At 60.5% G+C, this 226427-nt stretch carries 228 protein-coding genes, 1 tRNA gene, 2 other RNA genes and 1 pseudogene (2 of these 232 running past the window's edge); 133 read left to right on the top strand and 99 right to left on the bottom strand.

Annotation, left to right across the window (positions count from 1 at the left end; genetic code table 11):
* Window positions 1-452, bottom strand: the 5' portion of a protein-coding gene (locus tag SIC17_RS12255; protein ID WP_291892317.1) for an RluA family pseudouridine synthase. It extends 559 nt beyond the left edge of the window; the window shows 452 of its 1011 coding nt (coding positions 1-452); the start codon lies at window positions 450-452; the stop codon falls past the left edge of the window.
* A 79-nt stretch (window positions 453-531) separates the two neighbouring features.
* Here SIC17_RS12255 and SIC17_RS12260 point away from each other — a divergent pair, with 79 nt between their 5' ends.
* From SIC17_RS12260 to SIC17_RS12270, 3 genes are all read left to right on the top strand, one after another.
* Window positions 532-2223 carry an alkaline phosphatase D family protein gene (locus SIC17_RS12260; RefSeq protein WP_412545541.1) on the top strand — a complete coding sequence of 564 codons (1692 nt, stop codon included), beginning with the start codon at window positions 532-534 and terminating at the stop codon, window positions 2221-2223.
* A gap of 358 nt (window positions 2224-2581) precedes the next feature.
* Window positions 2582-3064, top strand: coding sequence for a MarR family winged helix-turn-helix transcriptional regulator (locus SIC17_RS12265; RefSeq protein WP_412545542.1), 483 nt, complete (start codon window positions 2582-2584; stop codon window positions 3062-3064).
* Window positions 3064-3984, top strand: a complete 921-nt coding sequence (locus SIC17_RS12270; protein WP_412545543.1) for a S41 family peptidase — start codon at window positions 3064-3066, stop codon at window positions 3982-3984. The genes SIC17_RS12265 and SIC17_RS12270 overlap by 1 nt, the downstream gene beginning before the upstream one ends.
* A gap of 74 nt (window positions 3985-4058) precedes the next feature.
* On the opposite strand, the gene folE is transcribed toward SIC17_RS12270, so the two are convergent.
* Window positions 4059-4676 carry a GTP cyclohydrolase I FolE gene (gene folE / locus SIC17_RS12275; RefSeq protein WP_412545544.1) on the bottom strand — a complete coding sequence of 206 codons (618 nt, stop codon included), beginning with the start codon at window positions 4674-4676 and terminating at the stop codon, window positions 4059-4061.
* A 221-nt stretch (window positions 4677-4897) separates the two neighbouring features.
* Here folE and cysS point away from each other — a divergent pair, with 221 nt between their 5' ends.
* The 8 genes from cysS to SIC17_RS12315 all read left to right on the top strand — a co-directional run bounded on the left by cysS (window position 4898) and on the right by SIC17_RS12315 (window position 11982).
* Window positions 4898-6283, top strand: a complete 1386-nt coding sequence (gene cysS, locus SIC17_RS12280) for a cysteine--tRNA ligase (protein WP_412545545.1) — start codon at window positions 4898-4900, stop codon at window positions 6281-6283.
* A 3-nt stretch (window positions 6284-6286) separates the two neighbouring features.
* Window positions 6287-6550 carry a hypothetical protein gene (locus SIC17_RS12285; RefSeq protein ID WP_291892335.1) on the top strand — a complete coding sequence of 88 codons (264 nt, stop codon included), beginning with the start codon at window positions 6287-6289 and terminating at the stop codon, window positions 6548-6550.
* A gap of 92 nt (window positions 6551-6642) precedes the next feature.
* Complete coding sequence (locus SIC17_RS12290) at window positions 6643-6885, top strand: hypothetical protein (protein ID WP_412545546.1); 243 nt, start codon at window positions 6643-6645, stop codon at window positions 6883-6885.
* A gap of 35 nt (window positions 6886-6920) precedes the next feature.
* Entirely contained in the window at window positions 6921-7367 is a 447-nt protein-coding gene (locus SIC17_RS12295; protein WP_412545547.1) for an iron-sulfur cluster assembly scaffold protein, read from the top strand.
* A gap of 160 nt (window positions 7368-7527) precedes the next feature.
* On the top strand, window positions 7528-7884 hold the full coding sequence (yidD, locus tag SIC17_RS12300; RefSeq protein WP_291892342.1) for a membrane protein insertion efficiency factor YidD: 357 nt from the start codon (window positions 7528-7530) through the stop codon (window positions 7882-7884).
* Window positions 7881-9812 carry a threonine--tRNA ligase gene (thrS, locus tag SIC17_RS12305; RefSeq protein WP_291892344.1) on the top strand — a complete coding sequence of 644 codons (1932 nt, stop codon included), beginning with the start codon at window positions 7881-7883 and terminating at the stop codon, window positions 9810-9812. Before yidD ends, thrS begins: the two co-directional genes overlap by 4 nt.
* 68 nt (window positions 9813-9880) lie before the next feature.
* Entirely contained in the window at window positions 9881-11044 is a 1164-nt protein-coding gene (locus SIC17_RS12310; RefSeq protein WP_412545549.1) for an O-antigen ligase family protein, read from the top strand.
* Window positions 11045-11103: 59 nt separating this feature from the next.
* Entirely contained in the window at window positions 11104-11982 is an 879-nt protein-coding gene (locus tag SIC17_RS12315; RefSeq protein ID WP_412545550.1) for a glycosyltransferase family 2 protein, read from the top strand.
* A gap of 9 nt (window positions 11983-11991) precedes the next feature.
* On the opposite strand, the gene SIC17_RS12320 is transcribed toward SIC17_RS12315, so the two are convergent.
* Both SIC17_RS12320 and SIC17_RS12325 read right to left on the bottom strand, forming a co-directional pair.
* Window positions 11992-12894, bottom strand: coding sequence for a hydroxymethylglutaryl-CoA lyase (locus tag SIC17_RS12320; RefSeq protein ID WP_412545551.1), 903 nt, complete (start codon window positions 12892-12894; stop codon window positions 11992-11994).
* Window positions 12891-14810: a glycosyltransferase family 39 protein gene (locus SIC17_RS12325; RefSeq protein ID WP_412545552.1), complete on the bottom strand. Its 1920-nt coding sequence runs from the start codon at window positions 14808-14810 to the stop codon at window positions 12891-12893. The genes SIC17_RS12320 and SIC17_RS12325 overlap by 4 nt, the downstream gene beginning before the upstream one ends.
* A gap of 103 nt (window positions 14811-14913) precedes the next feature.
* Between SIC17_RS12325 and SIC17_RS12330 the strand changes: the two genes are divergently transcribed.
* Together SIC17_RS12330 and SIC17_RS12335 are read left to right on the top strand one after the other, a co-directional pair.
* Complete coding sequence (locus SIC17_RS12330; protein ID WP_412545553.1) at window positions 14914-15648, top strand: glycosyltransferase family 2 protein; 735 nt, start codon at window positions 14914-14916, stop codon at window positions 15646-15648.
* Between the two features lie 138 nt (window positions 15649-15786).
* On the top strand, window positions 15787-16179 hold the full coding sequence (locus tag SIC17_RS12335) for a hypothetical protein (protein ID WP_412545554.1): 393 nt from the start codon (window positions 15787-15789) through the stop codon (window positions 16177-16179).
* A 374-nt stretch (window positions 16180-16553) separates the two neighbouring features.
* On the opposite strand, the gene SIC17_RS12340 is transcribed toward SIC17_RS12335, so the two are convergent.
* Both SIC17_RS12340 and phaR read right to left on the bottom strand, forming a co-directional pair.
* Entirely contained in the window at window positions 16554-16880 is a 327-nt protein-coding gene (locus SIC17_RS12340) for a hypothetical protein (protein ID WP_291892357.1), read from the bottom strand.
* Window positions 16881-17055: 175 nt separating this feature from the next.
* Complete coding sequence (gene phaR / locus SIC17_RS12345) at window positions 17056-17652, bottom strand: polyhydroxyalkanoate synthesis repressor PhaR (protein ID WP_291892358.1); 597 nt, start codon at window positions 17650-17652, stop codon at window positions 17056-17058.
* A gap of 156 nt (window positions 17653-17808) precedes the next feature.
* Between phaR and phbB the strand changes: the two genes are divergently transcribed.
* Both phbB and SIC17_RS12355 read left to right on the top strand, forming a co-directional pair.
* Complete coding sequence (gene phbB, locus SIC17_RS12350; RefSeq protein WP_412545555.1) at window positions 17809-18534, top strand: acetoacetyl-CoA reductase; 726 nt, start codon at window positions 17809-17811, stop codon at window positions 18532-18534.
* A gap of 59 nt (window positions 18535-18593) precedes the next feature.
* Window positions 18594-19325 (top strand): DUF4908 domain-containing protein, encoded by a 732-nt coding sequence (locus tag SIC17_RS12355; protein ID WP_412545556.1) that lies wholly within the window; start codon window positions 18594-18596, stop codon window positions 19323-19325.
* On the opposite strand, the gene SIC17_RS12360 is transcribed toward SIC17_RS12355, so the two are convergent.
* On the bottom strand, window positions 19322-19771 hold the full coding sequence (locus SIC17_RS12360; RefSeq protein ID WP_291892364.1) for a cupin domain-containing protein: 450 nt from the start codon (window positions 19769-19771) through the stop codon (window positions 19322-19324). The two genes, SIC17_RS12355 and SIC17_RS12360, sit on opposite strands and share 4 nt — an antisense overlap.
* Before the next feature lie 2 nt (window positions 19772-19773).
* Window positions 19774-20544, bottom strand: coding sequence for a hydroxyacylglutathione hydrolase (gene gloB, locus SIC17_RS12365; protein WP_291892366.1), 771 nt, complete (start codon window positions 20542-20544; stop codon window positions 19774-19776).
* A 65-nt stretch (window positions 20545-20609) separates the two neighbouring features.
* Between gloB and SIC17_RS12370 the strand changes: the two genes are divergently transcribed.
* Entirely contained in the window at window positions 20610-21395 is a 786-nt protein-coding gene (locus SIC17_RS12370; RefSeq protein ID WP_291892368.1) for a methyltransferase domain-containing protein, read from the top strand.
* Window positions 21376-22464 carry a histidinol-phosphate transaminase gene (gene hisC, locus SIC17_RS12375; protein ID WP_412545557.1) on the top strand — a complete coding sequence of 363 codons (1089 nt, stop codon included), beginning with the start codon at window positions 21376-21378 and terminating at the stop codon, window positions 22462-22464. Before SIC17_RS12370 ends, hisC begins: the two co-directional genes overlap by 20 nt.
* Here the strand turns inward: hisC and SIC17_RS12380 are convergent, their stop codons facing one another.
* From SIC17_RS12380 to ftsE, 5 genes are all read right to left on the bottom strand, one after another.
* Window positions 22465-23466 (bottom strand): DUF2125 domain-containing protein, encoded by a 1002-nt coding sequence (locus SIC17_RS12380; RefSeq protein WP_291892372.1) that lies wholly within the window; start codon window positions 23464-23466, stop codon window positions 22465-22467.
* Window positions 23467-23490: 24 nt separating this feature from the next.
* Window positions 23491-24198: a lysophospholipid acyltransferase family protein gene (locus tag SIC17_RS12385; RefSeq protein WP_291892375.1), complete on the bottom strand. Its 708-nt coding sequence runs from the start codon at window positions 24196-24198 to the stop codon at window positions 23491-23493.
* Window positions 24198-24785: a YdcF family protein gene (locus SIC17_RS12390; protein WP_291892377.1), complete on the bottom strand. Its 588-nt coding sequence runs from the start codon at window positions 24783-24785 to the stop codon at window positions 24198-24200. The genes SIC17_RS12385 and SIC17_RS12390 overlap by 1 nt, the downstream gene beginning before the upstream one ends.
* Before the next feature lie 88 nt (window positions 24786-24873).
* Window positions 24874-25782, bottom strand: coding sequence for a cell division protein FtsX (locus SIC17_RS12395; RefSeq protein WP_412545558.1), 909 nt, complete (start codon window positions 25780-25782; stop codon window positions 24874-24876).
* Window positions 25769-26560 carry a cell division ATP-binding protein FtsE gene (gene ftsE / locus SIC17_RS12400; RefSeq protein WP_412545559.1) on the bottom strand — a complete coding sequence of 264 codons (792 nt, stop codon included), beginning with the start codon at window positions 26558-26560 and terminating at the stop codon, window positions 25769-25771. Before ftsE ends, SIC17_RS12395 begins: the two co-directional genes overlap by 14 nt.
* Before the next feature lie 116 nt (window positions 26561-26676).
* Here ftsE and SIC17_RS12405 point away from each other — a divergent pair, with 116 nt between their 5' ends.
* Together SIC17_RS12405 and SIC17_RS12410 are read left to right on the top strand one after the other, a co-directional pair.
* Complete coding sequence (locus SIC17_RS12405) at window positions 26677-27441, top strand: MJ0042-type zinc finger domain-containing protein (protein ID WP_412545560.1); 765 nt, start codon at window positions 26677-26679, stop codon at window positions 27439-27441.
* 262 nt (window positions 27442-27703) lie between these two features.
* The gene (locus tag SIC17_RS12410) at window positions 27704-28228 is read left to right on the top strand and encodes an ankyrin repeat domain-containing protein (protein WP_412545561.1); all 525 of its coding nucleotides are present in this window, start codon (window positions 27704-27706) and stop codon (window positions 28226-28228) included.
* 360 nt (window positions 28229-28588) lie between these two features.
* Here SIC17_RS12410 and SIC17_RS12415 read toward each other — a convergent pair whose 3' ends face one another.
* The 3 genes from SIC17_RS12415 to argH all read right to left on the bottom strand — a co-directional run bounded on the left by SIC17_RS12415 (window position 28589) and on the right by argH (window position 32946).
* Window positions 28589-31141 carry a DUF4175 domain-containing protein gene (locus SIC17_RS12415; RefSeq protein WP_412545562.1) on the bottom strand — a complete coding sequence of 851 codons (2553 nt, stop codon included), beginning with the start codon at window positions 31139-31141 and terminating at the stop codon, window positions 28589-28591.
* 225 nt (window positions 31142-31366) lie between these two features.
* Window positions 31367-31522, bottom strand: a complete 156-nt coding sequence (lptM, locus tag SIC17_RS12420) for an LPS translocon maturation chaperone LptM (protein ID WP_291892389.1) — start codon at window positions 31520-31522, stop codon at window positions 31367-31369.
* A complete protein-coding gene (gene argH, locus SIC17_RS12425; RefSeq protein WP_291892391.1) occupies window positions 31519-32946 on the bottom strand; it encodes an argininosuccinate lyase in 1428 nt (475 codons plus the stop codon). Before argH ends, lptM begins: the two co-directional genes overlap by 4 nt.
* 23 nt (window positions 32947-32969) lie before the next feature.
* Here argH and SIC17_RS12430 point away from each other — a divergent pair, with 23 nt between their 5' ends.
* Window positions 32970-33563, top strand: a complete 594-nt coding sequence (locus tag SIC17_RS12430; protein ID WP_291892393.1) for a TlpA family protein disulfide reductase — start codon at window positions 32970-32972, stop codon at window positions 33561-33563.
* A gap of 242 nt (window positions 33564-33805) precedes the next feature.
* Here the strand turns inward: SIC17_RS12430 and SIC17_RS12435 are convergent, their stop codons facing one another.
* Window positions 33806-36595 (bottom strand): TonB-dependent receptor, encoded by a 2790-nt coding sequence (locus SIC17_RS12435; RefSeq protein ID WP_412545563.1) that lies wholly within the window; start codon window positions 36593-36595, stop codon window positions 33806-33808.
* A gap of 232 nt (window positions 36596-36827) precedes the next feature.
* Between SIC17_RS12435 and SIC17_RS12440 the strand changes: the two genes are divergently transcribed.
* Entirely contained in the window at window positions 36828-37850 is a 1023-nt protein-coding gene (locus SIC17_RS12440; protein WP_412545564.1) for a phytase, read from the top strand.
* 36 nt (window positions 37851-37886) lie between these two features.
* Here the strand turns inward: SIC17_RS12440 and SIC17_RS12445 are convergent, their stop codons facing one another.
* Window positions 37887-38081, bottom strand: a complete 195-nt coding sequence (locus SIC17_RS12445; protein ID WP_412545565.1) for a hypothetical protein — start codon at window positions 38079-38081, stop codon at window positions 37887-37889.
* Here SIC17_RS12445 and SIC17_RS12450 point away from each other — a divergent pair.
* Together SIC17_RS12450 and SIC17_RS12455 are read left to right on the top strand one after the other, a co-directional pair.
* On the top strand, window positions 38074-38952 hold the full coding sequence (locus SIC17_RS12450) for a helix-turn-helix transcriptional regulator (RefSeq protein ID WP_412545566.1): 879 nt from the start codon (window positions 38074-38076) through the stop codon (window positions 38950-38952). The two genes, SIC17_RS12445 and SIC17_RS12450, sit on opposite strands and share 8 nt — an antisense overlap.
* 87 nt (window positions 38953-39039) lie before the next feature.
* Window positions 39040-40437: an amidohydrolase family protein gene (locus SIC17_RS12455; RefSeq protein ID WP_412545567.1), complete on the top strand. Its 1398-nt coding sequence runs from the start codon at window positions 39040-39042 to the stop codon at window positions 40435-40437.
* A gap of 51 nt (window positions 40438-40488) precedes the next feature.
* On the opposite strand, the gene SIC17_RS12460 is transcribed toward SIC17_RS12455, so the two are convergent.
* The 4 genes and pseudogenes from SIC17_RS12460 to SIC17_RS12475 all read right to left on the bottom strand — a co-directional run bounded on the left by SIC17_RS12460 (window position 40489) and on the right by SIC17_RS12475 (window position 43671).
* Window positions 40489-41415 carry an electron transfer flavoprotein subunit alpha/FixB family protein gene (locus tag SIC17_RS12460; protein WP_291892403.1) on the bottom strand — a complete coding sequence of 309 codons (927 nt, stop codon included), beginning with the start codon at window positions 41413-41415 and terminating at the stop codon, window positions 40489-40491.
* A pseudogene (locus SIC17_RS12465) lies at window positions 41415-42163 on the bottom strand (electron transfer flavoprotein subunit beta/FixA family protein). Before SIC17_RS12465 ends, SIC17_RS12460 begins: the two are co-directional and overlap by 1 nt.
* Before the next feature lie 245 nt (window positions 42164-42408).
* Window positions 42409-42993, bottom strand: coding sequence for a YceI family protein (locus SIC17_RS12470; protein ID WP_291892407.1), 585 nt, complete (start codon window positions 42991-42993; stop codon window positions 42409-42411).
* Between the two features lie 102 nt (window positions 42994-43095).
* Complete coding sequence (locus SIC17_RS12475; RefSeq protein WP_412545568.1) at window positions 43096-43671, bottom strand: cob(I)yrinic acid a,c-diamide adenosyltransferase; 576 nt, start codon at window positions 43669-43671, stop codon at window positions 43096-43098.
* A 63-nt stretch (window positions 43672-43734) separates the two neighbouring features.
* Here SIC17_RS12475 and SIC17_RS12480 point away from each other — a divergent pair, with 63 nt between their 5' ends.
* Window positions 43735-44829, top strand: a complete 1095-nt coding sequence (locus SIC17_RS12480; protein ID WP_412545569.1) for a serine hydrolase domain-containing protein — start codon at window positions 43735-43737, stop codon at window positions 44827-44829.
* Window positions 44830-44831: 2 nt separating this feature from the next.
* Here SIC17_RS12480 and SIC17_RS12485 read toward each other — a convergent pair whose 3' ends face one another.
* Window positions 44832-45089: a twin transmembrane helix small protein gene (locus SIC17_RS12485; protein ID WP_291892412.1), complete on the bottom strand. Its 258-nt coding sequence runs from the start codon at window positions 45087-45089 to the stop codon at window positions 44832-44834.
* Here SIC17_RS12485 and SIC17_RS12490 point away from each other — a divergent pair.
* A complete protein-coding gene (locus tag SIC17_RS12490) occupies window positions 45088-45573 on the top strand; it encodes a hypothetical protein (protein ID WP_412545570.1) in 486 nt (161 codons plus the stop codon). The genes SIC17_RS12485 and SIC17_RS12490 overlap by 2 nt on opposite strands.
* Window positions 45574-45600: 27 nt before the next feature.
* Here the strand turns inward: SIC17_RS12490 and SIC17_RS12495 are convergent, their stop codons facing one another.
* Window positions 45601-46647: a Rieske 2Fe-2S domain-containing protein gene (locus SIC17_RS12495; protein ID WP_412545571.1), complete on the bottom strand. Its 1047-nt coding sequence runs from the start codon at window positions 46645-46647 to the stop codon at window positions 45601-45603.
* Window positions 46648-46795: 148 nt separating this feature from the next.
* On the opposite strand from SIC17_RS12495, the gene SIC17_RS12500 reads away from it, so the two are divergent.
* The gene (locus SIC17_RS12500; protein WP_291892418.1) at window positions 46796-47341 is read left to right on the top strand and encodes a hypothetical protein; all 546 of its coding nucleotides are present in this window, start codon (window positions 46796-46798) and stop codon (window positions 47339-47341) included.
* Here SIC17_RS12500 and gluQRS read toward each other — a convergent pair.
* Window positions 47338-48174 carry a tRNA glutamyl-Q(34) synthetase GluQRS gene (gene gluQRS / locus SIC17_RS12505; RefSeq protein ID WP_412545572.1) on the bottom strand — a complete coding sequence of 279 codons (837 nt, stop codon included), beginning with the start codon at window positions 48172-48174 and terminating at the stop codon, window positions 47338-47340. The genes SIC17_RS12500 and gluQRS overlap by 4 nt on opposite strands.
* A 120-nt stretch (window positions 48175-48294) precedes the next feature.
* Here gluQRS and SIC17_RS12510 point away from each other — a divergent pair, with 120 nt between their 5' ends.
* The 5 genes from SIC17_RS12510 (at window position 48295) to SIC17_RS12530 (ending at window position 51017) form a co-directional block, all read left to right on the top strand.
* Entirely contained in the window at window positions 48295-48960 is a 666-nt protein-coding gene (locus tag SIC17_RS12510) for an alpha/beta hydrolase (RefSeq protein WP_412545573.1), read from the top strand.
* Window positions 48961-49168: 208 nt separating this feature from the next.
* Entirely contained in the window at window positions 49169-49735 is a 567-nt protein-coding gene (locus SIC17_RS12515; RefSeq protein ID WP_291892423.1) for an HNH endonuclease, read from the top strand.
* A gap of 87 nt (window positions 49736-49822) precedes the next feature.
* Window positions 49823-50257: a hypothetical protein gene (locus SIC17_RS12520; RefSeq protein ID WP_412545574.1), complete on the top strand. Its 435-nt coding sequence runs from the start codon at window positions 49823-49825 to the stop codon at window positions 50255-50257.
* A 92-nt stretch (window positions 50258-50349) separates the two neighbouring features.
* Window positions 50350-50601 (top strand): hypothetical protein, encoded by a 252-nt coding sequence (locus tag SIC17_RS12525; protein ID WP_412545575.1) that lies wholly within the window; start codon window positions 50350-50352, stop codon window positions 50599-50601.
* Entirely contained in the window at window positions 50598-51017 is a 420-nt protein-coding gene (locus SIC17_RS12530; protein ID WP_412545576.1) for a secondary thiamine-phosphate synthase enzyme YjbQ, read from the top strand. Before SIC17_RS12525 ends, SIC17_RS12530 begins: the two co-directional genes overlap by 4 nt.
* Before the next feature lie 191 nt (window positions 51018-51208).
* On the opposite strand, the gene SIC17_RS12535 is transcribed toward SIC17_RS12530, so the two are convergent.
* The 4 genes from SIC17_RS12535 to SIC17_RS12550 are packed head-to-tail and all read right to left on the bottom strand — an operon-like array spanning window position 51209 to window position 55285.
* Window positions 51209-53428: an ATP-binding protein gene (locus tag SIC17_RS12535; protein WP_412545577.1), complete on the bottom strand. Its 2220-nt coding sequence runs from the start codon at window positions 53426-53428 to the stop codon at window positions 51209-51211.
* Window positions 53403-53636, bottom strand: coding sequence for a hypothetical protein (locus tag SIC17_RS12540; RefSeq protein ID WP_412545578.1), 234 nt, complete (start codon window positions 53634-53636; stop codon window positions 53403-53405). The genes SIC17_RS12535 and SIC17_RS12540 overlap by 26 nt, the downstream gene beginning before the upstream one ends.
* Window positions 53637-53696: 60 nt before the next feature.
* The gene (locus SIC17_RS12545) at window positions 53697-54530 is read right to left on the bottom strand and encodes a M23 family metallopeptidase (protein ID WP_291892433.1); all 834 of its coding nucleotides are present in this window, start codon (window positions 54528-54530) and stop codon (window positions 53697-53699) included.
* Between the two features lie 2 nt (window positions 54531-54532).
* Window positions 54533-55285 (bottom strand): hypothetical protein, encoded by a 753-nt coding sequence (locus tag SIC17_RS12550; RefSeq protein WP_291892435.1) that lies wholly within the window; start codon window positions 55283-55285, stop codon window positions 54533-54535.
* A gap of 201 nt (window positions 55286-55486) precedes the next feature.
* Between SIC17_RS12550 and panD the strand changes: the two genes are divergently transcribed.
* Window positions 55487-55852, top strand: a complete 366-nt coding sequence (gene panD, locus SIC17_RS12555; RefSeq protein ID WP_291892437.1) for an aspartate 1-decarboxylase — start codon at window positions 55487-55489, stop codon at window positions 55850-55852.
* 2 nt (window positions 55853-55854) lie between these two features.
* Here the strand turns inward: panD and SIC17_RS12560 are convergent, their stop codons facing one another.
* On the bottom strand, window positions 55855-56565 hold the full coding sequence (locus SIC17_RS12560; protein ID WP_412545579.1) for an SIMPL domain-containing protein: 711 nt from the start codon (window positions 56563-56565) through the stop codon (window positions 55855-55857).
* A 217-nt stretch (window positions 56566-56782) separates the two neighbouring features.
* On the opposite strand from SIC17_RS12560, the gene SIC17_RS12565 reads away from it, so the two are divergent.
* Window positions 56783-57325: a YkgJ family cysteine cluster protein gene (locus SIC17_RS12565; RefSeq protein WP_412545580.1), complete on the top strand. Its 543-nt coding sequence runs from the start codon at window positions 56783-56785 to the stop codon at window positions 57323-57325.
* A gap of 84 nt (window positions 57326-57409) precedes the next feature.
* Window positions 57410-57486: transfer RNA gene (locus tag SIC17_RS12570), tRNA-Ile, on the top strand.
* A 113-nt stretch (window positions 57487-57599) separates the two neighbouring features.
* Here the strand turns inward: SIC17_RS12570 and SIC17_RS12575 are convergent.
* The 3 genes from SIC17_RS12575 to SIC17_RS12585 form a co-directional block, all read right to left on the bottom strand.
* Window positions 57600-58229, bottom strand: coding sequence for a DUF6895 family protein (locus SIC17_RS12575; protein WP_291892443.1), 630 nt, complete (start codon window positions 58227-58229; stop codon window positions 57600-57602).
* Window positions 58230-58571: 342 nt separating this feature from the next.
* Window positions 58572-58976, bottom strand: coding sequence for a twin-arginine translocation signal domain-containing protein (locus SIC17_RS12580; protein ID WP_291892444.1), 405 nt, complete (start codon window positions 58974-58976; stop codon window positions 58572-58574).
* Between the two features lie 22 nt (window positions 58977-58998).
* Window positions 58999-60453 (bottom strand): radical SAM/SPASM domain-containing protein, encoded by a 1455-nt coding sequence (locus SIC17_RS12585; protein ID WP_291892446.1) that lies wholly within the window; start codon window positions 60451-60453, stop codon window positions 58999-59001.
* Between the two features lie 901 nt (window positions 60454-61354).
* Between SIC17_RS12585 and SIC17_RS12590 the strand changes: the two genes are divergently transcribed.
* Entirely contained in the window at window positions 61355-62065 is a 711-nt protein-coding gene (locus SIC17_RS12590) for a SapC family protein (protein WP_291892448.1), read from the top strand.
* Between the two features lie 242 nt (window positions 62066-62307).
* Complete coding sequence (locus tag SIC17_RS12595) at window positions 62308-63717, top strand: ATP-binding protein (protein WP_291892449.1); 1410 nt, start codon at window positions 62308-62310, stop codon at window positions 63715-63717.
* A 79-nt stretch (window positions 63718-63796) separates the two neighbouring features.
* On the opposite strand, the gene SIC17_RS12600 is transcribed toward SIC17_RS12595, so the two are convergent.
* Window positions 63797-64783, bottom strand: coding sequence for a helix-turn-helix domain-containing protein (locus tag SIC17_RS12600; RefSeq protein ID WP_291892451.1), 987 nt, complete (start codon window positions 64781-64783; stop codon window positions 63797-63799).
* A gap of 295 nt (window positions 64784-65078) precedes the next feature.
* Between SIC17_RS12600 and SIC17_RS12605 the strand changes: the two genes are divergently transcribed.
* The 6 genes from SIC17_RS12605 (at window position 65079) to SIC17_RS12630 (ending at window position 71240) form a co-directional block, all read left to right on the top strand.
* The gene (locus SIC17_RS12605; RefSeq protein ID WP_412545581.1) at window positions 65079-66110 is read left to right on the top strand and encodes a S41 family peptidase; all 1032 of its coding nucleotides are present in this window, start codon (window positions 65079-65081) and stop codon (window positions 66108-66110) included.
* A gap of 253 nt (window positions 66111-66363) precedes the next feature.
* Window positions 66364-67230, top strand: coding sequence for a DUF1295 domain-containing protein (locus SIC17_RS12610; protein WP_412545582.1), 867 nt, complete (start codon window positions 66364-66366; stop codon window positions 67228-67230).
* Window positions 67231-67575: 345 nt separating this feature from the next.
* On the top strand, window positions 67576-67758 hold the full coding sequence (locus tag SIC17_RS12615) for a hypothetical protein (protein ID WP_291892456.1): 183 nt from the start codon (window positions 67576-67578) through the stop codon (window positions 67756-67758).
* A 123-nt stretch (window positions 67759-67881) separates the two neighbouring features.
* On the top strand, window positions 67882-68979 hold the full coding sequence (locus SIC17_RS12620) for a hypothetical protein (RefSeq protein WP_412545583.1): 1098 nt from the start codon (window positions 67882-67884) through the stop codon (window positions 68977-68979).
* Between the two features lie 88 nt (window positions 68980-69067).
* Window positions 69068-69373, top strand: a complete 306-nt coding sequence (locus SIC17_RS12625; RefSeq protein WP_291892459.1) for an STAS domain-containing protein — start codon at window positions 69068-69070, stop codon at window positions 69371-69373.
* A 28-nt stretch (window positions 69374-69401) separates the two neighbouring features.
* Window positions 69402-71240: an ATP-binding protein gene (locus tag SIC17_RS12630; RefSeq protein ID WP_412545584.1), complete on the top strand. Its 1839-nt coding sequence runs from the start codon at window positions 69402-69404 to the stop codon at window positions 71238-71240.
* Here the strand turns inward: SIC17_RS12630 and SIC17_RS12635 are convergent.
* Together SIC17_RS12635 and SIC17_RS12640 are read right to left on the bottom strand one after the other, a co-directional pair.
* Entirely contained in the window at window positions 71237-72787 is a 1551-nt protein-coding gene (locus SIC17_RS12635; RefSeq protein ID WP_412545585.1) for an acetolactate synthase large subunit, read from the bottom strand. The genes SIC17_RS12630 and SIC17_RS12635 overlap by 4 nt on opposite strands.
* Window positions 72788-72799: 12 nt before the next feature.
* Window positions 72800-73978 carry an alpha-hydroxy acid oxidase gene (locus tag SIC17_RS12640; protein ID WP_412545586.1) on the bottom strand — a complete coding sequence of 393 codons (1179 nt, stop codon included), beginning with the start codon at window positions 73976-73978 and terminating at the stop codon, window positions 72800-72802.
* A 208-nt stretch (window positions 73979-74186) separates the two neighbouring features.
* Between SIC17_RS12640 and SIC17_RS12645 the strand changes: the two genes are divergently transcribed.
* Complete coding sequence (locus tag SIC17_RS12645) at window positions 74187-74801, top strand: hypothetical protein (RefSeq protein ID WP_412545587.1); 615 nt, start codon at window positions 74187-74189, stop codon at window positions 74799-74801.
* Between the two features lie 35 nt (window positions 74802-74836).
* Here the strand turns inward: SIC17_RS12645 and SIC17_RS12650 are convergent, their stop codons facing one another.
* From SIC17_RS12650 to SIC17_RS12665, 4 genes are read right to left on the bottom strand one after another with little or no spacing between them, the layout of a single operon-like run.
* Complete coding sequence (locus SIC17_RS12650) at window positions 74837-75745, bottom strand: efflux RND transporter permease subunit (RefSeq protein ID WP_412546929.1); 909 nt, start codon at window positions 75743-75745, stop codon at window positions 74837-74839.
* On the bottom strand, window positions 75675-77951 hold the full coding sequence (locus SIC17_RS12655) for an efflux RND transporter permease subunit (RefSeq protein ID WP_412545588.1): 2277 nt from the start codon (window positions 77949-77951) through the stop codon (window positions 75675-75677). Before SIC17_RS12655 ends, SIC17_RS12650 begins: the two co-directional genes overlap by 71 nt.
* Before the next feature lie 10 nt (window positions 77952-77961).
* Window positions 77962-79038: an efflux RND transporter periplasmic adaptor subunit gene (locus SIC17_RS12660; RefSeq protein WP_291892467.1), complete on the bottom strand. Its 1077-nt coding sequence runs from the start codon at window positions 79036-79038 to the stop codon at window positions 77962-77964.
* Window positions 79035-79592, bottom strand: coding sequence for a TetR/AcrR family transcriptional regulator (locus SIC17_RS12665; RefSeq protein WP_412545589.1), 558 nt, complete (start codon window positions 79590-79592; stop codon window positions 79035-79037). The genes SIC17_RS12660 and SIC17_RS12665 overlap by 4 nt, the downstream gene beginning before the upstream one ends.
* A 225-nt stretch (window positions 79593-79817) precedes the next feature.
* Between SIC17_RS12665 and SIC17_RS12670 the strand changes: the two genes are divergently transcribed.
* Window positions 79818-80705, top strand: coding sequence for a S1/P1 nuclease (locus SIC17_RS12670; protein WP_412545590.1), 888 nt, complete (start codon window positions 79818-79820; stop codon window positions 80703-80705).
* A gap of 4 nt (window positions 80706-80709) precedes the next feature.
* Here SIC17_RS12670 and SIC17_RS12675 read toward each other — a convergent pair whose 3' ends face one another.
* Window positions 80710-81609: an SIMPL domain-containing protein gene (locus SIC17_RS12675; RefSeq protein WP_412545591.1), complete on the bottom strand. Its 900-nt coding sequence runs from the start codon at window positions 81607-81609 to the stop codon at window positions 80710-80712.
* 196 nt (window positions 81610-81805) lie between these two features.
* On the opposite strand from SIC17_RS12675, the gene SIC17_RS12680 reads away from it, so the two are divergent.
* A complete protein-coding gene (locus SIC17_RS12680; RefSeq protein WP_412545592.1) occupies window positions 81806-82921 on the top strand; it encodes an SDH family Clp fold serine proteinase in 1116 nt (371 codons plus the stop codon).
* Window positions 82922-83015: 94 nt separating this feature from the next.
* Window positions 83016-83486 (top strand): GAF domain-containing protein, encoded by a 471-nt coding sequence (locus SIC17_RS12685; protein ID WP_412545593.1) that lies wholly within the window; start codon window positions 83016-83018, stop codon window positions 83484-83486.
* A gap of 3 nt (window positions 83487-83489) precedes the next feature.
* Here SIC17_RS12685 and SIC17_RS12690 read toward each other — a convergent pair whose 3' ends face one another.
* Together SIC17_RS12690 and SIC17_RS12695 are read right to left on the bottom strand one after the other, a co-directional pair.
* Window positions 83490-84401: an OmpA family protein gene (locus SIC17_RS12690; protein WP_412545594.1), complete on the bottom strand. Its 912-nt coding sequence runs from the start codon at window positions 84399-84401 to the stop codon at window positions 83490-83492.
* 84 nt (window positions 84402-84485) lie between these two features.
* On the bottom strand, window positions 84486-85619 hold the full coding sequence (locus SIC17_RS12695) for a DNA alkylation repair protein (RefSeq protein ID WP_412545595.1): 1134 nt from the start codon (window positions 85617-85619) through the stop codon (window positions 84486-84488).
* Window positions 85620-85700: 81 nt separating this feature from the next.
* On the opposite strand from SIC17_RS12695, the gene SIC17_RS12700 reads away from it, so the two are divergent.
* The 3 genes from SIC17_RS12700 to SIC17_RS12710 all read left to right on the top strand — a co-directional run bounded on the left by SIC17_RS12700 (window position 85701) and on the right by SIC17_RS12710 (window position 89865).
* Complete coding sequence (locus tag SIC17_RS12700) at window positions 85701-86423, top strand: M48 family metallopeptidase (RefSeq protein ID WP_291892481.1); 723 nt, start codon at window positions 85701-85703, stop codon at window positions 86421-86423.
* Window positions 86424-86530: 107 nt separating this feature from the next.
* On the top strand, window positions 86531-88621 hold the full coding sequence (locus tag SIC17_RS12705) for a TonB-dependent receptor plug domain-containing protein (protein ID WP_412545596.1): 2091 nt from the start codon (window positions 86531-86533) through the stop codon (window positions 88619-88621).
* A gap of 737 nt (window positions 88622-89358) precedes the next feature.
* Entirely contained in the window at window positions 89359-89865 is a 507-nt protein-coding gene (locus SIC17_RS12710) for a helix-turn-helix transcriptional regulator (protein ID WP_412545597.1), read from the top strand.
* A gap of 1 nt (window position 89866) precedes the next feature.
* On the opposite strand, the gene SIC17_RS12715 is transcribed toward SIC17_RS12710, so the two are convergent.
* Window positions 89867-92110, bottom strand: coding sequence for a DPP IV N-terminal domain-containing protein (locus tag SIC17_RS12715; RefSeq protein ID WP_412545598.1), 2244 nt, complete (start codon window positions 92108-92110; stop codon window positions 89867-89869).
* Window positions 92111-92278: 168 nt separating this feature from the next.
* Here SIC17_RS12715 and ettA point away from each other — a divergent pair, with 168 nt between their 5' ends.
* Window positions 92279-93946, top strand: coding sequence for an energy-dependent translational throttle protein EttA (gene ettA, locus SIC17_RS12720; RefSeq protein WP_300868294.1), 1668 nt, complete (start codon window positions 92279-92281; stop codon window positions 93944-93946).
* Window positions 93947-93950: 4 nt separating this feature from the next.
* Window positions 93951-94418, top strand: coding sequence for a hypothetical protein (locus SIC17_RS12725; protein WP_412545599.1), 468 nt, complete (start codon window positions 93951-93953; stop codon window positions 94416-94418).
* A 24-nt stretch (window positions 94419-94442) separates the two neighbouring features.
* Here SIC17_RS12725 and SIC17_RS12730 read toward each other — a convergent pair whose 3' ends face one another.
* Window positions 94443-95708, bottom strand: coding sequence for a D-amino acid dehydrogenase (locus SIC17_RS12730; protein WP_291892492.1), 1266 nt, complete (start codon window positions 95706-95708; stop codon window positions 94443-94445).
* A 99-nt stretch (window positions 95709-95807) separates the two neighbouring features.
* Here SIC17_RS12730 and SIC17_RS12735 point away from each other — a divergent pair, with 99 nt between their 5' ends.
* Window positions 95808-96746 (top strand): ArsR/SmtB family transcription factor, encoded by a 939-nt coding sequence (locus SIC17_RS12735; protein WP_412545600.1) that lies wholly within the window; start codon window positions 95808-95810, stop codon window positions 96744-96746.
* Window positions 96747-96766: 20 nt separating this feature from the next.
* Complete coding sequence (locus SIC17_RS12740) at window positions 96767-97255, top strand: hypothetical protein (protein ID WP_412545601.1); 489 nt, start codon at window positions 96767-96769, stop codon at window positions 97253-97255.
* 68 nt (window positions 97256-97323) lie between these two features.
* On the opposite strand, the gene SIC17_RS12745 is transcribed toward SIC17_RS12740, so the two are convergent.
* Window positions 97324-97842, bottom strand: a complete 519-nt coding sequence (locus SIC17_RS12745) for a fasciclin domain-containing protein (protein WP_291892500.1) — start codon at window positions 97840-97842, stop codon at window positions 97324-97326.
* Between the two features lie 134 nt (window positions 97843-97976).
* Window positions 97977-101552 (bottom strand): hydantoinase B/oxoprolinase family protein, encoded by a 3576-nt coding sequence (locus SIC17_RS12750; RefSeq protein WP_412545602.1) that lies wholly within the window; start codon window positions 101550-101552, stop codon window positions 97977-97979.
* Window positions 101553-101699: 147 nt separating this feature from the next.
* On the opposite strand from SIC17_RS12750, the gene SIC17_RS12755 reads away from it, so the two are divergent.
* The 5 genes from SIC17_RS12755 to SIC17_RS12775 are packed head-to-tail and all read left to right on the top strand — an operon-like array spanning window position 101700 to window position 105691.
* Window positions 101700-102398 (top strand): molecular chaperone DjiA, encoded by a 699-nt coding sequence (locus tag SIC17_RS12755; protein ID WP_291892504.1) that lies wholly within the window; start codon window positions 101700-101702, stop codon window positions 102396-102398.
* Between the two features lie 56 nt (window positions 102399-102454).
* On the top strand, window positions 102455-102850 hold the full coding sequence (locus tag SIC17_RS12760) for a hypothetical protein (protein WP_412545603.1): 396 nt from the start codon (window positions 102455-102457) through the stop codon (window positions 102848-102850).
* A complete protein-coding gene (locus SIC17_RS12765) occupies window positions 102832-104067 on the top strand; it encodes a hypothetical protein (protein WP_291892506.1) in 1236 nt (411 codons plus the stop codon). Before SIC17_RS12760 ends, SIC17_RS12765 begins: the two co-directional genes overlap by 19 nt.
* Before the next feature lie 38 nt (window positions 104068-104105).
* On the top strand, window positions 104106-105020 hold the full coding sequence (locus tag SIC17_RS12770) for a DMT family transporter (RefSeq protein ID WP_291892507.1): 915 nt from the start codon (window positions 104106-104108) through the stop codon (window positions 105018-105020).
* Window positions 105017-105691: an N-acetylmuramoyl-L-alanine amidase gene (locus SIC17_RS12775; RefSeq protein ID WP_291892509.1), complete on the top strand. Its 675-nt coding sequence runs from the start codon at window positions 105017-105019 to the stop codon at window positions 105689-105691. Before SIC17_RS12770 ends, SIC17_RS12775 begins: the two co-directional genes overlap by 4 nt.
* 498 nt (window positions 105692-106189) lie before the next feature.
* Here the strand turns inward: SIC17_RS12775 and SIC17_RS12780 are convergent, their stop codons facing one another.
* On the bottom strand, window positions 106190-109201 hold the full coding sequence (locus SIC17_RS12780) for a TonB-dependent receptor domain-containing protein (RefSeq protein WP_291892511.1): 3012 nt from the start codon (window positions 109199-109201) through the stop codon (window positions 106190-106192).
* Between the two features lie 411 nt (window positions 109202-109612).
* Between SIC17_RS12780 and rnpB the strand changes: the two genes are divergently transcribed.
* The 22 genes from rnpB (at window position 109613) to ligA (ending at window position 135054) form a co-directional block, all read left to right on the top strand.
* Window positions 109613-110002, top strand: an RNA gene (rnpB, locus tag SIC17_RS12785) — RNase P RNA component class A.
* 283 nt (window positions 110003-110285) lie between these two features.
* Window positions 110286-110747 carry a division/cell wall cluster transcriptional repressor MraZ gene (locus tag SIC17_RS12790; RefSeq protein ID WP_291892513.1) on the top strand — a complete coding sequence of 154 codons (462 nt, stop codon included), beginning with the start codon at window positions 110286-110288 and terminating at the stop codon, window positions 110745-110747.
* Entirely contained in the window at window positions 110744-111739 is a 996-nt protein-coding gene (rsmH, locus tag SIC17_RS12795) for a 16S rRNA (cytosine(1402)-N(4))-methyltransferase RsmH (RefSeq protein WP_412545604.1), read from the top strand. Before SIC17_RS12790 ends, rsmH begins: the two co-directional genes overlap by 4 nt.
* A complete protein-coding gene (locus SIC17_RS12800; protein WP_291892517.1) occupies window positions 111736-112116 on the top strand; it encodes a hypothetical protein in 381 nt (126 codons plus the stop codon). The genes rsmH and SIC17_RS12800 overlap by 4 nt, the downstream gene beginning before the upstream one ends.
* Window positions 112113-113870, top strand: coding sequence for a peptidoglycan D,D-transpeptidase FtsI family protein (locus SIC17_RS12805; RefSeq protein WP_412545605.1), 1758 nt, complete (start codon window positions 112113-112115; stop codon window positions 113868-113870). Before SIC17_RS12800 ends, SIC17_RS12805 begins: the two co-directional genes overlap by 4 nt.
* On the top strand, window positions 113867-115321 hold the full coding sequence (locus tag SIC17_RS12810; RefSeq protein WP_291892521.1) for a UDP-N-acetylmuramoyl-L-alanyl-D-glutamate--2,6-diaminopimelate ligase: 1455 nt from the start codon (window positions 113867-113869) through the stop codon (window positions 115319-115321). Before SIC17_RS12805 ends, SIC17_RS12810 begins: the two co-directional genes overlap by 4 nt.
* Window positions 115314-116726: a UDP-N-acetylmuramoyl-tripeptide--D-alanyl-D-alanine ligase gene (locus SIC17_RS12815; protein WP_412545606.1), complete on the top strand. Its 1413-nt coding sequence runs from the start codon at window positions 115314-115316 to the stop codon at window positions 116724-116726. Before SIC17_RS12810 ends, SIC17_RS12815 begins: the two co-directional genes overlap by 8 nt.
* Window positions 116727-116732: 6 nt before the next feature.
* Window positions 116733-117836: a phospho-N-acetylmuramoyl-pentapeptide-transferase gene (gene mraY, locus SIC17_RS12820; protein WP_412545607.1), complete on the top strand. Its 1104-nt coding sequence runs from the start codon at window positions 116733-116735 to the stop codon at window positions 117834-117836.
* 11 nt (window positions 117837-117847) lie between these two features.
* Complete coding sequence (gene murD, locus SIC17_RS12825; RefSeq protein ID WP_412545608.1) at window positions 117848-119266, top strand: UDP-N-acetylmuramoyl-L-alanine--D-glutamate ligase; 1419 nt, start codon at window positions 117848-117850, stop codon at window positions 119264-119266.
* A complete protein-coding gene (ftsW, locus tag SIC17_RS12830) occupies window positions 119263-120390 on the top strand; it encodes a putative lipid II flippase FtsW (protein ID WP_412545609.1) in 1128 nt (375 codons plus the stop codon). The genes murD and ftsW overlap by 4 nt, the downstream gene beginning before the upstream one ends.
* 44 nt (window positions 120391-120434) lie before the next feature.
* On the top strand, window positions 120435-121493 hold the full coding sequence (locus SIC17_RS12835; RefSeq protein WP_412545610.1) for a UDP-N-acetylglucosamine--N-acetylmuramyl-(pentapeptide) pyrophosphoryl-undecaprenol N-acetylglucosamine transferase: 1059 nt from the start codon (window positions 120435-120437) through the stop codon (window positions 121491-121493).
* The gene (gene murC / locus SIC17_RS12840; protein ID WP_291892533.1) at window positions 121490-122896 is read left to right on the top strand and encodes a UDP-N-acetylmuramate--L-alanine ligase; all 1407 of its coding nucleotides are present in this window, start codon (window positions 121490-121492) and stop codon (window positions 122894-122896) included. Before SIC17_RS12835 ends, murC begins: the two co-directional genes overlap by 4 nt.
* Window positions 122893-123813 carry a UDP-N-acetylmuramate dehydrogenase gene (gene murB / locus SIC17_RS12845; RefSeq protein ID WP_412545611.1) on the top strand — a complete coding sequence of 307 codons (921 nt, stop codon included), beginning with the start codon at window positions 122893-122895 and terminating at the stop codon, window positions 123811-123813. Before murC ends, murB begins: the two co-directional genes overlap by 4 nt.
* Before the next feature lie 3 nt (window positions 123814-123816).
* Window positions 123817-124731: a D-alanine--D-alanine ligase gene (locus SIC17_RS12850; protein WP_291902098.1), complete on the top strand. Its 915-nt coding sequence runs from the start codon at window positions 123817-123819 to the stop codon at window positions 124729-124731.
* Between the two features lie 74 nt (window positions 124732-124805).
* The gene (locus tag SIC17_RS12855; protein WP_412545612.1) at window positions 124806-125627 is read left to right on the top strand and encodes a cell division protein FtsQ/DivIB; all 822 of its coding nucleotides are present in this window, start codon (window positions 124806-124808) and stop codon (window positions 125625-125627) included.
* On the top strand, window positions 125624-126955 hold the full coding sequence (ftsA, locus tag SIC17_RS12860) for a cell division protein FtsA (protein ID WP_291892541.1): 1332 nt from the start codon (window positions 125624-125626) through the stop codon (window positions 126953-126955). Before SIC17_RS12855 ends, ftsA begins: the two co-directional genes overlap by 4 nt.
* A gap of 94 nt (window positions 126956-127049) precedes the next feature.
* The gene (locus tag SIC17_RS12865; protein WP_412545613.1) at window positions 127050-127445 is read left to right on the top strand and encodes a hypothetical protein; all 396 of its coding nucleotides are present in this window, start codon (window positions 127050-127052) and stop codon (window positions 127443-127445) included.
* 147 nt (window positions 127446-127592) lie between these two features.
* Window positions 127593-129227, top strand: a complete 1635-nt coding sequence (gene ftsZ, locus SIC17_RS12870) for a cell division protein FtsZ (RefSeq protein WP_291892544.1) — start codon at window positions 127593-127595, stop codon at window positions 129225-129227.
* Window positions 129228-129388: 161 nt separating this feature from the next.
* Complete coding sequence (gene lpxC, locus SIC17_RS12875; protein WP_412546930.1) at window positions 129389-130255, top strand: UDP-3-O-acyl-N-acetylglucosamine deacetylase; 867 nt, start codon at window positions 129389-129391, stop codon at window positions 130253-130255.
* A gap of 106 nt (window positions 130256-130361) precedes the next feature.
* On the top strand, window positions 130362-131192 hold the full coding sequence (locus SIC17_RS12880) for an outer membrane protein assembly factor BamD (RefSeq protein WP_291892548.1): 831 nt from the start codon (window positions 130362-130364) through the stop codon (window positions 131190-131192).
* Window positions 131193-131215: 23 nt separating this feature from the next.
* Window positions 131216-132910: a DNA repair protein RecN gene (gene recN / locus SIC17_RS12885; RefSeq protein WP_412545614.1), complete on the top strand. Its 1695-nt coding sequence runs from the start codon at window positions 131216-131218 to the stop codon at window positions 132908-132910.
* 35 nt (window positions 132911-132945) lie between these two features.
* Entirely contained in the window at window positions 132946-135054 is a 2109-nt protein-coding gene (ligA, locus tag SIC17_RS12890) for an NAD-dependent DNA ligase LigA (RefSeq protein WP_412545615.1), read from the top strand.
* 3 nt (window positions 135055-135057) lie between these two features.
* On the opposite strand, the gene SIC17_RS12895 is transcribed toward ligA, so the two are convergent.
* From SIC17_RS12895 to SIC17_RS12905, 3 genes are read right to left on the bottom strand one after another with little or no spacing between them, the layout of a single operon-like run.
* Entirely contained in the window at window positions 135058-135597 is a 540-nt protein-coding gene (locus SIC17_RS12895; protein WP_412545616.1) for a hypothetical protein, read from the bottom strand.
* Between the two features lie 59 nt (window positions 135598-135656).
* The gene (locus tag SIC17_RS12900) at window positions 135657-136181 is read right to left on the bottom strand and encodes a hypothetical protein (protein WP_412545617.1); all 525 of its coding nucleotides are present in this window, start codon (window positions 136179-136181) and stop codon (window positions 135657-135659) included.
* Window positions 136181-138019: an aminopeptidase P family protein gene (locus SIC17_RS12905; protein WP_412545618.1), complete on the bottom strand. Its 1839-nt coding sequence runs from the start codon at window positions 138017-138019 to the stop codon at window positions 136181-136183. The genes SIC17_RS12900 and SIC17_RS12905 overlap by 1 nt, the downstream gene beginning before the upstream one ends.
* 142 nt (window positions 138020-138161) lie before the next feature.
* Here SIC17_RS12905 and SIC17_RS12910 point away from each other — a divergent pair, with 142 nt between their 5' ends.
* Window positions 138162-138320, top strand: a complete 159-nt coding sequence (locus tag SIC17_RS12910) for a hypothetical protein (protein WP_412545619.1) — start codon at window positions 138162-138164, stop codon at window positions 138318-138320.
* Here the strand turns inward: SIC17_RS12910 and SIC17_RS12915 are convergent, their stop codons facing one another.
* From SIC17_RS12915 to SIC17_RS12925, 3 genes are all read right to left on the bottom strand, one after another.
* Window positions 138321-138896: a YceI family protein gene (locus tag SIC17_RS12915; protein WP_412545620.1), complete on the bottom strand. Its 576-nt coding sequence runs from the start codon at window positions 138894-138896 to the stop codon at window positions 138321-138323.
* A gap of 109 nt (window positions 138897-139005) precedes the next feature.
* Window positions 139006-139740: a hypothetical protein gene (locus SIC17_RS12920; RefSeq protein ID WP_412545621.1), complete on the bottom strand. Its 735-nt coding sequence runs from the start codon at window positions 139738-139740 to the stop codon at window positions 139006-139008.
* Window positions 139741-139773: 33 nt separating this feature from the next.
* Complete coding sequence (locus SIC17_RS12925) at window positions 139774-140316, bottom strand: hypothetical protein (RefSeq protein WP_412545622.1); 543 nt, start codon at window positions 140314-140316, stop codon at window positions 139774-139776.
* Window positions 140317-140814: 498 nt separating this feature from the next.
* On the opposite strand from SIC17_RS12925, the gene crcB reads away from it, so the two are divergent.
* Both crcB and SIC17_RS12935 read left to right on the top strand, forming a co-directional pair.
* Window positions 140815-141198 carry a fluoride efflux transporter CrcB gene (gene crcB / locus SIC17_RS12930; protein WP_291892563.1) on the top strand — a complete coding sequence of 128 codons (384 nt, stop codon included), beginning with the start codon at window positions 140815-140817 and terminating at the stop codon, window positions 141196-141198.
* A complete protein-coding gene (locus tag SIC17_RS12935) occupies window positions 141195-142187 on the top strand; it encodes an RluA family pseudouridine synthase (RefSeq protein ID WP_412545623.1) in 993 nt (330 codons plus the stop codon). The genes crcB and SIC17_RS12935 overlap by 4 nt, the downstream gene beginning before the upstream one ends.
* Here SIC17_RS12935 and SIC17_RS12940 read toward each other — a convergent pair.
* A complete protein-coding gene (locus tag SIC17_RS12940) occupies window positions 142184-142501 on the bottom strand; it encodes a DUF1244 domain-containing protein (protein ID WP_412545624.1) in 318 nt (105 codons plus the stop codon). The genes SIC17_RS12935 and SIC17_RS12940 overlap by 4 nt on opposite strands.
* 71 nt (window positions 142502-142572) lie before the next feature.
* Between SIC17_RS12940 and SIC17_RS12945 the strand changes: the two genes are divergently transcribed.
* Both SIC17_RS12945 and SIC17_RS12950 read left to right on the top strand, forming a co-directional pair.
* A complete protein-coding gene (locus SIC17_RS12945; RefSeq protein ID WP_291892568.1) occupies window positions 142573-143268 on the top strand; it encodes an HAD-IA family hydrolase in 696 nt (231 codons plus the stop codon).
* On the top strand, window positions 143265-144008 hold the full coding sequence (locus SIC17_RS12950; protein ID WP_412545625.1) for an ATP12 family chaperone protein: 744 nt from the start codon (window positions 143265-143267) through the stop codon (window positions 144006-144008). The genes SIC17_RS12945 and SIC17_RS12950 overlap by 4 nt, the downstream gene beginning before the upstream one ends.
* On the opposite strand, the gene SIC17_RS12955 is transcribed toward SIC17_RS12950, so the two are convergent.
* Window positions 144005-145096: a GNAT family N-acetyltransferase gene (locus SIC17_RS12955; protein WP_412545626.1), complete on the bottom strand. Its 1092-nt coding sequence runs from the start codon at window positions 145094-145096 to the stop codon at window positions 144005-144007. The genes SIC17_RS12950 and SIC17_RS12955 overlap by 4 nt on opposite strands.
* A 99-nt stretch (window positions 145097-145195) precedes the next feature.
* On the opposite strand from SIC17_RS12955, the gene SIC17_RS12960 reads away from it, so the two are divergent.
* From SIC17_RS12960 to SIC17_RS12970, 3 genes are all read left to right on the top strand, one after another.
* Window positions 145196-145732, top strand: a complete 537-nt coding sequence (locus SIC17_RS12960) for a hypothetical protein (protein WP_291892574.1) — start codon at window positions 145196-145198, stop codon at window positions 145730-145732.
* A 14-nt stretch (window positions 145733-145746) separates the two neighbouring features.
* Entirely contained in the window at window positions 145747-146280 is a 534-nt protein-coding gene (locus SIC17_RS12965) for a hypothetical protein (protein WP_412545627.1), read from the top strand.
* Between the two features lie 93 nt (window positions 146281-146373).
* The gene (locus SIC17_RS12970) at window positions 146374-147906 is read left to right on the top strand and encodes an acyl-CoA carboxylase subunit beta (protein ID WP_291892578.1); all 1533 of its coding nucleotides are present in this window, start codon (window positions 146374-146376) and stop codon (window positions 147904-147906) included.
* Here the strand turns inward: SIC17_RS12970 and SIC17_RS12975 are convergent.
* Window positions 147903-149378, bottom strand: coding sequence for a LytTR family DNA-binding domain-containing protein (locus SIC17_RS12975; RefSeq protein WP_412545628.1), 1476 nt, complete (start codon window positions 149376-149378; stop codon window positions 147903-147905). The genes SIC17_RS12970 and SIC17_RS12975 overlap by 4 nt on opposite strands.
* A gap of 94 nt (window positions 149379-149472) precedes the next feature.
* Between SIC17_RS12975 and SIC17_RS12980 the strand changes: the two genes are divergently transcribed.
* Window positions 149473-150498, top strand: a complete 1026-nt coding sequence (locus SIC17_RS12980; protein WP_291892582.1) for a serine hydrolase domain-containing protein — start codon at window positions 149473-149475, stop codon at window positions 150496-150498.
* On the opposite strand, the gene SIC17_RS12985 is transcribed toward SIC17_RS12980, so the two are convergent.
* From SIC17_RS12985 to SIC17_RS13000, 4 genes are all read right to left on the bottom strand, one after another.
* Entirely contained in the window at window positions 150412-151455 is a 1044-nt protein-coding gene (locus SIC17_RS12985) for a fatty acid desaturase family protein (RefSeq protein ID WP_412545629.1), read from the bottom strand. The two genes, SIC17_RS12980 and SIC17_RS12985, sit on opposite strands and share 87 nt — an antisense overlap.
* Before the next feature lie 67 nt (window positions 151456-151522).
* A complete protein-coding gene (locus tag SIC17_RS12990) occupies window positions 151523-152383 on the bottom strand; it encodes a 50S ribosomal protein L11 methyltransferase (protein WP_291892585.1) in 861 nt (286 codons plus the stop codon).
* Window positions 152384-152439: 56 nt separating this feature from the next.
* On the bottom strand, window positions 152440-152919 hold the full coding sequence (locus tag SIC17_RS12995) for a YccF domain-containing protein (RefSeq protein ID WP_412545630.1): 480 nt from the start codon (window positions 152917-152919) through the stop codon (window positions 152440-152442).
* Between the two features lie 21 nt (window positions 152920-152940).
* A complete protein-coding gene (locus tag SIC17_RS13000) occupies window positions 152941-155232 on the bottom strand; it encodes an ATP-dependent helicase (protein WP_412545631.1) in 2292 nt (763 codons plus the stop codon).
* An 88-nt stretch (window positions 155233-155320) separates the two neighbouring features.
* On the opposite strand from SIC17_RS13000, the gene SIC17_RS13005 reads away from it, so the two are divergent.
* Complete coding sequence (locus SIC17_RS13005; RefSeq protein WP_412545632.1) at window positions 155321-155848, top strand: hypothetical protein; 528 nt, start codon at window positions 155321-155323, stop codon at window positions 155846-155848.
* Window positions 155849-155956: 108 nt separating this feature from the next.
* Here SIC17_RS13005 and SIC17_RS13010 read toward each other — a convergent pair whose 3' ends face one another.
* From SIC17_RS13010 to SIC17_RS13030, 5 genes are all read right to left on the bottom strand, one after another.
* A complete protein-coding gene (locus SIC17_RS13010; protein ID WP_412545633.1) occupies window positions 155957-156364 on the bottom strand; it encodes a bacteriohemerythrin in 408 nt (135 codons plus the stop codon).
* A gap of 91 nt (window positions 156365-156455) precedes the next feature.
* Window positions 156456-156806, bottom strand: coding sequence for a hypothetical protein (locus SIC17_RS13015; RefSeq protein WP_291892595.1), 351 nt, complete (start codon window positions 156804-156806; stop codon window positions 156456-156458).
* Between the two features lie 102 nt (window positions 156807-156908).
* Window positions 156909-157424, bottom strand: a complete 516-nt coding sequence (locus tag SIC17_RS13020) for a hypothetical protein (RefSeq protein ID WP_291892597.1) — start codon at window positions 157422-157424, stop codon at window positions 156909-156911.
* A gap of 88 nt (window positions 157425-157512) precedes the next feature.
* Complete coding sequence (locus tag SIC17_RS13025) at window positions 157513-159144, bottom strand: chloride channel protein (protein ID WP_412545634.1); 1632 nt, start codon at window positions 159142-159144, stop codon at window positions 157513-157515.
* A 205-nt stretch (window positions 159145-159349) separates the two neighbouring features.
* On the bottom strand, window positions 159350-159556 hold the full coding sequence (locus tag SIC17_RS13030; RefSeq protein ID WP_291892601.1) for a ribbon-helix-helix domain-containing protein: 207 nt from the start codon (window positions 159554-159556) through the stop codon (window positions 159350-159352).
* 84 nt (window positions 159557-159640) lie between these two features.
* Here SIC17_RS13030 and SIC17_RS13035 point away from each other — a divergent pair, with 84 nt between their 5' ends.
* Window positions 159641-160309 (top strand): DNA-3-methyladenine glycosylase I, encoded by a 669-nt coding sequence (locus SIC17_RS13035; RefSeq protein ID WP_291892603.1) that lies wholly within the window; start codon window positions 159641-159643, stop codon window positions 160307-160309.
* 162 nt (window positions 160310-160471) lie between these two features.
* Window positions 160472-160702: a hypothetical protein gene (locus SIC17_RS13040; protein WP_291892605.1), complete on the top strand. Its 231-nt coding sequence runs from the start codon at window positions 160472-160474 to the stop codon at window positions 160700-160702.
* Here SIC17_RS13040 and SIC17_RS13045 read toward each other — a convergent pair.
* Together SIC17_RS13045 and fumC are read right to left on the bottom strand one after the other, a co-directional pair.
* Window positions 160686-160904 carry a DUF4169 family protein gene (locus tag SIC17_RS13045; RefSeq protein ID WP_412545635.1) on the bottom strand — a complete coding sequence of 73 codons (219 nt, stop codon included), beginning with the start codon at window positions 160902-160904 and terminating at the stop codon, window positions 160686-160688. The genes SIC17_RS13040 and SIC17_RS13045 overlap by 17 nt on opposite strands.
* Before the next feature lie 67 nt (window positions 160905-160971).
* A complete protein-coding gene (gene fumC, locus SIC17_RS13050; protein WP_291892610.1) occupies window positions 160972-162366 on the bottom strand; it encodes a class II fumarate hydratase in 1395 nt (464 codons plus the stop codon).
* Window positions 162367-162523: 157 nt separating this feature from the next.
* Here fumC and SIC17_RS13055 point away from each other — a divergent pair, with 157 nt between their 5' ends.
* The 3 genes from SIC17_RS13055 (at window position 162524) to SIC17_RS13065 (ending at window position 165549) form a co-directional block, all read left to right on the top strand.
* Entirely contained in the window at window positions 162524-162862 is a 339-nt protein-coding gene (locus SIC17_RS13055; RefSeq protein WP_412545636.1) for a RusA family crossover junction endodeoxyribonuclease, read from the top strand.
* Window positions 162863-162920: 58 nt separating this feature from the next.
* Window positions 162921-163511, top strand: a complete 591-nt coding sequence (locus SIC17_RS13060; protein ID WP_412545637.1) for a hypothetical protein — start codon at window positions 162921-162923, stop codon at window positions 163509-163511.
* A gap of 115 nt (window positions 163512-163626) precedes the next feature.
* Complete coding sequence (locus SIC17_RS13065) at window positions 163627-165549, top strand: S9 family peptidase (protein ID WP_412545638.1); 1923 nt, start codon at window positions 163627-163629, stop codon at window positions 165547-165549.
* An 18-nt stretch (window positions 165550-165567) separates the two neighbouring features.
* On the opposite strand, the gene SIC17_RS13070 is transcribed toward SIC17_RS13065, so the two are convergent.
* The 7 genes from SIC17_RS13070 to SIC17_RS13100 all read right to left on the bottom strand — a co-directional run bounded on the left by SIC17_RS13070 (window position 165568) and on the right by SIC17_RS13100 (window position 170469).
* Window positions 165568-166788 carry an MFS transporter gene (locus SIC17_RS13070; RefSeq protein ID WP_412545639.1) on the bottom strand — a complete coding sequence of 407 codons (1221 nt, stop codon included), beginning with the start codon at window positions 166786-166788 and terminating at the stop codon, window positions 165568-165570.
* The gene (locus tag SIC17_RS13075) at window positions 166788-167282 is read right to left on the bottom strand and encodes a PaaI family thioesterase (protein WP_291892617.1); all 495 of its coding nucleotides are present in this window, start codon (window positions 167280-167282) and stop codon (window positions 166788-166790) included. The genes SIC17_RS13070 and SIC17_RS13075 overlap by 1 nt, the downstream gene beginning before the upstream one ends.
* A complete protein-coding gene (locus SIC17_RS13080; protein ID WP_412545640.1) occupies window positions 167282-167770 on the bottom strand; it encodes an SspB family protein in 489 nt (162 codons plus the stop codon). The genes SIC17_RS13075 and SIC17_RS13080 overlap by 1 nt, the downstream gene beginning before the upstream one ends.
* Window positions 167771-167959: 189 nt before the next feature.
* Window positions 167960-168256 (bottom strand): hypothetical protein, encoded by a 297-nt coding sequence (locus tag SIC17_RS13085; RefSeq protein WP_412545641.1) that lies wholly within the window; start codon window positions 168254-168256, stop codon window positions 167960-167962.
* 256 nt (window positions 168257-168512) lie between these two features.
* Window positions 168513-168904: a transfer-messenger RNA gene (gene ssrA / locus SIC17_RS13090) on the bottom strand.
* A 15-nt stretch (window positions 168905-168919) separates the two neighbouring features.
* Window positions 168920-170029, bottom strand: a complete 1110-nt coding sequence (locus SIC17_RS13095) for a DUF3667 domain-containing protein (protein ID WP_412545642.1) — start codon at window positions 170027-170029, stop codon at window positions 168920-168922.
* A 65-nt stretch (window positions 170030-170094) separates the two neighbouring features.
* Entirely contained in the window at window positions 170095-170469 is a 375-nt protein-coding gene (locus tag SIC17_RS13100) for a VOC family protein (protein WP_291892626.1), read from the bottom strand.
* 193 nt (window positions 170470-170662) lie between these two features.
* Between SIC17_RS13100 and SIC17_RS13105 the strand changes: the two genes are divergently transcribed.
* The 16 genes from SIC17_RS13105 to SIC17_RS13180 all read left to right on the top strand — a co-directional run bounded on the left by SIC17_RS13105 (window position 170663) and on the right by SIC17_RS13180 (window position 186569).
* A complete protein-coding gene (locus tag SIC17_RS13105) occupies window positions 170663-171520 on the top strand; it encodes a thymidylate synthase (protein ID WP_412545643.1) in 858 nt (285 codons plus the stop codon).
* 3 nt (window positions 171521-171523) lie between these two features.
* Complete coding sequence (locus tag SIC17_RS13110; protein WP_412545644.1) at window positions 171524-171793, top strand: hypothetical protein; 270 nt, start codon at window positions 171524-171526, stop codon at window positions 171791-171793.
* A gap of 2 nt (window positions 171794-171795) precedes the next feature.
* Window positions 171796-172317 (top strand): dihydrofolate reductase, encoded by a 522-nt coding sequence (locus tag SIC17_RS13115; RefSeq protein WP_412545645.1) that lies wholly within the window; start codon window positions 171796-171798, stop codon window positions 172315-172317.
* Window positions 172318-172434: 117 nt separating this feature from the next.
* Window positions 172435-173568 (top strand): FtsH protease activity modulator HflK, encoded by a 1134-nt coding sequence (gene hflK / locus SIC17_RS13120; protein ID WP_291892635.1) that lies wholly within the window; start codon window positions 172435-172437, stop codon window positions 173566-173568.
* The gene (gene hflC, locus SIC17_RS13125; RefSeq protein WP_291892637.1) at window positions 173568-174443 is read left to right on the top strand and encodes a protease modulator HflC; all 876 of its coding nucleotides are present in this window, start codon (window positions 173568-173570) and stop codon (window positions 174441-174443) included. Before hflK ends, hflC begins: the two co-directional genes overlap by 1 nt.
* A 165-nt stretch (window positions 174444-174608) precedes the next feature.
* Entirely contained in the window at window positions 174609-176000 is a 1392-nt protein-coding gene (locus SIC17_RS13130) for a Do family serine endopeptidase (protein WP_412545646.1), read from the top strand.
* On the top strand, window positions 175997-176911 hold the full coding sequence (gene miaA, locus SIC17_RS13135; protein ID WP_412545647.1) for a tRNA (adenosine(37)-N6)-dimethylallyltransferase MiaA: 915 nt from the start codon (window positions 175997-175999) through the stop codon (window positions 176909-176911). The genes SIC17_RS13130 and miaA overlap by 4 nt, the downstream gene beginning before the upstream one ends.
* Before the next feature lie 72 nt (window positions 176912-176983).
* Window positions 176984-177976, top strand: coding sequence for a ketol-acid reductoisomerase (ilvC, locus tag SIC17_RS13140; protein WP_412545648.1), 993 nt, complete (start codon window positions 176984-176986; stop codon window positions 177974-177976).
* A gap of 61 nt (window positions 177977-178037) precedes the next feature.
* Window positions 178038-178535, top strand: a complete 498-nt coding sequence (locus tag SIC17_RS13145) for a hypothetical protein (RefSeq protein WP_412545649.1) — start codon at window positions 178038-178040, stop codon at window positions 178533-178535.
* Between the two features lie 68 nt (window positions 178536-178603).
* Window positions 178604-179317, top strand: coding sequence for a TVP38/TMEM64 family protein (locus SIC17_RS13150; RefSeq protein WP_291892646.1), 714 nt, complete (start codon window positions 178604-178606; stop codon window positions 179315-179317).
* Between the two features lie 168 nt (window positions 179318-179485).
* Window positions 179486-180526, top strand: a complete 1041-nt coding sequence (locus SIC17_RS13155) for a rod shape-determining protein (protein WP_291892648.1) — start codon at window positions 179486-179488, stop codon at window positions 180524-180526.
* Window positions 180527-180628: 102 nt separating this feature from the next.
* Entirely contained in the window at window positions 180629-181522 is an 894-nt protein-coding gene (mreC, locus tag SIC17_RS13160; protein WP_412545650.1) for a rod shape-determining protein MreC, read from the top strand.
* On the top strand, window positions 181519-182040 hold the full coding sequence (gene mreD, locus SIC17_RS13165; protein WP_412545651.1) for a rod shape-determining protein MreD: 522 nt from the start codon (window positions 181519-181521) through the stop codon (window positions 182038-182040). Before mreC ends, mreD begins: the two co-directional genes overlap by 4 nt.
* 12 nt (window positions 182041-182052) lie before the next feature.
* A complete protein-coding gene (gene mrdA, locus SIC17_RS13170; protein ID WP_412545652.1) occupies window positions 182053-183930 on the top strand; it encodes a penicillin-binding protein 2 in 1878 nt (625 codons plus the stop codon).
* Complete coding sequence (gene rodA / locus SIC17_RS13175) at window positions 183930-185087, top strand: rod shape-determining protein RodA (protein ID WP_412545653.1); 1158 nt, start codon at window positions 183930-183932, stop codon at window positions 185085-185087. Before mrdA ends, rodA begins: the two co-directional genes overlap by 1 nt.
* Before the next feature lie 114 nt (window positions 185088-185201).
* The gene (locus tag SIC17_RS13180) at window positions 185202-186569 is read left to right on the top strand and encodes a sodium-dependent transporter (RefSeq protein ID WP_412545654.1); all 1368 of its coding nucleotides are present in this window, start codon (window positions 185202-185204) and stop codon (window positions 186567-186569) included.
* Here SIC17_RS13180 and pip read toward each other — a convergent pair.
* The gene (gene pip / locus SIC17_RS13185) at window positions 186566-187531 is read right to left on the bottom strand and encodes a prolyl aminopeptidase (protein WP_412546931.1); all 966 of its coding nucleotides are present in this window, start codon (window positions 187529-187531) and stop codon (window positions 186566-186568) included. The genes SIC17_RS13180 and pip overlap by 4 nt on opposite strands.
* A gap of 63 nt (window positions 187532-187594) precedes the next feature.
* Window positions 187595-187765: a hypothetical protein gene (locus SIC17_RS13190; protein ID WP_412545655.1), complete on the bottom strand. Its 171-nt coding sequence runs from the start codon at window positions 187763-187765 to the stop codon at window positions 187595-187597.
* Window positions 187766-187808: 43 nt separating this feature from the next.
* Between SIC17_RS13190 and SIC17_RS13195 the strand changes: the two genes are divergently transcribed.
* Both SIC17_RS13195 and SIC17_RS13200 read left to right on the top strand, forming a co-directional pair.
* Window positions 187809-188351, top strand: a complete 543-nt coding sequence (locus SIC17_RS13195) for a hypothetical protein (protein ID WP_412545656.1) — start codon at window positions 187809-187811, stop codon at window positions 188349-188351.
* Window positions 188351-188956 carry a class I SAM-dependent methyltransferase gene (locus SIC17_RS13200; RefSeq protein WP_412545657.1) on the top strand — a complete coding sequence of 202 codons (606 nt, stop codon included), beginning with the start codon at window positions 188351-188353 and terminating at the stop codon, window positions 188954-188956. Before SIC17_RS13195 ends, SIC17_RS13200 begins: the two co-directional genes overlap by 1 nt.
* Here SIC17_RS13200 and SIC17_RS13205 read toward each other — a convergent pair.
* From SIC17_RS13205 to SIC17_RS13215, 3 genes are read right to left on the bottom strand one after another with little or no spacing between them, the layout of a single operon-like run.
* Entirely contained in the window at window positions 188913-190019 is a 1107-nt protein-coding gene (locus SIC17_RS13205; protein WP_412545658.1) for a hypothetical protein, read from the bottom strand. The two genes, SIC17_RS13200 and SIC17_RS13205, sit on opposite strands and share 44 nt — an antisense overlap.
* The gene (locus tag SIC17_RS13210; RefSeq protein ID WP_412545659.1) at window positions 190019-190741 is read right to left on the bottom strand and encodes a class I SAM-dependent methyltransferase; all 723 of its coding nucleotides are present in this window, start codon (window positions 190739-190741) and stop codon (window positions 190019-190021) included. Before SIC17_RS13210 ends, SIC17_RS13205 begins: the two co-directional genes overlap by 1 nt.
* Window positions 190738-192036: a glycosyltransferase family 4 protein gene (locus SIC17_RS13215; RefSeq protein ID WP_412545660.1), complete on the bottom strand. Its 1299-nt coding sequence runs from the start codon at window positions 192034-192036 to the stop codon at window positions 190738-190740. Before SIC17_RS13215 ends, SIC17_RS13210 begins: the two co-directional genes overlap by 4 nt.
* 122 nt (window positions 192037-192158) lie before the next feature.
* Between SIC17_RS13215 and SIC17_RS13220 the strand changes: the two genes are divergently transcribed.
* The 5 genes from SIC17_RS13220 to SIC17_RS13240 are packed head-to-tail and all read left to right on the top strand — an operon-like array spanning window position 192159 to window position 196838.
* Window positions 192159-193328: an MFS transporter gene (locus SIC17_RS13220; RefSeq protein WP_412545661.1), complete on the top strand. Its 1170-nt coding sequence runs from the start codon at window positions 192159-192161 to the stop codon at window positions 193326-193328.
* An 11-nt stretch (window positions 193329-193339) separates the two neighbouring features.
* Window positions 193340-194494: an ABC transporter permease gene (locus tag SIC17_RS13225; protein WP_291892672.1), complete on the top strand. Its 1155-nt coding sequence runs from the start codon at window positions 193340-193342 to the stop codon at window positions 194492-194494.
* A complete protein-coding gene (locus tag SIC17_RS13230) occupies window positions 194491-195264 on the top strand; it encodes an ABC transporter ATP-binding protein (protein ID WP_412545662.1) in 774 nt (257 codons plus the stop codon). The genes SIC17_RS13225 and SIC17_RS13230 overlap by 4 nt, the downstream gene beginning before the upstream one ends.
* 3 nt (window positions 195265-195267) lie before the next feature.
* Window positions 195268-196215, top strand: coding sequence for an MlaD family protein (locus tag SIC17_RS13235; RefSeq protein ID WP_291892674.1), 948 nt, complete (start codon window positions 195268-195270; stop codon window positions 196213-196215).
* On the top strand, window positions 196212-196838 hold the full coding sequence (locus tag SIC17_RS13240; protein ID WP_291892676.1) for an ABC-type transport auxiliary lipoprotein family protein: 627 nt from the start codon (window positions 196212-196214) through the stop codon (window positions 196836-196838). Before SIC17_RS13235 ends, SIC17_RS13240 begins: the two co-directional genes overlap by 4 nt.
* Here SIC17_RS13240 and SIC17_RS13245 read toward each other — a convergent pair.
* A complete protein-coding gene (locus tag SIC17_RS13245; protein ID WP_412545663.1) occupies window positions 196835-198814 on the bottom strand; it encodes a hypothetical protein in 1980 nt (659 codons plus the stop codon). The genes SIC17_RS13240 and SIC17_RS13245 overlap by 4 nt on opposite strands.
* Before the next feature lie 171 nt (window positions 198815-198985).
* Window positions 198986-199240 carry a hypothetical protein gene (locus tag SIC17_RS13250; protein ID WP_412545664.1) on the bottom strand — a complete coding sequence of 85 codons (255 nt, stop codon included), beginning with the start codon at window positions 199238-199240 and terminating at the stop codon, window positions 198986-198988.
* 145 nt (window positions 199241-199385) lie between these two features.
* Between SIC17_RS13250 and SIC17_RS13255 the strand changes: the two genes are divergently transcribed.
* Both SIC17_RS13255 and SIC17_RS13260 read left to right on the top strand, forming a co-directional pair.
* Window positions 199386-200582 (top strand): DUF418 domain-containing protein, encoded by a 1197-nt coding sequence (locus SIC17_RS13255; RefSeq protein ID WP_412545665.1) that lies wholly within the window; start codon window positions 199386-199388, stop codon window positions 200580-200582.
* A 101-nt stretch (window positions 200583-200683) separates the two neighbouring features.
* Window positions 200684-201496, top strand: coding sequence for a nuclear transport factor 2 family protein (locus SIC17_RS13260; RefSeq protein ID WP_412545666.1), 813 nt, complete (start codon window positions 200684-200686; stop codon window positions 201494-201496).
* Here the strand turns inward: SIC17_RS13260 and maiA are convergent.
* On the bottom strand, window positions 201493-202143 hold the full coding sequence (gene maiA, locus SIC17_RS13265) for a maleylacetoacetate isomerase (protein WP_412545667.1): 651 nt from the start codon (window positions 202141-202143) through the stop codon (window positions 201493-201495). The two genes, SIC17_RS13260 and maiA, sit on opposite strands and share 4 nt — an antisense overlap.
* Complete coding sequence (locus SIC17_RS13270) at window positions 202140-202787, bottom strand: fumarylacetoacetate hydrolase family protein (protein ID WP_412545668.1); 648 nt, start codon at window positions 202785-202787, stop codon at window positions 202140-202142. Before SIC17_RS13270 ends, maiA begins: the two co-directional genes overlap by 4 nt.
* A gap of 84 nt (window positions 202788-202871) precedes the next feature.
* On the opposite strand from SIC17_RS13270, the gene SIC17_RS13275 reads away from it, so the two are divergent.
* Window positions 202872-203339 carry a MarR family winged helix-turn-helix transcriptional regulator gene (locus SIC17_RS13275; RefSeq protein ID WP_291892688.1) on the top strand — a complete coding sequence of 156 codons (468 nt, stop codon included), beginning with the start codon at window positions 202872-202874 and terminating at the stop codon, window positions 203337-203339.
* Here the strand turns inward: SIC17_RS13275 and SIC17_RS13280 are convergent.
* Window positions 203324-203773, bottom strand: a complete 450-nt coding sequence (locus SIC17_RS13280; protein WP_412545669.1) for a paraquat-inducible protein A — start codon at window positions 203771-203773, stop codon at window positions 203324-203326. The two genes, SIC17_RS13275 and SIC17_RS13280, sit on opposite strands and share 16 nt — an antisense overlap.
* Window positions 203774-204092: 319 nt before the next feature.
* On the opposite strand from SIC17_RS13280, the gene SIC17_RS13285 reads away from it, so the two are divergent.
* The gene (locus SIC17_RS13285; protein ID WP_291892692.1) at window positions 204093-204230 is read left to right on the top strand and encodes a hypothetical protein; all 138 of its coding nucleotides are present in this window, start codon (window positions 204093-204095) and stop codon (window positions 204228-204230) included.
* 78 nt (window positions 204231-204308) lie between these two features.
* Here the strand turns inward: SIC17_RS13285 and SIC17_RS13290 are convergent, their stop codons facing one another.
* Window positions 204309-204728 (bottom strand): hypothetical protein, encoded by a 420-nt coding sequence (locus SIC17_RS13290; protein ID WP_412545670.1) that lies wholly within the window; start codon window positions 204726-204728, stop codon window positions 204309-204311.
* 260 nt (window positions 204729-204988) lie between these two features.
* Entirely contained in the window at window positions 204989-205429 is a 441-nt protein-coding gene (locus SIC17_RS13295; protein ID WP_412545671.1) for a hypothetical protein, read from the bottom strand.
* Between the two features lie 148 nt (window positions 205430-205577).
* Here SIC17_RS13295 and SIC17_RS13300 point away from each other — a divergent pair, with 148 nt between their 5' ends.
* Window positions 205578-205919, top strand: coding sequence for an Hpt domain-containing protein (locus SIC17_RS13300; RefSeq protein WP_291892698.1), 342 nt, complete (start codon window positions 205578-205580; stop codon window positions 205917-205919).
* Here the strand turns inward: SIC17_RS13300 and SIC17_RS13305 are convergent.
* Window positions 205916-206239 carry a chorismate mutase gene (locus SIC17_RS13305; protein ID WP_291892700.1) on the bottom strand — a complete coding sequence of 108 codons (324 nt, stop codon included), beginning with the start codon at window positions 206237-206239 and terminating at the stop codon, window positions 205916-205918. The two genes, SIC17_RS13300 and SIC17_RS13305, sit on opposite strands and share 4 nt — an antisense overlap.
* 174 nt (window positions 206240-206413) lie before the next feature.
* Here SIC17_RS13305 and SIC17_RS13310 point away from each other — a divergent pair, with 174 nt between their 5' ends.
* Window positions 206414-207037, top strand: coding sequence for a glutathione S-transferase family protein (locus tag SIC17_RS13310; RefSeq protein ID WP_412545672.1), 624 nt, complete (start codon window positions 206414-206416; stop codon window positions 207035-207037).
* On the opposite strand, the gene SIC17_RS13315 is transcribed toward SIC17_RS13310, so the two are convergent.
* Entirely contained in the window at window positions 207034-208209 is a 1176-nt protein-coding gene (locus SIC17_RS13315) for a vWA domain-containing protein (protein ID WP_291892704.1), read from the bottom strand. The genes SIC17_RS13310 and SIC17_RS13315 overlap by 4 nt on opposite strands.
* Window positions 208210-208325: 116 nt before the next feature.
* On the opposite strand from SIC17_RS13315, the gene SIC17_RS13320 reads away from it, so the two are divergent.
* Entirely contained in the window at window positions 208326-208787 is a 462-nt protein-coding gene (locus SIC17_RS13320) for an N-acetyltransferase family protein (protein WP_412545673.1), read from the top strand.
* Here the strand turns inward: SIC17_RS13320 and SIC17_RS13325 are convergent.
* The 3 genes from SIC17_RS13325 to SIC17_RS13335 all read right to left on the bottom strand — a co-directional run bounded on the left by SIC17_RS13325 (window position 208784) and on the right by SIC17_RS13335 (window position 212795).
* Window positions 208784-210853: a TonB-dependent receptor gene (locus tag SIC17_RS13325; RefSeq protein ID WP_412545674.1), complete on the bottom strand. Its 2070-nt coding sequence runs from the start codon at window positions 210851-210853 to the stop codon at window positions 208784-208786. The two genes, SIC17_RS13320 and SIC17_RS13325, sit on opposite strands and share 4 nt — an antisense overlap.
* Before the next feature lie 100 nt (window positions 210854-210953).
* Window positions 210954-211826, bottom strand: coding sequence for a hypothetical protein (locus SIC17_RS13330; RefSeq protein ID WP_291892710.1), 873 nt, complete (start codon window positions 211824-211826; stop codon window positions 210954-210956).
* Between the two features lie 72 nt (window positions 211827-211898).
* Entirely contained in the window at window positions 211899-212795 is an 897-nt protein-coding gene (locus SIC17_RS13335) for an AAA family ATPase (protein WP_366940037.1), read from the bottom strand.
* A 186-nt stretch (window positions 212796-212981) separates the two neighbouring features.
* On the opposite strand from SIC17_RS13335, the gene SIC17_RS13340 reads away from it, so the two are divergent.
* On the top strand, window positions 212982-213695 hold the full coding sequence (locus SIC17_RS13340) for a cupin domain-containing protein (RefSeq protein WP_291892715.1): 714 nt from the start codon (window positions 212982-212984) through the stop codon (window positions 213693-213695).
* Window positions 213696-213755: 60 nt separating this feature from the next.
* Here SIC17_RS13340 and SIC17_RS13345 read toward each other — a convergent pair whose 3' ends face one another.
* Genes SIC17_RS13345 through SIC17_RS13370 form a run of 6 tightly spaced genes read right to left on the bottom strand, consistent with a single transcriptional unit; the run spans window position 213756 to window position 220215 of the window.
* Window positions 213756-214685, bottom strand: coding sequence for an N-acetylneuraminate synthase family protein (locus SIC17_RS13345; protein ID WP_291892717.1), 930 nt, complete (start codon window positions 214683-214685; stop codon window positions 213756-213758).
* Window positions 214685-215410: a cytidylyltransferase domain-containing protein gene (locus tag SIC17_RS13350; RefSeq protein WP_412545675.1), complete on the bottom strand. Its 726-nt coding sequence runs from the start codon at window positions 215408-215410 to the stop codon at window positions 214685-214687. The genes SIC17_RS13345 and SIC17_RS13350 overlap by 1 nt, the downstream gene beginning before the upstream one ends.
* Window positions 215407-216471 (bottom strand): ATP-grasp domain-containing protein, encoded by a 1065-nt coding sequence (locus SIC17_RS13355; protein ID WP_412545676.1) that lies wholly within the window; start codon window positions 216469-216471, stop codon window positions 215407-215409. Before SIC17_RS13355 ends, SIC17_RS13350 begins: the two co-directional genes overlap by 4 nt.
* Window positions 216468-217415 (bottom strand): sulfotransferase family protein, encoded by a 948-nt coding sequence (locus SIC17_RS13360; protein ID WP_412545677.1) that lies wholly within the window; start codon window positions 217413-217415, stop codon window positions 216468-216470. Before SIC17_RS13360 ends, SIC17_RS13355 begins: the two co-directional genes overlap by 4 nt.
* A gap of 28 nt (window positions 217416-217443) precedes the next feature.
* The gene (locus SIC17_RS13365) at window positions 217444-218427 is read right to left on the bottom strand and encodes a hypothetical protein (RefSeq protein ID WP_412545678.1); all 984 of its coding nucleotides are present in this window, start codon (window positions 218425-218427) and stop codon (window positions 217444-217446) included.
* A gap of 3 nt (window positions 218428-218430) precedes the next feature.
* Window positions 218431-220215 carry a tetratricopeptide repeat protein gene (locus SIC17_RS13370; protein ID WP_412545679.1) on the bottom strand — a complete coding sequence of 595 codons (1785 nt, stop codon included), beginning with the start codon at window positions 220213-220215 and terminating at the stop codon, window positions 218431-218433.
* A gap of 259 nt (window positions 220216-220474) precedes the next feature.
* On the opposite strand from SIC17_RS13370, the gene flbT reads away from it, so the two are divergent.
* The 7 genes from flbT to pseC all read left to right on the top strand — a co-directional run bounded on the left by flbT (window position 220475) and on the right by pseC (window position 226289).
* Window positions 220475-220861 (top strand): flagellar biosynthesis repressor FlbT, encoded by a 387-nt coding sequence (flbT, locus tag SIC17_RS13375; RefSeq protein WP_291892728.1) that lies wholly within the window; start codon window positions 220475-220477, stop codon window positions 220859-220861.
* The gene (gene flaF, locus SIC17_RS13380; protein ID WP_291892730.1) at window positions 220861-221229 is read left to right on the top strand and encodes a flagellar biosynthesis regulator FlaF; all 369 of its coding nucleotides are present in this window, start codon (window positions 220861-220863) and stop codon (window positions 221227-221229) included. Before flbT ends, flaF begins: the two co-directional genes overlap by 1 nt.
* 268 nt (window positions 221230-221497) lie before the next feature.
* A complete protein-coding gene (locus tag SIC17_RS13385) occupies window positions 221498-222322 on the top strand; it encodes a flagellin (protein WP_291892732.1) in 825 nt (274 codons plus the stop codon).
* A gap of 349 nt (window positions 222323-222671) precedes the next feature.
* Window positions 222672-223496 (top strand): flagellin, encoded by an 825-nt coding sequence (locus SIC17_RS13390; RefSeq protein WP_291892735.1) that lies wholly within the window; start codon window positions 222672-222674, stop codon window positions 223494-223496.
* A gap of 103 nt (window positions 223497-223599) precedes the next feature.
* Window positions 223600-223992: a flagellar protein FlaG gene (locus SIC17_RS13395; RefSeq protein WP_291892738.1), complete on the top strand. Its 393-nt coding sequence runs from the start codon at window positions 223600-223602 to the stop codon at window positions 223990-223992.
* 198 nt (window positions 223993-224190) lie between these two features.
* Entirely contained in the window at window positions 224191-225024 is an 834-nt protein-coding gene (locus SIC17_RS13400) for a flagellin (RefSeq protein ID WP_291892741.1), read from the top strand.
* Window positions 225025-225122: 98 nt separating this feature from the next.
* Entirely contained in the window at window positions 225123-226289 is a 1167-nt protein-coding gene (pseC, locus tag SIC17_RS13405) for a UDP-4-amino-4,6-dideoxy-N-acetyl-beta-L-altrosamine transaminase (protein WP_412545680.1), read from the top strand.
* Here pseC and pseB read toward each other — a convergent pair.
* A protein-coding gene (gene pseB, locus SIC17_RS13410) for a UDP-N-acetylglucosamine 4,6-dehydratase (inverting) (RefSeq protein WP_300867142.1) crosses the window boundary here: on the bottom strand, window positions 226286-226427 show its 3' portion. It continues 932 nt past the right edge of the window; the window shows 142 of its 1074 coding nt (coding positions 933-1074); its start codon lies beyond the right edge, outside the window; the stop codon is at window positions 226286-226288. The genes pseC and pseB overlap by 4 nt on opposite strands.

Here is a 226427-nt window from a genome sequence, read left to right on the forward strand (position 1 = left end):
ACGCCGGACGTGTCCATGTCCAGCCGGTGGACGATACCCGGACGTTCCACGCCCCCGATGCCCGACAGTGAGCCTGCACAATGATAGAGCAGGCCATGCACCAGCGTGCCGGTCCAGTGGCCCGCTGCCGGGTGCACCGTCAGGCCGGAGGGTTTCATGATCACGATCAGATCCGCATCCTCGTGCAGGATGTTCAGATCCATCTTTTCCGGGATCGGCTTGTCCGGGCGCGGGGCCGGAATGGTCAGCGCATAGGTCGAGCCGGCCTGGACCTTGGCCGAAGGGTCTTTCAGCATTTGTCCGTCAACGCTCAGCCGTTCCTCCTCGATCAGCGCCTTGATGCGCGACCGGGAGAGCTCTTCCCAGCTGTTGGCCAGCCATCGATCCAGCCGCTGACCCTGGTGTTCGGCCTCGGCTTCGATCTCGCGGATTGTGTTTTCTGCATCGCTCATTGGAAAGCGACTAGCCTTGCTGTCGCTTGGGCGCAATATTTGCGGTCTAATAGATGCGTGATTTGTGCAGGGGGAAATGATGGAAAAGATCAAGCTGACGCGCCGTGGCGCACTTCTGGGCGCAGCCGGTGCCGGCCTCGCGGTTGGGGCCTGTTCCGAGCGCATTGATCGTTTCGAGCCGCCGACCGAGGGACATTTCCGCCACGGTGTGGCCTCCGGCGACCCTGACCAGACCAGCGTCATGCTGTGGACAGCGCTGAGCGATGATGGCGGTGGCTATCGCGGCGTGGAACTGGCCCGTGATGCGGAGTTTCAGGACATCATCTTCGAGCAGGGTGAGACGATCATGTATGTCGTGCCCCAGCCGCTGGGCACGCTGAAAATCTTGGCGGAGGGCCTGCTGCCGGGGATGACCTATTTCTACCGCTTCCGATTGAACGACGATTATTCGCCTGTCGGCGTGACGCGCACGCTTCCGGCGGGCGGTGTCGAGCAGTACCGGATTGGCGTCTTTTCGTGTTCCAACTTCCCGGCCGGACATTTCAACGTCTATCGCGAGGCCGCTGAAAACGGCGAACTCGACCTCGTTCTTCACCTGGGCGATTACATCTATGAATACCCGGCCGATGGCTATGCGTCCGCCAAGTCTGTCGAGCTCAATCGCGTGTCCGATCCGGTGCACGAAATCGTGGAGTATGCCGACTATGTGGCGCGCCACGCCCAGGCCAAGTCGGATCCCGATCTCCAGGCCCTGCATGCCGCCGCGCCCTGGATCATGGTCTGGGATGATCACGAGACTGCCAATGACAGTTATGCCACCGGGGCGGAAAACCATGATTCCAGCGAGGGCGACTGGTATGAGCGGCGCGATGCCGCCGTGCGGGCCTGGTATGACTGGACCCCGTCACGCGAGCCGGCAAACCTGATTGATCGCCGCGGCGTGTTCGAGATCGGCGATCTGGCGACGTTGTGCATGCTGGAAACCCGCCTGACCGCGCGTTCCGAAGTGATGGATTACGAGGATTTCCCGATCGATCCCAATTCGGAGATGACCGAGGAAAACCTGGCCATCGTCGCCAACTGGAAACGCGACGAGATCGGCGCCGATGATCGCGAGCTGATGGGCGCGCAGCAGATCGCCGACGTCCAGGCCGCCTGTGCGGCCTCGGTCCAGGCGGGCAAGCCGTGGCGTATCCTGGGCAATCAAGTGATCATGAGCCGGGTCAATTTCCCCGATTTCACCACTGAAATGCCGGGCTGGCTGCGCTGGGTGGCGACACGTGACAATGAATTTGCGCGGCGTTTCATCAATTCCACCCGTTTCGAGATCCCGTTCAATCTGGACATGTGGGACGGTTTCCCCGCCGAACGCGAGCGCCTGTTCGCGGCCCTGCGCGCGGTGGATGCCGACGTCATCACCGTCACCGGCGACGTGCATTCTTTCTGGACCAATGACCTGGCCGACAATGACGGCAATCGCGTGGGCACCGAGTTTGTCACTGCCTCCGTCACAAGCCCGTCGCCCTTCTCCAGCTTTGCAGCGCCGGGTGTGGACTATGGCGAGATGATGCGAGAGGCGAACCCGGCGGTCAGCCACTGCAACATGACCGATCACGGCTATATCCGCATGACCCTGACCCCCACGGTGATGGATGCGGAATATGTCAGCGTCTCCACCGTGCTCAAGCGCAATTATTCCGCAGCTGTGGAAAGCGCATGGCGTTTGACGCGTGATGGTGCTGGGGTGCCGGAGGTGGAGCGGGTTGGTTAGGGATTCTGCCCCTCATCACCGTCACCCCGATGAAGATCGGGGCCCAGTTCGACGGGCGCCGGTGTTTCAAGTGATGGTGCTTTCTGGAGCAGGACCCGGTTTTACGAACTGGGTCCCGGCCTCCGCCGGGATGACGGTTGTGGGGTGGGGTAAAGGCAGAAACTTTCAACCCGCCGTCATCACCCGGCTGTCTGCTTCGCAGCCACCGGGGGATGACGGAAGTATTGGGGGGGGCGCATTCCCCCGGACCTGTTCCGGGGCCTGGCCTGTGCCGGCGGAGGTGTGTCTGTCCCACTTGTAGTTCGGGAGTTGACATCAGCGTGGCCATTCCATAAGCATTTATATAAGGGCTTATGGAATGCTTATGACCCGCGTCAAACAAACCTTTGGAACCCAGGTTCGCCGCTTGCTGGAATTGCTCGATGGCGATGTCGTCAAATTCTATGAACAGGCCGGGCTGGACTATCGGCCGCGTTATACGCCGGTCATGCGCCTCTTGTTGCGCGAGGGGGCGATGACGGTGGGCGAGCTGGCGAACAGGTCCGGCCTGACCCAGCCGGCGGTCAGCCAGACCCTGCGCGAAATGAAAAAGGCGGATCTGGTCGTGGATGCGAAATCCGAGGATCGGCGCCAGCGCCGCATAGTGCTGAGTGCCCATGGCGAGAGCCTTCGCGAAACGCTGGAAGGCCAGTGGGCTGCGACGCGCGAGGCTGCCGCGAGCCTGGATGAAGGCCTGGCCTATCCGCTGTCCGACCTTCTGGCCGAGGCCATTGAGAGCCTGGAGGCCGACCCTTTCGCCGATCGTATCCGGCGTGCCCTGAAAACTGAGGAAGACAAGTGATGTTGAGTATGTTGATCGCGCTCGCCGCCAATCCTGTGTGCGAAACCCCGCTGGAACTGGCTGCCGAGCTGAGAGAAGTCGTCGCCGAGCAATATGTGATCCCGGAAGTCGGTGCGCGCGCCGCCGCGGCGATCACGGATGAATGGGTGATCGAAAACCTGGCCGCCGAGGAATTTGGCCGCGAGCTGACATTTCACCTGCGCGACGTGACAGGCGATCTCCACTTCATGTTCGACTTCTTTGATCCGGATGCGCCCGAGGAAGACTGGGAAGCGACCTGGGTCGCCAATGCCCCGGCCACGAATTTCGGTGTCCAGCGGGTCGAGGTGATGGAGGGCAATATCGGCTATCTGCGCCTGACCGGTTTCCACCATACCGACATCGCGGGTGAGACCTATCAGTCGGCCTTCCAGTTTCTCTCGCACTCCAGCGCGCTGATTATTGATGTGCGGGGCAATCCGGGCGGAGAGGGCGCTTCGGTGGATGCCGTGCGTCGGTATGTACTGGGCCGTGACGACTATCCGCGCCTGCAATTCGTCGATCGCCATGGCGTTGACCACTCAGAGGAATGGTTTGGCGAATTCGAGCCCCTGCACCTGCCGGTTCGGTATGGGGCGGACAAGCCGGTCTATATCCTGGTGGACGGGGACAGTTTCTCCGCTGCGGAAGCGCTGTCCTATGGCCTGCAGACGGACGGCCGCGCTGTGGTCGTGGGGGCGGCGACAGGCGGTGGTGCCAACCCGCCGGAGACTTTCGACCTGGTCTGCCAGGTCCGCGCCTGGCTGCCGACCAAACAGCCGATTGACCCCCGCACCGGCACGAACTGGGAAGGTGTTGGCGTGCAGCCGGATATCGAGGGCGGTGAAGACGCACTGGCCACGGCGGTTGTTGAGGCGCGCACGGCATTGGGCCTGGAATAGTCACGACGCTGATCCGGCACAAAAAAGGGCGGCTCGAAGGAGCCGCCCTTGTTTTTTGTGCAAGGCCGAAACCGCTACGCTTTTTCAACCAGGCGCAAGAAGCGGTTGCGCAGGTCGGCATCGGTCTTGAACTGACCGGTGAAGGTCGTCGTGATCGTGGAGACGTTGGAGTGGTGAACACCGCGTGTCGTCATGCACTGGTGTTTGGCGTCGACATAGACGGCCACGCCGAGCGGCTCCATGGCCTCGGTCAGGGCGTCCGCGATCTGCGCGGTCATGGTTTCCTGGGTCTGCAGGCGCTTGGCGAAAATCTCGACCACGCGGGCGATCTTGGAAATGCCGACAACAGCCTTGGTCGGCAGATAGGCGACATGTGCCACGCCCAGGATCGGCGCGATGTGGTGCTCGCAGTGAGACTCCACGTCGATATTGGTCAGCATGACGATGTCGTCATAACCCTGCACATCCTCGAACGTCTTGCCCAGGACAGCCGCCGGGTCGTCCTTGTAGCCGGAGAACCATTCCTCATACGCCTTGACGACGCGTTTCGGGGTTTCCACTAGACCCTCACGGTCCGGGTCATCACCAGCCCAGGAGAGAAGGGTGCGGACAGCTGCTTCCGCTTCTTCGCGGGTCGGTCGGGTTTTTTCTTGTGCAGTCATGCGGGCATCTTCAGGTGTCATGGCGTCCATTGTCATGGATCCTTTCGTTGACGGGTGGCAGGATTTATACGTCGCTACCGTAGTTCCGGTTTCCGGATCGGGGACGGGCACGTGACTTTTTGCAGTCCGGGCCTGAAATCCTCCGGTTTCGCATTTATATGCTTCAGGGTATGTAGGGCCTCTTGGCGGCAAATCCAATCTAATCGCCGCATGACGCCTATTTATTTTTTCAGTCCACGACAGGTTTTTCCATGACCGCGCTGACCTTGTACGACACGCTGAGCCGTCGCAAACGGCCCTTTGAACCGATCGATCCCGAGCGTGTGACCCTCTATGTCTGCGGTCCAACTGTTTATAATTACGCGCATATTGGCAATGCCCGTCCCGCTGTCGTTTTTGATGTTCTCGCCCGCGCCCTGCGCCATATCTATGGCGCGGACAAGGTGATCTATGCCCGCAACATCACCGATGTGGACGACAAGATCATCGCGTCCTCCAGGGAAACGGGTGAGCCGATCGAGGCGATCACGACACGTTATGCCGAGATCTATCGCCAGGATATGGGCTCTGTCGGCGTCGCGATGCCGGATATCGAGCCACACGCCACCCAGCATATCCCGCAAATGGTGGCGATGGCCGCCAAGCTGATCGAGGACGGCTTCGCCTATGAGGCGGAGGGACATGTCCTGTTTTCGGTGAATTCCTTTGATGGCTACGGCAAGCTCTCCCGCCGTTCACTGGACGACATGATCGCCGGCGCGCGGGTCGAGGTCGCACCCTACAAGAAGGATCCGGCGGACTTCGTGCTGTGGAAACCTGCGGCTGATGACGAGCCGGGCTGGGAGAGCCCCTGGGGTCGTGGTCGTCCGGGCTGGCACCTGGAGTGTTCTGCAATGACGGCGGAGCACCTGGGCGAAACCTTCGATATCCATGGTGGCGGTGTCGACCTGGTCTTCCCGCACCATGAAAACGAGATCGCGCAATCCGTCTGCGCCCATGGCGGCAAGGCCATGGCGAACTACTGGATCCACAATGGTTTCCTGACCATGGGCACCGACAAGATGTCGAAATCGCTGGGCAATGTTCAGCTCGTGCACGACCTGGTGAAGGAGCATCCGGGCGAGGTGCTGCGCTATGCGCTGCTGACCGCGCACTACCGGGCGCCGCTGACCTGGACGAGTGACCTCCTGGCCAAGACGCGCCGCTCGCTCGACCGGATCTATGGCGTCCTGCGTCGCCTGGCAGATGTGGAAGCGGCCGACGTCACCGCGCCCCAGGAATTCCTGGATCAGCTGTTTGATGATCTCAACACGCCCAAGGCCCTGTCCGTCCTGTTCCAGATCGCGTCCCGTGCCAACAAGGCCGAGACCGAGGAGGAGCGGGCCCGCGCCAAGGGGGAACTGCTGGCCGCCGGCGCCCTTCTGGGCCTTGGCCAGGGGGATCCGGATGCCTGGTTCGGCCTGACCGATATCGACCCGGCCGAACGCGAGCAGATCGATGGCCTCATCGCTGCCCGCAACCAGGCGCGCGCCGACAAGGACTGGGCACGGGCCGACGCGGTCCGCGACGAGCTCAACGCGCTCAACGTCCAGGTCGATGACGGCCCGGAAGGCTCGACCTGGCGGAAACAGGAGTAGGGCATGTCGCTTTGGGGTTTCAACGTCATGGTCCAGGCTGAGGACGCTGTGGGTGCCTGTTTCATCACCTTTGGCGTCATCGCCGGGGATGAGCAGCAGGCGGGCATGCTGGCCGCTGGTTCCGCGCAGGCGGAAGGCTATTGGTCGGTCGAGGTCGAGGAAGTCTGGACACCGGACGATCTCGACCCGGCCGATATCGGCGATATCGCCGAAGTCCTCGGTCGCACCGAGCCGGTCTATCTGGACGAGCAAGAGATCGCCGATTGATGCTGTCCGGGCATTTCGTCGCAAGCCTCAAAAAACGTTGGTCCTTTTAACGAACCAGTCTAGGTTCATTAGACGGTCTGAGGGATAATTTGATGACTGTCTTTGATGTCCTGCTCACCGGTGCCGATGACAAGGGCCGGTTCAATGCTATCTATCGCGTGATGTCCTTTGACGAGGACAGCGCTGTGACCCTGTCGCGGGCATCTGCAGCGCTGGCGGATTATGCCGTGCTGGATGCGAGTATTCAGGCGCGTGATCTGGCCCTGCCGGAAGGGTCCTTGGATTTTCCGCGTGTGCTCAGCCATGGCCAGCGGGAATATATCGCGCTGAACTGATAGCCACAGGCGATATCCTCGACTACATAGACCCCATGATCGACGATCTCTATTCCAGCGATGTTCTGCGGCTGGCCGCAAACATCGAGCACATCGGACGCCTTGATGCGCCGCACGCCCGCGTGCGCCGGGTGTCGCGCCTGTGCGGATCCGAGCTGGAACTCGATCTTGTGATTGATGGCGGTGTTGTTGCCGACCATGCGCTGCGGGTGAAGGCCTGCGCGCTGGGGCAGGCGTCCGCGGCGGTGCTCTCGGCCCATCTGCGTGGTGCCAGCCTAGACGACGTCACAGCGGCGCGTGACGGCTTGCTGGCGATGCTGAAATCGGATGGCCCGGTGCCCGAGGGGCGTTTTACCGAACTGGCTGCGCTGGACGGCGCACGTGAATACCCGGCCCGGCACCAGTCCGTGATGCTGGCTTTTGAAGCCGCCGTTGAAGCCTTAACAACAGCCACTGAAACAACCACCCGGTTGACTGGATAGGGCTGTTCGTCCCGGCCGTGCCGGCAGGGGGAGCGAACGGTCCGAAAAGACAAAATCATCACAGGAAAAACAGTGGCAAATCGCGCCCGAAACAGGTCTAGAGTGGACAGGGCGCACATCAGCGTTAAAAGGCTTGCATGACATGTGTTCGCACGAACGAATGAAGTCTGCCAAAGGGCCGCTGAGCTGGCTCATGATCGCCGCCTTGCGCGTCTATCAGCTGACGCTCTCGCCCGTGTTCTACGCGATCGGCATTCGTTGTCGACATGAGCCGACCTGTTCGGCCTATTCGATGCAGTCGATCCGGGAGCAGGGGGCATGGCGCGGGTTCTGGCTGACTTTTGGTCGGCTCGGCCGGTGTCGCCCTGGCGGCACGTTCGGCTTTGACCCGGCCCCCGTGGACCGAACCGCTTCACCCTGGTGGAAAGTCTGGGCCTTCCGGACGGACCTGCCAGATACGAGACCCGAGACGCTGTATTCGGCTGGCCACGCCGAGCATGAGGACAAAGAGAAATGATCAAGATCACGCTTCCCGACGGCTCTGTACGCGAGCTAGAAGATGGCGCCTCACCGCTGGATCTGGCCCTGGGGATTTCCAAATCCCTGGCCAAGGCAGCGCTGTTTGCCAAGGTCAATGGGCAAGATTGGGACCTGAAACGTCCTTTCGAGGGGGACAGCGACGTCGCGCTGATCACCAAGAAGGACGAGGTCGAGGCCCTCGAATTGGTACGTCACGATACGGCGCATATCCTGGCGCAGGCGGTTCAAGACTTGTATCCCGGAACGCAGGTCACCATCGGGCCGGCCATCGAGAATGGATTTTATTACGATTTCGCGCGCGAGGAGCCGTTTTCGACGGAAGACTTTGAAGCGATCGAAAAGCGGATGCGTGAAATCGTCGACGCGAACTTACCCTTCGAGCGCGAGGTCTGGGATCGTGATGAGGCAATTGCGAAGTTCAAGGAGATGGGCGAATCCTTCAAGGCCGAGCTGATCGAGGACCTGCCGGCCGGTGAGCCGATTACCATCTATCGTCAGGGCGAGTGGTTCGACCTGTGCCGCGGTCCCCACCTGCCGTCCACGGGCAAGATCGGCAAGGCGTTCAAACTGATGAAAGTGGCGGGCGCCTATTGGCGTGGTGACCATCGCAATGCCCAGCTGCAACGGATCTATGGCACGGCCTGGCTGGATGACAAACAACTCAAGGCTCACCTACACCGCCTTGAAGAGGCGGAAAAGCGTGATCATCGCCGCCTTGGAAAACAGATGGGTTTATTCCATTTCCAGGAAGAGGGGCCGGGTTCTATTTTCTGGCACCCGAATGGCTGGTCGCTGTTCCAATCTTTGATCTCCTACATGCGCAGGCGACAGGAAAACGCCGGCTATGTTGAAATCAACACGCCAGATTTGCTGGACTACTCCCTGTGGGAGACCTCTGGTCACGCCGAGAAATTCGGTGAGAACATGTACTCGACGGTTATGCCGGATGATCGGAAATATGCTCTTAAACCCATGAACTGCCCTGGTGGAGTTCAGGTGTATAACTTTGGTCAGCGTTCCTACCGAGAGCTGCCACTACGTATGGCGGAATTTGGCAAGGTGCATCGTTACGAACCGTCGGGAGCCTTGCACGGGATGATGCGCGTGCGACACTTCACGCAGGACGACGCACATATATTCTGTACACCTGAACAGCTGCAGGACGAGTGTCTGAAAGTCGTCGATCTGATCCTGGATATCTACAAAGATTTCGGCTTTGATGATGTTCGCATCAAATTCTCTGATCGCCCGGAAGCGCGCATCGGTGATGACGAGGTCTGGGACAAATCGGAAGCGGCACTCAAACATGCGCTCGAAGCGACGGGACTACCCTATGGTTACAATCCGGGTGAGGGCGCGTTTTATGGCCCGAAACTGGAATTTGTCCTGCGTGATGCGATCGGCCGTGACTGGCAGTGCGGAACGATCCAGGTGGACTTCAATCTTCCGGAACGATTTGACGTGACGTTTACGGGGGAGGATGGTGCAGATCATCGCCCGGTAATGCTCCACCGGGCACTCTTTGGATCGTTGGAACGCTTCACGGGCATTTTGATTGAGCATTATGCCGGCAAGCTGCCGTTCTGGCTGGCGCCGCGCCAGATCGTGGTTGCGACGATTACCTCGGACGCTGACGGGTATGCCGAGGAAGTCCGCCAGGCCATGTCCGACGCCGGACTGCGCGTGGAAACGGATCTGCGCAACGAGAAGATCAATTACAAGGTTCGCGAACACTCGGTCGGCAAGGTGCCGGTCATCGCGGTGGTTGGTCGCAAGGAAGCCGAGGAGGGCGCTGTCGCGCTGCGTTTCCTGGGCGAGGAAGGCCGAACGCAGGAAGTCATGTCCCTTGCGGACGCCATTGCCCAACTGGGCGACAAGGCCACCCCGCCGGATCTCAAGCGCTAGTCTGGTCTAGCTGAACGGCGAACCGTATGACACAGGACGAAGCCCGGGTCGGTATTGTTGGATGTGCCATGTTCATCCTGGCCTACCCGGCCGTCATGGCAGGGGGGCTGTTGATCGCACCGATCATGGCCCTGGCGGCCATGGCCATCACGCCATTGCGGCCTGCGTCCTGGCGTAGCGTCAACCGGAACTGGGTGGTGGTTCCGGCAGGGCTGTTTCTGGTCTGGGCGTCGTTGAGCTTCCTTTGGTCGTCGCATGATGACCCCCAGCAAATTCCGAAACTCCTGTTCGGCGTACCGCTATACGCGCTGTTCGCTTACCGGGTCGGGCAGCAGTCCGGCATCTGGCGTGCCCGTATTGAGGCGGCGCTGATCTTTTTCGCATTCGGTGCCTCGCTGTTCTTCTTCTTCGAGGCGATGACCGATGGCAGCGCGACGAAGGCCTTCAAGACAGGCGCCGAGGGCCTGAGCGGGGCAGCACACGACATACAGTTTGTCGTCAACCGCTCCCTGGGGCATGGCGTGGCCCCCTTGCTGCTCGTCGGCGGTCCCGCTGTCTTGCTGAGCTGGCAAAAGGGTGGGCCATTGCTTGGTGGTATCCTGGCAGCGCTGGTTCTGATGGCAGCCGCGAGTTTCGAGATGCAGGTCAACGCGGTTGCGCTCCTGGCTGGCACACTCGGAATGGCGTTCGCGTGGTTCTTCCCGCGCCAGACCGTCGCCATAACGCTGGGAGGGTTGGCCGGCGCGGTTCTGGCGATGCCTCTGGTCTTGCCTAACCTGATCGGGCTAATTCCTGAAGGTGCGCGCGAGGTTTTGCCCCTCTCGTGGGTCTGGCGCATCGAGATCTGGACCTTTGCTTCAGAAACGGTCTGGCAATCGCCCTGGTTTGGACACGGCCTTGATGCGTCAAGGAATTTCCAGGCTGATATTGAGATCCCCGGTTATGAAGTCAGTGCCCTGCCATTGCATCCTCACAATGCCGCGCTGCATGTCTGGCTGGAGACCGGATTGGTGGGTGCAGGGCTCCTCGCAATCGCGCTGATTGGTCTTGGTGAGCGACTGAACGCCGCGAAATCGCTCACCAAATTTCAGGCTATGGCAATCATCTGGGTGGTTTTAGTCTATGCAAGCCTGCTGCTTTTCTCTTATGGTGCGTGGCAGGAATGGCATCAGGGGGCAGTCGCACTGGCGGCTACGGCGGTTCTGCTGCTGCGCTCAGGGAAGTCAGTGTAATGGTCAGTGAACAGCGACTTAGCGTTGTTACCGTATCCTGGAGAACAGGCAAACGGCTTATGGATTCGGTCAGGTCCGTGCTGGCGGCGCCGAATGTGGACGAGTTTGTTCTGGTCAATCATGACAACCCGGTTGAGACGGTTGCCGAGCTTCGGGATCTTGCGGCGGAGAATCCGAAATTCACCCTGCTGGAAACCGGCGCCAATCTGGGCTTTGGCAAGGGCTGTAATCTCGGCGCAGAGGCCGCGACCGGCGATCTTCTGCTTTTCCTCAATCCGGATGCTGTCCTGGTTCCGTCAACGGCGGCCCGCCTCAAGGAGAGCGCGCGCCGAATGAACGGCGGCGACTGGATTATCGGAGGGCGTATCCTCAACAGTGATGGCACGGAACAGCGTGGCGCGCGTCGTGGTGAACTGACCCCGGTCAGCGCGGCCTCCAGTTTCATGGGCCTGGACCGGATTTCGGTCGGACCGCACTCCATTCACTGGGAAAAGGATCCTCTGCCAGAGGACATGATTGTCGTGCCTGCGGTTTCAGGCGCAGCGATGATGATGCGGCGCGATGTCTTCGAAAAAATAGGCGGCTTTGACGAGCGCTATTTCCTGCATGTTGAAGATATAGATCTTTGCCGAACGCTCAGGGAAATGGGCGGCCAGGTGTGGTTCGAGCCGGGTGCCGATATTCTGCACTATGGCGGAACCAGTGAAAGCAGCCCGTGGAAGGTCGAAACCCACAAGGCGTCTGGCTTTGTGAAATATTTCTGGAAATTCTACCCCGGGCCGCTGCAGCGCGCAGCGACATTGTTGCTCAGCGGGCCGATCTTCCTGGCAATCTGGGCGCGGGTGCTGTGGATGGATGTTCGCAGCAAGCTCGGTGGCCTGTTCGGCAGGTCCGCAAAGTCCACCGAGGGCGAGCACACCAACCAGGCTGCCGAATAGGGCGCCCGGTCAGGTTTTCGGAAAACCGCCCGCGCGGGACAGGGCGCTTTCGACCGGGTGTTTCAGCCCGTCCGTCTCCAGCCATTTTGCCGTCTCGATCAGCTTGTCCAGATCCAGCCCTGTCTCAATGCCGGCACGGTCGAGCATGTAGACGACGTCTTCCGTAGCCACATTGCCGGTCGCGGCGGGCGCGAACGGACAGCCGCCAATCCCGCCGACCGAGGCATCGATGACATCCACGCCTGCTTCGATCGCGGCATAAATATTGGCCATGGCCGTGTTGCGGGTGTTGTGGAAATGCATGCGGATGCGCATGTCGCCGGACTGCGCCTTGACGATATCCAGCGCCCGGCGCACGGACCAGGGATCGGCAACGCCGATGGTGTCACCCAGCGCGAACTCGACCGCACCGGCAGCGCGCGCCCGGCCTGCGAGTTCGCCAAGGATTTTCGGATCAACCTCGCCATCAAACGGGTCGCCAAAGGCCACAGAAACCGTCACCGAGACCGGAACGCCATCATCATGGGCCAGCACCGCGATCTGGTCGAACAGGTCGGCGGTCTGCTGCGGCGTGGCGTTCTGGTTCTTCAGCCCGAAACCGGGCGAGGCGACCATAACGTAATTGACTTCGTCACACCGACTGTCGAGGGCTCGGCGCATGCCTTTCTCGTTGAGGGCAAGGCCGATATATTTGACACCATCAACCCGCGGCACCTGTTGCATCACCTCGGCGCTGTCGGCCATGGCCGGGACAAGTTTGGGATGCACGAAGCTGGCGGCTTCCATGCGTTTCACACCGGCATCAATCAGGCGCTGGACGAACTCGATCTTGACGTCCGTCGGCATGAGCACCGGATCATTCTGCAGCCCGTCACGCGGACCAACTTCAACGATTTCAATCTGGCGGGTCATTGGGGGAGGCCTTGCCCAAGTGTGTGGTTTATCGCGTCCGCTAGTGACTCAATCGCTTCACTGGAGAACGCATCTTCGTTGCATCGTGTGTACAAGATCAGGAGGGTGGTTTCATCACCTCTTGAATAGTTGGTGCCAGACGCCAGGCTCCGATTGCAGACTTGCAGACTATGAACGACCGAATGCCAACCGATTTCCGCTGCGTGGGTTGTTGCTGACGGGTATTCTAGGCCAGCCGCCGTGGCTCTCTCGGTTAACCACTCCGGGATGGTCGCTGGTTGCTCATTGTTGCCAAGGGGAATCCAACCGCCTTCGCGAGAGAGGTCCAGCACCAGCATTGTCGGCTCTTCGCGACCTGCAGCGAAGGCGAGCACTTCCTCCGCCGTTCCAAGGATGGTGTCCGATCCCAGCGAGAACGCCAGGCTGGGCTCGGTAAAGCTTGAGGCTGTGATGATGTCGGCGGCGGGCACACCCGTGATCGTCTCGGAATATTCCCGTGCCGCACGCACCTGGTCCGCGAGGCGAACCGCATAGGCATTGGGCAGGGCGACACCGCGGGCGGCGATCTGCCAGGCGAGGCCGGAGGCAACGGCCAGGCTCAGTACCAGCAGGCCACTGCGGAGGCGTTCGCTGACCAGGGTCGCCCCGACAAGGGTCGCAAACACCCCGGTGGTCAGGACAACACCCGCGGCGATGGCCGGATCCGTCGCCAGGTCGAACCCGCCGTGGAAACCGGCCAGGGACAGGCGCACCGCATCCCAGCTGGCATTATTGCCATAGATCAGGAAGGCGGTCGGTATAACGATGGCAAAGACGAGTCCGGCAAAGGCAAAAAGACCCCAGCTGACCCATCGCTGCCATTTGGCAGACTTGCCGATCTCGACAAAGGCCCAGCCCGCCATCAGCGCCAGTGCCGGATAAGCGGGCAGGACGTAATGCGGCAGCTTGGTCGGCAGGATTTCAAAGACAAGCCAGGTCGGGACGGCCCAGCAGATCAGGAAACGCGCGGTGGAGGCGGCACGACTATCTTCACCCCGTACCGCGCTGACAATTCGAGCGATACCGGGCACCAGGAACAGCACCGCCGGGAAGAAGAGCAGGGGCGTCAGCAGCAGGTGATATCCAATCGGCCCGCCATGACGTTCATGGCTGGAGACCAGTTTGGGGCCCAGATCATCACCCAGCGCCTCGCGCAGGAAATTGCCGTCCGTGGCAATCTGGATGCTGATCAGCCAGGGCAGGACCATGGCGATGGCCAGGATCGGTCCCCACCAGACAGCGAGCGGTTTCAGCCAGGCGAGTTTTCTTTCCCAGGCAAACAGAGCGACGACGGCCAGTCCGGCGACCATAGGCGTGACGGGTCCCTTGATCAGGGTGCCCAGCCCGATGGCGAACCAGAAGATCAACGCAGTGCGCCAGCCGGCGGTCTCGCCGCTGCGCACATTCATCAAGGCGGCCATGGCCAGGGTTGTGCACCCGGCCAGCATGGCGTCGGTCTTGGCAATACCGCCCTCAATGCCCAGAAGCACTGTCGCGGCGAACATGGCAGAGCCCGCGAAGGCGGCCTCGCGCCCGATCAGCCGGCTGCCGCCCCAGAAACAGGCGAGCGCAGCCAGCAGGGCGCCCAGCGCTGACGGAATCCGATAGGCCCAGATCTCGCGCGCTTCCGCGTCGGACAGGGCCGAGACCGTGACCACCTGGAGCCAGTGAATGCCGATCGGTTTCTTGTTGCGCTCGGTGTCGAGGAAATTGATCTCGACGAAGTCGCCGGTCTCGATCATCTGCGCGGTCGCCTGTGCGAAACGGCTTTCATCCCGGTCCAGTGGCGGCAGGGTGAAAATCCCGGCAAAAGCGGATATCAGTGCAATCAATCCAATGATCACATAGGCGCGGGTGCCGCGAGCGAGCTCGGTCATGTAGAACTCCAAATGCCACGAGGCGTAAAAATACCTCGCGTCGTGTCGTAAACCCGGTATGTAACGGGGAACGCACATGACGCAAGCTCAAGCAGACACACAGATGAGCCAAAATCCAGATATTTCCGTTGTTGTCCCGGCTTATAACGAGGCCGGAAACGTTGTTCCGCTGGCCCGCGAGATCGCTGCTGCCCTGGAGGGTCGCAATTACGAGATCATTTTCGTGGATGACTGTTCCAAGGATACCACGCGCCAGGAGCTGATTGATGCGAAGGCTGAACTGCCCGCGCTTCGCGTTCTGGCGCACCGGCACAATGCCGGTCAGTCCCGTTCGGTCCGCACCGGTGTGATGTTTGCCCGCGGCACGGTCGTGGCGACGCTGGACGGCGACGGCCAGAACCCGCCGGAAAACCTGCCCACCGTGATCGATGCGCTGATGCGCGAGGATGCTCCGGAAGACCTGGCGCTGGTGGGCGGTGACCGCAGCGCCAATCGTCAGGACTCAGCCTGGAAGAAATTCGCTTCGCGTTTCGGCAACGGGATTCGCAAACGCATGCTGAATGATGATTGCAATGATACCGGTTGTGGCCTCAAGGCGTTCAAGCGTGATGTCTATTTGCAGCTGCCCTTCTTCGATCACCAGCACCGTTTCCTGCCTGCACTGATGAATCGGGAGGGTTTCAAGTGTGAATTCCGCCCGGTTACGCACCGCCACCGCACCATCGGAGCTTCAAAATATACGAATTTTGGCCGTCTTTTCGCCTCTTTGACAGACATGATGGGGATGATGTGGTTAAATTCGAGAGCACGGAATTCGCGTGGTGCGGATGAAGTCTAGTTTGAAGTCTTGAAAGGCGCGCTGGTCGCGCAAAGGAAAGGACACGATATGGCCGGAGGGGACAACGGCGTATTGTTAGGTATGATGGCGGCGAACCGCGCACAAGGTGGCGGTGGCCGGTCAAACGGGGGTGGCTCCATGTTCAATGTATTTCCAATGATGATTATTCCGGTGGCCGCCTATGCGGTCGCAGCCTTCATGGGCGTCGACATGTCGGCCGGTGTATTCTCAGTGCCGATGGTCAATGGCTCGCTCGAGCTGTCTGTCGGCGATATCCTGATTATTCTCGGCATGCTGATGCTCTTTGTCGAGCTGATCAAATCTGCCGGATCCGGCACGGCGACCATCGTCAATCACGGTCTGTCCATGCTGATCTTCGTGATCGCCATGGCGCTCTTCCTGCTGATGGGCCAGTTCGGCACCGCAGCCTTCTTCCTCATCACCTTGATGACGTTGATGGACACGGTGGCTGGTTTCGTCGTCACCATCGTTGCGGCCCGCCGCGACCTGGCGGTCGGTGGCGAAGCCTGATCCGATCACCACAAGCTGAACCAGAAACGCCGCTCCATTCGGGGCGGCGTTTTTTGTTGGTGGGGTGTGAGTTGTTTTGTGAGCCCCTCATCGCCGTTCTTCGCCAAGGCTAAGAAGGGCACTTCTCCCCGGGGGAGAAGGATGGTGACGCGTTATTCCTCTCCCCCACGGGGAGAGGTCGAGCGCAGCGAGGGTGAGGGGCGTGAGCGAAGCGAACCCAGTACCACATCGCAAGCGCCACAGGCGCCGCTCCATCGGAGCCGCGCGCGAAGCGAGTTGGCGGGCGACCAAAAAAACTTAGAACGTCACAAACACCAGGACCGTGCCCAGGGCGACGTCGCACCAGAAGCCGAATTTTTCATTGAGCAGGGTGCTCATGCGCACTTCTCCCAGCGCGGACGCGGGGCAGGGGTGGCAGCGGCGTTGGCATAGGCGCGGCGATAGCGCGCCTGTTCGCTGGCTTCGGCGCGGATACCGCGACGTGGATTGCCGGCGATGACCTGGACAACAACCTCCGCCGCAGCATTGCGCGCGCGCAGCGAGGTCTTGGCACGGGGCTCGGATTCTCGCTGGGTCGGGACGGGCACGAGCGCATTTTGTGGCTGCGACGGACGGTCATTGGATCCGCTCGCCTTACCCACCGGCGGTACACGCCGGGAGGTCGGGGTCGGGACGGTGACGAGGCTGCGGATCATAGTCATGCCAATGGTGTCGCAAGGCGCGTGCCAAGTGTTAAGCACTCATTAACCATGATTCTGGTCGCAAAACACAACCGCAAGCGCAAAAATGGCCCGGGATCGGATCGATCACCGGGCCATGTGTTTCATTCGGGTACGATTTTGTTAACCACAAGCCGTACAGCAACCGGTCAGGCGGCTAGTCCTTGACCAGCTTGTCCAGTTTGGCACGCATCGCATCCAGCTCGGCACGCATGGCAGCGACATCGTCGCTTTCCTTGGCAGCAGTGGCCGCTGGCTGGGCCGGGGCCTCGGCTTCCGGCGTGGTGCCGGCGGCAAAGGGCGTGAACATGCGCATGGCCTGTCCGAACATCTCCATATTGCGCCGGGTTTGTTCCTCCAGCATGGACATGCTGGCTTGCGGTGAGGTCATGGCTTCGCTCATCCGGGAACGGAACTCTTCCTGTTGCTGGGAGAAGTTATTCATCGACATCTGCAGATAGCCGGGAACAACACTCTGCAGGCTGTCGCCATAAAAGCTGATCAGCTGACGCAGAAAGTCGACAGGGAGGAGATTGGCGCCGCGCGCCTCTTCCTCGAAAATGATCTGGGCCAGGACACCGCGCGTTAGGTCTTCACCGGACTTGGCATCCACAACCTGGAAATCGGTCCCGTTTTTCACCAGATCACGGAGGTGATCGAGCGTGACATACTGGCTCGTGGACGTGTCATAGAGGCGCCGGTTTGCGTACTTCTTGATAACGATAACCGAAGCTGTGCCTTTGGATTGTGCCACTGCGAACTCCCCATCTCATCCTTCAGGCGAAATCTTCATAGGATTTTCGCTCGACAAGGACACTGATCTATATATCTAGGGGTTTACGCGCTTGAGGTGGTGTGCTGCAAGCGCGAAGAATCAATTTGTTCGCAAAAGCAGCATGGCGGGGGCAAAATGACACGCACTGCATTGGTAACAGGTGGCACGCGCGGTATCGGCGCAGCGATCTCGGTTCAGCTTAAAAATGCCGGATACACTGTGATCGCGAATTACGCCGGTAATGACGAGAAGGCGAAGGCCTTTTCCGAAGAGACCGGCGTTGCCGTCGTCAAGTTCGACGTCGGTGACTACGATGCCAGCGTGGAAGGCATCGCAAAGGCCGAGGAACTGGCCGGAGCGCCGATAGATGTCCTGGTCAATAATGCCGGCATCACCCGCGACGGCATGTTCCACAAGATGACCCCGGAACAGTGGAATGACGTGATCCGTGTGGACCTGACATCGCTGTTCAACACGACACGTCCGCTGATTGACGGCATGCGTGAGCGCGGCTTTGGCCGGGTCATCAATATCTCCTCCATCAATGGCCAGAAAGGCCAGATGGGCCAGGTAAACTATTCCGCTGCAAAGGCGGGTGTGATCGGTTTCACCAAGGCCCTGGCCCAGGAAACCGCGCGCAAGGGCATCACTATCAACTGTATCGCCCCGGGCTATATTAATACCGACATGGTGGCTGCAGTTCCGGAGAAAGTCCTCAACTCCATCATCGCTGGCATTCCGGTCAATCGACTGGGCGAGGCCGACGAGATTGCCAAGGCTGTCGTCTATCTGGCGAGTGAGGATGCCGGTTTCATGACCGGTTCCGTGATGACCATCAATGGCGGTCAATACATGGCGTAAACCCAATTTGCACATTCTGCCCCAAAATTGCCGTGATGGAGGGCAGAATGATGTACGGGATGACGCGAATACTAATTGCCATACTAACGGCTGCCATGTGCGCAGGCGCTGCAGCGGGTTACCAGGCTAACCCGCTGCGCGACCGCCTTTTGCGAAATGAACGATCGCAACTGGCGTCGTCCTGGTACCAACGTGCCGACAGTGGCGATTTTTTCCTTTTCGACCGCACCAATACCGTGGCCCTGCTGCGCGAACGTGATGACCCGGACGCCGAAGTCCTGGTCCTGTTCGCCAATCGTGCGCCGGGTGGTGGTACGTCCTTTGTCACCGATACCGGACGTGAAGTCGTGCGCCTGACTGCTCTGGGCGGCACCACCTACTTCCCCCTTGATGCGCCCGATGGCGTGATTGCGGACTATGCCAGCCCGGCTGGTGGCCTGGCGCCCCAGCCGCGTTCGCCGAACGAGGTGCGGGACCGTGCCGAGGACCTGGCCGGTACGCTGGCAGAACTGCTCAGCACCAGCTTCGACCTGGAATACGAACCGGCGCCGCGCGCGGGACTGGGTGTCCAGTACGATACATTCAATGTCATCGAGAAAGCTGTGCGCCAGCTGCGCTCTGACCGTCGTCGCATGCCGGAGCTTGCCAGATTGCGCATTGTCATTGGCGGCGAGCCCGGGGCACGCTGGGATGATGACGAGTTCGTCGTGTCGATTGCTCCGGAGTTCGGTTATGCCGGCCGTCCGTCTTCCGAACTCATCGCCAACGCGTTGATGGACGAGACCAGCTAGGTCTGGACGTCGACCCGCCGGTCATCCGGCGCCCATTCTGATGGCGCCATCTCGAACCCGGAAAATTCAAACCCCGGTGCAACCGTGCAACCGACAAGTGTCCAGTCGCCAAGGCTTTGCGCAGCCTGCCACGCCTGTGTCGGAACAATGCCCTGGGGGCGTTGCCCCGAAACGACGTCTGGACCCAGATCGATATCTCGGCTGGTTTTACCGTCTGTGCTGATACTCAATCGCAGCGGGGCGCCGGCATGCCAGTGCCAGACTTCCAGCGCATCCACCCGGTGCCAGTGCGAGCGGTCCCCCGCTTCCAGAAGATAGTAGATCGCTGTTGAGCGCGCGCGCCCGTCCGGACCGTTCACATCGCGAAATGTCTCGACATACCAGCCGCCTTCCGGATGGCGCTGCATGTCCAGTGCGTCGATGATCTGTTGTGCGGTCTGGGTCATGGTCAGAAACTGTCCTTGCGGCGGCGAATCTCGGCGAAGACGTCTTCATCATCCTCGCGGACCATGTTCAGGCGCAGACGGATGGCCGGGTCGCCGGCGCGCAGGAAGGGGTTGGCCGCCTTTTCGGCCCCGATTGTTGTTGGCACCGTCGGTTCACCGCGCGCGCGCTCGGCCTCGACCATCGCTGCATAGGCCTGCAGGTCGGTATTGTCCGGGTCGACAGTCAGGGCAAAGGCGGCATTGGCGGCCGTGTATTCGTGCGCGCAATAGATCTTGGTCTCGTCTGGCAGCTCTGCCAGCCGGTTGAGGCTGTGCCACATCTCAGCCGGTGTTCCCTCGAACAGGCGCCCACACCCCAGGGCGAACATCGTGTCGCCCACAAAGGCGGCTTTCTCCGTGGGAAAGAGGAAACAGATATGCCCGCGGGTATGTCCGGGCGTGAAGATCACCTTGGCGCGAAAACGGCCCAGCTCCACGATGTCCCCGTCGGCAACTTCGTGATCAATGCCGGGAATGCGGTCGACGTCATAGGATGGGCCGACAATGCGGGCGCCGGTGGCGGCCTTGATGGCTTCATTGCCGCCGGCGTGATCCCGGTGGTGATGCGTGTTCCAGACCTGGGTAATCGTCCAGCCGGCCGCCTTGGCCTCGCGCAGGATGACCTCCGGGTCCGGGGTGTCGATTGTAGCCGTCTCGCCACTGTCCGGGTCGTGGATCAGATAGCCGTAATTATCGGAAAGACATGCAAATTGCCGGATTTCTAATGCGCTCATGATTGACTTCAAAACCGCTGCGGAGTGGATTGGACCTGTCTAGAACAAACTGCGGAGCAGACCTAGTGCGTCGTGATGCCATCGAACTTGATCGTTTTTACCGTACGACCCGCGGCGCCCTGGCACAACGTATGATCGAGCGACGTCTGGGAGCGATCTGGCCCAATCTGAAGGACCTGGATGTGCTGGGCGTGGGATATGCCACGCCCTATCTGCGCGATATGCAGGCCTCGGCCCGGCGCTGTATCGAACTGATGCCCAGCGCCCAGGGGGCCATTGCCCCGGCTAGCCCGTCCAATATCGTCATGGGCGACGAGACGCGCATGCCGTTTCCCGAGGCGATGTTTGATCGCGTCTTGATGATCCACATGCTGGAAGAGGCCGAACACCTGCCCGGCCTGTTGCGGGAGACCTGGCGGGTGATGGCGCCGGAGGGGCGGGTGGTCATCGCGACGGCCGCGCGAGCCGGTGTCTGGGCATTGTCCGATGCCACGCCCTTTGGGCATGGTCGGCCCTTTTCACGCGGTCAGCTGACGCATCTGCTCGATGATGCCCTGTTCGAACCGGTGGCCTGGTCACGCGCGCTGTATGCCCCGCCCTGGCGCTGGGCGTCGGGCAAGGGCATTGCCAGTGCCTGGGAAAAGGCGGGCGAGAAATTCTGGCCGGGCCTGGGTGGATTGATCCTGGTGGAAGCCGTGAAACGCACCAATGCTCTGCGACCGCTGGGCCGTGCTGCGCGCAATGGAGCGCGAGCCCTTGATGAACGTACCCGCCCCGCGCTATCTCCCCAGCAGATCAATACTGACCTGCGTTCCGAGAAAGGCGCTTCCTATGACGATCCAGCCCTGTGACGGCATTCTCGACATCCGCCCCTACAAGCCCGGTGCTGCGGATGCGCCCGGTATCGAAAACCCGGTAAAGCTCTCTTCCAACGAAAACGCCCTGGGTTGTTCAGGCAAGGCGGCGGAAGCTTTCCGCAATTCCTCCGGCGACCTGCACATCTATCCTGACGGTGGCGCCACCATGCTGCGTGAGACAATCGCGCGTGAAGAAGGCCTGGAAGCGGACAATATTGTCTGTGGCTGTGGTTCGGATGAGCTGTTGCAACTGCTTGGCCGCGCCTATCTCAACCCGGGCGACAAGGTGGTCCAGTCCCAGTACGGCTTCCTGGTCTATCGCCTTGTAGCCATGCAGAGCGGCTGCGACATCATCTCGGCGCCGGAGAAGGGACACCGCACGGATGTCGATGCGGTGATCGAAGCGGCGGGTGACGATGCCAAGATCGTTTTCCTGGCCAATCCGAACAATCCGACCGGCACCTATATCTCCGATGCCGAGGTTCGCCGCCTGCGTGATGCCCTGCCGCCGACCACACTGCTGGTGATCGATGCGGCCTATGCGGAATTCGTTCGTGAAGCGGATTACACCGCCGGCCTGGAGCTGGCGCGCGAGCGTGATGATGTCATCGTCACCCGCACCTTCTCCAAGATCCACGGTCTGGCAGCGGTGCGTCTGGGCTGGGCTTATGCTCACCAGTCCATCATCGATGTGCTGAACCGTGTGCGTGGGCCGTTCAACGTCAACCTGCCGGCGATCGAAGCTGGTACGGCGGCGATCCAGGATCGGGATTTCATGAAGCGTTCCGCGGACCACAATGAGGAATGGGTTGCCTTCCTGCGTCAGCAGATTGGTGGTCTGGGCCTGGAAGTGACACCGAGCGTCTGTAATTTCGTGCTGGTTCACTTCCCGTCAGAAGGCGAGAAGACCGCAGCGGCCGCTGACGCATATCTGACCGCCAAGGGGCTCATCGTCCGTCCGGTTGTGCCCTATGGCCTGCCGAATGCCTTGCGCATAACCGTCGGCTCCGAAGCGGAAAACCGCGCCGTGGTCGACGCTCTGCAAAGCTTCATGAAAGGCTGATTATTCAGCGAGGCGTCCGATACGTACCGGACCCAGATACACGCCGCCATCGCGCAGCCGGAAGCCGAGCGATACGCCTTCCGGCCCGCGCGGGGCCATCATCGCCGCCAGGCGAAGCGCTTCCTCATTCTCCTGCGGGATCAGGCCGGCACCGACCAGCGCCACCGCCAGGGAATCCGGATCAGCGATCGAGATGGACAGGCGTCCATCCGGCTTGAATTCGTCATCCAGCCCCAGCTCGCCTTCACCGCCATTGAGTTGCGCCGGGCCCCAGTTCAGCAGGGCATCATGGATCTGCAGCTGACCGCCTGCGCGGGCCCAGCTGCCGATATCGCCATCGCGGGCGAGGGCTGTCCATTCGGTGACCGCAAAGTCCAGGCGGAATTGCTCGCCGGTCTGACCGAAAGCGCGGATCAGGTCCTGCGACCCGTCCTGTTCGCTGGCGCGCACGCCATTGGCCTGGATGCGCACCCGCAGGGAATTGTCTGCCTCAACCGATCCGCCCAGAACGAAGCTCTCGATGAATTCGATGTCCAGTGGATCGCCAGCCAGGGATTCCACGGATAGCGCCAGAATTTCCGCGCCAACGCGCTCGGTCTGGCCCGCATCATTTGTGCGCAGGCTGACGCGCGCTTCCTGAGCGTTCACCATCAGCTCACGATCGGAGCGGATGTGCATCGGGCCGCCAAAGCTGACGATCCAGTGCGAAAAGTCATAGGGCAGGGCATTGGCCTGCAGGCGTTCCAGCGTCGCGTTCCAGCCGCCATCACTGCGCGGGGCGGTTATTTCGGCTCCATCGATCTCGATCTGGAAACGATAGGGATAGCCGCGCACACGCAGTTCGGAATAGGCGATCTGATAGCCCTGGCTCTCGTTTTCCTCGACCCAGTCGAGAACGGCTTCATTTACCCGGCCAGCCGCGTAGAACCAGTAGATGGAATAGAGCACCAGGAGCGCAATGATGCCGACCAGCGGCAGGATAAACTTCATATGCGCGCGCAACGCCTTACTCCTGTTGGCGGCGGATCAGCTTTCGAGCAGGCGATCCGACGCGGTACTGATACGCTCATGCAAGGTCCGCATGAAGGTGGCCTTGTCCAGACCCGGCTCAATCGGCTCGAGAATCTCGACAATGATCGTGCCCGGTTTTTTCAGGCCGCAATAGTTTTTCAAATATACGCCGGAGTTCAAGGCCACCGGCACACACGGCACAGCCATGGATTGGTAGAGCCCTGCAATACCCGGCTTGAGCTCCGGATTATCGCCCGGTTCCACCCGCGTACCTTCCGGGAAGATCAGCACCTGGCGACCGTCCTGACCGCGCTGGGCGGCGTCCTTAAGCATTTTGCGCAGGGTTTTCGAACCGCCCTTCCGGTCAATGCTGATATTGCCCAGCTTGACCGCGTACCAGCCGAAGATCGGCATGTAGACGAGGGATTTCTTGAGGATGATGGCCGGGTCCGGAAGGATGCCCCAGAAGGCCAGCGTCTCCCACATGCTCTGGTGTTTGGACGCGATCAGCGCACCGCCAGACGGCAGGTTTTCGCGACCGCGCACTTCGATCTTCACACCGCAGATCACGGCAAGGCCGGGCCAGAGCAGTTTCAGATAGAATTTGAGCAGGCCTCGGCTCCAGCTGCGCGGACCGAGGATGAGAGGGATGCCGCCGAGGCCGACGATGATCATCAGCCCGTACATATAGATGTAGAAGAGGAAGGAGCGAATTGTGGTCATCAGGCGTTTTCACCGTCATCCAGCAGCGCCGAGCCCAACCATACTGTCGCGAACTTGGCGTATTCCTGGGTCCATAATCGTGCCGTCGCCGGAGTTTCCCAGGGCGGTGATGTATGAACCGGATAGGCGATCAGCTCGACATTCGGCATGGCGCGCTTCATTTCCAGAAGGCTCCGCGGGAGATGATAGTCTGAGGTCACAATGATCAAGCGATTATAGCTGTTGGACCGGGCCCAGCGCGCCGTCTCGCGCGCATTACCGACCGTGTCATGAGCCTGGCGGTCCAGGGTCACACAGCAATCCAGCGTCGCCTGGTCCAGGCTGGCCTGATCGAGAATGTCGGCGTTGGAGACCGAACTGTGAACGCCGCTGATCAACAGGCGCGGTGCGCTGCCGGAGCGCAGGAGTTCACCGCCCGCGCGCAGGCGTCCACTGTCACCGGTCAGAACGACGATGGCATCGGCAGAAAGGTCACCCTGGGGCTGGTCCAGACTGCTGACGCGGCCGGCAAAACTGGCAAAGCCGATCAATGCACCGACGACGGCGATAAAAGCCACAGCCTGCAGAATGCGGATCGTCACTCGCACGCATCATCCCCATAAACGACACCATCAACACTGGACGCTGAACAGGCTATTCGCAAGCCATTTTCGCCTATGTTTCCGTGGCGTAGGACTACCATCGCCCGCGCAGATCCGTGGCCACGGCCAGCCGCGCCGACAGGGCCGAAGTTGCTCCGGCCAGCAGGGGCGCAATGCCCAGCATCACCAGTTCGAATGGCGCCATCGTCCAGCTCGGCAGGAAAAACGCCATATCGACACTATTGCCCCCGGAACTGACCAAAACGGAAACCAGGACGGCGATCAGCGCTCCGGCCGTACCGGATTTGAGCCCCAGCATGAAGAAGCGGCGCTGGAAGAGGGCAGCGATGAAACGGTCCTCCGCGCCGGAAAGGTGCAGTGCATCGATAACATCGACACGTGCTGCCAGGCTGGCGCGCGCCGCGAAGGCGACAACGGCAGCCGCCGCTCCGGTCAACAGGGTCAGCAGTGCAAGGGCAAGCGTGCGGGCAAATCCGGCCGCTCGGCGGACCGCCTGGGCCCATTGCGCATGATCATCCACACTGGCGGCCAGCCCGGCATTGTCCAGAGCGGTCTGGAGGTCGCTGACGGCCAGTTCGGCGCCGCTTTCCAGGCGCACATCAACCAGCAGAGGAAGGGGCAGATCATCCGGGATATTGCCTTCACCCAGCCAGGGCGCGACGAGCGCCTCGGCATAGGCGCGGTCACGGGCGACGGCCCGGTCCACACCCCCGATGGCGCTGATGATCTCCGCCGCCTGCTGGGCATCGGCCTCGATATCGCGCTCGTCCACCGGGCGGATCTGGATGGTCAGGCTGGTTTCGAGGTCCGATGTCCAGGTCTCGGCCTGCTGCCAGGCGCCGCGGGCGCCCAGGGCGGCGATACAGGCCAGGAAAACCAGGATCGCGGCAACCACGAACAGCGGACGATCACGTCCTGCATCGGGCGGCAACAGGGCGCCGGCTCCGCCCTTGGGCGGCGGGGGAATATCATGTGTGGTCATGATCACCCTCCGGGCGTTCGATATCCTGCGCAGCCGCTTCGTCCTGCATCTCTTCGGAATTCTCTTCCACCGTTTCCGGTGCGTCATCCAGCTCGGACATGTCCAGCTTGCCGTCCGGTGCGTGGGCATAACGCTGGCTGCGTGGCGGGCGGATGTGCAGATGCCCGTTTGACAGCGTCATTACGGGCGCATCCAGCAGGCGGACCAGCTGCAGGTCGTGGGTGGCAAACACCACCGTCGTTCCCAGCTTGTTGAGCTCGACAAACAGGCGCAGCAGGCGCATCGCCATCTCGCTGTCGACATTGCCGGTCGGTTCGTCGGCGATGAGGATTTCCGGCTGGGCAACGACCGCACGGGCGATGGCAACACGTTGTTGCTCCCCGCCGGACAAGGTCGCTGGTTGAGCACTCATCTTGTCACCCAGCCCGACCCAGGCCAGCAACTCCGCGACATCCTCGGCATAGTCCGTGCGCTTGCGTCCGGTGACCCTGAGGGGCAGGGCGACATTGTCGAAAACGGTGAGATGATTGAGCAGGCGGAATTCCTGGAACACCACACCGACACGCCGGCGGATCTGTGGCAGTTCGTCCCGTGTCAGCCCGGCCGCATCGCGTCCGAAATAGGAAATCGTGCCGCGCGAGGGCTTGGCAGCGAGATAAATCAGCTTGAGCAGCGAAGTTTTGCCCGCACCGGACGGTCCGGTGAGGAATTGGAAAGATCCGCGTGGTAAATCAAATGACAAGTCGCGCAGAACCTCTGGCCCGCGTCCATACCGCATGCCGACATTGTCGAAGCGGATGACAGGCTCAGCGGCGCTGCTTGGTGTATGTAGATGACTCGGCTCTATGGAAGTCTCCATCGCTGTCGGGTCGGCCGGAAGTAGTAACGACTCAGATGAGCATAGTACTCAGCTGTCCTTCTTGTTCCACGAGCTATCGCGCTGATCCACAGGCGATCGGCGCGAACGGTCGTCGTGTGCGTTGCGCCTCGTGCGGTTATGTCTGGTCTGCCAAGGTCGAGGACCCCGAACAGCTCCCCGATCTCCAGCCGGCGCAACTCGAGGAAGAAACCCCGGAAGTCGTTGAAGAACCGAAAAAGCCCCACGAGGCTTATCGGGAGCGTCAGGCGAAAAAGAGGCAGACCATGTCCGCTGCCGTGGCCGGTGGTGCCTGGGGCGGGCTCGCAATTGCCGTGTCCCTGGTGCTGACCTGCGCCTGGATTTTCCGCGTCGATGTTGTCACCGCTTTCCCGCGGGCCTCGTCTGCCTATGCAGCGATGGGCTCGACGGTGAACCCCTATGGTATCTCGGTCGGTGAGCTCAATGTCAGCCACCAGATCGAACACGGCGTGCCGCTTTTGATCGTCGAGGGCGATCTGCACAATTACGACCGCCGTTCCCGTCCGGTCCCGGAAGTCCGCGCCGTGCTGCGCGATGACTATGGCCAGTCATTGCTGGAATGGACGGTCAATTTGGACGTCCAGGATCTCGATGCCGGCGACCACGAAGCCTTCCGCACCATCGTCTCCGACCCGCCTCCGGGAACGGTCGAGGTCGAGGTTGTCCTGGTGGACGCCATCACCACGCATCTTGAAGAGACCGGCCATGGTGAGGTGGGCGAGGTCGTGGCGCATGATGCGGCTGAGCAAGAGCATCACTGAGTTGGGTTTTTAGTTGGCCCTTTGGGCCGCACCCTATCCGCCCGCTTCGCGGCCACCTTTCCCATCAAGGGAAAGGAAGAATCTCTATCCGCGACATAGCCATCCTCGCCCTTGATGGGCGAGGGGGACCATTGCGCAGCAATGGTGGAGTGGGTGCGCGCCGTGAGGCGCATCAAAACAGTGAAAAACCTGATCCATCGCAATAAGCTGCCCGGAATGGATGGTTGGCAACGACCCGTTTCTGCGATGAGGATCTGTCAGAATGCCTGTTGAAACAGAAATTGATAGCGTGAATTCAGCGATTTACGATGGAGACATCGCTCGCTTGGAGAAGCTGCAACGAGGCGGAGCGGACCTAGGCTACATTTACCCCGGCGACAACTGGAACTATCTCTCCGGGATGCTGAGTGCAAGCGCCAAACATCTCAGCGTTGAGATGATTCAGTTCCTGATTGACGCAGGCAATGACGTCAATCTCGTCGACCAATACGGCAATACTTCAGTGATGTATGCGGTGCGGGCCAAACGCGCTGATATTCTTGAGGTTCTCCTGAAAGCGGGAGGATTGGTCAATTACTTCAATATCGACGAACAGTCTCCGTTGGTGCTGGCGGTGGAAACTATTGATACAGAATACCTGTGCGCAAAAGTATTGTTGAAACACGGAGCCGATCCAGAGCTGGAAAGTGAGACCGGGATCACCGCGAAAAAGGTCGTGGAACAGTTCATGAGTTTACAAGTTGCTAATCAAGCGTTGCGGCAAGTGTATGAAGAGTTCTTTGTGTAGCGGAGGCTTGATTACTGGGGTAGTTGGACACTTCCACAACTTTCAACTCCCATCCCATTTTCCGCCCAGTTTGCCATGACCGCTGACGCCGTTTTTTGAGCAAACCTGTAGGGTGTGTTCGAGTTTTTCAGTTGGCCCTTTGGGCCGCACCCTATCCGCCCGCTTCGCGGCCACCTTTCCCATCAAGGGAAAGGATGAATCTCCATCCGCGACATAGCCATCCTCGCCCTTGATGGGCGAGGGGGACCATTGCGGAGCAATGGTGGAGTGGGTGCGCGCCGTGAGGCGCATCAAAATTTAAAGGAGGGAAGCGGCGACGTAGCGAGCCGGATGGGGCTGTTCCCCTCCGGGCTTCGAAACCTAGAACCGGTCCAGCAGGCGTTCGATATAGTCCAGCTCGTCCTGTTCGCGGCCGGCTTCGGCGGCGCGGCGACGGAGTTCCTCGAGGATTTCGCGGGCGCGGGCGCGGCTGAGTTCGTCGGGGATTTCTACGCCCTGGCCGTCGGCAAATGATCCTTCAGCCGGACGACCCAGCGGGTCCTCTTCCTGGCCGTCTTCGCCCTGGCCATCCTGGCCCTGTTGTTCTGCCAAACGTTCCAGCAGGTCGGAGGCGAGCTGTTCGGCGCCGGCGCGCAGCTCGGCAAGCGCGTCTTCCTGGGCATCGAGAGCAGCCTGGGCATCGCCCTGGCGCAGGGCCTCCTCGGCTTGTTGCATGGCGCTGGCGGCATCACCGGCGGACTGGTCAGCGCCTTCCGGCAGGGCCTGGAGCGAGCGTTGCAGCTGTTCGGCCAGTTCGGACTGCATGTCGGCGAGTTCCATGGACCGTGCCGCGCCGCCATCCTGGTTCTCGGCAAGACCGGAGGGGATATCACCGCTCTGCTCGCCGCCCTGACCGGACTGACCGCTTTGCGGCTGGCCACCTTGTTGCTGTTCCTGCTGCATGCCAAAGGTCTGGTCCTGCAGGTCACGCTGTTCGCCGATCATGTCGCCCAGCTCTTCAAGGGCTTCCTGGATGGCTTCGGTGACCGGGTCTGGCTGATTGCCTTCACCACCGCCCTGGCCCATCTGCATTTCCATGTTGCGCAGGAGTTCGCTCAGCGCAGCGAGCGCCTGGCGGGCATCGGCAGTATTGCCCAGCTCGGCTGCATCGCGCAGGGCGTCGAGCAGGGCCTGGAGGGCTTCATTGTTGAGGCTTTCACCGCCGCCGCCTTCATTTTCATTCTGAGCCTGGACGGCTTCGCGGGCGAGGGCGGCCATGTAGTTTTCCATCGCCTGTTCAAAGGCCTCGAACAGGGCTGCCAGCTCGGTTTCGTCCGCGCCGCGGGCAAGGGCTTCAGCCAGGGCGCGTTCAGCAGCACGCAGGGCAGCCTCGGCATCGGCCAGCGAGCCCAGCTCGGCGCGCAGGGCGATTTGCCAGAGATCATCTTCGATCGTGCCCAGGTCTGCGCGGTCACGGGCGCGGCGCAGGCGGTGCAACACCTCGCGCAGGCCGAGATAGACAATCGGATCGTCGAAGAAATAGCGCGGCGCATCGGAAATCGCGTCCAGCGCCAGGGCAACCCGTTGCAGACTTTCCGGCGCTCGCTCGATGCGCCGTTCCGGTTCCTCGGCCAGATAGGCCGGCCCCGGCGGAATCTCTTCGCGATACATCACCGGACGATCTTCCAGAGGTGCATAGGCAGTCGTGGTCAGCAGAACCTCGCGACGCTGTTCGGCAACAGCGCGGGCCAGCGCATCCAGGAAAACGCGTTCGGGCAGGGTGGTGGCCAGCTCGGGTGAACGACCGACATTGCCGGCGGCGTCCTCGGCCAAAACACGAATATCGACACGCGACCCGGCCAGCGCGTGTTGAGCGGTCTCAAGCAGGGTCCGTGTCGCGCCTTCCGCCTCGATGGTTGCAATGCCAGAGGGTGTGATTTCGAGCCGGTCCCACTCTGCATCGCGCTCGCCCTCGGGGCGCAGTTCAAGTGCGTAGGCAGTGGCACCGTAATCGTCGACGACGGAGAATTGCAGATCCAGCTCGCCGTCCGCGGTGGCCTCGGGGATGTCGAGTATACGGACTTGTGGCGGCGTGTCGGCCAGAACATCCAGCGTCCAGCTGCGTCGGGTGGAGCCGGAAATCAGTCGAACGGAGCCGTTCTCCTGCATCACGACGCGCGCTTCCCAGACACCATCGCCCAGCTCGTTGACCTCGGCGCGCTCGCGACCTTCCGACGTCTGCTGGGTGACACGCGGGCTGCGGCGGCTACCGGCGATGCGGGCGATGAAGGTTGCGCCCTGGGGCACGTCGGCACTGGTCTCGTCAGCGTCCAGGAAAATCGGTGCGCGGCCTGTATAGGCAGGCGGGTCGATCCAGGCGTCCAGCGTGATCTCGCCGGCATCGACATCCATCAGCGCAGGCTCGAAAGCCTCGCCCAGGCGATCGCGGGCAGTCGGGCCGGCGATGAACCAGGCGCTCAACAGGCTGACGGCGAGGATGCCGCGCAGCGCCCACGGATCCAGCATGCCCCAGGCCGCCTTGGGGCGGCGGGCAAAGGCGGATTGCAGCCGCCGGGCCATGCGCTCCTGGTGAGCTTTCCAGACAGACAGGGCGACCGGGTCATCGTCAGAAGGCTGATCGATCAGTGCTTCGTGCGGACGGGCGGAGATGCCGCTGTCTTCCTCGATGCGGCGGGTAATGTCTTCTTCATCCGGCCAGGCAAAGCCGCGAATACCGGGTCGTGTCAGCCAGACCGCACCGGCGATCAGGGCGAGCGCGGAGAGGGCACGCCAGGGGTCGCCATAAGTCTCCCACACGCCCAGCAGGGCCATGAGGGCGAAAACCGACAGCGCAGCAAAGGTCGGCCAGAGGACGGGTGCGGCCCGTTCCCAGCACAATGCAATGGCTGCGATAAGTTTCGTACGACGACGCATGCAGCAAAACTTAGCACGCTGGCCTGCCAGCGACAGCGTCAAACGCATTACGTTTTGGTGAGTAAGGAAATGCCTTGATCTTCCCCCACGGGGAAGTGCCGGAACGCAGTGGAGGCGAAGGGGGCTAGCGTAGCGAGCTTGCCTACGGGCTCACGCCCTCCGGCCCCTCCGTCTCCGCCTTCGCCAGGGCTCCGGCGGAGCCACCTCCCCGGTGGGGAGGATGACCTAGCCCTCATCATCCTCTTCGGAGCGCTGTTCCTGTTCGTAATCCGCCGGATTGCCCCACAGAGGCTCCGGGCGTTCCAGATCACCGCGCAGGCCGCAGGCGGCGACAGCGAGGGTGCTGAGGATAACGAGGGTGAAAGTGGCGGCGCGTTTCATCGGACTTCTTCTCCGGCAAGGCGTTGGGTCCAGGCCTGGACCTGTTCGCGTACACGCGTCGGCGAAGTGCCACCGAAACTCGTACGGCTGTTCATGGATGCCCGCGCACTCAACACTGAAAACACGCTTTCGTCGATAGCTTTGTCGACGCTTTGCATCTCTTCCAGCGAAAGCTCGGCGAGGGGCACGTCCTTTTCTTCTGCCAGACGGACAATGGAGCCGGAGATGTGATGGGCGTCGCGGAAGGGGCGACCCAGTTCGCGCACGACCCAGTCGGCGAGGTCGGTCGCGTCGGAATAGGCCTCACCGGCCGCTTCCTCCAGCGCGTCGGCATTGAAGCTGAGATCTGCGGCCATGCCGGCCATCGCGGCCAGGGCGAGTTCCAGATCGTCCACGGCCTGGAAGGTCGGCGCCTTGTCTTCCTGCAGGTCTTTTGAATAGGCCAGTGGCAGGCCTTTCACGACGGTGAGCAGGCCGGTCAGGGAACCAATAATGCGGCCCGGCTTGGCACGCACGAGTTCGGCGGCGTCGGGATTGCGCTTTTGCGGCATGATGGAGGAGCCGGTCGACCAGGCATCCGACAGGGTCGCGAACTGGAAGCGCTTGGTGCACCACAACACGATCTCCTCAGCGAAGCGCGACAGGTTCACAGCGCAGATCGAGGCGGCGGAGAGCACTTCCAGGGCAAAATCCCGGGCGGCTACACCATCCAGCGAATTGGCCATCGGCCGGTCAAAACCCAGTTTTTCTGCAGTCATATCGCGGTCAATGGGAAAGGCCGTGCCAGCCAGGGCGGCGCAGCCCAGCGGGCTCTCATTCAGGCGTTTGCGGGCGTCGCGGAAACGGCCTCGATCGCGTTCGGCCAGTTCGACATAACTCAGCAGATGGTGAGCCAGGGAGACGGGCTGGGCCGTTTGCAGATGGGTGAAGCCGGGCATGACCTGTTCGACATGTTTTTCCGCCTGCTGGACCAGGGCATGCTGATAGGCGGCGAGGCCGGCATCGATGCGGTCGCAGGCATCGCGCAGCCAGAGCCGGAAATCCGTCGCTACCTGGTCATTGCGCGAGCGCGCCGTGTGCAGGCGACCGGCGGGTTCGCCGATGATTTCCTTGAGACGCGCCTCGACATTCATGTGTACGTCTTCCAGCGCCTTGGACCAGGCAAAGCCGCCCGCGCGGATCTCTTCACGAACCTGTTCCAGCCCGCGCTGGATTGCCGCTGCATCCTCGCTTGAAATTATCCCGGTTGCGCCCAACATTGCAGCATGGGCGAGGGAACCCTGAATGTCCTGTTCAGCCATGCGCTGGTCGATATCGATGGAGGCATTGATGGCTTCCATGATGTCGCTCTGGCCGCCGCTGAAACGGCCGCCCCACATTGCGCTCGTGCCGGTCTTGCTGGTCGGGGAGTTGTCGTCTGCCATTGGACTTGCTCAAGGAGTTCGAGATGAATATTTCACCGCTGAAAGCCGGCCTGATCATCATGCCGCTGATCGGTGTGGTCGCCATCCTATACGTCGTATTCTCGGCGATGGACAGTGGCGGCAACGGAAGCCTGGACAGTTATGCCAACGGTCACATGAGTGCCTTCCGCAGCGAGCCGGAACCGCGGCCGCAGCCAACGGTCGTCTATACCGGTGCGGACGGGGGCGAGGTCCGTTTGTCGGACTATCGCGGCAAGGTAATCCTGGTGAATTTCTGGGCCACCTGGTGTGCGCCCTGTGTCGAGGAAATGCCCGCGCTGAGCAATCTGCAGACAGCCCTGGGCGGTGAGGATTTTGAGGTCGTCACCATTTCCATGGATCGCCGCATGGAGGATGCCGAGAATTTCCTGCGAAACATGGAGTTGGAAAATCTCCCGCTGATTCATGACAGCACGTTCGGCTCCATGGCCCAGACCGGTGCCGTCGGCCTGCCCATGTCCATTCTCTATGATGCCAATGGTCGCGAGATCGGTCGCTTGCCAGCACCGGCCGAGTGGGATCATGCGGACGCCATCCGCCTCATCGAGGCCGCGATCCGTTTCCACGGCGCACGCTGAGACACAAAAGAAAAGCCGCTCCCGGCGGGAGCGGCTGAAGTTGGAATCTCAAGCCGAGGGATAATCGAGCCTGAAGCCCGTTCGGGGAGGATCGGGTCGGCGCTGTGTCTAAGGTCCCACCGCGACGGATGTGTGACGGTTTGAAGATGCTTCTGAGACGATGCAGGACATAAAAAAGAGAACCCCGGAAGCGGTTGCTTCCGGGGTCTTTTGTCAGATCGTTCTGACAGGGATTGTACGCCTCAGTAAGTGAAGCGGAAGCCCATGACGGTGGACCAGCCGTATTTCTCAAACTGTTCGAGGCGGTCGATGCCGTCCGGGCGGGTAACCGCCACATAGGGTTCGTCGGTGACGTTCTTGATTTCGACAAAGGCCTGGACATGGTCCGTGAAGCTGTAGCGACCGGACAGGTCCAGCTGGCGGTGTTCGAGAACAAAACGGTCCTCGGTGACATCTCCGCGGATCTCGTCGAGATAGTCAGAGCGTTCGGTGACGACAGCGCGCAGATCCCACGGGCCGTTGTCATAGCCGAAGATGGCGTTCCAGACGGTTTCAGCCTGCCCCGGCAGGGTCACCACGCGGCCATCAGCCAGCGTCGCTTCACTGTCAGTCCAGGTGTAGTTGAAGCCGACCAGGAAACCGTCAACCGGCAGGAACTCATCCAGGCTGGTGTGCAGGTTGAATTCGAAACCGCTGATCTCGCCTTGCGGCAGGTTGATGTAGGTTTCGATTTCGGACACGCCCGGAACCAGGCTGTTCACGAAGGCCGGGTATTCAGCCGGATCGTCCGTGGAGAACTCACCGATGACGTTTTCCAGATCCTTGTAGAAGTATCCGAGGGACACGACGCTGTCATTGTTCGGATACCATTCGATGGCGGCGTCGAAGTTCTGGGCTTCCAGGCGTTCCAGGGACGGATTGCCCAGCTCAGCTTCATTGTCGTCATTGATGAAGATACGCGGTGCGTATTCATTCGGGTTCGGACGCTGGATCGAGGTGTAGTAACCCGCACGCAGGATCACGTTTTCAGACGCTTCGTAGCGCGCCAGAACGCTCGGCAGCACGTCGGTGTAGTCATCAGACGCGGTGACCGGCTCGATATTGCCAGAGTCTTCGTCCAGCTGATAGCCGAAGGTGGAGACATCGGTCTGCTCGACGCGGACACCACCGGTGATGCGCAGGTTCTCGATATCCCAGGAACCCATGACGTATCCGGCGAACACGTCTTCTTCCATGTTGTAGTCAGCAACCTGGCTTTCGATCGTGCTGTCGCCAGCATCGAGGACCAGCTGGTTCTGGTTGGCGAAGAAGAAGTCACGGATGGTGAACGGATTGCCCGTCACGCCGATATCGGCCAGGCCGTAATCAACTGTGCGCGGGAAATCAGCCAGGGTCAGGTCGAAGACGTCATTTTCGTCTTCCCAGATTTCCAGGTCGCCATCATATTTCTTGTCGCGATTGCGGAAGCGCAGACCAGCCTGCACGTAGCCCGGAACGCCGAACCAGTTGTTGTCACGGCGAACATTGATCTGACCGGCCCACTCGCGGTCGATGGAAATGCCGTTGGTCAGCTCGATCTTGTCGAGGCCATAATTGGACGGATCGTAGAAGGCCTGCTCATCGGTATTGAGGCCGAAACGCAGTGACGGGCGCAGCGGGTTGGCGCCATCAACGCCGAAAATCTCGCTGTTCTCGAAGCCGTTGTCGAACTCGGTGTCGATGCGGTTCGGCTCTTCCTCTTCGGAGTAGACATAGGACAGACCGAAATCGATCGTCGTGTCGCCCATGAAGTATTCGCCGCCGAAATCAGTCGCATAGATGGACTGGGTTTCCAGTCGGTCCTTGATGTCACGGTCGATGCCGAAATCGGTGGCTTCGAACACGGCCAGCGTGCCGGATGACAGATCATCGCGGAAGTCGCCGTCCTCGTACTTCACTTCCATGCGCGAGCGATATTCCTGGTCGGAAAACTCCGACGCAGTCGTGCGCAGGTGAAGGTTGAGGTTTTCCGTAGCGCGGAAATCGAAGTTCAGGTTCGCGGTCGTACGCTCACGCGTCACTTCGTAATTGCGAAGCTCCAGCTCGTTCGGGAAGTAGATGCCGTCTTCCTCGTCCCACTCGCCATCGACTTCCATGTTCTCGGAGCCGAAAACGCGTTCCTGGTAGGACAGGGAAGCCGCAACGCCGAGGCGGCCATCCATGAAGTTGTCGGCATAGTTTGCAGATGCACGCATGCCGAACTCGTCTTCCAGCGAGGAGAACAGGCCGGCGACACGGCCGCGCAGTCGCATGCCGTCAACGTTCAGGCCGCTATCGGTCTCGATCTCGACCATGCCGCCAATGCCGTCTGCGTCCATGTTCGGCAGCAGAGATTTGTGGATTACGACGCTGGACAGCGCATCAGCATCGATGACGTCCAGGCCGACCTGGCGGTCTTCCGCCTCCGGAGAGGTCAGGCGTACGCCGTTGACGGAAACCGATACGAGGTTCGGAGACGCACCACGGATTGAGACGAAGCGGCCTTCACCCTGGTCGTTGAGGACGTTGACGCCAACCGCACGGCGCGCGGCCTCGGCAACGTTCTCGTCCGGGAACTGGCCGATGGCGTCGGACGAGAGAACCGTGATCACACCGTCATTGGAACGCTGACGGGACAGGGCGGAGTTGATCGCACCACGCTGGCCGATGACCAGGATGTTTTCGCGAACCGAGACATCGTCACCCAGAGCGATGTTCTGGGTCGCCACAGCGCTGTCCGTCGGGATGGATACGGTGATGTCGCGCGTGTCAGCACCGACATAGGAGACGCGCAGCGTGTACTGGCCGGCCGGCAGGCCAGCGATGCGGAATTCGCCATCACGACCAGCCGTAGCGGTCTGGCCGGTTTCGACCACGCGAATGGTGGCGCCGTTCAGACCAACCGTTTCAGATGCGTCGGTCACACGACCGGATACGCCGCCCGCGAGTGCGGAAGCAGCAGTGGCAAGCGCCAGCACGGATGCCGTGCCAAGCATGGAGAGTGATTTTCTCATTGGGACCCCCAAAATCGGATAACAATCACCGCACCCGAGCCGGGCGAAGTTGGGGGTCTATTGATCGTCTTGCATGACACGCCGATGGCATTTGCGTCTCGATTGGGTGACAGATCAATATCACTTTCGTGACGCGGCATACTTGCATCAAATCGTCATAAAAATGTCGCCATATCAGTCATTTAATTCTTTCGCTCCGAGTGTTATGGCGGGCGCAGACAGGAGGGATGTCATGCGTCTGTTAGCGATTTTTGGACTGGGATTTCTGGCCGCTTGCAGCGGTGCGCCGGCGGTTGAGATCACCGCGGTTCGCGAAACTGTCGCCGTCGCCTCGAGCGGCGATGCGGCAGATGATCCGACGATATGGCTAGCGCCCGACCCGCTCGACAGCCTGGTCCTGGGCACGGACAAACAGGCTGGCCTTTACGCCTATAATCTTGATGGCAGCATCGCGCAGCATATTCCGGCGGGACGCGTGAACAATGTTGATCTGCGATATGATTTCGCACTTCCGGGACCACGCCGGGATATCGCGGTGGCGTCTGACCGCACCAATATCGGTCTCGCTGTCTTTCTGATCGACCCGGAAACGCGCCATGTCGAGGCCTGGCCGACCATTCCGGTCGCTGATGTCGCGGACCCTTATGGTGCCTGTCTCTATCAGAGCGAGAGCGGCGCGCTCTACGCTTTTCTGACAGACAAGGAGCCGGGTACGGTGGTGCAGCTTCTGCTGCGGTATGAGGGTGAGGGCGTGATTTCGGGCACCGAGGTCCGCCGTTTCGCGACGGGCTCCACGACGGAGGGCTGTGTCGCTGATGACCGGACCGGGCGCCTCTACATCGCCGAGGAGAACGTTGCGCTCTGGAGCATTGGCGCGGAACCGGATGCGGGTACCGAACTGACCCATTTCGCTGATGTGGACGGACGTTTCCTTGTCGCGGATGCCGAGGGCGTCGCGATTATTCCGCGCGGCGATGCCGGTGGCTGGCTAATTGTCTCCAGCCAGGGTGACAGCCGCTATGTGACCTATGACCTCGACACCGGCGAGCCGGCCCTGCGCTTTGCAGTCGTGGATGGCGCGCTCGATGGCACTTCCCACACAGATGGATTGGACGTCTTTCCCCTCCCGCTCGGCCCGGAGTTCCCGGAAGGCGTATTTGTCGTCCAGGATGATGAGGAAGACAGCGGCGGTCAGAATTTCAAGCTGATTGACCTGCGCGACATTCGCGCTGCTTTGTCCACCGCCGAGGAATAACTCTCGGGGCTTTAGCAGTTGGCCGGGGTACGCTAGTCATCGGGGATGTTTCTTGCTCCGGCCAATCTCTTCCAGATCGCCATTGCTGCAATTGCGCTTATCGGTGTGGTTCTGACTATCGGTCGACCGCGCCTGCACGCGGCGACCGCAATGATGAGCATGGCCACCCTGTGGATGTTGTTCAATCTCGCGGAAGAAATCGCTCGGCACGCGCGAGATCTGGTTGGTCACGCCAGCTTTCCGGCTCGCCTACCCCGCGCTGTTCTACCTGCTCGTGCGCGGGCTGGTATTCTCGGGTGCATCCCTGCGAAAATCAGACTGGCCGCATTTCCTGCCTTTCGTGTTGGGGCTTGCGTTGACGCCACAGGTCTGGCTGGTTGAGCATGCAGCGCGGTTCAGCCTGGTCGTTTATTCCCTGGCGGCCATCTGGCTGTTGCATCGTTATCACCGGACCAACCAGAACCGTCGGTCGGACGCTGAAACCATTCAATTGCGCAGGATTTATGTGGTGATCGCCGTCTTCGTCCTCGACGCGATCTTTGACGTTACGCGCATGGATGCGCGCTGGCTGCACGCGGACTGGCCCTGGCTGGCGTCCTCCTCTGCGTATCTGGTGCAGCTTGGCATCTCCTTCCTGCTGACCGTTGTGACCATCGTCTTTGCCGTGCGCCGGGCGGACGTGTTTGACGGATTGCAGCCGGGAGGGCTGGCGCCGCTGGCGGACGTGTCACCTTCTAGCGGGCCGGTGCCGGACGATGTTTTCGGGCGCATCGAGCGCGTGGTTCGGGCCCAGCACCTGCATACCGAACCCCGATTGACCCGTGCAGAACTTGCCGAGGCCGCAGACCTGCCGGAGCGCCAGGTTTCACAGGCAATCCGAGCCGCCACAGGGCGGAACTTCAATGATTTCATCAACAATCTGCGTATCGAGGATGTGCAGGCCATGATGCGCGAGGATGCGCGCTCAGGTGAGAGGCGCAGGATTCTCGATCTCGCCTATACGGCCGGTTTCAGCTCCAAATCCGTCTTCAATGATGTCTTCAAGCGCGAGACAGGCATGACCCCGTCAGCCTTCTCGGACAGCCTGTCCGGCAAGGTGTGACGAATTCCGGACATCCGGATTCCGGATCCCGGACGACAGGACGGCCCCTCTATTGGATATCGGACCTCCATCAGAGTGGAGTGCCAGATGTTTTCCCCCCGTATCGTGTTTGTTGTCCTGACGAGTGTTCTTCTGCTTGTTGCCTGCGGCTTTCCAGCAGCCCTGAAGCCGGCGCGAGAAACGCCTGGTGCTTATCTGATCGAAAATGCGGCTGTGTTGGATGTCGACACCGGCGAGATCGCTGTTGACCGATTCATCTACGTGGAAGACGGTATTATCCGGCACGTGGGCCACGAACGTCCGGAGGCCGTGGCGGCAGGCGCGGCTCGCATCGATGTATCAGGCGCTGTCGTTCTGCCGGGCCTGATCGACATGCATGTGCATGTTTTCGATGAGGCGGACCTGGCGGCGAACCTGGCATACGGGGTTACGACCATTCGCAATCTCGGTGGCATGCCCTTTCATTTTCCGATGGCGCAACAGATCGAACAGGGGCGGTTGCTCGGGCCGCGCCTGATCACAACGGGTACGATCCTGAATGAACGGGACGGGCGTAACACCAACGACCTGCAGACCCTCGTGGCCGGGGCGGATCGGGCACGCGCCGCGGTTCGTCGCCAGTACCGCGCGGGCTTCCGGCACCTCAAGGTCTATTCGAATCTGTCCCGTGAGAGCCTAGCCGCGATCCTGGACGAGGCGGCTCAGCTAGGCATGACCGTGTCGGGACACCCGGTCGAGGGAACAGAGGCAGATCCGCTGGAAATGGCCGACACCCTGGCGGGTGGCTTCACGACAATCGAGCATGCCGAATCCATCGTCTGGTTCGGCTTGAGTGACAACACCGACCCGGCCATGGCGAGGGCGCTGGCACAGCAGATGGCGGCCGCAAATTCCCGCGTCACTCCGACCTTGATCGTGCATCACAATCTGGCGCGGATTGTCGAAACGGACGGTGCGCATGTGACGCGTCCGGACATGCACAGTTTCAGCCCCGTGATGCAGGGGTTCGAGCAGGGCAGGTATGATTACTGGGCCAGCTATCCGCACGATGATCGTACCCGCATGCAGGCCTTCTATGTCGAGATGACCGGTTACATGCACGAGGCGGGTGTCGAGCTGGTCGTTGGTACTGATGCTGGCGTGATGGTGACCCCGCACGGCGTCTCTGTTTCCGAGGAAATCGAACTGCTGGTTGATGCCGGATTGAGCCCACTTGAAGCCCTGCAGGCTGCCACGCTGAACTCGGCGGGAGCGCTGGGCATGGCCGACCGGATCGGGCGTGTGGAGGCCGGGTATGCGTCAGACCTGCTGATAGTGCAGGGCAACCCGCTGGAGGATTTCGCGGTATTGCGTCGGCCTGTCGGCGTGATGCGCGGGCAGCGCTGGTTGGACGCGGAGGACTTGGCGCAGTTACAGGTCGTGTCCTCGAACCCGGCGGAGTTCAGGACCTGGCGCCGTGTTATCGGACACGTCCTGACCCGCTGACAAAAAAGCCCGGCCATTGGGCCGGGCTTTCTTGTTCGGGTTGGCCAGCGCCTAGAGCGCTTCTTCCAGTTCCGGCAGGGCGGTAAAGAGGTCCGCGACCAGGCCGTAATCGGCGACCTGGAAAATCGGGGCTTCCTCGTCCTTGTTGATGGCCACGATGACCTTGGAGTCCTTCATGCCGGCCAGGTGCTGGATGGCACCGGAAATACCAACGGCGATGTAGAGTTCCGGCGCGACGACCTTGCCGGTCTGGCCGACCTGGTAATCGTTCGGGACGAAGCCAGCATCAACCGCGGCGCGCGAGGCACCGACCGCAGCGCCGAGCTTGTCGGCGATGGTGTCGAGCAGGTGGAAATTGTCGCCGGACTGCATGCCGCGACCGCCGGAGATGACGATCTTGGCGGAGGTCAGTTCCGGGCGATCAGACTTGGACAACTCTTCCGAGACGAATTCGGATTTGAACGGGCCGGACGCGGCGCCGATATCATCCATCTCCGCAGAGCCACCATCACCGGCCTTTTCAAAGGTCGTCGGGCGAACCGTGATGACTTTCTTGGCGTCGGTGGACTTCACGGTCATCATCGCATTGCCGGCATAGACCGGGCGCACGAATGTGTCCGGACCTTCAACGGCGGTGATGTCGGAAATCTGCATCACATCCAGCTTGGCAGCGACGCGCGGCATGAAGTTCTTGCCGGTCGTGGTCGCGGCCGCGAGGACGGCATCGTATTCGTCCATGAGTGGCGTAACGAGGGCTTCCAGCGCTTCCGCGGTCGGCTTGGCAAAGCCATCAGCTTCGGCGTGCAGGACCTTGGCAACACCGTCCAGCTTGGCTGCAGCGTCGGCAACGGCCTGTGCACCGGAACCGGCAACAAGAACGTGCACATCGCCACCCAGGCCCTTGGCCGCGGTGACAACGGCGCGCGTTGCATCGTTCAGGGCCGCGTTATCGTGTTCGGCAATAACAAGAACAGCCATTAGATAACCCCCGCTTCGTCTTTGAGTTTCGCGACCAGCTCGGCCACGCTTTCAACCTTGATACCGGCTTCGCGTTTCGGCGGCTCGGTGACCTTGAGGACTTCCAGGCGCGGGCGGTGTCGACGCCGTAATCGGCCGGAGCCTTGGTGTCGATCGGCTTGCGCTTGGCTTTCATGATGTTCGGCAGGGACGCGTAACGCGGTTCGTTCAGGCGCAGGTCCGTGGTGATCACGGCTGGCAGCTGAAGCGCAACGGTCTGCAGGCCGCCATCAACTTCGCGGGTGACATTGGCCTTGCCGTCAGTGATGGCAACTTCAGAGGCGAACGTGCCCTGCGGCCAGTCCAGCAGTGCGGCGAGCATCTGGCCGGTCTGGTTACTGTCGTCATCGATGGCCTGTTTGCCGAGCAGGACGATATCCGGGTTTTCCTCGTCAGTGATGGCCTTGAGGATCTTGGCCACGGCCAGCGGTTCTACCGTGTCGTCGGTCTGCACCAGAATGCCGCGATCAGCGCCCATGGCGAGCGCGGTGCGGATGGTTTCCTGGGCCTGGGCCGGTCCAATGGACACGGCGATGATTTCGGTGGCGACGCCCTTTTCCTTCAGGCGGATCGCTTCTTCGACAGCGATCTCGCAGAAAGGGTTCATGGACATCTTTACGTTCGCGAGGTCGACACCCGTCTGATCGGGCTTGACGCGGACCTTCACGTTGTAATCGACGACCCGTTTGACGGGGACGAGAATTTTCATGCTGGGGCTCCGGCTGGCCGCGCGCGAGAGGTTGCGCGCCTACAAGAATAGGGGGCGAAATTGCCTTTGCCAGTGGGGGAAGTCAATGCTTGCTATCTTTTACGTTGACGTAAACTGCAACCCGGTCGGTTCGCGTCCTTTCAGGCGACTAAACTTCCTTGCAATTTCCAAGGGTTGACGTGGCAAAAAACAAGGCGCGCCAAATCGACGCGCCTTGCTGAGATGCAGGTCGTGTTTGTGACAGCCTATTCGCTGGCTTCGACCTCGGTTGAGATGAAAATCTCGATTTCGTCGGAAATATAGGGGACGGCAAAACCCATGTCCCAGGTCGAGCGCACCAGGGTGCCTGTCGCGGTAAAGCCGTGTTTGGCGCGGCCGTCGCGGGTTTCGCCTGAGCCATTGAAAACGACATCGAGCGTGACCGGATGTGTCTGGCCATTCATGGTCAGGTCGCCGGTCATCGTCCCGGTCCGGTTATCCGCGCTGTCAAAGCCGGTGGCAATGAAATGCACGGTCGGATTGGTCTCGACTTCAAAGAAATCACCGCTGCTTAGATGGCCGATAAAGCGGTCCTGGTTGGCGCCCGCCCACATGCCGTCGGCGAGGGTGAAGGTGACCTCCACGGCGGAGTTTGCCGGCTCCTCCAGATCCAGCACCAGCGTGCCGTCATAATTGGTCAGCTCCAGCGACATGGTCGACATACCCTGGTGCAGCCAGGAACCGCGGACAACAGTGTGGCTCTTGTCGAATTCATATTCAACTGGCGCCGCAAGCGCCGGTGCGGTGAGGGCAGTCAGGACTGCTGCCGAGGTGAGCAGGAAGCGGGTCATCAAATCACTCCAGAATAGAAAATTTGGCCAAAAGATAATGGCTTTTGCCTGCGGATCGAGTCCGGATCAGGCAAGGGAGTTTTTCCTCGGCGGAAAAAGCGTCTAGCGCTTGCCGCCCGGAACCCACAAAACATCTGCCTTGCCACCGTCATTGGCCGTGCGTGCGATGACGAAGAGCAGGTCTGAAAGCCGGTTGAGATAGCGCATCACATGGGCGTTAATATTGGTGCCGTCCGCGATCAGCCTCGCGACCTTGCGTTCCGCACGCCGACAAACCGTGCGCGCGACGTGCAGGCGGGCCGAGGCCTCGCTGCCCGCGGGCAGGATGAAGGAATTCAGGGGTTCAAGGCGCTCATTGAGCCTGTCGATATGCTGCTCCAACGCATCAATCTGCTCGGGTTTGATGCGCAATGGTTCCCACTCGCGCGGCTCGTCGCTCTCGGGGACACACAGGTCCGCACCAAGGTCGAACAGGTCGTTCTGGACAGCGGAAAGGATCCGGTCGAGTTCATTACCGTCAGCGAGGGCGCTTCGGGCGAGGCCGATAGCGGAATTCGTCTCGTCCACATCCCCGTAGGCATCCACGCGCGGATCGTGTTTGTCTGTCTCGGACATGTCGCCGAGCCTTGTCCGTCCGGCATCACCGGTGCGGGTATAGATTTTTGTCAGGCGTACCATGTCGCCTCTCTAGCCTGATCCGTTATCCGGCGCGAGAGGGGAGACAAGCGATGGGAGAAAAACATGCGTCATATCCTGGCGGGGCTGATGTTCATGGTCGGCACGGGCAGCGCCTGGAGCCAGTCCGGCGAGCTCGCAGAGCTCGCAGCCCAGACGCTGGAGGCCAGCGGAGCACCGGCTGTCGGGGTCCTGCGCCTTGATGATGGTGAACACGCGATCGGCGTTGCAGGTCTGCGCGCCTTCCGGGGTGACGTCCGGGTCAGCGAGGATGATTTCTGGCATATGGGGTCCAACACCAAGGCGATGACTGCCATCCTGGTGGCGCGCCTGGTCGAACGTGGCGTGATCAGCTGGGACGACACGGTCACTCAGCATCTGGGGGCACATATCGAGGCTATCGACGCCAGTTACGGCGAGGTCACGTTTCTGCACCTGTTAAGCCATCGTTCCGGTCTGCGGGCCAATGTGAACAATGTCGACATGATCCGTTTTGGTGTTCGCGGTGCCTCTGACAAGCCGATCACTGAACAGCGCCTGGACTATGCGCGGCGTGTGCTCACCGAAACGCCGCAGGGCGCCGCTGAAACGGATTTCCTCTATTCCAACGCTGGTTATGTCGTTGTTGGCGCCATGCTGGAGGCCGTGACCGGTGAGAGCTGGGAAAGTCTCATGCACCGCGAGGTGTTCGAGCCGCTGGGGCTGGAGAGTGCGGGATTTGGCGCGCCAGGGTCACCTGAGGCGGTGGATCAGCCGCGCGGTCATCGGGGGGGCATGTTCGGCGGGCTGAATGCTGTGGAGCCGGGACCTGCAGCGGACAACCCGCCGGTTCTGGGACCCGCGGGCACGGCGCATATGAGCTTGGCTGACCTGGCCGACTATCTCGACCTGGTCATGGCCGGCATGCGCGGTGAGGACAGCGATTTCCTGTCAGTCCAGAGCTGGCAACGCATCGCGACACCCCCCTATGGCGGTGACTATGCCCTGGGCTGGGGCGTGCAGGGCGGACAGCGCCTGCATGCCGGGTCCAACACGATGTGGTTCGTCCAGATCGTCATTGAGCCGGAAACGGGCAGCGGTGCGGTCGTGGCGTTCAATGATGGACGTATCAACCGCCTGCAACCTGCCATGGTCGATGCCGTGCGCTCGCTGATGGAATAAAATCAGCCGCCGAATTGTTCCTTGGCAAAGTACAGCGCCACAATGATCAGGATGGCGGCAAACTGCAGCACCACACGCAGGCGCATCAACTTGTTCGAGCGCGAACGGGATTTCTCGTCACTCTTGTACAGATTGACGATGCCGAAGATGAGTACGCCGACGACCGCAGCCATGGCGACGTAGAGAAGGATGTTGAGAAATTCGACCATGCGGGGGATATAGACAGCAGCGTGCGGCGCGTCCATGCGACGTTTGCGCATGAAGTGGGAAAATCCCGGGGTAGATGCCATGTTTTTCGAATTGGCCCTGGCACAGGATGCCGTGGACTGCCGAGGGCAATCCGAAGCCGATTTGCGCGCGGCGCATGCGGCCGTGCTCGAGCACCACATCAATGATGATGTCGAGGCCTGGCTGTCCGGCGAGCGCGAAGTCTTCATGGTCTCGACAGCGGGAAGCCTGTTTGCGACACGATCGGAAGGTCGCCGCGCGCGTCGTGAAGCCTATCTCGGTTCGACCGATTTCCAGGTCTATCATGACATGGTCAACCCGGTGGTCGCGGTCTCCGACGATTGCACCATGGGCTGGGTCATCGTGCAGGTCGAGGCGCGCGGTATAACGACCCAATCCGGCGAGGAACAGGCCTTCGCCTTCCAGTCCAGCTGGGTTGAGCTCTATCGCCGGATCGAGGGTGAGTGGCGAGCAGTCGGCAATGTGTCGAACTTTGCGCCACAGGCTGCGGAGTAATCCTCCTGGCCCTGAAGGGGCAGGGGGCTAGCTCCGCCAGCGCAGCGTCGCGGGTTTGACCGGGTTCTTGAATGCCTCGCCGGTTTCGCGGTGTTTGCTCCAGGCTCGCTTGAGGGCGAAATACCATTTCGCCTGTACGTCGCTGTCGTGGATCAGCATCAGCTTGGGATCATAGGCCAGGCCAACCTGCTGGGCGTTTACCGCATCGCGATCCTGGCCAACAAATGTTTCTACGCCTTTGCGCAGGAGTGCCTTGGGCACCACGTTCAGAAGCGGATGGTTCCAGTAGACCACGATGGTGATCGCGGTGGAGTTCTCATTGGTCGGCGTCACTGCCGTGAAACCCGTGAAGTGCTTTCCATCCGCCTTGACGTATTCGGTTCGCAGGCCAGGCAGCTGGAAGCGGATCTCTGTTGACCGGTCGTTGCCCAGATATTTGTAGAGGAAGGAATTGGACGAGGGGGTGTGCGGCAGCATGGAAAAGCCGCGCTCGACCGGGCCGAACTGTTTTTCCTTTTCCTTCACCGACTTGGCCGTGCGCCACCACCACTGGCGGTGGATATAGGGGATGTGCGCCGGGTCCATCAGGCCAATGACGGCATGGTCGACATGGCAGTTGAAAACATCCCGCACGACCATGCGCGGCTCGGCATCCTCCGGAAGATCCAGCTTTGGTGGATCGATGACCGGTTCGGCATCGCCATCCTCGGCGTAATAGATCCAGATCAGGCCCTGGTCCTCATGTACCGGGAACGAGCGCGTCCTGATCTTGGTCAGGTCCATGGCGTCCGCCTGGTCACCCGTCAGGGACGGGATCGCGGCACAGGAGCCATCGGTGCGGAAACGCCAGCCATGATAGGGGCATTCGACCTGGGTCTCGCCATCATGGTTCTGAACCTCGCCCTCCGACAACAGGATACCACGGTGCGGGCAGATATCCTTGAGCGCATAGGCGCGCCCCTGGTGATCGCGGCCGAACAGGATGGGCTGGCCGAGCAGCTCGCGGTGGAGATGCTGGCCCGGTTTGAGCTCGCTCGAAAGCGCCCCGAAATACCAAAGGTCTCGCAAGAACATGGGCCAACTCTTTAGCAGATGCGGTGTATTTGCCTAGCATTCAATCCATGCGGCAAATTGACGATTAAAGCCTCACTTTCTTGTCACATGACAGGGCGCTCGAATTCGCTAGACTGGCCAGGTTGGGGGGCGCTGCAAGGGCGCCAGAATGAGAATACGATACGGATTGTCCGGAATTCTGACGGCTGCGCTTGTTGCGGGCTGTACGGATTCGACCGTTCCCAGCCTCCCCGAAGAGCGTCTGCCGAGCGGCGCTCTGGCAGCATTGCAGCAACATGTCCGGTATATCGGTGGCGGAGACCTGAGTTGTGACCGGCAGGTCCTTGCCGACGCACCTCATGTCATCAATGACATCAATTCTGACGGTAGACCTGACTTTGCGATCGATACCCGCAATCTGAGTTGCACATCTCGCGAGGGCAATGTGCCCGATGCCTATTTCTGCGGCCTTTATGTCTGCGGGTATCCACTCCTGGTTTCGAATGCGGAGGGGTGGGAAGTCGTGCAAATGATGGCAGGCAACGAGATCGAGGCGATGCAGTATTACCGGGAGCCGCGTTTCCGAGTGCGCCAGGTCAACCTGTCCGATCCCTCACGCAGAACCGTCCTGGTCCGTGAATACGCCTGGCGGGAGGGGCGATTGCAAAGGGTCATGGAGCGCACTGAAGAGCCTCAAAGAATGGCCGGGCGCTAGGTGCGGAAACCATCGAGCACGTGTTGAGCTGACAGTCCGTCGCTTCGCATGGCGTTCAGCGTCGCTGCCCGGTCGCGCTTGGCAAAGCGTTTGCCGCTTTCATCCAGAAGCAGCCGATGGTGCTGGTAGCTGGGGGTCGGCAGATCCAGCACGGTCTGCAACAGCACGTGCAGCGGGGTGACGTCCTTGAGGTCTTCGCCGCGGATTACATGGGTCACGTCCTGCAGTGCATCATCATGCACGACGGCGATGTGATAGCTGGTCCCGACATCCTTGCGCGCCAGGATGACATCACCCAGCGGCAATGGATCAGCGGCCTGATCGCCGTGGTCGAGATCATGGAACATCATCCGATCGAACCCGCCTCCCAGGTGGTCGCGGCAGCGATCCAGGGATAATCGCCAGGCAAAGGCCTCGCCGCGTTCAACACGCTCGGCTTCCTCTTCCTCGCTGACAGGCTCGCCCGGGCCGCGATAGACATCTCCAACGCCGTGCGGGGCGCGGGCGATTTCTTCCAGGATTTCCTTGCGGGTCTTGAAGCAGCGATAGACGAGGTCTTTTGCTCGCAGCGTTTCCAACACACCGGCATAGTCGGCGAAATGGTCGCTCTGGCGACGCACAGGCAGCGGCCAGTCCAGTCCCAGCCAGATCAGGTCGTCAAAGATGGACTGCTCGAATTCACGTTTGCAACGCGTCGTGTCGATATCCTCGATACGCAGGATGAACGCGCCGCTGGCCGATTGCGCTGCCTGCCAGGCCGTCCACGCAGAGAAGGCGTGTCCCAGATGCAGATGCCCGGACGGAGAGGGCGCGAAGCGCGTGCGGAAAGTCATGCTTCCTCAAAACGCCGCTTCGGCGGGTGGGGTCAAGTCAGTGCAGGACTGCTGCGCCGGGGGCGTTGACTTCTCACACGCCGAAAGGTCCTCTCCCGGCTCAGCCTGAAGGAGTTTCCCATGCCGACAGCGATTGATGGACCGCGCCTGGCGCCGCGTGATGGCCAGCCGCCGCGCAAGCTTGTCATCCTGTTGCATGGCTATGGTTCCAATGGCGATGATCTGATCGGTCTCGCCCAGCACTGGGCGCCGCACCTGCCGCATGTGCAATGGGTCTCGCCCAATGCACCGGATCCGGTTCCTGGTGCTCCGAATGGCTATCAGTGGTTCCCCATCTCCCAGCTCGATCCGGAGCGTATCCAGCGCGGCGCTGAAGAGGCGGCTCCGATCGTGGATAGCTTCATCAGCCAGGAGCTGGCGCGATACCGTCTCCAGCCTCAGGACCTGGTCCTGTGCGGCTTTTCCCAGGGCTGTATGCTGTCGCTGCATTCCGGTCTGCGCCGCGAACAGCAGGTCGGTGGTATTCTCGGTTTCTCCGGTGCCCTGCCGGGCGGGGAGAAGCTGAAAGACGAAATGAGGACCAAGCCGCCGATCATGTTGGTGCATGGGGATCGCGACGACGTTCTGCCGCTGCCCTTCATGCTGGATGCGGCGCAGGCGATCTGTGCAGCCGGGCATGGAGCGGAGTTTCACATCTCGCAGGGCGTGCCGCACTCGATCGGGCCGGACGGGCTGGATCTGGGACTGGATTTCCTCAAATCCGTCTTCGCCGGGCGTTACATCTAGGCCACACCGAATCGGTGACATCGAATATTCCCGGGACAGTCATGTGACTGTCACGCGAACACCTGTAGTCCTATTGAGAGCTTGGGTGTGGTATAATTCCTTTCGGGATTGACCAACAGCCCCAACAGGAGGTGCGCTTTCAGGACCCGGGTCCATCATATGCGCCCCCTCCAAGGCCGTGTTCGCGGTCCTGCCGAGGGAGGTCACCATGCAGGTGCTTAACGCAGCGCCGCAGGGAATGCCCTGTCTCGTTCTGAACGCGGACTATCAACCGCTCAGCTATTATCCATTGTCGACCTGGCCCTGGCAGGAAGCCATCAAGAATGTCTTCCTCGAGCGCGTTGCTGTTGTCTCGCACTATGACGAGGTCGTGCACTCGCCAAGCTTCGAGATGCATGTGCCGTCGGTCGTGGCCTTGCGGGACTATGTCAAACAGGATCGGGCGCCGGCCTTTACGCGGTACAATATCTGGCTGCGGGACGGGTTCCGTTGCGGCTATTGCGGCAAGCAGGGTGTTGAACACCTGACCTTTGATCATGTCATCCCGCGTCGCCAGGGCGGCAAGACCAGCTGGGAAAACATCGTTGCGGCCTGTGGTCCATGCAATCTGAAAAAGGGCGGGCGCACCCCGCGCGAGGCCGGCATGCCGCTGGCCCGACCGCCGCAACGTCCCAACACGCACGAGCTGCAAGCGCAGGGTCGCAAATTCCCGCCGAAATTCCTGCATGAGAGCTGGATGGATTATCTCTACTGGGATGTGGAGCTGGAGCGCTAAGGCGGTGCCCTAGCGGTTTACCTATGAAATCAATTGCACTTTTCAGGCGCTGTAGGCAAACTTGCATCCAAAGGTCGAGAGGGTGGCATGCAGGCTGATACAGAAGAACAGATCGTCAGGGTTCGACCATTGATGCGCGGGTGTGCGGCCGGATTGTTGTTCACGGCGATGATGTCGGTTCCGATATCGGCAAACCTGATGGCCGGGCGCCCGGTCGACGCTGCCTTGCTGACATGGATAACGCCGTTTGCCGTTGGCGCAGCGCTGCTGCCGCTTCACCTTCGTGTCGGCAAACTGGTGTTGTGGTCAGCGCTCTATGTGACCGCCGGGGCGGCCCTTATCGGTATTTGTCTCATGTTGGGTCTGGTCTCGTTTTCCGGATTCACACGGTCTTTCGCGGACACAGGGGGCGACTTGGAGCAGCAATTCGGCACGGTCATCTATGTTGTCGGTGTGTTTGTGGCGCTTCCAAGTATCGGCGTGAAAGCACGTCGGCTTGGCTTCGATTGGTCGTGGTCCTGACCTCGACGCTTCTGCTGGCCTTCGATCACGGCTGAGACGGACCGCTTGACCTCGGCGTCGGCATGTCGCCCCATGGCGCGGGGAGGGCTGGAATGTTCCGAATTATCCGATGGTTGTGTTTCCCGATCGCGCGGTCGCTCGGCTGGTGGCCCATCGCGGTCTACTACGCGCTGCTCATTCCGTTGATTGTCGTGCGCCGGATAATCTATCCATTGCCGCCGGAAGCGCTTGATCGCGTGCCGGTCTGGCTGTTCCCGGCGATCTACGCCTTTGTCCTGGTCGGATTTCCATTGCTGGTTCGCCTGACCAATGCGGACTGGTATAAGGTGCCGACGAAATCATGAGCGTGATCCGTCTTGGCATCGAGACGCGCGGGCAGGGGCTTTATGAGTTTACCGACCAGGCTCATGAGTTCGTGCGCGAGACGGGCTGCGAGGACGGTCTGTTGACCGTATTTGTGCGCCATACCTCCTGTTCCCTGACCATCCAGGAAAATGCCGATCCGGACGTGCAGCGCGATCTCAACGAGTTTTTCCGCCGTCTGGTCCCGCCGGGAAATGACCCGTCCATGCACTGGCTGCGCCACACCATGGAAGGGCCGGACGACATGCCTGCCCATATCAAGGCGGTCCTGAACCAGACTTCGATCGGCATCCCGGTCGTGGAGGGGCGCATGGGATTGGGGACCTGGCAGGGGCTCTATCTGTTTGAGCACCGTGACCAGCCGCATCGTCGCGAAGTGCTCTTGCATCTTGGGTAATGGGCCTTCGAAAAAGAAGAGGACGGACCGCGGGCATGGTCCGTCCTGCAAGCAACGGTTTTGGGGGGCCGTGCTCGATCCGAGGGAAGCGAGCGGGTGAACCCGCCCGGACGATCACGGATGATGCTCCAGGGCTGATGCGCATGTTCTTTGCGTCGTCGATGGCCCGCGGGCCCGTGCTGGAAGCCTGATCAGGCCGATTTGCGACGGGCGACCCGGCGTGCGTGTTCGGTAAAGCGGGCGATTTCCGAACCCAGCTTGTTCGGCTGCATCGGTTTTTCGATATGGCTGTCGAAACCGATCTCATTGTAGTACCGGATCTGTTCCGGCATGGCATTCGCTGTCAGCGCGATGGCCGGGGTACGGGGAAGGTGGTTCTCCTCCTCGATGAGGCGAATCTCCAGCAACGCGTCACTGCCGCACAGAATCGGCATCTGGATATCCATCAACAGGATGTCGAACTTGCCGGCCTGATAGGCGTCGACGGCTTCGCGGCCGTTTTCCACCAGGGTCAGTTCGACATTGAGCTGGTTGAGATAGGCCTGCAGAACGAGGCGGTTGGTTAGATTGTCCTCGGCGGCGAGGATGCGTACCGGCGGTCCGTCCTGGGCCAGCGGTGAGGTCTGGACGACGGCATCACTCTCGCTCTCATCCTCCAGCTCGATCTCGTCGCTCTCCGGAAGCGGGATGAGGACGCAGAAGGTCGTCCCGACCTCCGGCTCGCTCTCGACACTGATTTCGCCGCCCATACTCCTAACCAGGCCATCACAGATCGCAAGTCCCAGTCCCGTGCCTCCAAAACGACGCGTGGTTGACGTGTCCGCCTGGACAAACTTGTCGAAGATACGCGAGGCCTGTTCCTGGCTCATGCCGATGCCGGTATCGCTGACCTCAATGAGAACCAGATCCGGATTATTGGTGCCCGGGGCCTCTCCCAGGCGTACGGTTACACCGCCTTGCCTGGTGAATTTGAGCGCGTTGGAGACCAGATTGTTGATGATCTGCGAGATGCGCAGCGGATCGCCACGGCGGGCCAGCCCGCGCGGATCCCGGCTGGAGATGTCGAGTTTCAGTCCATTCCGGACCGCGACCGGGCCGAACAGGGCTTCAACCTGTTTGGTGATCTCGGACATCTCGAAGGAAGTTTCCTCCAACGGAAATTCTCCGGCCTCGATCTTGGAGAGATCGAGAATGTCGTCGAGCAATTGCATCAGCGTGTCACCGGACCGCACGATGGTACCGATTTTCTCGGCGTGCCGGTCCTCAAGATCCGCCTTGGCGAGAATGCGTGCCATGCCCAGAACGCCATTCATCGGCGTGCGGATCTCGTGGCTCATATTGGCCAGGAATTCCGACTTGGCACGATTGGCCTGTTCCGCCTTGTCCAGGCTCTGCATCAGATCGGATATGTCGCTGATCGAGCCGGCCATGCGCGTCGGTTGGCCACTTTCCTGGACCGCTAGTCCCCGGGCTCTGAACCAGTTGAAACTGCCATCGGCGCGCTGCAGCCTGTAACGAACATCGTACGGCGTACCGTTTTCCAGATGGGTCTTCACCGCCGTCAGCGTCGGGCCGTGATCATCGGGATGCAATGCCCTCTCGAATGAGCTGAATTCATCCGGGAAATGTTTTTGGTCATCATAGCCCAGCAGCTCGCGGAAGCGGGGCGAGAAATAGACCTTGTTGGTGGCGATGTCCCAGTCCCAGATGCCGTCTGCAGATCCGCGAACAGCCAGCTCGAAGCGCTCTTCCTTGGCTCTAATTCGATGATTGGCGTCTTCCTGCGCGCGCAGCATCTGCGTTTTCTGATGATGCGCGAGCAACAGGCTGTGGACTGCTGCACCTGCAAGCGCGGAGAAGATGGTTCCGATCAACAAGATTATGAGCGGGATCGCCGAACGCTCCTGGTCAAGCAATGCCTTGTTCGGGTGAAAACGCGCCATCCAGACCGAGCCCGGAAGGGCGATGGTGGTATTCACCACTGCGTCGCGGCTCGCGGCTTCATCATCGTCGATGATGACTGACCCGCCTTCCAGCAATGTAACCGCAACCAGATCGCCCAGGGCCGTGTCCTTGAACGTCGTGACCAGGCGTTCAATGTCAAACACGGCGACCATCAGACCGTCGAAACGGCCGTTGATGTGCAGCGGGACAAAAGCCAGGAAGCCGACACCGCCCTGAACGAATTCGATTGAGTGGGTTGTATAGGTTTCGCGCGTGGCAACGGCGTTGCGAAGTGCCGTCGCGCGGTTTTCCTCGAACATCAGATCCAGGCCCAGCGCGGCTTCATTGCCGGCGAGGGGTTCGATCCAGGCGACCTGAAAATCGGGATTGGCCCATTCGATGGCCCGGATCTCGTTCTGGTCGACAATGTAGCGCGCGGCGTCATCGCGCCTCGGTTGTCCCGCCATCAGCCTCCCAGCGCCGGGCCAGGCGTTCCAGTTCCGCCAGGTCACGATTGACCCGGTCTTCCATGGCGTACTGGAAGTGGCGCGCACTCTCCTCGAGATGTCGCTCGATCTCGATGTTTTCTTGATGGCGGGCGAGATAGGCAGATGCCGCCGAGATCGCTATCCCCGCGGCAAATACCAACGCTGTCACAAGTGTCTTTCTGGTCATCCGCCTTGCCCCTGTCGCATGGTAGCAAAGCACAACTTGTTTAAATCAAGCTTACCCGGACTAGTCGGTGCCGTTCAGCAGGCGCTCATAGCTGTCGACCAGGGCCAGATAGGGCGGAACATTGGTGTTCTGGATTCCCGAGCCCGTATCTACCGCCATCTTGATTTCGAAATGCAGGTGGATCGTCGTCGGCGTGCCATTGAACTCGTTGGATACAAAACCCAGGCGTTCGCCGCGCGTGACACGGTCACCGGGGGAGACCTGCAGGCTGCTGGCTTCGAGGTGGAGATAGGTGTAGCGCACACCATCATCCGTGGTCAGGCGGACCGAATAGGATCCGATCGAGGTGATCGTGCCGTCATCGGCAGCGACCGCCCAATGCACGGCATCCTGGCAGGTAGCAGGACGGATGTCCTGACCCTGGTGGCCGGTGCCGCTGGGGCACATCGGCGTGGAATAGCCCCGCGTTTCGCAGAAATTATCCCGCCAAGCATAGGCGTAGTTGTTGTCATTACACTGACCGCCAGCCGGGCCGAGGTAACCGCCATAGCCGTAAACCTGGCTGTTGGCATAGGCCTGGGCCGCTTCCATCGGGAAGCGCATGCCCGGCGCGTAATTTACCTGGGTCGTCTGGCCGGTGCCGGAATCTGGCGTCAGATCTCCCGGCGGCATGTAGGCGAATTCCTCGCCGGCATCATCAAGCGGCACGCTCGGCTCCGGCTCCGGTTCGGGTTCCGGGTCCTCGACCGGGTCTTCCGGCTCAGGGGCCGGTTCCTCAGCGGGCGGCGAATCGGCAGGTTCTGCGCCTTCATCGAGCGGCGGCCACCAGATCATGGCGGCAATGCCCGCCGTAGCGACCAGGGCAGCCAGGGTAAGTTCAGTGGAACGAGACATGACTATTCTCCTTCCTCTGGTGAGCCGGCGACAATGCCGATATTTTCAACGAGATCGCGACCATATTCCAGCTCCGAACAGCGGTCATCCGAGAGCGGAAACTCGCATTCGATCGTTATGGAATAGGCCGCGCCATAGCGGTTGAAATTGACCTCGACGCCATATTCGGTGCGGGAGATCCGGTAGCCGTCCGGATCCTGTGCGCGCAGTCGTCGCAGGGTGACCGGGTCGGGCGCTTCGGTATGTGCGAGGCGCGTTCCGAACACTTCAATCAGAATGCCGGGCGCGTTAATCGATGCTGTATAGAAGTCCTCCTGGGGAAACAGGAAGACGCGCGGAGTGTTGGCGAGCCGCAGTGTCGCGTTGGGTGGCAGCAGGACCGGCAGACGCGTCCGGGCGACCTGGGCAGCCTCGTTATTGGACGGGCGCGGGAAGGTCTGCGGCAGGCGAGCCGCAGTCGTGAAATTGTCGGAGAATTGTGCGTTCTGGCGTTGCAGGTCTTCGCGGACCTGACCCCAGTCGATCGGCATCACGCGCGGCCGGTCCGGACGTGGTGGTCGGGGTTGGAATGCCGTGGCCACGGAGAGCGTTGCCGGGCGAATGCGGCTGGCCTGGAGCTGTCCTGCCTGGGGCGAGACAGCACGTTCGCGCGCGGTGCTCGTACGTTCCTGGGCCTGGGCGATATTGGCTGGCGTGGACGTGGACAGAAGTGCCACCGCCAGCATCGATATTCCCAAGTTTAGCCGAGATTTCATATCAGCCTCCCCACCAGTTCAACGTATACCGTTTATGCATGTTTAGCATGAATGGCGGATGACGAACCAAGTATAGTTGGGTTCATCACGAATTTCGCCGCACTTGTGTTGCAGGCTTGTTCGGAACATCAGTGTCACAATGTTGAAATTGACCGCCGGGCACGTTATGTGCGGCGCAGCAAGAGTATTGGAGTTCGCGTGATGCGCCTCACCATGATGAAGACGAAATTGCACCGGGCTGTCGTGACCCAGGCAGACCTGCACTACGAAGGTTCGATCTCCATCGACAAGGACCTGCTGGACGCTGCCGGCATCCTCAATAACGAGCAGGTCGACGTTCTCAACATCAATAATGGCGAGCGTTTCACGACCTATGCCATTGAGGCTCCGCGTGGCAGCCGTACGTTTGGCATCAATGGCGCTGCTGCCCGACTGGCACAGCCGGGCGATCGCATCATTGTTGTGGCCTATGCCGAGATGGACGCCGCCGAGGCGGAAGTCTGGGACCCGACTGTCGTCCTGCTGGACGAACACAACCAGGTTGTGACCCCGTCCAGGGCGGCGTGAGCCTAACCGTTCGAGATACAGAAATCCGCATGCACTGAAGCGCTGAGCGTTAACTCGCCGGCGGCAACAGGCGTGTCTGCCATCGCGCTCGCTTCCATACGCATCATGGTGTTGGCATACATCGGCTGCGGCATGGCCTGGTTCTCGCTCATGCGGACAATCCCGCACAATTCCAGACCTGCTGCGCTGGCATAAAGCTCGGCCTTTTCCATCAGGCGCTGAACCGCCATGCGGCGTGCCTGGTCGAGGTCGTCAGCGGTGTCCTCGGCGCCAAAGCTCACGCTCTGGATATTGTTGGCGCCGGCGCCGACCATCGCATCGACCACATCACCGACATTGTCCAGATCACGCACCCGCGCCGAGACGATATTCTGGGCGGTATAACCCGTCAGTCGACGTTCGGTGCGACGATCATCCCACTCATAATGAGGTTGCAATGTCAGGCTGGCCGTCTGCATGTCACGGCGGTCAACGCCTTCACGGCGCAGGGCCGTGAAGACCGCATTCATCAGCTGCGCATTCTCGCGCACGGCGGCCTGCGCCGTCGGCGCCGTCACCACGACGCCTGAACGGACAGTCGCGAATTCCGGTTCGATCTGGACTTCCGCTGTCGCGGACAGCGACAGGGTCGGCTGGGTGGCAGGTGTCTCCTGGGCCAAGGCAGAAGCGCTGGCAGAAACAATCAGGCTGGCGGCGATAAGCGGTCGGAACATGGTCACTCTCCGGGTTGCACGCATGAAGCGAAGTCATCCTAAGCGATCAACCCGGCATTGTCTTGTCGGTATCGATCACCCGATCTGTCCATCCTCCTAGCTGCCCAATCCTGCCGCCAAGCTGAACCGGACGGCCATTTTCCTGCCGCATGTCTGTTTTGGACTTGCCCGGGGCGGACAAATGTCTGACCGTCCCGCCTGTCCAGGGGAGGGGATAATGTCCGATAATCCATGTCTGGCCTGCCCGGTCGACCAGGCCTGTTGCCGCGAGCTCGACTGGATGCGCCTCAGCCCGGCCGAGTTCGATCGTGTTTTCGGCGATGTCGCCGATCAGATGGAGTGCAAGCCGGAAGGCCCCTTCCTGCTGGTGCGCGCCCGCAACAAGGCGTCCTGCCCGCGCTGGGAAGGTCAATGCACCGTCTATGAACAGCGTCCGATGGAATGCCGTCTCTATCCGCAGGCCATTGGCAGTGTCTTTGATGGCCGCGAAATGGTGCTCTCTGTTCATGGCGAAACGCCATGCCCCTGGCGCGACCGGCTGCGCGGTTCTGACAATCTCGCCACGGACATGGTCCGCGACCTGGGACGCGAGCTCGCCCGCGACGGTCAGCCGGTCCGCGTGGTTCGCGAGGAAGGACCGGGCAAGCTGGAAATCACCTGGCGTCGTCTCCTTCGCAAGCTGTTCGGTTTCGGTCGCTACGAAAACGCGCAGTACCACCCCGTCATTGACCTCGCAGCCCTGCTGCGCGGCCGCCGCTGACTGCACTTGCTGATCCACAAGCGCACACAATGGCTTGGCGGGCCGAATAAAGGGCGATAACCATGACAAGCTTACCAAGCGAGCGGGCCTGTAGCTCAATTGGTTAGAGCCGGCGGCTCATAACCGCTTGGTTGGGGGTTCGAGTCCCTCCGGGCCCACCATTCTTTTCAAGCTCCGTTTCGAGCGCGGACCGTACGAAATTGATTGTCGGTGTTGACGCTCAGGGCGCCGTGCCGTGGTGTGAACTGGCAAGTTTGGGGCTGTTTCGGTGGTGTCAGGGCACCGGACTCTGTTCACACAAGGTCCCGTACTGGACAGACTTCCAGTAATCGAGTGCCCATACGGCCATCATGACACGATGATAGGCACCAAGTTCCGAGGTGATCTCGCAGCCCTTTGCCTCGCCGGACAGGGGGGCGTTTGGCTCACTGGAGTCGTTGGGCCCCCATGAGCCATCTTCAAGCTGAGCACTCGCGAGATGATCGAGTGCACGCTCTATAAAGGGGTCAACTTGCTGGGGCCGGGCCATGAGAAGAGCGAGGACTATTTCGCTTACGAGATCCCAGTCTTCCACCGCAAGTACAAGTTCGAGCTGGCCCAGGGCTCGCTCCAACAGCCCGTCGCTCCACGCGATCTGGGTGCCGCCGGCCCAGGACAAATCCCTGTTGCCAAAATCCGTAAGGTAATAAATCCAGTGTGTTGCATCATACAGGGCTGGACGATTGGCGTGTGTAAACAAGGCTTCCGTGTACGCAAGGTGACGGAAGTGTTTCCAGGAGGGAAGGGAAGAGTGGAGTCCATGTCCTTCCATAGCCCATTTGAGTTCGGCGAAACGCATTGGCGACCGCGCTGTGTAGATCGCTTCCGGGCGGTTCATCCATGCCTCGACGACTGTGTCAGGCAAGATCCGTCTGCTTGTCTCGAAGCCGATCGCGCGCCGCATTATGAGGTGTGCAGGGAGGCAGAGCGGGTGTCCGGTCTCCGGGAAGAGGTGCAGCCCGGTTGAGCTGTAGGCGGAAGACAATGCGTTCCGAATGGCCCGGACAAGTCCCGACACTCCCTCGGAAGCATTATTCGCTATGCAGAAAACGGCCAGATCTGCGAGGCAGGTCTGGTGGTATTCGCAAGGAGAATGCCTGCAGTCGCGTGGCACAAGCATATCGAGTCGGCATTCCAGCCAACGCGACGCCCGGTCTCGGGACAGGGACAGAAGCGTCGAGACCGGGCGTCCATCATCGGGCATGGGTCAGTACCTTCTGCCGCGATTATTGTTTAGCGGACGTTGAATGTCCCGCATCGAGTTTGTAACGCCAGCGCGGTCGAGCACGCCGATCTGCTGGGAACTCAGTGCGGAGGCGTTTACACCGCAGCCCACTATGGCGAGCCACGCATCCGGTGGCGTGTTGGGGTTGAGGCCGAGCCGGGTCAGGATTTCGGCGCGGTCTACAGGGGTGCCGCCCGGCATCATTGCTCTGGCCTGGGGATTGATGGCCAGGCTGTCCGCGCTGTTGTTCTGGATGGCCCGCAGCGCGCTTGGATCGATTTGGCGCTGGGGTTGCCGTATTTGAGCTTCCGCACTGCTCCCGAGCGCCGCGGCCCCCGCGGCGACGGATGCGCCCACCATGAAATCTCGCCTTGATTTTTCAGTCATGATTTTCCTCCTTGGCAGTGAACTATTTTTCTGACGGTGCAGATGCGAGTGCATGAGTGATCTGGCGCTCAGAGTGTTCAGAGAGAGCAGCCCTGAAAGTGCGTTCGAAATCATCGCAATAGGCGTTGTAAATGTCGCCTGTGTTGTACTCCGCGTACTGTGCGCAACCACCTCCGCAAACCAGTGCATAGCGGCATCTCTGGCAGGTTGGCAGGGTTTCAATGCTTCTTGAGAACCAGCGCTCGGTTGCCTTTTCGTCCAGGCTGAGACTCTTGTCCGGCCCATAGGCGCCTATGCGGCTGCAGGCCTTGCCGACTGACTCCCAGCACGCATAGACGTGCCCGTCCGCGGCCATGATGAAATTCCCGGTATTGGCCGAACAAAATGTGCTTTTGAGGCCGAACCGGGCGTTTTCATTGAATACCGGCCCCATGGCGCGTTCAGCATGGATAGCCGGCGCGCTCGTGAAGACATTGTCAAACTCCCGACATCGGTCGTTCAGGGCAGTAACAATATCACCGTGGTCAATCTCGGCATGGACAGTGCCTTCAACGTCCTTGTCGTAGACGGTGTTGGCGTAAATGATCACCTGCGGATGATCGATCCAGCCCCTCAATGCGAAGTCCGAGATGATGGTATCGAAGTGGTGAATGTTTGAAGGGTCGACGTGCACGCGGATCTGGATCTGGGCATCGGTCTGCTCGAGTGCGAGGTCGATATTCGCGACAATCTTGTCAAACGAGCTCTCCTTGCCGATGTAAACCCTGCGCTTGTCATGGATATCCTTGGGGCCATCGATCGAAATCTGGACCTGCTCTATGCCACCAGACCCGATGAGCTCGAGGAACGCTTCCAGGTCGTGTCCATTTGTAATGCAGGCAAAGTGATGCCCTGCGGCCTGACCGCTACGGACGATGTGCGTGACAACATCCAAATTGGCACGATCCAACGGCTCTCCGCCATAGAGCACTATCTGCCCGCCAGGGGGTTGTCCGCGGGTCTTCTTGATTTCTGCAATCGCCGCCAGAGCTGCATCCGCCTGCTCCCGGCTCATCACCACATTCCCCTTGTGGTGGGAAATTTCACCACTCGTGCTCTTGAGCGCGTTTTGCATCGGGCGCTCGAAGCAATAAGTGCAACGGTAATTGCAGTCGAGATTGGGAACGATCATGAAGGCAGGCTTGGAATGCAGGGCGTCGTGGAGTGCGCCGGCTAAGTTCACCACGTTTTCCTGCTCTTCGGCACGGGACATTTCGACCAGATGCCCGCGGTCATACCATTCTTTCTTGAGTGGAAGCGGCAAGGTTCCAATCACTTCCTCAATAGCCGCTTCGTTGCGGGGGTGGAGCGCGTTGGCCAGTGGCGCACCGATACGCTCGGAAATGAAATCCATGGAGCCCGAAAGCCCGTTCATCAGAACATAACCGCCGCTCGGGAGACGGGTTGAAAGGATGGTGTAGGAGCTGAGTCTGAACATGGGCGGCACCGACTGTTGATGTGTCCAAGCATTGAGTCGTCGGAAAAAGTTCGTTTTCAATATTGAAAACAGAAAATATTGTTACTATTTGTCGGGAATTTCAAAATGCGAAATATTAATTGCGAAAGGCATCATATTTGTTTGCAATATGCGATTTGGGGCCTGTCAGAGCGTTGTGCTGATCATTAAGCTGGCGACAGCCTTTTCAGCCAGGTTTGCTTCCCGGCGTCACGCGAAGTGTCGCCTGCCTGTTTTCGATCGGCTTGCGTTTCGCGTCTTCCCGCTCGTTATGGTGGCTGCTCGCCCCTCATGGTCTCACACTGTGAAATACAGCTCGCTAACCCCCTCTGGAGTGGGGCGCACAGCTTCGTGCGGCTGAATAGGTTGCTTCTACTTTTGAGATTCGCGACCAGTGATGTTGCCGGGCAAGTCTATAACCTGATCGCAAGGGCAGGCCTTCTCCTACACGTCCCGGCGGTCGTGGTTCGCGGCCCGCGATCAACCATCTGAAAAAATTGGTTAAACAAGCGTTTCGGTATACGCGCGACTGCATGAGCCAGCTTGCAGAAAGCATAACTCCGAACCTGATGTACTACTCTTGGTCGAAGACACTTTCCGCGAACCCAATTGAACAACATCGGTCAATTCGACAGACGATGACTTTGCCGACACATTGATTTGTCTGGTGTGTATACCTTCATCCAGGCCCACCACATCTGTCAGCGAGTTCACGCAAGCGGAACTGCGGCGGTGTCGCCTGGCGCTGGTCAGTTCGTTGCGGGGGGCTGCTTTTCCGGAGCGGGGCGGTGAGGCGCTATGACCTTATCAACTGCGGCAAGGGCTTTCGCCCGCGCATAATTTGATCACAATCGCGACATGTAGCGTATCGAGAGAGACACACATGGCCCGTTATGAATTCCTGAGCAATGAAACCCACTCCGCTGTCCGGGTGACCGACCGGTTCGGTGATGATTGTGGCAGCAATGTTCACATGGTGCCGGTGTCCGTTGCAGAGCTGGCGCCCCTGGTTGCGAACTACCCGGTTTTCCTGAGCCGGGACGAGGAAACCGGTGCGTTTCTGATGACGGCGGTCCTCGGCTTTTTCGAGGGTGAAAACCTCTTCCTTGATGGCACGAAATGGGATGCGCCCTATCAACCGCTGCAGGCCCAGGTCGGGCCCTTTTCCGTGGTCGAAACCGGTGACGCCGCGAACGGACAGCTCGCAATTCGCATCGACATGGATGATCCGCGAGTGACCGAGGAGGGGGGCGAGGCCCTGTTTCTGGCGGACGGAAACCAGGCCGATTACATGAAGCGTAAGACTGCGGTCATTTCGACGATCATCAAGGATTTGAACGCAACAGATGCCTTTGTTGCGGCCTGTCACGAGAATGATCTCCTCGATCCGATCCAGCTCCAGGTGTCGTTCAAGGACAAGTCCACTGTCCGGTTTGACGGCCTGTTTTCGATTGACCACGAAAAACTCTCGGCCCTCAGCGGTGATGCGCTGGCGAAGTTTCATGCCGCAGGCCATCTGCGAGCGGCCTATTATATGACGGCCTCACTCGGTCAGGTTCAAAACCTGATCCGGCGCAGAAATGCCCGCCTGTAAGCGTTTCTGACCGCCTGCCGGAACGTGTTTGACCTGTCTTCCTCCCGTTACCTGGCGGGGGAGACAGGGCCACTTCGATTGACCCGCGCCCAGTCGAGGCCGCCCACCGCGGCGCGGGCGTAGAGGGATCGATCAACGACGCCGTTTTCATCGACAACAACCATTTATCAATACGAATGCCCAACCCTGGCGCCACGGATCTCTGTTGGATCGCGCGAGCCCGGCTCGAAGGGAGAGGCGTTGTGAGCAAAGCTGAACATTCCGGACAGGACCGAGCGCGGCTCGTGGAGCTCGCTGGCATGGTTTGTGTGTTGGGCGGGGCCGGCCTGATCGTCTCTGCCTCCGTCATGGGTTTCATGGGCGGGCAGGTCGTTGCCTGGCATCTGGGGCTGGCGCTGGCCGGTGGCCTTGTCCTCGTGGCGGGATTTGTCCTGCTGGCCCGGCTTCTCGTCTCGCTGCGAAAGACCTATCGCGCGGCGCGCGTGGCAGAGGGAAATACCGCATCCTTCCTGGCCAGTATGAGCCATGAATTGCGCACGCCGATGACGGGCGTGATCGGGCTGTCCGAACTGCTCATTCGGTCCGAACTCAATCCCAAACAGCAGGAACTGGCGAGCGGATTGAAAGCGGCCGGCGAGTCCATGATCTCGGTGATCAATGACGTGTTGGACATGTCCAAGATCGAAGCCGGCATGCTGGAAGTGGAGAGTATCGACTTTGACCCGCTGGAACTTCTGGAGAGCGTTGAGCGCCTGTTCACGCCGCTGGCGGAGAAGAAAGGGCTCGAACTGTCGGTCGAGTGTCACGAGGGTGCTGATGTGACCTTCCGGGGCGATCCCGCACGCATCTACCAGGTCCTGAACAATCTGATGTCCAATGCCATCAAGTTCACCCGGGATGGGGGTATCCGTCTGACTTGTCGTCTGAACGTCGGCGCCAACGGTCAGATCCTCCAGTTCAGTGTCACCGACACCGGTCTCGGTATGGACGAGAAGACCCTGCTGCGTGTTTTCGAGCCGTACAAGCAGGCGGAAAGCTCGACCGCCCGGGAATATGGCGGAACCGGTCTCGGGCTCAGCATCTCGCGCCGCCTCGCCAATCTGCTCGGTGGCGACCTGCTGGCGACCTCGGAGCCCGGAGTTGGCTCGACCTTCCATCTGTCCATCCCTGCGTCGCACGCCGAGCCGGTGGTCGACAAGCCTGTCGACCGGAACGAGGCGGAGGCTGCCTGCCGGGCGATTGTTCCGGAGGGGCTGCGCATCATGGTCGTCGATGATGTGACCACCAATCGAATGGTCATCAAGGCTATGCTCGAGCGTTATCAGGCGTCTGTCATGCTCTTTGCTGACGCATTTGCACTGGCGGATGCCTATGAAAACGAGCCCTGCGATCTTGTGCTGACAGATATCCAGATGCCCGGAATGGATGGTTTCGAGCTGACCAGCCGCATCCGGGAGTACGAGGACCGGACACAGCAGGCGCCCGTGCCAATCTTTGCCATCACAGCAAATGTGATCGGTCAGGACACTCAGCGCTATTATGACGCCGGCATGAATGGTTTCATCAACAAGCCGCTGGTGCTGGCGGACCTGGAATCGGCACTGGTCAGCGCTGCTCCCATGAAACAATCCGGAGAAGTCGAGCTCTTCTGAGCCGCGTATCACCCTGCTTACGTGTCTCGGGCGCCAAGGCGGTTGGGGCTCTGTGCCGCTGCCAGCCCCGGGGGCGGGGTCAGTCCAGATCTGCGGCGTCTTGCGTGACGTCGCCGGCCTGTTTGCGATCGGCGAGGGGTGTGACGCCAGCGTGTTGTTTGAAAGCCCTGTTGAAGTTGGATTTGGTGTTGAAACCGGAGGCCAGCATGATGTCGAAAACGCTCTCCCCATCGTGCTCCGCTGAAGCCAGCATGCCCATCGCGTTCTGGATCCGCAGCCGGTTTACATAGTCCGAGAAATTGCTGTTGGTGCAGGCATTGATGGCCTGGGAGACAAGCACCGGATTGACCAGCAGCTGTCGGCCGAGCTGTTTGACCGTCAGCCCCGGGCGCAGATAGGCCTGGCTGGATTGCATATGTTCATCAATCCGCGACATCATCTCTCGCATGGAAATATCGGCATCCGGCGAGTGGGCAGCGGATAGCTCGATTTCTTCGGCGCTGATGCCCTCAAACAAGCGCCGATACTGCAGGCCGTGCAGGATGAACAGGTTCACCATCGCGGCCAGTCCCAGAAAGACGAATAGTTCGGCTGTCTGGCTGGCCTGGTGATTGCCGGCCGCGCCCAGGCCGGAACTGACAGTGTTGACGAGGAGGATGATGCACTGAATGGCCAGCAGACGCCTCAGCCAGGTCAGTTTGAGGTCCTCAAAATCCGTGCGCGTCTGTTCGAGCGTGCGATGAAGGCGGGTGATCAGTCGCCAGGTCATGAAGCTGTAGATCGCGATGCTCGACAGGATGCCGAAGGCAAAGACAAAGATACTGACAGCCACCGTTGAGGAGATGAGGAAGGCCATGACTGGCGCAAGCGCGTGGAGCAGGTCAGGCGCGCTGGCCCGGCTGTCCGCCAGGGACAGGCTGCGTGTGTAGAGATAGATCAGCGGGCCGTAACAAAATCCCAGTGCGATCGCGAGGCTCGACAGGTTCAGGGACGTCCATCCGGCATGAACAAGGTTGATGCCCATGTGCGCGCTCAGAATGACCAGGCACAGGAACCGATTGGCCACGGTGCGCAATCGACCGCTCAGCACCAGATAGCTGACGAACGGGCCGACTGCAGAATGATCACGATTTGAAGGGTACGGAAAACGTCTTCCAAGACCGGGCCCCGACGAGTTGATCGATCAGCGCTCAGGGTCGACCAATCCGCTGCTCCCGGCAAGCTCCGGGTGCGTTATGGAGGAACGCTTCGCAAGGCCCGCGCGCCAAAAGTTCTAAATCGCGATTCAGGTCGACCGTGTGAGCGAGACGGCGCTAGCACAGGGGTGTCGAACAACACTTCCCACCTTCCAGAAGTTATGAATGAAGATCATTAGACAGGGCCGCGCAGCAACTGCACTGGCACTGGCTACTGCAGCCAGCGTGCTTGCTGTGCCCGCGGGTGTAGCGGCCCAGAACGAGGCCGGTTTCCGTCCCGTCGTTGCGCAGATGGAGGCGGTTCTGCAGGCGCATCATTTCAATCGCGATGAGCTGGAGGGGGAGCGATATGACACCACGCTTGCCGCGCTCTATGCCGTTGCGGATGAGGCGCCCGACCAGGAAGCCTTCCTGGCAGGGTTTCAAGAGATCTGGAGCGATGGGCCCTTCTCCCATGTGAATCTGGTCGCCAGCGACAATACGTCAGAGGCGATGAGCGCCTTTTTTGACAGCATGAATGCCGGACCCGACGCGGTGCAGCTGCGGTGGGACGAGGATGTTGCCGTGTTGAGTATCCACACGATGATGGGCCAGGACACGATTACGGCCATCGAGGCTGCAATAGATGAAGTTGCGGCACGTGATGCCGACGCACTGATTATTGATCTGAGGCGTAATGAGGGCGGGGCTCTCGCGATGCGCCCGACGGTCGCCGGAGTGATCGATACGCCTCTGGACGCGGGTTACTTCATCTCGAGACGCTGGACGGATCAGCATGACCGCCTTCCCGGTCGCCAAGAACTTGCAGCGCTGGAGGCCTGGTCAGGATGGTCTATCCGAGCGTTCTGGAACGACATCGTCGACCAGGCTGTCATCCGGGTCCGGTTTGAACCGGCAGAGACGGTTTATCACGGCGAGGTTTTTGTGCTGACCAGCGAAACGACGGCCAGTGCCGCTGAAATGGCGGTCGAGGCGCTTCAGGCGTCTGGACGAGCTCAGGTGGTCGGCGAGCCAACAGCGGGAGAAATGCTCTCCCAGAAACCCTTTGATCTGGATGGAGGATGTCTGTTGTTCCTCCCGATCGCTGACTATTACTCGCTGGCCAGCGGCCGCATCGAGGGCAATCCTGTTCAGCCGGACGTAGCGGTGGAGGCAGGCCAGGCGCTCGCCCGCGCGCTGGAGCTGGCGCGGCACTGATGTGGCGGGGACAGGCCCGGAGCCTGCCCGTACGCGAACAGGATCGACAGCAAAGCGCGGCTAGATGTCTGGACCGCGGATGCTTGCCGCCTGCTCGTATTGCTCGCTGACTTGAACCCAAAACTTTGGCATTGCATGGTCGTCTGCGCCCGGGACATCGAGGTGCGCTCGTTTTGGAGCTTCATGTCCCGGCACGCATGCAATCTGGGCCCTGGATCTGCGGTGGCGCAGACCTAGTACAAGGCAGGTTATGATGAAGTCTATTCGTGCAGCATTCGTGGTTCTGGTCGTGTCAGCGATCGGTCTGGGCGTCGCCTTTCTTGCCGGGCAAGGGGATGAGCGTGTCTTCGGGCACTCGGTGATCCTGGCCTGCGCTCTGGTGGCGTTTGGCGTGAACTGGCTGGTCTTCATCCCCTCGGCAGTGGCGCGCACAGAGCGCTACTACGATCTGACGGGGGCGATCACCTATCTCAGCGTGATCGGGGTCGCCGCTGTGCTGGCCCAGCCCTTGGACCTGCGTGCGGCCGTTGCCGCGGGGCTGGTGGCGGTCTGGGCCATCCGGCTCGGCAGTTTCCTCTTTATGCGTATCAGCAAGGACGGGCATGATCGGCGTTTCGACCAGATCAAGACCAATCCCCTGCGTTTTCTCGTCACCTGGACCCTGCAGGGGCTGTGGGTGACGTTGACCGCGGCCTGCGCCTTGATGATCATTTCCAGCGAGACGCGTCTAGACCCGGATCCGTTTTTCTTTGTGGGGCTTGCCCTCTGGGGGCTTGGTTTCGGCATCGAAGTCATTGCCGACACACAGAAGAGCGCATTCCGCAAGGACCCGGAAAATGCCGGTAAATTCATCACCGGTGGCCTGTGGTCCTGGTCGCGCCATCCCAACTATGTGGGTGAGATCGTCCTCTGGCTCGGCATGGCTGTGATAGCCGTTCCGGTCCTCAGCGGTTGGCAATGGGTTGCCCTGATCTCCCCGCTGTTTGTCTATCTCTTGCTCAATCGCGTCAGCGGCGTGCCCCTGCTGGAAAAACGCGCCAGCGAGAAATGGGGCGAAGATCCGGCCTACCAGGCCTATTGCGAGAAGACACCGGTGCTTTTCCCGTTCGGGGCAAAGTAGCCAGCGTCCCTGTTGTCATTGACATCCGGATTTGTGTATTGAGGCGCTTGCCTCTCATTATGTTATAATGTAACAACGCATGCATCGAATGAATTCGGGTTCCAGCGGTATCGTCTTCGCCTGAACCTGTAAGGATGCACGAAGTTCGCCTCCACGATCTTCTGCAAACCGGCCTGCCCGTCGCGGTGCTCAAAGCTACTTGTTCCCTTCAGCTAGAGTGTTTGCGGCGGGCAGGATCGGATCATCCGTTCGTCACTTCCAGCGTGGTCTTCGCACCAATGTGAACCCCTGCGCGTTGACCTGCCCGCCGGACTCGCGATGCTCGCTCGCAGGACGGAGGACTTCATGAAATTTGTGAGTGGTGTAATCCTGGCTGCGGCGAGCAGCGGGGCAGTTTGGGCGCAGTGCGAGAGCGATATTTCGGTTAAAGTCGAGCGTCTGGCGCTGAACGACTGGCAGGTCAGCTATCGATTTGACCGAGATTTTGACCGGTTTGCCTTCATGCGTACAGGGGATGATTACCGTTAGGCGCGCTGGCAGGTCGCCACGTCCGGTGTCACTCTGGAGCGGGTAGAGGATGTCGACTATCTGATCGCGGAAATGCCGGTTGAGACTGTGACAGTCCGCTTTAGCTCGCTTGATCATCCCACGGTGTATGACAATCAGTCATTCCTCAATCTCGGTGGTGACAGCATCGGCATCTACACGGGCCAGTTACAGCTTCGACCGGTGTGTGGCGGGGAAGTCGGGGAGGGGGATCCGGTGCCACCCTACCACCGGTTTGCCTTCATCTCTCATCTCGACGAACCGGTACTTGTCCACGGTCAGCCAAGCTATCCCGATGATCAACATGCATTCAACGAACTGCTCGGCGCCTATGCCATGTACGGGGCGATGCCTGTAGAGGTTGGATCCGGCACGCGCATTGTGGTCTCCGATACGCTGCCCGAGCGCATGCCGTCAGTTATCGTACATGCACTGGAAGGGTCCCTGGAGACGCTGGCTGGCTCGTTCGAGCATCGTCTCGAGACTCCGCCTGTCCTGATGCTGGTCGAGCGTGCGGATGTGGGCAGTGGCATCGCGTTTCGCACCGGGGTGCTGGACAACCAGATCGCCGTGGAGATCGGCGGAGACCAACTGTTCAGCGATGATCCGGACATGATGCGGCGCGTTGACCAGTTTGTCTCGCGTTTGATGGTGCATGAAGCGGTGCATTTGTGGAATGGCGGAGTGGTCACCAATTCAGAAGTGCTGGAATCCTGGATGCATGAAGGCAGCGCGGACCTGTTGAGCTGGCTTTCGTTGTTGGAGCAAGGGCTGATTGACCAGGCCTATCTGGAGGGGCGGATGACGCTGGCCTTCAATCAGTGCGCTTCGGACCTGGAAAACGGCCCCTTGGTCGAGGCGCTCTCGCGTGGTCGTTACGACACCTATTACGGCTGCGGAGCGCTGATGAACCTGGTTGTTGGGCATGCTGTGGATGTTGAGGACATGTCCCGTGGGTTGTTTGGTTTCTGGGCCGAGCTGATCCGGCGCGGGCTGGCCAATGAGGGGCAATCCTATTCTACCCGAGAATATTTCGAGCTGATGGATGAAGCGGGCGTTCCGGCATCCATTCGCGCGTGGATGGACAGAGTTCGGCTGGAGTCATTGGAAAACCCGGCAGAGGTGCTTTCTGGCCCACTGGAAACCGCCGGCTGGCGGGTTGAGAACAGTGAGGACGGTTACCGGCTGACCCTGACGCAGTAGTTCTGGCAGGATTTGCGCCTTGCTCCGCCCTGTCAGGCTTGAAAACATGCCTTGAGGGATTCGTTCCGGACCCGGGAGAGGGTAAAGCATGCAATTTTCTATCACGCCGTCCACGGACGCCTTGGTGATCGCGCTGACGGGGACATTCCGCTTTGATGATCACGAGCTGTTCAAGGGCGTTCTCAAGGCCATCGACAATTTCGACGGCAAGGGAATCACGATCGACCTGGCGGGCACCGCGGCCCTCGATTCAGCAGGAGTGGGCATGCTCCTTCTGGCTCATGAACGCGCCAAGAAACAAAACAAGGTAGTCGCGCTGCGCGGGGCACAAGGCTCCGTCCAACAGGTTCTTGATGTCACCAAGATCGACAAGGTCGTGACTGTGCTGCGCTAGGCCGTACCGCAGGAATTAAAAATTAAGCATGTTCATTTACGTTGCTTGGCGCAATCGGGAGGATGACGTGTTCTGGACTGGCGTTGACAGATTTGCAGGTGTTGAGACAAGCCAGGCGCCGGAACTGGCGCGGCGAATCCGTATCGCTGCAGCCTTTGCGCTTGTGCTTGCCTGCACGGCCTTCATCAACTCCATTATTCTAACGGTGACAGGGCAAGGGCGCCCTGGCATGGCCGAGCTTGGACTGGCTTCCGGTGTGTTGTCAGTCATCATTGGTTTGTCCGGAATTCGTCTGCGTCGGCCCAATCTGACCATTGGTTTTATCCTCCTGATCACGATGCTGGTTTTTGTCGCGACAGCGTGGGGAAACCGAGGCGGTTTCCCGCCGGCTGCCGCCTACGTACCGGGCATTGTGCTGGGCGCTTATATCGCCTGGGGCTGGCGTGCCGCCGTTGGCGCGATCCTGCCGGTCGGGATATTCTACGGGCTTGTCCTGAAATGGGGTGCGGAATTCCGCGGTACAGAGCTGCAATATGATGCCAGTTTCATGCTGCCGGCACTGGTGATCGCCGCGATCATGGCCAGCGTCTGGATCGTGTTTTTCGGCTCCCTGATCCGCCAATCCTCTACAGAAAGTGCCCGGGCGTTGGAAGAGAAGAACGAAGCGCTTCAGGAGGCGCTGGACCGGGCCGAGGCGGCGAACCGTGCCAAGTCGGAATTCCTCGCCAATATGGGTCACGAGATCCGCACGCCACTCAATGGCGTTCTGGGCATGACGCGTGTCATGCTGCATGAAGGCGCGCCGGACAGCGAGGCCCGCAAACGCCTCGAACTGGTCAATGCGTCAGGCGAGAACCTGCTGGAATTGCTCAATGACGTGCTCGACCTGTCGGAGATCGAAGCAGGTGGGCTGCGGTTCGAGGAGCGCAGCTTCAACCTGTCCGATTTGCTCAAGGCTACCTGCGAGCCGTGGCGGACCCAGGCGGAGGAGAAGGGGCTGAAATTCGTGCTGGATGTCGAGCGGATTGAATACCCCGTTCTAAGGGGCGATGTCGTGCGCCTGCGTCAGGTACTCAATAACCTGTTGTCCAACGCGCTGAAATTCACCCATCGCGGGTCCATTACATTCGCTGTCGACCAGCGCGAGATGGCGGATGGTCATATCGAAACCTGGCTTGATGTCGAGGATACCGGTGTTGGTATTCCCTCAGACAAACAGGCGCGGATTTTCGAGGCGTTCAGCCAGGTCGACACATCCATCAAGCGCCAGTACGGCGGTACCGGGCTGGGCCTGGCGATTTGCGACAAGCTGGTCAATGCGATGGGTGGAAAAATCCATCTGCGCAGCGCCATCGGCCAGGGGACGAGTTTCAAGGTCTCCCTGCAGAACCGCCCCGCCGCAGTGACCGAGCTCGCCGGCACGCCGAGCGAGGAAACTCCGGTTGTTATCCGGGAGGGGTTCCGCCTCTTGCTGGTCGATGATGTGGCGACCAATCAGCTGGTGTTGCGCGCCATGGTCCAGAATGCGGTTGAGGCCGACGACATGGTCATCGAGGTCGCTTCAGGCGGCCGGGAGGCCATCAACATGGCTTCGCTCAATGCGTTCGACATGATCCTGATGGACATCCAGATGCCAGAGATGGACGGGGTCACCGCCATGAAATGCATCCACGAAGTCCCGTCCTGCGCCCATACCCGCATCGTGGCCGTAACCGCGCTGGCGTCCGACGAGCACGAACAGCAGCTGCGGGCAGCCGGTTTCTCTGACTATCTCGCAAAGCCGGTTGGTATTGACGGCCTGTGTCAGGTTTTCCGCCGCATGGTCGAGGACGAGACTGTCAGGCGGACGGCCGCCGCGGCCGGCTAGATTTCCGCCACGATGGTCTGAGGGCCGCCGGCCTTGAGGGCGCGCACCAGGGCTTCATCAAACTCGCCGGCCGTCCGGGCGGTTTGAGCGGGAACGCCAAAGCCTTCGGAGATCTTCACCCAGTCCATTTTCGGATTGTCCAGCGACAGCATTTGCTGGGCCGCGGGTCCCGGTTCGCCGGCGCCGACACGTGCCAACTCGAAATTCAGCACCAGGTAGGAGTGGTTGGCGAAGACGACATTGATGACGTTGAGGTTTTCGCGGGCCTGGGTCCACAGGGCCTGCAATGTGTAGGCGGCGGCACCATCTCCGCAGAGGGCGAAGATCTGCTGATCCGGGCAGGCGAGAGCTGCGCCCACGGCCTGGGGCATGCCGGAGCCCAGTGATCCGCCCGTGAGGCATAGCCAGTCATGGCGTGGGCCGGAGGTCAGCCAGGGAAAGATACCCATGCCCGAGGTGGTGGCATCATCACAGATCACGCTGTCCTCGGGCATGTGGCGCATCAGCGAGATACCGACAAATCCCGGGTTGAGTTCGGCTTCCGGGAAGAGTTTGGGGGCCTGCGCCTTCTTCGGAACAACCGGGCGGGCTGGCGCGCCGAAACGATCCGCGAGTGCTGAGAGCGCTGCGACGGTGTCACCCTCAGGGCCACCGAGCGGAACGACCGGAACGCCTTCCGGCGCAAACTCGCTGCGCTCGCCTGGATAAGCGAAAAAGGCGACAGGGGCCTTGGTGCCGGCGACGATCAACAGGTCGGCGTCTTTGAGTTCCTCCATCGCCTCGGCACCGAGATAACTCAGGCGTTTTGGCGCAATCCGGCCGTGGCCGCGCGCGATGCGGGCTATGAATGTATCCATGAAGAGTTTGGCGCCGGTGGCTTCGGCCAGGCGTCCGGCGGCCTCCAACCCGTCATCCAGACAGGCGTTGGAGCCGAGCAGGATGTGCGGGTTCTCGGCATTCTTGAGCGCCTCCTCGGCCGCATCGATGAGGATCGCGTCCACGGGCTGAAGCCCGGGCATCTCCTGGCTCTCGATGACGTCCGGTTCTGCATCCGACCAGGCGCAATCTGCCGGCAGGACGAGGCTGGCTACTCCGGGCTCGGGGCCATAGGACTGGCGCACGGCCTCCACGGCCAGGGTGGACAGTTCGCCAGGAGAGGTGACCTGCCCGACCCAGCGCGACATGGGGGCGACAACCCCGTCGATATCACTGGTCAGCGGCGCATCATGTTCCAGGTGATACTGGGCATGATCCCCGACGATATTCACCACTGGCGCGTGTGCACGGCGAGCATTGTGCAGATTGGCCAGGCCGTTGGCTGCGCCCGGTCCGAGATGCAGCAGAGTCGCCGCGGGTCTTCCCGACATGCGCGCATAACCGTCTGCGGCACCCGTCGCCACGCCTTCAAAAAGACACAGGACAGACTTCATGCCGTCCACACGATCCAGCGCTGCCACCATGTGCATTTCCGAGGTGCCCGGATTGGTGAAACAGGTATCGACGCCCTGGTTGATCAGGGTGCGCACAAGGCTTTCGGCTGCAAACATCGGAGCGCTCCTTTACGGGCGGCGGATAAAGTCTGGTGTGAGATCTGAGAGTTTGGCGACGCCGGTCAAGGCCATGTCGCGTTCCAGGCTGGTCATCAGGAAGTCCAGCGCACGGGTGACGCCGGCTTCACCGGCCGCGCCGAGCCCGTAGAGATAGGGCCGCCCGACCGCCACCGCTGTGGCGCCCAGGGCGATTGCCTTGATCATATCCGTCCCGCGCCGCACGCCGCCATCCAGAATGATGTCCGCCTGGCCGCGAACAGCCGCGACGATCTCCGGCAGCGTGTCGATGGTTGCGGGCGAGGTGTCCAGCTGGCGTCCACCGTGATTGGAGATCCAGACCGCATCGGCGCCAGCGTCCAGACAACGGCGTGCATCATCGGCGCGGCATATGCCCTTGATGGCGAACGGTCCGCCCCAGACCTCTTTCATCCATCGGGCGTCCTCCCAGGTGACCGTGCGGTCGAACTGGGAGTTCAGGAATTCGATAATCCCCATGCCGCCGGTGTCCATGTCGGCCCAGTTGGCAGCGGCGATCTCGGGCGAGGTCAGCATGTCCGTCAGATAGCCCGGCCGGGCGAGCACCTGGCTGACCGTCCTGGCATTGATCTTTGGCGGGATGGTGAAAGCGTTGACATGATCGCGTTCGCGATTGCCAGCCACCGGGACATCGACCGTCAGGATAACGCCGGTAAAACCCGCGGCCCGGGCACGCTCGAGGGCCTTTTCCACGATGGCCCGGTCCTTCCAGACATAGACCTGGAACCATTTCGGCCCGTCGGTCAGCTCGGCCACGCGTTCGATCGTGGTCGAGCCGAGGGTGGAGAGGCAGTAGATCAGCCCGGCTTTCCGGGCGGCGCGCGCAACCGCGCTCTCACCGCCCTTGGGATGGAAGAGGCGCTGGGCGGCCGTCGGTGTCACCACGATGGGGGCCGCGCTGTCAGCGCCCATCACCGAGGTGCGCATGTCGATCTCGGAGACATCGACCAGCGTCTTGAAATTCAGCTTGTAGTCGGCATAGCGCCCGGGATTGTCCCGCAGCGTGACCTCGTCATCCGCTCCGCCATCAATATAGTCGAACACCATGCGCGGCAGTCGCTTGCGCGCCAGCTCTCGCAAATCGCTGATATTGTGAGCAGAAGAGAGGGACCCCATGGCGGTGAAGTTCGCCCGTGGAAGGGTGCGGGTCAAGCACTGAGTCCTCGGGCGTTCACAGGCCGATTTGACCACGAAGCGTGTTGCCTCGCTTGGACAGAGGGCTATCGACCATGGGCATTCGTGGTGAAGACATCGTTGTCAGTCGGTTTGAGTTCTGTTCTAACGCTGGCGTTCGGTCGTTGAACTGGCAGGGGAAGCCGGTCGACGACCTGACGGATCCGGGGGGAAATCATGTTTGTAAGTGTGTTTGCGTCAATCATCGCTCTGTGGGCGGGCGGGTATCGAGCAGGGCTGGGTTGAATCAGAGCCATCCCGTGTCGGTTGGGAAGAGGGGCGCGATGTTGGTCGATACGCGGGTGACTGGATTGATGTCTGGAGCTATGCCGCCGAAGACCGATGGCGTCTTCGCGAAATCTCGAATGAGCATGTGAACTGGTATCTTTACACATCACCATCCGGGCGAACGAGCGATCGGGTCAGAGGTACTGTGTCACCGACAGGCGCGGGCGATTCCTGTGAAGTGTTCCAATTCTACATGAAACCTCCGCGCCACTGGTACTACTCGGGCGGCGAGGTGCGAGCCACGGTTCACAGGACCGGGATGTTCGATTGTAATCGGGGGGTGGAGGTCTCCTCCTTTCAAGTTATCGCGTTTGACCCGGACCAGCCTGAGGTGGCGTGCCTGGTCGCCGATCTGGACGGCGAATTGCTGGACACACCGCTGCAGCGGGCGCAGCAGATTGCCGAGGAATTTGCGGTCGACTGGAATTGTGCGACCGACGAAACAATCTTTTTCGGCAATGAGCAGCAATCAAGCCTCGACGAGATTCTCGACGCTCGCAGGACGGCCCGGTAGTCCCGGGGAAACATTCGTTCGAGCGGAGGCTGAAACTATTCAGCCTCCACCGCTTCCACCGGTCGCTCCGCCCGGACCCCGAAAAACAGCGCATAGATCGTCGGGACGGCGATCATGGTCAGGATCGTCGCGAAGGCGAGGCCGCCGATAATGGTCACCGCCATGGCCTGGAAGAAGGCGTCGAACAACAGCGGTGTCATGCCCAGGATGGTGGTTGAAGCGGCCAGCAGGACCGGGCGCAAGCGGCTGACTGAGCCGTCGCGCACAGCGTCGACCGGCACCGCGCCCTCGCGGATACGGGCATCGATTTCATCCACGAGCACAATGGCATTCTTGATCAGCATGCCGGACAGCGACAGCAGGCCCAGCAAGGCCGTGAAGCTGAAAGCGACATTGGTCAGCAGCAGGCCGATGACCACGCCGTTCACAGACATGGGCACGATGGACCAGATGATCAGTGGCTGACGCACCTTGGCGAAGAGCATGAAGGAAATGGTCAGCATCACCACCAGGGTGAACGGCAGGGTGCCGCCCAGGGATTCGTTCGCTTGCGCGGAACTCTCGTATTCGCCGCCCCATTCCAGTGAATAGCCAGGCGGGATGTCCATCGCCTCGATGATCGGGCGGAAGCGGGCGAAACCTTCCATGGCCGTCTCATGCGGGTGCGGGTTGGCGCGGACAGAAATGGTGCGGACCCGGTCACGGCGCTGGATGAGGGCGTCCTCGGCCACGAGATCGAAACGCGAGACGACCTGGTTCATCGGCACATAGGTCTGTTGCGAGGAGCTCCAGACCAGACGGTCGAAGAGATCATCCACATCGGCACGCTCATTGAGCGGTGCGCGGGCGATGATCGGGATCAGGTCCTCACCTTCACGGAAGACGCCGACCTGGGCGCCATCGGTCGCGAATACCAGGGCGTTGGCGATGTTTTCGCGGGTGATGCCGGCTGTGCGGGCGCGTTCCCTCGATCACCTGGGGCCGGAAGGTCGTCGTGCGATTGCGCCAGTTGGTGCGGATATCGAGAACATCACCCTCGGCATGCAGGCGCGCCATAGCTTCCTCGGAAAGGGCGCGCAAAACATTGGCGTCCGGACCGGAGAAACGGGCTTCCAGCTTGGCGCCGCCGGGCGGTCCAAAGACAATCCGGTCGGCCCTGATGGAGACGTCGGGATAAGTGTCCCGCACGTGCGTAAGGATACGCTCGGCCAGTGGCGGGATGCTGTCCAGGTCGGCCGTTTGCACGATGATCTGGCCATAGGACGCGCTGGGTTGTTCCGCGTTGTAGGTCAGCATGAAACGCGTGGCGCCAGCACCGACAAAACTGTCAAACTGTTCGGTTTCCGGCTGTTCGGCAATGAAGCTGCCGACTTCGCGGATGGTCTGGTCGACGGTCAGGATGTCGGCGCCTTCGGGGTGCTCGATATTGACGAAGAACATCGGCGCATTGGTTTCCGGGAAGAAGGAATTTCGCACCGAGCCAAACCCGACATAACAGGCCAGGGTGACGATCAGCAGACTGCCCAGGACCACCCAGCGTCGCTGCAGCGCCTGACTGAGCAGGCCGCGATAGAAGGTGTACATGCCCCCGGCATAGACCGAGGCCTCGTCCTGGTCTTCTGCTGCCTTGGCAAGCGCCTGCTGGCGCTGGCTTTCAAACAGATGGAAGCCGACCATGGGCACAACGGTGACGGCGAGTACCCAGCTGAGCAGCAGGGAAATGGCGATGACGGCGAAGAGCGAGAAGAGAAACTCGCCGGTGGAATCCGGGGAGAGGCCAATGCCGGCGAAGGCCATGATGCCGATGACGGTGGCGCCCAGCAGCGGCCATTGCGTCGACTTCACGGCATCTTCGGCCGCTGCGAGGCGAGGTTTGCCCCGTAACACCCCCGTCAGCATGCCCTCGGTCACCACGATGGCGTTATCGACCAGCATGCCCATGGCAATGATCAGCGCGCCCAGGGAGATGCGTTCCATCTCCAGCGACATCATGTTCATGAAGAAAAGCGTGCCGGCGACCGTCAGGAAAAGCACCGTGCCTACGGTCAGGCCCGCGCGCCAGCCCATGAAGATACACAGCACGCCGACCACGATAGCGACCGACATCAACAGATTGACCAGGAAGTCATTGATCGCGTTGTCGACAACGAGGTGCTGCTGATAGATCGGGTGCAGCTCGATACCCAGCGGCAGATCGGCTTCCAGCTCGGCGAGGCGCGCTTCCACCGCATTGCCGACATCCACGATATTGGCGGTGGTCTGGCCGGCGATACCCAGTGTAAAGGCGCGGGTATTGTTGTGGTAGATGATATTGTCAGGACGGTCCTGGCTGGAACGGGTGATCGTCGCGATGTCGGACAGGCGGATCGTCTCCGATGTATTGCCGGGCGTGATCAGGATATTGTTGATCGCATCCACACCGGACAGGGTCTGCGGGATGTCCAGCCGGATATACCGACCGCCCAGCGGCGTTGACCCGGAGACGACTACGGTGTTCTCGCGACCGATAGCCTGCAGCAAGCTCTCATAGGACAGGCCGAGCTGGGCCAGATTGTCCTGGGGGATGTCGATATAGATGCGTTCATCCGGCTCGCCGTCGACCGAGACCTTGGCAACTCCGTCCACCACCAGCATTTCGCGTCGTAGTGTGCGCGCGATTTCCCGGATCATGTCGTCGGAAAAACCCTCAGCCGTAACAGCGTAGAAAATGCCGTAAGTGTCGCCGAAATCATCATAGACACGCGGGTTGGCAGCGCCTGGTGGCAGCATGGGTACGGTGTCGCGGATACGGGCCCGCAGCTTGGTCCACACGTCCGGCAGGTCGGCACTGTCGATCGTATCGTCGATTGTAATCTGGATTTCCGACATGCCGGGCGAGCTCTCCGAGTGGATCTCGGAGACTTCGGCCAATTGCTGGATGGCGATTTCCAGGCGTTCGGTGACTTCCTGTTCGACCTCCTGCGCATTGGCGCCGGGATAGGGCGTGAAGACGATGGCCTGTTTGATCGTGAAGGCCGGATCCTCCAGGCGGCCGACATTGAAAAAGCCGTGCATGCCACCCAGCACACAGAAGAGAATGACGATCCAGGTCAGGACCGGTTTCTCGATGGAGAGGCGCGCCAGGGACATGGCGGACGTGTTCTCGCTCATGATGTCGCTCTTATTGCGTGCGGCCGAAACGGGCCTGGTCATCGATCGGACGGACGGTCATGCCTTCCACCAGCGCATTGACGCCCGCCGTGACGATCTGCTCGCCTTCGGACAGCCCGGCCAGGATGGTCACGCTGTCACCGTGCACGCCGTTGGTTTCAACAGCACGACGTTCGACGTGATCCTCGGCAAATACCCAAACGAATGGCGAGCCGTCCGGGGCGTAGCCGATGGCGCGGATGGGCACGAGAATCTCGGCTTCGCCGCCATTGTCACGGTCAAACTCGGCCCACACGGTTGCGGTCATACCCGGCAGGATATTGGCAGGCAGATTGGCCGGCAGCGCCAGGATGGCGTGATACGTCTGGGACGCATTGTCTGGCTCGGCCACCATTTCGCGAAACTCCAGCGGGAAGGTCTGGTCCGGCAGGAAGGGGAAAGCCGCGCGGACAGAGATCACGTCGTCCGCATTCAGCGTGGCGACCATGTCTTCGGAGACGGGGATGTTGAGACGTAGTTCCGAAACATCCTGGATGCGCGCCACCGGCTGCCCGGGAGAAACGACGGTGAAGGTATCGACCAGGCGACGGCTGACAAGCCCGTCAAACGGCGCGGTCAGCGTAGCGTATTCGAGATTGCGGCTGGCGGTTTCCAGCGCCACCGAGCGCAGATCATATTGGGTCTGGGCACTGTCGAGTGCTGCCTGTGAAGCGATGCCGCGCTCGTGCAGTGTCTGCTGACGTTCCAGGTCCGTGCGAGCTTGTTGCAGCTGGACTCGCGCCTCGCGCTCGGCGCGGCGGAAATCCTCCAGGTCCAGCTGGGCGATGAGGTCGCCCGCTGCGATTTGCTGGCCTTCGGCGAGGGGCAGTTCAGCCAGTTGGCCGCCGACCTGGAAGGCGATATCGACCGAGATGCGCGCTTCGACGCGTCCGACGAATTCGAACCGGCTTTGCGGGCTGGTGGTCTCAACCGTCTGCACGAGAACCCGGCGTGCCGGAGCCTCTTCGGTTTCCACAGGTTGGGAGCAGGCCGCCAGCAGGGCAAGCGGCGCGAGCAGGGATATCAGCGTCGTGCGGGGGGAGGTCACGCATACATCTCCGTCATCATCTGGATAAGTCGGGACTGGACGGCTTCACGCTGGGCGTCGTCGACATAGTGAAGTCCGAGCAGGTCGGAAAAGTGCAGGCCGTCCATCGCCAGGAAGGCGATGAGGCCCAGGATCGGGTCGGGGGCGGGCGAGACGGCGTCAGCGACAATCTTCTCGATATAGTCACGGGCGCTGTCGAGGAGTTCTGGTTGTTCTGCCGAGGCGGCCAGGAGGGCAGAGCTGACATTGGTGTCCGGCTTGCGATGGTGAACCATCGCCGAGATGATCGCCGGCAGGATCGGTGCGGCCTGGTCCTCGGCCTCGCTGCGGGCGCCATCGATCTTGACAGTTATGCCTTCCACCATGCGATCGACCATTGCCGCCAGCAGGGCGGTCTTGTTCGGGAAGTGATAGAGCACACCGCCCTTGGAATAGCCGCTTTCCACCACAACAGCGTCGATGGTCAGTCTGGATGAGCCATCACGGCCCACCACCGTTTCGGCGGCGTCGAGAATGGCTTCACGTGTATTCGGCTTGTTTTCGGTCGGTGGCATCAGCTTACTCATTGTTGTTGCAATGCACATAAACCGTCCAGACGGTACAGTCAAGACCGTCCAGACGGTACAGTGGCTGGATTGGCGTCATTTCACGGAGAATTCATGCGATTTTCAATTTCAGCGCGAATTCAGTGGGCTGACACAAATCCCGGTTGGTGGAGGCGCGCGGCGTGACGGCCTAGGGAGAGGGGCATTGCGAGCCCCTTTCAGACGAGATCTGCCATGTCCTTTTTTCGCGTTTTGCTTTCTGCCGGTGTCGTCGCGAACCTGGCCCCGACCGCTCCGGCCATGGCTTACGGCCGTGATGGGCATCGTCTGGTCTGTGACATGGCCTATCGCTTCCTGCAGCCGCAAGCGCGCGCCGAGGTCGATCGTCTGATCGCGCTGGACCCGCAGTTTGATCACTTCCGTGATGTCTGCAGCTGGGCAGACCAGGTCCGCAGCTCCACACATCTGCGCACGGCGCCCTTCCACTATACGGGGCAGGAACGCGACGACCCGATCGTTGATGCGGAAGACTGTGCCTTCAATGGCTGCATCACCTCTGCCATCGAACTACATGCCCGCGAGCTGGTCGATGAGGACAATTCGGATGAGGAGCGCCTTGAGGCGCTGAAATTCCTTGCCCACTGGATCGGCGATATCCACCAGCCCCTGCATGTCTCCATCAATGGCGATCGTGGCGGCAATGATATCCCGGTGATCTGGCGTGGTGAGCGTCACACCAATCTCCACCGGGTCTGGGACAGCGAGATCATCCTGGACTATATGGGCGAAACCTGGCCCTGGGCGCCGGCGTCGGAACGGGTGAATTACTTTGCTGACGAGCTGGCCGCGGAAATCCCACTGACCGGTTCGGAAATCTACACCACGGTCGATCCGATCGCCTGGGCGCAGGAGAGCCACAATATCGTGCGTTCCCGCGATTTTGCCTACTACTGGGCCAATGCCGAGAACACGATTGAGCCGGGTGATGCCTACTACGAGCGCGGCCTGCGCATCTCCCGCCAACAGCTCAAGCTCGCTAGCGTTCGCCTGGCGGGCGTGCTTAACGGCCTGCTCGACAGCCCGGCTGAGGGTGTCGGCGGTTTCGAGACGGCGCTCGACTAGGGCACTATTCGACGGCGTAGATGGCGCAGACGCGCGCCGTCATGCGGTGCGGATCAAAGTCCGATGCGACTGTGAACGCTTCTGCGGCTTCGACAATATTGTCTACGCTGATTGAACCCGTCGCCAAGCTGCTGTCGGTCAGGTCGAGTTCGCTGACTGCCTCATATGCCGTGCGACGAATTCTACTGCCGGTAACAACGATGCGGTCCGACGCATCGCTTCTCAAAGCATCCTGTCCCGGAGCGCCGTAAACCTGTCCCAGGCAGGATTGCGTTCCTTCACGCAGGACCAGGAGGCTGCCGAGTTGATCCCCGCTGGTTTGTGCAACGATCTCTGCGCGGGCCTGTGCGTCAGCAACAGCGGCAGCAAAGACGGTTCGCTGCAGCTCTACTCCGGCGTCCAGGAAGAAGCGGACGCTGCCTGCTTCCGATGGCCCCAATGCGAGTGCTGCGCCGCGCAAGGTCGCGACCCCTTCAAGGTCCGAGCTTTCCACATCGATACTGGCTATCGCGACGTAACCGATGAGCGCATTTGGATGGATGTTCTCCTCCACGGCCTCTTCGAACTCGGACACCTGGATCCGAACCTGCTCATAGAACGGCTCTACATCGATGGACGTGGTAATGCGCACCGCGTCTTCACCGATCTCACGCATGGCTTCCACCGCCAAATTGGCACGAGTAATCGCAAGTGCGTTCGCTTCCGCAGCGGTGGCAGCCTGGGCCCGGTAGGAGACGCCGAACTCTGCGCGATTTGGCAGGACTTCAATGCTCGCCCGGCCGATCGCCTCGATGGATTGTTCACGTGCCCAGATCGGAGCGCTCGGGTCCGATGTGGTCTCGAACTGGCAAGCCGTGAGGCAGAAGGCGGCGCCGGAAAGCGCCAGGGCCTGCATGAAATTCATCGGATTTCCCCCTTAAACCGGACCCGCCAAGCTATGCACCCAAAAGCTGTCGCCGCAAGTTGTTACATCTTGGCAACGGCTCGCGGGTGGCGCGAAATTTAATAGTCTTCCTCGCTCCATATGCCTTGTCTGTCTGGCGCATCAATGGTTAACATCGGGGTGAGTAAACCTTCCGCTTCGCGGTAAGGGGGGAAGTGTGTTTGAGTCGGTTTCCGAGCAAGAGCTGGTAATCGCTGCGGGTTCGTTCGCGGTGATTTCGCTGCTGTGCTGGGTGTACTGGCAATTCCTTCAGAATGAGCGTCGCAAGCGGGATGCTGATTCCCTGGTCAAGCTGCGCAGCTGGCTCGGGCGCCCCTATGATGAAGCCAAGGCGGGTTACGAGAAGGCGAAAACCAGTCTCGAAAAGCGCAACCGCAAGAATACGATTGTCATCGATCTGATCCATGATCTGGGCGATGAATTCGAGGGACGCGACAGCGCCGAGCAGGAAATCACCTTCGACGAGGCCTTCAACGCCATCGCTGCTATTCGCGGCGCGAATGCCCGAACGAACATCATGATCATTCTGCATACGCTGGGCGGCTATGCCCGGCCGGCGCACATGGTCGCCCTGGCCCTGAAAAAGCACCTCAAGAAAGTCGGCAGGAACAATCCCTACAAACATCCCAAGATCACGGTCTATGTGCCTTATGTGGCGATGTCAGGTGGCACATTTATCGCCCTGGCGGCGGACCGGATCTACATGGATGAGACCGCTTCCCTGGGCCCGATCGATACGATTTACGGTTCTTTCCCGAGCGAGGCTTATGAAGATCTGATCGCTCAAAAGGGGGTGGAACAGACCCAGGACCTTCTGGTTTTGCTCGCGCATGAAGCCTCCAAATACGACAAGTATGCGCAGGAAGTGGCGCGGGAGATCATCAACCCTGTTCACAAGCTCCCGCCCGGCAAGATGCCGGCAGATGGCCCGCGAACCGATGCGGCGCGGTCGCGTGCGCTCGCTGACCATCTGACCTCGGGCGAGATGTCGCACAGCCAGGCCATATCACCGACCTCCGCGCGCGAGCTCGGGATCAATCTGTCCAAGAGCATCCCGCCGGACGTCTATAATCTGGTCGATGCCCGTATCCGCATGATCCAGACCAAGGCTGCCAGCGAGGCTGACAAGGCAGCGCGAGACGCGGACGAGAAGAAGCCGGATACTCCGAATGCGTCCGGGGATGACGATCAGCCACCCACGCCTGGCCGCCCGGACCGCACCGACCCGATCATCCAGAAAGTGATCGACAAGACACTTGAAGGCATCGAGTAGCAATTCAGGCGTTCGCGCTGGGCACTCAGCTGCACCTGCGCCTTGAAACCCGCGTCATCATCGCCACCTTGCAACCAGCACAAGGGAAAGCGCCATGACCAGCAAAGCTGAACTCTATGAAGATGTCCGCAAGCAGATCGTTGCGGTGGTGACGGGGGAAACATCCCACACGGCGCGTTATGCGACCGCCTCCTGCCTCCTGCGCGAGACGTTCGGGGACCGCTACTTCTGGACGGGCTTCTACGTCGTTGATCCGGCCAAGAAGACCGAGCTGGTTGTCGGGCCCTATCAGGGCACGATGGGCTGTTTGCGCATTCCCTTCGGCAAGGGTGTTTGTGGCGCTGCCGCGGCGACAGGCGAGACCCAGCTGGTCGAGGATGTGCACGCCTTCCCGGGCCATATCGCCTGTGACAGCCGGTCCAATTCGGAGATCGTCGTGCCCGTTTTCGACGGCAAGGGCGAGCTGGCGGCGGTGCTTGATGTCGACTCCACCGAGTTCGGCGCTTTCGACACTGAGGACCAGGCCGGTCTGGAAGCGATCTGCCGCGATCTGCTGACGGTCTAAGCCCTATTTCAGGACAATTTCCACGCGCCGGTTGAGGGCGCGACCGGCGTCGCTTGCCTGACTGGCTTCCGGCGAGAGCGGACCGACACCATGCGCCTCCAGTCGCGCGGCATCGATCCCGTATTGCTCCACCAAAGCCGTGACAACCGAGCCGGCGCGCCGTTGTGACAGTGACATGTTGTGGGCCAAAGCGCCGCTGCTGTCCGTGTGGCCGACCACATAAAGGGACATTTCGGGGTTCTGCTGCAACAGGTCGGCGACCGCTTGCAAGGCCTCTTCCGAACCGGGCAGGAGGTCGGGCTCGTCGAGCGCAAACAACAGACCGTCAACGCGCACATGGCCGTCAGCTTCAAGACCGGATGCGAGGACCTCGGCGGACACGGTCACCATGCCGGTCGCCATTTCAGCGGTTTCGATAATGTCGATCGAGGTGCCGTGTCGACCGGTGCCAAAGGCGATATAGGCCAGTCGGCCTTCATGTTCGAGCGTGCCGGCCGCGTAACGTGAACTGCCCCCATTTATCGCGGCGAAACCATTGAAGTTTCGATAGGCATTCCGGGTGGAGCCGGTGAAACACTCACCATCACCTGCGCACTGGAAGATGATCGTCAATCCTGCGTCTTCGAAGGCCTCAAGATAGTTGGCGAAGATCTCATACTCGGATCTTTCGTCAGGATTATCGTGATAGAGGCGGTTGAGACGGCCTTCGATCGTTATCCCCGTCGCCTCGCGTTTATCGAAATCAAAACCGGTGACAAGGCGATAGGTATCAAACTCGAACTGCTCGCCGGATCGAAGCTCAGCACCTTCATAAAGCATGACCAGCGGATGCCCGCCGACCTCTCTCTGGGCCCAGCTGGTTGTGGTGATGAACAGGAAGGCAACACATGCAGACAGGACAGACAGCTTGATCATGACGACCCCCGGCTTGTTTGTCCGGTGACCCTATCAGGCGAGGTAGTGGAGCGCACTGGAAATCTGGTCCACAGCAGATTGGTTTCAATCCGTCATCACCAGTTCAAAATCGTGGCGGCCGCAGGGTTTGCCATTGACCTGCAATTCCACTGCCTGGGGACCGGGATAGTATTTTCGCGTGGTGATCGGGCGGATCGGGTGGCGTTTTTGGATAGAGACGTGTTCGCCTGGACCCAGGGTGAGGGTTTTCAGCTTGAAGACCTTGGGTGCCGTGTCGCCATTGGCCTTGCGCCAGTGGACGATGAAATCGATTGCAAGCTGCTGTTTGCGGTCTGCGGTTGACCGGATCACACCTTCGAACTCCAGCGCCTCGCCGAACTGAACGACGGGTGTCCGGATGTTGAGCGAGGAGAGCTCGATCTCGGCTTCGCCAAAACCGAGCGTTTCCAGTGCGACCGGATGGCCCTGTTTGATCAGGGTGCGTAGTGCGTGGCGGATAAGCTTTTTGCGGTGCGGTGTGGCGTTCTCCATCCATTGTGCACAAATGCCTGCTGTCGTGTCCGCATTGTCCTTGGCGATGTCGTTGAGATGATTGGCGACCGAACGACGGACATATTCGGTCGGGTCATTTTTCAGTTTTTCCAGGATCGGCAGGCTGGGGCTTGGATCCGCGATGAAGGCCGGCAATTTCATGGCCCAGGGCAGGCGAGGGCGGGTGCCTTCCGAGGCCAGTCGGCGGACATGGTAATTGTCATCATCCGCCCATTTCGTGATCGCAGCCATGGCCCTGTCCTGGTCCGCCAGGATGAGATGGCGGATACCGAACTCGGAAGAAAAGCGCTTGGTCATCTCTTTCTGGGCGTTCAGTGCCGCATCGAACGACTCGTTACAGCGCAATCCCACCAGGTCACTCATCGGCATGACGGCCCAGCCGCGAATACCCTTGTCGTCCATGCCCACATCGGAGAGTTCGACATTGTCTTCGGGATGAAGGCTGGCCAGCATGATCTCGATTGCCCTCTCCAGATCGGAAGGCAGACAGGCATCGAGGGCAATCCTGATCTGCGCCGCTCGCTCTTTCAGCTCGAGAACATCCAGTCCCGTACTGGCCTTGTCGACAAACATCGCTTTGTCAAAGCCGGGGGAGACGCGCTTGAGATGGTTACCCATCTTTTCGATAAGCGCGGGTGAATAGAGGTTTTTCAGCGGTTCGGGCATACGGTTGTCCGGCTTGTCTTGAAGAGGGCGGCAGGTCACCATCGGCGCTCTTGATTCACAAGTGTGCTTCCTGACGGCCTTATGTCACCAGAAACCATCCAGCTCGACGGCCAGCAGGTCGATTACCAGCTCAAACGGTCATCACGCCGGACAATCGGTTTTGTGGTTTCCGAGACGGGGCTGGCGGTGACGGCGCCGCGTCACGTGCCCCGGCGCGAGGTTGAGGCAGCGCTCCATCGCAAGTCGGACTGGATCCTGAAAAAGCTGGCCAAATGGGCCGAGCGTCCTTCGGCGCCCGAGCTTGAATTTGTTGATGGCGAGCGCTTGCCCTGGCTGGGCGGGGAGCGGGAACTGCGTGTGCAGCGCGAAGGCGTTCGTACACGTGTCGTGGAGACCGGGGGTGAAATCGTGGTGCGTGTGGATCCGGAGCTTTCAGGCGAACTCCTGAAAACGACCGTGCGCAACGGGCTGGTGCGTTTCTACAAACGCGAGGGTCTGAAACTGATGCAGCCCCTGACCGAGCAGCATGCCCGTTTTTTCCGGCGCGAGGTACGCAAGGTGATTGTTCGCGAGCAGAAGTCACGCTGGGGTTCCTGCGCGTCCGATGCCACCATTCGACTCAATTGGAGGCTGATGGGCTTTCCTCACGACGTGATCAACTATGTGTGTTCTCACGAGGCGGCTCACCTGGTCCATGCCAACCATTCCCGGGCCTTCTGGGAAACAGTCGAAAAAGCCTGTCCAGACTGGCGAATCCAGCGTGAGTATCTGAAAACTAATTCTTACGTACATGTATACTTCTAACCGAAAGGTAAGATGCCGGTACAGGCACCGGTAATGCCACGACTGTCACAACCCGCATCTGACAACACGCCGTTCGGGGCGGTGTGATCAAATTCGGGATATCAATAGTGAAACTGTTCAAGAAGACGGCAGCCGTTGGCCTCGCGGCACTCCTGCTTTCGGGCACGGCCCTGGCTCAAACCAGCACCCAGGATGGTGCCGTCCTGGTCTATGCGACGACCTATTTCGACGCGTTCAATCCGATCACGGCGCTGGACATGGTCAATCAGGTTCCGGGTTTCTCCATCGATAATGGTCAGCATGTACGCGGCCTGGCGGATACGTTCGCAAACGTCCTCATCGACGGCGAACGCCAGAGCACCAAGTCGGAGAGCATTCACGATATCCTCGGTCGTATCCCGGTTGGCAATATTGAACATGTCGAGCTGGTCCGCGAAGCGGTTGCCGGTATCGACATGCGCGGCCAGACGCGCGTTGTGAATGTCGTCCTGCGTGAAGAGGAATCCAGCCGCTCCACGACGGCCTCGCTGGGCGCGATCTACTGGGCCGGTGGCGGACGCATCACGCCCAACGGATCGATCTCGACCACGTGGGAACGCGGTGACACGCGCATCACCCTGGCAGGCGGCCTGGACACCAACGGAGCACCGGTCCTGCGTGATGAATGGCTTTATGACGCAGCCGGAAACCTGATCGAGAGCCGTGACGAGCGCACCTCTCAGGATCGTTTTGCGCCGCGTGTATCCGGTTCCGTCAACACGACCTTTGACAATGGTTCCCGCCTGAACCTCTCCCTCTCCGCCAACCAGAGTGAATACAACGGCCTGGATACCTCCCGCGTGTTCGATGCGGCCGGCGCGCCGCTGCGTACGGAAATCTTCACGACGGAGTCCGAGAATACGAGCTGGGAAGGCACGCTGACGTATGAGCGTCCGCTGGGCGAAAATCTGTCCGGCCAGCTTGTCCTGCTGAACCAGCAGAGCGAATCCACCTCCGCGGATGAATTCCTGCGCGCCACCGAAACCGGCAGCCGCAACACGACTTTATTCGACAATGACGTCGAGAGTGGTGAGCGCGCGGTTCGCGGCACTGTGACCTGGGATATGAACGATCGTCACTCCTTTGAGTTCGGTGCGGAAGGCGCGTTCAACTATCTGGAAAACAGCCTGTTGATCTCCGTCGCTGCCGGCTCCACCCAGCCGACCCAGCTGCCGGTTTCCAACACGCGTGTGGAGGAAGAGCGTGCGGAGATCTTTGCCTCCCACGTCTGGCGTCCGATGGACAGTGTGACCGTGGAGTCCGGTTTCCGTCTGGAACGTTCCACGATTTCACAGTCCGGCGATGCCTCCCGTGAGCGCAGCTTTGACTATCCCAAACCGTCGATCACGCTGACCTGGAATGCTGACGAGGACACCCAGTGGGTGTTCGGTCTGGAACGTGATGTTGGCCAGCTTTCCTTTGGCGCTTTTGCAAGCTCCATCAATCCGACGGACGATGTCGTCCTGATCGGCAATCCGGAGCTGGAACCGGAAAAGACCTGGCGCGCCACGGCCCAGTGGGAAAGGCGCTGGAATGGCGAGGGTTTCTTCCGGGTCAGCCTGACCCATGAAGAGGTCGAGGATGTGCGTGATGCGCAGCCGGTGACGGTGGTGACCGACGGCAGCGTCACGCCGCCGCTGACGACCACCTTCGATGCGCCGGGCAATATCGGCGACGGGCGGCGCACCTACATGCTGGCCGAAACGGCGATCCCGCTGGATGATTATGGTCTGGGCGACAGCCGCCTGAACCTGTCTGTCTTCCTGCGCGATACGGAAGTCACTGACCCGACCACCGGCGAAAGCCGTCGTTTCCAGGGGAATGAGGACTGGCGGTTCATGGCGAATTTCCGCCAGAACCTGACCCAGCACAACATGTCCTGGGGTTTCAGCGGCCACGTGCTCGGCGACGAGGATATGTATCGCTTTGACGAGGTCTACATCTTCAGCCGCGAGCCGCGCCTGGATCTGTGGGTTGAGACCACAGCGTTCTTCGACGCGACGGTGCGCCTGTCCTGGCAGGATCTCACACCGCAGGTTCGGGAGCGTGAACGTCGCTTCTTCTCCGATGCCCGCGATGTGGGCACGCTGGAAGCGGTCGAGTTCCGTGAACAGGATCTTGGCGGGTTCGTCGTCCTGACCGCGCGCAAGACTTTCTGACCCTCCCCCCTTGGGTCAGACGACCAGAGGCCGGTCCCCAACGGGGCCGGCCTTTTTGTCTGTGGTGACAGGGCCGTTATCGCCTGCAAACAGTCACAAACTGACATGTACCGGGCCTTCATGGCGCTGATAGCGTCAACGAACTCGATGGCAGTTGTCGAGTGTCCCGGTCGGCCTGTCAGGGTTTTTTAGCCGCACTCCTGTGGGTCACCGGACTTGGTGCGCTGGTTCGGGTTCGAACACGGGCATGGGCTGATGGTGGGCAACTATCCCGACACCTGGGGCTGGGCCTTGAGCTCGACCAGCGCATCAAACTTCCGGCGAACGATCCAGCGCTAGATGAAGGCTTGGTAGGACAGCATTCATGTCTTCGAAGGTGCGGCATCCTAGGTTGTGTCGAAGGAAAGGCGCCGAGAGCGAGCGCATTGAAATCGAGATGTCCGACAGCGCTTCAGCGCCCTATCGAATGAGAGGGTTTCGGCCCGTCGAAGCCGCACGACCGGATCTGTGGGCGCCGGGCGTTGTCGTGTTCGATTCCGGCCCTGTACATGTCGAGACAACCCCGCCCTTGCTCAGCCTGAAATGTGTCTTTGACGGTGAGGAATTCTACGACACGGACCGGCCCTTGACGGTCCGCAGACGCGAATGGCGGGTGGCATCGTGCGCGCGGCTTCTCGGTTTTTCTCGACGCGGATGATCTGCCGGTTGGCGTCGACGCGGAGACAGACCTCACCGGCATGATGCAGCCGGCACCAGCGCTCGCGTGTCGGCTTGAGTCTGCGTTAGTGAAACTGAACGGTGATTTGGGCGTGTGTGGCGGGCAGGAAGCCGCCCGGCTTCAATCGGCTTTCCACCATCTGCGGCTGGAAGTGCATGACTATCTTGAAGAGGTGCTTGGCATTAGCGAGCGCCTGGGTCTGGCGCGGCAAGCGACTCGTGACAAGCACGCCGCACGAGCGGATCTTCTCCGCAATAGCGAGCAGGTCGTTTCTATCACAGAGCTGGGCGCGCGGTATGGCTATGCCCGTGCCCAGTTCAGCCGTCTGTTTGCTGCGGCTTTTGCCGAAAGTCCTCAGTCCTGTCGTGATCGCGCACGCCTGGCTTGCGCCCGCGCGTGCATCCGTGCCGGAAAGCTGAGCCTGGCCCAGATCGCAGAAAAGGCCGGGTATTGCGATTACCCGACCTTCTCCAAGGCGTATCGACGCACGCTGGGCCGTAGCCCGAGCGCGGACCGTCTGAACTAGTCTATTCCTCGCCCTTCAGGTGACGGTCGAAGAACTCCATGATGTCTGACCACATGTGAACCGACCGGTCCTCGCCGCGGACACCGTGACGCTGACCCGGATAGGTCATCATCTCGAAATCGGCGCGACGTTCCTGAAGTTCCGCGTAGAGGCGGACGGAGTTGGCGAAGATGACATTGTCATCGGCCATGCCGTGGATCAGGAAGAGCGGCGTTTCATACCCGTCCAGATGGGCGAAGACAGAAGACTGCTGATAGCCTTCGAAATTCGCGTCCGGGTGATCCATGTAGCGCTCGGTATAGGCCGTGTCATAGAGCGTCCAGTCGGTGACCGGGGCGCCGGAGACACCGGCTGCGTACTCGCCAGGGGCCTGCAGCGTGGTCATCAGCGTCATGTAGCCGCCATAGGACCAGCCCCAGATGCCGATATTGTCGGCGTCCACATAGGGCAGGCTCTTGAGGTGTTCGAGGCCCACCAGCTGATCCTCGACCTCGACGGAGCCCATGCGGCGCTGGATATGTCCCTCGAATTCACGACCGCGATTCCACGAACCGCGATTGTCGATCGAGAAATAGATGTAACCACGCTGGGCGAACAGCTGGGCACGCGTGCCCTGCCAGCCGCGCGTTACGACCTGGGCGTGGGGCCCACCATATAGATACTGGATGACCGGGTATTCGCGGTTCGGATCGAAATCTGTTGGCAGATACATCTGGTAGTGCAGCGTCGAGCCATCCGCCGCGGTCAGCGTGCCGTATTCAGGCTCGATATGCGCGTCGGCGAACTCGTAATAGGGGTGTCCCTCGACCAGGGCGTTTTCCTCGATCCAGCGAATGCGTTCGCCGTCGATGGAATACAGGCCTGTCTGCGGTGGCGTGGTCGGGTTGGAATAGCTGCCGATAAAAGCCGTCGCATTGCTGTTGAAGGAACCGCCCCAACGGCCTTCGCCTTCGGTAATCGCGGTCGGCTCGGCTGAGCCGTCAAGCGGAACCACAAAGAGGTGGCGATCCAGCGGGCTGTCCATCCAGCCAGAGAAATAGACCAAGCCGTTTTCCTGATCGACGGCGCTGATTCCGCCGACAACCCACTCACCGGAAGTGATCTGGGTGATCAGGCTGCCGTCGGCGGCGCGGTGCTGAATGTGGCGGTACCCACCGGGCGTATCTTCCGAGGTCCACAGCACACTTCCATCATCGAGCGCACGGAAATCACGGGTCAGGTTGATCCAGATATCGGTGCTCTCCATCAGCCATGTGTCTGACGTCCCCGTCGCCGGATCAACGGCGCGAATGTCCAGATTGCGCTGCATGCGGTCGAGCACCTGGACATATGCCGTGGAGCTGTCCGACGCCCAGTTTACACGAGCCAGGTAGTAGTCATTCGTATCTGCGAGTTCGACCTGGGAAAAATTCCCCGTCTCCAGGTCGAAGACGTAGAGGTCGACATTGGCATTTGCGGTGCCGGCGCGCGGATAACGTTGATCGACGACACGTGCGGAACCGTCAGTGCCGATTTCCATGCGTTCGATATTGTCGACCAGACTTTCGTCAACGCGGGCAACGGCCATGTAGCGCTCGTCAGGCGACCACCAATACCCGGTATAGCGGCTCAGCTCTTCCTGGGAGACGAATTCCGCCATGCCCCAGGAAATCAAACCGCCACCTTCACGGGTTATTGCGCGTTCTTCACCGGTTTCCAGATTGGTGATGTAGAGGTTCTGGTCGCGGATGAAGGAGACAAAATTGCCCTGCGGAGAGATGCGGGCATCGGTCTCGTACTCCGGCGTTTCCATTACACGACGCGCTTCGCCGCTTTCGATATCCACGTGGAAGACATCGCCGTCCAGCGGGACCAGAATGGCTTCGCCCTGGCTGTCCCACTGATAGCGTACGATACCGGTAGAGGAGATGCGTGCGCGTTCGCGCAGCTGGCGCTCGGCTTCGGTCAGCTCGCGTTCCTCCTCGACGAGGACACGGCTGTCGACCAGCATGTAGGGCTCGCCGCCATCCACATCCATCGCCCAAAGGTCCAGCACATTGCGGTCCTCTTCCTTGGCGCGCAGGAACGTCACCCGCGAACCGTCAGGAGAAAAGCGCAGTGAGCGCGGGCTCGGGCCCGTCAGTGACGGGCTGGCGAAGGCACGTTCAATCGACAGAGCCGGTTCCGGCGCGGCAGTTTCCTGCGGCTGGCAGGCCGCAAGCGCTGTCGTGGCCACAAGGCCAAGACCCAACAGGCGAAACTTCATTTCAGACACTCCCCAAGAATTCTTCGGCGAAGTTGTACCCAAATTGGATCCACGGGGCCAGCACTGGACTGTGGCTATGCGCAAGTATCCCCGCCATTGCCCAAAAGCGCGCACTCGGTTACACGGAGCGACCTTGAGTTTCCCCTGACAAGAAGAGACGACGCGCCCATGTCCGCCTATCAATACGTCTATCACATGGACAAGCTGTCCAAGACCTATCCTGGTGCTGCCAAGCCAGTATTCGACGGCATTTCCCTGCACTTCCTGCCTGACGCCAAGATCGGTGTTGTCGGTGTGAACGGTGCGGGTAAATCCACCCTGCTGAAAATCATGGCCGGCATGGATACCGAGTTCAACGGCGAGGCCTGGGCCGAAAAGGGCGTCAAGGTCGGTTACCTGCCGCAGGAACCGCAGCTGGATGAAAGCAAGACCGTCTGGGAAAATGTAATTGAAGGCTCCGAGCTGAAGAAGCTTGTCGACGACTTCAATGCTGTCTCCATCAAGCTCGCCGAGGACTATACCGACGAGCTGATGGCCGAGATGACCGAGCTGCAGGAAAAGATCGATGCGGCCGACGCCTGGGACATCGATAGCAAGATCGAGATGGCGATGGACGCGCTGCGCTGCCCGCCCTCTGACTGGGGTGTGAAAGACCTGTCCGGTGGTGAACGTCGTCGTGTCGCGCTGTGCCGTCTGCTGCTCTCCGAGCCGCACATGCTGCTGCTTGACGAACCGACCAACCACCTCGACGCGGAAAGCGTGCAGTGGCTTCAGCACTATCTGGAAGAGTTCAAGGGCGCTGTCCTGGTTGTGACCCACGACCGTTACTTCCTGGACACCATCACCACCTGGACGCTGGAACTCGACCGCGGCAAGGGAATTCCGTGGGAGGGCAATTACTCGGCCTGGCTGGAGCAGAAGGCCAAACGCCTAGCTCAGGAGGGCCGTGAAGCCGGTGCGCGGGACAAGGCGCTCAAGCGCGAGCTGGAATGGATCCGCTCCTCGCCGAAAGCCCGTCAGGCCAAGTCCAAGGCGCGTATCAAATCCTATGAGGAACTGCGCGACCAGGCTGAGCGCCAGGAAATCTCGACGGCCCAGATCACCATCCCGCCGGGCCCGCGCCTGGGTGGTGTCGTGGTCGAGGTCGACGGCCTCAAGAAGGGTTTCGAAGACAAGCTCTTGATCGAAGGCCTGGAGTTCAAGCTCCCGCCGGGTGGCATTGTCGGTGTGATCGGTCCGAACGGTGCGGGTAAGTCCACCCTGTTCAAGATGATCACGGGCCAGGAAACCCCGGACGAGGGCACGATCCGCGTCGGCGAAACCGTCAAGCTGGGTTATGTCGACCAGTCCCGCGATGCGCTGGATGACAAGAAGACCGTCTGGGAGGAGATCTCCGGCGGCAATGACATGATTGAACTGGGTGGCAAGGAGGTTCCCTCCCGCGCCTATGTCGGTACGTTCAACTTCAAGGGCGGCGACCAGCAGAAGAAGGTCGGTCTGTTGTCCGGTGGTGAACGCAACCGTGTCCACCTCGCCAAGATGCTGCAGACCGGCGGCAATCTGCTGCTGCTCGATGAGCCGACCAACGACCTCGATGTGGAAACGCTGGCGGCGCTGGAACAGGCGCTGGAGAATTATCCCGGCTGTGCCGTGGTCATCTCGCACGACCGTTTCTTCCTCGACCGTCTGGCCACCCACATCCTCGCCTTCGAGGGCGATAGTCATGTGGAATGGTTCGAAGGCAATTTCGAGGATTATATCGAGGACAAGAAACGCCGCCTGGGCCCGGATGCGGACATGCCCAAGCGTATCAAGTTCCAGAAATTCGCGCGGTAAGGGCATGAGCGGCCTGCCGCTGGAATTGACCGACGAGCAACGCTGGGCCTTGGCGGCCTGGCGACGCCGGCACCTAGCGCGTGTTCTCACGATTGTACCGGCTATCCTACTTTGGCTATGGTTGGGGCGGGACGGATTTGATGATTGGGCGCGGATCAATTTTCGTGGCGGAATTTCAATAGGTGAAGGCTTCTTCGCGGTATTGGTCCTACCGATCTACATACTCTGGCAGGCCCTGGCGGGGTTTCGCCTAATCCGGAGCTTTACCGACATCCGCGACGGATGTGTGGAATCGATGACGGGAGTTGCCGAGTATATCCACCGGCGAGTGCTTTGGAGTAGAGAACTCAAAGTCTGTAATAAGTATTTCGATATTCGAAACAATCGCTTGTTCGAGGTGAAGGACGGCGACACAGTCACCGTGACGTTCCTCGCCAACTCACACTTCGTCCTGGACATCAGGCCAGTTTGAAATTGAGTTCGGAGTAGCGCGCTTTTAAATCCGATCCGCCGCGTAGGGCGTCGGATCAATCGCCGGTTCCTTGTCCGCGATCATGTCGGCGAGCAGGGCGCCTGATCCCATCGCTTGCGTCCAACCCAGATGGCCGTGGCCGGTCGAAAGCCAGAGGCCCTTGGCGCGCGTCTCACCGATAAAGGGTTTGCCGTCGGCACTCATCGGGCGCAGGCCGGCCCAGGGTTTGACTTCCCCTTCCAAAACACGCGGGGCGATTTCCGGGTAGAGCCCGGACAGGAGAAGTTTGAGGTTGTCGATGCGCTCCTCGCGCAATTCCATGTCCTCACCCGCGATCTCGGCTGTGCCGGCCACGCGAAGTCGATCGCCCAGCGGCGTCACGATCGCATGCATCGCATCATCCACGACCGGCAGGCCGGGACGTTCATTGAGGCCACTCATATCCATGGTCAGGGAGTATCCCTTCACCGGCCGCACGGGCAGGTGAAGGCCCAGCGGGGTCATCAGCTTCCAGCTGGCATGCCCCGAGGCGAGCACAACGGCATCGACCTCGATCTCTTCGTCTTCGGTATAGACACCGATGATCTCGCCGGCGCGGTCCATCAGGCCCGTCACGCGGGTATTCCATTCAAAGGCGACCCCGGCCTCCTCGGCCTTGCGGGCGAGCGCGCAGGTAAACTCATGGGCGTCACCGGACTCATCCATCGGGTAGAGAACGGCACCAGCGATACGGTCCCTGATCGGCTCAAGCTGCGGTTCCAGCGCGATGGTTTCCTCGCGGGAGAGGACCTTGTATTCCAGCCCTTCCTCGCGAAGTAGTTCCGCAGCGGCAGCGGTGGCCTTTATGCGTTCTTCGCTCTGGCAGATCTTGAGTGTGCCAGCCTTGATGTTTTCGAACTGGATACCAAGCTCGTCGCGGGTCGCCTGGGTCAGGCCCAGCGAATAACGTGACAGCGCAAAATTGGCTTTTGACGCTGCCAGATGGCGCTTGTGAGTGGAGTTGCGCAGGAAACGCAGCCCCCAGCTGATTAGGCCGGGCAGAGGGGTTAGTCGTAGTTTCATCGCGGCATGCGGATCAAACAGCGACTTGATCAGGTCCCAGTGAACACCGGGTACATTCCACGGTTCGGGCTCGGACGGTGTCAGCGCGCCGGCATTGGCAAAACTGGTCTCCAGGGCCGGGCCTTCGCGGGCATCCAGAACGCTGACATTCATGCCCCGCTTGTGCAGCTCCCAGGCTGCGGCAATGCCGGCGAGGCCGGCGCCAATGACGAGCACATCCTTGCGCACTTTGGAAAGCTCCAGAATCCCGAATACATACTGGTGTTTGAACTTCGCAACGATGCGGATAAAAGCAAGACTTATTGCACACCTGAGGACAGGTTTTTCATGGACGGTCTCGTCTCCCAGCTTAAGGCCCTGGCCGAGCCCACCCGCTTGCGGGTGGTGGTCATGCTCGCGCGGGGGGAGCTGACCGTTTCCGAACTGGTCAATATCCTGGGCCAGAGCCAGCCACGGGTGAGCCGCCATCTCAAACTGCTGACGGACGCCGGTCTTGCCGAACGTCTGCCTGAAGGCGCTTACGTTTTCTATCGACTGACGGACAGTGGTGGCGGACGACGTCTGGCCGAGCTGGTCAATGACATGGTGCCGCCGGACGACCCCATCATCGCACGGGATATCTCCCGCCTCGAACGCACCAAGGAAGCGCGCGCCGAAGCCGCACAGGCCTATTTTGAAAGTGTTGCCGAGGACTGGGACCGCATCCGCAAACTCCACCTCTCCGATGACGAGGTCGAGCGCGAGATGCGCCAGCTCGCGGGCGAGGGACCGTTCAATCTGATGATTGATGTCGGTGTCGGGACCGGGCGTGTGCTGGAATTGTTCGCCGACCGCGTTCGGCGCGGTATCGGGATCGATATCAACCACTCCATGCTCAATGTCGCACGTTCCAATCTGGAAAATGCGGGGCTCAGCAATTGCTCGGTACGCCACGCCGATGTCGGTGCGCTTCCCTTCGAGGAGGGTGCGGCGGAGCTGGTGACTGTGCACCAGGTGCTGCATTATCTCGATGATCCGGCGTTGGCCGTGGCGGAATGCGGCCGCGTGCTGCGTAAGGGCGGTCGTCTGCTGATCGTGGACTTTGCCCCGCACCAGCATGAAGTCCTGCGCGAGGAACAGCATCATCGCCGTCTTGGCTTCTCCGACGAAGAGATGAACGAGATCATCGAGCGAGCGGGCCTCAGCCAGGCGCAACAGATCGAGCTGCATCCGATGGACAAGGACAATCAGCTGACCATGAAGATCTGGGTCGCTGAAGCGGTTTGATCCTGACACAGGGGGAGAGAATGGGAATTCAATTGGTCACACGCCTGGTCGCAGGTTGCGTGCTGCTGGCCGCGGCGGCTCCGGCATTATTCGCGCAGGACAGCGCAGAGGAGATCGATTTCTCCTACCCAACGGAGCTGGAAGACGGATTTCATGTCTTTGGCATGGAGTCCGGCTATTTCTTGTTCCCGGAACCGGTTGAAGTCGACGGTCGTTTCTACGACAGCATCATGTTTCAGGCGCCTCTGCCACAATGTGAGCAGTATGACGGACAGGTGATCCTCTATCACGGTTACACGGTCGAGCATCTGGCCGTTGATGAGGAGCGGTTTGTTTTCCGTGCCACCGGCGAAGACCTGCCGGACTATGAGTTTGTACTCATCCTGGACGAGGCGGGGGCAGACGCCTGGTTTGAGGGTGCCTCGCACATCGAACATCTCGGTACGGCACGGTTAACCCAGGGCGAACATACGGTGATTACGCCCGTCTGGTTCTGGATCGGCGACTAGCCGGACTGTTTCCGGAAACGGGTTTAGTGAGCGCGGGCGCTGACCTGTCGGCCAGCGCCCGCTGCGCGTTAGTTCGCGGTCGGGATGATCACGCGGTCCACGACATGGATTACGCCATTGCTGGTACGGATATCAGCTTGCACGACCTGGGCATTACCGACCCGTACGCCGTCTGTAGCGTCGATCAGGACTGTAGAGCCTTCAACTGTCTCGACGGCTAGGATCTGACCGGACAACTGGTCCGAAGTGATCGCTCCGGGAACGACGTGATAAGTCAGAATGTCAACCAGCTCGTGACGGTTTTCCGGGAGCAGCAGGCGCTGAACTTCACCATGCGGCAGGCCGGCAAAGGCCGAATCCAGCGGGGCAAACACAGTGAAGGGGCCGTCGCTCTTGAGCGTGTCGACAAGGCCCGCGGCCTGGACGGCAGCGACCAAGGTATCAAACTGACCGGCATTCACGGCCGTATCAACGATATCGGCACGCATGGACGCGGTGTTTGTGTGGTTACGCTTGGTGTCGTCTCCAGCCAGGGCCGGAGCAGCAAACAGGGATGCAGCAATCGCTGCGCAAGTGACAAGACGCATGTCTTTCCTCCTGAGATCGGGTCTTTGATTGAGAGCAGGCAGAGGCCTCTGCCGCTCTCGTCCGGGGGCGTCTCATCGATGTGACGGAAAGATCTACGCAGGCGAATGGCGATCGGATGAATCCTTTCGTCGTTTTAATGATCTAGACAATTGAGCCCGCCGCCTCCGGGCGTCTCGATCTCGATCTTGTCCCCTGCCTCGATCTCGGCACTGAACAGGCCGCCAAGCGTCTCGGTCGAGCCATCGGCGCGGATACGCCGTTGATGCCCGGGCAGCGCATCGGCAGCTCCATTGAGCCCGAACGGACGTTCCTTGCGTCGTGAGGACAGCAGCGAAACGGTCATGGGTTCCAGGAACGTCACACAACGCCGACTACCGTCACCGCCCGCAACATCTCCGGGCCCGCCGGAGCCTTCGCGAAGGCGGTGGTATTCCACCCGAACCGGGAAGCGCTGTTCCAGCACTTCCGGATCGGTCATGCGTGAATTGGTCATGTGGGTGTGGATGGCGCTTTCGCCCGGGAAGGGCTGCCCGTCATGACCAATACCGGCGCCGGAACCGCCACAGATCGTTTCGTAATACTGGTGCCGATCATTGCCAAAGGTCAGATTATTCATCGTGCCCTGGCCCGCGGCGAGACGGCCCGTAGCCGCAAACAGGGCATCAACGACCAGCTGGCTGGTCTCGACATTGCCGGCGACAACGGCGGCCGGCGGTCTGGGGTTGAGCAGGCAACCTTCCGGAATGACCAGCTCGATCGGGATCAGGCAGCCTTCGTTGAGCGGAATGCTGTCGCCCACCAGACAGCGGAACACATACAAAACAGCCGCCCGGGCCACCGAGGCAGGCGCGTTGAAATTGCTCTTGCGCTGCGGCGAGGTGCCGGTGAAATCGACAACGGCGCTGCGAGCGTCCGGATCAACCGTGATGCCGACCCGGATCTCTGCCCCATCATCCAGACGAACGCAGGCCGAACCGTTCTTCAGTGCGCCGATAACCCGGCGAACCGAGCGTTCGGCATTGTCCTGGACGTGCTTCATATAGGCCGAGACGACATCAAGGCCGTTGTCGGCGATCAGGCGGTGAAGTTCCTCCGCGCCCCGGGCACAGGCCGCCAGCTGAGCCTTGAGATCGGCGATATTCTGATCCGGGTTGCGAGCAGGCCAGGTGCCGCTTTCCAGCACATCGCGCACGACCGGTTCGAGGAATTTGCCGCGGTGTACGATGCGTACATTGCGGAACTGCACGCCTTCTTCCTCGATGTTTGTCGAGAAGGGGGGCATGGAGCCGGGCGCGATGCCGCCGATATCGGCGTGGTGACCGCGTGAGGCTACGAAAAAGAGGCGCTCGCCCGTCTCGTCATCGTGGACCGGCGTGACGATGGTGATGTCGGGCAGGTGCGTTCCGCCGTCATAGGGCGCGTTCACCGCGACAGCATCGCCCGGCCCGAGATCGGGATGGGCGGCTGCGGCTGCCTGGACTGACGCCGACATCGATCCCAGATGCACCGGCATGTGCGGTGCGTTGGCGACCAGCCCTCCGCCGGCGTCAAATACGGCGCAGGAGAAATCCAGTCTTTCCTTGATGTTGACGGAGTGGGCGGTGCGTTCCAGTGCGACGCCCATCTGTTCGGCCACGCTCATGTATCGTTTGTTGAAGAGTTCCAGGCGAACCGGATCGAGCTCGGTGGAGCCGGTCATGTTGTCGACGAGCTCGGTCTGTTCCAGGACCAACATGCTGGTTCCGTCACGGCGGGCCTGCCAACCCGGTTCCAGAACAATGGTGGAATTCGCGTCCAGCAACAGGCCAGGACCCGCGATAGTGGGACCTTCGCGCAGTTGCTCAAGTGCGTGAACGGGGATGTTTCGGGTTTCGCCGTCGATGAACATCGGGACCTGCGCCTGTGCCGCTTCAGGTGCGCTCTCGTCAAAGACGTGTTGTGCGACGTGCGCGCTGGCCGGGGTGGCGGAGACCTCCACCGTGATGGACTGGACGATCAGCTCACCCTCCGGGCGGAAACCAAAGAGCCGGCTGTGCGCCTCGTCGAATTCGGACTTCATGCAGGCAAGGTCGGCGAGTTCGACGGGAAGGGCGCTGTCGGATCCGGCGATATGGATGTGCAGGAGGACGCTGCGGCGCATCTCTTCCTGGCGGATATGGGACACGGTAAGCGCGGCGCTGGCGTCGCTGACAAGGCGTTCCACCGCTTCGGCCACCGGTTCGAGCGCCTCTGACAGGGGCTGACCTATAGCCGCCTGGCGGGTCTCGACCAGATCCGCGAGGCCGATGCCCAGAGCGCTGAGCAGACTGGCGTGTGGATGCAGCAGAACGGTCTTGATGCCCAGCGCCTCAGCGACGCGGCAGGCGTGCTGGCCGCCGGCACCACCAAAGGCGGAGAGGGCATAGGCGGACGGGTTCACACCCTCGCCAATGGAGATCTGCTTGATGGCCTGGGCCATGCTCTCGACAGCGACGGCCAGGAAGCCTTCAGCGGCTGCTTCCGCACTCCCCAGCCCCATCTGGTCTGCAAGCTCGTGCAGGCGGGCCCGGCTCGCCTCGATATCAAGCGGCGCATCGCTGTCGGGTCCGAAGACATGCGGGAACCAGTCCGGCTGGATCCGTCCCAGCACGACATTGGCATCGGTCACGGCGGCGGGGCCGCCTCGACCATAGGCGGCCGGGCCGGGCATGGCACCGGCGCTTTCCGGGCCGACCCGGGCACGTTCACCGTCGAAATGGAGGATTGAGCCGCCGCCCGCCGCGACTGTGTGTACCGCCATCATCGGGGCGCGCAAGCGCTGGTCGGCCACAACAGTGTCCTGCACCCGTTCAAAACGGTCTCCATCAAAGCGGGAGACGTCCGTTGACGTGCCGCCCATGTCAAAGCCGATCACCTTTGGATAGCCCGATGCCAGTGCCGTCTTGGCCATGCCGACCACGCCGCCAGCGGGACCGGACAGCACGGCATCACGGGCATGGAAACTGTCTGCGGCAGTCAGCCCGCCGGACGACTGCATGAAATAGAGTGGTGTACCGTCAAGGCCCTTTGCGACCCGGCCGACATAGTCAAGAAGGACCGGGGTCAGATACGCGTCCAGCACCGTCGTCGAGGCACGCGGAACAATCTTGACCAGTGGGCTGGCCACGCTGGAGCGTACAATTGTGGTGAAGCCGATGCTTTCAGCCAGTTGCGCCGCCTGGTCTTCATGTTCGGCATTGGCCCAGGCATGCATGAAACAGATGGCCACCGAGCGCATGCCATCTTCGAAGGCCTGGCGGAGTTCAGCTTCAACAGCATCAGCGGGCAGGGCGCGAAGCATCTTGCCGTTCGCATCGAGACGTTCGCTGACACCCGCAACACGATCATAGAGCGGATCCGGGCGACGCAGGTCCAGCGCAAAGATGTCCGGGCGTGTCTGGTCGCCAATGACCAGCAAGTCTTCGAAGCCAGCTGTGACAAGGAATAGTGTACGTTCACCCTTGCGTTCGAGGAGGGCGTTGGTGGCAACAGTCGTGCCCATCTTCACAGCGGAGACATCTGCTCCGGCGGCGAGGCGGCGGACGCCTTCGCTGGCAGCGTCAACATAGTCCGGGCTTTCAGACAGTAGTTTGAGTGCCGTCAATTCGCCTGCGGGAGACCGGCCCAGCACATCGGTGAAAGTGCCACCCCGGTCGATCCAGAATTCCCAGCTGCCAGACCCTGCTGTCACACGCGCTCTCCCTGTTCTCGGAGGCGAGCCTATCGAGGCGGATCAGGGGTGCAAGCGGCTTGTGCTGCATCCTGCGGAAATCCGTCGCACTTGCCCTCTGGCTTTTGAAGGGAGAGATTCCTAAATAACCTCGAGGACGGGAGAGACATGGGATTTTGGCGTAAGCTCGCAGCGCGACTTAAGGGCAAGGATTGTTTCCTGGCGTGCGACGGCTGTGATGATCCCAACGACCGCACGGTCGGTGATGCCGACTTTGCCATGGCCTTGATCGGGCTAGGCGCCAAGATGGCCAAGGCTGATGGTGTCGTCTCCCGTAGCGAGATCCGCGCGTTCTACGAAGTCTTTCGTCCGCCCCCGGAGGGCCGCGAGCCCCTGGACCGCGCTTTCGAACTGGCCATGCAGACCACGCTGGGGTTTGAAGGGTATGCGCGCCGCCTCGCACGTCGTTTCCGCTCCAATCCGGCGATGCTCGAAGATGTGATTGACGGGCTGTTCCATATCGCCAAGGCGGATGGCGCAGTGACGTCCAGCGAAGAGCGTTTCCTGGAAGATGTCGCCGGAATTTTCGGCTTCAATGCGCGCGAGTTTCGTCGCATTCGCATGGGACATCTCGGGGCGCCGGATGACGATCCCTATGTGATCCTCGGCATCGAAGCGGATATTGCCGACGCCGATTTGAAGCGCGCCTATCGAAGAATCGCCTCCCAGAACCATCCGGACCGAATGATCGCCCGAGGTGCGCCGCCGGAGGCACAACGCCTTGCAGGCGAAAAAATGGCTGTCATTAACCTCGCTTATGACCAAATTCTCAAGGAAAGAGGGTTAATTGTCGGTCTGTCCAATTGACGTCGGCGTGTTTGATGCCAACATGTCGGGCAGAGGAAAGGACGTAACGCAAAGCAATGACGAACACACAGAACTCTTCCGGACAGTTTTTCGGTAACGGCGCAGGCGGTTTCCTGCGCGATATTCTGGCGGCGGTTGTCGCGATCGCTGCGGCGGTGCTTGTGTTTGTACTCGCCATGATGCTGACCGCCGCCTTCCTGTTTGTCCTCGGCGCGGCCCTCATGGCCGCTGGCGTTTACTGGCTGTGGCGCAAGGTGAAGCGCCCGTCCGCCAAACGCGAATTTGGCGAGGATGGCGTCGAGATCCTGGTCGCAACCCGCGGCCCAAGGGCTGGACGGTTGACGGCACCGACCCGTCCAATTCCTGATACACATCAATGTGAATGGTCGAACACGAGCACGCTGATAGCGTGGCGACAATCGTGGAGTAACGAATGCGCCGTGTTCTTCTAGTCCTCGCCATCCTGCTGCCGCTGTTGCTGGTCGGCTGTGTCAGCATGGCGCTTCCCAAAGTGTCGTCCCGCGAGGCCGGAGAGCCGGTCCAGCCCGACATTTCCACCATGGCCGCAAGCCGCGAGGTCTGGGAGGCGCAACGCCCGGAGCTGGCGCGCCTGTTCCAAAGTGAGGTTTTTGGTACCTATCCTGACCACGCTGTCACCCAGGTCCTTGATCGCCGAGTGATTGACGTCGATGCCTATCAGGGACGGGGCGTTCTGGAGGACTGGCATTTGTCGATGGCGGGTTTCGAGACCTATGTCGCGACTGTGCGCCCGAAAGGGATTGAGGGGCCGGTCCCCACCATCATCATGCAGATGTTCTGTGGCACGCGTGCGGCTCTTGGCGGCCATGAAGAGATGCGGCAAATGCCCGGTGCGCCCAATTGTGATGGGTCGGCCTGGATGACTGTGCCCATGTTGTGGATCTTCGGCGAGCATATCGCCGAGCCACCGGTGGCCGACATTCTGGATGCCGGTTACGCCGTCGCCTTTGTCTTTGCCGGTGATATCGTGCCGGACAGTTCCTCGCGTGCACCAGCGTCCCTGGAGCGTCTGATCCCAGAGGGCGATGGTGGTGCGATTGCAGCCTGGGCCTGGGTCTATTCCCGTGTCATCGATGTGCTGGATGATGCCCCGGAGTTCGATGAGGCGCGCACGGCTGTCTGGGGCCATTCGCGAAATGGCAAGTCGGCACTTCTGGTCGCGGCTTTCGACGAGCGTGTCGACCTGGTTATTGCCCACCAGGCTGGTACCGGTGGCACGACCTTGTCGCGCAGCCATAACGGCGAGAGCATCGCCCAGATCACCGATGGCTATCCGCACTGGTTTGCCCCGAACTATGCGGGGTATGCCGGCCGCGAGGACCAGCTTCCGGTCGACCAGCATCAGCTGATCGCCTTGATGGCTCCGCGTCCACTCATGATCGGAGGGGCCTGGCGGGATGCCTGGTCCGACCCAACGGGAAGTTTCCGTGCGGCCCAGGCCGCCAATCCGGTTTATGCGCTTTACGGTTCGGACGGTTTGAGCCAGGCGTCTATGGGCGATTTTGATCCGGAAGCGGATATTGCCCAATTCATGCGCCGCGGTCTGCATGGCGTACGTCCCGGTGACTGGCGCGCCTTCCTGGCATTCCTGGACGCGCATTTCGAGCCGGAGCGGCGCCCCGCTCAGTAAACGCTTGTCTCGCACGCCGACGCGCGCGAAGAAGACGTATGAAATTGCGCGATTTTCTCGCCCTGGTCGCGGTTTGCGTCGTGTGGGGCCTCAATTTTGTGGTGGCAAAGTTTTCGGTGACGGGCGCCCCGGGCTGGGTCCCGGGCTTTGAAGGCAGTCCGCCGATCTTTTTTGCCTTCCTGCGGTTCGCTCTTCTTTATGCGTTCCTGGCGCCGTGGTTGCGCCCGGGTCCGACGGATATGAAGACCATGATCGGCGTCGCCCTGTGTATGGGCGCGCTGCAGTACGTCCTGATTTTTCTCGGGCTTCAGACGGCCACACCCTCCGGGATGGCCATCGCCCTCCAGCTCGGCGTGCCGTTTGCGACCATACTTTCGGTATTCATGCTGAAGGAACAGATCGGAAAATTCCGTCTCGTCGGCATAGTCATAGCGTTTGGCGGAATCATGTTGGTCGTCGTCGATCCGCAGGGCGCCACACTGGAGCTCGGATTGATGATCGGAGTTGCAGCTGCCTTTGTCGGGGCGCTCGGCATGATCCTTGTCAAACGCATGCCACTCGATTCCATTCGCATGCAGGCCTGGATCGGCTTGATTTCCTGGCCGCCCCTCCTGGTGCTTTCACTCGTGACCGAACAGGACCAGATCTCGTCTGCGCTTTCTGGTGGATGGCCGTTTCTCGCGGCGCTCCTCTTTACCGTCGTGCTGGTCAACATATTCGGGCACGGCGTGTTCTATAATTTGCTGCAAAAATATGATGCGACGCTGATCGCGCCGTTGACCCTGATGGCACCGCTGGTCGGGGTCATTTCCGGTCTGGTGATCACGCATGATCCGGTCGGCTGGCAATTGCTGGTGGGCGGTGGTTTGACGCTGACGGGTGTGGGCATCATCGCCTTCCGCCAGAACAAGAAACTGCCTACCGCAGGTCTGGCCCGGGAGAAGACGCTGTGAGCCTGGACGTCATCGCTGCCCCGTCGCCGAATTTCAACGATCGCAAACTGCCGATCTCGCTGATCATCCTCCATTATACCGGCATGGAAACCGGCCGGGTTGCGCTGGAGCGGATGTGTGATCCGAACGCCCAGGTGTCAGCGCACTACATGGTCGAGGAAGATGGGCGCATTTTCCAGCTTGTCGCGGACGACAAACGGGCCTGGCACGCCGGCGTCAGTTATTGGCAAGGCGAGCGAGATATCAATTCTGCCTCGATTGGCGTGGAGATCGTCAACGGGGGGCATGATTTCGGTCTGCCGGAATATCCGGCGCAGCAGGTCGCGGCGGTGTGCTTGCTTGTGGACGAGCTGATGAGACGGCACGGGCTGAAGCCTCGACAGGTGATCGGCCATTCCGACATTGCCGTTGATCGCAAGCAAGATCCTGGTGAGCATTTTCCATGGACTGTGCTCGAAGGCAGGGGGCTTGCGGTGCAACTGCGCGGGGAGGCGGCAAGCGATACGCTGCTGTCGGATCTCGAACGCGCCGGTTATGATCCGGAAGCCGACCAAGAGGATGTCGTCCGCGCCTTCCAGCGCAGGCATCGGCCATTACAAGTGGACGGGCGGGTTGACGGCGAAACGTCGGCGCTTGTCGCAGCGGCTGCGGCAATATACGGCCGAAAATAACAAGGGAACGATGAATGCCTTCACCGTCCCCCCGCCACCCAGATCGGGTGGAACGTCTCATGAGTGCTCGTGACTTCACTCCCAGAGACTAGCCGGAACTCTAGAAATTCCGGATTCTTCAAACTCTTTCGGGGTGCGACATCCTCGTACATAAACGTGCACGAAACATTTCGAGCTACGCAGTGACCAACGCAGGATCCCACCGGGGTGCCGCCATCCCAGATCTTGTGCTGTCATATAATGCTAGAAACCTTGATGTCGAGTGTAGATGCAAAAACAAATTGCCGCTCATCGGGGCGGGGTAAGACGCGACAGCCAATGTCTGCATGTTTACCCGCGATGAGCGGCAATCTGATTTTCACGGCCGGAGGGCAATTCCGGCTACCCTTTTGAAACAAAAAGGGCGGTGGTTTGAACCACCGCCCCTTCGCTACCTCGGAGGGAGGTAATTCGCCCGTTGGGTGCTCGTGACTTCACTCCTAGGGGCTAACTGGAACTCTAGAAATCCCAGCTGAGACCGAAGCGTACGGAACGCGGAGCCTGGTAGCCAGACGCCAAGCCGTAGCGCGGGTTAGCCTCGTTGACGTACGGTGCAACGCCCGGAGCCGTAGCGGAGCTGTCACCAAACTCATAGATATCCGTTACGCCATCAGCATTGAGAACGTTGAAGATATCCATGCGCAGGGTCGGCTCACCCGGATACGGCAGGTTGGTCGGACGGTAGATGAAGGACAGGTCGAAGTTATACGTCCAGTCACTTTCCAGCTGAGAGCCACGCGGCGTCAGCTCACCACCACAGTACCAGGAAGAGGCACCGTATTCGTACGCAAACGCGTCAGTCGGGTGGTAACCGATACAACCGAAGGAACGCGGAGACGTCGCGTTGAAGCGACCGCCAACCGTGAACATTTCGTTGACCTGGTAGGAACCCCACAGCTTGAACTTGTGCGTACGGTGGTTCGGCAGGTCGCCGTTGGCACCGTCCGTCAGGCCCGGCTGGTCGAAGTCCTGGGTGATGCCTGCATCGTCCTGACCGTTGTCAGACTTTACAGAGCCCTCGTAGTTACCTTCGGAGCTGGAGATCGTCCAGGAACCGTGCAGGTCCCAACCATTGTCGAACTGACGGTCAAAGGTCAGCTCGAGCGCGGTATAGGTACGCTCTGCAGCCGGATAGCCAAGGTCAGCCGCAGACAGCTCAACTTGCTGATCCAGTTCCGGAAGATAGACATTCATGTCTTCGCCCGGGTTGGTCAGGACATACTGGTGGAAACCAGACCAAACGTCGGAACACGGCGTGCCACCCACGTCGATACCATTGGCATCACAGTAGGCGATGACAGCGGCGTCGATAGCAACGTCCTCGAGGGTCGAGCCCAGATCACGGTGCGTGAAGGACAGGCCGAAGTCCCAAAGGTCGTTCATGGTCCAGCGACCGCCCAGGATGATCTCGTCGACATACATCGGGTCGAGATTGGCATCCGTCGTGGAACGCGTATCCGGAACAGAACCGTCACCGAAGACCTGCTCGTAGAAGTTGCCCGTTACGCCACCGACAAAGGTCGGAACGAAGTTCGCATCAACTGCGGAGTAGTCATACCAGCGGTGGATATAGGTTTCGCCGCCAGCCATACGAATGTTGGTGTTCGTGGCAACCGGCAGGTAGTAGCGGCCCCAGGAACCGAACAGTTCCAGGTTTCCGTCACCCCAGACGTCATAGGCAGCCTGGATGCGCGGAGCCAGCTGGTTGCTGATTTCCGTGAACGTTTCGTCGTCCGAGTTGCGGTTGTCGAACGTTTCGTTACGCAGACCCAGGTTCAAGGTCAGCTGATCGGTGATCTGCCAGGAGTCCTGGATGTAGAACGCGGTTTGGATGGTCGTGAACGAACCACCAACCGAGTAATCACGCCAACGGACACACGGATCGCCGGTCAGGGCAACGCCACCGTTCGCACGGTAGATGTCACAATAGGCGCCGTCACCGTACAGGTAGTAAGCACCACCGGAGTTGATGACAGATGCGTCAGCCGTCAGTTCCTCACGGTCAACACCGATACGGATCTGGTGCTCACCCATGAAATTGGCAAACAGGTCGAGGTCGGCGCGGAACAGTTCGCGGGAATCTTCACCTTCAGAGATGGAGAAGTTGACCCAGTCACCCTGGCGGATGAAGCCCGTGCCCGTTTCGTAACGGTAGGTTGCCGGCAGATCGTCGGCAGAGGACTTGGACGTCTGACCGAAGGTCTGCTGACCATATGTGACAGAGAGCGTTGCCCAATCCGTCAGCTCTCCGGTGTAGTTTGCGATGAAGATGTCGCCGCCCTCGAGGGAGTAGCCTTCACCGTTGTAGGTTTCGCTGATGACGTTGCGGTCTTCGTAGCTGTCATAGCCAATATCATAGGTATTGGTGACAACACGACGGTCATCCGAGAACGCCGTCAGGCCGAGCGTGTGGCCTTCGAACAGGTTGGCGTCCAGCTTGATGCCCCAGAACGGATCTTCATCGACCGTTTCGAAGCGCTGACCGGAGGTCTGCTCGAAATTGATGTTGGAGTTCACGTATTCGAAGTTACGCGGAGAATACATCGCGTAGAAGAAGACGCGGTCTTCAACGATCGGACCGGACGCGTAGATGTTCATTTCCTGGCTGGTACGCTGGTCCAGGTCATTCGTCTGCGAGAAGGTGTTCGGAGAATCTTCGCGAAGTTCATCCGGGGAATAGAAGATGTTGAAGCCCCAGTGGAACTCGTTCGTACCGGAACGGGTTACTGCGTTGACAACACCACCCGTTGAACGGCCGAATTCAGCCTGGTAACCACCGGTCTTGACTTCGACCTGTTCGTAGAACTGGAACGGGATCGTGGACGCGCCAAGGAAGTTACGGAAGTTCGTAACGTTCATGCCGTTGATGTAGAAGGCGTTCTCACCAACAGAGGAACCACCGATGGAGGTGCCGCCGAACGCGGTGTCACCAGCAACGGTACCCGGAGCCAGCTGAGCCAGAGAGTCGATGTCACGGCCAACCGGGATCTGCTCGAAGATTTCGTCAACGTCGATGGTCAGGCCGGTCTCGGCGACCTGGAAGGTATTGGTCTGAACAGCCGTACCCGTAACCGTGATGACATCGGCGGTGGAAGAGCCAGCAGCCAGCGCGAAGGTGTAGTCAGACGTGCTACCGACGGAAACGCGCACAGCGTCGTCAGAGATCGATTGGTAACCGTCACGGCTGATGGTGATCGAGTGATTGCCGACAGCAAGGCGGCCGACAAAGAAGCTACCGTCCGCGCCGGTCGTTGCAGAACGAACCGAGCCACGTGCGGTATCGACGACGCGAACTGTCGCGCCGGCGACCGGGTTACCAGCCGTATCAACGACGGTACCCTGTACAGCACCGGTCGTATACGACTGGGCTGAGGCAACAGGTGCCAGAACAGCGGTCGTAGAGACTGCTGCGCCGAGCACCAGACCGACAGAAGCGGTCGTGCCAAGCATGATTTGCTTGAGAGTTTTCATTACATCCCTCCAGGACGGCAGCGCCGTCCATTGCGATTAGACACAGCAGGGGTGTTCGCCCGAAGCATAGTTTCGGCCGGTGCGAGCAGACGCACGAGTACAGTTCTGGCAAATTTTACCGTTGAATCCGCACTATATTGTAAGAGGTCTACCCTTCCCCTTTCGAGCGCTTCCCCAAGCGCCCAAAGTCACGCTGGCTCACGGATCCGTGAGCGTCAATGTGCAAACTGTAATAATTCCGACAGGCGGTGAATATTGGATACAAAATCGAGATTCTGTTGCAGTCACGCAACCTTGGGGTTTCAAAAACGGACCAGGTGTGCTCCGGAAGTTTCAAAATTGTACCAAAAGTAGGGTTTTATCGGGCCGAGATGCTTGCCTTGAACGTGAGCATGCTGTTTAAGCGCGCCGTCAGGCGGCTGGGCGGTCGCGGTCACAGGGCTGGAAACGGCGTGATCGAGGAAAGTCCGGGCTCCATGGAAACAAGGTGCCGGGTAGCGCCCGGCGGGGGAAACCCCAGGGAAAGCGCAGCAGAGAGCAGACCGCCTGCCAGAGCGTCAGCGACGGTAGGTAAGGGTGAAAGGGTGCGGTAAGAGCGCACCGCCCCGACCGCAAGGAAGGGGGCACGGCAAGCCCCACCTGGAGCAAGACCGAATAGGGATGAAAGCAGCCTCGAGCTGCACACGGGTTTCCACGTGTCATCCGGGTAGGTCGCACCAGCTGTGTCGCAAGGCGCAGCGCAGATGAATGATCGTCGCCCCGCAAGGGGAACAGAACCCGGCTTACAGGCCGCCTGACCTTTAGTTTCGCAAATAGTTAATTGTAAACGTTCAGGTCGAGCGCTGCTCAATATTTATGCACGCATTCTCTCCTTTTGTTCCGTCTCAAATGTGGCTGGCCGGCGAAGCCGGGTGGCTCGTTGTGGATATTAACTTAATGTTCCGCCTTTGTTCGAATTCCATTGGTTAATCGGGGTGTTAATCCATGAAAAACCATTCTTTCAACATTGTTTCCCATCTCATCCCATGTTATCCCATCGTTAACCATGAGAAGGTTCGTGCGGTTAGCTGGGGAGTAGGCGGACGTGTTCCTGTCCACCACCATCAATGGCGTAGATGCGAAGGGGCGGGTTTCCGTGCCGGCGGATTTCCGTGCGGTGGTTGGAGGCGGTGCGTTCGACGGCATCATTGTCTGGCCGTCCTTTGATGGAACTTATCTGGAAGGTGGTGGCCAGGCCCTGCTCGAGCGCTACCAGGCGCTGATCGAGGAGATGGATCCTTATGATGATGCGCGCATCGCCTTCGAGCGAGCGATCTTCGGTGCGGCGCGTCCATTGTCTTTTGATGCCAATGGTCGCGTGACCCTGCCGAAGGATTTCATCGACCATGCGGGTCTGGAGGGGAAGGCGACCTTTGTCGGGCTCGGCTCTCGTTTCGAGATCTGGTCTCCGGACATGTATGAGGCCCACAAGGCCAACGCGCAGTCCTTTGCCCGCGACAACAAGCGCGCGCTGAAGCTTGGTCCGCGTCCGGGGGGTTCGACATGAGCCATTATCCCGTGATGTTGAGCGAAGTGTTGGAGGGGCTGCGTCCACAGGCGGGAGAGGCGCATCTCGATGGCACTTTTGGCGCCGGCGGCTATTCGCGCGCCATTCTCGGTGCCGCCGGGTGTTCCCTGATTGCGGTGGACCGCGACCCAACCGTCCGTGTGGTCGTGGATCAGTTTCGCAGCGAATTCGGTGAGCGTTTCAGCTTCCATGCTGGTCCGTTTTCCGAGCTTGAGGCAGCTGTCGCAGAGAGCGGGCGCGAGCATATCAATGGTGTCGTTCTGGACATCGGCGTGTCCTCGATGCAGATCGACCAGGCAGAACGTGGTTTCTCGTTCAGCAAGCCGGGCCCGCTGGACATGCGCATGTCAGGTGAGGGGGCCTCGGCCAGCGACGCGATCAATCGTCTGAGCGAGCGCGAGTTGGCGGATATATTTTATGTCTACGGCGAAGAGCGCAAATCCCGCCGGGTTGCGCAGTTTGTGGTTCGCGCGCGTGGCGAGAGCCCGATTACGACAACGGATCAGCTTGCCGAGATCGTTTCCCGCGCAATTGGCGGAAAACACATGAAGATTCACCCTGCAACACGTGTGTTTCAGGCCCTGCGCATTTTTGTGAATGACGAGCTCGGCGAGCTCGCGCGGGCTTTAAGTGCTGCAGAGCGCGTTCTGGCGCCAATGGGGAGGTTGGTGGTGGTTACGTTCCATTCATTGGAGGACCGCATGGTTAAGACATTCATGCGGGCTCGATCTGGTCTCGCCGGTGGCGGTGGCTCCCGTCACAATCCAGTCGCTGTTGAAGGGCCGGAGGCAACATTCTCGCTGGAGACCCGCAAGGCCGTTACGGCGACGGAACAGGAATTGTCCGAAAATCCGCGTTCCCGTTCCGCAAAACTGCGTATCGCCGTTCGCACGCAAGCGCCGAGTTGGCAGGAAGAGGAGTTCGTGATGCCCGGAGTTGTGCCGCTTTCCAAGCTGGAGGCTGCGCTATGATCCGCGTGCTGAACGGAGTTGCCCTTCTCGTGGCCGTGACCCTTGCCGTTGCCCTCTATATTGCCAAGACAGAGGCGAAGTCTTCTCAGGAGCGTCTGGAGATGATTCAGGCCCAGCTCGCCGAGGAGCGCCGCCAGGTCAATGTGCTCAATGTCGAGATTGCTCATCTGGAAGAGCCTGAGCGTTTGCGCGCGCTGGCGCGTCGCTATCTTGGTCTCGAACCGCTCGATCCGAGTCGTGAGATCGCGGTAAATGACCTGCCCATCCTCACTGATGTCGAGGAAGAGGAGGGGCTGCGCGAAGACATGCTGCTTTCCAGCGACACGGGAGAGCTGGCGCTCGCTGAGGCCGCTCCGGCGGGAGGTCCCGATCGATGAAGCTGTGGCCGTTTCGCCGATCTGTCTCGACGGAGACAGTCAATCCAGCGCTGCCTCCCCTGGCGGAAGCGGCGCCGGCGGACATGTCACGCCTGCTTCGTGTCGAAAGTGATGAGGTCCAGGCCCTGGAGCAGGCGCGGTCCCGCCTGAGAATGCTTGGCCTGGCGGTCGCGGTCGGGTTTGGCCTTCTCGCGTTGCGTTCCATCGAAATGGCTGTCGCGCATCCATCTGATCCACTGGCGGGCGTGAATGCGGATATCGCGTCGGTTGGGCGTGGAGAGATCTTTGACCGCACAGGCCAGGTCCTGGCGACGACACTTGAAACACACTCGTTGTACGCAGACCCGACCCAGGTCTGGGATGCAGCGGAAACGGCCGAGGCGCTGTCCGGCGTTCTCCCGGGACTGGATACGGAGCGCGTGATCCGCGACCTGTCCTCACGACGTCGTTTTGTCTGGATCCAGCGCAATCTTACACCCCGCCAACGCCAGGCTGTCTTTGCCCTCGGGCTACCCGGCGTTGGGTTCAGGTCTGAACCGCGTCGTGTTTACCCGCGTGGCCGTCTGGCATCGCATGTTGTGGGTTACACCGACCGGGACATGGCGGGGCTGGCCGGCGCAGAGCGCGCCTTCAATTCGGCTCTGTCTTCCGGCGACGGCCGTCCGGTGGCGCTGTCCATCGACATGGCTGTGCAATTTCATCTCGATGAAGTCCTTCGCGCCAGCATGATCGAATTCGATGCTCTCGCAGCGTCAGGCATCGTCATGAATGTGCGTACGGGCGAGATTGTCGGTATGGTGTCCCTGCCTGACTTCGATCCGAACCGTCCAATGGAGAGCGAACCAGGCGAGCGCCTCAACCGGTCCGCCCAGTCGGTTTACGAGATGGGGTCCACCTTTAAGGCTTTCACCGTGGCGCTGGCGTTGGAAACGGAAACAGCGACACTGGAGAGTGGTTACGATGCCTCCAATCCGCTGCAGCTGGGTGGCCACACCATCAATGACTACCACGCCGAGGATCGCTGGCTGACCCTGTCGGAAGTGTTCACGCATTCCTCCAATATCGGTTCCTCGCTGATTGCGCTGGAAGCCGGGTCGGATGCGCAGCGCGGTTTCTTGGGTGATCTTCGTCTGCTAGAGCGTGCCCCGATCGAGCTGATCGAAAGCGCTGATCCATTGTTGCCGCGTCAATGGGCGCAAACCGAAACGGCGACCATTTCCTATGGCCACGGCATCGCGGTCAGCCCGATTGCAACGATCGCGGCCTTCGCGGCGATTGCCAATGACGGTGTCTATGTGCCGCCGACCCTGCAGCCGGTCGCGGCGAACGAAACCCTTGTTGGCGAGCGTGTGATGAGTTCGGATAGTGCGCGCGATGTTCTGGCGCTGATGCGTGAGAATGTCACGGACGGTACGGGCGGCAGTGCCGAGGCGCAGGGTTATCGCGTCGCCGGCAAGACCGGTACGGCCGAAAAACCCCATCGCGGGGGGTATGACAGCAGCCGCCTTATTTCCTCCTTCTCGGCCGTGTTCCCCTATGACGACCCGCAATATGCGGTGCTGGTGTTGTTGGACGAGCCGCAGGGCAATGAATCGACCTATGGCTACGCCACAGGGGGATGGACAGCGGCTCCGGCGACGGGGGAGATCATCTCCCGTATTGCGCCAATCCTCGGTGTGGAGCGATCCAACGAGGACCATGACAGTCGCGCAGCGCTGGTTCGAGCCGCGCTGATGCCGGAGGACATTCCGTGAAACTCGCCGACTTGCTGCCAGCGTCCGCGCTGAGACCCGGCTATGACCAGATCGAAGTGAAGGGTCTGACGCTGGACAGCCGCAAGATCGAGGGCGGCTGGGTGTTTGCCGCCTTGCCGGGCTTTTCTGTTCACGGTCGCCAGTTCGCGGCCAGAGCTGAAGCGGCGGGCGCCGTCGCGATTATCTGCGACGGTGAAATCGATGATGTCTCGATCCCGGTCATCATCGCTGAAGATGCGCCCGCCTTGTTCGCTGACATGGCCGCGCGTTTTTATCCTCAGCAGCCGGCCAATATCGTCGCCATCACCGGGACCAATGGCAAAAGTTCGACCGTCGAGTTTGTTCGCCAGATCTGGACAGCCGCCGGGCTGGACGGGGCAAGCCTGGGAACGCTGGGCGTGGCCCGCGGGACCAGTTCCGAGGTCACCGGTTACACGACGCCGGACGCCGCCGCCCTGCATAAATCGCTCGACGCCCTGGCCCGGGACGGGGTGACCCATCTGGCCATGGAGGCGTCCAGCCACGGGTTGAAACAGCGCCGCATGGAAGCCGTGCGAGTGACCCTGGCAGCCTTTACCAACCTCACCCAGGATCATCTGGATTATCACCCTGACTTCGAGGATTACTTCGCCTCCAAGGCACGTCTCTTCCTGAACTTTCTCGATGCCGGTGGCCCCGCCATCATCAATACTGACAGCGAGTGGGGCGAGCGCATGGCGGAGTTGGCGCGTGAGCGCGGGCTGGACATCTCAACCATCGGATGGCGTGGCCAGGACCTGCAGATCTGCGAGATCACCCCGCGCGCGGCCAGCCAGGATGTTGTGTTTCGCTGGAAAGGCGAGGAGATCCGCCTCGAGATACCGCTCGTCGGAGAGTTCCAGATCCTTAATGCGCTCGGAGCCGCTGCAATTGCCCTTGCTGGAGGTGTCGACAAGGCCGTTGTTCTGGGCACGCTGGGCAAGCTTGGCGGTGTTCCCGGGCGGCTCGACAAGGTTGGCGAAACGCGCGAAGGCGCCCCGGTGCTCGTCGATTACGCGCATACGCCGGATGGTTTGGACAAATTGCTGCGGGCTGCACGTCCTCACACCAAGGGACGTGTGATGGTTGTGTTTGGCTGTGGCGGCGATCGCGATCCGGACAAACGCGCCAAGATGGGGGCGATCGCCCGGAAACTCTCGGATGTCGCGATCGTTACCGATGACAATCCACGATCTGAAAATCCCGCGGCAATCCGCGCTGCTGTGCTGAGCGGCTGTCCGGACGCGCTGGAGATCGCGGATCGTCGAGAGGCGATCAATCACGGCGTCGGTCTGCTGCGCGAGGGCGATTGCCTGCTCGTCGCCGGCAAGGGCCATGAAACCGGCCAGACTGTTGCGGGCGTCGTGCACCCATTTGATGATCGCGACGTGTCCCGCGAGGCGCTTGAGGCGAGGGAGGCCGAGCATGTCTGATCCGCTCTGGACTGCGAAACAGGCCCTGGCCGCGACCGGTGGCGAGCTGACCCGTGATATCGACTGGACCTGTAACGGCGTCTCGATTGATACACGTTCGATCTGTCCGGGCGATTTGTTTGTGGCGCTCACGGACATCCGTGACGGGCATGAATTCGTGCCGGATGCCATGGCCCGCGGCGCGTCCGCCGCACTGGTTGAGCGCTCGGCCGGTTTGCCTGGTTCGCACCTGAAAGTGTCCGACAGCCTGGATGCGCTACGCGCACTGGGCGCGGCCGCGCGTGATCGCTCGTCGGCCATTCGTGTCGCTGTCACAGGCAGTGTTGGCAAGACCAGCGTCAAGGAAGCCCTTGCGGCCGTTTTCCGTGCTGCCGGCCCGGCGCACTGGAGTGTGAAGTCCTACAATAATCACTGGGGCGTGCCGCTGACCCTGGCGCGAATGCCCGCGGATACCGAACGCGCTGTCTTTGAAATGGGCATGAACCACGCGGGCGAAATCCGGGATTTGTCGTCCCTGGTCCAGCCCCATGTCACTCTGATCACGCGTATCGGCGAGGCGCATCTGGAAAACCTGGGTTCGATTGAAGCCATTGCAGATGCCAAGTCCGAGATTTTCGAAGGTATGGAGCCGGATGGCGTAGCCATTATCCCGGCTGACGATCCTCTGGGAGAACGCATCGCCCAGCATGCGCGCAATTCCTCTGCCGCTTTCCTGCTGGAATTTGGTCGCGCATCACACGCAGCAGTCCGGATCGAGGAATTCGAAACCGGCCTTGATGGCAGTCGCGGACGTATCAATGTGATGGGTAATCGTGTGCCGTTCCGATTGGCCGCATCCGGTGAGCACTGGGCCTGGAATACGGCCGCTGTCTTTGCAGCGGCGGCTGCGACTGGGCTCGATGCGCGCGATGTGGCGGACGCCCTGGCTGAGGTCGATGCCGCAGCCGGCCGCGGCCGTGCCGTGAAGATCTCGCTGCCGGGTGGTGGTGAGGCTACGCTGCTGGACGATGCCTATAATGCCAATCCGGTCTCCATGCGCGCCGCAATGAGTTCCCTGGCGGCAGCTCGACCGGAAGGAGAGGGGCGCCGTATTGCCGTGCTCGGTGATATGCTGGAGCTGGGTGCGTCCGGACCGGCATTGCACGCAGAGCTGGCGGAGCCTTTGCTGAGCGCTAACACTGATCTGGTTTTTTCCTGCGGCAGCCTGATGAAACACCTGCATGACGCCTTGCCCGCACCGTTGCGCGCGGGCTATGCGAAGAGTGCCAGTGAAGTGCTTGAGCCGCTGAAATCTGAGCTTCGATCGGGGGATGTCTTGCTGATGAAAGGCTCCAACGGTTCCGGGCTCCACAAGATTGCCGCAGTTCTGGCCGATGGCACTGCATTCGACCTGACGGAGGCCTGACCGCCAATGCTCTATCTGTTGTTCGCGCCGCTTGCAGAGGACCTGCAACTGGCGAACCTGTTTCGCTACATCACGTTCAGAACGGGTGGTGCATTGATGACGGCGATGCTGATCGCTTTCGTTTTCGGCAAGCCGATGATCGGCTGGCTGCGTCGCAAGCAGGGCAAGGGCCAGCCCATCCGCGAGGAAGGCATTCAGCGCCATGTGATCGAGAAGGCTGGAACGCCAACCATGGGCGGTTTCCTGATCCTGCTCGGGGTGATGGTCGGCACGCTCTTGTGGGCGGATCTGACAAATCAGTACGTCTGGATTGTGATATTCGTGACGGCCGGTTTCGGCCTGATCGGCTTTGTTGATGACTATATGAAAGTCACCAAGCAGAGCACAGCGGGTTTTGGTGGCAAGTTCAAACTCCTGTTTGAGTTCACCATCGCAGCCATTGCCGTCGTCTGGGCCACCAGCGTTGCACGGGCCAACGGCATGGATGCAGGGCTCGAGACGTCCATCGCCTTCCCGTTCTTCAAGGATTTCCTGATCAATATCGGGCCGTTGTTCTACGTCTTCGGCTGTATCGTCATCGTGGGCTCGGGCAATGCCGTGAACATGACGGACGGGCTCGACGGACTGGCCATTGTCCCGGTGATGATTGCCGCCGCGACCTTTGGCGTGATCGCGTACCTGGTCGGCCGGGTCGATTTCGCGGAATACCTGCAGGTTCATCACACGCCCGGCACCAGTGAGTTGCTGGTCTTCTGTGGCGCGCTTCTCGGGGCGGGGCTGGGTTTCCTGTGGTGGAACGCTCCGCCGGCGATGATCTTCATGGGCGATACCGGGTCGCTGTCGCTTGGCGGCGCGCTCGGGGCCATCGCCATCGCCGTCAAGCACGAGATTGTCCTGGCCATCGTCGGTGGCCTCTTTGTGCTTGAAATGGTTTCGGTTATGGTACAGGTGGCCAGTTTCAAGCTGACTGGTAAGCGTGTTTTCCGCATGGCTCCGATCCATCACCACTTCGAAAAGAAGGGCTGGGCCGAGCCGACAATTGTCATCCGTTTCTGGATTATTGCAGTCATTCTCGCATTAATCGGACTCGCGACGCTCAAATTGAGGTAAACTGCAACCAGATGATCCCGATCCATACATACAAGGGCCGCCGCGTGGCTGTGTTCGGATTGGGGCGCACAGGTATTGCGGCCGCTAAAGCGCTGGAAGCCGGAGGCGCTGAGGTGTCGTCCTGGGACGACTCTGAGGTCGCGCGTTCCAACGCCGAGGCTGCGGGTATCCACCTAGATGATCTCAATCGCCGGGACTGGGGCGATATCGCTGCCCTGGTGCTTTCGCCCGGTATTCCGCTGACGCATCCCAAACCGCACCGCATGGTCGAGCTGGCCAAGTCAGTGGGTGCGCCTGTGATCGGGGATATCGAGCTCTTCGCCCAGACGATCGCCGACCTGCCGGAGCGCCGTCGTCCGAAAATCATCGGCGTGACCGGAACCAACGGCAAGTCTACAACCTCCGCGCTGATCGGACATATCCTTCGCGAGACGGGTCGCAATGCCATCGTGGCCGGCAATATCGGCGACGCGATCCTGGCGCAGGATCCGCCGCGTCCGGGATCGTATTATGTTCTGGAATTGTCGAGTTATCAGATCGACCTGACCCAGTCGCTGGAATGCGATGTGGCTGTACTGCTCAACATTTCGCCGGATCATCTGGACCGGCATGGCGGGTTTGACGGCTATTTCGCCGCCAAGAAACGCCTGTTCGAAATGCAGAACACCCAGGGTGTCGCGATCATCGGTATCGATGACGACGAGACCAATGGTTTTTATTCAACCCTGCGTCAGCGGCGCCGAGAGGACCAGATCGTGCCCATTTCGGCAGGCCGTGTCTTTGCGCGCGGTGTTTATGCGCTGGGAGGCCGGGTTTATGACGCGCTGGACAGCGCCTCCCATCCACTTGTCGACCTCTCCAAGGCGCAGGCCTTGCCGGGGCGCCACAATGCCCAGAATGTCGCTGCCGCCCTGGCGGCTGTCCGCATGCTGGGGATTGGTGGCCGTGCCGCGGCTGATGCGATCGCCAGTTTTGGTGGCTTGCCGCACCGACAGGAGATCATCGCTAATGAAGGCGGTGTGCGCTTCGTCAATGACAGCAAGGCGACCAATGCTGAAGCAGCGCTGCAGGCGATCAATTGTTACAGCGATATCTTCTGGATCGCGGGTGGGCGTGCCAAGGAGGACGGGCTGGTCGCGCTGGAGCCATCGCTGCACCGAATACGCAAGGCCTATCTGATCGGAGAGGCACAGGACCAGTTCGCCGACGAGCTGGAGGGCAAGGTCAGCTGGCAGAAATGCGGTGATCTGGCCAAGGCCATCATTGCGGCACGTGAGGACACGCAAGGTGTGCCTGGAGCGGTGGTCCTGTTGTCTCCGGCCGCGGCCTCCTTTGATCAATTCAAGAGTTTCGAGGATCGGGGCGACGCGTTTTCCCGCCTGGTGCATGAAAACGGTGCCGCTTCCATGGCTGCTGGAGGCGCGGGTTGAATGCGCTTGCTCCCCGCGCGGCCATAAGCTGGTGGCGCGGCATTGACCGGACCCTGTTGTTTGTTGTCCTGGCGTTGATAGCGACAGGCCTGATGTTGTCCATGGCCGCAAGCCCGGCCGCAGCCGATCGCCTCGGTATCGAGGATCCCTTCTATTTTCTCTATCGACAGGGCGTTTTCGCGACGCTGTCGCTTATTGGTGTGCTGGCGATTTCCTCGCTCTCAGCCACCGGTGCACGCCGCCTTGCGGCTGTTGCCTTGCTGGGCTCTCTGGCCTTGATGATCGCCATGCCCTTTATCGGGCACGAGGTGAAGGGCGCGACCCGTTGGATTCGTATCGGCAGTTTCGGGCTGCAGCCATCCGAATTTCTCAAACCCGCCCTGATCGTCACGGCCGCCTGGCTGTTTGCAGAGCAAAAGCGCGGAGCGCCCGTGCCCGGGCGTATAATCGCCTTTGCGATCTTTCTCGTATCGATCGGGCTTTTGATGATTCAGCCGGACTTCGGCCAGTCCGTGCTTCTGACGCTGTGTTTTGGTGGCGTTTTTTTCGCCTCGGGCCTGTCCTGGATCTGGGTTGCCGGCCTGGGTGGCCTGGCCGTGGCCGGTTCTGGTGCGGCCTATATGATGTTTCCCCATGTCGCCAGCCGCGTTGAACGTTTTCTCGATCCGGAGAGTGGCGACACCTATCAGATCGACCGGGCCATGGATGCGATTTCGCGTGGCGGTATTGCCGGTGTAGGTCCGGGTGAGGGGGAGGTGAAGCACTTTCTGCCCGATGCGCACACGGATTTCATTTTCTCGGTTGCCGCCGAGGAATTCGGCCTGCTCGCCTCATTGTCGATCATCGGCCTGTTTTCCATTCTCGTCGCGCGCGCCTGGAGCCAGGCCATGCGTTTGACCGATCATTTCGCGCAGCTGGCTGTTGCTGGCCTGGCCTTGCAATTCGGATTGCAGGCGCTGGTCAACATCGCTGTGAACTTGAACCTGATCCCGCCAAAGGGCATGACTTTGCCTTTCGTTTCCTACGGGGGATCTTCCATGCTCGCGCTCGCTTTCGGAGCCGGCCTGATGCTGGCCTTCACCCGTCGCCGTCCCGGCGCTTATTCCAGTCGATACACCGCATGACACCCAGACGTTGCCTGATTGCCGCCGGAGGAACCGGCGGACACATGTTCCCTGCGCGCGCGGCCGCCGAAGCGCTGATCAAGCGTGGCTGGCAGATCCGCCTCGTGACCGATGCGCGCGGCATGAAACATACCGAAGAATTTCCGGCCGTGGCCGTCGACGAAATCCACGCGGCCAGTCCCTTCACCAAGAACCCGCTGAAACTTCTCAAGGCCGGGGTCGAGCTGACCCGTGGTCTGGCTGAGACCCAGGCCATCGTAAAGGCGTGGAAACCGGATGTTGTGGCGGGGTTTGGCGGATATCCCGCTTTCCCGGCCATCGCCTCGGCGAGGACGGCAGGCATTCCGTTTTGCATTCACGAGCAGAATGCGGTGCTGGGCCGGGTCAATCGGACGTTTGCGTCCAAGGCGGGTTTCATAGCGTCCGGTTTCGAACGCCTCGACCGCCTGCCCGAGCGGGCCCGCAAGCGCCATATCCTGACGGGCAATCCCCTGCGAGCGCCGATCGTGGACGCGCGAGCCGCCGGTTATCCCGAAATCTCGGATGACAGCCGGATCAACCTGCTGGTTCTGGGCGGAAGTCTCGGCGCGCGCATCCTGTCCGAGACGATTCCGGCGGCGATCGCAATGCTCCCGGAAAAGCTCAAATCTCGCCTTGATGTCGTCCAACAGACACGCGAAGAAAATCTCGACATGGCGCGAGAGACTTACAGCAACGCCGGCGTAAACGCCCACTGCGAGCCCTTCTTCAAGAATGTGGGGGAGCTGTTGGCCAATTCCCATTTCGTGATCGGACGGGCCGGGGCCTCAACGGTGTCGGAAGTCGCCGGCGTGGGGCGTCCCGCGATTTTCTGTCCGCTCGGTATCGCTGCTGACGATCACCAGAGCGCCAATACCGAGGGTCTCTACAAGGCGGTGGCGGCGGATGTTCTGCCCGAAGCCGATTTCACTGCAGAACGGCTGAGCGAATTGCTGGAAACCCGCCTGTCGAACCCGCAGGATCTGAAAGAACGCGCAGCTGCAGCGCGGGCGTTGGGGCGCCCGGATGCGGCTGAGGCGCTGGCCAAGGCCGTGGACGGCCTGGTGACAGGAGTAGTTGTATGAAATTTGCCGCTTTGCCCTTCCCGGTCGGGCCGGTCCATTTTGTCGGTATTGGCGGTATCGGCATGTCCGGTATTGCCGAGGTGATGCTTAATCTGGGCTACAAGGTCCAGGGATCCGACATCAAGGCCAATCCGAACGTCGAACGCCTGCGTGAGAAGGGCGCCAAGATTGCCATCGGGCATGCCGGTGAAAATGTTGAAGGCGCCGGCGCCATCGTCGTGTCTTCGGCCATCAAGCCGGACAATCCGGAACTGGTCGCGGCGCGCTCGGCCAAGATCCCGGTTGTGCGCCGGGCCGAGATGCTGGCCGAGCTGATGCGCCTGAAATACTCGGTCGCTGTTGGCGGTACGCATGGCAAGACCACCACCACCTCGCTGGTTGCCGTGCTCATGGACGCCGCGGGTGTTGATCCCACCGTGATCAATGGCGGCATCATTTCCGCCTATCAATCCAACGCCAAGGTGGGGCTGGGTGAGTGGATGGCCGTTGAGGCGGATGAGAGCGATGGCTCTTTCCTGAAACTGCGCTCCACCGTGGCCATCGTCACCAATATCGATCCCGAGCACATGGAGCATTACGGAGACTTTGATGTCCTGCGTGATGCCTTTTACCAGTTCGTCGAGAACCTGCCGTTTTACGGCTTTGCCGTCCTGTGCACTGATCACCCGGAAGTCCAGTCGCTGGCCTCCCGCGTCGAGGATCGCCGGGTCATCACCTATGGCTTCAACCCGCAGGCTGATGTGCGCATCGAGAATATGCGCGCGGAACCGGCGGGCACGACGTTTGACGTCCGTTTCCGCCTGCGCGGTCAGGACGAGGACATCTGGACGGATGTCTTCCTGCCCATGGTCGGCGAGCACAATGTGCTCAATACTGCAGCCGCCCTGGCGACGGCGCGCGAGCTTGGCCTGACGGTCGAGAAGGCGCGCTCGGGGCTGGCGGATTTTGGCGGTGTGAAACGTCGTTTCACCAAGGCCGGTGCCTGGAAGGGCGCCACGATCATCGATGATTATGGCCACCACCCGGTGGAGATCTCGGCAGTACTCAAGGCCGCGCGCCAGGCGTCGACGGGCAAGGTGATCGCCATCATGCAGCCGCACCGCTATTCGCGTCTTGCCGATCTGTTCGATGATTTCTCGACCTGTTTCAATGACGCCGACACGGTCATGGTCGCCAATGTCTTTGCCGCTGGTGAAGAGCCGCTGGAAGGTTTCGACCGCGACGGCCTGGTCGAAAGTCTCGCCGCGCATGGCCATCGCGAAGCCCTGGCCATCACCCGCAATGACGTTGCCCGTGAAGTCGCGGCGCGAGCAGGTGAGGGCGATATCGTCATTTTCCTCGGCGCCGGTGACATCACCCAGTGGGCCTACGCGCTGCAAGGAGAGCTGGAGGCGCTGGGTTGAGCCTCATCGAGCGCCTTCCAACCGTTCGCGGCAAATACATCGAGCATGCGCCGCTCAAGGACGTCACCTGGCTGCGGGTCGGTGGTCCGGCGGACGTGATGTATCTGCCGGCGGACGAGGCAGATCTGTCGCGTTTCCTCGCTGAAACCCCGGACGATATCCCGGTGCACGTGCTCGGCGCGGGATCGAACACGTTGGTGCGTGATGGCGGTATCCGCGGTGTTGTCATTCGCCTGGCGGGGCCGTTTGCGCGCACGGAAGTGCTCGAAGGCAATCGACTGAAGGCGGGCGCCGGTGCGCTGGACAAGATGGTCGCCAAGGCGGCAGCGAAGGCTGGCCTTTCGGGCATGGAATACCTGGTTGGAGTGCCGGGCACGATTGGTGGCGCGCTGCGCATGAATGCCGGTTGTTATGACCAGGAAACCAAGGACGTCGTCGTCTCTGTGCGTGCGATCGACCGCCTGGGCCGCATCATCGAGGCGAGCCCGGAAGAGCTGAACTATTCCTATCGCCATTGTGAGGCGCCGGAAGACTGGATCTTCACCTCGGCGGTGTTCCAGGGCACACCGGACGAGCCCACCGCTATCGAAGCGCGCATGAATGGCATCACCGAACGGCGCGAGGGCACCCAGCCGATCCGTGAGAAGACCTCCGGTTCGACTTTTGCCAATCCGGACGCGCCGGGCACGCCCAATCAGCGCCGCTCCTGGCAATTGATCGACAGTGTCGGCGGGCGTGGCTATCGCGTCGGCGGGGCGTTCTTTTCCGAACAGCACTGTAACTTCCTTATCAATGACGGCACGGCGACCGCGGCAGACCTGGAACAGGTCGGCGAGGATGTGCGCGCCCGTGTGAAGGAAAAACACGGCGTGGATCTGCGCTGGGAAGTGAAACGGGTTGGGGAGCCCCAGGAGTAAGTCATGAGCAAACGTATCGCAGTCCTTCTGGGCGGTTTGTCCCCCGAGCGTGAAGTCTCGCTGGTGTCCGGCAAGGCGGTGGCTGATGGTCTGCGCGAAAAGGGCCATGACGTTGTCGAGATCGATGCCGGGCGAGACCTCTATAACCAGCTGGTCGAGGCTGATCCGGATATCGTCTTCAACGCGCTGCATGGCGAGTGGGGCGAGGATGGAATGGTGCAGGGCGTGCTGGAGCATTTCGGCAAGCCTTATACGCATTCCGGTGTGCTGGCCTCGGCCCTGGCGATGAACAAGCAGATGGCCAAGGACGTGCTGCGCGCGGCGGGAATACCCTGTCCGGAAGGCATGCTGGTCAATCGCTTCGAGGCGGCCAAGACACATGCGATGAAACCGCCATACGTGGCCAAACCCAATGCACAGGGCTCGTCGGTCGGTGTTCATATCGTTCTGGAAGGCGCCAATCGTCCTCCGGCCGGGCTCGCTGCGGAGACGGATGATCTGGGTGATGAGGTGCTGGTTGAGCGCTATGTGCCGGGCCGGGAGCTGACCGTTGCGGTGATGGAGGACCGGGCGCTCGCCGTCACCGAGATCATCCCGAACACGACTTTCTATGATTACGAGGCGAAGTACGCGGCTGGCGGATCTGATCATATTTTACCGGCAAAAATTCCGGCAGAGGTCGAGAAGCTGGCCATGGAAATGGCGCTAAAAGCCCATAAAACCTTGGAATGTCGCGGGCTGACACGGTGTGACTTCCGTTACGACGAATCAGCAGAACACCCGCTATGGTTACTCGAAATTAACACCCAGCCGGGCATGACTCCTACGTCTTTAGCGCCAGAACAGGCGCAGTACTGCGGGATCGCGTTTCCAGATCTCGTGGATTGGATGGCGGAGAATGCGTCGTGTCGAAGGTGAGGCGCGGTGGACCGAAAAAGACGGTCCGTCGTAGAACCAGAGCCAAGTCCGCCGCGGTCCCAGCACCGCGGCGTTTGCGTAATTGGGTGGAAGCCCAGGTCCGAAGTGCGCGTTATCGTGTTGCCAATGCTGCTCGTCTGGGCGGAATTGCGCTCGCGGGCGTTGCGGCAGTGACCGTAGCTGGTCTGGCCCTGTTCGGCCAGCTTGATGACGTGCGCCAGTCTGTTGTCACCCATTCCCAGGTTCAGCTCGCCAAGGCCGGATTTGCCGTTGAGACCATTGATGTCTCCGGTGCCCAGGGCGTGATCGCCCACAATATTGTCGAGGCGACAGGCCTTGAGGGCGGTTATCCGATTTTTGCGGTCGATCCGGACGAGATCCGTGAACGTGTCGAAGCCATGCCGATTGTGCGTACGGCGTCTGTGGCGCGTTTGTGGCCCAATTCCGTGGCCGTCGTTGTTGAAACCCGCGAGGCCTTCGCCCTGTGGCAGGTTGAAGGACAGCTCAACGTGATCGACCGCTATGGCGTCGTGATGGGGCAGGCCGATGTGATGTCGCCGCCCGATCTGCCTCTGGTTGTCGCCGAAGGTGCCAATGACAGCGTCGTCGAGATTGTCGAAGCGCTGGATCGTCACCCGACCATTCGGGCCGAGGTCGTCGGTGCCGTGCGTGTGGGCGAGCGTCGCTGGAATCTGCGTCTTGAAAACGGCGCCGACATCAAGCTGCCGGAAGGCGATGTAAACGCCTCGCTGGCGATTCTTGCGCGCCTGCATTCCGAGCGGGGCGTATTGCGCCTGGCGGCCGAGAGTTTCGACCTGCGCGGGCAGGGTGACCTGATTGTACGAGCCTTGCCGGACCGCGCTGCGGCTGCAGGTATGCGGGAGCGCGACGCATGAGTTTCTTTGGCATGTTCCAGCGCCAGTCCCCGGCCGCCCAACAGCCGGCCAAGGGCAATGGCGTCTATGCTGCGCTGGATGTTGGCTCGTCCAAGGTTGCGTGTTTCATCGCACGGACTGACGAGACCATTGCCGGTCCGCGTCCGCGCATGGTCGGCGTTGGCCATCAGTCCAGTCGTGGCGTCCGCGGGGGCGCAATTGTCGACATGGACGGTGCTTCCGAAGCGATCCGCGCAGCGGTTGAACAGGCCGAGCGTATGGCCGGCACGGCTGTGACCGCAGTCAGTGTCAGCCTGTCTGCTGGACAGCCGAACTCAACCCGTATTGCTGCAGAGATTGACCTGCATAATCGCGAAGTGACCGCTAAGGACCTTCGCAAGCTTCTCAATGGCGCTCTGTCGGAATTCCAGGTGGATGACCGTGTCATCCTTCACGCCATTCCCTTGTCCTGGTCAGTGGATGATCATCGCGGTATCCGCGACCCGCGTGGCATGTATGGCCGTACTCTGGGCGTTGAAGTGCATGTCATCACGGCGGCGGTCGGGCCGCTACGCAATCTGATGAATTGTGTCGAGCGTTGTCATCTCAATCTCAAGGGTGTCGTCGCAACCCCGTACGCATCCGGGCTGTCCGCGCTGGGCGATGACGAGGTAAAGCTGGGCGCAACCTTGATTGACATGGGCGCCGGTGCGTCCACAGCGGCCGTATTTGCGGACGGGGCCTTGCTACACATCGACAGCGTGCCGCTGGGCGGTACGCATGTGACGTCGGATATCGCGCGCGGACTGTCGACGCCGATCGCCGCGGCCGAGCGTCTCAAGGTTCTTTACGGGTGCGCATTGGATAGTCCGGAGGATGATCAGCAAATGATCGAAGTACCTCCGGTGGTGGGGGAGGAGGGAGTCGGGTACGGCACAGCACCACGCTCTCTCCTCAACTCCATTATTCGTCCGCGTCTCGAGGAGACTTTCGAGTTGATCCGCGATCGTCTCGATGTTGCGGGTGTCCTGGCGGCGAGTGGCCGGACCATGGTGCTGACCGGTGGTGCAGCGCAATTGCCCGGCGCGACCGAGGTCGCAGCCCGTATCTTCGGCAAACAGGTTCGAGTTGCGGGCCCGAGCGGCATAACCGGCCTTGGCGATGCTGTGGCCGGTCCGGCTTTCAGTTCCGTCGCAGGGATTGTGCGGCGCGAGACACGCGGTGCCGCCGAAGCCATTTCCGGACCGCCACAAATGATGGACACGCCAGTGCGCGAGCGCCAAGCCCGTCCGGCCGGCGAGGCCAAGGGCGCCGCTGCGATGTGGCGCTGGTTTGCGGAAAGCTTTTAGGGCCCAATTACTTGCATAAACAATGAATGGGTGTGGTGCTGACAGGCATCATCTCATGCGTGTATGTACGGTCTTCGCTGGAGTTGAAGGTCCCATGGCGCATCATCACGTTTCCATCTGCAAGCAGTCCGGCCATGTTCAGGCCGTCATCGACGGCTATGAGGACTGGTTCTCGGCGACAGGCGTGGTCGAGGAGATTGTCGACGCGCTTGAAGCGAGCGACCTGCGTCGGGTGCAGCTTGATTTCCGGACCGCTCAGCTGGGTATTCATCCTGGTGATGCCGTCGAAATCGCGAACTTCTTTACATCTGTCACCGAGTTGAAGCTCGAAGTCACGATTTACCCGCCTGCCTCCGAACGGGGCCGGCAGGTGATCACGGCTTTCGCAAGCCAGATGTTACTTGCGGGACATAGTGTGCAGACCCGTGTCTGGACTGATAATCCAAGTGCGGATGATCAAGCGGGCGAGTCTTGGCGCGCTACGGCTTAGGGTGGTGCCGGCGCGGAAAACCACTCGTCAATAAATCCTGCCAAATTCTATGCATTTCTTATCACGCTTAACACTCGCTTAAGGCTCCCAAGCAGACAATACCCCGTGAATCGCTGTTAACCTTAATATCCGTACACGGGGTCGATCATGACGCTCAATCTCTCCATTCCGGAAACGACCGAATTGCGGCCGCGCATCGTCGTCTTTGGTGTCGGCGGCGCAGGGGGGAACGCGGTCAACAACATGATTGAATCCAGCCTGGAAGGTGTCGACTTCGTCGTTGCGAATACCGACGCCCAGGCACTGACCCGTTCACAGACTGAAAAGCGCGTCCAGATCGGCGCGGCGATCACCGAAGGCCTGGGCGCGGGCGCGCGACCGGAAGTTGGTGCCCAGTCTGCTGAGGAATCCATTGACGAGATCCGTGAGCACCTTGCCGGTGCCCACATGGTATTCATCACCGCCGGCATGGGCGGCGGCACGGGGACGGGCGCAGCGCCCGTCGTGGCCGCAGCAGCGCGCGAGATGGGCATCCTGACCGTCGGTGTGGTGACCAAACCGTTCCACTTCGAAGGCACGCGCCGCATGAAAATGGCGGAGAGCGGTATCGACCAGCTCCAGGATCATGTCGACACGCTGATCGTGATCCCGAACCAGAACCTCTTCCGCATTGCGACGGAAAAGACGACCTTTGCCGAAGCTTTCTCCATGGCCGACCAGGTTCTCCATTCCGGCGTCCGTGGAATTACCGACCTGATGGTCATGCCGGGCCTGATAAATCTTGACTTCGCCGACGTTCGCGCCGTCATGAACGAGATGGGCAAGGCGATGATGGGCACGGGCGAGGCCGAAGGCGAGAAACGCGCCGTTGAAGCTGCGCAGGCCGCGATTTCAAATCCGCTTCTGGACGATGTCTCCATGAAGGGCGCCACCGGCGTGCTCATCAACATCACCGGCGGGTACGATATGACCCTCTACGAGGTGGACGAGGCTGCCAATGAAATCCGCGCGGAAGTTGATCCGGATGCGAATATCATCGTCGGCTCTACCTTCGACGAAAACATGGAAGGTTCCATGCGTGTATCGGTGGTCGCGACCGGTATCGAGGCTGAAGCCATGGTGGCTCCGGACCCACGTGCCCGTACACGTCCGGCTGAACGGCAGCCGGCAGTCGCGGCTCAGCCCGCTGCCGCCGGCAATAACGCCAATGACGCCATCCTCCCGTGGAAGCGCATGAATTCTGATCGTCCGGGTCGGGTCATGGCCGAGCAGCAACGCTCCGAAGCGCCACAGCCACGTCACGAGACACCGGTTGAGCCGGAAGTCCAGGCAGAGCCGATGAAATTGGCTGCGGGTGCCGAGGAAATGGTCGATGCTGTGGCTCAGCAGCGCGAGATGCCGTCTGCTGATCCGTTTATTGCTCCGGCTGAACAGGTTGCCCAGGCTCCGGTCGAGGCACCGCAGGTCGTCATGGATCGTGAGCGTCTCCAGCGTGAGGCGGAAACACTGAATGCACGTTACGAGCAGCGTCGTGCCAGCGAAGAGCCGGCACCTGCTGCAACCGCTCCAACTCCGCAAGCGCCTGCGGAAGAGCCCAAGCGCGGTTTCTCGCTGTTTGGACGTCGTCGCAAGCCGGCTGAGAGCGCACCAAAAACGGCTCCGGTCGCCTCCAAGGCGCCCAGTGTCCAAGCACCGCGCGCGCCATCCGGGGACCTGTTTGGTGACAGCCTGGACGAGGGCGATCTTGAGATTCCGGCCTTCCTGCGTCGCCAGGCGAATTGATTGAAACAATCGCGTAACAAACCGCAACAAAGCTTTAGTTGTAGTCTAACCGCCCCTGTCGTTGTTTGTAAGCGAAGGGGCGGCTTTTTTGCCGCATTTGGGTAACCATAAGACGACGGCGAGTAGTTGTGATTAACCGGCAAACATTGGCCGCACCTGTTGTGTGTGCAGGCGTAGGGCTCCACAGCGGCGATCATGTTCGCCTGGTGATGCAACCTGCTTCCGCTGGTACCGGCATCGTCTTTATCCGCTCCGACATCAAGTCTCACGACAATCGAATTGAAGCGCGCGCTGACGCTGTCTCCGCGGTTCGTCTTGGTACGACAATTTCCAATGCCGCAGGCGCGACTGTTGCGACTGTCGAACATCTGATGGCGGCCCTGGCCGGTATCGGTGTTGATGATCTCATTGTTGAGATCGATGGCCCCGAACTGCCGGTTATGGACGGGTCATCTGCTCCCTTTGTTGAGCTTATTCACAAGGTGGGCCTCACGGCGCATGCCATGCCGCGCCGCGCGATACAGGTTCTCAAGCCGGTCGTCGTGGAGACCGAAGGCCGCCGCGCCAGCTTCCTGCCGGCCCTGCGTCCCATGATCGAGGTTGATATCAGCTTCGAACACCAGGCGGTGGGCCGTCAAAGCTGTGTTTTCGACGTTACGCCGGATATTTTCGCCGAGGATATCGCGGGAGCACGTACCTTCGGTTTCAAGAAGGATTACGAAGCGCTGCTCGCAGCCGGCCTCGCCCGTGGTGGTTCCATGGACAATGCCGTTGTTCTCGACGAGGAGGGCGTCGTAAATCCGGAAGGTTTGCGTTTCGCCGACGAGTTTGTCCGTCACAAGGCGCTGGACGCTCTGGGGGATCTATACCTTGCGGGCGCACCGATTCTCGGTCGCTATTCAGCCAGCCGACCGGGGCATGCCATCAATAACGAGGCTCTCCGGGCTCTACTGAGCGACACTTCGGCATGGAAAATGGTGCCGATGCGCGGTGGTGTGGCCAAGGAAGTGGCGCTCGCCAAATCCTGAAATTTGACCGACTTACTGACACGGGCCTTTTGCCCCGGCGAATGATCCGCTACAAAGCTGTTCAAGACTGGCCGATATCGGCTGATTAACTACAAGAGTCGTGTAGATGCCTGTTTCGCCGCGCCTGATCGTTCCCGTTCTCGGTTCCGCCATCCTGGCCGCCTGCGCCAGCCGCGTGGACAACTCTGTCGCCTATGTAGAGCGACCGGTTGAGACGATTTACGCGGAAGCCTTCGAGACAATGGATCGTCGCCAGTTCCGCCTGGCGGCTGCGCAATTCGACGAGGTCGAACGCCAGCACCCGTATTCGGAATGGGCTCGCCGCTCGATGTTGATGGCGGCTTTTGCAAACTATCAGTCCCGCAATTACGAGGAAGCGATCTCGGATGCTCAGCGTTTTATCTCGCTGCACCCGGGTAATCGCAACACCGCCTACGCCTATTATCTGATCGCGATATCCTATTTCGAACAGATCATGGATGTGGGCCGTGACCAGCAGACGACCCAGCAGGCCATGGAAGCACTGCAGCAAGTTGTCCGTCGTTTCCCGGAGAGCCGGTACGCTACGGACGCGCGCCTCAAGATTGATATGACGCGTGACCACTTGGCCGGCAAGGAGATGGATGTTGGCCGTTGGTATCTGCGCCGCAATTTCCATCTGGCGGCGATCAACCGCTTCCGTAATGTAGTTGCTGAGTATGAAACCACTTCACACACGCCGGAAGCGCTTCACCGTCTGGTCGAGGCCTATGTAGCCCTGGGAATCGACGAGGAAGCCCGTCAGGTCGCCTCCGTCCTGGGTTATAACTTCCCGGGCAGTGAATGGTATGATGCGAGCTACGCACTTCTCTCTCGCGAGGGTATCGCTCTCGACGAGGGTATCGAGCAAGGCGATCCGAGCTATTTCCAGCGCGCTTGGCGCCGGCTGTTCGGTTAACCGGCGAGGTTTCACCACGCCGAATGCTGCAATCACTCTCAATCCGCAATGTGGTCCTGATCGACACGCTTGATGCGGTTTTCGAGAGTGGATTGTGCGCGCTTACCGGCGAGACTGGTGCAGGAAAATCCATTCTTCTCGGGGCGCTCGGCCTTGCACTTGGAGAACGTGCCGATCGCGGGCAGGTTCGCTCAGGGGCGCCGGAAGCCCGCGCCACCGCCGAGTTTGACCTGCCTGACTGCCATGCCGCGAAAACGGTGCTCGAGGACGCTGGCATCGACCTGGAGCCTGGGGAACCCGTTGTTCTGCGTCGCCGTCTGAGCGAGGACGGGCGTTCGCGCGTTCATGTCAATGACCAGGCCGCGAGCGTCGGTCTGTTACGCCAGCTGGGAGAAGTCCTGGTCGAGATTCATGGACAGCATGACGGCCGTGGCCTGATGGATCAGAAGACCCATGTCGCCTATCTCGACACCTATGCAGACCATTCCGGCCTTCTGACTGAGTGTCACAGTGCCTGGAAACATGTTTCTGATGCCAAGGCTCGGCTGGAGGAGTTGATCCGCTCCAACAATGCGACGGAGAGCGAGCAGGACTATTTGCGTCACGCGCTGGGCGAGCTGGACACACTGGACCCTCATGAAGGCGAGGAAGAGGCGCTGGCTGAAGAACGCCAGTTCCTGATGGGGGCCGAGCGAGCCCTGGGCGACCTGCAATCAGCACAGGACGCATTGCGCGGCGATGGCGGCGGATTGGAGAACCGCCTCAACAATGCGTTGCGGGGGTTGGATCGCGTCCGAGAACAGATCGGTGAAGGCGGCGATGCCGGCAAAGCGCTGGAACGGGCCTCATCTGCCATCGATCGCGCGCTGATCGAGTTCGAGGAAGCCAGCGAAGCACTGGCTGATGCTGGTCATGCGTTCGATGTTGAACCAGGGCGGCTGGAGGCGGTCGAAGAGCGGTTGTTCGCTCTGCGTGGTGCAGCCCGTAAACATTCCGTGCCTGTGAACGAGCTCAACGCCCTGCGTAATCGTTTCGCGGACCAGCTGCAGGCGATCGATGATGCCGGTGAGTTGATCGCCGAGGCTGAAAAGGCCGTGAAGTCGGCACAGACGGTTTACGATGCAGCGGCCCGGGACCTCACCAAGAGCCGGTTAGAGGCCGGGCAAAGGCTTGAAAAACAGGTCGCGGAGGAACTCGCTCCCTTGAAGATGGATAAGGCGCGAGTTCGCGTCAGCGTGAACGACGACCCGGAACGTGCAGGTGCGCGCGGCTGGGACAAGGTCGTGTTCGAGGTTTCCACAAATCCGGGCGCGCCGTTCGGGCCGCTCGACAAGATTGCCTCCGGGGGCGAGCTGTCGCGTTTTGGGCTGGCCCTGAAAGTCGTATTGGCCGGTCGGGAACAGGGCCTCACCATGGTCTTTGACGAGGTTGATCAGGGCGTGGGCGGTGCCGTTGCTGATGCGGTAGGCCGGCGCCTCAAACGATTGTCCAGGCACGGTCAAACGCTGGTCGTCACGCATTCTCCGCAAGTTGCTGCTGTGGCAGATCATCACTGGAAGATCGAGAAATCCGATGATGGCGAGGGCGGCGTACGGACCACGCTCCGTCTGCTCCAGGGCGAGGAGCGCCGCGAGGAAGTCGCCCGCATGCTGTCCGGCGCTGACATAACCGACGCTGCGCGTGCACAGGCCGATGCATTGATGGCGGTAGAGGCGTAACGTGTCCGCGTGTGAGTGATTCCGAGGGGGATGCCGTGAGCGCGCTGAAAGACGTCGATCATCTTAACGAAACCGAGGCGCGAGATGAGCATACCCGCCTGGCGCGTGAGATCGGCAAACACGACAAGGCCTATTACCAGGACGACGCGCCCAAAATTTCCGACGCTGTCTATGACGGTCTGCGCCAGCGGCTGATTGCGATCGAGGCGCGCTTCCCGCAATTCGTGGATCTGTTCTCACCCACCCAGCGTGTTGGAGCAGCGCCGTCCGGAAAGTTTGGCGAGATCACCCATGCCGTGCCCATGCTGTCGCTGGGTAACGCTTTCAATGATGAAGACGTCGAGGACTTCGTGGCCCGGATCCGCCGCTTTCTCGGTCTGGACGAGCATGAGAAGATCGAAATCACTGCCGAGCCGAAAATCGACGGGCTCTCCGCCAATCTGCGATACGAGAAGGGGCAGCTTGTTTCCGGCGCTACCCGCGGCGACGGCGCGACCGGCGAGGATGTCACCCGCAACCTCATGACCTTGAAGGATATTCCGCACGCTCTGCCGGGGAATGACTGGCCGGAGGTTCTGGAAGTGCGGGGGGAAGTCTATATGTCCCACGAGGACTTTGCCGCCCTCAATGCGCGTCAGGTTGAGCTGGGAAGACCGGAATACAAGAATCCACGTAACGCTGCAGCCGGGTCATTGCGCCAGATTGACCCGAGTGTCACTGCACAGCGCCCGCTGCGTTTCTTTGCCTATGCCTGGGGAGAGCTTTCCCAGCCATTGTCCGGATCCCAGTTCGATGCGGTACATCGTTTCGACGCCTGGGGTTTTCAAACCAATTCGCATATGAAGAAATGCGGGAGCGTGGCTGAAATCCTCGAGGTCTATCACGGTATCGAGGCACAACGGGCCTCGCTTGGTTATGATATCGACGGTGTTGTCTACAAGGTAGATCGCCTGGACTGGCAGGAACGGCTGGGGTTCGCATCTCGCGCGCCGCGCTGGGCCATTGCCCACAAGTTTCCCGCTGAACAGGCCACGACTGTACTCGAAGGCATTGATATCCAAGTCGGTCGCACCGGTTCTCTGACACCGGTTGCGCGGCTCAAGCCGGTGACAGTCGGCGGTGTGGTGGTCTCCAATGTCACCTTGCACAATGAAGACGAGATCCTCCGCAAGGATGTTCGAGTGGGTGATACCGTCGTGGTCCAGCGGGCGGGTGATGTTATTCCGCAAATCGTACGTGTCGCTGACGCTGACCGCGCTGGCCGTGGTGAGGCTTTTGTTTTTCCAACCGAATGTCCTGTGTGCGGTTCTCACGCATTGCGAGAGCATGATGAGAAAACGGGCAAGCTGGACGCGGTGCGGCGTTGCACCGGAGGCATGGTCTGCGACGCCCAGCTCAGCCGAAGCCTCGAGCACTTCGTCTCACGCAAGGCGTTCGATATTGAAGGATTTGGCAGCAAACAGGTCGAGACATTCCACGCAGAGGGGTTGGTGCGGGAGCCGTCTGCCATTTTTACACTTCGTGAGCGAAATATTTCTGGTGAAATCCAGCCCCCGTTGCAGGAGCGTGAGGGGTGGGGTGAAACCAGCGTGGCCAATCTGTTCAATGCGATTGATGAGCGCCGCCGGATTTCGCTTGCCCGCCTGCTTAATGCGCTGGGTATCCGTCACGTCGGTGAGGGGACAGCGCAATTGCTGGCCCGGACCTATGGCAGCTGGTCGAGTTTCTTCGCCGCGGTCCGAAACCTGTCTGACGAGACGGTGCGCGCTGAGCTCCTGGCGGTTGATGGTATAGGTGACACTGCGCTGGAGGCGCTCGAGCAGTACTTCTCCGAACCGCTCAATGTTGAAGCCTTGGAGCGTCTCACAGCGCAGCTGACCATCGAGGATGCCGAACAGGTCTCCGCCGACAGTCCGGTCGCTGGCAAGACTGTTGTCTTTACCGGCACGCTGGAACGCATGACGCGGGATGAGGCCAAGGCCAAGGCGCAATCGCTTGGCGCCAAGGTTTCCGGTTCGGTCTCCAAGAAGACCGATCTGTTGATTGCGGGACCCGGTGCGGGCTCGAAGGCGAAGAAAGCAGCTGATCTCGGTGTCGAGACCATTACCGAGGATGCCTGGTTCGAGCTGATCGGAGAGGTTTAAGTCCTAGTCCACGGGAAAGAGCCGTACGCCGTCGCTGATTTGCCCACCCATTTCCTCGACATAGGTCGTGAACACTGCGCGTAGGTGCGCTGTATCAGTCAGCGCGCACTGACGGTCACCTTCCTCGGCAAAGCCCAGCTCAACGCGTGCTTCCGCGGAGAGACGGTTGCACATGGGCAGGTGAGCGTAATAGCTGCCGTCGGAATAGGCGAACATAAGCACGTACACGTACTCGTCATCGTCGGAGGTATTGGCGTGTCCGGCAAAAATATGTTGGTCAATCTGCATGAAGACCGCATTGGCTAGCGGCATGTCTTCAGTCTCTGAATGAAGTCGGCCATCGCGATAGGTGATCTCTCCCTGCCAGACCTCCTCCGGCTCGGAATAGGACCCGTCCTCATCCAGCGTGAGTGCGCGATATTCCCCCGCAGCGAGCGTCTCAACCCGGTTTTCTTCGGAGATCAGGTCAGTGGCAGAATAGAAACAGCCGCCTAGTCCAATCGAAACGAAAATGAGTAGCGTCAGAAAACTGTATTGTTTCATCGTGACTTCCCCTGTGATTTGAATCCACTCTAGGAAGTTCGCGCGTCAAAAATAGGGCTCTATTCGACGGGCCGGTAAACGCCGTCGAGGCGAGGCGCGCCATCATGTTCCGCCAGATAGGTCTGCAGGACTGCGCTGAGCACGTCCCAGCGTTCAATCCTACAGGCGCCGTCCTCCATCTCCTCGACGAGTTCATAGGCCTCGCGCGCCGCGTCGGACAGATCCGAACAGGACGGGTTGTGATAGCTGACAAGTCCGTCGGGATAGACCCAGACCAGTCCGAACAGATAGTGGTCGTCCGACTTTTTCTGGGCCGCATAAACACCAGGTACCAGTTCGCGCAGGCGGACATCCGAATGCGGGAATTCGGCAGTATCGGAGGAATAGATCCATCCGCGCCGTTCAATCTTCCCGGTCCAGGTGGGACGATCGAAGGGCCGACCATCGGGATGATAGGGGGTGTGGGTGTAAACCCCCTCAGCGACGGCGAAATCTGCGCCGCGACGGCTGATCAGCGCTTCATCGGCGTAAAAACAGCCGCCCAGCAGGGCGGCTGTCAGAAGGATGATCAGCGGTGTACGCATCACGGTGTGGCACCGGCCAGAGGCTCGGTCGCCTTGAGCAGCCAGTCGGCAACATCGCCCTCGACCAGCGGCAGGATACGGTTGCGTACCTCTGCGTGGTATTCGTCCATCCAGGCCAGCTCGGCCGGCGTAAGCAGGTGCAGGTCGATCAGGTCCTTGTGGATCGGAGCCATGGTCAGGGTCTCAAAACCCAGCATGTCCCGCTCGCCCTCCGGAATGCCCTTGGCTGGCGAGACGACCTGGAGGTTCTCGACCCGGATGCCGTAACCGTCTTCCTTGTAATAGCCCGGCTCGTTGGACACGATCATGCCCGGCTCCAGTGCGACGGCGCTGGGCGCCTTGGAGATGCGTTGCGGGCCTTCATGTACACTGAGAAACGCACCGACACCGTGTCCGGTGCCGTGATCGTAGTCGAAACCGGCTTCCCACAGGGGCAGCCGAGCCAGGGTGTCGAGCTGGGTGCCCGTCGTGCCGACCGGGAAACGAACTCGGGACAGCGCGATATGGCCTTTTAGTACGCGTGTGAACTGTGTGCGCATTTCGGCGGTTGCTTGCCCGATCGGAACGGTGCGGGTGATGTCTGTCGTACCGTCCGGATACTGGCCGCCACTATCGACCAGGTAGAGCGAGCCCGGAACGAGTTTCAGATTGCTTTCCTCGGACACACGATAGTGGGCGAAGGCCGCATTGCCCTGGGCGCCGGAAATCGTGTCGAAGGACAGGTCCCGCAGCTCGGGCAGTTCCATGCGGATCTCTTCCAGCTTGCGGGCCGCCTGGATTTCGTCGATCTCGCCGGATTGGGCTTCGGTATCCAGCCAGTGCAGGAATTTCGTGATGGCCGCGCCATCACGGATATGCGCCTGGCGGGAGCCTTCCACCTCGGCTGCGTTCTTGGTCGCCTTGGGGCGCATCACCGGATCTTCCAGCTCCTGCACCACAGCGCCGCCAGCATTCAGCTGGTCGTAAACCCAGGCCGAAGCAGTGGAGGCGTCCACCCGCACGGTCTTGCCCTGCATCTCCTGCAGGCCGGCCGCGAACTCGCTTTCCGGGCGGATGGCGACTTCATTGCCAAGATGGCTGCGAGTTTCATCCGTCAGCTTTTTCGGTTCCACGAACAGGGTCGCAGTGCCGTCCTTGTTGATGATCGCAGCCGCCAGGGGCAGGGGCGCACGGGAAACGTCGCCGCCACGGATGTTGAACAGCCAGGCGATCGACGGCGGTGCCGTGATCACGGCCGCATCTGCAGCGCCGCGCTCGATGGCGATACCGATCCGGTGGCGTTTGGAGGTGTGTTCCTCACCCGCAAATTCCATCGGCTGCGGATTGATCTCCGCCATCGGTGCCGCGGGACGATCCGTCCAGGCGGTGTCGATCGGGTTGGTCTCCACGCTGACTAGTTCAACGCCGGCGCGATGCGCTGACACCTGAAGCCGTTTCAGCGAGGCCGGACTGTGCAGACGGGCGTCATAGCCAATCTTTTCACCGGATCTGGCCTGGCTCTCGATCCAGCCGGAAAGGCCTTCCTCGACCAGGTCGCGATAATCGAAGATATCCCCGTCGGCCTGTTGGCGAACTTGCAATGTGTAGCGGCCGTCCACGAAGACCGCTGCACGGTCCTTCATGACGATCGCAGCACCGGCGGAACCGGAAAATCCGCTGATCCACAACAGGCGCTCATTGCAGTCCGGCAGATACTCGTTGTCATACTCGTCCTCATGCGGGACGAGGAAGCCATCAAGGCCGAGAGCTTGCAGTTCTGAGCGAAGTTTCGGGACGTTGTCGCGACCAAATTGCGGGCCGCCCTTCACGTCGAAAGTCTGGGAAATCATCTGGGTCATGAGCGGACACTAGGCCTGCTCCGTGACGGTTTCAATCTGTGCGCCACAGCGCCTTGCGAAAGCGCATTGCGGACTTGCCAAACTGGCTCTCCCGCTTTGCCGCGAAAAGGCGCAAGAGGCCCGGCGACAGATGGAGATGCCGATGTACCCGATGGATGACTTCCTGCGCCTGAATTCCGGTGACAGCCTCAACCGTGCGCTTGACCGCAATCGTCAGCGTGCGGGCATTCGTCTGCGCCAGCGCACGACCGATGTCGATGCTTTCCTCTCGGCCTGTGGCGTCAAGGGCAAACGCAAGTAATTACTCGGTCAGATGCCCAAGCGTTTCGATGCGGATGGTGACCGTGTCGCCGATCAGTGCTGCGGCTGTCGTATTGCCGAAGTCTGAGCGGTTGAGGCTGGCGCGCATCGAGAAACCGGCACCTTCCCGGCCGCCCATGGACGGGTCTGGGCCGATCCGGTTGAGATCAACCTCGAACGTGACCGGCTGTGTCACGCCTAGCAGGGTGAAATCGCCTGTCACGCGAGCGCTGTCCTCATCAATCAACTCGATTGCAGTCGAGGTGAAACGGATTTCCGGGTGCTGAGCCGTATTGAGAAAGCCGGGCCCGTTGACCGCCTGATCGCGTGAGGCGAGACCGGTCCAAACGGTCGGTGTGTTGACACTCGCGGTGACGCGGCTGTTTTCCGGATGGTCCATATCCAGAACGATCTCGCCGGAACTGTCCGGAAACACGCCGACCGTCGCGGCATAGCCGAAACGCTCGACCTCGAAGACGATATGGGTATGCCCCGGGTCGATGATGTAGGTGCGCTCTTCAGCAAGGGTGGGGGCGGCCAGGAACAGCGCACCCAGGGTCGTGATCAGTGACTTCATCATGTAATCCCAGCGATTTGGGAATGAAATCACCGTGGGTGCGCACGCTCAACGCAAGACCGGGCACAATTCGTTGAGCATTCCGACAAATAGGTAAGGTTGGCCGGTGTCAGCCGTCTTCGGCTTCACCGTTTTCCTCGTCACACGTCCGGGCCAGGCGGTCCTCGGTCCAGGCCTCGACCATCAGGGGTAGACCCAGAGCTTCCCGGCGTTCGTCGAGCGTGACCTGCTCTTCGATACTGCCCGGATTGACCCGACCATTGAAACAGGTTTCGGCCGTGCCGAACAATTGCGGCTGGCCGGTCATGACCCGCCAGCTATCCGCGCGCCGTGCGTATTCCGGGCCGTCGATCAGGCCCATCATGGCCACGCCTTCTAGCGCCGCGACAATGGTGCCTTCCGCGGTCTCGTCCCGCTCGGCCCAGTTGAGGATTTGTTCCCCCATCCGGGTCTGCTCCGCATAGAGGATGGGGAAAAACTCCGGGTCGAGTTGTGCCACTGCCCAGGCCGTGTTGGCGCCTTCCACCTCCCGGATCGTGTCGGCGGTTTCGCGCAGGATTGCCCCGTGCGCACCTTCATCCAGATCGTTGCGCGCGATGACTGGAAGCAGCTGTTCGGCCAGAAAGCGTTCGCGGGCCCGGCGCGCGCCCAGTTCTCCAGCCAGATTACCATACGCGGCCCAGGCGCCATCAATCTGTGCGATCAGGCTGGCGGCATCGGTCGGTGGAGGTGGCGGTAGGTCTTCCTCGGCGCCGACGAGCGCGTCCTCGATCGCGGTTTCCTGGGCGTCAGGCTGGGCCTGGTCCTGCAGGGAAAGGCTCAGGGCGAGGGCGGCGAGAAACATGCGTACGGCTCCGGTTCGGGATTTCGCTGCAGTTTAACCGGGTTCGTGGCCAGCGGAAGAGGGGCGTCCCGATAGCCAGGCCAGATGCCAGAGCGCGGGTACAAGAATGGTGACGTTGATCAACTGGACCGCATCGCTTCCGATGGGCGGAGTTGCAAGGATTAAGCTGCCGAGGAGGAAGGTACAGTTGACCCCGAAGTACGCGAAATGGGGCGCGCTCTGAAACAGAGACAGGCCGGCATCTCTCGCTCGCCGGACGGCCCAGAAGGGGAGCCAACTCTGACCCAGGAGCAGAATGATGCCCCAGCCTATCAATGAAAGGCGTCCTTGGAGTTGAGTCATGAATTCGGTATCGCGAATGGCCGCAGGCAATGCCTGCCCAGCGAGCAGTTGAATGACCTGGCCAAACACGACGGAAGTCGCGGCGCCAATGATCCAGATGCTGAAGAAGCGAGATCCGAACGTTCCCATGGCACTCGCTTCACCCTCCTCAGGGTAGTTCAATTTCATGGGCTTGGAGTAGCCGTGAAACGAATACGCCCTGCGCGGTGGAAACGGGTTGATCCAGTTTGGCATTCCGCACTCATAGCGTGCAGTCAGGCAAAACAAAAGCGGAAGAGCCGTGAGGCTCTTCCGCTTTTTGTTTAGCTTGTGAAGCTCTGCTTCGGGGCCGGGAGGCGATCCGGCCCCAAACCCCTGGGCTGACAGGGGTAGCAGCGCTTCAGGCTTAGGCGAAGGTGCTGCCCAGCGCGACCGTCATGGCGCCGAAGACGCCTGCGACGAACAGGACATTGATCACCGTAGCCAAGGTTTGCGTAACGCGGTCCATTTGACTGTCCTTTCGGTTTTCTATGCTCGCGGTCCCTCCCGCGATGCCTCAGGGTAAATAATGGGTTACGACAGAAACTGAAGAGACGTTTCGCGAACGCACAATTGCATATATGCATGGATTAAACGAAAGTACATGAAATTACGGATTGGTCATGTTTCGCAATGTTTCGTAATGCCGATGTGAGGACCACCGCCGATACGTGTCAGCTTGCCAATCCGCGCCCGGAGGCCTAACCAGCCGGGATGATGAATATCCTGCTGATCGGTGCCGGTGGCGCCTTGGGCGCCATTTCACGGCATTACGTAGGGCAGCTTGCCCTGCGTACAATGGGCGGCGGCCAGCCCTGGGGCACGCTTTCGGTCAATATTGCTGGCGGATTGCTGATGGGTTTGCTGGTTGGATGGCTGGCGGCGAGCGAGCGCGCTGACGACACGTCCATCCGTTTCCTGGCTGCCGTCGGCTTTCTTGGCGGCTTTACCACTTTCTCGGCTTTCTCGCTGGAGATGGTGCGCATGCTGGAAACGCGTGCCTGGATGAACGCTTTCGCCTATGCAGCCGGTTCGGTCATTCTGTCAGTTGGCGCAGTGATGGTCGGTTTGATGATTATGAGGAAAGTCTGGGCATGAGCCGGGTACAGAAAATTACCGTCGAGAAGGGTGAGGAGGACAGCCGTCTGGACCGCTGGTTCAAGCGTCGTTTTCCGCACATCACCCAGGGCCAGGTCCAGAAACTCTGCCGCAAGGGCGAGATCCGTGTTGATGGCGGCCGGGTAAAGCCGGACAGTCGGGTCAGCGCAGGCATGGAAGTGCGCGTGCCGCCACTTCCCGACGCCAAGGAAATGCGGGCCAAGAACACGCTCAGCGATCGCGATATCGAATACGTCAAATCCCTGGTGATCTACGAGGATGACGACGTCATCGCCTTCAACAAGCCCTCTGGCCTCGCCGTGCAGGGCGGTTCCAAGACGACACGTCATCTCGACGGCCTGCTGGATGCGTTCGGCGAGGGCCTGCAGCGACCGCGTCTGGTCCACCGCCTGGACAAAGACACCTCCGGCGTTCTGGTCGTGGGCAAGTCCCCGGCCGCCACGGCGCGCCTGGCCAAGGCTTTCCAGTCCCACAAGACGAAAAAAACCTACTGGGCGATTGCCATTGGCGTTCCCAAACCGCGCCTGGGCGAGGTGAAAGGCTTCATGAAGAAAACTGCCGGTGCGGGTGGTGATCCGGACAGGGAGGTGATGACCGCTGCCCGTCATGGTGATGAAGGCGCGCATCACGCGCTTAGCCGTTACACGGTCGTGGCCGATGCCGGCCAGAAGGCCAGCTGGGTTGCCCTGCGCCCGGTAACCGGCCGGACCCACCAGCTGCGTGTGCACCTCCAGGCGATGGGCACCTCAGTGCTCGGCGACAAGAAATACCCGTGTCACCGTCCGGCTCCGGAAGATCTCGACCAGAAACTCTGCCTGCATGCCCGTCGCCTTGAGCTCCCGCGGGCCAACGGCAAACCGCTCGTCATCGAGGCCCCGCTGCCCAGAAACATGAACCGGATTTTCGGCATGCTTGGTTTTGACCTGCGCGATGCCGACGAAGAGATGATCGAGGAACAGCTGGCTTAGCCCTTCCCCTTCGCCGCCATGCGGGCCTTGAATGCCGTCATCTGTTCGTCGGTGGCCGGGCGTTGGTGCTCTGATTTCCACTGGGTGTAGGGCATGCCATAGACACGTTCGCGTCCGTCTTCCCTGCCGAGCTCCAGTCCCTCGGCCTGCGCGGCCTCGGTCCACCAGTCGCCCAGGCAGTTGCGGCAGAAATCGGCGAGGATCATCAGGTCGATATTCTGGACATCCTTGTTGGCGTCGAGATGGGTCAGCAGGCGGCGGAAGGCGGCGGCGTCCAGGCGGTCGCGCTGGTCATCGGTGAGCTGGTCGAGCATGGCAGTCCTTCAGGGCTTGTCTTGCGGCGCGAGCGCGCCTAGTCAGCGGGCGAAACCAAGAGGTAATTCGCATGACGTCTCAGCTCAAGCTCGCCATCTGGGATATTGACGGCACCATTATCGACAGTCGCAAGATTATCCAGCGGGCCATGAACAGCGCCTTCGAGCGCGCAGGGCTTGGCGGGATTGATTATGATCGCACGCGAACCATTGTCGGCCTGGAACTGACCGAGGCGGTGCTGAAGCTGGCGCCGGTGGATTATCCGGCCGAGCGCATCCCGCAGCTGGCGACCTTCTACAAGGAGGCCTTTGTGGAACAGCGTCAGGAACCCGGTTTCGAGGAGCCGCTTTATGATGGTGCGCTGGAGACGATCGAGCGGCTGGCCGATGCAGGCTGGTTGCTGGGCGTGGCGACAGGCAAGGCCCGTCGTGGTCTGGATATCGTCTTCGGACATCATGATCTGCACAAATACTTCCAGACATTCCAGACGGTTGATGGCGGTCCGGGCAAGCCGCATCCGCGCATGATTCTGGATGCCATGGGCGAGACCGGCACGGATCCGCACCAGGCCGTGATGATCGGTGATACGATGTTCGACATGCAGATGGGGCGGAATGCCGACGTGCACACTCTGGGCGTCAGCTGGGGATTTCACACGGTGGACGAGGTCCGCGATGGCGGGGCGCATGAGGTTCATCACACATTCGACACGCTGAACACGGCACTGGACCAGTTCGCCCTTCGTGTGGAAGAGAGCGCGGCATGACAGAGAACTACGAAACCAAGCCCGGCGTCCGCATCCCCAGCCAGCAGGACAACCTGCCCAAGCGCTTTTACGAGAGCGTGACGGTCGAGGCGGTGGATGATGCCTTTGAGGTGCGTCTTGATGGCCGTGGTGTGAAAACGCCGGGCCGCAACGCTGCGATCCTGCCGACGCAGGCGTTGGCCAAGGCGCTGGCCGAGGAATGGGCCGCGCAGGGCGAGCGTATCGATCCGATGAGCATGCCGATGACCCGGCTGAGCTATGTCACTCTGGATCGCCTGGACATTCCGGCCACGGTTGCCGAAATCACCAAATACGCCTCCACCGACCTTTTGTGTTTCCGTGCGCCGGAGCCGGATGATCTCGTGGCCGCACAGGCGGCGGCCTGGGATCCCTTGCTCAGCTGGGCCGAGGAGGCGCTCGGCGCACAGCTGGTGCCCGCGACCGGTGTTTTGCCGATCGACCAGGACCCGGTCGCCCTGACCCTGATTCATAATCGCGCCGGCAAGCTGGACCGCTGGCGACTGGCAGCCCTGGCCCAGGCGACGGCCCTGACCGGATCAGCAGTGCTGGGTTTTGCGCTGCTGGAAAAGCGCATCAGCGGTGAGCAGGCCTTTGCCCTGTCCACGCTGGACGAGCACTACCAGGCCAGCCATTGGGGCGAGGATGCCGAGGCGAAGGAACGCCTAGACAATCTCAAGATCGAGATTTTGGCGGTCGAGCGTCTGCTGGACGCGCTCTAGATACCGCGCACGGCGGTCAGCGTATCCAGCCGGCGCCAGGCCTTGGCCGGCCAGTTCGAGACTGGTCCCAGGGGCAGGGCGCTGGCCAGCCGGTCGACGCCGCGGCCCAGGGCCAGAGCGGCGCTGGAGACTGACATGCTGGAAATCTCGCCGCGAAGAATATCAAAACTGCTGTTTGAGAACCGCTTCTTGAAGTCGTAATTGCCGGGGCCGAGATGCATTTGCGTCGGGCCGAGATCGGTCAACTGGCGAATCATCTCTCGGAACAGGAGCAAACCCGGCGCCACACTGGACATGGCCGGGTCATAGGCCGGGAACCAGTAATGCAACACACCGCGCGAGCGAATGCCGAAATGCGCGGCGACGAGCTTGCCATCCAGTTCCATGGTCGAGAGGCAGCCGGCCAGACGGTCCGTGCGATGGGCGAACAGGTTGTAGACCAGCTGGCGCGCCCAATCGCCGTGGAAGACGTCGGTCGCGCCCGTCGCAGCATATTGTGCACGCTTGTAGCTCAACAGCTGGTCCAGCGCCTCGGATCGCGGATCATCGATTTGATAGACGACCTCGCCTCCCAACGCGTCCAGCTTGCGTTCGCGGGCGCGCAGATTGCGCATGGCCTTGGCTTCGGCTTTCTGTCTGCCTTCCCAATAGACGTGCTGCCCCTCGGAAAGGTCGACAACCCAGGACGCTTCGGCCGGGTGCCCATTTTCGCGGAGATCCGACTGCGTCGCCAGGCCACCATCATAGATCAGCGTTCCGAATGTTTTGCGCCTCAGCAGGTTGGCGAAACGAAGTTCCGGATCATCGGAGATCAGGCCGTGATGATCGCCCATCGGACCGCCAATAGGGCGGAAGACACCGCTTATGGATTTCTGGAAGGGCAGGAAACCCGCCGGTACACCATCCCGATAAAACACAGCAACCCGCGTGTCCGTGCGGACCGCCGACATCGCCTCCGTGAACTCGAGGTCGAAATAGGGAGAAGCAAGTTCAGGCGCAGCGTCGACAAAGCCGTGCCAGTGCTGGCGCAGGCGCGGCGACAAATTCTGGACTTTGAGAATTTCGCAGGACGTGGCGTAATGGGACATGGACTTCTCCTCGCACTGTGTAATGCAAGCAAGAGGCCAGTTTAACGCCGCTTTTTCGCGTGACAGGGGAGCGCGGAAACAGGCCTCAGGGGGACTTGAATGCAAAAACTGATTTTTGGACTCGCCGCCTTGGCGATCGCATCCACGGCCGCAGCCCAGGAATATGCCGAAGGGCTGTATGACGGCCGTAACGTGCCGGGTTGGGTTTATTCCCAGGCCGGATCGCAAGGATCAGGCTTGCCGACCTGGGTTCCGGCCAGCGGAGGCAGCGATGTTGATGGTGCCAATTGTAATGTCGGTGCATCCGAAGTGCAGGGTCGGCGCGTTGACTATCTTGAGTATTTCAATGCTGTCACACCGCAGATCTTTGCCGAGCAGATGCGGGCGGGCGGAACTGTTGTCCGTTCAGGTCATCTAACCGAGGTTATTGACCTCAATGGTCGTCCGGCGATGCGCAATGTCCTGACCGCGGAAGTGGGGGGGCAGGCCTTCAATTTCGCGATTGTCTCCGTGGGCACGAACGGCAGGCTGGTGACGCTGACATGTACGGTGTTCGATGGTGGTTATCTTGACCGCATTCAGGAATTCTATGATTTCGCGGAGGGGCTGACATTGTTGGCACCACCGCCTTTGTAACCGGGGGAAGAAGAGTGAAACGCGTTGTGTTGAGTATTGCCGCCCTGCTGGGGGTGACCTCCGGTGCCCTGGCCCAGGATCATTTGGATGGCGTTTATGACGGTCGCGAAATCGCGGGCTGGGTCCATAACGCCGAAACTTCCGAAGCTGTCGGTCTTCCGACCTGGTATCCGGAAGGCGGGGCCTTTGCCGGTGCCAACTGCAATCTGGAAACCCTTGCCCTGGCGGCATCATCCCAGGAATGGCTGGAGGCGTTTTATGCAGCCAATCCAGCGACGGTCGGGGCTCAGTTGCAGGCGTCTGGAGTGGACTGGCGCCAAGGGTATCTGACCGAGGTTATCAACCTGCACGGCCGACCGGCCATGCGAAACCTCTGGGCCGGTGCGCATGAGAACCAGGGTTTCGAGGCGATGATGGTTTCCATCTCTGGCGCGGAACAACTGGTCATTATCCGCTGTTCCATCCAGACCGGTTACCTGCTTCCAGCGCTGCAGGCGTTCTACCAGTTTGCCAGCGACATCGAGATCGAGACGACACCGCCGCAATAGGCTGGAAAGCAAGAGGCGCGCGATGTGATTGCGCTGTCAGGGCGACCTCTGCTATCCCCCTCGCAAGAGAAAGAAAACAGGGGGCGTCCTGCCATGAAAGATGTGCTCGAACAGCTGGAAGCAAAGCGCAATGGCGCGCGGCTCGGTGGCGGTGAAGCGCGGATCGAGAGCCAGCACGCCAAGGGCAAGCTGACTGCACGCGAGCGTATCGAGCTCCTGCTCGACGATGACAGTTTCGAAGAATGGGACATGTTCGTCGAGCACCGCTGTGTTGATTTCGGCATGGCCGACAAGAAGATCCCGGGCGATGGCGTGGTCACTGGTCACGGCACGATCAACGGTCGTCTCGTCTATGTTTTCTCCAAGGATTTCACGGTGTTCGGTGGCTCCCTGTCGGAGACCCACGCACAGAAAATCGTCAAGATCCAGAAGGCCGCGCTTCAAAATGGCGCCCCGATCATCGGCATTTTCGATGCCGGTGGCGCGCGTATCCAGGAAGGCGTCGCGTCGCTGGGCGGGTATGCGGATATATTCCTGCAAAACACATTGGCGTCCGGTGTCGTTCCGCAGATCTCCATGATCATGGGACCGTGCGCGGGCGGTGATGTCTACTCACCGGCCATCACGGACTTCATCTTCATGGTGAAGGACACGTCCTACATGTATGTCACCGGACCGGACGTTGTGAAAACGGTCACCAATGAAGAGGTCACGCACGAGGATCTGGGCGGAGCATCCGTACACGCCAAGAAATCCGGCGTTGCCGATGGGGCGTTCGAAAATGACCTGGAAGCCCTTGTCCAGCTGCGTCGCCTGATCGACTTTCTGCCGCTGTCCAACCGCGAAAAGCCGCCGGTGCGCCCGGTCTATGACCGTGCTGACCGCCAGGAGCCGAGCCTCGATAGCCTGGTCCCGTCCAATCCGAACAAGCCCTATGACATCAAGGAGCTGATCGAGAAGGTCTCTGACGAAGGCGACTTCTTCGAGATCGCACCGGATTACGGAACCAATATTGTCGTCGGTTTTGGCCGTCTTGACGGCCAGCCGGTCGGTTTTGTTGCCAACCAGCCGATGTCGCTCGCTGGCGTTCTGGACATTGACGCAAGTCGCAAGGCCGGCCGTTTTGTCCGCTTCTGCGATGCCTTCAATATCCCGCTTGTTACTTTTGTGGACGTTCCGGGCTTCCTGCCGGGCACCAAGCAGGAATATGGCGGGCTGATCAAACACGGTGCCAAACTGCTGTTTGCCTATGCTGAAGCTACGGTGCCGAAACTGACGGTCATCACCCGCAAGGCCTATGGCGGTGCGTATGACGTGATGAGCTCCAAGCACCTTCGTGGTGACGTGAACTATGCCTGGCCGACGGCCGAAATCGCTGTCATGGGTGCCAAGGGCGCTGCCGAGATCATCCACCGCAAGGATCTGGGTGACGCGGACAAGATGGCGGAGCACGTCGCCGAGTATGAAGACCGTTTCGCCAATCCGTTCGTAGCGGCGGGTCGCGGCTATATCGATGATGTGATCATGCCGCACAACACCCGCAAACGCCTGATCACGGCCCTGCGCACGCTGAAGAACAAGAAGGCGGAAAACCCCTGGAAGAAACACGATAATATTCCGCTCTAGGCGGCGGAGGTTCGTGCCAGCAACTCCCTGAACGCCTTCACTTCCTTGCGGCTGACCGGGACCTCTGCGCCGGTGGACAGTCGGGCGGTGTATTTGCTGCCCGTCTCGCTTTTCACCTCCGACACATGTTCCAGATTGACGCTGTATGAGCGATGCAGGCGGTGGAGGCCTCCCGCGAGCGCGTCTGTCAGCGTCGCCAGGCTGCGATTGTCGAGATGCTGGCCGCCATTGGCCAGGTGAACCTCGGTGTAGTTTCCCGCCGCCCTGAGATAGACGATGTCAGCGCGATCGACGACGATCATGCGACCCGTGGTCAAAATCTTGAACTGGGTGGGCGCCGGACCGGTTTTCGGGACGACAAGGTCCGGTAGTCGCAAGCTCAGATATCCCCACATCGCCAGCATCAGCGCATAGACCGCCCGGTCCAGGAAATCGCCGGGCAGGCGCAACGCGTACCAGGCGATGACGGCGAGAACAGCGGAGAGCCAGCGTGTGTGCCCACTGGCAAACAGGCCCAGCCATGTTGCGGTGGCGAACAGGGCGACGGCCACGGCAAAGCTGGACTTAGCATCATACCCCGGCGCCCAGAGCGCGTAGAGCGTGATGGCGATCATCGAGCCGGCCTGCAGAGCCAGCCCGGCATGATTGTTTGATGGCCAGCGGGTGATGGCAAAACGCAGCTGGGCCAGTCCGAAGATCAGGAGAAAGCCGAATTGCGCAGCCTGGCGAGGCTGGTGCCAGTCATAGGTATAGTTGATGAAAGCGCGCGAAACCTCGGCGCCACCCGCCAGGAAGAGGGCCGCCAAGGCGGATGCCAGATACCAGGCTCGCGGATCTGAATGCGAACGTCCAAGCCAGGCAATGCCGACGGCAAGAGCCAGCAGGGCGCCACCGGTCAGGACGAGCGGAAAATAGGCGCGCAGGGGACGGCGGTCATCAGCACGATAGGGCGTGATCGCCAGTGCCTGCAAAATGACCATCGGCTCATAGCCAGCGCGGTGGCTGGAGAATTCCACAAGCAGTTGATTGCCGCTTTCCCGGATCAAATCGGGCGGGATGGAGAAAACCGCGTCGATCCTGCCGGGGCTTTCAGCTCTGGAGGTGGCGGCGGGGCTGCCCTTCTCTCCGATCAGGACACCATTCCAGTAGATACGCCCGGAAAACGGCCCTGCGCTCCGCACGGCGAGAGGGCCGTTCAGCCCTTCCAGCTCCACATCTCTCCAAAGCACCCAGCCCAAGGTTTCCGGTGCCGGCAAGCGATAGATGGATGTAGTTTCCTCGGGCCAGCTGGCGCTTTCCATCTGATCCAGGTCGAGGGCTTCATCGATGAAGTGAACAGCCGTTGCATGATTGGCCGGGGGCGGCGCAGTCGGTGTGCCCAGCACCAGCAGTGCCAGCACAGCCAGCATCAGCACACCCAGTTCAAGTCCGGGGCGCAGGGCTGAAAATCGTTTGAGCCATTCATCCGACATAGGAGCAATTCGCCCCTTTTTGCTCCCGCGGGCAAGGGGCAGGTGCAATTCCGAAATCAGCGCCGGGGGGTGCTGAACAAGACGAGGATGATAAATGTTGATTGTGAATACGCTAGCCGCGCTTGCCGGAGCCCTGTCGCTGCAAACGCCCCAGGAAGAGGCGCAGAGCCGATTTGACGCCTTTGCCCAGGAATTCCCGGCGCTGAACCTCACCGTGATGGTCGAGGGTGAAGCCGTGTTCGAGGCCGAGGGCGGTATCGCCCGCACGGAGCTGGACGGTCTGGAGACCGACTATAACTTCTACTCAATCGCCAAACTCCTGACTTCGATGGCCTATGCCCGCCTGCAGGCTGAACAGGGGTTGGATCTGGATACCCTCGTCCGCGAGATCGATCCGGATCTGCCCGAACATTATGGGGCGGTGACGCTGCGCCATCTTCTCAATCACCGGGCCGGGGTGCGCCATTATCAGGGGCGCGGCGACTGGCGCAGATTTGCTGAGCGCCGCTGTGAGCGGCCGGCCGATGCGCTGGGACATTTCATTGATGATCCGCTGATCCATGCGCCGGGTTCGGATGTCCAGTACACGACGTTCGGCTATGTGCTGCTGAGCCATCTTCTGGTCCAGATCACTGAAACCGAAAGTTTTGACGCGGCGATGTCCTCGGTTCTCGGCGAGACTTACCTCGCCCAGACGGATCGTGAGGGCGCCGAGAAAGCCGCCAACATGTTTGGCAATCTGCGTCGTGCAAACCCGCTGGAGGACATGTCCGCCGAATGCAAGTTCGGTGGTGGCGGCTTGCTGGCATCGGCGCATGATCTGGCAAATATGGGGCAGGCCCTGGCGACAGGTGAGGTGCTGGAACTGGAGCTGCTGGCCGCATCAATCAGCGAGGAGCAGGGCGCTTTTGGCACCGCTGCCGGCTTCAGCGAGGCCAACAACGCCCACTATGCCGCGCACTCCGGTGGATCATCAGGCGGCCGCGCCTTCCTGCTGGTCTTTATCGAGCCGCAGGTGGTGGTGGCGGTGACGTCAAATTATGACGGGCCCAATCACGGTGAATTCGCCATCGGCATGGCGGGATTGCTGGGCGGTTTGGATGTTTCGCGTCCACAATAGCGTAGAGCAGGCGCCCCCGGAGACCATCGCCCGGGGGGGGCAGCCGGTCTGCCCGTCCGCTCGAACGGCCTTGTGGAGCATGTTTCCATAACCCTCTGTGACGCAGTCATAACCCGCATAATACCCACGTTCGGAGAGTAGGCGGTGCAGGCGTGGCAGATTGTACGGTGGAACGGCTGCGAACATGTGATGTTCCAGATGAAAATTAACATGGTTGGGCGCAACGAACGGGCGCTCCCACCAGCGTGGTCGTGTCGTGTGCGTATTGCGCCGCGATTCGGTGTCATAACGATCCGCCGCGACACCATGTTCGCCGATATTGCGCACGCGCATTATGACGGGGTAGACGAAGATGCGTGCCAGCCACCACAGGGCGATCGCCCAGGGTGCCCCCGCCAGCGTCAACACGCTAAGCAATACGATCTGGAAGGCGATAAAGGGAGCCTTGCCTGCAAGGGTCGGGTTTTGCCAGAGCAAAGCAAGTTCCTTGAAGCCGGTTTGCCCGGTGAGGTCGCGAACGAACTTGCGGCGCAGGCTTTCCTTGGTAACCGGATAGTCTTTCACCAGGCCCTGATCAGGATCGAGCTCCGTCCCGGCATGTTTGTGGTGGTTCAGGTGATAGTCCCGGTAGAGCTTAAGCGGGACATCCACCGCAGCGCCACCTATCCAGCGACCAACCAACGTGTTCAAGACCTCGCTTCGAAAGAGAGCATTGTGCGCGCAATCGTGCAGCAAGATCGCGAACGCCAGCTGGCGTCCGGCGATCAGGGCGACGGACATCAGGATCGTGAGCGGGTTCGGCCAGAGAATGGCGGGCACGAAAGCCAGCGCCAGGGTCAGCAGATTGCCGGCCAGCATCAGGCCGCCTTGCCAGTTCGTCGTTTCCGACAAAGCGCGCAATTCCTCCCGGCTCAGGCAATCACCGAGTTGGAGATCATTTCCATTTCGACCGCTCATCGGATGCTCCGACATTGTTCTGGCCGGAGTGTTGCGCAATTGAGCGAAAATGCAAAATCGGTTCGCTCTAGCGGTGTGCCGCCACCAGCGTTTCCCAGTCTTCGATCGGATCGCGACGGAAGACATTCAGGCCTGCAGCCTCGAAAGCCCCACGAACCCATTCTTCCTGTTCCGTCAGCAAGCCGGACAGGATGACCTTGCCGCCCGGCGCCAGCGCCTTGGCAATGTCGGGGGCCAGATCAACCAGTGGCCGTGCCAGAATGTTGGCAAAGATCAGCTCAAATTCGCGGCCTGCAAGCCGCTCGTGATCCAGACCTTCGGCAAGAATTACCTCGATGCCGGGTGTGCCGTTTTTCTCGCAATTGGCTTGGCTTTCCTCGACAGACTCCGGGTCGACATCGGAGGCCAAGATGCTGGCATCAGGCAGGGTTTTCGCGGCGGCAATGGCCAGGACTGCCGTGCCGCAACCCAGATCGAGCACGGTTTTGGGGCCTTCGCCTTGGCTGAGCATCTCGTCGAAAGCCATGAGGCAGCCGCGCGTTGTACCGTGATGACCCGTTCCGAAGGCCGGGCCAGCTTCGATCTCCAGGCCGATTTTTTCCGCTGAGACTTGCTCGCGATCATGTTCGCCGAAGACGACGAAACGGCCTGCATCGACCGGCTTCAATCCCGCCAGTGAAAGCTTGACCCAGTCTTCTTCCGGCATTGGGCCACAGGCGATGATCATATCGTCCAGCAAGCCTGCAGAGCGGCGGACCGCGGCTTCGTCGGGCTCGACGTCGAAAATGAGATCCAGCCGCGCCACCTCGCCTTCGTCGAAGAGTGACCAGGAGGTCATCCCCTCAGGGCCTGCCTCGTCCAGGCGTTGAACGATGTCGGCGAGCCGGGAGAAATCGGAATGCGCGGTGAGGCGCCAGAATTGCGTCATGAAAAGTCCTTTTCTGGCGTGGTGTTTGGACCGCTCCGGCAAGAAGATCAAGCGTGCTAGAGCTTGGCCTTGGCGTGTTCCAGCTCGATTTCGTCAGCCAGTGCTGTCGGTACAATCTTCACACCGAACGGAGTCAGGGCGACCGGCGCCAGTTTGAAATGCGCCATGGCATTGGGCAGACAGATCGGGATGGTGATGATCGGCAGACAGGCGATTAGGTTCATCAGACCTGAAAACAGGTGGGTCAGGGCCAGCATCCAGCCAAAGGTCAAAAGCCAAACGACGTTGGCGAGGAATTTGACAATACCGCCCGCCGTTTCGAAATCATCCGGGGCGGGCTCCTGCCCATTGGCCTGCTTGTAGGCATTCACGGCCTGTTTGGAGACGGGGCGCCGTCCGAACGGCCAGAAGCTGTAACCGATCATCGGCAACAGGAAGGTCAAGAGCGGAAACAGGATGATTGCTCCCAACAGGTAAAGCAGGCCGACAAAAAATCCGCCAAGAATTAACCAGATGATGTTCGCAAGCAGGGCCATGAAATCTCTGTATCGGGCCGGTTACGGCAGATCCCTCAAAAAGCTCTCCACCACTTTCTTCAGGCCGGCCTTGTCGAATTGGACGGAGTATTTCTCGCCATCGGCTTTCTTCACGGTTCCATAGCCGAACTTGTCGTGGAAGACGCGGTCGCCGGCTTTCCACTTGCCGTTCTTGTCGGATCCGCCGCTGGAAATGACCTTGGCCTTGGCGTTGATCGTCGGCGGGTCGGAGCGGCGGCCGGACTGGGTATTGGCCTGATAGCGTTTCCAGCCGGGTGAGGAATAGCTCGACGCCATCGGATCGGCATTGGCGGTGAAGCTTTCGCGACCGGGGCCGCCGTCATAATAGCCGGTCTCGGACCTGGCCTCGACATGATCGACGGGCATTTCATCAATGAAGCGTGACGGGATGACGGCCTGCCAGCGGCCATAGATCATGCGGTTGGCGGTGAAGGAGATCACCGCCTGTTCGCGGGCGCGGGTAATGCCGACATAGGCCAGGCGTCGTTCCTCCTCGAGCGAACGCGTGCCGCCTTCATCCAGGGACCGCTGGGAGGGGAAGACGGTTTCTTCCCACCCGGGCAGGAAGACCAGCGGGAATTCCAGGCCCTTGGCCGCATGCAGCGTCATCAGGGAGACTTCGTCTTCCTCGGTTGTGCGATCGGCATCGGTGACCAGGGAGACGTGTTCCAGATAGGCTTCCAGGGTTTCCCATTCGCCCATGGAGCGGATGAGTTCCTTGAGGTTCTCCAGACGGCCCGCCGCCTGGGGCGTCTTGTCCTCGCGCCACATGGCGGTATAGCCGCTTTCGTCCAGCACGATCTCTGCCAGTTCATCCAGGCGAGATTGCTCGGACTGTTCACGCCAGCGTTCCAGGTCGCGCAGGAAGACACTCAGCGCAGTCTTGGCCTTGCCGCGGATCTCGTCCGTACCCAAGAGACGCCGGGTGGCCTCGGTCATGGGAACCTGCATCGCGCGTGCTGCAACAGCGATCTTCTGCACAGTTGTATCGCCAATGCCACGCTTGGGCGTGTTGACGATGCGCTCGAAGGCGAGATCGTCTTCCGGCGACCGGACGAGGCGCAGATAGGCATGGGCATCGCGCACTTCCGCGCGCTCGAAGAAGCGCGGGCCGCCGATCACCTTGTAAGGCAGGCCCAGCATGATGAAACGGTCCTCGAAGGCGCGCATCTGCCAGGAGGCGCGAACCAGTACCGCGGCGTCGGAATAATAGCGGCCCTTGGAGCTCCAGTTCTCGATTTCCTCGGCAACGAAACGCGCTTCCGCCTCGCCATCCCAGATGCCGCGTACCTGGACTTTCTCGCCGCCATCATCCTCGGTCCACAACGTTTTTCCGAGACGCGAGCGATTGGCCGCGATCAGCCCGGAAGCGGCTGCCAGGATATGCTCGGTCGAGCGATAATTGCGTTCCAGGCGGACGACATGGGCACCCGGGAAGTCCTTCTCGAAGCGCAGGATGTTGTCAACCTCGGCGCCGCGCCAGCCATAGATCGACTGGTCGTCATCGCCCACACAACAGATATTGCCTGTGCCCTGGGCCAGAAGGCGCAGCCAGAGATACTGGGAGACGTTGGTGTCCTGGTACTCGTCGACCAGGATGTAGCGGAACTTCTTGTGATACTCGGCCAGCACATCGGTATGGTCCTTGAAGATGTGCAGGGTGTGCAGCAGCAGGTCCCCGAAGTCGCAGCAATTGAGCGTTTTCAGGCGTTCCTGGTAGATGGTGTAGAGGCCCTGGCCACGGCCTTCGGCAAAGGTCCACTTGTCCTCTTCTCCCAGTTGTTCCGGCTTGAGGCCGCGGTTTTTCCAGCCATCGATCAGCGAGGCGAGATGGCGGGGTGTCCAGCGTTTCTCGTCGATGTTTTCGGCCTGGATGATCTGTTTCAAGAGGCGTAGCTGGTCATCCGTATCCAGGATGGTGAAATTGGATTTCAGCCCGACCAGTTCGGCATGGCGACGCAGGATCTGGGCGGAGATCGAGTGGAAGGTGCCCAGCCACGGCACGCCTTCGACCGCCTCACCGATGATCTTGCCGACACGCTCTTTCATCTCCCGAGCGGCCTTGTTGGTGAAGGTCACCGACAGGATCTGCCAGGGCTGGGCGCGACCGGTGGCCAGGATATGTGCCAGGCGGGTGGTCAGCACCCGTGTCTTGCCCGTGCCGGCACCGGCCAGCACAAGGACCGGACCCTCAACGGCTTCGACCGCTTCACGCTGTTCGGCATTGAGCCCTTCAAGATAAGGCGAGGGCGGCGCCGGGCGCGCCATGTCGGAGATGGAAAGTTCGGACATCACAATCTAGGGTCTTGGCAGTCGATAAAACGAGTCGATAATCGAACTACTCTGGACCGATTGCGGCCATTTCCCAAGGGAGGGATGTGTGTTTGTTCGTTTTTTGTTCGCAATTTCAATGCTGATGCTGGCTGGCTGTGCATCGACGACTGTTCCGACCGAAAGCAGTCTGGCGGGCCTCACAAATTCCAGTTCACCCATCGATGTTCCTGAAATCGCCATTCTGCCTTTACGGCTTCAGGTTTCAGATGATTCCTGGGGCGAGGTCGGTGCTGTCCGGATCGCGGGCCGGATGCGTTATGTGCTCCTGCTGCCATCACGTCAGCTGGGGCGGGCTGGAAGTAGCGTTGATGAGCACTGGATCGGCGCACAGGCTGAGGCTGCCCATGTTTATCTGGGGGATCTGGATGGCGATGGGGTGCGGGAAATTCTGATCCAGGAGACCAGAGGGAGTTTCTCGACATCCCGATTGTTGGGCGGTCAACTGACCAGCGATGAGCAGTGGCCGTTGTTTTGGCATATCGAGATGTTCGGAGATGAGGTCGCTGAACGCGTTATCCCGGACATGGAATTTCTAACGACACTTCGTGCGGACGCGTTCGCAACAGACGAATAGCTGATCTGTATTGGATTGTTCGATCCAAGAAACGTTTGCAACTCGGACATGAAACGGCCCGCCGCAAAGGGGAGGCGGCGGACCGTTGGAAAGCGGGAGAGGGGGGAGTTACCCGGCTTTCAAAAGATCTGCCTTCGGGCTGTATTTCATGTCGATCCCGCGAATATGTGCGGTCAGCCAGAGTTTGAGAAAGGTCAGGAACTTCTCCGGCACCTGCCCGCCGCTCCCCTTGATGTCGCTGGCATAGCCGGTAAACTTGTCCAGCAGGTCCTTGTGGATCAGCTTGTGCGAGGCGATGCCGGCATAGCCGATCTGCTCCATATAGGCTTCCTCGTCACGGAAATGATCGATGGTGACCTGGCCCAGCCGGTCCACGAGAGCGATGACATCCGGTCCGCTCCGGCCCGCCTCGCGGGCGTCATAGATGTGGTTCATCAGTGACAGGATCTGCTGGTGCTCGTCATTCATCTTGTCGACGCCGACATCAAGCGAGCTGTCCCAGTTCATGAGGGGCATGAGGAAACTCCATCAGGTTGTTTGGAGCAATCATGATAATCCCTTATAAAAATGTGGTTAACTGAAATCGGTCTGCAGCGAACCGTCGCGGTCAAGCCGCGAGGGAAGGCTGGACATACGGGCCCTTATCCACAAAGGAGAAGAAACCATTGGGAAATTCGCCGTTCTCGCACCGGATCATTTCCGCATACTCCACCAGATCCGCGAGAAAGTGTTCGTGCAGCGTCCTGATCATGCCCAGCTGGCGTGCGCCTTGCTCGGAAAGGCCAGCCTCGAACTTCTCGAACTTGTCCTCGTACGTGCAGACGAGATCATTGATCAGCATGAGAACATGAGGGCTGCCGCTGCCGTAATCCTGGGCCAGGCGAAGCTGTACGATGATCTTGTCGACATCCGCGCTCATGGATGCCGTACGCGAGGGAGAGATCGAAGAAGTCGCCATAATGTCAGCCGCACCATCATGTTTTAACCATGATGCATCATCACGTGCAGGCTGCGTGATTGCCACTTATTATATAATATTATTGCTCAGGAAGCGGAAATTCTAGCCGAACAGGGCGTCGATATCGGCCTGGACAGACTCGTCTTCATAGTCAGCTTCGGCTTCGGCCTGGCCATTGATGGCCGCGGAGGCCGCGGCGATCAGTGGCTTGATCTCATCGGTGGCCATGCGGGCCACTTCGTTGCAGATCTCGGGGCTCTGAGCAGCACGTAGGAAGTCCTGGGCACGCTGGACCTCGCCATCGATCTGCAGGATCAACGTCTCCAGATGTACACGGACATCACGCGGTGCAGCCTCATAGGCGACGACAGCCAGGTCACGGTCCTTGAAGGCGGACATCTCGAAATGTTCGACATAGCTGGCCGGTTTCCACTCAAGCACGTCTTCGGCGCAGTCACGCATGTCCGGAAGCATTTCCATCAACATGACAACTTCGTTGAAGTGATTGAGGTAGTCCGTAGCGAGGCCGGTCACCGGGTTGATATTGGCCGCACGCAAGGCGTCAGGCGCAAGCGCACCCTCGCCAAACACGGCGCCATTTAAGGCGTTGGAATCCAAGCCACCCGTCTCCATGGAGAACCGTCATAAACCAACATCCTTACAGAAGAATTATTCAATTCGGGCAAGCTGCAGTTTATGATCCGCGCTAGCGGTGTTCTTCCTCGCTGATCTCGGCAAGGGCTTTCGCATAGGCGGCCTGGGCATCGGCCTTGGTGATCCAGCCGATGATATTCTGATCGCCTTTGCGCTCCCGCACCGCAGCGCCCTCCAGCTGTTCCGCGTCGAGAACACCCATCGCCCGGCCCAGCGTGTCGTCCTCATAGAAGCAGGTCTCGTCCTTGACCTGGTCGGAACTCCACTCGACCAGTGGCATCATGAATTCGCGCACGCGAACCATTTGCAGGACAAGCCTGCTCGAACCACCGGAAATGTCATAACCCCGGCGCAGGACCTGTTTCTGGAACAGTGATCCTCCCTGAGCCGACTGGGTGAGCACGGTGGCGAGCGAAACCGCGACGAGAACCGCGACCGAGGCCTCGTAACTCGAGGTGAGTTCGAACACGATCAGCGTCGTCGATAGCGGTGCGCCGAGAACCGCGCCGGCCACAGCGCCCATACCGATCACGGCAAAGAAGCCTGCACCGGCAGTTTCACCGCCCATGAACTGGGCCATGATAAGACCGAAGGCAGAGCCCAGCATGGCGCCCAGATAGATGGAAGGCGAGAATACGCCGCCAGCGAAGCGAAAGGCGAGGGTGATTTGGGTGGCGAGGGTTTTGAGCACCAGCAACAAGATCAGCTCGCCGAACACGTACCGTGTCGCCAGTGCATTGGAGGTGGGTTCATAACCGACGCCCAGCACTTCCGGCGCAAAAACCGCGATGAGGCCGACCAACAGGCCGCCGGGAACGGGCAGTGTCCAGAGTGGGATATTGAGGCCGCGCGCGCGGTTCTCGACGAAGGCACTGCCGTGCAGCACACCGCGATTGAACACCACCGCAAGACCGGCTGCAGCCAGGCCGAGTACCGCTGCGGCCGGGAAATCCCAGGTATGAGCCTGATGCATGGCCAGGAAGCCGAAGACCTGATCCTGGCCCAGATGATATCGAACAACCAATGCCCCCACCACGCTGGACACAGCAACGGGCGCAATCGAGCGCAGGGCATAATGGCCGAGTACGACCTCGAACGCGAACAGCGCACCGGCTACGGGCGCGTTGAAACTGGCGGACACGGCTGCTGCTGCGCCACAGGCCAGGAGAATGCGGCTGCCGCGAGCATTGAGGCCGACAAGCCTTGAAACCAGCGATGCCAGCGTGCCGCCAAGATGCACGGCCGGCCCCTCGCGGCCCGCGCTGCCGCCGCCACCCAGCGAAATGCACGCCATGAGTGCCGAATACAGCCCGGATTTCAGCTCGATCTGGCCTTTGCCGACGGCACGGGCCTCGATCACGTCCGTCACACCGCGCGAACGGAAATTCTTCAACAGGCCCAGCCGGTCGCCGAGCAGAAGCATGAGTGAAATGACGATGCCGGTGATCACCGGGATGGCCCAGCGTCGCCAGACCGGGAAATTGGCCGCGGTACTGGCGAGGTGTTCCTCGGTGGCACCAAAGGCGAATTGTTCAACAAGCCCAATGCCCAGGCGCAGGCCGAGCGTGGCATATCCAGCGACCAGCCCGACCACCAGGCCCATCAGCCAGAGCGCGGGTCCGCGTCCATCTCGAAAGGATTGCACCAGCCCGGTGAGCGGTGTGGAAGGCGGGGAATCAGACACAGCAAAGCTTTGTCCTGCGTCGCACGGATAGACAAGGTGGAGCAAAGAAAAGGCTCGGCTTGCAGGCCGGGCCAGTGGGGAGCTGATGATGTGTTTGCTGGCCAGTTGCCCTTGTGTCGTTCCAGCCAACTGGGGCGCACGACAAAGCGAGGTGATTTCAGGTCATTGCCCATTCGCAAGGCTGTGGAATACAAGCTGAACCTGGTTAGTCCCGGAGGGCGCGCAGAACCCAGACGCGGACGGATGAAGCCAGTGGCTCCACGCCGCGGGCCTCGTCGATCTCTCCGATCAAGCTGGCCATGGATTGCCCGCGTTCGGCGGCTGCGGCGTCCAGCACATCCCAGAACTCGCTTTCCAGCGACAGACTGGTGCGATGGCCGGACAGTGAAATAGAGCGCTTGATCAAGGGCATGTCTCTACAAAGCCAAGCTCTTTTCCTTCGTCAAGCTTTCGTCACGCCTTGGCCGCCACTAAATAGGAGGCAGAGGAGACAAATATGCGATCATTCGAGGAAATTCGTGACCTGGCGCTGGGATATCACCCCGATCTGGATGAGCGCCTGAAGGAGTATTACACGCCGCGCAGCCGGGACGAGATCCGCGCGCTGCCTGACAGTCGCTGGCTTGCCGAAATGACCAAGCGTGTCTTCCAGTCCGGCTTCGTGTGGAAGGTGATCGAGGCCAAGTGGGATGGGTTCGAGGAGGCATTCCATGGTTTCGACCCGGCCCGTGTCAGCTTCTATTCCGACGAGGATGTCGAGCGCCTTGTCAGTGACAAACGCATCGTTCGCAACGGCCAGAAAATCATGGCGACGATCCAAAATGCCCAGATGATCCAGGATGTTGTGGCCGAACACGGCTCGTTTGGTGCCTTCCTGGCCGATTGGCCGGTCGAGGATCAGATCGGCTTGCAGGAGTTTCTCGGCAAGAAGGGGTCGCGGCTGGGCGGCATGACCGGCCAGTACTTCCTGCGTTTCTCCGGCTGGGATGCATTCATTGTGTCCGGTGATGTTGTTGCGGCGCTCGTTCGCGAGGGCGTGATCGACAAGGCGCCTACGTCAAAGAAGGCCGGGAAGGCCGTCCAGGACGCGTTCAATCACTGGCGCGAAGAAAGCGGACAGCCCCAGGCATTGATCAGTCGCACACTGGCGATGAGCATCGGTTAAGGGCTTGCTTACCGAAGTCTGACTACTGGGGTGCGGATTTGAGCTAAATGCGGCAAATCTGTTCCATCGAAGACTGGTCGTAGAGTTATGCGTCGTTGGCACAAGCCGATACCCTTATCCAAACTCCACGCCGGACGTGTCCCTGACACGCCCGGGGTCTTCGTGTTGCTTGAGGATGAGGGCAATCTGGCGTCCGTGTTGAAAATCTCGCCGGCGCGCTCGCTCAAGCGGTCCTTTGAGCGTGAACTCGATCCCCCGGCCGGATATCAGCCGGCCTATCCGTCGGCGATGATGTTTTTCGAGACCTTCTCCGAAGTTGCCGAGGCGGAGCGCCTGCTGGGCGAGTACAAGCGGCGTCACGGGCGTAACCCGGCGCTTAATTCTCCTTACTAGGCGCTTCCCCGTCTGGCGAGGTGTTCCCTTCGAGCTTTTTCGCCTCGACTTCTCGGAGCAGGCGCTCGCGTTCCAGCTGAACCGGTTCGCGCAGGGCCTTCGGCGTCCCGAACTCCACACGATTGGCCTCGGCCTGTCTGGCCTTGTCCTCGCGCTGTTTGCGCTTGCGGAACTGTCGGAGGTTGACGGGTTTCGATGTCATAACCACACCATACAGAAAAGCCGGACTGAAACAGCCCGGCTTTCATATTCATCGTCGAGGAGCAAGCCTACGCCTTCGGACCGATCATCTGTTCCGGGCGGACAATGGCGTCGAACTGTTCCTCGGTGACAAAGCCCAGCTTGACGGCTTCCTCGCGCAGCGTGGTGCCGTTCTTGTGCGCCGTCTTGGCGACGATGGTGGCATTGTCATAACCGATGGTGGAGTTGAGTGCCGTCACCAGCATCAAAGAGCGTTCCATCAGTGCCTTGATATTGTCTTCGCGCGCCTTGATGCCGACCACGCACTTCTCGGTGAAGGTCCTGGCCGCATCGGCGAGGATGCGCACGGACTGAAGCACGTTGAAGATGATCACCGGCTTGAAGACGTTGAGCTCGAAATGGCCCTGGCTGCCGGCCATGGAGACGGTGGTGTTATTGCCCATCACCTGGGTGCAGACCATGGTCATGGCTTCACACTGGGTCGGATTGACCTTGCCCGGCATGATGGAGGAACCCGGCTCGTTCTCCGGCAGGGCAATCTCGCCCAGGCCCGAGCGCGGTCCGGAGCCCAGAAGGCGGATGTCATTGGCGATCTTGAACAGGGAGACAGCCACGGAGTTGAGTGCGCCATGCGCCTCGACCAGGGCGTCCTTGGTCGCCAGCGCCTCGAACTTGTTCGGCGCCGTGACAAAGCCCAGCTTGGTAAGGCTGGCCACTTCCTCGGCAAAGGCTTCGGCGTAACCCGGCTTGGTGTTGAGACCGGTTCCCACTGCCGTGCCGCCCATGGCCAGTTCCAGTAAAGCCGGCAGGGTGGCCTCGACGCGGCGAATGCCATTGGCGACCATAGCGGTATAGCCGGAGAATTCCTGACCCAGCGTCAGCGGAGTGGCGTCCTGAAGGTGGGTGCGACCGATCTTGATGATGTCCTTGAAGGCGTTCTGCTTGTCATTGAGCGCATTGTGCAGCTCTTGCAGGGCCGGGATCAGGGCGTGGGAGATTTCCTCTGCCGCGGCGATGTGCATGGCGGTTGGGAAAGTGTCGTTGGAGCTCTGTGACCGGTTGACGTGGTCGTTCGGGTGAACCGGGTCTTTCGACCCGACCGTGCCGCCCAGGATCTGGATGGCGCGGTTGGAGACGACCTCATTCGTGTTCATGTTCGACTGGGTGCCGGAGCCGGTCTGCCAGACCGAGAGCGGGAAATGATCGTTCAGCTTGCCTTCGGCGACTTCCAGCGCTGCCTGGGCGATGGCGTCGGCCAGTTCCGGTTCCAGATTGTCTAGGCGCTTGTTGGCCAGGGCGGCGGAGCGCTTGACGATACCCAGCGCGCGGATCAGGGGCTCCGGCATGGTTTCCGTGCCGATCGGGAAATTGATCAGGGAGCGGGCCGTCTGGGCGCCGAAGAGTTTATCGGCCGGGACTTCCAGGGGACCAAAGCTGTCGGTTTCTGTGCGCATCTCGCTCATGAGGGGAGGCTCCTTGCAGCGCGGCTAACGCTGTTCGATGATGGTGAACTTCGATTCGGACGTGTATCACTCAGGCATGACGGATCAAGACGCATGTGCGCACAGCCGTGGGGGGCAAGCGCAAAACTGGATCGGGCGAGGGAAGGTTCAGGCCGCTATGACCGGTGATGAGCTCAATCTACGCGTGGACGCACTGACCACGCAGACACGTCGTTTCAAGGCGTTGATCGGGGATTTCTTCCGCCTCGAATTCAAGCGTGTGCGCCCGAAATGGGGGCCTTATGAAGTCGTCATCCGGATTGAGCGTTGCGAAAACAGCCCCGTCCATGATGTCGACAATGTCGCCAAGGCGGTTCTGGATGCTCTGACCGGTGTGGTTTTCCACGATGACAGCCAGGTCGAACGTCTGCTGGTGACCAAGGTGATGGGGAAACGCCCGCGTATCTCCGTGACTGCGCGTCCGATGGCGCGCGAGAAAGTTGCTGAAATAGCCTGATGCTGACTAGGCAGCCCACTTCAATGATCTAGACTGTCTCCGAGATCAGGGGGACGTCATGAAATTTCTCGCAGCCATTCCGATTAGTGTGGCGCTTTTCGCCTGTCAGGCGAATGCTCAGGATAGTCTTTATTCCAATCTGACCGAGGAGAATTGCCGCACGCTCAGTGAGACTGAAGAGGGCGGCGGCTATTCAGTCATACAGCGCTGCGAGGGGCTTGGAGATTGGAATGTCTTCTTCCACACCGGTGAGCATGGCTCAGCCAGCGCGTTCAGTCGGCGCGATGACGCGCCTGAGCAGATGCCCTATGGCGGCTATGTCGGGAATTTTGGCGGCTTCCACACGGTGATCGAATGGCGCCTGGACGGGGCGGGCGATGCGTTCGCGACCATCCACCGCTACAATTCCACCTCTTTCGATGCTGAAGGTCAGGCGCGCAATAACAGCATACTGATCGTTGCGGCGCTGCGCCCCGGTTCCGAAGCGGAATCCTGTCATGTGGGCTATGTGAACGTGACCCGGCTGTCCGGCGGAAACGCGCTTGCGCGCGAGATGGCTGATCGTTTCGCCCCGGGATTTGCTTGCGGCGACCCGATCTGGATTGTCGACACCGACAGCCCTGACCTGGCGTCTGCGCGTCGCTACTGAGGCTGGGCGGGGGCTCTCACATTACACCCCGGCCAAGTTCCACACATTCACGTGATACGCTGGACGTCGAGTTTCCAGCGCCCTAGCGTTCTTCCCGGATATCAAGGGGAGAGCCATGAATTCACTCAAGCTTCTTGCGGCCAGCTGCCTGATGGCATTCGGTGGACTGGCGCATGGGCAGGTCGAGCGCGTCGTGCGCGGCAATCTGGAAATGGAAAATATTCCGGAGATTCCGGAAGAGGTGCGTGAGCGCCTGCTGACCTATCAAAATGTGCGCGGCGCCGGTTTCCAGGGGTTTCTGCCGGATGGCGGCATCCTAATTTCCACCCGTTTTGGTGAAACCAGCCAGATCCACCGCGTGGACATGCCAATGGGCGCGCGTTCACAGCTGACCTATTACGACGAGCCGGTCGGCGGCGCGAATCTGCGGCCGGGGGACAGCGGCGAGTTCATTTTTGCGCGCGATCGTGGCGGTGACGAGTATTTCCAGATCTTCGTCTTCGATACTCAGAGCGGACGGGTGCGCCAGGTCAGCGAGGACGAGACCCGCAATGGTTCAGCCAGCTGGTCGGAAGATGGGGAGCATGTCGCCTGGTACCGGTCCACTGAAGGCGATCCCGACTGGGACATCATGATCGCCAGTTCGGACAACCCGGATGACCGCCGTGTTCTGGTCGAGGGCGAGGGCGCTGTCTTCCCCGGTGACTGGTCGGCCGACGGCACGCAACTGGCCATGATCCGCTATTATTCAATCACTCACAGCGATCTTTTTGTCATCAACACGGACAACGGTGATGTGCGTCAGCTCAATCCGGACATGGATGTGGCCTATGCTGCGCATGAGTTCGAGCCCGGCGGCGAGACCATGCTGGTGGTCACCGATGCCGGAGCGGAATTCCGGCGTGTCGTGCGCATGAATGTCGAGACCGGTGAGATGACGGATGTCTCGCCGGATCACGGCTGGGATGTGCAGGCCATGGACCTGTCTCCGGACGGACGAACGCTGGCGTATGTGCTTAATGCCGGCGGTGTTTCCGAACTCCGCCTGATGGATGTGCGTTCGGGGCGAGAGATCGCCGGGCCGCAATTGCCGGTCGGCCTGATTGGAGGCATGCAGTGGGATGACGCCGGGGAGCGTATCGGTTTCACTCTCAATGCGGCGACCTCGCCAAGCGATGCCTGGATTTACAATCACCAGGACCGCGAGCTGACCCGCTGGACCCAGAGCGAGGTAGGCGGTTTGAACACCGAGACCTTTGTCGAGCCGGAGCTGATCAGTTTCGAGAGCTTTGACGGTCTCGAAGTGCCCGCCTTTGTCTATCGCCCGGACAGTGAGGGGCCGCATCCGGTGATCATCTCGATCCACGGCGGGCCGGAAGGCCAGTACCGACCCGGGTTTTCCTCGACTTTCCAATACTGGCTCAATGAGCTCGGCGCGGCGGTCATCGCGCCGAATGTGCGTGGCTCCAGCGGTTATGGTCGCGAGTATGTGATGATGGACAATGTCTTCCAGCGCGAGGATTCCGTCCGCGATATCGGGGCGCTTCTGGACTGGCTGGCGCAGCAGCCTGATCTCGATGCGGACCGGGTTGTTGTCTATGGCGGATCCTATGGTGGTTATATGGTTCTGGCTTCAATGGTCCATTATTCGGATCGTCTCGCCGGCGGTGTCGATATTGTCGGTATTTCGGACTTCCGCACCTTCCTGGAAAACACGGCGGGATATCGCCGTGACCTGCGCCGCGCAGAGTATGGCGATGAACGTGACCCGGATATCTCGGCCTTTTTCGAGGAAATTTCGCCGGCACGCCAGGCAGATCGCATCACGGCACCTCTGTTCATCATCCAGGGTCTGAACGATCCGCGTGTCCCGGCCAGTGAGGCCGAGCAGATCCTGGCTCGAGTGCGCGAGGTTGGCGGTGACCCATGGTATCTGCTGGCCAATGATGAGGGCCATGGATTCCGCAAGAAATCCAATCGCGATTTCCAGCGAGAGGCGGAGACCATGTTCTTCCGTGAAGTCTTCGATCTGGATTGATCCGGAGGGCGGGAAGCGTCAGCGTTTCCCGCTCGCCATCTTCTTCGCTTCAGGTAGACGGCGCAGGCTCAGCATTGCCCACACGCCCAGAAAAGGGCCAATGGCCAGCGGGGCAAAGGCCCAGCTCCAGCCGGCGAATGCGATCCAGCTGGGCAGGATCTGGACCATGAGGATAGTCAGAGTGAAGCCCAGCGCAGTTTGTACCGTCAGCAAGGTGCCGGCCCGGTCCGGTGGAGCGAGCTCGGTGATTGCGGTCGAGAACTGGGCGCTGTCGGCGATAATGCTCAGACCCCAGATGATCAGGATGGGCATCAGGACCCAGGGCGGCGCGTTGAAGGCCAGCCCGGCCAGCAGGGCGCAACTGCCCGAAATCGCCATCGCTACCGAGGTCACCCGGGTGCGTCCGAACTGGTCTGCCAGGCCTCCCGCGACAACGCAGGCCAGCGCGCCGCTGCCGATGACGGCAAAGGCGGTGAGGTCGGCGAGGTTTGCTGATGCGCCACGGGCATTCCAATAGGCGTGGGAGAAGGCGCCGATCCAGGCCCACATCGCATAGAGCTCCCACATGTGTCCGAGATAGCCCAGATTGGCCAAGCGCAGTGCCGGGTTCCGAACAGCGAGCAGGATCGCGCCGGGATCAAATCTAGCGGCAGGTCGAAGACCGGGGCCACCGCGCGCAAACAGGATGGTTACAGCTGCCAGGCCGGCACCGATAGCGGCCAGCCGAATGGGGGTCTGCCAGTCTGAACTGGCGCCGGAAATGGACAGCAGGAAAGGCGAGGCAGATCCCAGCGTCAACGCACCGACGAGGAGGCCGACCAACAGTCCGGCATCGCCCTTTGCCCAGCTCGCTGCCAGTTTCATCCCGACCGGATAGACCAGCGCAAGCGCGGCTCCTGCGGTGAAACGACTGAACACCAGCCACCAGCTGTCGGGGGCAAGCTGCAGGGCCAGGAGATTGGATGCTGCAGCGATCAGAGCGCCGCCCGCAAACAGGTGACGAGGGTTGAACCGGTCCGGCAGGCTGAACACTGCGCTGAACAGCGCCGCCAATACAAAACCTGCCTGGACAGAACTCGTCAGGGCCGCCTGTTTGCCAGCGCCTAGGGTGTAAACCTCGAGGATGGCGGGCAGGGCAGCCGTCCCGGAAAACCACACCGACAATGCCAGGATCTGGGCGAGCACGATCAAGGTTATGGACAGCCATTTCCCGGAATCGGTATCGGCCGGGTTCGCCATCAGGTCTTGCGAATACGGGAGGAGCGACGGACCTGGCAGGTGGCGCTGGCGCGCGCTGCGATCTCGCCTTCAGCTGTCCAGACAATGCCCTCCATGAACGCCACATTGCGGCCGATCCGCAGCGCCTGCCCGCGGGCCTTGCAGCTCCCCAGTGGCAGGGGCGCCATGAAGCTTGTCTTCAATTCCAGTGTGGGAACGCCAATCGTAAAGCGTTCGGCCACGACGACGGACAGTGACATCACCTCGTCGAGCATGGCGCAGATCATGCCGCCCTGGACCCCGCCGCGCAGATTGGCGCAGCGCGGGTCGGGGTTGAAATTTGCCTCAAGCCATTGCTCATCCACACTGAAATCGCGCGGGTGAAACCCCAGCAGGCCGGCTGCGTGTTCGTGCTCTCCAATGGAGTTCAACCGCTGCAGGATTTCATCATCCGCCAGCGGCACAATCTCTTTGCCGGCGGCCAGGTCGGCGGGCACCGGCTTTTGCATACGCATTATTTTTTGCGGAAACTGTCGAGGCTGACCACCTGGGCGCCATCATCGTCTGAACCGGTCGCCTTGACCTCGTCCTCATTGTCGGAGGCTACGGTTTCGGGCAACGCGACGGCGACATTTTCGTCTTCCACCTCGTGTTCGAACTGCAGGTGGAAACCGACGCTCGGATCGTGGAAACGCGAGACAGCCGAGAAGGGAACCTTGAGATATTTCGGAACGCCGGAGAATTTGAGAGTGACCTCGAAACCCGCGTCGGAAATATCCAGATCCCAGAACTGGTGTTCCAGCACGATCGTCATCTCTTCCGGATATTTTTCCATCAGAGAATCATCAATATCCACGCCGCGGCCACGCGTGCGGAAAGTGATGTAGAAATGATGTTGTCCCGGCAGTCCCCCCGGACCTGCCGCCTTGTGCAGTGCTTGTTTTACAACACCACGCAATGCTTCCTGCGCCATGACGTCATAACGCATAAGATCTTTCGCCATTGGCTTACCCCCGGATCTCATGGGAGCAGCGTAGCGGAGACTTGTGGCTCGTCAACGAAATCTGGCCTCTCAACTGCAATCTATCTTTTAATACGGGAAGATCTGTCGCGCTGATCGCTTCAGGCGGGTGATTTTCCCATTTCGAGCGAGGTCACAGGCGTTATGCGCGTGATCCTTGTTGCGCGATGTTCAGCTCAGATCATTGGCTGGACAGGTGCGCTCAAGCGCAAATTCGCAATCTGGCCCACAGGTCAGCTCCTTGCGGTCACAACTCGAGACAAACAACGACAGCCAGACCTGAGCCGTGGCGAGTTCACTGAAAACGCAGACCTCGAACCCGCCTTTTCGCAGCACATTGCGGAAAGCCAGCTCGCCAGGTCCCGGATGCTCGACATTGTCACTCACGAGGGCGATGGCGGTTTTCGACGGGATGAGGTCCAGAAAGAATCCAGCCAGATCGGTAGCGTCATTCTCCGAAACAGTCATTCCGGTTGCTGAAAGGTCAAAAAGGTATCGGACCGGTCTGCCAGTGTGGTTCCGCTCGGAGACTTTCTCAATCGTGCTGAGCCATTCATGGGGGCCTGCGGCGCCCGCGTGGAGATTGAGAGCGTGGAAACATCCAGCCAGTCAATATTCGACCCATCAGGCATGTTCACACTTCCCCGAATCAACTGGTTCCATGATGAAACGAATGGGTTGATGAATGATAAATTATAAGGAAGTGTCAGGAAGTGCAGGGGAAAGTGGAGGCTTCTGTTGCCAGGCGCCTCCGAGCCCCGCCTATTCCGGCTAAAGGGAATAGGAGTTTTAGCGAGATGTCCCGCGCTGCTTATGCAGCGAGAGCTACCTCTTCAGCGTAGTTGTCATTAGCAACTATAAAATCGAGCCTGTAACGGGCCTCACCCGAGCGAAAGCAATCCCCTTTACCCGTCTGTCGATCCTGTTTCGGCCCCCACAGAGACCTTCGCTTGCCAATGGCAGTTCAGGTCAGATTCCCAACTTGCGCAGGGATGATTGGTGGAGCCGCCGGGTACTGCCCCCGGGTCCAGTCCGGTTATTACGAGCGCGTTTATCGCCATAGCCGGCGAACCGGCGCTGATTAATATAGCGACGGATAGTGGCGATTTGAAGGGAGGCTGGCAGGTCGTCTCAATAGCCGGTGACGATGAGCGCAATCGCCAGCAAGCCGATGCACAGATTGTAGCAGAGTTGCAGAAACACGCTGCGCAGGACCGCGCCGATCCAGCTGGACCGGTAAAACCCCCGATCGTTCAGGGCCTGGTAGCTGAGGACGCTCGCAAAGCCGAGTATGGCCAGTGCGATTATGCCGGGAGTCCAGCCCTGGTTCACACGTGCACCGAGCACCAGCAGGGCGATGAGCGGCAGATAGGTGGCGTGCCAGTAGAGTGAAAAGACCACGTGTTCGATCATGCGGCGTCGCGGGTGAACCACCAGATTGAGGATGGCGAAGGCGACAACCATCAGGATCAGGGACTGCGCTGCGGCGGCAGTGACGCCCTGTTCGAAGCGGGCGGGAAACTGCACGGCAAAACGCGAGGGAGGGCCCAGGCTCATCGGGTCGCCACCGATTTCGAACTCGGTCCGGCAATCCGCTGTATCGGGCAAAGCGCGCCCCTCCGGCGCGGCGCCAAACTGGAAGAGTTCGATCTGGAGCTCGGTATCGCGTGAATAGACAAGGTCACCGCTCGGGCGGATTTCATCAGGACCCGGCATGACACCACAGGTGGATGTTTCAAAGAAGTTGGACGGCGTGTCGTCGGGGGAACGGGACACGCTACGCCTCGCCATAGCCGCATCGATTGCGGCGGTTCGCGCAGCAATGGTCTCGGCCGATTGCGCGCGTACGGTCTCTGCGGAGGGAGAAATACTGACCCCGATGACCCGCACGCCGGCGGCGGACATGAGCAGGAAAAACAGCAGGCTGATGATCAGGTAGATGCGGATGGGGGCGGTATGGCTCTGGCGTCGGCCGTCGACATAGTCGCGCGCTACCCGGCCAGGCTGGGAGTAGAGGCGTCGCAGGGTGGAAAAGAATTTGCCTTCCCAGACAAAAATACTACCGATCAGATCGGTCAAAAGGGTCCAGGCCGGGCGCCGAATGTCCTCGGCGGACTGACCGCAGTCCTGGCAGAACGGACCGACCAGAGTCGCGCCACAATTGGCGCAAGTCGCATCACCGGTTTGCGACGAGTTGGTGTCTGTCGAGCGGCCGCCCTTGGAAGTGTCTGTTTTGTCCACCTGATCCCCCGAGTCTCACGGGCAAAAGAGCCCGCAAGATCGGGGTGGTCAAGGTGAGGCAGGGCTTAGCCCATGCAGAAAACGTTCAGCTTGTGACCATCAGGGTCTCGGAAATAGCCCGCATAGAAGCTTCCATCGCCGCGCGGACCGGCGGGGCCTTCGCATTTGGCGCCCAGTTCCTCGACCGCCAGTTTGTAAACCTTGTCGACCTGTTCGGAATCCTTGGCCTGGAAGGCGACCATCACACCATTGCCCACCGAGGCGGCATTGCCATCAAAGGGCTTGGTCAGGCCGATACCGGCTCCCTGGCCCGGATTGGCCCAGGCGATGAAGTTCTCGTCTTCCATCATGCGGCCGACACCAAACTCTGCACACAGCTTGTCATAAAATGCAGCGGCCGTGGCCATGTCATTGGTGCCGAGGGTCACGTATCCGATCATCATCTTCTCCCTGTTGATGAAATTTGGAATGTTCTGGTAATGTTCTGTGCGCGAAAGCTACAGGATCGCACCGGCCAGGCAAGCAAAATCTGGGCATGCCCGCTATGTATTTCCTGTGGAGATGCCTGTCGGGCACCATTCCGCCGGATCGAATCGCGGTCTAGTCTTCCCGGTTAGAACAGCGAGGTATGTGATGGCTGAAGCAGTGACACTGGATGGAGCGGGCAAGGCGACCCAATCAGTTGGTTCCAAGGCCGAGTATGCCTATCTGGATCTGCTGCGCGACATCCTGGAAAACGGTGCCGAGCAAAATGACCGTACTGGCGTGGGCACGCGTGCCGTTTTCGGTCGCCAGTTGCGCTGTGACCTGTCGGAAGGCTTTCCACTGCTGACCACCAAGAAGGTCCATTTCAAATCCATCGCCATTGAACTCCTCTGGTTCCTGCGTGGGGAAACCAATGTGAAATGGCTGCAGGAGCGCGGCGTCAGCATCTGGGATGAGTGGGCCGATGAAAACGGCGATCTGGGTCCTGTCTACGGCAAACAATGGCGCCGCTGGGAAGGCCCGGACGGCACCGAGATCGACCAGCTCTCCAACATCATCAAGCAGATTCGGGAAAACCCGTCCTCGCGCCGGCTGATCGTGTCCGGCTGGAATCCGGTCGATGTGCCGAACATGGCGCTGCCGCCCTGTCACACGCTCTACCAGTTCAATATCGCCAACGGGAAACTCTCCTGCCAGCTCTATCAGCGCTCGGCGGACATGTTCCTCGGCGTGCCGTTCAATATCGCGTCCTACGCCTTGTTGACGGCCATGGTGGCGCAGGTTTGCGGACTGGAGCCGGGTGAATACATCCACACCTTCGGTGATGCGCACATCTATTCCAATCACATGGAACAGGTGAGCGAACAGCTTTCGCGTACGCCGCGAGCGCTGCCGCAGCTGAAACTCAATCCGGATGCAAAAGACCTCTTCTCCTTCGAGTACGAGGACATCGCGCTGGAGGGCTATGATCCGTATCCGCGCATTTCCGCCCCGGTCGCGGTCTGAACCATGCCGACCAGCGCGCCGACGGTGATCGCGAAGTCCGGTGTTTCCGCGACGATCCAGTCGGGCGGGCTTGGTCTTTTCCAGCTTGTCTTCCGTCGCGCGACCGTGAAGGCGGAATTGTCCTGCCGAGGTCACAAGCCGGTCGATGAGGCGCGCTCCAATCTCATCGCGCTGATCGGACAACAGCGTTATGACGGTCTGCAAACGGAGATCGCCATCGAACAGGCCATCTCGGCCGCCGCTCTTGGATATGCTTCCAGCCAGGACGAGTAGACATGAACACCATCATTCCCAGGATCAGCCTGATCGCGGCGCGCGGGCGCAATAATATCATCGGATCGGACGGGGATCTGCCTTGGCGCCTGAGTTCCGATCTCAGGCTTTTCAAAGCCGTGACCAAGGGCAAGCCCGTCATCATGGGGCGCAAGACCTGGGAAAGCCTGCCGCGCAAGCCCTTGCCCGGGCGGCTCAATATCGTGGTGACGCGACAGGCGGGATACACGGCCGAGGGCGCTCAGGTCGTGGGGGATATGGGCGATGCATTCGATGCGGCGTTCATTCAGGCCAATACTGACCGGGTCGATGAAGTCTTCGTGATCGGAGGCGCCCAGATCTATGCCGCCGCCATGACCGTGGCAGACCGTCTCTACCTGACAGAAGTCGATGCCGCGCCCGCTGGTGATGCGGCATTTCCTGAGTTTGCAGAAAAAGACTGGTCCGAGCTCGGCCGGGAGGTTTATCCTGCCAGCGAGGCGGATGATCACGCCTTTGTCTTCCGCGCGCTTGAACGCGCCTGAACAAGTTTCCAACGTGGGGGGATTCTCCCTCCGCGCGTCCCGCAGTATCAGACTTGAACCTGAGCGCGCATGCGTTCATTTACATCCTGATACACGACAGAAGGATTGAACCACTCCATGCCATGGAATGACAATCAAGGCGGCGGCCAGGGTCCTTGGGGATCCGGCGGCGGCAATAACAACGGACAGAACCCTTGGGGCCAGCGCCCCAACGGGGGTGGCGGCGGTGGCGGTGACCAACCGCCGGATCTCGACGAGGTCGTCCGCCAGATGCAAAACAGCCTCGGCCGCATGTTTGGCGGCAAGGGCGGTGGTGCCGGCGGCGATGGCAAGAAGGGCGGGGGCTTTTTCAGCTTCAGCCTGATCCTGCTGGTGCTGATCGGTGTCTGGTTCGCGTCCAGCGGCTGGTACCAGGTTGGACCGAACGAGAACGGTGTGGTTCTGCGTTTCGGTGAATACAGCCGGACCACCCAGCCGGGTCTGCACTTCAAGCTGCCGTCTCCGCTCGAGACCGTGATGCTGCCGGAAGTGACGACCACCCAGTCGCTGACCATCGGCACCGGCCAGGAAGGTCAGATGCTGACGCGCGACGAAAACATCGTCGATATTGACTTTGCCGTTCAGTGGCGTGTGGATCTGTCCTATCCGGACGGGGTCCGCGACTTCCTTTTCAATGTCCGTAACCCGGAGAGCACTGTTCGAGCGGTTTCCGAAAGCGCGATGCGTGAAGTCATCGGCACCTCGGAATTGGAATTCATCATCACGGAAGGTCGTGGTGAGGTGTCCCAGCGAACGCGCGAACTGGTTCAGGCGACCCTGAACGAGTACGAGGCGGGTATCCAGGTCCTGCAGATCAACCTGCAGACCGCCCAGCCGCCGGAAAGTGTTATCGCAGCCTTCCGTGACGTCGATGTCGCGGAGCAGGATGCCGAGCGTGCGCGTCTGGAAGCGACCGCCCATGCGAACCGGGTCATTCCGGCAGCGCGTGGTGTTGCCGCCCAGCTGACCCAGTCTGCCCAGGCCTATCGCGACTCCGTGATTGCCCAGGCGCAGGGTGATGCCGATCGTTTTGTGTCGATCTATGACCAGTATGCACTGGCACCGGAAGTGACCCGTCGCCGCATGTATCTGGAGACGATGGAACTCGTCCTGGGTCGTTCCGACCTGCTCGTTCTGGACGGTGAGGCCGGCGCATTGCCGTACCTGCCGCTCAACGAGCTTGGCAATAACCGTCGTTCGGGAGGCAATTAATGTTTAGAACTCTTGGACTTGTAATTCTGGGTGTCACCGTATTCATCGGCCTCCAGAGTATCTACACGGTCAATGAGCGGGAGCAGGCCCTGATCCTGCGCCTTGGTGAGCCAGTCGAGAGCGTCAATGAAAACGGCGATGAAGCGGGGCTCCACTTCAAAGTGCCGTTCATCATGGACGTGCTGAAGTTTGACCGCCGCAATGTCGAGTTCGACATGCAGCCGGAGGAAATCCAGGCTTCCGACCAGGTGCGCCTTGTTGTGGATGCCTTTCTGCGTTACCGCATAGTTGACCCGCTGCGCTTCTACCAGACGGTTCGTGATGAGCGCGGTGCCCAGCTGCGCCTGCGTTCGATCATGGATGACAGCCTGCGAGGCGTTATTGCTTCCATCCCGTCCCAGGACGTGATTTCCGGTCAGCGTGCGACGCTGATGGAACGGGTCCAGACACAGGTTGAGGCCCAGGTCGCCACACAGGATCTCGGCATCGAAGTCATCGATGTCCGCATCCTGCGCGCTGACCTTCCACAACAGATTGCTGAACGTGTCTTCCAGCGCATGCGCTCGGAGCGTGAACAGGAAGCCGCCCGCATTCGCGCTGAAGGTGAGCAGGACGCGACTGAGATCCGTGCTGACGCGGATCGCCAGGCGACGATCATCCAGGCCGAGGCGCGCGCGGAAAGCGAACGCATCCGCGGTGAGGGTGATGCCCAGCGGAACGCGATCTACGCAACGGCCTATGGTCGCGACGTGGAATTCTTTGAATTCTACCGCTCCATGCAAGCGTATGAACTGGCCATCCAGAACGGAACACCTATCGTCATTCCGCCAGACAGCGAGTTCTTCGAATACTTCGGCAGCCAGACCGGACAATAGTCCAGCGGCTCTGAAAACAGATCACAGCCCCGCCATCGGCGGGGCTGTTTTCGTTTCGAAATCCACACGAATTCATGACGATGCCGTTAGGCCGGTTGCGGGCCTGCCGTGCTTGGGGGTATTCAGGGGTTAACGTGTAATCACCTGAGATGTGAGCAGAACTGTATGTTTCGTTTTCTGGCCCCAGTCCTGACCGTCGTATTGATGCTGACCACGCCCGGTGCCGTCACCGCTCACCCTGCACCGGACGGGTTCGCCGACCTTGCCGAGCGCCTGTCTCCGGCCGTGGTCAATATCGCCGCCGCGCAGCGTCTGGACAGTGATGATCGCCTGCCGGATTTCCCGGAAGGGTCTCCGCTCGAGCGTTTCAACGATATTTTTGGCGATGGTCCGCGCATCGCCAACTCGCTGGGCTCAGGCTTCATCATCGACCCCGAAGGCATCGTCGTCACCAATAACCATGTGATTGATGGTGCAGACGAGGTCGAGGTTTCCCTGCCGGACGGACGGGTTTTCCCGGCCCAGGTCATCGGCACCGATCCGGTCACGGACCTGGCTGTGCTGCGCATGGAAACCGACGAGGCCATGCCGTTTGTCGCCTTTGGTGACAGTGATGGGGCCCGGGTGGGTGACTGGGTCATCGCGATCGGTAATCCGTTTGGTCTGGGCGGTACGTTGACGGCTGGTGTCGTCTCGGCGCGGGGTCGTGATGCCGGCGGTCGTTATGACGACTACATCCAGACGGATGTGGCAATCAATACGGGTAACTCCGGTGGTCCGCTGTTCAATATGAGCGGTGATGTGGTGGGCGTGAACACGATGATCCTGTCGCCAACCGGTGCCAGTGTCGGCATCTCGCTGTCCATCCCGTCCAATATCGCCACGCGTGTTGTCGACCAGCTGGTCGAGTTCGGCGAGACCCGCCGCGGATGGCTGGGTGTGCGGGTTCAGCCCGTCACCCCCGACCTGGCCGAGAGTTATGATCTGGACACACCCTATGGCGTGATCCTGGGCAATATCGAGGATGGCAGCCCGGCAGAAGAAGGCGGGCTGCGCCAGGGCGATCTGGTGCTGACCTTTGACGGTCGCCGTGTGCGCGATGACCGATTCTTCACCCGCCAGGTCGCGGAAACCGAGATCGGTGCCACGGTCGAACTGGAAATCGTGCGTCGCGATCGTCGCATGACCCGGACTATCACCATTGGTGAATTGGTCGAGGAGGGCGATGAGCTCGAGGAAACCTCAAATGTCGACGTCATCATTCCGCGCACGGGTGCCGAGAACGAGGTCTTTGGCATGACGCTGGGACCGCTCACGCCGCAGAACCGGCGTCGCTATCGTGTGCACCCCGATGCTGAGGGTGTGCTGGTCACCGAGGTTGATCCGACGTCCGATGCGGCTGGCAAGGTGCGCCCTGGTGATGTCATCGAGCAGGTCGAATTCGTCACGGTTGAGACCATCGCCGATATCCGTGCCATCACGGACGAAGCGGATGGACCGTTGCGCTTCCAGCTCAATCGCAGCGGTCAGTATGTGATGCAGTCGATCCGCTCGTGACACCGATCCTGCTGATTGCCGGGCCGACAGCGGCCGGGAAGACAGCGCTGGCAATCGAGGCAGCTCGACGGCTGGACGGCGAGATTATCAATGCCGACTCCATGCAGATCTATGAGGGGTTGCCAATTATCACGGCCTGCCCGGATGAGGACGAGCGCGCCGCTGCGCCGCATCACTTGTTTGGCACGGTTGATCCCGGTCTTCGCTGGTCGGTCGGCGAGTGGAGCCAGGCGGCCCTGGCCCGGTTTGACGACATTGTCTCGCGTGGAAAAACACCGATCCTGGTGGGCGGAACCGGTCTGTATTTCAATGCCTTGACGATTGGTCTGGCGCCCGTGCCTGAGATCTCGCCCGGGACCCGGGCGAAGGCCGCGCGTTTGCTGGAAGAGGGCGGTCTGGACGCCGTCCGCGCAGAGGCCGAACGCCAGGACCCGGTCTCCGCCGCGAAGGTCAAGCCGGCGGACCGGCAACGCCTGTTACGCTTGGTGGAGGTGGGCTGGGAAACGGGCCGGGCTCTGTCGAGCTATCATGCCGAGACGACGCCGCTCCTGGGTGAGCGCGCCTGGCGCGGCATCGTCATCGAGCCGAACCGCCAGGCGCTTTATGATCGTATCGATCTTCGCTTTGACCTCATGCTGGACCAGGGTGCCTTGGAGGAAGTGGCTGCATTCAAAGACCGCGGACTTACGCCTGACCTGCCGGCCATGAAGGCGCTGGGTGTTCCGCAACTGATCGCGCATCTGGCGGGCGAGTTGGAGCTGACCGCGGCGATCGAGATCGCCAAGCGAGAAAGCCGCCGTTACGCCAAGCGACAGATGACCTGGTTCCGTAATCAACAGGCCAGCTGGGACCGGGTGACAGCGTTGCATAAAGATGACGCGCGCAAACAACTCGCGGCCCTGCTGGGTTAGGCCCGCTGGACATGGGCACCAGAGACGGGTCCTATCAGCTCCCCGATTCCTCTCCCGAAAGCCCCCCTGGCAATGACTGACGCGCTGTATAACGACGATATCGATCTGTCGCCCATTTTCGATCTGAAGCTTGCTCTCGTTGGCTATGGCAATCACGGCCGTTCGCATGCGCTGTGCCTGCGCGATAGTGGCGCCAGGAATATCCGCATCGCCCTGCGACCAGGCTCGCCGTCCAGGGCAAAGGCCGAGGCGGACGGGTTCGAGGTTGTGACGCTGGCGGAGGCGGCTGGCTGGGCAGATGCCGTGGCCTTGCTCGCTGCGGACGAAGCGCATCGCCAGATCTGGGATACCGAGATCGCGCCCAACAGAAAACCGGGACAGGCGCTGATCGTCTGTCACGGCTTTTCGGTTCACTACGATCTGATCAAACCGCCCGCCGATTGCGATGTCATCCTGGCGGCGGCGAAGGGGCCGGGTGGCGCAGTGCGTCAGGAGTTCGAAAAGGGCAAGGGCCTGATCGGTTTCTGGGCTGTGCACCAGGATGCCTCTGGCCGGGCCCGAGAGATCGCGCTGGCGTATCTGGCAGGTATCGGGTCGGGCAATGTCGGTATTTTCCCAACGACTTTCCGCGAAGAGACGGTCTCCGACCTGTTCGGCGAACAGGTGGTCCTGGTGGGCGGCATGGTGGCGCTGGCCAAGGCGAGTTTCGACCGCCTGGTGGCGGCCGGCGTGTCGGAGCGCATGGCCTATATCGACTGTGTACATGAGATCAAATACCTGGCCGACCTCATCCAGTCGCGCGGTATTGCCGGCATGTACAAGGCGATTTCCGACACGGCCGAATTTGGTGCCCGGGAGATCGAGGACCGGATTGCGGGCCCGGAACTGCGCAAGGTCTTCGACGACGCAATGGTCGACATTGAAAGCGATCGGTTTGCGCGCAAATGGGTCGAGACCTATGAGGCGGGTGAGGCTATGGTCGCGGATCGTGATGCGGACGAGGCCTTGAAGATCGAGGAAGCGGGCCGGGATCTGCGTTCACGGCTCTACGGTGCCTCGAAATAGCCAAGATGCACAATCAGTTGTAATAGACGAATTGTTCCAGAGTGGATTGCAGGGGCTGGCAATGGCATTTAATCCGGTAAAACAAAGACCTTATGGCGAACCCAAAGAGGTTGTCGCGCGCCTGTTCGAGGAAGTGGGCGGTATCCCCAAGGTCATGGAATTGCTGGACCTTTCCCGCACGCGTGTCTATGCGCTGGCGGACCCGGATTCGACCAACGAGATTTCCTATGCCCGCGTCTGCGCGCTGACCGAGGACGGCGCCACCGCCGCAGCCCAGCACCTGGCAGCCCTGGCCGGTGGCCTGTTTGTGCCGCTGGAAAAGGCCGAGGACGCCGACTGGCTGGCCCTGGCCGGTGAAGCCAGCCGCCGCAATGCCCGCAATATCGCCGCCCTGATGGAATCCCTGTCGGAAACCGCCCGGTCTCCGGGCGAGGTCGATCAGCAGGAAGCCCGCGATCTGCTCAAGATCCTGGACGAACAGCTCGGGGTTCTGGCCATGCAACGCGCCAAGCTCTCGCTGATCGCGTCCGGCGAGCTGGAAGACAACGCAAACGGCTGATCAAGATTGCGGCTGGCTCGATCTCTGCTTAGGTAGTTGCGGGTGAACCAGTAAGGGCCAGCGCCTTCATGAGCGGCATCATCAATTTCATCATGCGTATGGACGCCAAGGCGTTGCGGGCTGTGCTCGTGTCGCTGGCGCTGTTTGCAGCCCTGGGCGTGATGTTTGTAGCCGGCAAGATGCTGTTTGATGCGGACCAGAGCCCGGTTGCGAGCTGGTTTGCATGGCTTTCCGAGCAATGGTTTGCCCTGCCGCTGACGATCGCGATCTTCATCGCTTTGTCCTTTGTCGGTTTTCCACAATTTGTCCTGATGGGCGCGGCTGTCGTCGCCTTCGGAGCCATCGAGGGCTTCCTCTATGCCTGGCTGGGCACGCTGGCAGCCGCGAGCGTGCATTACTGGCTCGGGCTGAGGTTCGGATCGAGCCTGGTCCAACGATATGGCGGGGAGTGGGCCAACCGCATCTCCGACTTTATCGGCCGCAATGGCATGCTGGCCTCGATCATCGTGCGCTTTGTTCCGTCCGGCCCCTTCATTGTTGTCAATATGGGTTTTGGCGTGACGCGAACGCCTTACTGGGCGTTTATCCTGGGCCTGGCGATTGGTGCAGCCTGCAAGATCGTCATTGTCAGCCTGGGCTGGCAGATCATCCTGGATTTCTTCAATGGTCAGGACCCGATGGTCATTGCCCTGCTGGTCTCGGCCATGGTCGCATGGATTGGCCTGATGCTGGTGGCGCGCCGCTGGCTGCGCCGCAATCGTCCGGAAAAAACCGACGCCTGAGCCCGTCTCCGTCTGGATGCCTCGCGCGACCAGCTGCAGCTGTTTCCTGAAAAGACGGAAGAATTGTGGAATTAGACCTTCGCGCCCCTTGCAATATCTTTCGCATCATCGCACAAGAAAAATAGTTGCAACGCGACTTTGTCGCCACACTTTCCGAAATCAGCGCCCATGCTCAACAGCCTCTTTGGTTTGCTTTCCGCGGATATTGCCATCGACCTCGGCACCGCGAACACGCTTGTCTACGTCAAGGGACGCGGTGTCGTCCTGAACGAACCGTCCGTCGTCGCCTACAAGGTCGACAAGGGACGAAAACACGTCCAGGCCGTGGGCGCTGAAGCCAAGCTGATGCTGGGCAAGACGCCGGGCAATGTCGAAGCCATCCGCCCGATGCGTGACGGTGTGATCGCCGACTTCGATGTCGCCGAGGAAATGATCAAGCATTTCATCCAGAAAGTGCACAATCGCCGCGCCATGGTGAGCCCGCAGGTCGTGATCTGTGTGCCGTCCGGTGCGACCGCCGTAGAGCGCCGCGCGATCCATGAGTCCGCGCTGGGTGCCGGTGCGCGCAAGGTTTATCTGATCGACGAGCCGATGGCGGCTGCCGTCGGTGCCGGTCTGCCGATCGATGAGCCGACCGGTTCCATGATTGTTGATATCGGCGGTGGCACCACCGAGGTCGCCGTCATGTCCCTGTCCGGCATTGTCTATTCCCGTTCTGTACGCGTCGGCGGTGACAAGATGGACGAGGCGATCATCAACTATATTCGCCGTTCCGCGAACCTGTTGATCGGTGAGACGTCTGCCGAGCGTATCAAGAAGGAAATCGGTTCGGCCATGCCGCCGGTGAAAGGCGAGGGCCTGTCGCTGGATATCAAGGGTCGTGACCTGATGAATGGCGTGCCGCGCGAAATCGCCGTCACCGAAGCCATGATTGCCGACAGTCTCTCCGAGCCGGTCGAACAGATCGTGGAAGCGGTTAAACAGGCGCTGGAAGCCACGCCGCCGGAACTCGCTGCCGACATCGTCGACAAGGGTATTGTCCTGACCGGCGGTGGCGCGCTGTTGCGGAACCTGGATACCGAGCTGCGTGAGCGTACGGGGCTGCCGGTCAGCCTGGCCGATGAAGCCCTGTCCTGCGTGGTGCTGGGTTGCGGTCGCGCGGTAGAAGATTTGAAAGTTTGGCGTCCCATTCTCTCTGAAGCTGTGTAATACACAGCGGGGCGGGGGAGAAGGAGTAAGTCGTTGGCGTCACGGCGCACGGCACGACACGATGCGGAACATGGAGTCCGCTTTTCGCGCACGATCTTCATCATGTTGATCGTAGTATCGAGCGCGCTGATCATGTTCGACCGTCCGGCGTCCAGATCAGTGGCTTTTGCGGGTTTTCGTGCCTCTTTCACCGACATCGCAGCACCACTGCTTGAGCTGGCCGCGCAGCCCATCCGGGCGGTGAAGGGTATTGGACCCTATTTCCGGATGCAGGGTGACCTGGCGGCCGAAAATGCCGAGCTGCGCCAGCAACTGATCGAGGCGCGTTACTGGGAAGACCTGGCCTATCGCCAGCGCGACCGTATCGAGGTCTATGAAAGCGCCCTGAACGTACAGACGCAGGCGACCCAGGACCGGATCGGTGCCTGGACTGTAGCGGATCCGCGTGGCCCCTTTGTGCATGCCCGTCTGATCGGTCGTGGCAGAAACGCCGGCATTGCCGACGGGTATCCCGTCATCAATCTCTACGGCCTGGTCGGACGTGTCTACGAGACCGGCGAGCGTTCGGCACGCGTACTTCTGCTGACCGACCTGAACTCGAACATCCCGGTGATGGTGGACCGGTCCAATTCCCGCGCCATCCTGACCGGCGACAATTCCGAGTACCCGCGCCTGCAATATCTCGGACGTAATCCCGATATCGAGGCCGGTGATCGTATTGTTTCTTCCGGTGATGACGGCGTCCTGCCACGGGGCTTGCCAGTCGGTGTGGCCGTGCCGACGCGGGATGGCGGCTGGCGGGTCGAGCTCTATTCAGACCAGGCGCCGATCGATTTTGTCTGGGTCTGGCCCTATGTGCCTGCGGTTATCCCGCAGCGAGAGGAAGCTGAGACTGCTTCGGCAGAGGTTGAAACGGACCTGCCGGCACCCGCAGAAACTGCACCGGTCGAAGCAGGCGACACTACGCAGCCCGCAACCGAGGAGGGCGGGCAATGAGAAAACCCCAGGAACGCTCTGCACCTTACTGGTCCGCGCTGGGTTGTGTGCTGTCGGTTGTGGCGGCGCTCTTGTTCCAGGCCGCTCCGACGCGCCTCATCGAAGGCATCACCATCATGCCCACCTGGCCTTTGATGGTGATTTTCCTGTGGTCGGGCCTGCGTCCCTATTTCATGCCGCCGATTGCCGTTTTCGCGATCGGCATCACCCAGGACCTGTTGACCGGAGCGCCGATGGGCATCTGGGCGTTGTCCTACCTGGTATCGATCTCGGTGTTCCGTTTTCGCGGCGAGGACGGCATGCCGAGAGATCTGCCGCCGATTGTCCTGCGGTTCGGGGGAACGCTTTTGCTGGCCCAGGCCATTGCCTTTTCTGCCGGTTTCTTTGCGCTGGGTGAGATGCCGCATCTTCAGCCCTTGATCATTGAGACCATTGCCTCAATCCTGATGTTTCCGATGCTGGCCTTTCTGGCTGTGCGTCGCCGGCGCGGCAGCCGGTCAGGTTTCATCGGGGGGTGATCGCGAGGAAAGATGCGCGCAGATCGCCAGGAACAGGAACTCAAATTCACCCGCCGGGCTCTCTTGCTCTCCGGCGCAGGGGCGCTGGGCTTCACTATTCTCGGCGCACGCCTCTATGCGCTCCAGGTGCTGGACAGCGAGCGGTATCGCCTGTTGTCGGAAGACAATCAGTTCAATTTCCAGCTTACACCGCCATCGCGCGGGCGCATTCTCGATCGTTTCGGGGTGCCCATAGCGGACAATCGCGACAGCTATCGCATCCTGCTGACGCCGGAAGGCACCAGCGACATCGATACGTCGCTGGATCTGCTCGGCCGCCATATGACGATCTCGCAGGGGCGCCGCGATCTGATCCACCGCCGGGCGCGCCAGAATCGCAGTTTCCAGCCGATCACCGTCGCCAACGATCTGGACTGGCAGACCTTCTCGACGGTCAATCTCTATGCGCCGGACATTCCGGGCATCACGCCGGATGTCGAGGAAGTGCGCAATTATCCTTACGGCGAGGCCTTTGCCCATGTTGTGGGTTATGTGCAGACGCCGAACGAGGATGATATCGCCAATGACCATCCCGATGCCGAGCGCCTGCTCCGCCAGCCGGGTTTTCGCGTTGGCAAGAATGGTGTCGAAATTGCGCGTGAACACGACCTTCGTGGTGCCGCCGGTGCCCTGAAGACCGAGGTGGATGCGGCAGGCCGCATTATCCGCGAGATCCCGGACCAGTCCGTTGATCCCAGTCAGGGCATGGATGTTGTGCTGACCCTGGATGCGGACATCCAGCGTTTCGCATCCGAACGACTGGGCGATGAGAGTGCATCTGCTGTTGTGATCGACGTGAATACCGGTGAGTTGATCGCGCTGGTATCCAATCCGTCTTTCGACCCGAACCTGTTTGTCCGCGGTATCTCCTCGGCAGATTATGCGCGTTATCGCGATAATGATCACCGGCCGCTCTATCACAAGTCCATCCAGGGGACTTATCCACCCGGTTCGACCTTCAAGGCCGTCGTTGCCGCGGCAGCGCTGGAAGCGGGCATAATCGAACCGTCCGAGAGCGTGCGCTGTACCGGTTCGACGCGCCTGGGCAATCGCGATTTCCATTGCTGGCGGCGGGAAGGGCATGGTCGTGTGGACCTGCATGAGGCGTTAAAGACGTCCTGCGATATCTATTTCTACGAGATTGCCGAGCGGCTGGGCATCGATCGCATCAATGAGATGGCGGCCCGCTTTGGTATCGGCGAGGAGTTTGATATCGGCATTGCGGGCGTGGCGCGCGGGCTGAACCCGAGCCCGGCCTGGCTGATGGCCAATCGCAACCAGCCCTGGACAACCGGCCGCACCTATAACACGGGCATCGGGCAGGGTTTCACCCTGGCGTCTCCCTTGCAGCTCGCCGTGATGACGGCCCGCGTCGCGTCCGGCCGTGCGGTCCAGCCGACCCTTTTCCGCAACGCCATGACACCGCCTGCCCAGCATATGGGGCTCAGTGACGACACCATGGCCCGGGTTCGTGAGGGCCTGCGGGCCGTCGTGCACGAACAGGGCGGGACGTCATTCTCGCTGGGCGGATTGGGTATTGAGGGCGTAGAGATGGCCGGCAAGACTGGTACGGCGCAGGTCTATTCCATCACCGCCGAAGAGCGCGAACAGGGCGTGAGGGAGCAGGAAGATCTGCCCTGGCGCCTGCGCGACCATGGCCTTTTCATGTGTTACGCGCCCGCCGATAATCCCAAGTATGCATGTGTCGTCGTGGTTGAACATGGCGGCGGCTCCAGTGCGGCGACGCGGCCTGCGCGCGATATCTTGCGCCGGACCGTGGCGCGTGACCCCTCCAGCCGGCCGGGCGTCTTTGCCTCGCTGTCTCCGTCCACCACGCGAGGAGGCATCTGATGGCTGTTTTCCGCGAGACCGTGCCCCGCGACCTGCCGGGCAAAATGATGGAAATCAACTGGTCCCTCGTGCTGCTGCTAGGCCTTTTAGGCGTGGCGGGCGTGGCGATGCTGTATTCGCTGGCCGGCGCGGAATGGAACCCGTGGGCGGTGCGTCACGCCCTGCGTCTCGGTGTCGGTTTTACCGGCATGCTGATCGTGGCAATGTTCCCGCCGCGTTTCTGGATTGGCGCGGCTTATCCGATCTATTTCGGTGCCTTGTTACTGCTTGTCCTGGTCGAATTTGCCGGGGTGACCATCAATGGCGCCCAGCGCTGGATCGATCTGGGACCGCTGCGACTTCAGCCCTCGGAGGTCATGAAAGTTGCCCTGGTGCTGGCTCTGGCACGTTTCTACCACGACCTGCCGAGCGACAAGGTGACCTCGCTGTCCGGCCTGATACCACCGATGATGATCATCGGCGCGCCAGCCGCGCTGATCATTGGCCAGCCAGATCTGGGCACGACGCTCCTGCTGATGGCGACAGGACTGGCCGTTATCTTCATGGCCGGCCTGAGCTGGTGGTTCATCCTGATCGTCGGCGGACTTGGCCTGATGGGGGTGATCGGCGTTGCAGTCGTAGGCCTCGAGAACATACTGGCCGAATACCAGATGGACCGGGTAAGGGCCTTCACCAATCCAGATTTTGACCCCCTGGGGATCAATTACCACCCCAACCAGGCGGTGATCACGCTCGGCTCCGGGGGCATGACCGGCAAGGGATATCTCGAGGGTACGCAGTCCAAGCTGGGTTTCCTTCCAGAGATGCAGACCGACTATATCTTCACCGCCCTGGGCGAGGAGTTCGGCTTTGTCGGCGGGGTTTCCGTGCTGGCGATCAATGCGCTGATCATGGCACAGGGTGTCGCCATTGCCGTCAGCTGCAAGAGCCCCTTCCTGCGTCTTCTGACGATGGGACTCATCACGACCTATGCACTCTATGTCTTCATCAATATCGGCATGGTCTCGCGCCTGATGCCGGTTGTGGGCGTGCCTTTGCCGCTGATTTCCTACGGGGGCACGGTCGTGCTGTCCATTCTGGTCGCCTTCGGGCTAATCCTCGGCGCCCATATCCACCGCAATGCCGAGCCGCCACGCGGTGTCGGGCTGTTCGGCTGACCAGTATCCTCTGCGCTGTCAAGCTTGACCGGGCCTTCCGCATAGGGAAGTGTGCGCGGGGATTTGTAGCTATACGAGGTGGCCGGTGAGGGGCTGCCCGGAGGGGAGAGTATCATGGCGGCAACACCAGCACCGGGTGCCCATGCGCACTGGTCGTCGCGTTTTGCATTTATCATGGCTGCGGTCGGTTCCGCAGTCGGTCTCGGCAATCTCTGGCGTTTCCCGTTCCAGACGGGTGAAAACGGCGGTTCTGCCTTCGTATTGATCTACATCGCCTGTGTGGCGCTGATCGCATTCCCGGTTTTGATGGCGGAATTCACCATCGGTCGCCGCGCACAGAAATCCGCTGTCAGCTCGACCCGAGAACTGGCACTGGAATCGAAGAAATCCGGTAGCTGGTCCTTTGTGGGCTGGGTCTGTATGGCCGGTGGTTTCCTCGTCCTGACGACATATTCTGTGATCGCGGGCCAGGTCATGGCCATGTCGGCGGCAGGTTTCATGGGCGGTTTCGCCACGGATGCTGGCGCCAACATGTTCTACGGCACCAGCACCTGGGGGATCGTCTGGCAGATCGTCTTCATGGCGCTGACCTGCTGGATCGTGTCGCGCGGCCTCAAGGGCGGTATTGAAAGCGTTGTCACCATTCTGATGCCGCTTTTCTTCGTCATGCTGGCAGCGCTGACGATCTTCGCTGTTATCCGCGGTTTCTCGGATGGTTCCACGGTTCAGGCCTTCACTTACCTGTTCACGCCTGACTTCAGCCGTGTTGACGGCGGTACCATGGTGTCGGCGCTCGGCCAGGCCTTCTTCTCGGTTGGTGTCGCCTCTGCGATCATGATCACCTACGGTTCCTACCTGACCAAGGACACCAATATCGGTGAATCCGCTGGCCTGATCTCGGGTGCCGACACGCTTGTTGCCCTGATCGCCGGCTTCATGATCTTCCCGATCGTCTTCTCCGCTGGCGTCGACCCGGCTGCTGGCATGAGCCTGATCTTCACCACGCTTCCGAACCTGTTTGGCTCCATGCCAATGGGTAATCTGATCGGCGGCGCCTTCTTCTTCCTGGCCTTCATCGCGGCCCTGACCTCGTCGATCTCGTTGCTGGAAGCCACGGTGGCTTTCTTTGACGAGCATTCGAACTTCGGTCGGACGCAGATCGCCTGGATGCTGGGCGGTATCGCTTTCCTGATCGGTGCCGGTTCTGTGTATTCGGCCGATTTTGGTGGTGGTTTCCTGGACGTCCTGTCTGGCGAGATCCTGCTTCCGTTTGGTGGTTTCCTGGTGGCATTGTTCACCGGCTGGGTCCTGCCCAAGGCCATTCTGAAAGAAGAACTTTCGCACGCGTCCGGTCGCATGTTCGGCTTCTTCCACTTCATGATCCGCTGGATCATCCCGGCGATCGTCGGTCTGGTTCTGGTGCTGGGTCTCGATGCGCGTTTCGCAGGTGGAACGCTCAACGCGATGCTGGGACTGGGCTAGCCCATCTGATCTGCAAAGGCGTCGGTCGCGCGCACCAGCGCGTCGACCACGCCGGGCTCGCCGGCCGCATGGCCGGCATCGCCAATTAACTGGAGCCTTGCTCGCGGCCAGACCCGGGCAAGGCTCCAGGCCGTTTTGGGGGGCGTTACGACGTCATATCGTCCCTGGACGATGACACCGGGGATCTGGTTGAACTTGCCAATATCCTCAAGCAATTCGCCATCCCGCTCGAAAAACCCGCCATTTGCGAAATAATGCGTCTCCATGCGTGCCAGGCCATCTGCCCGGATGGGATCAGCCAGCGGCGCGCTCGGATCTCCTGCCAGCGAGATCAGGGCGCTTTCCCAGCGTGCCCAGGCGAGAGCATCCGGGCGTCGGCGCACCACGTCATTTTCCAGCATGCGGGCATAATAGGCCGCGACGACATCCTCTCTCTCTTCGCTGGTCAGTGAGCCGACCAGGCGTTCCCAGGCGTCCGGAAACATGACATTGGCGCCGTGTTTGTAGAACCAGTCGAGCTCGGCCTGCGTGCAGGTGAAAATCCCGCGCAGGATCAGCCCGAGGCAGCGATCCGCATGGTCGCGCGCATAGGTCATGGCCAGCGTTGCACCCCAGGACCCGCCAAACACGATCCATTTGTCGATACCGGCCTGGACACGGATCTTTTCCATGTCTTCGACCAGCGCCTGGGTGGTGTTGTTTTCCAGCGAACCATGTGGTGTGGACCGGCCACAGCCGCGCTGGTCGAACAGGATGATGCGATAGCGCTGTGGATCGAAAAAACGCCTCAGGGCAGGGGATATGCCTCCGCCCGGGCCGCCATGCAGGGTGACGATCGGTAGACCGTCAGGCCGTCCGCATTCCTCGACATGCAATTCATGCCCGTCGCCGACATTCAGGCGATAGCTGCGATACGGTTGTATCGGGGGGTAAAGCAGGCGTCGGGTGTAACCAGCGTCCATCATGAAATATGCCGCAATAGCAAGTTATTTCGTTAGGCAGTTCTAAACGGAATAAACCATAGCCTATTCGCTCAACACTCGATACTGTCTGTGTATTGGGGCCGATGTATTTTTTGTGGGACATTCGACGATGAAGAAGTCCGGGATCGTAACCGCTGCCATAGCCGCGTGTTTGACGATCAGCGCGTGTGCAAGCGCACCGATTTCTGTTGCAGGATCGGTCTTGCCGTCCATGCGCGATGCCCAGAATGTCCACCAATCTGCCCTCAGAACGTCCGTGACACGTCTAGAAGACACCTATGTCGAACAAGGCTGGGTTCACCGCGTCCGTTCGATGACGTCGGCCGGCGGTTGGATGAACCGCCTCACGGGACAAAGCGAGAATTCCGATACTCCGATCGAGCGTGGCGTTCCGGTCGAATATCTGGTCGAGATCCCGTACATGATCAACACGGATTCCGGTGCTTTGGTCGCAGACGCGTCCATGGCCAGACTGGCTTCCGACCTCGACGAAGCCGATGCGCTTATCCGAGACGTGAACTTCGCGGCCCAGGTTCTGATCCGTGAACCCTCCGCAGTGACCCGCGCATCCCTGGCGGAAGACATCGAACATCTCGAACGGGCCGTTGGATATTCCCGGCAAGCCCTTGATACGTTCAATTCTGCCATGGCTGATATCGCGGGCGGGCTGGAGCAAACCCAGCTTGCAGAGCTGGAAACACGCCGAGCGCGTTTTGCCCGCGATGCAGAAGCGCTGCGTGACCGGGCCGATGATATTGCCCAGCTGCGTCGCACGCTGATGACCGGCGCCTCTTCCTGATGCTTTCACCGGATGACGTAAAAGGCTTCCTCGCGCCCGAGGAAGGCGACCACCTTGCCGAACTGGCGCGCCAGGCCGGACGCCTGGGACCGGTGCTGGAAATCGGAACCTATTGCGGCAAGTCCGCGCTCTATCTCGGGCCCGCCGTTCGGGAGGCAGGCACAGTCCTCTACACGTTGGATCATCATCGCGGTTCGGAAGAACATCAGCCGGGTGAGGAGTATCACGACCCTGAACTCTTCGATGCCGAGCTGGGCGCCGTGGAGACGCTGCGCGAACTGCGCCGCACGCTCTACCGCGCCAAGCTGGAAGATTGCGTAATCCCGCTCATCGGCCGTTCCGGCATTGTCGCTGCCAACTGGACCACGTCCCTGGGCATGGTGTTCATCGATGGCGGGCATTCCATGGAGGCGGCGCTGACGGATTATCGCGGCTGGGCCGGGCGCATCGTCACCGGCGGTATCCTGGCCATACACGACGTCTTCCCCAATCCGGAAGATGGCGGGCGGCCGCCCTATGAGATCTGGAAGCTGGCGCGCGATAGCGGCCTGTTCGAGGTCGTCAGTCGAACAGGAACGCTGGAAGTCCTTCGCCGTCTGGCTTAGGGGCTGTCTCCGGAAGTTCTGGTAACACCGTTCGGATCAGCAGGTTCGACCCCGGTGTCAGGGCTTCAACTGCGTCGAGTGCCATGATCATTGCCCCGGCCGTCCAGGACGGGCGCTCATAAGGCCAGATGACGTCCTCGGCGAACTGCCACCCCATCCAGTATCCACCGTCGTTGGCTCGCAAGGGCTCCAGGTTCTCCAGCAAATCACGGGCTTCCTCGCGCTTGCCGGCTGCGAGGCAGGCGAGGGCGAGTTCCGCTGTCTCAGCTGCAGTGACCCACGGCTCATCCGTCACGCAGCGACATCCCAGCCCCGCCTCGACAAACTCGTTCCAGCGCGCATAGAGGCGGGCCCGACCTGCCCCGGTCGGCAATACACCGGTCAGGACCGGGTAGTACCAGTCCATCGCATATCGACGACGGTCCGTGCCGAAACGATCAAAACGCGCATCATTCTCGCGCAGCGTGGCGCCAATCGCGCGCCGGGCACTTTCCCAGTGTGGGCGCTCGGCGCCGACCATGCGGGCCAGAAGCAGAGCGCATTCAATGGACTTATAGAGGCTGGCATTACCGGCGCGCAGGCTGTCGACGTCTTCCAGGGCCTCGTACGGATCGAGGCCACGCCAGACGATATCGCCGCGTTCGGTCTGGTGACGCAGGACAAATTCAATCGCCTTGTCGACCATGGGCCAATAACGCTCGGCCTTGTCCGCGGCTTGCAATGCCAGCAGGCTGCGCAGCACGGTAACCGCCACATAGCCGGTGAAATTGGTGTCGCGGGCCTGTTCCGGGGTTCCCGGGACCAGGCGTCGATTATCGTCATCCAGCGGTACCGAAGCACCCAGGTCACCGGTAAATCCGCCATCGGCCTCCTGTCGCTCGACCAGGCAATCCAGCCCCCGCAGCGCATCGGAGGCATGTCCCGCGATGGCCAGTCCCATGACACTCTCGCCATGGTTCCACGCGTCCCAGATGCCACGGTCAATCCACGGGATGGATCCGTCTGGACGCTGCAGCGTGCGGATATAGGCTGCGCTTTCGGCGATGATACGGGGCGTGTTCATCAGCTGGCCTTGCGGAAATACATGACGACGGACTTGCCCATGACCGGGTTCAGCAGCCAGTCGAGGAAGCGCGTCAGCCAGGGGCGTTGCAACAGATCCCACTCCAGGAATTTGCGGTAGGTATTGACGAGGCCGCTGTCCTCGCGCTTGTCCCAGAGCGCACATTGCAGCCACCAGTAGGGGCTGTGCAGGCTGTGGGCCCAGTGGCGCGCAAAGCGTTTGAAGCCCTGCTGCTCGACGGACTGCCTGAGCTGGGAGGAACGGAAAATGCGCACATGCCCGCCAGGCGTGTTCTGATAGCCTTCCGAGAGGGCCCAGCAGATCTTTTCCGGCCAGTAACGCGGCACCGAGGCGATGAACAGGCCGCCGGGTTTCAGGATGCGCGAGATTTCCGACAGGACCAGGTCCGGATCCGGCACATGTTCGAGGACCTCGGAACAGATGATGCGGTCGAAACAAGCGTCCGGGAAAGGCAGACGGCCGGCATCGCCGGCTGTGACCGAGGCGGAGCGCTGGTCGGAAGCCGGCTCGGGAGGAGGCAACTCGAAAAAGCCTTCCCAGGCTGCCTTGACCTCGCCGTGCGACAGGTCCAGTCCGACCACGTCCAGCGGAATGTCGTTCCAGTAGAGTGCGTGCAGGTGTCGGCCACGGCCACAGCCGAGATCGAGAACGCGCATTCCGGGCTCGAGGTCCATGTCCTCGAGACGAACCGTGACCATCATGAGCGGGCTCCCCGTTCAGCAAGGGCTTCGGTATAAAGACGCGAGGCGGCGAGGGCGTGGTGTTTCCACTGAAACACGTCCTGCGCCCGGGCGGTGGCACGCTGACCCATTTCGCTGGCCATGTTCGGATCATCCAGAAGGCGCGCCAGATTGGCCGCCATCGCGCCGGCATTCCCGACAGGAGAGACAAGGCCGCAATCACCGACCACTTCCGGCAGGGCACCGCCATCACTGGAGACAACTGCTGCCCCGCAGGCCATGGCCTCGGCGGCCGGGAAACCGAACCCCTCGAACCGAGCGGGGCAGGCGACGACATGCGCACGGCGATAAAGATCTGCCACATCCTCGCGGCTGAGACCGCCACCATCGATAACGCGGGAGGTCAGCCCGTGTTTCTCCAGAGCACGCCTGGCCGGTCCCTTGCGCAGGGTGCCGACGATCCGCAGTTTGACGTTCGGGCGCGCTGCCGCGACGCGGGCAACTGCCTCCAGCAGGACATCCAACCCCTTGATCGGTGCATCGGCGCTGGCCGTGGTCACGATCAGGCCCGGCTCGCGTTCGACTGCGCTGTCGGGATGGAAAATGGAGTGCTCGATGCCGTTGAACGCAACCCGCACACGTTCCGTGGGTGTCGCGTAGTGCTCGGCATGACTGTCCCGTGCCGCGGCAGAGACCGCGAGCATGCGCGGCAACTGCCGCGAGGTGCGCGCCTGCATTTTCACGAAACTGTACCAACGGCGTGTCAGGGCGCGTTTCCACCAGCTTTCGCCAGCGGCAACGGCATAGTCCAGATCGATCGAGATCGGATGGTGGATCGTGGTGATGACGGGCAAAAGCTCATCAATGCGCACAAATGGTGAGGCGAGGGTCTGGTTGTCGTGCAGCACGTCGTACTCGCCGGCGTGGTCGCGCAGGTATTTCTCCAGTCGCAAGCCAAATGAATACAGCTCACCGAATGCCCCGGAATTATGCGCCAGCCATTCCGACAGATCCGCACGATTGGTGAGATGCTGGGGGCGCAAGGCAAGGAAGGCGTTGTCTTCTTCGAACAGGTCGAGTGAGGGCAGTTCGATCAGCTCAACGCCGTCATCCAGTTCGGGGTATGGCGGGCCGGAAATGACCGTGACCTTGTGTCCAAGTCCTGCCAGCGCGCGTGTCAGCTCGCGAATGTAAACGCCCTGTCCGCCGACATGCGGGTGGGAGCGATAACCGCTGACCAGTACCCGCAGCGGTCGAACTGGATCGCTGTCTGCTGCCATCTTGGAAGAGGAATGTGCAGTCGTTTCGAAAGTCATCTGATGAGGCTGTGTCCGATTTTGCGGGGAACCTATAGAAGTGAACGCTGTTCGCCAAGCGTTTGACACCTATGCAGCGCTGTCGGGAAAGGTTATGGCGTGCGCTTCGGGACGCAAAACACATGAACGCCAACACACTCAGATTTTCCGCCTATTTTGGAGCTTTCTACCTGACCCTCGGGGCGTTCCTGCCCTATTTCCCGGTCTGGCTGGAGGGGCGCGGGATTTCGGCGGAGTGGATCGGCTGGATCGGGGCCGCGGGCTATGCCGGGCGTTTCCTGATTTCACCGATTGCCGCGCGCTGGTCTGACAAGGCGCGCCTGCAGCGCCATCCGATCCGGGCCATGGCGCTGACGGCGCTGGTGGCCTTTGCCATGCACCTGCCAACCAGCTCGCCCTGGCCCCTGCTGGTACTGGCGTTTTTTGCCTCGGCCTGTTTCTTTGGCCAGATCCCGCTGGCAGATGCGTTTGCAATGCGGGAATCGCGTGCAGGCAAGATCCCGTTCGGGCCGGTCAGGGCCTTTGGTTCCGCGGTGTTTGTCATCGCCAATTTCACCGCAGGCGCCTTGCTGGACCTCACGGGCAGCGAGAGCGTGATCGTGTTTGTCGTCACCGGTGCCGCCTTTGTCGTCGTGTCCGCCTTCACCTTGCCGGACGGCGAGCCGGCTGATGCTGAAGCCGGGCAAAAGATTGACTGGGTGCAGTTTGGTCGCCTTGTGCGCGGCCCGCTGGGCTGGGCGCTGCTGGCATCGGCCTGCATTCAGGGCGGGCACGGATTTTACTACTATTTCTCGACGCTTGCCTGGGAGGCGCAGGGGCATAGCAAGCTCATCATCGGAGCGCTCTGGGCGACCGGAGTGATGATCGAGATCGCTTTTCTTTGGTGGTCCGGCAAGGGTGTGCTTGGGCGCATGTCGCCCGCGCAGCTTCTGGGTATCGGCGCGCTGGGTTCGCTTCTGCGCTGGGGGCTGACCGCGCTGGGTCCGCCGCTGCCCTTCCTTTTCATGCTGCAGCTATTGCACGCGCTGACCTATGCAGCGACCTATATCGGTTTCCTGCGTTTCGCTATTGAGGCTATCCCGCAGCGTCATACGGCTACAGTCCAGGCGATCAACTCGGCGCTTTCTGGTGGGGTGGTCATGGCGCTCGCGTCAGTGGCGTCCGGGTACGCCTTTGCTTGGGCCGGTGCCGGGGGCTTCGTCATTATGCTGGTACCAGCCGCAATTGGTCTGGTTGCAGCAATTGCACTTCACCGCGTTTCAGCACTCCCGTCGGGCAAAGAAATCGACTAGGCTGCGATCCCATGAGGGGAAAAGCGTTATCTCAGGTTGATGCTGCCGGGTCCGTCATACGTCAGGACGGCGCTAAGACGGTTGTTGAGCTGCATGGTGACTGGACGGTCGAAACAATCGGCAGCACGGACGCAGATCTGCGCCGTGTTGAAGAGACAACTGCGCCCGGCGATATTGTCATCGACCTGACCCATCTGGGGCGCGTGGATACAGCGGGAGCCTTCATCATCGGACGGGTCACCCGCCGATGTGGAGAGCCCGATGGCGATTTCCATTTCATCGGGGATCACCCGACCGCGCGACGACTGATCGAGGAAGTGCGTGCCCGTACGACGGTTTGTTCCGAAGAGGCGCCACCCACGTTCGGGTTTGGCAAGGCTCTTGCGCGAATTGGTGCTGGTCTGGAAGCCATGGCGAGGGAAATCCTTGATACGCTGGGTTTCCTCGGCCGGACGATGATCACCGGTGTAACCAGCCTGTTCGTGCCCTCGCGCCTGCGATTGACCCCGACGATCTGGGCCATGGAAGAAGTCGGCGTGAACGCGATGCCTATCATCGCTACCTTGTCTTTCTTCATCGGTGCCGTGGTTGCGTACATGGGTGCCAACCTGCTGCAAAGTCTGGGTTTCTCGGTCTTCACGGTCGAGCTTGTCGGTATTGCCGTCCTGCGCGAATTCGGTGTCTTGATCACGGCCATCATGTTGGCGGGCCGGTCTGATTCCGCCTTCACCGCCCAGATCGGTGCGATGAAAATGCAGCAGGAGGTCGACGCCATGCGTGTTCTCGGCCTTGACCCGTTTGAGGTCCTGGTTCTGCCGCGTGTAATCGCCTGTACGCTGATGGCTCCACTGTTGACGTTCGGTGCCATGATCTCCGGTGTTTTTGGCGGCATGCTGGTCGCCTGGAGTGCCCAGGATATCTCGCCCTCACTCTTCATTACCCGTTTTCACGAACAGCTCGACTGGAGCCACTTCCTGGTGGGCATGTCCAAAGCACCCGTCTTCGGCCTTGTCGTCGCGATCATTGGCTGTCGCCAGGGCATGCAGGTCGGAGGTGATGTGGAATCGCTGGGGCGCCGCGTAACTGCGTCCGTGGTTCAGTCGATCTTCGCGGTGATCGTGCTGGAGGCCCTGTTTGCCATGCTCTACCTGGAGCTGGGAATATGACGCAGGACGCTCTCATTTCCGTGCGGGACCTGCGAACCGCCTTTGGACCGCACGTCATCCACGAAAATCTGGATCTGGATATCCGTCGCGGGGAAATCCTGGGACTGGTCGGCGGTTCCGGCACGGGCAAGACCGTACTGCTGAACACGATCCTGGGGCTCAAACAGCCCGATGGCGGGGATGTCTTTTTCGAGGGGCATCGCTATGGCGGCCTGTCGGTCGCTGAGCGCCGCAAGGTCAATTCACGCTGGGGCGTCCTGTTTCAGAACGGCGCTCTGTTCACCTCGCTGACCGTGCGTGAAAACGTCATGGCGCCGCTGCGCGAGCATGTCTCCATGCCACCGGCCCTGATGGAAGAAATCGCCGGCATGAAGATCGGCCTGGCAGGCCTGTCTCCGGAAGCAGCGGATCGTTACCCGTCAGAGCTTTCCGGCGGTATGCGCAAGAGAGCGGCCCTGGCTCGCGCCTTGGCGCTGGATCCGGACATCCTGTTCCTGGACGAGCCGACAGCCGGCCTCGACCCGATCGGCGCGGCGGCGTTTGACAGCCTTATTCTGGAACTTTCACAGGCCCTTGGCCTGACCGTGTTGATGATTACGCACGATCTCGACAGTCTTCACGCCATCTGCGACCGTGTCGCGGTGCTGGCAGACAAGAAAGTCGAAGTCGTTGCGCCAATTGAAGCCTTGATGCGCAATCCGCATCCCTGGATTCAGGAATATTTCCATGGACCGCGCGGCCGAGCCGCACTTGCGGGACAAGGGGGGTAAGAGATGGAAACCAAAGCACATCACATACTCGTCGGCCTGTTTGCCGTGACATTGATCACCGCAGGCATCCTGTTCACCCTGTGGATGGCCAAGGTCACCTCGGAGGAGTTTTCCCAGTACGACATCGTCTTTGACGGGCCGGTGCGAGGGCTTCGCGAGTCTGCCGAGGTGCGTTTCAACGGCATTCAGGTCGGTGAGGTGAAGGAGTTGGGACTGGACGAGCAGAGCCGGGTGATCGCGCGGATCGAGGTTCTTTCGCAGACCCCGGTTCGTGTTGACAGTTTCGCCCAGCTCGAACCCCAGGGCCTGACCGGCCTGTCCTATATACTGATCTCCGGGGGCTCCCCCGAAGCGCCACGCCTGGAAAGCCAGATTGGCCGACCGCCGCCACGCATCTTTGCCCGGCGCGCCCAGCTCGAGGGGCTGGTGGAAGGATCCGAGGACGTTCTTGATGCAGCACAGATCGCGCTTATCCGGCTGTCCGACCTGCTAAGCGAGGAGAATGTGGATGAGGTCGCAGAGACGCTGACTAATCTGCGGGAGATCACCGATCGCCTGTCCGAAGAGGGGGCGCTGATCGAGGACGCCCGGGAAACCCTCGCCCAGATCAATACGGCGGCACAGGACATCTCGGTGGCCGCGCAATCACTGCAGGAATTCTCGGAGACCACGACGACCTTTGTGGCCAATGACCTCACCGCTGCGGTCAACGAGACGACGCTGGCGGCGATGGCCGTAAACCAGGCGGCGGTGGACACCAATACACTGGTGCAATCCGTGACCCCGGCGCTGGAAGACTTTGCTGATAATGGCCTCAATAACATCACCCGTTCGGCGGCCAATCTGCAGCGCCTGACGGAGGCGCTGGAACGCATTTCAGCTGATCTTGAAAACAATCCCGGCGGTTTCATCGCCGGCTCACCGCGTGAGACCGTGGAGATTCCGCAATGAGTGCATCGCGTTCAATCAAACTTCTCCTGGCCGGCCTGACGGCGCTGTCCGCCTCGGCCTGTGTATCGCTTTTGCCTGAGACCGAGCCAGTCGCGGTTTATCGTCTGTCTTCGCCGACGCCGCGCGCCAGCGATAATCCGCCGGGTATCATTGTTGAAATCGAACGCCCGAGCGCTCCGGCTGGACTGTCCGGTGATGAGATCGCCATCGAACGAGTCGAAGGTCATCTTGCCTATCTGTCCGGCGCGGCCTGGATATCTCCGGCGCCAAACGCATTGCAGGGCCTGGTCGTGGATACATTCCACGCGACGGGAAATGGCGTGGACCCGGTCTATCCGACGGATGCCGTGCGCAGCGAGTACGAGCTGAGGATGGACCTGCGTTCCTTCGAGGCGGTTTATGATCAGGGCGAGAATAGCGCCCCACTGATCCGTGTTCGCATCATGGCGCGCCTGGTCGAGGAACGTGGACGTGAAATGGTCGGCTCGCGTGTGTTCACGGTTACTCGGCGCGCCAGCGATAACCGCGTCAGCGCCATCGTGGATGCGTTCAACGCGGCTTCAACCGATCTTGCCGGTGATCTAGCAGAATGGACCGGAACGGCCGTCCGGGCGCGCGGCTAGCGCCCGCCCGAATTTCCGTCATCCTCCTCCGGCATGGAGGAGAGAAGGTCCTTCCAGCGCCAGCCCGGATCCTTGCGCGCAGCGTTGTTCTCGCGTTCCGGGAAGCCGACACTCTTATCTGCCGCGCCCTTCATACCGGTCAGCGGGCGATGCATCTCGTCTTTTGAGGGGGTCTCGTCATTATCGGCACTGGGGGACGAGTCCTCGACCGTTTCATTGCGCGGACGGCGCGGCAGTGGTGAGGGCACTTCATTGAGGCCCAGTTCGGGCGCGCGGCGGCCGCCCGCAACAGAACCCATGCGCAACATGAAATCACTCAGCAATTCGTAGTTCTGGCGGATGCGTGCCTGGAAGGCGGCATCGATTTCCTGTGCCTCTTCGGCAGCGGTCATAGCTGCTGCATTGAGGCCTTCCAGCCCCCGGCGAAGGGCATCGGCGGCCTCCTGAGCGCGGCGACGAGCCAGTTCCGGCAGCTCGTCGAGGCGTTCGGTCATGCTTTCGACCTGGCGTTCGACCGTCTGGGTCTCGGCGCGAGCAGAAGCCAGAACCGCTTCAAGGCGGCGACGTACGGACTCGGCTGCATCGTCGGCGGCCTGGGAGGCCTTAGAGGTCAGTTTTTCAGCCTCTGCCAGACGCATTTCGAAAGCCTGGTCCGAGCGGTTTGCAGCCTCATAGGCGGCTTCGTTTGCTTGTTGGACCTTGGAGGCCACGGCATCGGCCTGGTCCTCAATGGCTTCGATCGCTGCCTGGGAGATGGACTTTGCTTCCTGGGCGGAGGCCACCAGACGTGCCAGTGCACTTTCGTGTTCACGGGCAGCGTATTCGGATTCCTGGCGGATATTGCTGGCCAGATCCCGCGAGCGTGTCAGCGCGTCCTCAACCGCATCGCGGAAGGCCGAGGCACCGTCCGTGGTCGCGGTGTTGAGGGCTTCCGCACCATCGCGAGCGGTGGTGACCATCGTCTCCAGCTCGGCACGGTGGAAGTCGAGCGCGGCGGCGATCTTTTCCTGCTCCTGGCGCAGGGCTTCGCCCGCATCGTTCAGACGCTTGCGGTGTTTGACATAGGCCGCGTCCAGATTTTCCGCGCGCTCCTTGAGCGTGTCGGACATCTCGCCGAGATTTTCGACGCGCTCGGCGATCTTGGTGGAGACCATCTGGCCGCGGTCGGATATTTTCACGCTGGCATCATTGAGCGTTTCAACGCTGGCCAGGATTTTCTGTTCGGTGTCGTTGGCCTGAGTGGCGGCAAGTTCCGCCGCAGCAGCGACCATCTTGGACTGATCGGAGATCGCAGCGGCTATCAGCGCCGCCTTGTCATCCAGGGATTCTGATACCTCGCTGAGACGCAAACGCTCCTTGCGCAGGCCGCCCAGCAGCGTTTCGGTGCGCATGTGGGCGTCGCCGGCAGACTGTTCCAGCGTCTCGGCGTGGTGGCTGATCACTTCTTCCATGGCCGCGAGCCGGGCGAGGGCGCTGTCCATGGATGAATTGATGCGCTCGACCTCACCGGAAACCGCGGTCGCCAGATTGCGCACCTGACCCTCGGTATAGGCAGCCGGGTCAGCAAGGCGGTGGATGGCTTCTTCCACGCGGTCAGTATTCTGGGAATTGCGGGCAATCTCCCGCGCCATAAGGCCACACATTACAAAGAGCAGGGCGGGTGTGAGTGCGAAGGCCGCAAGGCCCGTCAGCTGGCCAAAGCCGAACTGGGTAAGGTTTTCAAGGCTCTGAATGCCGAGATATCCCCACAAAAAAGCGCCTGCAGCACCAATCCAGAGCAGGCCGAAGGAATTGCCGATCCAGACCAGCCAGGCGCCGGGCGATGCGGTTCCGGCCGGTTTGCGTCGCCGGTTTGCGCGATCCGATTCGTCGCTGATCGCCTGGTCGATGCTGGCCATCAAGGGCGCGTCGGCGGCGTCCGGCAGGACGTCGATATCTGACAAAGTGCTTGTTTTGTTTTTCGTATTTCCGGTCATGGGAGTCTCTTCTTGACCGGGCGCGCGACTTCTTCACGCCAGCCCTGCGTCGGAAAAACCATCGGGTTAATCAATCTATAACAAGCTTACGCGGTCTGGCGCAGCTTAGACACAGATAAACTATGCAAACTCGATATTTGCCCGGGGAAATTGGAGCGAAATTGTTAGGGATCAGCTTTTGTAGACAGTCGTTAGCGCAGCGTTGACGGTCTCGTAGCGGATATCCTCTGTGGCGCCGGTATTACAGTCATCGAAGACGTAGGCGATCCGGTCACCCGGAATAAACTCAACGATTTCGCGCGTGTTGCCGATTACCGAGAAGTCCGTACCGCCCTCGGAACATCCGTCCGTTCGCGTCAGCTCGACGCCCATCAGGGACATCGAGAAGATGGCTAACCACTCAATCAGATCTGCAATCCAGGCCATAGGATCCTTAGCTCCCGCACGAATAAGGACGATTGCGTTATGCGCTTGCGCCACAGCCGATACAATTCACAATAGGGGTGATGCCGGTGAAAAATCTGTAAGATTGGGGCAGAATCCGGGCGGAATCACTTTGTGGGGGAATTTGATGCCGACTTCGCCGCGAGCGACACGATTTGAGTGCCTGGACACGCTGCGCGGTCTCGCAGTGCTCGGCATTTTGATGGTGAATATCCAGTTCTTCGCCATGACGTATGTCGCGGCGGACCATCCCTACATTCAGGGAAATTTCGACGCGCCGGCCAACCAGGCAGTCTGGTGGTTTGTGCACACCTTCTTCTCCATGAAGTTCATCACCCTGTTTTCGGCCATGTTCGGGGCTGGCATCGTCCTCATGCTGGGTACGGGAGATGCGGCTCATAAACGTCATTGGCGCCGCATGGGCTGGCTGCTCATGTTCGGCATGATCCACGCCTATGTGTTCTGGTATGGCGATATCCTGGTGCCGTACGCCTTGGCAGGAATGGTGGTCGTCACCGCACGCCGCATGACGCCTTTCGGCCAGATCGGTCTGGGACTCGGCCTGATCGCGTTCACCGGCTTGTTGATGGTGTCGGGTGCCGCTATCCAGGGTCTGCTGGGCGATGATGTTTCCGGTGCCGAGGCCATGGGCTTCACCGCTGAACGTGTCAATGACATTACGGCGCTCTATCAGGCCGGTTTCCTGGATCGTCTGCCTTACAATATGGGCAATGCGGTCATGTTCCAGCTGATCCAGCTGGTTTTCTTCGGTGGCCGTATCGCGGGCGTAATGCTGTTGGGCATGGCCCTGTTCCGTCTGGGTTTCCTCACCCTTGGTTGGTCGCGTGAACGTTATATGCGCTCGGCCTTGATCGCGGTGCCGGTCGGTCTCCTCCTGTGTGGCTGGAGCGCCAGCTACGCGCTTGCCACGGGGTTCGCACCCACATCCGCCTGGATGACGATGCTGTCTCAATATGTGGGCTCTCTGGTGCTGGCCTTCGGCTACGCGGCAGTGGTTATGCTGATCTGCCAGGCCGGCTGGTTACAGCCAGTCACCAATCTTCTGGCGCAGACGGGACGAATGGCCTTTACCAACTATCTCAGCCAGACACTTCTGATGACACTGGTCTTTGTCGGACTGCCGGGGCTGGGCCTGTTCGGTCAGGTCGACCGGGTGGGGCAGTTGATCATTGTGCTGGCGGTATGGGGGCTGCAGCTAGTCTGGTCGCCCTTGTGGCTGGCGCGCTATCGTTATGGCCCTCTTGAATGGGCCTGGCGGTCCATGACCTATGGTCGCCAGCTGCCGCTGTCCCGGTCACAGTGACGTGAACAACATCACCGAATTGACACTCTCCTGCTGACGTTGCTGGCGGTAGGTTTGGATCAGGTGCGGCGACACTTAGTACTAACATCAAGGAGTGTACTATGCGTCGAACGCTCGTCGCCCTGTGCGCAGGATTCGCCCTTTCACCATCCGGCTGGGCTGAAGACCCGCAGACCGAAACCGCCCTCAGGCCACTCGCCGAAACATTTGCCCACGGCTTCTACTCTCGGGATGCCGATATGGTCCTTTCCGTGGTGCATCCGGAATTGTCGAAAATTGGCGTGTGGAGCAATTTTCGCGGAACCGGTGTCGATATCACCGAGGAACTGCCGCCCGGAACGCTGCGTGTTCTTGGCCAAGTCTATAATTATGATAACCGGCTGAGCGTTGAACACTCGACCGTTGGTGTCGACTTTTTCGATTCAACGGCAAATGTCGGCGTGTTTCAGCTGACCGCGGATACGGATTGGTATGATTTCTTCCTGGGGACCCATATTAACGGGCAATGGGTGTTGGTGAACTGCGCCTATGGAGGGCATTCGCAGATCGATAACCCGAACCGTGCCGCCGATATGGCGGACGTGCACGACGTCGTGATGCGCTATGCGGCCGGCTGGGACACCGCTGATTATGATTTGATCGAGAGTGTCATCTATCAAGATGCCGACCGGCGCCATGTGGTTCGCGGCGGCGAGCTGGAATTCCTGCAACATGAAACGCTGGAGATGGTGCAGCAACAACTCCTGTCACGACCGGAACACCGCTCGGCTTCGCAGGTCATGGTGTTTGAAGCGAACCGCCGTACGGCAGCGGCGCGGATTAACGCGCCGGACCGGTCGGAATGGGTGTTTCTTCAGCGCCTCAACGATGAATGGAAGATCGTGAACATGTTCTGGGAAGCTGTTCAGACCTAGTCCGCCACGGCGTCCGGTTGAGCTTCCGGTATTGCATCGGCAAATGCCGCAAGCTCCCGGCACGCCGTGTCCGCTGCCAGCAGGGTTGGAAAGGCCTCGACCTCAACTCCCCATCGCCTGGCGTTGTAGAGCTGGGGCACCAGATAGACTTCGGCCATGCATGGTGCATCTCCGAACAGGTACGCGCTGGAACGCTTATGAGAGGCGACCAGGGCTTCCAGACCTTCCAGCCCCGTCGTGATCCAGCGATTGGCCCAGGCTTTCATTCCGGCCAGTCCGGAGCCTTCGATTGCAGCTGCCGCCTTGAGGATGCGCAGGTTCTGGACCGGGTGGATGTCACAGCCTATGGCCGCTGCCCAACCCCGGACCAGGGCACGATCAGCGGCATTGCCCGGGAGGAGGGCAGGCTCGGGCCAGGTCTCCTCGATCCACTCCAGCACGGCAGGTGATTGCACCAGACGGTGATTGTCGGCTTCAAGCACCGGCACGAGGCCCTGCGGCTGCATCTTCAGCCACGCTTCGCCGTTCTGTTCGCCATCCTTCAGATTGATCGAGACCTGGTCATAGGCGACGCCCTTCAGGTTGAGCGCAATGCGCAAGCGATAGGCTGCGCTGGATCGCCAGTAGCCATACAGTTTCACGTTCATTGTGCGCGTTCCTTAATCTGAAATCTCAACTTTGGCAGGCCTTCAATCTCGCCCTCAACAATGTCTCCCGGCTGCAAGGCGCCGACGCCTGCTGGGGTTCCGGTGAAGATGAGGTCGCCGGGCAACAGGTCAAAATACTGCCGGAGTGCCGCAACCATATCGTCGGGCGGCAGGATCATGTCTTCGAGCCTGCCGGATTGCCGTTCCTGACCGTTAACCGACAGTTTTATATAACCTTCTCGTGGTCCATTCCCGATCTGGAGGGGGGCGAGAATGGCGGAATTATCGAAACCCTTGCCGATTTCCCAGGGCGCGCCCTTGCTTTTCATCCGAGCCTGCAGGTCCCGCCGCGTCAGATCCACGCCAGCGCCGCAGGCGATGATCTCGCCATCCTTGCCCAGGGCGAGAACCAGCTCGATTTCGTGGTGCAAATCCTCAGTCTGGCCCGGGTAAGCAATTTCAACAGCTTGCGTAGCGGCGCTGCCAGGTTTCATGAAGAAGATAGGTTCCGGCGCCGAGCCCATTTCCGCTGCGTGTGCCGCATAATTGCGGCCGATACAGAAGATGCGCCCGACCGGGAAGCTCCGGTCATCGCCGTTTATCGTGAGCCGGACCGGTGCCGGCAGGTCTGTCAAATCGGTCATGGGGCTCACATAGCCTGCCTGGGGGGTGTCGGTCGAGGAGCGGAAAGGCTTGTCCACAAGCGAAACTGTGTGATTTGTATACGCATGACCCAATCGAATCCCGCGCTTCGTCTGTCCGAATACCTGCCTTATCGCCTGGCCATCACGTCCAACCGGGTTTCCCGAATGGTGGCTCGTGCGTACCGGGCGCGTTTCGGGCTGTCGATCTGGGAGTGGCGGACGCTGGCAATTCTGGGGGAAGGGCGGTCCATTACCGCTCAGGACCTGGCTGACATGGCGGCAATGGACAAGGTCGCTGTCTCACGCGCGGTCAAGAACCTGGTGGATCGTGGACTCGTCGAGCGTGTCGCACATGAGGGCGATGGGCGCTCGCGGCTATTGCACCTGACGGCGGCCGGCAAGGATGTCTACCAGGACGTTGTGCCCATGGCACGGGAGGCCGAGGGGCGATTGTTGGAGCGGCTGAGTGCTGTGGAGCGGGAACAGTTGGCCAGATTGCTCGAAAAGGTACGGGCAAGCGCCCAGGAATTGCTCGATCAATCTGACGGTTGAGCTTCACGGCTGGCGATCCCGCCGGAAGCCATCATGGCGAAGAAGACTGACAGGCTAAAGGCGATAAGGCCCGGCGCGATTGAAACGTCGAGGATGGAATTGCTGCGCGCCGAGAAGACGATCAGCGCGATGATGAAGACATCGCCCATCGACCATTTACCAAACCATTCCAGTCGCCGGATCATCGGACGTGATAACTCCCCGGTCCGCTGATTGAGGCGCCACATCCAGACCAGTTTTGCAGTCGGGAAGATGACGGAGAAGGACCACACCGCGCCGGCAAGCAGGTATTCCTCACCTTCCAGAAGGCTGATGCCCACCCCGATGATCGAGTGTTCGCCGCGCCAGAATGCGAACTGTGTGGTTTCCAGTGAGGGCAGAAAGAGCCCGAGCGGCAAAAGGGCTGTAGAGAGGACCAGCAGCGCTGTGGTCATGCCGTTGGCAGGCTTTTTCGGTCTTGCAGTCATGGTTCCCCCGCTTGCGGGCAGGGCAACACGTGAAAAAGGCAAAATGACGACGCATACATCTCCGAGTTGTTTGGTCGCCTGGTTTTGAGCAAAAACAACAGGAAGTTGACGCAAGGTTTTAGGAGATAAACAACTTGTCCGCGTAATGTATAGGATATGACTGCACAAAAAATTTATGGTTAATACTTGAAGGCCACAATCCCCGGGAAGTTGAGGCGATCAACCTCAATATCCGCAAAAGGGACAATCATGCGCAACATACTCCTCCTCGCGATTGCTGCGCGTGATGTATAGCTTTCGGGCCCAGCAGACCGGCGAGGCGTCGCGGGATGTTCTTGAATCCGTACGCACTGTGACCGAGCGCGCCGAGCGCCTTCACCAGACCGTTGAAAGTTTCCTCACCGAGGTTCGCAAGGCAGGCTGATCTCTCCCCCCTTGATGTCGCCTTGTTGAACGCAAACGCCCGGACCGTCTCCCCCTTTTGATCCGGGCGTTTGTTTGTCTACTGGAAGGCCGGGACGAGGCGCTGCCAGCGGCGGGGCGGATCGTCCTCGCGATCCACTTCCAGCCGTTCGACGATGACGTCGAGACGTTCGGTGTCCAGGCATTCAATGCGCAAGGTGTCGAGATGGCGCGGGGCATCATTGAGACGGTTGCGGAAGTCGAACCGGTCAAGCGCGTTCAGCTCGCCTGGCACCAGTTCCATCACATGGCGATAGCCGAAACGCCCGCGATCAGAGGACAGTTCGATGATGCATTGTTCCAGAACATAACCGCCTTGATTTGAGATCAGGACCCGCCAGCTGGTCGGGTCGAATTCGACCACGGCCTCGATCCGGGCATACGGTCGATACTCGTCCTCACGGGGTTCCGGACAATTCCCCACAAACAATCCAAGGATCAGATGCGTACACTCAAGCATACAAGTCCATCACGCTTCCACGCCCCCACCATTGAAAGGAGACCGGCCAAAACAGGCGGTTATGGGGCAGGTGTGATCACAAATTGCATTCGCGGCATTTTTCGCCTGCGGATAATGACCTGGAAACTGCCGATGTCCCCTCGACTGGCCAGACCTGTTCCCCAACAGGTCCGAGCCATCCGTGACTGCCACAGCTTTCAGGTTTCAAGAAGTGAAATCTGGGTGACGGGCTGATGTCATTCAACCACAGCGGGACGTTCCTAGTAGCGTCCGCGCCGACCCCGGTGATCGATGAAGTGGATCAGGCGCGCCGACCCCCGTTCAACATAGAGAAAGCCTCGACGATCCCGGCACACGCGTTCTGAAATGAGGGCCGGGCGGCCGCGGAAATGCCCGTACCGCTCCTCGCGCCAACAGCGTCGGCCCTGATAGCGGCTGGGTCCATAATAACCTCGGCCATAGCGGCCTCGATCATAATAGCCGTGCCGATGGCGCGGATTGCGGTAACCGTCCCGGTCGCGGTGGTGATCATGGCGACCGCGATAGCCGTGACGACGATCCTGTGGATGGGTCACCTTGGCAGTCGTCAGCTGATTCTGTTTGAGAGCCGGTGCGTCGCCGGGCAGTGCACTTGCATGCGCGGAAGTTCCAGCCAGGCCAAGCCCGGCAGCAGCGATAAGGGCAGCGAGAATGATCTTCATGCTTCGGCTCCTTCCTGCGAGTAAAGCATAATGCATTTTCCCGCCTGACGCGAAGCTGAACGAAAAATTCACCTCGATAAACGTTTCCCGCGTTGGTCGCCGGGGGGGTAAGCGGGATGTTAAGAACAGGCCGGATAATCTCGCTGGCATGGTTGCAGAACTCAAATCCGGCGGCTCACCGCTTTTCGATCACGCACATCTGCTTCGTTATACCGGCGAGGATGTCGAGCTTCAGCGCGAGCTGGTCTCATTGATGCTTGACCAGGCGGATCGCTGTGTCGGCATGATGGGTTTGGCGCGTGAGCGTTCGGAGTGGCGTACGGCCGTGCATACGCTCAAGGGATCGTCTCGCGGTGTTGGGGCATTTGCGCTGGGAGATCTGTGCGACGAGGCCGAGGAATTGCCCGCACTGGCCTGGCCGGGAGCGCGTGTGCAGATCGAACAGATGGTCGCTCAGACCCGCTCGGCCTTTGGAGAGCTGGCCGATTAAGTTCGGGTCTTGTCCCAAATGGTGAATTCATAGGCGATTGAGCGTTCCACCAATTCCCGCCAGACGGGCTCGGAGATACGAGTGCTCAGACCGACACGTTCGGATTCGGCCACGACCTTGGAAATCACATCATTGATGCGCCACTCGTCCCGCACCACACCGCGATTGGGTTTGATGCGAGCAGCGGCTTCCATGTATCTGGCCCGCGTGGCGATCAGGGCGACCAGCTCGCGGTCCAGCGCATCCACACCCTCGCGTACCTGCGCCATGTTTTCACAGTCTTCCGGAGCGGTGATGTTGAGGTCGGACACGGTTGTCATGCGGTTTGATCCTTGTGATTTGCCCTGCTTTATAGAATGCCTCTGCGACGGGCCCAAGCGACGAGCTGTCACACACCGGTAAAGCGCCCGGCGAAATGCTTTCGATGATCCTTATTCCGGCTCGACCTTTGTCGCCGCCCCGCTATGGTGCATCGTAACGATCAGGAGGCCCGCATGAACCAGCCCATTCAAGTCTATGGCGACCAGCGCAGTGGAAACTGTCTGAAGGTGAAGTGGACGGCCGATCGCATGAGCCTGACCTATGACTGGCAGAATGTCGACATTCTCAAGGGTGAGACACGCACCGAGGATTTTCTCGCTATCAATCCGGCCGGTCAGGTGCCGTGCCTGGTTCGCCCGGACGGCCGTATCCTGGCCCAGTCCAACGCCATATGCTTCCATCTTGCCGAGGGCTCTGCGCTCATTCCCGAGGACAGTTTTGATGTCGCCAAAATGCTCGAATGGATGTTCTGGGAACAGTACAGCCACGAGCCGGCCATCGCTGTTCGCCGTTTCCAGAAAGCCTACAAAGGCCTGGATGATGACCAGATTGATCCGGAGTTGATGGCCAAGGGCCGCCGTGCCCTGGGCGTTATGGAAATGCGGCTCCTGTCCCGCGACTTCATCGTCGCCGAACAGCTCTCTCTGGCAGACATCGCGCTGGTTGCCTATACGCGGGTGGCTGATGAAGGTGGTTTCGACCTGGACGAGTTCCTCAACGTTCGCGGCTGGGTCGCGCGTGTTGAGAACGAGCTTGGTATCGACGTCAATGACGGCCGGTTCGACCCGGTTGGCTAGCGCGCCAATTCCTTCATCGCATCATCAACACCTTCAAGTGTCAGCGGGAACATGCGGTGGGGGCCGATAATGTCCTGGATGAGGCGGGTGGAGTAGGAATACTCCCACCAGTCTTCCTTTTGCGGATTGAGCCAGATCAGGTTGGGCCAGGTATCGACGAGGCGCTGCAGCCAGACGGCGCCGGCCTCTTCATTCCAGTGTTCCACCGAACCGCCCGGATGCGTGATCTCGTAGGGTGCCATGGCGGCGTCTCCGACGATGATGACTTTCCAGTCCGCCGGGTATTTGTGCATCAGGTCAAAAGTTGGCACGGTCTCGGCGCGTCGGCGCAGATTGGACTTCCACATCCCTTCATAGGGACAGTTGTGGAAGTAAAGATATTCCAGGTTCTTGAACGTGCCGCGGGCCGCTGAGAACAGCTCCTCACACATGCGCACATAGGAATCCATGGATCCGCCGACATCAAACAGGGCGAGGACCTTGATGGCATTTCGGCGTTCCGGGCGCATGATCACGTCCAGCCAGCCCTGTTTCGCCGTCGCGTCGATCGTGCCACCCAGGTCCAGCTCTTCCTGCGCCCCGTCGCGGGCAAACTTGCGCAGGCGGCGCAGGGCGACCTTGAGATTTCGTGTGCCCAGCTCGCGCTCGCCATCCAGGTCCTTGTAGCGGCGCTGTTCCCAGACTTTCACGGCCTTCTTGTGCTGGCTCTGACCGCCAATGCGCACGCCAGCCGGATTATAGCCGGAATGGCCATAGGGCGAGGTGCCGCCGGTGCCGATCCACTTGTTGCCGCCTTCGTGGCGTTTTTCCTGTTCCTCGAGGCGTTTTTTGAGCGTCTCCATCAGCTCGTCGAAGGGCAGGGCCTGAAGCTCGGCCATTTCCTCCTCGGTGAGCAGACGTTGCATCATGGCCTTGAGCCATTCGTCCGGGATCTCCTCGGTCTCGAACAGGGCGCCAAGCGCTTCCACGCCCTTGAAGACATGACCGAAGACCATGTCGAACTTGTCGAAATCCTTCTCATCCTTCACCAGCGCGGCGCGACTGACCGAGTAGAAATGCCCGATACTCGGATCGATGGCGCCCTTGTCGAGCGCTTCCAGCAGGGTCAGGTATTCGCGGGTCGTAACCGGGATCTTGGCGGCGCGGAGCTCGGTGAAGAAATGATGCAGCATGACAAGAGAGTAGGGTGCTCACAGCTTCTTTTCCAGCACCGTGATGCCGCCTTTCATCAGTCGACGACAAACGGCTAGATTTGTTTGAGGCTTTCAATCGAACTGGGACCAACACCATGCCCAAAAACCTCACCCTCCGACGGGCCCGCGCCGACGATCTCTCTGCGATCATCAACATGCTGGCCGATGACGCATTGGGGGCGAGCCGGGAGGTCGTCGCCGATCCGGTGCACGGTGACTATGTCGAGGCATTTGCTGCCATCGACACCGATCCCAACCAATATCTGGCCGTTGCCGAGGACGGCGAGGGCATCGTCGGATGTCTACAGCTCAGCTTTATTCCCGGTCTGTCGCGCAGTGGAATGTGGCGCGGTCAGATCGAGAGTGTGCGCATCCATTCACGCGCTCGGGGCGAGGGCTATGGCCAGGTTTTGTTCGAATGGGCAATCGAGCAGTGCCGCCGGAAAGGCTGTGGCCTGGTCCAGTTGACCACCGACAAGAGCCGGCCCGACGCACTGCGCTTCTACGAACGCCTCGGGTTTGTTCCCAGCCATGAAGGCATGAAGCTGGGCCTTTAAAATTGCCAGCGGATTGCGGCGCGAATCTGTCGCGGTTCAACGCTGCGAAGGTGACGATCTTCAACCGCAGTCGCTTCTGTCGCGAGCCGGCTTTCGATGAAGTACGTGATGTCCGCATCTTGTGCGTCGAAGAGATTGAAAACGTCGACAGACAGCGCGGCTGAACCGAAGCGGTATTCACCGCCCAGATTTACCAGGGTTGTCGGATCCGAGAGGACTGACCCGTCCTCGATCAGAGGCGCTTCGCCGAAGTGACGCACCCGTACAGACAGGGTGAAATCGTCCCAAGTGCCAATAAGGCCTCCACTGAGCACGGTCTCCACCGCGCCGGGAATGTGATCCTCGCTGCCATTGGTCTTGAAGCGGGCGTCAGTCCAGGAGGCTTCCAGGTCGGCGACCAGCCAGTCATTGATCGTCCAGAACATGGCCGCTTCGAAACCATGACGTTCGGATCCATCATTGGGTTCTGTGGAGCCGCCATCGCCGACAAAAACCAGCTCACTGTCGAGCTCCAGCCAGAACGCAGCCGCCGTGAAATGAACGTGGTCGGTCTGCCAGCGGACGCCCAGCTCGGCGACATCGCCCGGGACTAGCAGCGGAACAGCGACTGCAGGTGCATTTGGCTTTCCGCCCGGCACGTGATGGGCCGGGTTCAGCGGCTCAGCCGGATCCGTGATCACGACCGTGCTTGGGTCCAGCGTAATAGTGGCGCCACGGGCATCATTGGAGTGAAAACCACGGCCGTAATTGGCGTAGAGTTCAACGGCCGGGGAGGCGCGCCAGGCCAGTCCGAACTTTGGTGCAAGCAGGGCGTCATCTGCGGTGCCGCCATTGGCAGCGAGGGTCCGGGCGTCAACATCGACCTGCATCCAGTCTGCGCGGAGTCCCCCCATAACGCGCAGTGCGTCGGTCGCTTGCCAGTTCAGCTCGATGTGCGTCGCGAAGCTTGTCTGTTCGATGGCGTCTTCGCGGACCGTGTCCAGTCGCTCGCGCTCACGAGAGTGGTGCAGGCCGATTTCACCGATGTCGTCATGACGAAGCTCGGCACCCCAGCTGAGCTGAAGAGAATCTGCGACGTGCGCGTGCTGACGATAGCGTGCCCCGTACATCCAGCGTTCGTCTCGTTGTTCGAATTGGTCGCCATTGACCGGGCCTTCGAGGAAATAGGTGAAATTGGAGTAGAGCGTAAAGTCGGACCGGACGATCCAGGCGTTGACCTCAGCGAGGTGATTTTCCCAACGTGCTGTGGCAGCGAGGCGTTCCGATTGCCCCCCGAGCGTCGGGTCGATAACACCAAAACGGCCATACACATTCAATGCTCGTTCTGGAATTTGGTCGGCGCCGCGCCAGTCGGCATCGTAATACATGAGGGTGAAGCTGGCATCACCACCAAAGGCCGGGGCCACGTAGCGGGCGAGCAGATTGATGCGCTCTGCGTCCTCCTGCGTGCTCCATGGGCCATCATACAGGACATGTTCACCGCCGAAGGTCAGTGCGCCGGCATCGGTCTCATGGCTGACGCCTGCAGCGGCTCGGCTGTATCCAAATTCGCCGATCTCCAGGCTGGCGAAGTTGGATGGCAATTGCTGATAGAGGGCGAAACGGGCCGACCCGGCGAGTGAAAAATCACCATCATCTGCACGATAGGCACCCTTGCGAAAACGAATTTCAGATACGAATTCCGGGATGAGTGGATTGAGATCCAGATAGCCCTGGCCATGGCCATGGCTGCGCATATTGACCGGCGCACCATCGATGAAGCCGGCGAAATCTGTACCGTGATCCAGATTGAAACCCCGCATGAAATACTGGTTCGCCTTGCCCGTTCCGGAGTGCTGCGTCGCGATCATGCCCGGGATGACTTCAACGAGTTCACCCACTCTCCCGATCGGTCGTGTCGAGATGTCATCATAGCCGACGACCCCTTCGGTCGCAGATTGAGCCACGCCAATCTGGTCCATTCCCTGGCCCCAGATGTGAATAATATCAGCCGTCGATGTGTCCTGGGCAGCAGCGGTGGCGGAAAGGGTGACGAGAAGGCAGGCGGAGACAAGCGGTCTATTCATGAGATGTTATAATATAACGTTTTAGGTCCGCTGCATGTAGCCGAGCTTTCTTTGTGTGGCAAATGACAGGTTTGTAGGATTTAAGGGGCGCCCGACGGCGTTAATCCGGTTGCTGGCTGACAAAGGCCTGCAGCAACACCGCTCGCGCAGCGGCGTCTTGTCCGGCCGGGTATTGCACGGTGACAGTCCAGGGCTGGAGCGGGTGTTCCAGGGTCATGGCGAATTGTTCCGGCGTGCCCGGGCGAGATGCGCCCAGTGACCAGGAGGTCAGGGGCGCGTTTTCGCCTGTGCCCGTCGTGACGATCTCGAACCGGGTGCTTTGCAAGTCCGGATAGGTTTCGCCCATGCGTTCGGCCTCTGCTGAAGCATGACTGCCCTGGGTCAGGCGAAGCCCGATATCCTCGTGGTTCCAGTAAAGGCAGGCCGGGTCGCCCTCGCTGCCGCCATAAACGTCGAAGCGCAGATGGTCGGCAATGAAAAGCGGGCATTGCAGGCCCTGCATGTGGCGCGCGCCCTGATCGCCCTGGACTTGCCAGCCGGGGCTGGCCTCCGGGTGATCGCGCAGCATGCGGGCATTGGCGTCTGCCAAGCGAGCCGTGTCGCCCGGATGCCAGGCAGCGCGGGCCTCTTCGGCGGCCATGTGGGAGGCCATGACCATGCGGGTCGCTGCAAGCTCTGCATCACCGTGGATGACGTCCGCAGCCTGCCTCGCATACCGCCCGGTCGCCTCCCAATACCCCAGGCGCGCATTGATATCCGTGAGCATGTGGCGAATGCGATATCGATCCATCGGCGTGTCGGCCAGGGCCAGAGCGGTTTCTGCCGGCGCCAGCGCGGACTCCCAGTCTCCGGCCATGACATGTGGAATCACCTGCCGGAAGGCGGACATGAAATCGGCTGGGGCCTCGTCCTGTGCGAAGGCCGGCATGGCAAGGCTGGCTGCCAGAATACCGGCACAAAATGCGTGTTTCATCATGTCCTCCCGATGTGCGGGAAGAGCATGAAAACACTCGCCGAGCACCGAGTGAATAAGCGGTAAGCTGGCTCAGATCGCGCCCGGGTCACGCGGTCCGCCAGCCGGAGCGCCGCCAGGTTCCGGATTGCGCCGCATCATGAAGGAAAGCTTTTCGAACAGCATGACGTCCTGCTCGTTCTTCAACAGGGCGCCGTGCAGCGGCGGGATCAGCTTGCGCGGATCACGTTCGGTCAGCACGGAAGGATCAACATCCTCGACCAGCAGTAGTTTCAGCCAGTCGAGCAGCTCCGACGTCGAGGGCTTCTTCTTCACGCCGGGGACCTGGCGCACGTCGTAGAACAGCTTGAGCGCCTCTGCGAGCAACCGGCCCTTCAGCCCCGGGAAATGCACCTCGACGATGGCGCGCATCGTTTCCTCGTCCGGGAAGGCGATGAAATGGAAGAAACAGCGGCGCAGGAAGGCGTCCGGCAATTCCTTCTCATTGTTCGAAGTGATGATGACGACCGGGCGCTGTTCCGCCTTGATGGTCTCACCTGTCTCGTAGACGTGGAATTCCATCCGGTCGAGCTCCTGCAGGAGATCGTTGGGAAACTCGATATCGGCCTTGTCGATCTCGTCGATCAGCAGCACGGAGCGTTGTTCGGCCGCAAAGGCCTCCCACAGCTTGCCCTTGCGGATGTAGTTGTTGATGTCATGGACCTTGTCATCGCCCAGCTGGCTGTCGCGCAAGCGGGCAACGGCATCGTATTCGTAAAGGCCCTGGCGCGCCTTAGTCGTCGACTTGATGTGCCATTCGATCAGCGGCATGCCCATGGCAGCGGCGACCTGTTTGGCCAGCTCGGTTTTACCGGTGCCCGGCTCGCCCTTGACGAGCAGCGGGCGCTCCAGAGCGATCGCCGCATTTACCGCGGCGCTCAGCTCAGCATCAGCGACGTAATTGTCTGTACCTTCAAAGCGCATGGTCAAGACCTAGCGCGTTGCAAACGGCTTGGGTAGGTGTGACGTAGGCGTCAAGCTGCAGCGTGCCCAGGGGGAGGTTCGAGACCTTGAATGCGGCACATTGCCCCAATCACCTTTCTCTGCTTGCGAAATTAAGGGACTGTAAAGGCGAATCTCTGGGATACTCATCGTGATAGATTAGAGGTGGCCCCGATGGCTGATGGAATGATCCACACGCAGAACTTCTACGCATTCGAATGGATGACCGGCAAGGTTGCCGATTGCGATCCGAATTTCCCAACAACTCTGCATGCTTGGGACAATCAGGATCTTGATCTTGACGCGACGGATACGGCCTATTTCGGTTTTGTCCAGGATGGCGATGCCATCGTGAATACGGATGCGGGCAGTTTCACCCTCAAATCGGGTATGTATTTCTCAGCCAACAATGCCGTCAGTATTTCCGGCGGCCGGGGCATCGTCATGGCGCGCGCCAAGCACCAAGCCTTCTTCTCGATTGGTGGTCCGGTCGAGGACAAGGGGCGGCTGAAATATATCGATGGCTGTACCGACAGCCTGTTGATCTCACCCATCAAGATGGGTGACCCCTGTCTCAACCTGCTCTACTTCCCGCCTGGCATTGACCAGACGTCGCACACGCATCCTTCCGATCGGATTGGCGTGGTCTTTTCCGGCAAGGGCGAGTGCGTCACGCCGGAAGGCATCATCCCGCTGGAGCCGGGAGTGATGTTCCGGATCCCCTATGAGGGGCACCACAAATTCCGGACCTATGACAGCGAGATGCGGGTCATTGCCTATCACCCCGATAGTGATTTTGGCCCCCAGGACGAAGATCACCCGATGATCAACCGCACGATTGTTGACGGTGTCTCTGCATCCAAGATCGACGCGATCCGAACGAAGTAAGGGGCTTTGGGCCCACTACGAAAAAGGCGCCTCTCACGGCGCCTTTTTTGTGTCTGTGTGCTATTCCGCCCGATCATCGGCGGCGTGCTGCGGGCGCAGCCACACACCGTCATTTCCCGTTGTGGGGCCGCCGTGTTCAGCGTCATAGAGGCCGCGGCGCAAATTGCGACGGCGATTGATTTCGCTCGCTGCTGGCCGCTTCTCGGACGAGCCCAGCGCGACGCACAGATCGGTGATGTCGTGCGCCATTCTCGCGAATTCTTCCATCTCCATCGCGAAGGGGTGATCCGGCCCGGGATTGGAGCGGTCAAAGGTCACATGTTTCTCGATCACTCTGGCACCCAGCGCGATCGAGGCGATCGGAGCCAGGCTGCCTGGCGAGTGGTCTGAGAGGCCCAGGGGCGTGTGCGGAAACGCCGCCCGCAGGGACGTCAACGCGTTGAGGTTCATATCCTCCCAGGCAGGTGGATAACTTGCTGTACAATGCAACAGGGTAAGCTCGTTACAGCCCTTGGCGCGGAGGAAGCTGGCCGCCGCCTCGACTTCGTCGAGATAGCTGGCGCCGGTGGACTGGATCACGGCCTTGCCGGTTGCCGCGATCTTTTCCTGCATCGCGCGGAAAGTCATATCCCCGGATGCGATCTTGTAACGGCTGACGCCGACATCCTCGAGCAGGTCCACCGCTTCCAGAGAGAAGGGCGAGGACATAAATTCGATGCCGTTATCGTCAGCACAGGCCTTGAGAGTGTAGTGCCAGTCATCCGGCAAGCCCTGATTGCCGAACGCGGCGTATTTCGGATTGTCGACAATGTCGTCGCTGCCGGGGTCCTTGATGCGTCGTGCGATCAGGCCGTCCCGGCTCAGGCTCTGGAATTTGGCAATATCCGCGCCTGCTTTCGCACTGGCTTCGATATAGCGTTTGGCGAGATCGAGATCGCCATCATAGTTCGACCCGATCTCCGCGATCAGGGTCACGCGCTCTGCGTTCATCAGGCAATGTCCTCGAAGCGGTTTTGTTCGGCCACCTGTTCGCTGATCAGCTTGCAGATGTGTTCTGCATCGATGGGCCAGTCGCGTTCGCTCATCTGTGCGTAAACGGAGCGGACGAAGTCCAGGTCCTCACGTGTGTCGACCGAAAAATCATAATCGGGATAGTGAAGCGTGTCGGCGAACCGCACCATGTGTGTCCGGAAGGCTTCATAGTGTTCACGTATGAACAGGGTGACGTGCTCGCGGTGGCGGGCGGTGACTTCCGGATCAGCGGCAAGATGTTGAAGCACACGCGTTTGCACGACTTCCGCGCGCAAGCCCCGCGGCAGATGCTTGTCAACGGGCCGCGTGTATTCGGAAAGATTGTCGTGATGGTCCGACACGCATCGCGCAATAATCATGGGGTCACGGAAGGGACTGTCCGATGTAATGCGCACAAGGGTCGTGGCCAGGGTTCGTTCGGCGACGACGAGGAAGCGATCAAGAACGTCGTGCTCTGAACCACGAAAGACGCGAATGCCTTCGGCCTGTCCCAGCTGTTCGACGGTATCATCATTGGGGTGTGTCGTCGTGGCGATCACCAGCTCGTCCACGCCTGGAATATTGCGCAAGTGTCGACACTGGTAAGCGAGCAGGGAAACATCATCGAAAAGCGGTTCGAGAATCTTCCTCGGAAGCCGATTCGAGCCTGTTCGTGCCTGAATTACCGCGACGGTTCTTTTCACACCGTGTCCTCTTCATTCTGGCTGCCTTGGACAGGGATTTCGACATCCATCCAGGTCCGTGTCATCCGAGTCGCATTATACGGAGGAATTCTACCGGGGATATGGTTACCAAGATCTGGATCATTCGCCAGCATGCGCACGAGCAGGGCCGGAATGTTGAGGCCCGCCAGGGTCATTAGATATCCAAACCCCCACATGCGCGGATTGATCTCCAGCAAATAGGCAGGTTCGCCCGCAGCCGGCCGTTTCAGCTCGACTGCCGCAAGACCGTGCCAGGGGCCACTGGCCTGCAGAACATCAAGCCCGGCCTGCATCAGGACCGGGTCATCCACGGTTTCCCCGGCGACCGCGACGCCCCCTGTCGGAGGATTGGTCTGCAGCTTGCGGTGCAGGGTGGAGATGATGAGTTCGCCATCGCGCCACAGCGAGCCGATCGTGTAGACGGTCTCGGCACCGCCCGGAATGTATTGCTGGACCACACAGGGGCCATGATCGCGGTGGGTTTCGGTCCAGATCTGGGCCAGCTCGATCGCATTGGCCGGATAGCTCACACCGCGTGCACCGCGTGATGTGCGGGGTTTGACGACGCAGGGATAGCCGCCATCCCAGGCATCCAGATCGTCGACGCTGTTGGGCTGTAGTGTCGCCGGTATCGGCAGTCCGCGGGCCTTGGCACGGGACAGGAGCTTGCCCTTGTCGAGACCATATTCGAGCACATCCGGAGCTGGCACGGGCACACGAATACCGTCCTTTGCCCAGGCGTCCACGACCGGCGCCAGGGCCTTGGCTTCAGCTTCCGAACCCGGAATGATGGTGTCACAGCCATGATCTGCCAGCACCTTCAGCACAGCGCTCCGATAGGCCTCCGCATCTGCAGCGGAGGGCAGGGTTATCCCGGTACAGCCGGGTTCATACAGCCCGCCCGCGAGTGCGTTCAGGTCGGCGGCAACAAGCGTCAGCTCTGGATCGGCCTGTCTCAGCGAGCGCAGGGTGCCCAGGCCCGGAGGGGCGCCGACGCCCGTGACCAGCACGCCACCGGAGATGTTATGAAGCGCACTCATTTGCGCCAGAAATCCAGTGATCGTCCGAGCAGCGCCTCGACCTCCCGGATCGAGGGCTCGAACTGTGTCTGCAGGCGGGCGCGCATGCCGCTGGCCATTGGCGGAATCGAGACCGGCGTGTTGTCGAGTGGCGGGTAAACGCCGTCAGCGGTCTTGGCGCTGGTGGTGCCGGAAACGGGGGCGATCAGCTCGGCATGAAGCCGATCAAAATCCTCGCCGATACGGTCGTCGAAATGGCCATCGATGATCATCTTCTTGGCCGCGGGTATGCCACCGGTGTTATAGCGCGCCTCGACCGTGATGGGGTGTGGGGGCAGGTCAAGGAAGTCAACAATCTGGGCGACGGTTCCCGGGCCGTCTGCGTCGAGGTCATCCTGGAGAAGGACCAGCATGTTCGGGAAGTGAGCCTGCCAGATCTTCAAGCGCTCGGGATAGGTGGAAGTGTGCGCGTAAAGCCACTGGAACCCCCAGTTTTCCGCGATACGGCGCGGCTGGTCTTCCAGCGCTTTTTCAAACGAGAGAAATTCTGCATCACGTCGGACATTCTGTAGATAGTGGGAATAGGTCCGGTCGACGGGATTGCGCAACAGGGCGATAATGCGGGTGTCAGGGCCACACAATTTGCGCGCCCGCGGGGCTGCAAGCGACGCATAGGCATAGTAATCCGGCGAGACGTCCCCGACCCGCGCCTGGCCAGAATAATCCGCCATCAGCGCTTGATAGTCAGAGATCTCCGGCGCGGTGTCGAAGTGGTAGAATTCGGGCCAGTAGACCTCCCCTTGTCCCACTCGGGAAAAGAAGCGCCCTTCCTTGCGAACCCGGGACAGGAAAACATCGGGATGCTGGCTTAGATAGTGGTACAGCGAGGTCGTGCCCGCCTTTGGTGCGCCGATGACCAGAAAGTTTGGCCAGATGTCGCCGACTGTGGGTGAGGACTCGGTCAATTCTGTCTCTTCGCTTCAGGTTTCTGCTTCAAGCCGTTTTAGGACGATTCTGGCGGCGACGGCTCACCGGGCCAGGTCGTGTGGATGAATTGGGCGACCCGCTGCGCGCGCCAAGCCCGTCAACGCTGGCTGCCATTTTTTCGATCGCGCCCTGGCGGATCTCCACGTCCGTGTGAAACCGGTTGAAAGCCGTGGCGAACTGGCTTTCCCAGTGCGGCGTGTGCGGAACAAGGCTGACGCCAAATCCGAGGGCCTCCCAGCTGCGGGCCCGGTCCAGCTGATGCGGAACAATCGGCAGGCATATCGCGGGCAAACGGCAGGCTGCAGCCTCGTGCAGGCTCGTGCCGCCCGCCATGACGGCAAAATCAGCCGCGCGCATTCGCTCTGCAACGTCCCGTGCGCGATGGGGTGTGCCGCGGCTGTCCGGGCGCAGGATATCCACTTCCAGGTTACGTTGTCGGCAAAGCTCTTCGCAAAGCGCCAGGCAATGGTCGATCAATTCGCTTTGGCTTCCGCCCAGGGAGACGAAGACGGATTGCGCCTGCGTGACGGCGACGGGGGGAGTCAGGGCGCTGAACGCAGCAGGCAAGAGCAGATGTTCCGGACCATCAAGATAATGCACTCCACGCGTTTCGGGTTGGGGAACAAAGCGTTGTTTGACGATCAGATCGGCCCGCGCAGCGCCGGTCTGGTTGCCCAGCAGTGCGACTGGCAGGCCGGTGCCCCGCAGCCTTTGCACCAGGATCGGGTCGGTGTCCTTCCAGTCCCCGATCAGCACCGGGGCTTCGTGCCTACGGGCCAGCGTGGAGAGCGCCTCGAACTCGTCGGTCTGCGTCACAGATACAATCTCGCACAATGCTTTCACATCTGCGGGTAGAACGTCTGGCGTTCGGGTGATCCAGAGCACCTGGCGCCCAAGCTCGTGCAGCGTGCGCGCCAGCGCGCGGCAGCGTGTGACATGGCCGAAACCAATTGTCGGTCCGCCGTCCGCCCGTATCAGGATGACAGACATGGCCTAGCCGGTAGCCTTGACGTGTGCTGCCAGCTCGGTGGCGACCCGCCCCATCGTGTTCTCCCAGTCCTGGAAGCCTTCGCCAAAGAAGGAGCGTGTCTGCGGATACCAGAGTGACCGCCCGGCGCCCAGCATGGTCCAGGTCGAGGAGCGCGCGTGGATGAACCAGACATTTGCACCACTGGCAGCGGCCAGGTTGGTGGTCGCATTCATCGGGCCGATGACCAGATCACAGGCAGAAGACAGCGCGGCGACCCCGTCGAGATCCATCTTGAGGTCGATGCCTTCGGGCTGGTGAACCGTGACCCCGAAATGCTCGCGGGCGATCTCCAGCTCGTCTTCGACCTTGCCATACTGCAGATTGACGAACTCCACACCCTCCACGTCCAGGACCGGTTTCCAGGCGTCGAATGCCGAGAAAAACCGGGCGCGCCGTGCGTTCATTTTCAGCGATTTCCAGAGGATGCCGACCTTGAGGCCCGGGCCGAACGCGGCGAGTTGTTGCCGGAACTCTTTCTGGCGATCCGGATCCGGGGTCAGGAAACCTGCATCCTTGGGAAAGCTGTCGACACTGTTGCGAAGCGAGCGCAGGGGCGTCGCCATCGGCGTCCAGTAATCGGAGGCCTTGTCGATCTTTGGCAGGACACGCACATCGCGGCCTTCCACATGGGCGGAACGGTGGCTGTAGACCTTCGCCTTGGGGAAGGACCGGGCGACCAGGTCCACCAATCGATACTCCACGGCGATGCGCAATTCGCCATCCGGGCCGACCGCGTCGATCAGGTCATTGGCCTGGTTGAGAAACAGGACTTCATCGCCCAGCCCCTGTTCGCCGATCCAGACCAGAGACTTGCCCCGGATCTCGTCCAGATCATCGCCTTCCCACATTGGACAGTTCATGACAAACAGTGTGGCCTGGGTATTGTCGGGGTCGAGGCGAATGCGTTGCGCCTTCCAGCCTTCAGCGAGGCGGCCCGACGCGAGCAATGCCAGTGAGTGCCCGTGCAGCATCGTGGCCCGGTCGATCTTGTCCTGGGGATTCTTCAGTGCTTCTTCGAAATGCGTGATGGCATTCTCGGGTTCGCCGATCAGCTCGTAGACATTCGCGAGGTTGTTATGTGCCCGTGCGAAATTGGGCTTAAGCCGTAAGGCTTCAGTGTAAAAGGGCACCGCGCCGACCGGGTCGCCGGAATCCGACAAAACTGTGCCCAGGGAATTCCACAGCTCGGCATTTTCCGGGTGCAGGTAGATGCGCTCTCGTAGCAATTCGATCGCATCTTCAAACTTGGCCTGGTCGCGCAGGACACTCGCCAGGTTGATCATGCCGCTCATACTGTCCGGATTGACCTGGACGCAAAGGCGATAGAATTTTTCCGCGGCCTCGAGCATGTCCAGCTTCCAGGCCACAATCCCCATATTGAGATAGATTTCATCGTCGGCGGGATCGAGTTTCCAGGCGCGTTCATAAAACTCGAGAGCGCGGGATAGTCGTCCCAGGCGAAACAGGAGCAGGCCGACCGTATGGTTGGCGAGGGCGGTGTCCGGCCCTGCATCGAGCGCCTTGAGCGCGTGTTTCGCAGCGCCGATATGGTCGCCTTCATCAGATATCTTGATGGCGCGTTTGCACAGGGCAGCGACCTTGCGATAGGTCGCGCGCTGATCCTTGGGGATCACGCCCAGTTTGGTTTCAGCCTTGAAGTGTCCGGAATCGCCCACAGCCCCGCGGGTTTCATTCTTTTCCGCTTCAGCCTCGGCGTTGAATTCTTCTAACAGCGCGCTGTCGGTCATCATGTCTCGCTATCGCTAGGGTCGCTCGCAACCAGACTGACGCACCGATTCGACTTAACGTTTGGCTAAGGTTTTCCAGGCGGCCTGTCACAGGCGATCACGCGCGATCAGTCGGATCGGTGAGGGCGGTTTGACGCGTATTAAATATGCATGACCGTGATCGCCTGGTTTCGCGATGATTGGCGAAACCTTTTGTTCATCAGCCTTTGGCAGATTCTCCGCCTGTCTAATGCGCACTCATAGTTCTGGGAGAGACTGAATGCCGCTCAAAATCTCGCTAAAACCCGGCGAGAAGTTCGTTCTGAACGGCGCGGTGATCGAGAATGGCGATCGCCGATCAGTGCTCGTCCTGCAGAACAAGGCTTCGGTGCTGCGTGAGAAAGACATCATGCAACAGGAAGAGGTGACGACTCCGGCGCGTCACATCTATTTCCCGATCATGATGATGTATCTGTCTGACAAGCAAAACGATGCCATCTACGAACAATTTGTCGTGCGGATGAATGAGTTCATGAGCGTGATCCAGTCACCGGAAGTGTTGGCGGAATGCGTTGCGGTGAGCAGGGATGTGATGGCGGGTGAGTACTACAAGGCTCTCATCCGGTGCAAAAAGCTCATCGCTTATGAAGAGGAGCGACTGAAGTAATGTCCTTCCAGGCCTATCAGCAAGCTGCGACCCGTAGCGAGGATCCGCGTTCAACCGAGTACCGCCTGTTCGCGCAAGTGACGCGCGCGCTAATGGAAGCGTCACAGGCGGACAAGCTTGAGATCACCAAGCGTGCAGAAGCGCTGGACTGGAACCGTCGCATGTGGAGCAATTTCGCTCTGGACTGCTCGAGTGAGGAAAATCAATTGCCCGAGCAATTGCGGGCCTCGATCATCTCGCTGTCACTTTTCGTCTCCAAGCACACATCCGTCGTCATGCGCGGCGATGATGATTTTCAAACCCTGATTGATATCAATCGAACGATTATGCAGGGGCTCTCGCCCCAGGCCCAGGCGCCCGCCGCGTAGAGGCCCGCAGATCGCTGAACAGGGAGCCGCCCACGGGCGGCTTTTTCTTGCCTGCTTGTTCGCCGGGAAACATCTGCCGGGGCGGCAAGAAAGGCGCTGCAGATCCGTCCGTACTCTGTGTTCCTGAGGCGTTTTGGTCCAAAAAGTGTCGTGAAAACAGCATTATAGCATATTCACCGCTCGGCATAGCGCTTGCGAAGCTTGCGGCAGGACAAAACGTCCAGGCCGAAAAAGTCGGCTTCATCGCTTCCAGAACGGAGGAACAATTATGCTTTCTGTGAACACCAACGCTGGGGCCATGGTGGCCCTGCAGAACTTGAACGCTACGAACCAGTCGATGAACGAAGTTCAGAACCGCATCAATACCGGCCTGAAGGTCGCGGGCGCGAAAGACGATGGCGGTACATTCGCCATCGCGCAGCGCATGCGTGCTCAGGTAGCGGGTTATGGTGTTGTTCAGCAGAGCCTCGATCGGACCCGTTCTGTTGTCGATGTCGCCCTGGCGGCAGGCGAGGGCATTTCGGATCTGCTCATCGAAATGAAGGAGAAAGCCCTCGCTGCTTCGGATGTATCTCTCGATGCTGCGTCCCGCACAGCCCTGAACGAAGATTTCAAGGCCCTGCGTGACCAGATCGGCAAGATGGTATCCACGGCCGAGTTCAACGGTACGAACCTGATCAATAACTCAGTGACCTCGATCTCCGCCCTGGCTAACCAGGACGGATCGAGCACGATTTCTATCATTGACGAGAACCTCTCGCTCGGTGGTGGTGTTGTGACGCTGGCTGCAACGGCTTCCTTCGCGTCTGCCGGCGCGGCGGGCACTCTTGCGGGTACGATCTCGACGTCCTTGAACAATCTCAACTCGTCTCTGGCGCGCCTCGGTACGGCCGCCAAGTCTCTCGAGATCCACAAAGGCTTTGTGCAGCAACTGAGCGACTCCCTGGAGACCGGCATCGGAAACCTGGTCGACGCCGATCTGGCCAAGGAAAGTGCACGTTTGCAGTCGCTGCAGGTCAAGCAGCAGCTGGGCGTACAGGCGCTATCCATCGCCAACCAGGCGCCGCAGACGATCATGTCGTTCTTCGGATAACCGTAAGCGCGCTGGGATCGCTTTCGAGCGATCCCAGCATTTTTTTCTGCGTCCACAGCGGAGGCACGGACCCATGTCTGAATTCGAAAGTTAACTCATTATTAACCATACATTTTTGCCGGCCGGCAGTTTTTGCCGGGCGATTTTTACGTGTTGGTGGGCAGTTTTTGCCGGGTGAATGGTTACCCGGAAATTCCGACTCGGCAGAAAACTCCCAGTGATTCGGGGCGATCCGGGATTAACCAAGTAGGTCAAGCAAAAACTGGCACTTCCTTTGCTGTGTAAAGCGCCGGATGAGAAGATCCAGCGGACAAAACGTCCGAGAAACCAGAAAGGAAAGGGCCAAGAAATGGCTACTATCAATACCAATGCTGGCGCCATGGTTGCGCTGCAGAACCTCAACTCTACGAACCGTGACATTGAGCAGGTTCAATCTCGCATCAATACGGGTCTCGCCGTTGCATCTGCCAAGGACAATGGTGGTGTTTATGCGATCGCCCAGAAAATGCGTGCCGACGTGAAAGGCTATGAAGCCGTTGGTAACTCGCTGGACCTGGCTGCTTCGACCGTAGACGTTGCGCTGGCTGCTGGTGAAGCTGTCTCCGATCTCCTCGTTGAGATGAAAGAGAAGGCTCTGGCGGCTTCGGACGCTTCGCTTGACTCCGCTTCGCGCACCGCGCTGAACGAGGACTTCAAAGCGCTGCGTGACCAGATCGGCAAGATCGTTTCGAACGCTTCGTTCAACGGTACCAACCTGATCAACAACTCCGTGACCTCGATCTCCGCACTCGCTAATGCTTCGGGTTCGTCCACGATTTCCATCGTCGACGAGAACCTGTCACTCGGTGGTGGTGTCGTCACGCTCTCTGCAACGGCTTCCTTCGCGTCTGCCAGCGCAGCGAGCACGATTGCGGGTACGATCTCTACGTCCATCAACAACCTGAACGCTTCTCTGGCGCGCCTGGGTACGGCTTCCAAGTCTCTGGGCATCCACAAGGACTTCGTAGGCAAGCTGTCTGACTCCCTCGAAAAGGGTATCGGCAACCTGGTCGACGCGGACCTGGCCAAGGAAAGCGCTCGCTTGCAGTCTCTGCAGGTCAAGCAACAGCTTGGTGTACAGGCTCTGTCCATTGCGAACAGTGCTCCGTCCACCATCCTGGGTTACTTCCGTTAATCCCGGAAATGGAAGGTGGGTTAGCGCCCACCTTCCGCTTCCCGGAAGCTGATGACGGGAACCAATATGGAGGCGCTGGCGCCTCCGCGTCGGCGAATAGGAAATGGCAGAAACAGGATTTAATCCAGCATCTGTCACGGCGGTCTCGGCCACGGACAATCGAGAGAAGATTGTCGAGCGTAACCGTCAGGACAGCACACGCATCCAGCCTGTCGAGGAACAGGACGGGAGTGGTGCATCCAAATCACCCACAGAGCAGATGGACCAGTCCGAGCGCCATGAGGTGGTCGAGCAGAAAATCCAGGAACTCTCTGAGACCCCTTTTGCAAACTCGCGTTTGAAGATCACGCAGGACAATACGTCCGGAGAATACGTCTATCTGATGATTGACGACGAATCCGGGGAGACTGTCCGGCGATGGCCGCCCGAGAAACATTCCGACTTGCTGGAATACCTGCGTACAAGCACGGCAGGCTTGATCAACCAGCGCGTCTGACCACCCGGCAATATTAGCCGCCCGGGCAATCCACGCCCGGCAAATCTAAGTTTTCGCCCCTCTCGAAATTCGAGTGGGGTTTTGTAATTTATTGAATTCATTAAGGTTACTTATCAGTTGGCAAAGCGGCACGCCGCTTGCGCATAGGTCTGCGAATGCGCTGCAAAACTGCAGCAGGACTTTGCGGGAGAATGTCGCATGACGATGAGTGTCCACACCAACACCGGAGCCATGATCGCTCTGCAGAATCTCAACAAGACCAATGTTGAGATGGATCAGACCCAGAACCGTATCAATACCGGCCTGAAGATTGCCGGTGCCAAGGATAACGCCGCGATCTACGCCGTTGCCCAGGGCATGCGGGCTGATGTGAGTGCACTTGGAGCGGTTCAAACCGGCCTCGACCGAGCCGCCACGATCGGTGACGTTGCCCTGGCTGCCGGTGAAGCGATCTCGGATCTTCTGGTGCAGATGCGCGAGAAAGCCGTCGCGGCGATGGACCCGTCTCTCGATACCTTCTCCCGTGCTGCCTATGACAGTGACTTCAAGGCCCTGGTTGACCAGGTGCAGGGCATTATCGCAAATGCCGAGTTCGACGGCGCCAATATGATCAATGGTGCGGTTACTTCCGGTATCGAATTTCTCGCTGACGCTGAGGCCACCCGGTCGGTTACGCTGAAGGCGCAGGATATGAGCCTGGGCGGTGCTATCATTACCCTCGCGACAACCGCATCGCTGGGCACCACGACCCTGGCCAGCACTGTGGCCTCGCAGATCCAGACCAGCCTCGACAATGTGAACCAGGCCCTCGCCAATCTGGGGTCTGACGTGAAGAAGCTGGAGGCTCACTCCGGTTTTGTTGGCAAGCTTATGGACAGCCTGACCAAGGGTATCGGCGACCTCGTTGATGCGGATCTTGCCGTCGAGAGTGCCAAGCTTCAGGCCTTGCAGGTGAAGCAGCAACTCGGCGTACAGGCGCTGTCGATCGCGAACAGCCAGCCTCAGATCATCCTCAACCTGTTTAACGGCTAATCGCCGTTTTCGGTCTCCACCACCACGGAAGCGGCTCCCTTCGGGGGGCCGTTTCTGTTTAGGCGACTCGCGCCACTATCCCGGCAAAGGAGTGCTGCATGTCCGACAACTTCCTTCCCTATGGTCGTCAATCCATCGCCGAGGACGATATCGAGGCCGTGGTTGATGTGCTGAAGAGTGACTGGCTGACCACGGGGCCGGCTGTCAGCGACTTCGAAACAGCGTTTCGGTCCGCAACTGCTGCGCCGCATGCCCTGGCCTGTTCCAACGGTACAACGGCCTTGCATCTCGCACTGGCCGGGCTGGGCATCGGCGAGGGGGATGTGTGCATCGTTCCGGCGATTACCTTCCTCGCAACAGCGAATGCCGCGCTTTTCTGCGGCGCCGAGGTTGTGTTCTGTGATGTGGATGCCGACACCGGCTTGATGACCCAAGCGCATCTGGAAGAGGCGCTGGGACGCGCGGGCGACCGCGCCGCCGCTGTCTTGCCAGTGCATCTTGCCGGGCAGGCGGTGGACATGGCTGCGATATCGAGCATCGCTCGAACCGCGCAATTGCGGGTCGTCGAGGATGCGTGTCACGCACTCGGGACAGTTCACGCAGGCCTACCGGTCGGGGCCTGTCATCACTCGGACGCGGCGACATTCTCTTTCCACCCGGTCAAGACGATCGCCGCGGGTGAGGGCGGAATGGTGACAACGCGTGATGCGGTTCTGGCAGAGCGCATAGCCCGACTGCGCAGTCATGGCATGGAGCGTTCACCAGAACATCTGGAGCGGGGCGCCGACGAGCCCTGGTGGTACGAGATGCAGTCCTTAGGCTGGAACTATCGTTTGACCGATATCCAGGCGGCCTTGGCCCGGTCGCAGATCAAGCGGCTGGATCAGTTCAAGCGTGCGCGCCAGGCGCTGGCACAACGGTATGACGAGGCGCTCGCCGAGCTGGCGCCGCATATTCTGCCGATCCAGAGGACGCCGGACACGGATTCCTGCCTGCATCTCTACCCGGTGAGAATTGACTTTGAGGCGGTGGGGGTGACGCGGGCCGAGCTGATGAATGCGCTGCGCCAGCGCGGTATCGGAACTCAGGTCCACTACATTCCGCTCTACAAGCAACCCTTCTATCGCCAACGCTATGGCCAGACGGCTCTGGACGGTGCGGAGCGCTATTATGCGCGCACATTGAGCCTGCCCCTCTACGCCGGGCTGGACGCTGACGCTCCCGATCGGGTCGTCAATGCGCTGAGCGAAGTGCTGGGGCTCTAGGCTGCCTTGCGCCCGTTGAGGTAATCGCGAAGTTCCTCCGGGCTGAAATGCTCTGGATTGGTGTGCGAGGCGTAACAGAAGAATTCCGGCACTTCCTTGCCGCCCTCTGCCAGATAGCGTCGCATGATGCGTGCATTA

Source organism: Maricaulis sp. MIT060901, assembly GCF_047123815.1.
Lineage (GTDB): Bacteria > Pseudomonadota > Alphaproteobacteria > Caulobacterales > Maricaulaceae > Maricaulis.

Excerpts from the sequence above, each read along its gene's own strand:
- SIC17_RS13015 (WP_291892595.1), bottom strand. The coding sequence starts at position 156,806 with ATGGCGACTTCTTCGATCTCTCCCTCGCGTACGGCATCCATGAGCGCG.
- SIC17_RS12655 (WP_412545588.1), bottom strand. The coding sequence starts at position 77,951 with ATGAGCGAGAACACGTCCGCCATGTCCCTGGCGCGCCTCTCCATCGAG.
- mraY (WP_412545607.1), top strand. The coding sequence starts at position 116,733 with ATGCTCTATCTGTTGTTCGCGCCGCTTGCAGAGGACCTGCAACTGGCG.
- SIC17_RS13220 (WP_412545661.1), top strand. The coding sequence starts at position 192,159 with ATGAACGCCAACACACTCAGATTTTCCGCCTATTTTGGAGCTTTCTAC.
- SIC17_RS12800 (WP_291892517.1), top strand. The coding sequence starts at position 111,736 with ATGATCCGCGTGCTGAACGGAGTTGCCCTTCTCGTGGCCGTGACCCTT.
- SIC17_RS13240 (WP_291892676.1), top strand. The coding sequence starts at position 196,212 with ATGAGTGCATCGCGTTCAATCAAACTTCTCCTGGCCGGCCTGACGGCG.
- SIC17_RS12685 (WP_412545593.1), top strand. The coding sequence starts at position 83,016 with ATGACCAGCAAAGCTGAACTCTATGAAGATGTCCGCAAGCAGATCGTT.
- SIC17_RS13355 (WP_412545676.1), bottom strand. The coding sequence starts at position 216,471 with ATGAGTGCGCTTCATAACATCTCCGGTGGCGTGCTGGTCACGGGCGTC.
- flbT (WP_291892728.1), top strand. The coding sequence starts at position 220,475 with ATGCCGCTCAAAATCTCGCTAAAACCCGGCGAGAAGTTCGTTCTGAAC.
- SIC17_RS13190 (WP_412545655.1), bottom strand. The coding sequence starts at position 187,765 with ATGGACGGCAAGACCGATCCTGCAACAGAAATCGGTGCGCTTGCACAC.
- SIC17_RS12560 (WP_412545579.1), bottom strand. The coding sequence starts at position 56,565 with ATGTTCCGACCGCTTATCGCCGCCAGCCTGATTGTTTCTGCCAGCGCT.
- SIC17_RS12440 (WP_412545564.1), top strand. The coding sequence starts at position 36,828 with ATGCGTCTGTTAGCGATTTTTGGACTGGGATTTCTGGCCGCTTGCAGC.
- SIC17_RS12490 (WP_412545570.1), top strand. The coding sequence starts at position 45,088 with ATGAAGTGGGAAAATCCCGGGGTAGATGCCATGTTTTTCGAATTGGCC.
- SIC17_RS13065 (WP_412545638.1), top strand. The coding sequence starts at position 163,627 with ATGAATTCACTCAAGCTTCTTGCGGCCAGCTGCCTGATGGCATTCGGT.
- SIC17_RS12865 (WP_412545613.1), top strand. The coding sequence starts at position 127,050 with ATGGCGCATCATCACGTTTCCATCTGCAAGCAGTCCGGCCATGTTCAG.
- SIC17_RS13070 (WP_412545639.1), bottom strand. The coding sequence starts at position 166,788 with ATGGCGAACCCGGCCGATACCGATTCCGGGAAATGGCTGTCCATAACC.
- SIC17_RS13155 (WP_291892648.1), top strand. The coding sequence starts at position 179,486 with ATGCTCAACAGCCTCTTTGGTTTGCTTTCCGCGGATATTGCCATCGAC.
- SIC17_RS12715 (WP_412545598.1), bottom strand. The coding sequence starts at position 92,110 with ATGAAGTTTCGCCTGTTGGGTCTTGGCCTTGTGGCCACGACAGCGCTT.
- mreC (WP_412545650.1), top strand. The coding sequence starts at position 180,629 with ATGTTGATCGTAGTATCGAGCGCGCTGATCATGTTCGACCGTCCGGCG.
- SIC17_RS13085 (WP_412545641.1), bottom strand. The coding sequence starts at position 168,256 with ATGACTGTTTCGGAGAATGACGCTACCGATCTGGCTGGATTCTTTCTG.
- SIC17_RS12485 (WP_291892412.1), bottom strand. The coding sequence starts at position 45,089 with ATGCGCAAACGTCGCATGGACGCGCCGCACGCTGCTGTCTATATCCCC.
- SIC17_RS12435 (WP_412545563.1), bottom strand. The coding sequence starts at position 36,595 with ATGAGAAAATCACTCTCCATGCTTGGCACGGCATCCGTGCTGGCGCTT.
- SIC17_RS12960 (WP_291892574.1), top strand. The coding sequence starts at position 145,196 with ATGCAAAAACTGATTTTTGGACTCGCCGCCTTGGCGATCGCATCCACG.
- pseC (WP_412545680.1), top strand. The coding sequence starts at position 225,123 with ATGTCCGACAACTTCCTTCCCTATGGTCGTCAATCCATCGCCGAGGAC.
- SIC17_RS12265 (WP_412545542.1), top strand. The coding sequence starts at position 2,582 with ATGCTTATGACCCGCGTCAAACAAACCTTTGGAACCCAGGTTCGCCGC.
- SIC17_RS12565 (WP_412545580.1), top strand. The coding sequence starts at position 56,783 with ATGTCCGATAATCCATGTCTGGCCTGCCCGGTCGACCAGGCCTGTTGC.
- SIC17_RS12700 (WP_291892481.1), top strand. The coding sequence starts at position 85,701 with ATGTCACCAGAAACCATCCAGCTCGACGGCCAGCAGGTCGATTACCAG.
- SIC17_RS12320 (WP_412545551.1), bottom strand. The coding sequence starts at position 12,894 with ATGACCCGCCAGATTGAAATCGTTGAAGTTGGTCCGCGTGACGGGCTG.
- hflK (WP_291892635.1), top strand. The coding sequence starts at position 172,435 with ATGCCATGGAATGACAATCAAGGCGGCGGCCAGGGTCCTTGGGGATCC.
- SIC17_RS12470 (WP_291892407.1), bottom strand. The coding sequence starts at position 42,993 with ATGACCCGCTTCCTGCTCACCTCGGCAGCAGTCCTGACTGCCCTCACC.
- SIC17_RS12330 (WP_412545553.1), top strand. The coding sequence starts at position 14,914 with ATGAGCCAAAATCCAGATATTTCCGTTGTTGTCCCGGCTTATAACGAG.
- SIC17_RS13400 (WP_291892741.1), top strand. The coding sequence starts at position 224,191 with ATGACGATGAGTGTCCACACCAACACCGGAGCCATGATCGCTCTGCAG.
- maiA (WP_412545667.1), bottom strand. The coding sequence starts at position 202,143 with ATGAACGTGAAACTGTATGGCTACTGGCGATCCAGCGCAGCCTATCGC.
- SIC17_RS13105 (WP_412545643.1), top strand. The coding sequence starts at position 170,663 with ATGGCTGAAGCAGTGACACTGGATGGAGCGGGCAAGGCGACCCAATCA.
- SIC17_RS12520 (WP_412545574.1), top strand. The coding sequence starts at position 49,823 with ATGCAGGCTGATACAGAAGAACAGATCGTCAGGGTTCGACCATTGATG.
- thrS (WP_291892344.1), top strand. The coding sequence starts at position 7,881 with ATGATCAAGATCACGCTTCCCGACGGCTCTGTACGCGAGCTAGAAGAT.
- SIC17_RS12955 (WP_412545626.1), bottom strand. The coding sequence starts at position 145,096 with ATGTCCCATTACGCCACGTCCTGCGAAATTCTCAAAGTCCAGAATTTG.
- SIC17_RS12900 (WP_412545617.1), bottom strand. The coding sequence starts at position 136,181 with ATGCGTACACCGCTGATCATCCTTCTGACAGCCGCCCTGCTGGGCGGC.
- SIC17_RS12925 (WP_412545622.1), bottom strand. The coding sequence starts at position 140,316 with ATGCCAAACTGGATCAACCCGTTTCCACCGCGCAGGGCGTATTCGTTT.
- crcB (WP_291892563.1), top strand. The coding sequence starts at position 140,815 with ATGATGAATATCCTGCTGATCGGTGCCGGTGGCGCCTTGGGCGCCATT.
- SIC17_RS12590 (WP_291892448.1), top strand. The coding sequence starts at position 61,355 with ATGGCCCGTTATGAATTCCTGAGCAATGAAACCCACTCCGCTGTCCGG.
- SIC17_RS12295 (WP_412545547.1), top strand. The coding sequence starts at position 6,921 with ATGATCGACGATCTCTATTCCAGCGATGTTCTGCGGCTGGCCGCAAAC.
- SIC17_RS13060 (WP_412545637.1), top strand. The coding sequence starts at position 162,921 with ATGAAATTTCTCGCAGCCATTCCGATTAGTGTGGCGCTTTTCGCCTGT.
- fumC (WP_291892610.1), bottom strand. The coding sequence starts at position 162,366 with ATGAGCGAGATGCGCACAGAAACCGACAGCTTTGGTCCCCTGGAAGTC.
- ettA (WP_300868294.1), top strand. The coding sequence starts at position 92,279 with ATGTCCGCCTATCAATACGTCTATCACATGGACAAGCTGTCCAAGACC.
- SIC17_RS12550 (WP_291892435.1), bottom strand. The coding sequence starts at position 55,285 with ATGAAATCTCGGCTAAACTTGGGAATATCGATGCTGGCGGTGGCACTT.
- murC (WP_291892533.1), top strand. The coding sequence starts at position 121,490 with ATGAAATTTGCCGCTTTGCCCTTCCCGGTCGGGCCGGTCCATTTTGTC.
- SIC17_RS12360 (WP_291892364.1), bottom strand. The coding sequence starts at position 19,771 with ATGACCCAGACCGCACAACAGATCATCGACGCACTGGACATGCAGCGC.
- SIC17_RS12835 (WP_412545610.1), top strand. The coding sequence starts at position 120,435 with ATGTTCCCTGCGCGCGCGGCCGCCGAAGCGCTGATCAAGCGTGGCTGG.
- SIC17_RS13030 (WP_291892601.1), bottom strand. The coding sequence starts at position 159,556 with ATGCCCTTGATCAAGCGCTCTATTTCACTGTCCGGCCATCGCACCAGT.
- SIC17_RS12290 (WP_412545546.1), top strand. The coding sequence starts at position 6,643 with ATGACTGTCTTTGATGTCCTGCTCACCGGTGCCGATGACAAGGGCCGG.
- SIC17_RS13320 (WP_412545673.1), top strand. The coding sequence starts at position 208,326 with ATGCCCAAAAACCTCACCCTCCGACGGGCCCGCGCCGACGATCTCTCT.
- SIC17_RS12735 (WP_412545600.1), top strand. The coding sequence starts at position 95,808 with ATGGACGGTCTCGTCTCCCAGCTTAAGGCCCTGGCCGAGCCCACCCGC.
- SIC17_RS13305 (WP_291892700.1), bottom strand. The coding sequence starts at position 206,239 with ATGACAACCGTGTCCGACCTCAACATCACCGCTCCGGAAGACTGTGAA.
- SIC17_RS12940 (WP_412545624.1), bottom strand. The coding sequence starts at position 142,501 with ATGCTCGACCAGCTCACCGATGACCAGCGCGACCGCCTGGACGCCGCC.
- SIC17_RS12460 (WP_291892403.1), bottom strand. The coding sequence starts at position 41,415 with ATGGCTGTTCTTGTTATTGCCGAACACGATAACGCGGCCCTGAACGAT.
- SIC17_RS13075 (WP_291892617.1), bottom strand. The coding sequence starts at position 167,282 with ATGCGTATGCAAAAGCCGGTGCCCGCCGACCTGGCCGCCGGCAAAGAG.
- SIC17_RS13130 (WP_412545646.1), top strand. The coding sequence starts at position 174,609 with ATGTTTCGTTTTCTGGCCCCAGTCCTGACCGTCGTATTGATGCTGACC.
- ilvC (WP_412545648.1), top strand. The coding sequence starts at position 176,984 with ATGACTGACGCGCTGTATAACGACGATATCGATCTGTCGCCCATTTTC.
- SIC17_RS12740 (WP_412545601.1), top strand. The coding sequence starts at position 96,767 with ATGGGAATTCAATTGGTCACACGCCTGGTCGCAGGTTGCGTGCTGCTG.
- SIC17_RS13315 (WP_291892704.1), bottom strand. The coding sequence starts at position 208,209 with ATGCTGCATCATTTCTTCACCGAGCTCCGCGCCGCCAAGATCCCGGTT.
- SIC17_RS12515 (WP_291892423.1), top strand. The coding sequence starts at position 49,169 with ATGCAGGTGCTTAACGCAGCGCCGCAGGGAATGCCCTGTCTCGTTCTG.
- SIC17_RS12805 (WP_412545605.1), top strand. The coding sequence starts at position 112,113 with ATGAAGCTGTGGCCGTTTCGCCGATCTGTCTCGACGGAGACAGTCAAT.
- SIC17_RS13280 (WP_412545669.1), bottom strand. The coding sequence starts at position 203,773 with ATGACCACAGCGCTGCTGGTCCTCTCTACAGCCCTTTTGCCGCTCGGG.
- rsmH (WP_412545604.1), top strand. The coding sequence starts at position 110,744 with ATGAGCCATTATCCCGTGATGTTGAGCGAAGTGTTGGAGGGGCTGCGT.
- SIC17_RS12540 (WP_412545578.1), bottom strand. The coding sequence starts at position 53,636 with ATGACCAGAAAGACACTTGTGACAGCGTTGGTATTTGCCGCGGGGATA.
- SIC17_RS13290 (WP_412545670.1), bottom strand. The coding sequence starts at position 204,728 with ATGCTTGAGTGTACGCATCTGATCCTTGGATTGTTTGTGGGGAATTGT.
- SIC17_RS12710 (WP_412545597.1), top strand. The coding sequence starts at position 89,359 with ATGATGCAGCCGGCACCAGCGCTCGCGTGTCGGCTTGAGTCTGCGTTA.
- SIC17_RS12455 (WP_412545567.1), top strand. The coding sequence starts at position 39,040 with ATGTTTTCCCCCCGTATCGTGTTTGTTGTCCTGACGAGTGTTCTTCTG.
- SIC17_RS13080 (WP_412545640.1), bottom strand. The coding sequence starts at position 167,770 with ATGGCGAAAGATCTTATGCGTTATGACGTCATGGCGCAGGAAGCATTG.
- phbB (WP_412545555.1), top strand. The coding sequence starts at position 17,809 with ATGACACGCACTGCATTGGTAACAGGTGGCACGCGCGGTATCGGCGCA.
- SIC17_RS12535 (WP_412545577.1), bottom strand. The coding sequence starts at position 53,428 with ATGGCGGGACAACCGAGGCGCGATGACGCCGCGCGCTACATTGTCGAC.
- SIC17_RS13255 (WP_412545665.1), top strand. The coding sequence starts at position 199,386 with ATGCCGACTTCGCCGCGAGCGACACGATTTGAGTGCCTGGACACGCTG.
- SIC17_RS13110 (WP_412545644.1), top strand. The coding sequence starts at position 171,524 with ATGCCGACCAGCGCGCCGACGGTGATCGCGAAGTCCGGTGTTTCCGCG.
- SIC17_RS12355 (WP_412545556.1), top strand. The coding sequence starts at position 18,594 with ATGACGCGAATACTAATTGCCATACTAACGGCTGCCATGTGCGCAGGC.
- SIC17_RS13310 (WP_412545672.1), top strand. The coding sequence starts at position 206,414 with ATGAACCAGCCCATTCAAGTCTATGGCGACCAGCGCAGTGGAAACTGT.
- SIC17_RS13260 (WP_412545666.1), top strand. The coding sequence starts at position 200,684 with ATGCGTCGAACGCTCGTCGCCCTGTGCGCAGGATTCGCCCTTTCACCA.
- SIC17_RS13275 (WP_291892688.1), top strand. The coding sequence starts at position 202,872 with ATGACCCAATCGAATCCCGCGCTTCGTCTGTCCGAATACCTGCCTTAT.
- SIC17_RS12395 (WP_412545558.1), bottom strand. The coding sequence starts at position 25,782 with ATGACCACACATGATATTCCCCCGCCGCCCAAGGGCGGAGCCGGCGCC.
- SIC17_RS12895 (WP_412545616.1), bottom strand. The coding sequence starts at position 135,597 with ATGAAACAATACAGTTTTCTGACGCTACTCATTTTCGTTTCGATTGGA.
- SIC17_RS12610 (WP_412545582.1), top strand. The coding sequence starts at position 66,364 with ATGAAGTCTATTCGTGCAGCATTCGTGGTTCTGGTCGTGTCAGCGATC.
- SIC17_RS12920 (WP_412545621.1), bottom strand. The coding sequence starts at position 139,740 with ATGTTTCTCGCCGCCCTCGCCCTGAGCCTTTCCCTGCAGGACCAGGCC.
- SIC17_RS12310 (WP_412545549.1), top strand. The coding sequence starts at position 9,881 with ATGTTCATCCTGGCCTACCCGGCCGTCATGGCAGGGGGGCTGTTGATC.
- SIC17_RS13145 (WP_412545649.1), top strand. The coding sequence starts at position 178,038 with ATGGCATTTAATCCGGTAAAACAAAGACCTTATGGCGAACCCAAAGAG.
- SIC17_RS12980 (WP_291892582.1), top strand. The coding sequence starts at position 149,473 with ATGTTGATTGTGAATACGCTAGCCGCGCTTGCCGGAGCCCTGTCGCTG.
- gluQRS (WP_412545572.1), bottom strand. The coding sequence starts at position 48,174 with ATGACTTTCCGCACGCGCTTCGCGCCCTCTCCGTCCGGGCATCTGCAT.
- SIC17_RS12525 (WP_412545575.1), top strand. The coding sequence starts at position 50,350 with ATGTTCCGAATTATCCGATGGTTGTGTTTCCCGATCGCGCGGTCGCTC.
- SIC17_RS12985 (WP_412545629.1), bottom strand. The coding sequence starts at position 151,455 with ATGAGCGGTCGAAATGGAAATGATCTCCAACTCGGTGATTGCCTGAGC.
- gloB (WP_291892366.1), bottom strand. The coding sequence starts at position 20,544 with ATGAGCGCATTAGAAATCCGGCAATTTGCATGTCTTTCCGATAATTAC.
- SIC17_RS12765 (WP_291892506.1), top strand. The coding sequence starts at position 102,832 with ATGCGCCGTGTTCTTCTAGTCCTCGCCATCCTGCTGCCGCTGTTGCTG.
- SIC17_RS12325 (WP_412545552.1), bottom strand. The coding sequence starts at position 14,810 with ATGACCGAGCTCGCTCGCGGCACCCGCGCCTATGTGATCATTGGATTG.
- SIC17_RS12510 (WP_412545573.1), top strand. The coding sequence starts at position 48,295 with ATGCCGACAGCGATTGATGGACCGCGCCTGGCGCCGCGTGATGGCCAG.
- SIC17_RS12335 (WP_412545554.1), top strand. The coding sequence starts at position 15,787 with ATGTTCAATGTATTTCCAATGATGATTATTCCGGTGGCCGCCTATGCG.
- SIC17_RS12580 (WP_291892444.1), bottom strand. The coding sequence starts at position 58,976 with ATGACTGAAAAATCAAGGCGAGATTTCATGGTGGGCGCATCCGTCGCC.
- SIC17_RS12405 (WP_412545560.1), top strand. The coding sequence starts at position 26,677 with ATGAGCATAGTACTCAGCTGTCCTTCTTGTTCCACGAGCTATCGCGCT.
- SIC17_RS13115 (WP_412545645.1), top strand. The coding sequence starts at position 171,796 with ATGAACACCATCATTCCCAGGATCAGCCTGATCGCGGCGCGCGGGCGC.
- SIC17_RS12695 (WP_412545595.1), bottom strand. The coding sequence starts at position 85,619 with ATGCCCGAACCGCTGAAAAACCTCTATTCACCCGCGCTTATCGAAAAG.
- mreD (WP_412545651.1), top strand. The coding sequence starts at position 181,519 with ATGAGAAAACCCCAGGAACGCTCTGCACCTTACTGGTCCGCGCTGGGT.
- SIC17_RS12545 (WP_291892433.1), bottom strand. The coding sequence starts at position 54,530 with ATGTCTCGTTCCACTGAACTTACCCTGGCTGCCCTGGTCGCTACGGCG.
- SIC17_RS12480 (WP_412545569.1), top strand. The coding sequence starts at position 43,735 with ATGCGTCATATCCTGGCGGGGCTGATGTTCATGGTCGGCACGGGCAGC.
- SIC17_RS13205 (WP_412545658.1), bottom strand. The coding sequence starts at position 190,019 with ATGAACACGCCCCGTATCATCGCCGAAAGCGCAGCCTATATCCGCACG.
- SIC17_RS13385 (WP_291892732.1), top strand. The coding sequence starts at position 221,498 with ATGCTTTCTGTGAACACCAACGCTGGGGCCATGGTGGCCCTGCAGAAC.
- SIC17_RS13035 (WP_291892603.1), top strand. The coding sequence starts at position 159,641 with ATGCGATCATTCGAGGAAATTCGTGACCTGGCGCTGGGATATCACCCC.
- SIC17_RS13285 (WP_291892692.1), top strand. The coding sequence starts at position 204,093 with ATGTATAGCTTTCGGGCCCAGCAGACCGGCGAGGCGTCGCGGGATGTT.
- SIC17_RS12585 (WP_291892446.1), bottom strand. The coding sequence starts at position 60,453 with ATGTTCAGACTCAGCTCCTACACCATCCTTTCAACCCGTCTCCCGAGC.
- SIC17_RS13180 (WP_412545654.1), top strand. The coding sequence starts at position 185,202 with ATGGCGGCAACACCAGCACCGGGTGCCCATGCGCACTGGTCGTCGCGT.
- panD (WP_291892437.1), top strand. The coding sequence starts at position 55,487 with ATGCGCCTCACCATGATGAAGACGAAATTGCACCGGGCTGTCGTGACC.
- SIC17_RS12760 (WP_412545603.1), top strand. The coding sequence starts at position 102,455 with ATGACGAACACACAGAACTCTTCCGGACAGTTTTTCGGTAACGGCGCA.
- SIC17_RS12995 (WP_412545630.1), bottom strand. The coding sequence starts at position 152,919 with ATGGCCCTGCTTGCGAACATCATCTGGTTAATTCTTGGCGGATTTTTT.
- SIC17_RS13395 (WP_291892738.1), top strand. The coding sequence starts at position 223,600 with ATGGCAGAAACAGGATTTAATCCAGCATCTGTCACGGCGGTCTCGGCC.
- flaF (WP_291892730.1), top strand. The coding sequence starts at position 220,861 with ATGTCCTTCCAGGCCTATCAGCAAGCTGCGACCCGTAGCGAGGATCCG.
- SIC17_RS13330 (WP_291892710.1), bottom strand. The coding sequence starts at position 211,826 with ATGAAACACGCATTTTGTGCCGGTATTCTGGCAGCCAGCCTTGCCATG.
- SIC17_RS12635 (WP_412545585.1), bottom strand. The coding sequence starts at position 72,787 with ATGTTTGCAGCCGAAAGCCTTGTGCGCACCCTGATCAACCAGGGCGTC.
- SIC17_RS13370 (WP_412545679.1), bottom strand. The coding sequence starts at position 220,215 with ATGACCGACAGCGCGCTGTTAGAAGAATTCAACGCCGAGGCTGAAGCG.
- yidD (WP_291892342.1), top strand. The coding sequence starts at position 7,528 with ATGAAGTCTGCCAAAGGGCCGCTGAGCTGGCTCATGATCGCCGCCTTG.
- hisC (WP_412545557.1), top strand. The coding sequence starts at position 21,376 with ATGACGATCCAGCCCTGTGACGGCATTCTCGACATCCGCCCCTACAAG.
- rodA (WP_412545653.1), top strand. The coding sequence starts at position 183,930 with ATGGCTGTTTTCCGCGAGACCGTGCCCCGCGACCTGCCGGGCAAAATG.
- SIC17_RS12690 (WP_412545594.1), bottom strand. The coding sequence starts at position 84,401 with ATGATCAAGCTGTCTGTCCTGTCTGCATGTGTTGCCTTCCTGTTCATC.
- SIC17_RS12340 (WP_291892357.1), bottom strand. The coding sequence starts at position 16,880 with ATGACTATGATCCGCAGCCTCGTCACCGTCCCGACCCCGACCTCCCGG.
- SIC17_RS12880 (WP_291892548.1), top strand. The coding sequence starts at position 130,362 with ATGCCTGTTTCGCCGCGCCTGATCGTTCCCGTTCTCGGTTCCGCCATC.
- SIC17_RS13245 (WP_412545663.1), bottom strand. The coding sequence starts at position 198,814 with ATGACCGGAAATACGAAAAACAAAACAAGCACTTTGTCAGATATCGAC.
- folE (WP_412545544.1), bottom strand. The coding sequence starts at position 4,676 with ATGGACGCCATGACACCTGAAGATGCCCGCATGACTGCACAAGAAAAA.
- SIC17_RS12780 (WP_291892511.1), bottom strand. The coding sequence starts at position 109,201 with ATGAAAACTCTCAAGCAAATCATGCTTGGCACGACCGCTTCTGTCGGT.
- SIC17_RS13340 (WP_291892715.1), top strand. The coding sequence starts at position 212,982 with ATGGCTGATGGAATGATCCACACGCAGAACTTCTACGCATTCGAATGG.
- SIC17_RS12910 (WP_412545619.1), top strand. The coding sequence starts at position 138,162 with ATGTACCCGATGGATGACTTCCTGCGCCTGAATTCCGGTGACAGCCTC.
- SIC17_RS12975 (WP_412545628.1), bottom strand. The coding sequence starts at position 149,378 with ATGTCGGATGAATGGCTCAAACGATTTTCAGCCCTGCGCCCCGGACTT.
- SIC17_RS12815 (WP_412545606.1), top strand. The coding sequence starts at position 115,314 with ATGTCTGATCCGCTCTGGACTGCGAAACAGGCCCTGGCCGCGACCGGT.
- SIC17_RS12410 (WP_412545561.1), top strand. The coding sequence starts at position 27,704 with ATGCCTGTTGAAACAGAAATTGATAGCGTGAATTCAGCGATTTACGAT.
- SIC17_RS12950 (WP_412545625.1), top strand. The coding sequence starts at position 143,265 with ATGACAGAGAACTACGAAACCAAGCCCGGCGTCCGCATCCCCAGCCAG.
- argH (WP_291892391.1), bottom strand. The coding sequence starts at position 32,946 with ATGGCAGACGACAACTCCCCGACCAGCAAGACCGGCACGAGCGCAATG.
- hflC (WP_291892637.1), top strand. The coding sequence starts at position 173,568 with ATGTTTAGAACTCTTGGACTTGTAATTCTGGGTGTCACCGTATTCATC.
- SIC17_RS13010 (WP_412545633.1), bottom strand. The coding sequence starts at position 156,364 with ATGCCCCTCATGAACTGGGACAGCTCGCTTGATGTCGGCGTCGACAAG.
- SIC17_RS13295 (WP_412545671.1), bottom strand. The coding sequence starts at position 205,429 with ATGAAGATCATTCTCGCTGCCCTTATCGCTGCTGCCGGGCTTGGCCTG.
- SIC17_RS12615 (WP_291892456.1), top strand. The coding sequence starts at position 67,576 with ATGAAATTTGTGAGTGGTGTAATCCTGGCTGCGGCGAGCAGCGGGGCA.
- SIC17_RS13055 (WP_412545636.1), top strand. The coding sequence starts at position 162,524 with ATGACCGGTGATGAGCTCAATCTACGCGTGGACGCACTGACCACGCAG.
- ftsE (WP_412545559.1), bottom strand. The coding sequence starts at position 26,560 with ATGCGGTATGGACGCGGGCCAGAGGTTCTGCGCGACTTGTCATTTGAT.
- SIC17_RS13000 (WP_412545631.1), bottom strand. The coding sequence starts at position 155,232 with ATGTCCGAACTTTCCATCTCCGACATGGCGCGCCCGGCGCCGCCCTCG.
- mrdA (WP_412545652.1), top strand. The coding sequence starts at position 182,053 with ATGCGCGCAGATCGCCAGGAACAGGAACTCAAATTCACCCGCCGGGCT.
- SIC17_RS12770 (WP_291892507.1), top strand. The coding sequence starts at position 104,106 with ATGAAATTGCGCGATTTTCTCGCCCTGGTCGCGGTTTGCGTCGTGTGG.
- SIC17_RS12415 (WP_412545562.1), bottom strand. The coding sequence starts at position 31,141 with ATGCGTCGTCGTACGAAACTTATCGCAGCCATTGCATTGTGCTGGGAA.
- SIC17_RS12675 (WP_412545591.1), bottom strand. The coding sequence starts at position 81,609 with ATGAATTTCATGCAGGCCCTGGCGCTTTCCGGCGCCGCCTTCTGCCTC.
- SIC17_RS12725 (WP_412545599.1), top strand. The coding sequence starts at position 93,951 with ATGAGCGGCCTGCCGCTGGAATTGACCGACGAGCAACGCTGGGCCTTG.
- pip (WP_412546931.1), bottom strand. The coding sequence starts at position 187,531 with ATGGACGCTGGTTACACCCGACGCCTGCTTTACCCCCCGATACAACCG.
- SIC17_RS12935 (WP_412545623.1), top strand. The coding sequence starts at position 141,195 with ATGAGCCGGGTACAGAAAATTACCGTCGAGAAGGGTGAGGAGGACAGC.
- SIC17_RS12745 (WP_291892500.1), bottom strand. The coding sequence starts at position 97,842 with ATGCGTCTTGTCACTTGCGCAGCGATTGCTGCATCCCTGTTTGCTGCT.
- SIC17_RS13200 (WP_412545657.1), top strand. The coding sequence starts at position 188,351 with ATGCTTTCACCGGATGACGTAAAAGGCTTCCTCGCGCCCGAGGAAGGC.
- SIC17_RS12530 (WP_412545576.1), top strand. The coding sequence starts at position 50,598 with ATGAGCGTGATCCGTCTTGGCATCGAGACGCGCGGGCAGGGGCTTTAT.
- SIC17_RS12430 (WP_291892393.1), top strand. The coding sequence starts at position 32,970 with ATGAATATTTCACCGCTGAAAGCCGGCCTGATCATCATGCCGCTGATC.
- ftsZ (WP_291892544.1), top strand. The coding sequence starts at position 127,593 with ATGACGCTCAATCTCTCCATTCCGGAAACGACCGAATTGCGGCCGCGC.
- lptM (WP_291892389.1), bottom strand. The coding sequence starts at position 31,522 with ATGAAACGCGCCGCCACTTTCACCCTCGTTATCCTCAGCACCCTCGCT.
- cysS (WP_412545545.1), top strand. The coding sequence starts at position 4,898 with ATGACCGCGCTGACCTTGTACGACACGCTGAGCCGTCGCAAACGGCCC.
- SIC17_RS13150 (WP_291892646.1), top strand. The coding sequence starts at position 178,604 with ATGAGCGGCATCATCAATTTCATCATGCGTATGGACGCCAAGGCGTTG.
- SIC17_RS12915 (WP_412545620.1), bottom strand. The coding sequence starts at position 138,896 with ATGAAGTCACTGATCACGACCCTGGGTGCGCTGTTCCTGGCCGCCCCC.
- SIC17_RS13300 (WP_291892698.1), top strand. The coding sequence starts at position 205,578 with ATGGTTGCAGAACTCAAATCCGGCGGCTCACCGCTTTTCGATCACGCA.
- SIC17_RS13390 (WP_291892735.1), top strand. The coding sequence starts at position 222,672 with ATGGCTACTATCAATACCAATGCTGGCGCCATGGTTGCGCTGCAGAAC.
- SIC17_RS12605 (WP_412545581.1), top strand. The coding sequence starts at position 65,079 with ATGAAGATCATTAGACAGGGCCGCGCAGCAACTGCACTGGCACTGGCT.
- SIC17_RS13345 (WP_291892717.1), bottom strand. The coding sequence starts at position 214,685 with ATGAACGCAGAGCGCGTGACCCTGATCGCGGAGATCGGGTCGAACTAT.
- SIC17_RS12625 (WP_291892459.1), top strand. The coding sequence starts at position 69,068 with ATGCAATTTTCTATCACGCCGTCCACGGACGCCTTGGTGATCGCGCTG.
- SIC17_RS12315 (WP_412545550.1), top strand. The coding sequence starts at position 11,104 with ATGGATTCGGTCAGGTCCGTGCTGGCGGCGCCGAATGTGGACGAGTTT.
- SIC17_RS13225 (WP_291892672.1), top strand. The coding sequence starts at position 193,340 with ATGAGGGGAAAAGCGTTATCTCAGGTTGATGCTGCCGGGTCCGTCATA.
- SIC17_RS12285 (WP_291892335.1), top strand. The coding sequence starts at position 6,287 with ATGTCGCTTTGGGGTTTCAACGTCATGGTCCAGGCTGAGGACGCTGTG.
- SIC17_RS12260 (WP_412545541.1), top strand. The coding sequence starts at position 532 with ATGGAAAAGATCAAGCTGACGCGCCGTGGCGCACTTCTGGGCGCAGCC.
- SIC17_RS12905 (WP_412545618.1), bottom strand. The coding sequence starts at position 138,019 with ATGACCCAGATGATTTCCCAGACTTTCGACGTGAAGGGCGGCCCGCAA.
- SIC17_RS13230 (WP_412545662.1), top strand. The coding sequence starts at position 194,491 with ATGACGCAGGACGCTCTCATTTCCGTGCGGGACCTGCGAACCGCCTTT.
- SIC17_RS12630 (WP_412545584.1), top strand. The coding sequence starts at position 69,402 with ATGTTCATTTACGTTGCTTGGCGCAATCGGGAGGATGACGTGTTCTGG.
- recN (WP_412545614.1), top strand. The coding sequence starts at position 131,216 with ATGCTGCAATCACTCTCAATCCGCAATGTGGTCCTGATCGACACGCTT.
- SIC17_RS12850 (WP_291902098.1), top strand. The coding sequence starts at position 123,817 with ATGAGCAAACGTATCGCAGTCCTTCTGGGCGGTTTGTCCCCCGAGCGT.
- murD (WP_412545608.1), top strand. The coding sequence starts at position 117,848 with ATGATCCCGATCCATACATACAAGGGCCGCCGCGTGGCTGTGTTCGGA.
- SIC17_RS12475 (WP_412545568.1), bottom strand. The coding sequence starts at position 43,671 with ATGGTACGCCTGACAAAAATCTATACCCGCACCGGTGATGCCGGACGG.
- SIC17_RS12385 (WP_291892375.1), bottom strand. The coding sequence starts at position 24,198 with ATGACCACAATTCGCTCCTTCCTCTTCTACATCTATATGTACGGGCTG.
- SIC17_RS13045 (WP_412545635.1), bottom strand. The coding sequence starts at position 160,904 with ATGACATCGAAACCCGTCAACCTCCGACAGTTCCGCAAGCGCAAACAG.
- SIC17_RS12970 (WP_291892578.1), top strand. The coding sequence starts at position 146,374 with ATGAAAGATGTGCTCGAACAGCTGGAAGCAAAGCGCAATGGCGCGCGG.
- SIC17_RS13365 (WP_412545678.1), bottom strand. The coding sequence starts at position 218,427 with ATGTCTGTCATCCTGATACGGGCGGACGGCGGACCGACAATTGGTTTC.
- SIC17_RS13235 (WP_291892674.1), top strand. The coding sequence starts at position 195,268 with ATGGAAACCAAAGCACATCACATACTCGTCGGCCTGTTTGCCGTGACA.
- SIC17_RS12755 (WP_291892504.1), top strand. The coding sequence starts at position 101,700 with ATGGGATTTTGGCGTAAGCTCGCAGCGCGACTTAAGGGCAAGGATTGT.
- SIC17_RS13325 (WP_412545674.1), bottom strand. The coding sequence starts at position 210,853 with ATGAATAGACCGCTTGTCTCCGCCTGCCTTCTCGTCACCCTTTCCGCC.
- SIC17_RS12495 (WP_412545571.1), bottom strand. The coding sequence starts at position 46,647 with ATGTTCTTGCGAGACCTTTGGTATTTCGGGGCGCTTTCGAGCGAGCTC.
- SIC17_RS12500 (WP_291892418.1), top strand. The coding sequence starts at position 46,796 with ATGAGAATACGATACGGATTGTCCGGAATTCTGACGGCTGCGCTTGTT.
- SIC17_RS13100 (WP_291892626.1), bottom strand. The coding sequence starts at position 170,469 with ATGATCGGATACGTGACCCTCGGCACCAATGACATGGCCACGGCCGCT.
- SIC17_RS12670 (WP_412545590.1), top strand. The coding sequence starts at position 79,818 with ATGTCCTTTTTTCGCGTTTTGCTTTCTGCCGGTGTCGTCGCGAACCTG.
- SIC17_RS12665 (WP_412545589.1), bottom strand. The coding sequence starts at position 79,592 with ATGCCACCGACCGAAAACAAGCCGAATACACGTGAAGCCATTCTCGAC.
- SIC17_RS13215 (WP_412545660.1), bottom strand. The coding sequence starts at position 192,036 with ATGACTTTCGAAACGACTGCACATTCCTCTTCCAAGATGGCAGCAGAC.
- SIC17_RS13210 (WP_412545659.1), bottom strand. The coding sequence starts at position 190,741 with ATGATGGTCACGGTTCGTCTCGAGGACATGGACCTCGAGCCCGGAATG.
- SIC17_RS12270 (WP_412545543.1), top strand. The coding sequence starts at position 3,064 with ATGTTGAGTATGTTGATCGCGCTCGCCGCCAATCCTGTGTGCGAAACC.
- SIC17_RS13250 (WP_412545664.1), bottom strand. The coding sequence starts at position 199,240 with ATGGCCTGGATTGCAGATCTGATTGAGTGGTTAGCCATCTTCTCGATG.
- SIC17_RS13270 (WP_412545668.1), bottom strand. The coding sequence starts at position 202,787 with ATGACCGATTTGACAGACCTGCCGGCACCGGTCCGGCTCACGATAAAC.
- SIC17_RS12945 (WP_291892568.1), top strand. The coding sequence starts at position 142,573 with ATGACGTCTCAGCTCAAGCTCGCCATCTGGGATATTGACGGCACCATT.
- SIC17_RS12990 (WP_291892585.1), bottom strand. The coding sequence starts at position 152,383 with ATGACGCAATTCTGGCGCCTCACCGCGCATTCCGATTTCTCCCGGCTC.
- ftsA (WP_291892541.1), top strand. The coding sequence starts at position 125,624 with ATGAGTTTCTTTGGCATGTTCCAGCGCCAGTCCCCGGCCGCCCAACAG.